The organism is Streptomyces sp. NPDC046197 (assembly GCF_040646295.1).
GTDB lineage: Bacteria > Actinomycetota > Actinomycetes > Streptomycetales > Streptomycetaceae > Streptomyces.
The window spans coordinates 1-221,882 of record NZ_JBEYZY010000013.1; the positions used below are offsets into that span (position 1 = coordinate 1).

General features: G+C 68.6%; 188 protein-coding genes, 2 tRNA genes, 40 pseudogenes and 1 riboswitch. Of the genes and pseudogenes, 105 read left to right on the forward strand and 125 right to left on the reverse strand.

Annotation, left to right across the window (positions count from 1 at the left end):
• Positions 1-218: 218 nt before the first annotated feature.
• The gene (locus tag AB0A61_RS19515; RefSeq protein WP_361293288.1) at positions 219-830 is read left to right on the forward strand and encodes a TetR/AcrR family transcriptional regulator; all 612 of its coding nucleotides are present in this window, start codon (positions 219-221) and stop codon (positions 828-830) included.
• A gap of 34 nt (positions 831-864) precedes the next feature.
• Here AB0A61_RS19515 and AB0A61_RS19520 read toward each other — a convergent pair.
• Positions 865-1,002 (reverse strand): annotated as a pseudogene (locus tag AB0A61_RS19520) (ion transporter permease); the annotation flags it as partial.
• A 122-nt stretch (positions 1,003-1,124) separates the two neighbouring features.
• Between AB0A61_RS19520 and AB0A61_RS19525 the strand changes: the two are divergent.
• The 4 genes and pseudogenes from AB0A61_RS19525 (at position 1,125) to AB0A61_RS19540 (ending at position 3,234) form a co-directional block, all read left to right on the forward strand.
• Positions 1,125-2,367 (forward strand): annotated as a pseudogene (locus AB0A61_RS19525) (IS701 family transposase).
• 51 nt (positions 2,368-2,418) lie between these two features.
• Positions 2,419-2,601, forward strand: coding sequence for a hypothetical protein (locus AB0A61_RS19530; protein ID WP_361293290.1), 183 nt, complete (start codon positions 2,419-2,421; stop codon positions 2,599-2,601).
• 44 nt (positions 2,602-2,645) lie between these two features.
• Complete coding sequence (locus AB0A61_RS19535; RefSeq protein ID WP_361293292.1) at positions 2,646-2,858, forward strand: helix-turn-helix transcriptional regulator; 213 nt, start codon at positions 2,646-2,648, stop codon at positions 2,856-2,858.
• A gap of 55 nt (positions 2,859-2,913) precedes the next feature.
• Positions 2,914-3,234: a hypothetical protein gene (locus AB0A61_RS19540; RefSeq protein WP_361293294.1), complete on the forward strand. Its 321-nt coding sequence runs from the start codon at positions 2,914-2,916 to the stop codon at positions 3,232-3,234.
• A 93-nt stretch (positions 3,235-3,327) separates the two neighbouring features.
• On the opposite strand, the gene AB0A61_RS19545 is transcribed toward AB0A61_RS19540, so the two are convergent.
• Positions 3,328-3,795 (reverse strand): transposase, encoded by a 468-nt coding sequence (locus tag AB0A61_RS19545; protein WP_361293296.1) that lies wholly within the window; start codon positions 3,793-3,795, stop codon positions 3,328-3,330.
• Complete coding sequence (locus tag AB0A61_RS19550) at positions 3,770-4,600, reverse strand: ATP-binding protein (protein WP_361293298.1); 831 nt, start codon at positions 4,598-4,600, stop codon at positions 3,770-3,772. Before AB0A61_RS19550 ends, AB0A61_RS19545 begins: the two co-directional genes overlap by 26 nt.
• A gap of 199 nt (positions 4,601-4,799) precedes the next feature.
• Between AB0A61_RS19550 and AB0A61_RS19555 the strand changes: the two are divergent.
• Positions 4,800-6,230, forward strand: a pseudogene (locus AB0A61_RS19555) (DUF4158 domain-containing protein).
• Between the two features lie 247 nt (positions 6,231-6,477).
• Here the strand turns inward: AB0A61_RS19555 and AB0A61_RS19560 are convergent.
• Positions 6,478-8,034 (reverse strand): FAD-dependent monooxygenase, encoded by a 1,557-nt coding sequence (locus AB0A61_RS19560; RefSeq protein WP_361293300.1) that lies wholly within the window; start codon positions 8,032-8,034, stop codon positions 6,478-6,480.
• A gap of 114 nt (positions 8,035-8,148) precedes the next feature.
• On the reverse strand, positions 8,149-8,328 hold the full coding sequence (locus AB0A61_RS19565) for a hypothetical protein (protein ID WP_361293302.1): 180 nt from the start codon (positions 8,326-8,328) through the stop codon (positions 8,149-8,151).
• Between the two features lie 482 nt (positions 8,329-8,810).
• On the opposite strand from AB0A61_RS19565, the gene AB0A61_RS19570 reads away from it, so the two are divergent.
• Together AB0A61_RS19570 and AB0A61_RS19575 are read left to right on the forward strand one after the other, a co-directional pair.
• Complete coding sequence (locus AB0A61_RS19570) at positions 8,811-10,244, forward strand: hypothetical protein (protein WP_361293305.1); 1,434 nt, start codon at positions 8,811-8,813, stop codon at positions 10,242-10,244.
• A 43-nt stretch (positions 10,245-10,287) separates the two neighbouring features.
• Complete coding sequence (locus AB0A61_RS19575) at positions 10,288-10,902, forward strand: GNAT family N-acetyltransferase (RefSeq protein WP_361293308.1); 615 nt, start codon at positions 10,288-10,290, stop codon at positions 10,900-10,902.
• Between the two features lie 102 nt (positions 10,903-11,004).
• On the opposite strand, the pseudogene AB0A61_RS19580 reads toward AB0A61_RS19575, so the two are convergent.
• The 3 genes and pseudogenes from AB0A61_RS19580 to AB0A61_RS19590 all read right to left on the reverse strand — a co-directional run.
• Positions 11,005-11,442 (reverse strand): annotated as a pseudogene (locus AB0A61_RS19580) (restriction endonuclease); the annotation flags it as partial.
• Positions 11,443-11,518: 76 nt separating this feature from the next.
• The gene (locus AB0A61_RS19585) at positions 11,519-11,740 is read right to left on the reverse strand and encodes a hypothetical protein (RefSeq protein ID WP_361293311.1); all 222 of its coding nucleotides are present in this window, start codon (positions 11,738-11,740) and stop codon (positions 11,519-11,521) included.
• Between the two features lie 376 nt (positions 11,741-12,116).
• Positions 12,117-12,431 (reverse strand): zeta toxin family protein, encoded by a 315-nt coding sequence (locus AB0A61_RS19590; protein ID WP_361293313.1) that lies wholly within the window; start codon positions 12,429-12,431, stop codon positions 12,117-12,119.
• Between the two features lie 167 nt (positions 12,432-12,598).
• On the opposite strand from AB0A61_RS19590, the gene AB0A61_RS19595 reads away from it, so the two are divergent.
• A complete protein-coding gene (locus AB0A61_RS19595) occupies positions 12,599-13,228 on the forward strand; it encodes an NUDIX domain-containing protein (RefSeq protein WP_361293316.1) in 630 nt (209 codons plus the stop codon).
• 228 nt (positions 13,229-13,456) lie between these two features.
• Here AB0A61_RS19595 and AB0A61_RS19600 read toward each other — a convergent pair whose 3' ends face one another.
• On the reverse strand, positions 13,457-13,933 hold the full coding sequence (locus tag AB0A61_RS19600; RefSeq protein ID WP_361293319.1) for a hypothetical protein: 477 nt from the start codon (positions 13,931-13,933) through the stop codon (positions 13,457-13,459).
• 104 nt (positions 13,934-14,037) lie between these two features.
• On the opposite strand from AB0A61_RS19600, the gene AB0A61_RS19605 reads away from it, so the two are divergent.
• The gene (locus tag AB0A61_RS19605) at positions 14,038-14,460 is read left to right on the forward strand and encodes a hypothetical protein (protein ID WP_361293322.1); all 423 of its coding nucleotides are present in this window, start codon (positions 14,038-14,040) and stop codon (positions 14,458-14,460) included.
• Between the two features lie 27 nt (positions 14,461-14,487).
• Positions 14,488-15,009, forward strand: a pseudogene (locus AB0A61_RS19610) (transcriptional regulator); the annotation flags it as partial.
• A gap of 90 nt (positions 15,010-15,099) precedes the next feature.
• Here AB0A61_RS19610 and AB0A61_RS19615 read toward each other — a convergent pair.
• Positions 15,100-15,612 carry a PadR family transcriptional regulator gene (locus AB0A61_RS19615; protein ID WP_361293325.1) on the reverse strand — a complete coding sequence of 171 codons (513 nt, stop codon included), beginning with the start codon at positions 15,610-15,612 and terminating at the stop codon, positions 15,100-15,102.
• A gap of 55 nt (positions 15,613-15,667) precedes the next feature.
• On the opposite strand from AB0A61_RS19615, the gene AB0A61_RS19620 reads away from it, so the two are divergent.
• Positions 15,668-16,351 (forward strand): isochorismatase family cysteine hydrolase, encoded by a 684-nt coding sequence (locus AB0A61_RS19620; protein WP_361293328.1) that lies wholly within the window; start codon positions 15,668-15,670, stop codon positions 16,349-16,351.
• A 127-nt stretch (positions 16,352-16,478) separates the two neighbouring features.
• Here the strand turns inward: AB0A61_RS19620 and AB0A61_RS19625 are convergent, their stop codons facing one another.
• Entirely contained in the window at positions 16,479-16,859 is a 381-nt protein-coding gene (locus AB0A61_RS19625) for a CAP domain-containing protein (protein WP_361293800.1), read from the reverse strand.
• Between the two features lie 144 nt (positions 16,860-17,003).
• Between AB0A61_RS19625 and AB0A61_RS19630 the strand changes: the two are divergent.
• A pseudogene (locus AB0A61_RS19630) lies at positions 17,004-17,192 on the forward strand (DUF4253 domain-containing protein); the annotation flags it as partial.
• A 444-nt stretch (positions 17,193-17,636) separates the two neighbouring features.
• On the opposite strand, the gene AB0A61_RS19635 reads toward AB0A61_RS19630, so the two are convergent.
• From AB0A61_RS19635 to AB0A61_RS19645, 3 genes are all read right to left on the reverse strand, one after another.
• Positions 17,637-18,470 (reverse strand): PIG-L family deacetylase, encoded by an 834-nt coding sequence (locus AB0A61_RS19635; RefSeq protein ID WP_361293331.1) that lies wholly within the window; start codon positions 18,468-18,470, stop codon positions 17,637-17,639.
• Positions 18,471-18,926: 456 nt separating this feature from the next.
• Entirely contained in the window at positions 18,927-19,364 is a 438-nt protein-coding gene (locus AB0A61_RS19640) for a DnaB-like helicase C-terminal domain-containing protein (RefSeq protein WP_361293334.1), read from the reverse strand.
• Positions 19,355-19,546, reverse strand: coding sequence for a hypothetical protein (locus tag AB0A61_RS19645; protein WP_361293337.1), 192 nt, complete (start codon positions 19,544-19,546; stop codon positions 19,355-19,357). Before AB0A61_RS19645 ends, AB0A61_RS19640 begins: the two co-directional genes overlap by 10 nt.
• A gap of 448 nt (positions 19,547-19,994) precedes the next feature.
• Here AB0A61_RS19645 and AB0A61_RS19650 point away from each other — a divergent pair, with 448 nt between their 5' ends.
• From AB0A61_RS19650 to AB0A61_RS19665, 4 genes are all read left to right on the forward strand, one after another.
• The gene (locus AB0A61_RS19650) at positions 19,995-20,672 is read left to right on the forward strand and encodes a sigma-70 family RNA polymerase sigma factor (protein WP_361293340.1); all 678 of its coding nucleotides are present in this window, start codon (positions 19,995-19,997) and stop codon (positions 20,670-20,672) included.
• Between the two features lie 4 nt (positions 20,673-20,676).
• Positions 20,677-20,931 carry a zf-HC2 domain-containing protein gene (locus AB0A61_RS19655; protein WP_361293343.1) on the forward strand — a complete coding sequence of 85 codons (255 nt, stop codon included), beginning with the start codon at positions 20,677-20,679 and terminating at the stop codon, positions 20,929-20,931.
• A gap of 368 nt (positions 20,932-21,299) precedes the next feature.
• A complete protein-coding gene (locus AB0A61_RS19660) occupies positions 21,300-22,691 on the forward strand; it encodes an NAD(P)/FAD-dependent oxidoreductase (protein ID WP_361293346.1) in 1,392 nt (463 codons plus the stop codon).
• Between the two features lie 12 nt (positions 22,692-22,703).
• Entirely contained in the window at positions 22,704-23,930 is a 1,227-nt protein-coding gene (locus AB0A61_RS19665; RefSeq protein ID WP_361293349.1) for a cation:proton antiporter, read from the forward strand.
• A gap of 75 nt (positions 23,931-24,005) precedes the next feature.
• On the opposite strand, the gene AB0A61_RS19670 is transcribed toward AB0A61_RS19665, so the two are convergent.
• From AB0A61_RS19670 to AB0A61_RS19680, 3 genes are read right to left on the reverse strand one after another with little or no spacing between them, the layout of a single operon-like run.
• Positions 24,006-25,109: a glucose 1-dehydrogenase gene (locus AB0A61_RS19670; RefSeq protein ID WP_361293352.1), complete on the reverse strand. Its 1,104-nt coding sequence runs from the start codon at positions 25,107-25,109 to the stop codon at positions 24,006-24,008.
• Complete coding sequence (locus tag AB0A61_RS19675; RefSeq protein WP_361293355.1) at positions 25,106-26,116, reverse strand: aquaporin; 1,011 nt, start codon at positions 26,114-26,116, stop codon at positions 25,106-25,108. The genes AB0A61_RS19670 and AB0A61_RS19675 overlap by 4 nt, the downstream gene beginning before the upstream one ends.
• Positions 26,117-26,148: 32 nt before the next feature.
• Positions 26,149-28,008, reverse strand: coding sequence for a glycoside hydrolase family 15 protein (locus tag AB0A61_RS19680; RefSeq protein ID WP_361293358.1), 1,860 nt, complete (start codon positions 28,006-28,008; stop codon positions 26,149-26,151).
• A 642-nt stretch (positions 28,009-28,650) separates the two neighbouring features.
• Between AB0A61_RS19680 and AB0A61_RS19685 the strand changes: the two are divergent.
• Positions 28,651-29,091: pseudogene (locus AB0A61_RS19685) on the forward strand (helicase); the annotation flags it as partial.
• Positions 29,092-29,329: 238 nt separating this feature from the next.
• On the forward strand, positions 29,330-30,562 hold the full coding sequence (locus AB0A61_RS19690; protein ID WP_361293361.1) for a hypothetical protein: 1,233 nt from the start codon (positions 29,330-29,332) through the stop codon (positions 30,560-30,562).
• Here the strand turns inward: AB0A61_RS19690 and AB0A61_RS19695 are convergent.
• Both AB0A61_RS19695 and AB0A61_RS19700 read right to left on the reverse strand, forming a co-directional pair.
• Positions 30,546-32,264: an asparagine synthase-related protein gene (locus tag AB0A61_RS19695; protein WP_361293364.1), complete on the reverse strand. Its 1,719-nt coding sequence runs from the start codon at positions 32,262-32,264 to the stop codon at positions 30,546-30,548. The genes AB0A61_RS19690 and AB0A61_RS19695 overlap by 17 nt on opposite strands.
• Before the next feature lie 61 nt (positions 32,265-32,325).
• Positions 32,326-32,952, reverse strand: coding sequence for a lasso peptide biosynthesis B2 protein (locus AB0A61_RS19700; RefSeq protein WP_361293367.1), 627 nt, complete (start codon positions 32,950-32,952; stop codon positions 32,326-32,328).
• A 453-nt stretch (positions 32,953-33,405) separates the two neighbouring features.
• Between AB0A61_RS19700 and AB0A61_RS19705 the strand changes: the two are divergent.
• A pseudogene (locus AB0A61_RS19705) lies at positions 33,406-33,829 on the forward strand (transposase); the annotation flags it as partial.
• A gap of 44 nt (positions 33,830-33,873) precedes the next feature.
• On the opposite strand, the gene AB0A61_RS19710 reads toward AB0A61_RS19705, so the two are convergent.
• Complete coding sequence (locus AB0A61_RS19710) at positions 33,874-34,047, reverse strand: hypothetical protein (RefSeq protein ID WP_361293370.1); 174 nt, start codon at positions 34,045-34,047, stop codon at positions 33,874-33,876.
• A gap of 162 nt (positions 34,048-34,209) precedes the next feature.
• On the opposite strand from AB0A61_RS19710, the gene AB0A61_RS19715 reads away from it, so the two are divergent.
• Entirely contained in the window at positions 34,210-34,554 is a 345-nt protein-coding gene (locus AB0A61_RS19715) for a Tn3 family transposase (protein ID WP_361293803.1), read from the forward strand.
• Between the two features lie 25 nt (positions 34,555-34,579).
• On the opposite strand, the gene AB0A61_RS19720 is transcribed toward AB0A61_RS19715, so the two are convergent.
• Together AB0A61_RS19720 and AB0A61_RS19725 are read right to left on the reverse strand one after the other, a co-directional pair.
• On the reverse strand, positions 34,580-35,887 hold the full coding sequence (locus AB0A61_RS19720) for a divalent metal cation transporter (RefSeq protein WP_361293373.1): 1,308 nt from the start codon (positions 35,885-35,887) through the stop codon (positions 34,580-34,582).
• Positions 35,884-37,230: a CBS domain-containing protein gene (locus AB0A61_RS19725; protein WP_361293376.1), complete on the reverse strand. Its 1,347-nt coding sequence runs from the start codon at positions 37,228-37,230 to the stop codon at positions 35,884-35,886. The genes AB0A61_RS19720 and AB0A61_RS19725 overlap by 4 nt, the downstream gene beginning before the upstream one ends.
• A 309-nt stretch (positions 37,231-37,539) precedes the next feature.
• A riboswitch (M-box (ykoK) riboswitch) is annotated at positions 37,540-37,711 on the reverse strand.
• Positions 37,712-38,304: 593 nt separating this feature from the next.
• Here AB0A61_RS19725 and AB0A61_RS19730 point away from each other — a divergent pair.
• Positions 38,305-38,378 (forward strand) — tRNA-Met (locus AB0A61_RS19730).
• A gap of 432 nt (positions 38,379-38,810) precedes the next feature.
• Here AB0A61_RS19730 and AB0A61_RS19735 read toward each other — a convergent pair.
• The 4 genes from AB0A61_RS19735 to AB0A61_RS19750 form a co-directional block, all read right to left on the reverse strand.
• Positions 38,811-39,419 (reverse strand): DJ-1/PfpI family protein, encoded by a 609-nt coding sequence (locus AB0A61_RS19735; protein ID WP_361293379.1) that lies wholly within the window; start codon positions 39,417-39,419, stop codon positions 38,811-38,813.
• 168 nt (positions 39,420-39,587) lie between these two features.
• Positions 39,588-39,935 carry a hypothetical protein gene (locus AB0A61_RS19740; RefSeq protein WP_361293382.1) on the reverse strand — a complete coding sequence of 116 codons (348 nt, stop codon included), beginning with the start codon at positions 39,933-39,935 and terminating at the stop codon, positions 39,588-39,590.
• A 308-nt stretch (positions 39,936-40,243) separates the two neighbouring features.
• Positions 40,244-43,807 (reverse strand): helix-turn-helix domain-containing protein, encoded by a 3,564-nt coding sequence (locus AB0A61_RS19745; protein ID WP_361293385.1) that lies wholly within the window; start codon positions 43,805-43,807, stop codon positions 40,244-40,246.
• 1,969 nt (positions 43,808-45,776) lie between these two features.
• Positions 45,777-46,538, reverse strand: a complete 762-nt coding sequence (locus tag AB0A61_RS19750) for a transposase (RefSeq protein WP_361293388.1) — start codon at positions 46,536-46,538, stop codon at positions 45,777-45,779.
• Between the two features lie 392 nt (positions 46,539-46,930).
• Between AB0A61_RS19750 and AB0A61_RS19755 the strand changes: the two genes are divergently transcribed.
• Entirely contained in the window at positions 46,931-47,119 is a 189-nt protein-coding gene (locus tag AB0A61_RS19755) for a DUF3761 domain-containing protein (RefSeq protein WP_361293391.1), read from the forward strand.
• A 506-nt stretch (positions 47,120-47,625) separates the two neighbouring features.
• On the opposite strand, the gene AB0A61_RS19760 is transcribed toward AB0A61_RS19755, so the two are convergent.
• Positions 47,626-48,174 carry an N-acetyltransferase gene (locus tag AB0A61_RS19760; RefSeq protein ID WP_361293394.1) on the reverse strand — a complete coding sequence of 183 codons (549 nt, stop codon included), beginning with the start codon at positions 48,172-48,174 and terminating at the stop codon, positions 47,626-47,628.
• A 602-nt stretch (positions 48,175-48,776) separates the two neighbouring features.
• Complete coding sequence (locus tag AB0A61_RS19765; RefSeq protein WP_361293397.1) at positions 48,777-50,039, reverse strand: DUF418 domain-containing protein; 1,263 nt, start codon at positions 50,037-50,039, stop codon at positions 48,777-48,779.
• 219 nt (positions 50,040-50,258) lie between these two features.
• On the opposite strand from AB0A61_RS19765, the pseudogene AB0A61_RS19770 reads away from it, so the two are divergent.
• Both AB0A61_RS19770 and AB0A61_RS19775 read left to right on the forward strand, forming a co-directional pair.
• A pseudogene (locus AB0A61_RS19770) lies at positions 50,259-50,926 on the forward strand (response regulator transcription factor).
• 362 nt (positions 50,927-51,288) lie between these two features.
• Positions 51,289-51,477, forward strand: a complete 189-nt coding sequence (locus AB0A61_RS19775) for a hypothetical protein (RefSeq protein ID WP_361293400.1) — start codon at positions 51,289-51,291, stop codon at positions 51,475-51,477.
• A gap of 52 nt (positions 51,478-51,529) precedes the next feature.
• On the opposite strand, the gene AB0A61_RS19780 is transcribed toward AB0A61_RS19775, so the two are convergent.
• From AB0A61_RS19780 to AB0A61_RS19795, 4 genes and pseudogenes are all read right to left on the reverse strand, one after another.
• Positions 51,530-53,989 (reverse strand): family 16 glycoside hydrolase, encoded by a 2,460-nt coding sequence (locus AB0A61_RS19780; protein WP_361293403.1) that lies wholly within the window; start codon positions 53,987-53,989, stop codon positions 51,530-51,532.
• Positions 53,990-54,563: 574 nt separating this feature from the next.
• Positions 54,564-54,829 (reverse strand): annotated as a pseudogene (locus tag AB0A61_RS19785) (IS701 family transposase); the annotation flags it as partial.
• A gap of 17 nt (positions 54,830-54,846) precedes the next feature.
• Positions 54,847-55,426, reverse strand: a pseudogene (locus AB0A61_RS19790) (transposase); the annotation flags it as partial.
• Positions 55,427-55,531: 105 nt separating this feature from the next.
• Positions 55,532-56,122 carry a cation transporter gene (locus AB0A61_RS19795; protein ID WP_361293406.1) on the reverse strand — a complete coding sequence of 197 codons (591 nt, stop codon included), beginning with the start codon at positions 56,120-56,122 and terminating at the stop codon, positions 55,532-55,534.
• Positions 56,123-56,149: 27 nt separating this feature from the next.
• Here AB0A61_RS19795 and AB0A61_RS19800 point away from each other — a divergent pair.
• Both AB0A61_RS19800 and AB0A61_RS19805 read left to right on the forward strand, forming a co-directional pair.
• Positions 56,150-57,639 (forward strand): annotated as a pseudogene (locus tag AB0A61_RS19800) (heavy metal translocating P-type ATPase); the annotation flags it as partial.
• The gene (locus tag AB0A61_RS19805) at positions 57,636-58,043 is read left to right on the forward strand and encodes a (2Fe-2S) ferredoxin domain-containing protein (protein ID WP_361293409.1); all 408 of its coding nucleotides are present in this window, start codon (positions 57,636-57,638) and stop codon (positions 58,041-58,043) included. The pseudogene AB0A61_RS19800 and the gene AB0A61_RS19805, both read left to right, overlap by 4 nt.
• Positions 58,044-58,097: 54 nt before the next feature.
• On the opposite strand, the gene AB0A61_RS19810 is transcribed toward AB0A61_RS19805, so the two are convergent.
• A complete protein-coding gene (locus AB0A61_RS19810; RefSeq protein ID WP_361293412.1) occupies positions 58,098-58,454 on the reverse strand; it encodes a metalloregulator ArsR/SmtB family transcription factor in 357 nt (118 codons plus the stop codon).
• A 66-nt stretch (positions 58,455-58,520) separates the two neighbouring features.
• Between AB0A61_RS19810 and AB0A61_RS19815 the strand changes: the two genes are divergently transcribed.
• Positions 58,521-59,648 (forward strand): cation diffusion facilitator family transporter, encoded by a 1,128-nt coding sequence (locus tag AB0A61_RS19815; RefSeq protein ID WP_361293415.1) that lies wholly within the window; start codon positions 58,521-58,523, stop codon positions 59,646-59,648.
• A 28-nt stretch (positions 59,649-59,676) separates the two neighbouring features.
• Here the strand turns inward: AB0A61_RS19815 and AB0A61_RS19820 are convergent, their stop codons facing one another.
• Together AB0A61_RS19820 and AB0A61_RS19825 are read right to left on the reverse strand one after the other, a co-directional pair.
• Positions 59,677-60,417 (reverse strand): Tn3 family transposase, encoded by a 741-nt coding sequence (locus tag AB0A61_RS19820; protein ID WP_361293418.1) that lies wholly within the window; start codon positions 60,415-60,417, stop codon positions 59,677-59,679.
• A 124-nt stretch (positions 60,418-60,541) separates the two neighbouring features.
• Complete coding sequence (locus AB0A61_RS19825) at positions 60,542-61,801, reverse strand: ATP-grasp domain-containing protein (protein WP_361293421.1); 1,260 nt, start codon at positions 61,799-61,801, stop codon at positions 60,542-60,544.
• Positions 61,802-61,888: 87 nt separating this feature from the next.
• On the opposite strand from AB0A61_RS19825, the gene AB0A61_RS19830 reads away from it, so the two are divergent.
• From AB0A61_RS19830 to gap, 3 genes are all read left to right on the forward strand, one after another.
• Positions 61,889-62,950 carry an alkaline phosphatase family protein gene (locus AB0A61_RS19830; protein ID WP_361293424.1) on the forward strand — a complete coding sequence of 354 codons (1,062 nt, stop codon included), beginning with the start codon at positions 61,889-61,891 and terminating at the stop codon, positions 62,948-62,950.
• A gap of 595 nt (positions 62,951-63,545) precedes the next feature.
• On the forward strand, positions 63,546-64,502 hold the full coding sequence (locus AB0A61_RS19835; protein ID WP_361293427.1) for a helix-turn-helix domain-containing protein: 957 nt from the start codon (positions 63,546-63,548) through the stop codon (positions 64,500-64,502).
• Between the two features lie 107 nt (positions 64,503-64,609).
• Complete coding sequence (gap, locus tag AB0A61_RS19840; protein WP_361293430.1) at positions 64,610-65,608, forward strand: type I glyceraldehyde-3-phosphate dehydrogenase; 999 nt, start codon at positions 64,610-64,612, stop codon at positions 65,606-65,608.
• Between the two features lie 150 nt (positions 65,609-65,758).
• Here gap and AB0A61_RS19845 read toward each other — a convergent pair.
• The 4 genes and pseudogenes from AB0A61_RS19845 to AB0A61_RS19860 form a co-directional block, all read right to left on the reverse strand.
• Positions 65,759-66,126, reverse strand: a pseudogene (locus tag AB0A61_RS19845) (transposase); the annotation flags it as partial.
• Between the two features lie 505 nt (positions 66,127-66,631).
• Positions 66,632-67,339 (reverse strand): 2-phosphosulfolactate phosphatase, encoded by a 708-nt coding sequence (locus AB0A61_RS19850; protein WP_361293806.1) that lies wholly within the window; start codon positions 67,337-67,339, stop codon positions 66,632-66,634.
• Between the two features lie 69 nt (positions 67,340-67,408).
• A complete protein-coding gene (locus tag AB0A61_RS19855; RefSeq protein WP_361293433.1) occupies positions 67,409-67,633 on the reverse strand; it encodes an HD domain-containing protein in 225 nt (74 codons plus the stop codon).
• A 288-nt stretch (positions 67,634-67,921) separates the two neighbouring features.
• On the reverse strand, positions 67,922-68,266 hold the full coding sequence (locus AB0A61_RS19860) for a PadR family transcriptional regulator (RefSeq protein WP_361293436.1): 345 nt from the start codon (positions 68,264-68,266) through the stop codon (positions 67,922-67,924).
• A gap of 165 nt (positions 68,267-68,431) precedes the next feature.
• Between AB0A61_RS19860 and AB0A61_RS19865 the strand changes: the two are divergent.
• Together AB0A61_RS19865 and AB0A61_RS19870 are read left to right on the forward strand one after the other, a co-directional pair.
• A pseudogene (locus tag AB0A61_RS19865) lies at positions 68,432-68,746 on the forward strand (transposase); the annotation flags it as partial.
• Positions 68,744-68,863 (forward strand): annotated as a pseudogene (locus AB0A61_RS19870) (transposase); the annotation flags it as partial. The pseudogenes AB0A61_RS19865 and AB0A61_RS19870, both read left to right, overlap by 3 nt.
• A gap of 150 nt (positions 68,864-69,013) precedes the next feature.
• Here the strand turns inward: AB0A61_RS19870 and AB0A61_RS19875 are convergent.
• Positions 69,014-70,600, reverse strand: coding sequence for a VCBS repeat-containing protein (locus tag AB0A61_RS19875; protein WP_361293439.1), 1,587 nt, complete (start codon positions 70,598-70,600; stop codon positions 69,014-69,016).
• A 652-nt stretch (positions 70,601-71,252) separates the two neighbouring features.
• Here AB0A61_RS19875 and AB0A61_RS19880 point away from each other — a divergent pair.
• The 6 genes and pseudogenes from AB0A61_RS19880 to AB0A61_RS19905 form a co-directional block, all read left to right on the forward strand.
• Positions 71,253-71,505, forward strand: a pseudogene (locus AB0A61_RS19880) (GNAT family N-acetyltransferase); the annotation flags it as partial.
• Positions 71,506-72,417: 912 nt separating this feature from the next.
• Positions 72,418-72,869, forward strand: a pseudogene (locus AB0A61_RS19885) (transposase); the annotation flags it as partial.
• Between the two features lie 212 nt (positions 72,870-73,081).
• Positions 73,082-73,630, forward strand: coding sequence for a DUF1062 domain-containing protein (locus AB0A61_RS19890; protein WP_361293442.1), 549 nt, complete (start codon positions 73,082-73,084; stop codon positions 73,628-73,630).
• Between the two features lie 367 nt (positions 73,631-73,997).
• The gene (locus AB0A61_RS19895; protein WP_361293445.1) at positions 73,998-74,873 is read left to right on the forward strand and encodes a PhzF family phenazine biosynthesis isomerase; all 876 of its coding nucleotides are present in this window, start codon (positions 73,998-74,000) and stop codon (positions 74,871-74,873) included.
• A 361-nt stretch (positions 74,874-75,234) separates the two neighbouring features.
• Positions 75,235-75,582 (forward strand): annotated as a pseudogene (locus AB0A61_RS19900) (alpha/beta hydrolase); the annotation flags it as partial.
• 61 nt (positions 75,583-75,643) lie between these two features.
• On the forward strand, positions 75,644-76,180 hold the full coding sequence (locus AB0A61_RS19905) for a hypothetical protein (protein ID WP_361293448.1): 537 nt from the start codon (positions 75,644-75,646) through the stop codon (positions 76,178-76,180).
• A 64-nt stretch (positions 76,181-76,244) separates the two neighbouring features.
• Here AB0A61_RS19905 and AB0A61_RS19910 read toward each other — a convergent pair.
• A pseudogene (locus tag AB0A61_RS19910) lies at positions 76,245-76,612 on the reverse strand (IS21 family transposase); the annotation flags it as partial.
• A gap of 358 nt (positions 76,613-76,970) precedes the next feature.
• Between AB0A61_RS19910 and AB0A61_RS19915 the strand changes: the two are divergent.
• The 3 genes and pseudogenes from AB0A61_RS19915 to AB0A61_RS19925 all read left to right on the forward strand — a co-directional run bounded on the left by AB0A61_RS19915 (position 76,971) and on the right by AB0A61_RS19925 (position 78,285).
• Positions 76,971-77,369 (forward strand): hypothetical protein, encoded by a 399-nt coding sequence (locus AB0A61_RS19915; protein ID WP_361293451.1) that lies wholly within the window; start codon positions 76,971-76,973, stop codon positions 77,367-77,369.
• Positions 77,370-77,409: 40 nt separating this feature from the next.
• A pseudogene (locus tag AB0A61_RS19920) lies at positions 77,410-77,577 on the forward strand (IS5/IS1182 family transposase); the annotation flags it as partial.
• Between the two features lie 261 nt (positions 77,578-77,838).
• Entirely contained in the window at positions 77,839-78,285 is a 447-nt protein-coding gene (locus AB0A61_RS19925) for a hypothetical protein (protein WP_361293454.1), read from the forward strand.
• Between the two features lie 117 nt (positions 78,286-78,402).
• Here AB0A61_RS19925 and AB0A61_RS19930 read toward each other — a convergent pair.
• The 7 genes and pseudogenes from AB0A61_RS19930 to AB0A61_RS19960 all read right to left on the reverse strand — a co-directional run.
• Positions 78,403-78,534 (reverse strand): annotated as a pseudogene (locus tag AB0A61_RS19930) (IS5/IS1182 family transposase); the annotation flags it as partial.
• Positions 78,531-78,829 (reverse strand): annotated as a pseudogene (locus AB0A61_RS19935) (tetrahydrofolate dehydrogenase/cyclohydrolase catalytic domain-containing protein); the annotation flags it as partial. The pseudogenes AB0A61_RS19935 and AB0A61_RS19930, both read right to left, overlap by 4 nt.
• 229 nt (positions 78,830-79,058) lie before the next feature.
• Positions 79,059-81,497 (reverse strand): FAD-dependent oxidoreductase, encoded by a 2,439-nt coding sequence (locus AB0A61_RS19940; protein WP_361293457.1) that lies wholly within the window; start codon positions 81,495-81,497, stop codon positions 79,059-79,061.
• A 336-nt stretch (positions 81,498-81,833) separates the two neighbouring features.
• On the reverse strand, positions 81,834-82,802 hold the full coding sequence (locus tag AB0A61_RS19945; protein ID WP_361293460.1) for an ABC transporter substrate-binding protein: 969 nt from the start codon (positions 82,800-82,802) through the stop codon (positions 81,834-81,836).
• 13 nt (positions 82,803-82,815) lie between these two features.
• A complete protein-coding gene (locus AB0A61_RS19950; protein WP_361293463.1) occupies positions 82,816-84,792 on the reverse strand; it encodes an ABC transporter permease subunit in 1,977 nt (658 codons plus the stop codon).
• Positions 84,792-85,883 (reverse strand): glycine betaine/L-proline ABC transporter ATP-binding protein, encoded by a 1,092-nt coding sequence (locus AB0A61_RS19955; protein ID WP_361293466.1) that lies wholly within the window; start codon positions 85,881-85,883, stop codon positions 84,792-84,794. Before AB0A61_RS19955 ends, AB0A61_RS19950 begins: the two co-directional genes overlap by 1 nt.
• A gap of 20 nt (positions 85,884-85,903) precedes the next feature.
• Positions 85,904-87,373 carry an aldehyde dehydrogenase family protein gene (locus tag AB0A61_RS19960; RefSeq protein ID WP_361293469.1) on the reverse strand — a complete coding sequence of 490 codons (1,470 nt, stop codon included), beginning with the start codon at positions 87,371-87,373 and terminating at the stop codon, positions 85,904-85,906.
• Between the two features lie 208 nt (positions 87,374-87,581).
• Between AB0A61_RS19960 and purU the strand changes: the two genes are divergently transcribed.
• Positions 87,582-88,454 (forward strand): formyltetrahydrofolate deformylase, encoded by an 873-nt coding sequence (gene purU / locus AB0A61_RS19965; RefSeq protein WP_361293472.1) that lies wholly within the window; start codon positions 87,582-87,584, stop codon positions 88,452-88,454.
• 79 nt (positions 88,455-88,533) lie between these two features.
• Here purU and AB0A61_RS19970 read toward each other — a convergent pair whose 3' ends face one another.
• Complete coding sequence (locus AB0A61_RS19970; protein WP_361293475.1) at positions 88,534-89,367, reverse strand: 5,10-methylenetetrahydrofolate reductase; 834 nt, start codon at positions 89,365-89,367, stop codon at positions 88,534-88,536.
• Between the two features lie 3 nt (positions 89,368-89,370).
• The gene (betA, locus tag AB0A61_RS19975; protein ID WP_361293478.1) at positions 89,371-91,041 is read right to left on the reverse strand and encodes a choline dehydrogenase; all 1,671 of its coding nucleotides are present in this window, start codon (positions 91,039-91,041) and stop codon (positions 89,371-89,373) included.
• Between the two features lie 155 nt (positions 91,042-91,196).
• Here betA and AB0A61_RS19980 point away from each other — a divergent pair, with 155 nt between their 5' ends.
• Positions 91,197-91,994, forward strand: a complete 798-nt coding sequence (locus AB0A61_RS19980; RefSeq protein WP_361293481.1) for an IclR family transcriptional regulator — start codon at positions 91,197-91,199, stop codon at positions 91,992-91,994.
• A gap of 63 nt (positions 91,995-92,057) precedes the next feature.
• Here AB0A61_RS19980 and AB0A61_RS19985 read toward each other — a convergent pair whose 3' ends face one another.
• The 10 genes from AB0A61_RS19985 to AB0A61_RS20030 all read right to left on the reverse strand — a co-directional run bounded on the left by AB0A61_RS19985 (position 92,058) and on the right by AB0A61_RS20030 (position 102,711).
• Entirely contained in the window at positions 92,058-93,191 is a 1,134-nt protein-coding gene (locus AB0A61_RS19985; protein ID WP_361293484.1) for an aromatic ring-hydroxylating dioxygenase subunit alpha, read from the reverse strand.
• Between the two features lie 91 nt (positions 93,192-93,282).
• Positions 93,283-94,446, reverse strand: a complete 1,164-nt coding sequence (locus AB0A61_RS19990) for an FAD-dependent oxidoreductase (RefSeq protein WP_361293487.1) — start codon at positions 94,444-94,446, stop codon at positions 93,283-93,285.
• Entirely contained in the window at positions 94,443-94,805 is a 363-nt protein-coding gene (locus tag AB0A61_RS19995) for a bifunctional 3-phenylpropionate/cinnamic acid dioxygenase ferredoxin subunit (protein WP_361293490.1), read from the reverse strand. The genes AB0A61_RS19990 and AB0A61_RS19995 overlap by 4 nt, the downstream gene beginning before the upstream one ends.
• 247 nt (positions 94,806-95,052) lie before the next feature.
• Positions 95,053-95,685 carry an MBL fold metallo-hydrolase gene (locus AB0A61_RS20000; RefSeq protein WP_361293493.1) on the reverse strand — a complete coding sequence of 211 codons (633 nt, stop codon included), beginning with the start codon at positions 95,683-95,685 and terminating at the stop codon, positions 95,053-95,055.
• Entirely contained in the window at positions 95,685-96,770 is a 1,086-nt protein-coding gene (locus tag AB0A61_RS20005; protein ID WP_361293496.1) for an S-(hydroxymethyl)mycothiol dehydrogenase, read from the reverse strand. Before AB0A61_RS20005 ends, AB0A61_RS20000 begins: the two co-directional genes overlap by 1 nt.
• 683 nt (positions 96,771-97,453) lie before the next feature.
• The gene (locus AB0A61_RS20010) at positions 97,454-97,837 is read right to left on the reverse strand and encodes an ATP-binding protein (protein ID WP_361293499.1); all 384 of its coding nucleotides are present in this window, start codon (positions 97,835-97,837) and stop codon (positions 97,454-97,456) included.
• Between the two features lie 176 nt (positions 97,838-98,013).
• Complete coding sequence (locus AB0A61_RS20015) at positions 98,014-98,748, reverse strand: LUD domain-containing protein (protein ID WP_361293502.1); 735 nt, start codon at positions 98,746-98,748, stop codon at positions 98,014-98,016.
• On the reverse strand, positions 98,745-100,202 hold the full coding sequence (locus AB0A61_RS20020; RefSeq protein ID WP_361293505.1) for a LutB/LldF family L-lactate oxidation iron-sulfur protein: 1,458 nt from the start codon (positions 100,200-100,202) through the stop codon (positions 98,745-98,747). Before AB0A61_RS20020 ends, AB0A61_RS20015 begins: the two co-directional genes overlap by 4 nt.
• Positions 100,199-100,972 (reverse strand): (Fe-S)-binding protein, encoded by a 774-nt coding sequence (locus AB0A61_RS20025; RefSeq protein WP_361293809.1) that lies wholly within the window; start codon positions 100,970-100,972, stop codon positions 100,199-100,201. The genes AB0A61_RS20020 and AB0A61_RS20025 overlap by 4 nt, the downstream gene beginning before the upstream one ends.
• A 20-nt stretch (positions 100,973-100,992) precedes the next feature.
• Positions 100,993-102,711 (reverse strand): L-lactate permease, encoded by a 1,719-nt coding sequence (locus AB0A61_RS20030; protein ID WP_361293508.1) that lies wholly within the window; start codon positions 102,709-102,711, stop codon positions 100,993-100,995.
• 205 nt (positions 102,712-102,916) lie between these two features.
• Between AB0A61_RS20030 and AB0A61_RS20035 the strand changes: the two genes are divergently transcribed.
• From AB0A61_RS20035 to AB0A61_RS20045, 3 genes and pseudogenes are all read left to right on the forward strand, one after another.
• Positions 102,917-103,708 (forward strand): FadR/GntR family transcriptional regulator, encoded by a 792-nt coding sequence (locus AB0A61_RS20035; RefSeq protein ID WP_361293511.1) that lies wholly within the window; start codon positions 102,917-102,919, stop codon positions 103,706-103,708.
• Positions 103,709-103,901: 193 nt separating this feature from the next.
• A pseudogene (locus tag AB0A61_RS20040) lies at positions 103,902-104,459 on the forward strand (sigma factor-like helix-turn-helix DNA-binding protein); the annotation flags it as partial.
• A 255-nt stretch (positions 104,460-104,714) separates the two neighbouring features.
• A complete protein-coding gene (locus tag AB0A61_RS20045; protein WP_361293812.1) occupies positions 104,715-105,206 on the forward strand; it encodes a MarR family transcriptional regulator in 492 nt (163 codons plus the stop codon).
• A gap of 157 nt (positions 105,207-105,363) precedes the next feature.
• Here the strand turns inward: AB0A61_RS20045 and AB0A61_RS20050 are convergent.
• From AB0A61_RS20050 to AB0A61_RS20060, 3 genes and pseudogenes are all read right to left on the reverse strand, one after another.
• Positions 105,364-105,754, reverse strand: a pseudogene (locus tag AB0A61_RS20050) (IS5 family transposase); the annotation flags it as partial.
• Between the two features lie 234 nt (positions 105,755-105,988).
• Positions 105,989-106,747 carry a MerR family transcriptional regulator gene (locus AB0A61_RS20055; RefSeq protein ID WP_361293514.1) on the reverse strand — a complete coding sequence of 253 codons (759 nt, stop codon included), beginning with the start codon at positions 106,745-106,747 and terminating at the stop codon, positions 105,989-105,991.
• Between the two features lie 862 nt (positions 106,748-107,609).
• Positions 107,610-107,734: pseudogene (locus tag AB0A61_RS20060) on the reverse strand (ATP-binding protein); the annotation flags it as partial.
• A 13-nt stretch (positions 107,735-107,747) separates the two neighbouring features.
• On the opposite strand from AB0A61_RS20060, the pseudogene AB0A61_RS20065 reads away from it, so the two are divergent.
• From AB0A61_RS20065 to AB0A61_RS20080, 4 genes and pseudogenes are all read left to right on the forward strand, one after another.
• Positions 107,748-108,116 (forward strand): annotated as a pseudogene (locus AB0A61_RS20065) (hypothetical protein); the annotation flags it as partial.
• Between the two features lie 482 nt (positions 108,117-108,598).
• Positions 108,599-109,690 (forward strand): substrate-binding domain-containing protein, encoded by a 1,092-nt coding sequence (locus AB0A61_RS20070; RefSeq protein ID WP_361293517.1) that lies wholly within the window; start codon positions 108,599-108,601, stop codon positions 109,688-109,690.
• Positions 109,691-109,723: 33 nt separating this feature from the next.
• Entirely contained in the window at positions 109,724-110,506 is a 783-nt protein-coding gene (locus AB0A61_RS20075; protein ID WP_361293520.1) for an ATP-binding cassette domain-containing protein, read from the forward strand.
• Between the two features lie 95 nt (positions 110,507-110,601).
• Positions 110,602-111,783 (forward strand): sugar ABC transporter permease, encoded by a 1,182-nt coding sequence (locus AB0A61_RS20080; protein WP_361293815.1) that lies wholly within the window; start codon positions 110,602-110,604, stop codon positions 111,781-111,783.
• Positions 111,784-112,259: 476 nt separating this feature from the next.
• Here the strand turns inward: AB0A61_RS20080 and AB0A61_RS20085 are convergent, their stop codons facing one another.
• The gene (locus tag AB0A61_RS20085) at positions 112,260-112,478 is read right to left on the reverse strand and encodes a hypothetical protein (RefSeq protein ID WP_361293523.1); all 219 of its coding nucleotides are present in this window, start codon (positions 112,476-112,478) and stop codon (positions 112,260-112,262) included.
• Between the two features lie 10 nt (positions 112,479-112,488).
• Here AB0A61_RS20085 and AB0A61_RS20090 point away from each other — a divergent pair, with 10 nt between their 5' ends.
• The 3 genes from AB0A61_RS20090 to AB0A61_RS20100 all read left to right on the forward strand — a co-directional run bounded on the left by AB0A61_RS20090 (position 112,489) and on the right by AB0A61_RS20100 (position 115,314).
• Positions 112,489-113,400, forward strand: a complete 912-nt coding sequence (locus tag AB0A61_RS20090; protein ID WP_361293526.1) for a YHYH protein — start codon at positions 112,489-112,491, stop codon at positions 113,398-113,400.
• A gap of 1,054 nt (positions 113,401-114,454) precedes the next feature.
• A complete protein-coding gene (locus tag AB0A61_RS20095) occupies positions 114,455-114,820 on the forward strand; it encodes a peptidoglycan-binding domain-containing protein (protein WP_361293529.1) in 366 nt (121 codons plus the stop codon).
• A gap of 119 nt (positions 114,821-114,939) precedes the next feature.
• Entirely contained in the window at positions 114,940-115,314 is a 375-nt protein-coding gene (locus AB0A61_RS20100) for a peptidoglycan-binding domain-containing protein (RefSeq protein WP_361293532.1), read from the forward strand.
• A gap of 29 nt (positions 115,315-115,343) precedes the next feature.
• On the opposite strand, the gene AB0A61_RS20105 is transcribed toward AB0A61_RS20100, so the two are convergent.
• Entirely contained in the window at positions 115,344-115,469 is a 126-nt protein-coding gene (locus AB0A61_RS20105) for a hypothetical protein (protein WP_361293535.1), read from the reverse strand.
• A gap of 430 nt (positions 115,470-115,899) precedes the next feature.
• Positions 115,900-116,025, reverse strand: coding sequence for a hypothetical protein (locus AB0A61_RS20110; protein ID WP_361293538.1), 126 nt, complete (start codon positions 116,023-116,025; stop codon positions 115,900-115,902).
• 1,027 nt (positions 116,026-117,052) lie between these two features.
• Here AB0A61_RS20110 and AB0A61_RS20115 point away from each other — a divergent pair.
• Complete coding sequence (locus AB0A61_RS20115) at positions 117,053-117,487, forward strand: VOC family protein (RefSeq protein WP_361293541.1); 435 nt, start codon at positions 117,053-117,055, stop codon at positions 117,485-117,487.
• Positions 117,488-117,606: 119 nt separating this feature from the next.
• Here AB0A61_RS20115 and AB0A61_RS20120 read toward each other — a convergent pair.
• A pseudogene (locus AB0A61_RS20120) lies at positions 117,607-118,008 on the reverse strand (transposase family protein); the annotation flags it as partial.
• 950 nt (positions 118,009-118,958) lie between these two features.
• Between AB0A61_RS20120 and AB0A61_RS20125 the strand changes: the two are divergent.
• A pseudogene (locus AB0A61_RS20125) lies at positions 118,959-119,146 on the forward strand (IS5/IS1182 family transposase); the annotation flags it as partial.
• 126 nt (positions 119,147-119,272) lie between these two features.
• On the opposite strand, the gene AB0A61_RS20130 reads toward AB0A61_RS20125, so the two are convergent.
• Entirely contained in the window at positions 119,273-119,809 is a 537-nt protein-coding gene (locus AB0A61_RS20130; protein ID WP_361293833.1) for a hypothetical protein, read from the reverse strand.
• A 553-nt stretch (positions 119,810-120,362) separates the two neighbouring features.
• Positions 120,363-120,840: pseudogene (locus tag AB0A61_RS20135) on the reverse strand (SRPBCC family protein).
• 669 nt (positions 120,841-121,509) lie between these two features.
• On the opposite strand from AB0A61_RS20135, the gene AB0A61_RS20140 reads away from it, so the two are divergent.
• The gene (locus tag AB0A61_RS20140; RefSeq protein WP_361293544.1) at positions 121,510-122,766 is read left to right on the forward strand and encodes an Ig-like domain-containing protein; all 1,257 of its coding nucleotides are present in this window, start codon (positions 121,510-121,512) and stop codon (positions 122,764-122,766) included.
• Positions 122,767-123,540: 774 nt separating this feature from the next.
• Here AB0A61_RS20140 and AB0A61_RS20145 read toward each other — a convergent pair.
• The 5 genes and pseudogenes from AB0A61_RS20145 to AB0A61_RS20165 all read right to left on the reverse strand — a co-directional run.
• Positions 123,541-124,011 (reverse strand): DUF3291 domain-containing protein, encoded by a 471-nt coding sequence (locus AB0A61_RS20145; protein WP_361293547.1) that lies wholly within the window; start codon positions 124,009-124,011, stop codon positions 123,541-123,543.
• Positions 124,012-124,043: 32 nt separating this feature from the next.
• Positions 124,044-124,682, reverse strand: coding sequence for a helix-turn-helix domain-containing protein (locus AB0A61_RS20150; RefSeq protein ID WP_361293550.1), 639 nt, complete (start codon positions 124,680-124,682; stop codon positions 124,044-124,046).
• 503 nt (positions 124,683-125,185) lie between these two features.
• Positions 125,186-125,782 carry a histidine phosphatase family protein gene (locus AB0A61_RS20155; protein WP_361293553.1) on the reverse strand — a complete coding sequence of 199 codons (597 nt, stop codon included), beginning with the start codon at positions 125,780-125,782 and terminating at the stop codon, positions 125,186-125,188.
• 155 nt (positions 125,783-125,937) lie between these two features.
• Positions 125,938-126,225, reverse strand: a complete 288-nt coding sequence (locus AB0A61_RS20160) for a peptidoglycan-binding domain-containing protein (protein ID WP_361293556.1) — start codon at positions 126,223-126,225, stop codon at positions 125,938-125,940.
• 1,082 nt (positions 126,226-127,307) lie between these two features.
• Positions 127,308-127,484 (reverse strand): annotated as a pseudogene (locus tag AB0A61_RS20165) (transposase); the annotation flags it as partial.
• 231 nt (positions 127,485-127,715) lie between these two features.
• On the opposite strand from AB0A61_RS20165, the gene AB0A61_RS20170 reads away from it, so the two are divergent.
• Positions 127,716-127,937, forward strand: coding sequence for a ketopantoate reductase C-terminal domain-containing protein (locus AB0A61_RS20170; RefSeq protein WP_361293559.1), 222 nt, complete (start codon positions 127,716-127,718; stop codon positions 127,935-127,937).
• A 306-nt stretch (positions 127,938-128,243) separates the two neighbouring features.
• On the opposite strand, the gene map is transcribed toward AB0A61_RS20170, so the two are convergent.
• Positions 128,244-129,011, reverse strand: a complete 768-nt coding sequence (gene map / locus AB0A61_RS20175) for a type I methionyl aminopeptidase (protein WP_361293562.1) — start codon at positions 129,009-129,011, stop codon at positions 128,244-128,246.
• 63 nt (positions 129,012-129,074) lie between these two features.
• On the opposite strand from map, the gene AB0A61_RS20180 reads away from it, so the two are divergent.
• Positions 129,075-129,350 (forward strand): helix-turn-helix transcriptional regulator, encoded by a 276-nt coding sequence (locus tag AB0A61_RS20180; protein WP_361293564.1) that lies wholly within the window; start codon positions 129,075-129,077, stop codon positions 129,348-129,350.
• Positions 129,351-130,094: 744 nt separating this feature from the next.
• Here the strand turns inward: AB0A61_RS20180 and AB0A61_RS20185 are convergent.
• Positions 130,095-130,307: a DUF4287 domain-containing protein gene (locus AB0A61_RS20185; RefSeq protein ID WP_361293567.1), complete on the reverse strand. Its 213-nt coding sequence runs from the start codon at positions 130,305-130,307 to the stop codon at positions 130,095-130,097.
• Between the two features lie 246 nt (positions 130,308-130,553).
• Here AB0A61_RS20185 and AB0A61_RS20190 point away from each other — a divergent pair.
• The 3 genes and pseudogenes from AB0A61_RS20190 to AB0A61_RS20200 form a co-directional block, all read left to right on the forward strand.
• A pseudogene (locus AB0A61_RS20190) lies at positions 130,554-130,892 on the forward strand (restriction endonuclease); the annotation flags it as partial.
• Between the two features lie 20 nt (positions 130,893-130,912).
• Positions 130,913-131,134, forward strand: coding sequence for a LysE family transporter (locus AB0A61_RS20195; RefSeq protein WP_361293570.1), 222 nt, complete (start codon positions 130,913-130,915; stop codon positions 131,132-131,134).
• Positions 131,135-131,393: 259 nt separating this feature from the next.
• Positions 131,394-131,903 (forward strand): HAD family hydrolase, encoded by a 510-nt coding sequence (locus AB0A61_RS20200; RefSeq protein WP_361293573.1) that lies wholly within the window; start codon positions 131,394-131,396, stop codon positions 131,901-131,903.
• Positions 131,904-131,907: 4 nt separating this feature from the next.
• On the opposite strand, the gene AB0A61_RS20205 is transcribed toward AB0A61_RS20200, so the two are convergent.
• The gene (locus tag AB0A61_RS20205; RefSeq protein ID WP_361293576.1) at positions 131,908-132,591 is read right to left on the reverse strand and encodes a hypothetical protein; all 684 of its coding nucleotides are present in this window, start codon (positions 132,589-132,591) and stop codon (positions 131,908-131,910) included.
• A gap of 195 nt (positions 132,592-132,786) precedes the next feature.
• On the reverse strand, positions 132,787-133,266 hold the full coding sequence (locus AB0A61_RS20210) for a helix-turn-helix domain-containing protein (RefSeq protein WP_361293579.1): 480 nt from the start codon (positions 133,264-133,266) through the stop codon (positions 132,787-132,789).
• Between the two features lie 69 nt (positions 133,267-133,335).
• On the opposite strand from AB0A61_RS20210, the gene AB0A61_RS20215 reads away from it, so the two are divergent.
• From AB0A61_RS20215 to AB0A61_RS20225, 3 genes are all read left to right on the forward strand, one after another.
• Positions 133,336-134,784: an MFS transporter gene (locus AB0A61_RS20215; protein ID WP_361293582.1), complete on the forward strand. Its 1,449-nt coding sequence runs from the start codon at positions 133,336-133,338 to the stop codon at positions 134,782-134,784.
• Positions 134,785-135,075: 291 nt separating this feature from the next.
• A complete protein-coding gene (locus tag AB0A61_RS20220; protein ID WP_361293585.1) occupies positions 135,076-135,507 on the forward strand; it encodes a hypothetical protein in 432 nt (143 codons plus the stop codon).
• A 562-nt stretch (positions 135,508-136,069) separates the two neighbouring features.
• Positions 136,070-137,998, forward strand: coding sequence for a cellulase family glycosylhydrolase (locus AB0A61_RS20225; protein ID WP_361293587.1), 1,929 nt, complete (start codon positions 136,070-136,072; stop codon positions 137,996-137,998).
• 114 nt (positions 137,999-138,112) lie between these two features.
• Here AB0A61_RS20225 and AB0A61_RS20230 read toward each other — a convergent pair whose 3' ends face one another.
• From AB0A61_RS20230 to AB0A61_RS20240, 3 genes are all read right to left on the reverse strand, one after another.
• Positions 138,113-138,427 (reverse strand): antibiotic biosynthesis monooxygenase, encoded by a 315-nt coding sequence (locus tag AB0A61_RS20230; protein ID WP_361293590.1) that lies wholly within the window; start codon positions 138,425-138,427, stop codon positions 138,113-138,115.
• Between the two features lie 278 nt (positions 138,428-138,705).
• Complete coding sequence (locus AB0A61_RS20235; protein WP_361293593.1) at positions 138,706-139,107, reverse strand: zinc-binding dehydrogenase; 402 nt, start codon at positions 139,105-139,107, stop codon at positions 138,706-138,708.
• The gene (locus tag AB0A61_RS20240) at positions 139,104-139,727 is read right to left on the reverse strand and encodes an NAD(P)-dependent alcohol dehydrogenase (RefSeq protein ID WP_361293596.1); all 624 of its coding nucleotides are present in this window, start codon (positions 139,725-139,727) and stop codon (positions 139,104-139,106) included. Before AB0A61_RS20240 ends, AB0A61_RS20235 begins: the two co-directional genes overlap by 4 nt.
• 386 nt (positions 139,728-140,113) lie before the next feature.
• On the opposite strand from AB0A61_RS20240, the gene AB0A61_RS20245 reads away from it, so the two are divergent.
• Positions 140,114-140,806: a class I SAM-dependent methyltransferase gene (locus AB0A61_RS20245; protein WP_361293599.1), complete on the forward strand. Its 693-nt coding sequence runs from the start codon at positions 140,114-140,116 to the stop codon at positions 140,804-140,806.
• 162 nt (positions 140,807-140,968) lie between these two features.
• Here AB0A61_RS20245 and AB0A61_RS20250 read toward each other — a convergent pair whose 3' ends face one another.
• The 3 genes from AB0A61_RS20250 to AB0A61_RS20260 all read right to left on the reverse strand — a co-directional run bounded on the left by AB0A61_RS20250 (position 140,969) and on the right by AB0A61_RS20260 (position 144,587).
• Positions 140,969-142,987 (reverse strand): helix-turn-helix domain-containing protein, encoded by a 2,019-nt coding sequence (locus tag AB0A61_RS20250; protein WP_361293602.1) that lies wholly within the window; start codon positions 142,985-142,987, stop codon positions 140,969-140,971.
• Positions 142,987-143,139, reverse strand: a complete 153-nt coding sequence (locus AB0A61_RS20255; RefSeq protein WP_361293605.1) for a hypothetical protein — start codon at positions 143,137-143,139, stop codon at positions 142,987-142,989. The genes AB0A61_RS20250 and AB0A61_RS20255 overlap by 1 nt, the downstream gene beginning before the upstream one ends.
• A 1,199-nt stretch (positions 143,140-144,338) precedes the next feature.
• Positions 144,339-144,587, reverse strand: coding sequence for an SCO4226 family nickel-binding protein (locus AB0A61_RS20260; RefSeq protein ID WP_361293608.1), 249 nt, complete (start codon positions 144,585-144,587; stop codon positions 144,339-144,341).
• Positions 144,588-144,836: 249 nt separating this feature from the next.
• Here AB0A61_RS20260 and AB0A61_RS20265 point away from each other — a divergent pair.
• Positions 144,837-145,136, forward strand: a pseudogene (locus AB0A61_RS20265) (hypothetical protein); the annotation flags it as partial.
• On the opposite strand, the gene AB0A61_RS20270 reads toward AB0A61_RS20265, so the two are convergent.
• On the reverse strand, positions 145,137-145,316 hold the full coding sequence (locus AB0A61_RS20270) for a hypothetical protein (protein ID WP_361293611.1): 180 nt from the start codon (positions 145,314-145,316) through the stop codon (positions 145,137-145,139).
• Positions 145,317-146,308: 992 nt separating this feature from the next.
• On the opposite strand from AB0A61_RS20270, the gene AB0A61_RS20275 reads away from it, so the two are divergent.
• The gene (locus tag AB0A61_RS20275; RefSeq protein ID WP_361293614.1) at positions 146,309-146,845 is read left to right on the forward strand and encodes a hypothetical protein; all 537 of its coding nucleotides are present in this window, start codon (positions 146,309-146,311) and stop codon (positions 146,843-146,845) included.
• 52 nt (positions 146,846-146,897) lie between these two features.
• Here AB0A61_RS20275 and AB0A61_RS20280 read toward each other — a convergent pair.
• A pseudogene (locus tag AB0A61_RS20280) lies at positions 146,898-147,121 on the reverse strand (transposase); the annotation flags it as partial.
• A gap of 144 nt (positions 147,122-147,265) precedes the next feature.
• Between AB0A61_RS20280 and AB0A61_RS20285 the strand changes: the two are divergent.
• Entirely contained in the window at positions 147,266-148,405 is a 1,140-nt protein-coding gene (locus AB0A61_RS20285; protein WP_361293617.1) for an inorganic phosphate transporter, read from the forward strand.
• 45 nt (positions 148,406-148,450) lie between these two features.
• On the forward strand, positions 148,451-148,681 hold the full coding sequence (locus tag AB0A61_RS20290) for a hypothetical protein (protein ID WP_361293620.1): 231 nt from the start codon (positions 148,451-148,453) through the stop codon (positions 148,679-148,681).
• Positions 148,682-148,949: 268 nt separating this feature from the next.
• Here the strand turns inward: AB0A61_RS20290 and AB0A61_RS20295 are convergent.
• Positions 148,950-149,092, reverse strand: a pseudogene (locus AB0A61_RS20295) (LysR family transcriptional regulator); the annotation flags it as partial.
• A 267-nt stretch (positions 149,093-149,359) separates the two neighbouring features.
• Between AB0A61_RS20295 and AB0A61_RS20300 the strand changes: the two are divergent.
• Entirely contained in the window at positions 149,360-149,974 is a 615-nt protein-coding gene (locus AB0A61_RS20300; protein WP_361293623.1) for a DUF1326 domain-containing protein, read from the forward strand.
• Entirely contained in the window at positions 149,962-150,729 is a 768-nt protein-coding gene (locus AB0A61_RS20305; RefSeq protein WP_361293626.1) for a DUF2182 domain-containing protein, read from the forward strand. Before AB0A61_RS20300 ends, AB0A61_RS20305 begins: the two co-directional genes overlap by 13 nt.
• A 455-nt stretch (positions 150,730-151,184) precedes the next feature.
• On the opposite strand, the gene AB0A61_RS20310 is transcribed toward AB0A61_RS20305, so the two are convergent.
• Positions 151,185-151,607 carry a TetR/AcrR family transcriptional regulator C-terminal domain-containing protein gene (locus AB0A61_RS20310; protein WP_361293629.1) on the reverse strand — a complete coding sequence of 141 codons (423 nt, stop codon included), beginning with the start codon at positions 151,605-151,607 and terminating at the stop codon, positions 151,185-151,187.
• A 124-nt stretch (positions 151,608-151,731) separates the two neighbouring features.
• Between AB0A61_RS20310 and AB0A61_RS20315 the strand changes: the two genes are divergently transcribed.
• Complete coding sequence (locus AB0A61_RS20315; RefSeq protein ID WP_361293632.1) at positions 151,732-152,250, forward strand: hypothetical protein; 519 nt, start codon at positions 151,732-151,734, stop codon at positions 152,248-152,250.
• Between the two features lie 510 nt (positions 152,251-152,760).
• Here the strand turns inward: AB0A61_RS20315 and AB0A61_RS20320 are convergent.
• From AB0A61_RS20320 to AB0A61_RS20340, 5 genes and pseudogenes are all read right to left on the reverse strand, one after another.
• Positions 152,761-153,558: a hypothetical protein gene (locus AB0A61_RS20320; RefSeq protein WP_361293635.1), complete on the reverse strand. Its 798-nt coding sequence runs from the start codon at positions 153,556-153,558 to the stop codon at positions 152,761-152,763.
• 347 nt (positions 153,559-153,905) lie between these two features.
• Positions 153,906-154,133, reverse strand: a pseudogene (locus tag AB0A61_RS20325) (alpha/beta hydrolase fold domain-containing protein); the annotation flags it as partial.
• Positions 154,134-154,259: 126 nt separating this feature from the next.
• Complete coding sequence (locus tag AB0A61_RS20330) at positions 154,260-154,802, reverse strand: TetR family transcriptional regulator C-terminal domain-containing protein (protein ID WP_361293638.1); 543 nt, start codon at positions 154,800-154,802, stop codon at positions 154,260-154,262.
• 349 nt (positions 154,803-155,151) lie between these two features.
• Positions 155,152-156,738 (reverse strand): multicopper oxidase domain-containing protein, encoded by a 1,587-nt coding sequence (locus tag AB0A61_RS20335; RefSeq protein WP_361293641.1) that lies wholly within the window; start codon positions 156,736-156,738, stop codon positions 155,152-155,154.
• Positions 156,735-157,145, reverse strand: coding sequence for a hypothetical protein (locus tag AB0A61_RS20340; RefSeq protein WP_361293644.1), 411 nt, complete (start codon positions 157,143-157,145; stop codon positions 156,735-156,737). Before AB0A61_RS20340 ends, AB0A61_RS20335 begins: the two co-directional genes overlap by 4 nt.
• Positions 157,146-157,213: 68 nt before the next feature.
• Between AB0A61_RS20340 and AB0A61_RS20345 the strand changes: the two genes are divergently transcribed.
• Positions 157,214-157,669 carry a MarR family transcriptional regulator gene (locus AB0A61_RS20345; RefSeq protein WP_361293647.1) on the forward strand — a complete coding sequence of 152 codons (456 nt, stop codon included), beginning with the start codon at positions 157,214-157,216 and terminating at the stop codon, positions 157,667-157,669.
• Between the two features lie 597 nt (positions 157,670-158,266).
• On the forward strand, positions 158,267-159,334 hold the full coding sequence (locus AB0A61_RS20350; protein ID WP_361293650.1) for a zinc-dependent alcohol dehydrogenase family protein: 1,068 nt from the start codon (positions 158,267-158,269) through the stop codon (positions 159,332-159,334).
• Between the two features lie 250 nt (positions 159,335-159,584).
• On the opposite strand, the gene AB0A61_RS20355 is transcribed toward AB0A61_RS20350, so the two are convergent.
• Positions 159,585-160,637, reverse strand: coding sequence for a PP2C family protein-serine/threonine phosphatase (locus AB0A61_RS20355; protein WP_361293653.1), 1,053 nt, complete (start codon positions 160,635-160,637; stop codon positions 159,585-159,587).
• 757 nt (positions 160,638-161,394) lie between these two features.
• Here AB0A61_RS20355 and AB0A61_RS20360 point away from each other — a divergent pair.
• From AB0A61_RS20360 to AB0A61_RS20410, 11 genes are all read left to right on the forward strand, one after another.
• Positions 161,395-161,964: a winged helix-turn-helix domain-containing protein gene (locus AB0A61_RS20360; protein ID WP_361293656.1), complete on the forward strand. Its 570-nt coding sequence runs from the start codon at positions 161,395-161,397 to the stop codon at positions 161,962-161,964.
• 14 nt (positions 161,965-161,978) lie between these two features.
• Positions 161,979-163,208, forward strand: coding sequence for an acyl-CoA dehydrogenase family protein (locus AB0A61_RS20365; protein ID WP_361293659.1), 1,230 nt, complete (start codon positions 161,979-161,981; stop codon positions 163,206-163,208).
• 185 nt (positions 163,209-163,393) lie between these two features.
• A complete protein-coding gene (locus AB0A61_RS20370) occupies positions 163,394-163,486 on the forward strand; it encodes a putative leader peptide (RefSeq protein WP_356939619.1) in 93 nt (30 codons plus the stop codon).
• Between the two features lie 334 nt (positions 163,487-163,820).
• Positions 163,821-164,888, forward strand: coding sequence for an ABC transporter substrate-binding protein (locus tag AB0A61_RS20375; protein ID WP_361293662.1), 1,068 nt, complete (start codon positions 163,821-163,823; stop codon positions 164,886-164,888).
• Positions 164,889-164,892: 4 nt separating this feature from the next.
• On the forward strand, positions 164,893-165,777 hold the full coding sequence (locus AB0A61_RS20380) for an ABC transporter ATP-binding protein (RefSeq protein ID WP_361293665.1): 885 nt from the start codon (positions 164,893-164,895) through the stop codon (positions 165,775-165,777).
• Positions 165,774-166,721, forward strand: a complete 948-nt coding sequence (locus AB0A61_RS20385) for an ABC transporter permease (RefSeq protein WP_361293668.1) — start codon at positions 165,774-165,776, stop codon at positions 166,719-166,721. Before AB0A61_RS20380 ends, AB0A61_RS20385 begins: the two co-directional genes overlap by 4 nt.
• A gap of 83 nt (positions 166,722-166,804) precedes the next feature.
• Positions 166,805-168,160, forward strand: a complete 1,356-nt coding sequence (locus AB0A61_RS20390; RefSeq protein ID WP_361293671.1) for an LLM class flavin-dependent oxidoreductase — start codon at positions 166,805-166,807, stop codon at positions 168,158-168,160.
• A 393-nt stretch (positions 168,161-168,553) separates the two neighbouring features.
• On the forward strand, positions 168,554-169,453 hold the full coding sequence (locus tag AB0A61_RS20395) for a TauD/TfdA family dioxygenase (protein ID WP_361293674.1): 900 nt from the start codon (positions 168,554-168,556) through the stop codon (positions 169,451-169,453).
• 90 nt (positions 169,454-169,543) lie between these two features.
• Entirely contained in the window at positions 169,544-170,002 is a 459-nt protein-coding gene (locus AB0A61_RS20400) for an Rrf2 family transcriptional regulator (protein ID WP_361293677.1), read from the forward strand.
• A gap of 452 nt (positions 170,003-170,454) precedes the next feature.
• On the forward strand, positions 170,455-171,561 hold the full coding sequence (locus tag AB0A61_RS20405; protein ID WP_361293680.1) for an aliphatic sulfonate ABC transporter substrate-binding protein: 1,107 nt from the start codon (positions 170,455-170,457) through the stop codon (positions 171,559-171,561).
• Between the two features lie 38 nt (positions 171,562-171,599).
• Positions 171,600-172,397, forward strand: coding sequence for an ABC transporter ATP-binding protein (locus tag AB0A61_RS20410; RefSeq protein WP_361293818.1), 798 nt, complete (start codon positions 171,600-171,602; stop codon positions 172,395-172,397).
• 197 nt (positions 172,398-172,594) lie between these two features.
• On the opposite strand, the gene AB0A61_RS20415 is transcribed toward AB0A61_RS20410, so the two are convergent.
• Positions 172,595-172,945: a hypothetical protein gene (locus AB0A61_RS20415; protein ID WP_361293683.1), complete on the reverse strand. Its 351-nt coding sequence runs from the start codon at positions 172,943-172,945 to the stop codon at positions 172,595-172,597.
• Between the two features lie 637 nt (positions 172,946-173,582).
• Between AB0A61_RS20415 and AB0A61_RS20420 the strand changes: the two genes are divergently transcribed.
• Entirely contained in the window at positions 173,583-173,936 is a 354-nt protein-coding gene (locus AB0A61_RS20420) for a VOC family protein (protein WP_361293686.1), read from the forward strand.
• A 280-nt stretch (positions 173,937-174,216) separates the two neighbouring features.
• Here AB0A61_RS20420 and AB0A61_RS20425 read toward each other — a convergent pair whose 3' ends face one another.
• Entirely contained in the window at positions 174,217-175,278 is a 1,062-nt protein-coding gene (locus AB0A61_RS20425) for an MFS transporter (RefSeq protein ID WP_361293689.1), read from the reverse strand.
• On the opposite strand from AB0A61_RS20425, the gene AB0A61_RS20430 reads away from it, so the two are divergent.
• From AB0A61_RS20430 to AB0A61_RS20445, 4 genes are all read left to right on the forward strand, one after another.
• Positions 175,277-175,432 (forward strand): hypothetical protein, encoded by a 156-nt coding sequence (locus tag AB0A61_RS20430; RefSeq protein WP_361293692.1) that lies wholly within the window; start codon positions 175,277-175,279, stop codon positions 175,430-175,432. The genes AB0A61_RS20425 and AB0A61_RS20430 overlap by 2 nt on opposite strands.
• A gap of 281 nt (positions 175,433-175,713) precedes the next feature.
• Positions 175,714-176,550 carry a helix-turn-helix transcriptional regulator gene (locus AB0A61_RS20435; RefSeq protein WP_361293695.1) on the forward strand — a complete coding sequence of 279 codons (837 nt, stop codon included), beginning with the start codon at positions 175,714-175,716 and terminating at the stop codon, positions 176,548-176,550.
• 393 nt (positions 176,551-176,943) lie between these two features.
• Positions 176,944-177,912: a CDP-diacylglycerol diphosphatase gene (locus AB0A61_RS20440; protein WP_361293698.1), complete on the forward strand. Its 969-nt coding sequence runs from the start codon at positions 176,944-176,946 to the stop codon at positions 177,910-177,912.
• A gap of 274 nt (positions 177,913-178,186) precedes the next feature.
• Positions 178,187-178,321: a hypothetical protein gene (locus AB0A61_RS20445; protein ID WP_361293701.1), complete on the forward strand. Its 135-nt coding sequence runs from the start codon at positions 178,187-178,189 to the stop codon at positions 178,319-178,321.
• Positions 178,322-178,454: 133 nt separating this feature from the next.
• On the opposite strand, the gene AB0A61_RS20450 is transcribed toward AB0A61_RS20445, so the two are convergent.
• Positions 178,455-179,123: a hypothetical protein gene (locus AB0A61_RS20450; RefSeq protein ID WP_361293704.1), complete on the reverse strand. Its 669-nt coding sequence runs from the start codon at positions 179,121-179,123 to the stop codon at positions 178,455-178,457.
• A gap of 261 nt (positions 179,124-179,384) precedes the next feature.
• Positions 179,385-180,026, reverse strand: coding sequence for a TetR/AcrR family transcriptional regulator (locus AB0A61_RS20455; RefSeq protein WP_361293707.1), 642 nt, complete (start codon positions 180,024-180,026; stop codon positions 179,385-179,387).
• Positions 180,027-180,077: 51 nt separating this feature from the next.
• On the opposite strand from AB0A61_RS20455, the gene AB0A61_RS20460 reads away from it, so the two are divergent.
• Complete coding sequence (locus AB0A61_RS20460) at positions 180,078-181,007, forward strand: DUF2867 domain-containing protein (protein WP_361293821.1); 930 nt, start codon at positions 180,078-180,080, stop codon at positions 181,005-181,007.
• Positions 181,008-181,731: 724 nt separating this feature from the next.
• On the opposite strand, the gene AB0A61_RS20465 is transcribed toward AB0A61_RS20460, so the two are convergent.
• The 16 genes and pseudogenes from AB0A61_RS20465 to AB0A61_RS20540 form a co-directional block, all read right to left on the reverse strand.
• Positions 181,732-182,205: a flavin reductase family protein gene (locus AB0A61_RS20465; protein WP_361293709.1), complete on the reverse strand. Its 474-nt coding sequence runs from the start codon at positions 182,203-182,205 to the stop codon at positions 181,732-181,734.
• A 73-nt stretch (positions 182,206-182,278) separates the two neighbouring features.
• Positions 182,279-183,889 (reverse strand): Rieske 2Fe-2S domain-containing protein, encoded by a 1,611-nt coding sequence (locus AB0A61_RS20470; RefSeq protein WP_361293712.1) that lies wholly within the window; start codon positions 183,887-183,889, stop codon positions 182,279-182,281.
• A gap of 70 nt (positions 183,890-183,959) precedes the next feature.
• Positions 183,960-185,225 carry a nucleotide sugar dehydrogenase gene (locus tag AB0A61_RS20475; protein ID WP_361293715.1) on the reverse strand — a complete coding sequence of 422 codons (1,266 nt, stop codon included), beginning with the start codon at positions 185,223-185,225 and terminating at the stop codon, positions 183,960-183,962.
• A 65-nt stretch (positions 185,226-185,290) separates the two neighbouring features.
• Positions 185,291-186,586, reverse strand: coding sequence for a phosphodiester glycosidase family protein (locus AB0A61_RS20480; protein WP_361293718.1), 1,296 nt, complete (start codon positions 186,584-186,586; stop codon positions 185,291-185,293).
• A complete protein-coding gene (locus AB0A61_RS20485) occupies positions 186,583-187,593 on the reverse strand; it encodes a hypothetical protein (RefSeq protein ID WP_361293721.1) in 1,011 nt (336 codons plus the stop codon). Before AB0A61_RS20485 ends, AB0A61_RS20480 begins: the two co-directional genes overlap by 4 nt.
• Entirely contained in the window at positions 187,590-189,134 is a 1,545-nt protein-coding gene (locus AB0A61_RS20490) for a Gfo/Idh/MocA family oxidoreductase (RefSeq protein WP_361293724.1), read from the reverse strand. Before AB0A61_RS20490 ends, AB0A61_RS20485 begins: the two co-directional genes overlap by 4 nt.
• 15 nt (positions 189,135-189,149) lie before the next feature.
• Entirely contained in the window at positions 189,150-191,636 is a 2,487-nt protein-coding gene (locus AB0A61_RS20495; protein ID WP_361293727.1) for an SDR family NAD(P)-dependent oxidoreductase, read from the reverse strand.
• Positions 191,624-195,799: a beta-ketoacyl synthase N-terminal-like domain-containing protein gene (locus AB0A61_RS20500; protein WP_361293730.1), complete on the reverse strand. Its 4,176-nt coding sequence runs from the start codon at positions 195,797-195,799 to the stop codon at positions 191,624-191,626. The genes AB0A61_RS20495 and AB0A61_RS20500 overlap by 13 nt, the downstream gene beginning before the upstream one ends.
• A gap of 36 nt (positions 195,800-195,835) precedes the next feature.
• Entirely contained in the window at positions 195,836-196,642 is an 807-nt protein-coding gene (locus AB0A61_RS20505; RefSeq protein ID WP_361293732.1) for an SDR family oxidoreductase, read from the reverse strand.
• 4 nt (positions 196,643-196,646) lie between these two features.
• On the reverse strand, positions 196,647-197,429 hold the full coding sequence (locus tag AB0A61_RS20510) for a phosphopantetheine-binding protein (RefSeq protein WP_361293734.1): 783 nt from the start codon (positions 197,427-197,429) through the stop codon (positions 196,647-196,649).
• Positions 197,430-197,452: 23 nt separating this feature from the next.
• Entirely contained in the window at positions 197,453-198,214 is a 762-nt protein-coding gene (locus AB0A61_RS20515; protein WP_361293737.1) for an ABC transporter permease, read from the reverse strand.
• A complete protein-coding gene (locus AB0A61_RS20520) occupies positions 198,198-199,103 on the reverse strand; it encodes an ABC transporter ATP-binding protein (protein ID WP_361293824.1) in 906 nt (301 codons plus the stop codon). The genes AB0A61_RS20515 and AB0A61_RS20520 overlap by 17 nt, the downstream gene beginning before the upstream one ends.
• A gap of 51 nt (positions 199,104-199,154) precedes the next feature.
• Positions 199,155-199,688 carry a hypothetical protein gene (locus AB0A61_RS20525; RefSeq protein ID WP_361293740.1) on the reverse strand — a complete coding sequence of 178 codons (534 nt, stop codon included), beginning with the start codon at positions 199,686-199,688 and terminating at the stop codon, positions 199,155-199,157.
• Between the two features lie 117 nt (positions 199,689-199,805).
• The gene (locus AB0A61_RS20530; RefSeq protein ID WP_361293743.1) at positions 199,806-200,972 is read right to left on the reverse strand and encodes an LLM class flavin-dependent oxidoreductase; all 1,167 of its coding nucleotides are present in this window, start codon (positions 200,970-200,972) and stop codon (positions 199,806-199,808) included.
• Between the two features lie 27 nt (positions 200,973-200,999).
• Positions 201,000-201,992, reverse strand: coding sequence for an Ldh family oxidoreductase (locus AB0A61_RS20535; protein ID WP_361293746.1), 993 nt, complete (start codon positions 201,990-201,992; stop codon positions 201,000-201,002).
• Positions 201,993-202,532: 540 nt separating this feature from the next.
• Positions 202,533-202,924: pseudogene (locus tag AB0A61_RS20540) on the reverse strand (MFS transporter); the annotation flags it as partial.
• Positions 202,925-203,224: 300 nt separating this feature from the next.
• Between AB0A61_RS20540 and AB0A61_RS20545 the strand changes: the two are divergent.
• Positions 203,225-203,931 (forward strand): annotated as a pseudogene (locus AB0A61_RS20545) (helix-turn-helix domain-containing protein); the annotation flags it as partial.
• A gap of 61 nt (positions 203,932-203,992) precedes the next feature.
• Here AB0A61_RS20545 and AB0A61_RS20550 read toward each other — a convergent pair.
• The gene (locus tag AB0A61_RS20550; protein ID WP_361293749.1) at positions 203,993-204,646 is read right to left on the reverse strand and encodes a class I SAM-dependent methyltransferase; all 654 of its coding nucleotides are present in this window, start codon (positions 204,644-204,646) and stop codon (positions 203,993-203,995) included.
• A 275-nt stretch (positions 204,647-204,921) separates the two neighbouring features.
• On the opposite strand from AB0A61_RS20550, the gene AB0A61_RS20555 reads away from it, so the two are divergent.
• A complete protein-coding gene (locus tag AB0A61_RS20555; RefSeq protein WP_361293752.1) occupies positions 204,922-205,167 on the forward strand; it encodes a hypothetical protein in 246 nt (81 codons plus the stop codon).
• A gap of 577 nt (positions 205,168-205,744) precedes the next feature.
• On the forward strand, positions 205,745-205,954 hold the full coding sequence (locus AB0A61_RS20560) for a hypothetical protein (protein WP_361293755.1): 210 nt from the start codon (positions 205,745-205,747) through the stop codon (positions 205,952-205,954).
• A gap of 527 nt (positions 205,955-206,481) precedes the next feature.
• Here AB0A61_RS20560 and AB0A61_RS20565 read toward each other — a convergent pair.
• Both AB0A61_RS20565 and AB0A61_RS20570 read right to left on the reverse strand, forming a co-directional pair.
• A complete protein-coding gene (locus tag AB0A61_RS20565) occupies positions 206,482-206,928 on the reverse strand; it encodes a hypothetical protein (protein ID WP_361293758.1) in 447 nt (148 codons plus the stop codon).
• The gene (locus tag AB0A61_RS20570) at positions 206,925-207,584 is read right to left on the reverse strand and encodes a hypothetical protein (RefSeq protein WP_361293761.1); all 660 of its coding nucleotides are present in this window, start codon (positions 207,582-207,584) and stop codon (positions 206,925-206,927) included. The genes AB0A61_RS20565 and AB0A61_RS20570 overlap by 4 nt, the downstream gene beginning before the upstream one ends.
• 478 nt (positions 207,585-208,062) lie before the next feature.
• On the opposite strand from AB0A61_RS20570, the gene AB0A61_RS20575 reads away from it, so the two are divergent.
• On the forward strand, positions 208,063-209,172 hold the full coding sequence (locus AB0A61_RS20575; RefSeq protein ID WP_361293764.1) for a substrate-binding domain-containing protein: 1,110 nt from the start codon (positions 208,063-208,065) through the stop codon (positions 209,170-209,172).
• A gap of 81 nt (positions 209,173-209,253) precedes the next feature.
• Here AB0A61_RS20575 and AB0A61_RS20580 read toward each other — a convergent pair.
• The 4 genes from AB0A61_RS20580 to AB0A61_RS20595 all read right to left on the reverse strand — a co-directional run bounded on the left by AB0A61_RS20580 (position 209,254) and on the right by AB0A61_RS20595 (position 210,658).
• Positions 209,254-209,327: transfer RNA gene (locus AB0A61_RS20580), tRNA-Met, on the reverse strand.
• A 182-nt stretch (positions 209,328-209,509) separates the two neighbouring features.
• Positions 209,510-209,755, reverse strand: coding sequence for a hypothetical protein (locus AB0A61_RS20585; RefSeq protein ID WP_361293767.1), 246 nt, complete (start codon positions 209,753-209,755; stop codon positions 209,510-209,512).
• Positions 209,706-210,134: a MerR family transcriptional regulator gene (locus AB0A61_RS20590; protein ID WP_361293770.1), complete on the reverse strand. Its 429-nt coding sequence runs from the start codon at positions 210,132-210,134 to the stop codon at positions 209,706-209,708. The genes AB0A61_RS20585 and AB0A61_RS20590 overlap by 50 nt, the downstream gene beginning before the upstream one ends.
• Positions 210,131-210,658, reverse strand: coding sequence for a DinB family protein (locus AB0A61_RS20595; protein ID WP_361293773.1), 528 nt, complete (start codon positions 210,656-210,658; stop codon positions 210,131-210,133). Before AB0A61_RS20595 ends, AB0A61_RS20590 begins: the two co-directional genes overlap by 4 nt.
• A 460-nt stretch (positions 210,659-211,118) precedes the next feature.
• On the opposite strand from AB0A61_RS20595, the gene rox reads away from it, so the two are divergent.
• From rox to AB0A61_RS20610, 3 genes and pseudogenes are all read left to right on the forward strand, one after another.
• Entirely contained in the window at positions 211,119-212,546 is a 1,428-nt protein-coding gene (gene rox, locus AB0A61_RS20600) for a rifampin monooxygenase (protein ID WP_361293776.1), read from the forward strand.
• Positions 212,547-212,612: 66 nt separating this feature from the next.
• Positions 212,613-212,804: pseudogene (locus AB0A61_RS20605) on the forward strand (IS5/IS1182 family transposase); the annotation flags it as partial.
• Positions 212,805-212,889: 85 nt separating this feature from the next.
• Positions 212,890-213,633, forward strand: coding sequence for a methyltransferase domain-containing protein (locus AB0A61_RS20610; protein WP_361293779.1), 744 nt, complete (start codon positions 212,890-212,892; stop codon positions 213,631-213,633).
• Positions 213,634-213,642: 9 nt separating this feature from the next.
• Here the strand turns inward: AB0A61_RS20610 and AB0A61_RS20615 are convergent, their stop codons facing one another.
• Positions 213,643-213,819: a hypothetical protein gene (locus tag AB0A61_RS20615; protein WP_361293782.1), complete on the reverse strand. Its 177-nt coding sequence runs from the start codon at positions 213,817-213,819 to the stop codon at positions 213,643-213,645.
• A 120-nt stretch (positions 213,820-213,939) separates the two neighbouring features.
• A pseudogene (locus AB0A61_RS20620) lies at positions 213,940-214,194 on the reverse strand (ABC transporter permease); the annotation flags it as partial.
• A gap of 30 nt (positions 214,195-214,224) precedes the next feature.
• Between AB0A61_RS20620 and AB0A61_RS20625 the strand changes: the two are divergent.
• A complete protein-coding gene (locus AB0A61_RS20625) occupies positions 214,225-214,341 on the forward strand; it encodes a hypothetical protein (RefSeq protein ID WP_361293827.1) in 117 nt (38 codons plus the stop codon).
• A 308-nt stretch (positions 214,342-214,649) separates the two neighbouring features.
• On the opposite strand, the gene AB0A61_RS20630 is transcribed toward AB0A61_RS20625, so the two are convergent.
• A complete protein-coding gene (locus AB0A61_RS20630) occupies positions 214,650-215,405 on the reverse strand; it encodes a helix-turn-helix domain-containing protein (protein WP_361293785.1) in 756 nt (251 codons plus the stop codon).
• Between the two features lie 226 nt (positions 215,406-215,631).
• Between AB0A61_RS20630 and AB0A61_RS20635 the strand changes: the two genes are divergently transcribed.
• From AB0A61_RS20635 to AB0A61_RS20650, 4 genes are all read left to right on the forward strand, one after another.
• The gene (locus AB0A61_RS20635; protein ID WP_361293788.1) at positions 215,632-216,297 is read left to right on the forward strand and encodes a DUF4097 family beta strand repeat-containing protein; all 666 of its coding nucleotides are present in this window, start codon (positions 215,632-215,634) and stop codon (positions 216,295-216,297) included.
• Between the two features lie 51 nt (positions 216,298-216,348).
• Positions 216,349-218,625: a DPP IV N-terminal domain-containing protein gene (locus AB0A61_RS20640; RefSeq protein ID WP_361293791.1), complete on the forward strand. Its 2,277-nt coding sequence runs from the start codon at positions 216,349-216,351 to the stop codon at positions 218,623-218,625.
• Positions 218,626-218,755: 130 nt separating this feature from the next.
• Positions 218,756-220,237, forward strand: a complete 1,482-nt coding sequence (locus AB0A61_RS20645; RefSeq protein WP_361293794.1) for an alpha/beta hydrolase — start codon at positions 218,756-218,758, stop codon at positions 220,235-220,237.
• Between the two features lie 745 nt (positions 220,238-220,982).
• Positions 220,983-221,186, forward strand: a complete 204-nt coding sequence (locus AB0A61_RS20650; RefSeq protein WP_361293797.1) for a hypothetical protein — start codon at positions 220,983-220,985, stop codon at positions 221,184-221,186.
• A 46-nt stretch (positions 221,187-221,232) separates the two neighbouring features.
• Here the strand turns inward: AB0A61_RS20650 and AB0A61_RS20655 are convergent.
• Positions 221,233-221,370: pseudogene (locus tag AB0A61_RS20655) on the reverse strand (IS200/IS605 family transposase); the annotation flags it as partial.
• Between the two features lie 25 nt (positions 221,371-221,395).
• Here AB0A61_RS20655 and AB0A61_RS20660 point away from each other — a divergent pair.
• A partial coding sequence (locus tag AB0A61_RS20660) for a transposase (RefSeq protein ID WP_361293830.1) occupies positions 221,396-221,882 on the forward strand: 487 nt, incomplete at its 3' end.

Here is a 221,882-nt window from a genome sequence, read left to right on the forward strand (position 1 = left end):
AGTACGTCCAGTACGAGGACTTCCGGCCGGCACGCCGAGAGCACGCACCGGACGTCACTCCTTGACGGGCGAACGTTGCCTGCCGGGGCACTAGTACTCCAGCCGTAGTCGTGGATCTTGGAGGGCCGCCATCGACAAGTAGCCGGGTACGAGAAAAGTGAGCGGAGTGAGCACTCACTCATTGACGGAGTGAGCACTCACTCCGTACTCTCGCGGTCATGACAGCACCCAAGGAGAACCAGACCACCCGCCGTCGCGCTCCCGGCATGTCGCCGGAGCAGCGCCGCGAAATGATCATCCAGACCGCGATCCCCCTGATCGCCGAGTACGGCGCCGCGGTGACGACCGCGAAGATCGCCCGCGCAGCAGGCATCGGCGAGGGCACGATCTTCCGGGTCTTCGCCGACAAGGACGAGCTGCTGCAGGCCTGCGTGGCCGAGGCGCTCTCCCCCGAGCACGCGGTCCGCGAGCTCGACGCGATCGACGTATCCCAGCCGCTGCTCGACCGGCTCGCGGAGGCGGCCGAGGCACTGCAGGCGCACATGTCCAGGATGGGCGCGATCGCCGGCTCGCTGGGGCATCGAGGCGGCAAGCACCCCGGCACGGTGCGCGGCGCGGGCCGCAGCGAGTCGACGACCCGTATCCGCGCGGCCCTCGCGGAGCTGCTGGAGCCCGACAAGGACGCCCTGCGCCGGCCGCCGGAGCAGATCGCGGCCCTCTTCTACGGACTGCTCTTCATCCAGCCGCGTACGGAGGACGAGCCCGACCTGACCCCGCAGGAGCTGGTGGAGGTCTTCCTGCACGGGGCGCTCTCCGGGGGCGCCAAGTAAACGCACGGAGAAGGCGCCTGGGGGTTATGGCCCTGGCCGTAACCCCCAGGCGGGTCGGGCCGAGTCCCAGCAAGAGCGGACCCTCGTGCCAGATCGCGGCGATGGCCACCGCCGTGATCGTCAGGCCGATGTTGGCGATGTCGGAGCCGTAAGCGAGGTCGGGGGAGGTCTGGGGTGGGGTCGGAGACGGATGCGGCCACCGGTGATCATCGGTGTGTGAAGACTGAAGATCAGGCGGTGGCCGCTGGTCACAGCGTAGACCCTGGCGGTTGGGACGATGACTTCGCAGGGCTGATGCGGCGCATAGGCGGACGGTTCGCGCGTGCCGAACCCCGTCGTCGGGTGGGGAAGTTCGTCCGAGGGCTACTGGCGGACCCGCCGCGGAAGAACTGCTGGACGATCGCGGAGTGGGCCGGTGAGGCCACACCCGATGGGATGCAGCATCTGCTGAAGCGGGCGAAGTGGGACGCGGACGCAGTCCGTGACGATCTGCGTCAGTACGTCGTCGACCACCTGGGCGCCGAGCAGGCGGTGCTAATCGTCGACGAGACGGGCGATGTGAAGAAGGGGCAGACGACGGTCGGGGTGCAGCGTCAGTACACCGGCACGGCGGGCAGGATCGAAAATGCGCAGGTGGCGGTCTACCTGGTGTATGCCACCGAGCATGGACACGCCGCTGTGGACCGGGAGTTGTACCTGCCCCGTATCTGGGCCGAGGACCCTCAGCGATGCCGGGCAGCCGGGCTGGAGTCCGACACCACGCGCTTTGCGACCAAGACGCAGCTGGCCGCGGCAATGATCGAGCGGTTCTGCGAGGCCGGGCACGCGGTCGGCTGGGTGACCGGGGACGAGGTCTATGGAGGCAATCCCGCTCTGGCGCAGATGCTGGCTGAGCGCCAGATCGGTTCTGTCATGGCCGTCTCGTGCCGCACCGAAGTCCGCACGGCCGGTGGGAAGTTCCGTGTCGATTCACTGGTACGCAAGGTGCCGCGCACCGCCTGGCAGCGAATGTCCGCCGGAGGCGGCGCGAAAGGGCCGCGCCACTACGACTGGGCCGCCATCGACCTGCTCCCGGAGGCCGTCGCGAGCATCTACCGGCTGCTCATCCGCCGCAACCGCACCACCGGCGAACTGGCCTACTACCGCTGCTTCAGCCCCCATCCGGTGCCGATCGGCACGCTGGTACGCGTCGCCGGGATGCGTTGGAGGATCGAGGAGACCTTCCAGGCCGGCAAAGGACTCGCCGGCCTGGACGAGCACCAAGTCCGCCGCTACACCCCCCTGGCTGCGCTGGGTCACCCTGGCCATGCTCGCGCATGCCTTCCTCGCCGTCGTCCGCGCCCGCGAGCACCGCGATCACCCCGTCCCCGACGGGCTGATTGCACTCACCTGCAACGAGATCCAGCGACTGTTCGCCACCCCCTCAACGCCGCCCGACAACCAACGCGAACACCGTCTGCGCTGGTCCCTATGGCGCCGCCGGCACCAAGCCCGGGCCCGCACATGCCACTACCGCCGCCGCACAGCCACACCATGAAGATCCACAACTACGGCTGGAGTACTAGCCTGCTGCGGTGGCTCCGTTCCCTTGGGCACCGTAGCAGCCCTGGTAACCGTCGCGGACAGTTCCGTAGATCTCCAGGTCGGGCTGGCGGGGTTGTGGCCGCCCAAGGGGTGGTCGGGGATGCACTCACCCTTCCAGTCCGGGCTGGCCATCAGCGCGGTGAACACACTGCGCGAGGCGCCGTTGCGAGCCCTGCCCTTCCTGTAAAGCAAGCTTGACAGCCATGGAGGGGTGACAAGTAAGCTTTACACGTGCGAAACAGCGTCAGGGAACTGCGGTCGTCACGAGGGCTCTCCCAGGGCCAACTGGGCACGGCCCTCGGGGTCTCACGGCAGACGATCAACGCCATCGAGACCGAGCGGTACACACCTTCCCTGCCGCTCGCCCTGTCCATGGCCAAGTTCTTCGAGGTCAGCGTTGAGGAGATGTTTCATGCCGATGAGGGCCCAGCAGATGACCAGTAGCACAGCCAGGTGGTCCGTCCCCGGCTTCTTCCTCGCCCTCGGAGGCGCCTGCCTCGTGGCCGCGACTTTCGGAGGCCGCCTCGCTCTCGGCCTGGTGACATTCGGGATCCTGGCGGTCTGCAGTCTCGCCTTAGTGCTGCTGGGACGCCGGAACGAGACCTATCAGGGCCTCACCGAAAAGGAACCCGACGAGCGCTTCGCCCGGATTGCAGGGCGAGCCTGGGCCGGCACGGGCGTGGTGCTTACCGTGGGCAATCTCAGCGCCTTCATCGGTGAGCTGGCATCCGGACGAAGCGGCGATCCGTACTTCTGGTTCGTGGCCACCGCCGCCATCACCTACGTCGCATTCGTCGTCTTCTGGTCTCGGCATACCTGAGACGCCGTCGCCTTGAACGGCTCGTCACCGTACGTCCAGCCAGGCAACGCGATCGTCCTGGTCACCGGAGGTCGGTGCTTCCCAATGCTGAAGTCAAGCCGTCGCAGGGACAGGTAGTGCGACTTGATAGCACCGTCGGTCACGGATCAAGGCCCACAGAACGTTGACGCGCCGGCGGGCGAGGGCGAGCACGGCCTGGGTGTGCCGTTTGCCTTCGGCGCGCTTGCGGTCGTAGAACTGGCGCAAGTTGGGGTCGAACTGGACGCTCACCAACGCCGACGTGCAGAAGACCCGTTGGAGGCCTCGGTGGTAGCGCTGAGGACGGTGGAGATTCCCGCTGATCTTGCCCGAGTCGCGCGGTGCAGGGGTCACTCCCGGGAAGGCAGCGAGGCGATCAGGACTGGCGAACGCATCCAGGCTGCCGCCGACGGCGACGAGGAACTCGGCGCCGAGCACCGTGCCGATGCCGGGCAGGGACTGGATCACCTCGGCGAGTTCGTGCTCGCGAAACCGGCCCTCAATGAGCTTGTCCGTCTCAGAGATCTTCTCGTTGAGGGCCATCACCTCCTTCGTGAAGGTGAGCACCATCTTCGCAATGGCCGTTCCACCCGCGACGGCAGTGTGCTGCCGCTCGGCGGCCTCCACAGCCTTCGTCGCAAGTGCTTCGGATCCGCGGACCTTGCGGTTGCGCAGCCAGGTGGTCAGCCGGCGCTGGCCGGTGCGCCGGATCGCGGCCGGGGTCTGGTAGCCCGTCAGGAGCATCAGCGCTCCGCTGGTCCCCAGGTCGAGAGCCCGTTCCAGGGCTGGGAAGATGCTGGTCAGCAGTGACAATACAGAGAAGATCGACTCGGCCGTAGCGGGCGATGGTGTTGGTCAGCACTTTCTCGTCCGCGGCCTCGACCAGTTCGTTGACAAGCTTGGTGGCGAGCGTGTAGCGGACCCGGTAGCCGGCCATCGCGGCCTCGGTGCCCAGCGCGATCAGCAGGTGGGACTTACCGGTGCCGGAGTCGCCGATCAGGCAGAGTGGCAGGCCCTTCTTGACCCACTCGCAGGTCGCCGGGGTGTGGATGACCGCCGGATCCACGCTGGGGTTCGCATCGAAGTCGAAGGTCCGCAGTGATTTCTCACGGGGAAAGGCGGCGGCCTTGATCCGTCGTTCCGAACGGCGGCGGGCCCGGTCGTCGCACTCGGCCATCAGCAGCTCGGCCAGGAAACCGCGGTACGACATCTGGTCGCGGGCTGCGGCTTCGGCGAGTTCTGGGAACTGGGCTCGGATGGTGGGCAGCCGGAGCATGCGGCATGCCTGGTCGACGGCAGCATCGGCGGCCTGTTCGGTGAGTCCACGGTGGCGTTTGAACGTCGTCATGGCGAATCTCCCTCGACGGCGGAACAGTCCGGCCGCTGCCGCTGCCGCGGTCGCAGCAGCTGGTCGTAGGGGGGCGAGGAACAACGGAACGAAAACTGGCGCTAAGCCCTTCGCGCGCCTGAGAGCGCTTTGACCTGGGGTTAGGCGAAGGCGGAGCCTTCGGCAGTCGTGTTGATCACTGACTGGCTGGAGGTCCGGAGTGCCGGTCGAGTTTCTGACGGATGAACAGGCCGCAAGCTATGCGGCGTACGACGGGGCGCCGTCGCGTACGGGGTTGGAGCGGTTCTTCTTCCTGGACGATGCGGGCCGGGAACTGATCGAGTCCAAACGGCGGTACCACAACCGCCTCGGCTTCGCGGTACAGCTGACGACCGTGCGCTACCTCGGGGTGTTCCCGGACGACCCGACCGACGTGCCGACCGAAGTCGTCGACTACCTCGCCGAGCAACTGGGCATCGCGGACGCCTCGGTGCTGAAGGCGTACGGCGAACGGGAGAAAACCCCGTTCGAGCACATGTGGGAGCTGCGGAAGCTCCTGGAGTACGCGGAGTTCGCCGACGCGGAGGCGGAGCTGCGGGTGTGGGTGGACGCGCGGGCCTGGACGACCGGGGAGGGCCCGAAGGCGCTGTTCGACGCGGCGACGGGGTGGCTGCGCGAGCGGCGGGTGCTGCTGCCCGGCGTGACCACGCTGGCCCGGTTGGTCGCCTCCGTGCGAAGGACGGCGAACCAGCGGCTGTGGGACACCCTCTACGTCCTGCTGAGCACCGGTCAGCGGGCGGTGCTGGATTCCCTGCTGACGGTGCCGCCGGGCGCCCGGGTGTCGGAGCTGGACCGGCTGCGCCGGGCACCGGTGCGGATCTGCGGGCCCCAGATGAAGTGGGCGCTGGAGCGGGCGGCGGAGGTCTCCAATCTTGGGATGGGCGAGGTGGACGTGTCCGCGAACCGCCGCGGCGGCTGGCGGAGCTGTCCCGGTACGGCATCGACGGCAAGGCGTCGCTGCTGCGCCGGCACGGCGACTCCTGGCGCCTGGCGACGCTGCTGGCGACCGCAGTCTATCTGACGACCCGCGCGGTCGATGACGCCCTGGACCTGCTGGAGGTGCTGATCCCTGCGGATCATCGGGTCCATCCACACCGGGGCCATGCGTGCGTACGACGTCATCCGCATGCTGACGCGGGACGGGCGCCCCACCCCGCTCGGCGACGCGATCGCCCACTACGGGCGGATCGCCAAGACGCTGCACATCCTGCGCCTGGCCGACGAGCCCGGCTACCGGCGGCAGATCAAGAGCCAGGCCAACCTCCAGGAGGGCCGCCACTCCCTCGCCCGGAAGATCTTCCACGGCAAGGCCGGGCAGCTCTACCAGCGCTACCAGGACGGTATGGAGGACCAGATCGGCGCCCTGGGCCTGGTCCTCAACGCGCTCGTGCTGTTCAACACCCGGTACATGGACGCCGCGGTGAACCAGCTGCGCGGGGACGGCTCCGGCGGGCGCGACGAGCGCGTGGCCCGCCTCTCCCCGTTCGTACGGAACCACGTCAACATGCTCGGCCGGTACTCGTTCCAGCTCCCCGAACTGCCGGGCGGCCTGCGCCCGCTGTGCGACCCGGACTCGGGCGATGAGGTGTGACCCCGGTACGGTGACCGTCACCGCCGAGGCTGTCCCGGCGGTGACGTTTGCACTGGTCACCGGCTCGTAGGATGCCGGGAGCCGTAACACCGGCGTAGGGCGTGGCGGCGGGTGCGGTAGGCGGCCGGTGAGAGCTCCAGGCTGCTGCTGGGCCGGGACTGGGATGCGGGCGGCCGCCACACCGAGTGGGTGCGGCGGCCGTGGGTGGAATCGGCTCGTGGTTCGAGTCAGTCAGCAGCGCGGTGGATCAGCCCGGCGCCACCGCGCCCTCTGGCACTCCGAACCACTCCTCCAGCGCCTCCGCCAGCCCGGCCGTCGACGTCGGCGCCCCCGCGTCGGCTGCCCAGGCCGTGAAGCCGTCCGGACGGACGAGGACCGCCGCCAGTTCCGGGCGGGACGGGCAGCCGGCCGTCAGGGTGTCGACGCGGCCGGCGTACCCCACAGCGAGGGCCCGGAGCCCCGGGTCGTCGGTGAGGTCGAGCAGGAGCGCCCGGCCGCTGTGGAGGTGGTCCGCGAGGCGGCCGCCGTCGGTGAGTTCGAGGTCCGGGGTGCTGCGGCCGGTCAGCGGGTGCTCGCCAGACAGCTCGTAGCGCACTCCGGCACCGTTGAGCCGCGCGGTGAGGTACGTGGTGCCCACGACCGTCCCGGCCAGGTCGCTGACGATCTCGCGCAGGGCCCGGGACTGCGGGTCCGGGCGCATGGCCGCGGCCTGGGACCGGGTCCAGTCCAGGACCCACGCGCCGACCGGGTGCCGCTCGGAGGTGTACGTGTCCAGCAGCCCTTTCGGCGCCCGGCCGCCGATCACCGCGGCGAGCTTCCAGCCGAGGTTCATCGCGTCCCCGATTCCCAGGCTCAGCCCCTGGCTGCCGAACGCGGAGTGCACGTGCGCCGCGTCGCCCGCCAGCAGCACCCGGCCCTTGCGGTAGTCGGTGACCTGGCGGGCGTGGTCGGTGAAGCGGGTCGCGGTCCGCACCTCGGTGATCGTGACGTCCACGCCGGAGACGCGGCGCAGCCGCGCCTGGAGGTCCTCGGTGGTGACCGGCGCGTCCCGGTCGGCCGGCGGGCCGTCGAACTCCACGGTGACGACGCGGCCCGGCATCGGCCCGTAGGCGTACACCCCGGTGTCCGTGGCGCTCCAGCCGACCTTCAGGTCCTCGGCGCCGGTCATCTCCACGACCGCCTGGTGACAGGTGATCTCCGGGTCCGTACCGGGAAATTCGAACCCCGCGAGCTTGCGGACCGCGCTGCGGCCGCCGTCGCAGCCCACGAGCCAGCCGGCGCGTATCGCCCCGTCGCTCGTCCGCACGGTGACGGCCCCATCGTCCGCGTCGAAGCCGGTCAGCTCCACTCCCCGGCGCACGTCGACGCCGAGCTCGTCCGCCCGCCCGCCGAGCAGCCGCTCGATGTCCTGCTGCGCCACGAAAGCGATCTCGGCGGCGGGTCCGGCGTCGCCGAGGCCCGGCTCCGTACGGTCGACCAGGTCGGCGCGCAGCATGATCCCGGCGAAGTGCCCGACGAACCCGAGCCCTTGGCCCGCGGCCCCGCCCCCGTCCCCGCCGTTCCGCTCGCGCATGAATGCCTGGAAGCGGTCCATCGCCTGCCGCTGCACCTCGGCCAGCGCGGGCAGCATGCCTCGGCGGTAGAGTGCCTCGGCGCTGGGCGTGGTGATCGCCCCGCCCTTGATCGTCGGGTCCACTTCGGTGAGGCGCTCCAGGACGGCCACCCGCGCGCCTCCGAGCCTGAGCTCGCAGGCCAGCATCAGTCCGACCGGGCCGCCTCCGGCCACCACTACGTCATAGTCCATGGCGCCGACTATGACCGAGGGCCAAGAAGGCCAAAAAGGCGCCGCGGTGTCAAGGACTGGCCTCGCGAGGAGAATGGGGCCGACGCAGTTGCTGGCCTTGAATGCGGAATGTCGTCACGGTGGGGCGGGGACGAGGCCGGTGCTGACGAGCAGGGCGGCGACCGGGAGTCGACGGCAGAGCCGGCGCGGCTGCTTGACCGGGCCGGACGCGTCGAGGAGGCCCATGGCCGGTGGCGCCGGGCCGCCGAGGCTGCCGACGTCCGGGCCGCGGTCACCGTCGGCGCGTACCTGCAACGAGACGGGCAGGACGCTGAAGCGCTGCGATGGTGGTCCAAGGCGGCCGATGCCGGCGACGTGGAGGCCCCCTGCCTGCCGGCCTACCACCTGACGCCGCCGGGCGCGCCGAAGAGGCCCGCGACTGGTGGGAGCGAGCGAACCAGGCCCGGCGCGAGTACTACTACGTCGATCGGTCGACCTGCTGGAGGACGACGGGCGCGTACCCGAGGCGCTGGCGTGGCTGCAGCAGTGGGCCGCCGCCGGTGGCTGGCCCGCCCTGGCCCGCGGTCGCCTCGCTCTAGGCAACCACGAGCCATGGTTCGCTCGCCCAGGTCCTGGTGCAGAAGGCCGCAGACCCTCTGGGGATCGGTGAACGTCTCCTCCTGTCGTCCGCCGAGGCGTACGTGCGTTCCCGTGCCGACGTCACTGCGGCACGGGCGGTTCAGGAATGGGAAGAGGCCCGCTCCTCCCTCCGCGCAAGCGGGATCAGGCTCGCCACGATGCTCCTGGACGCCACCCGTGCCCACGAGGACCCGCTCAGCCGGATCGCGGCGTTATGTTGCTCAAAGAACCGTTTCTCCTGGGTGATTTGCGGTCGTTGTGGGGTCGCGGACCGTATGGTGGGTGTCTGGGCTGCGCGCGGCGTCGGGGGATTCACGGGAGGGTGCGTGGACGCGCATCGCACATCGGGGTTGAGGGTCTTCGTTCCTTTCAAGTACGACCTGGGTGGGACCGTTGTCGACACCAGGTGCCTCGCGGAGGTGTTGGAGGCGCAGCATGGCGAGGTGGTCGTGGACACGACACTGCTGCGCAGTTGGAACCTGTCCTATCTTGCCGGGCACGCACCGGTTCTTTCGTGCACGCTGCCCGGCGGGGAAGCGGTACTCGCCGGAGCCAAGTGGAGCTTCGACTGCCGGATGCGGGTATACCCGTGGCTCGGCGTGGTGTCGGTCGACTTCACCTTCGCCCTGAACGAGGGAACGGCTGATATCGAACGCTTCTACGACGACCTGGTCGAGTGGAAGAACCGGGACTACCTGCCCTACCTCCACCAGTGCGACGCCTTCAGCGACCACTTGCATCTCCATATCCCGCCCGGTCTGCGGTCCGGTGCCTCCGATGTGTACGGATCCGCGGTGCGGGCACTGCGGCACGCGGCGTCGGGCATCATCGAGCCCCGGCCGTTCTGCTACGCCTTTCACGACTTCCGCCTGTGCTTCATCGGCGGCCTCGGTGACCTGCCCGACGAGCGGGCTCGGGGTCTGCTCTGGCTGTCCGGCAGCGGTTCCGTCACCCTCGGGGACGGGCTTGCCGACTCGCTTGACTTCAGGGGCCTGGAGGTCGCGAGCTCCGGCTGGTCGACGGTGATCCGGGCAGAGCCCGAGACGATAGCCTCCGAGGCGGACACCGTCACAACCCTGCTGAACCTGGTTCACGCCCAGTGGTATGTCTGCCAGCTTTGGATCAACGCCCACGACCTGCGTGGGCAGCAAGGAAGCGCGGGCCAACGACTGGCGGACGCCCACATTCTGTCCGCGAACCAGACAGCCCTCGTGCAAGATCTGTCGGAGATCGACAATCTTGACGTCATGCTCAAGGACCCCGCTCTGCTACGGGTCGCCGAGTACCTTGAGACGAACCTGAAGGTACGCAGGCACAAGGAGACCGCCATGTCGCGCCTGCACGCGCTGGAGAACCACTCGCGCCAGCTGGCCGACTACAACAACGAGGCGGAACTGCGGCGTTTCCAGGCCCTGTTCGCAATCTCGGCTGCCGCCGGAACGGCCAGCCTCGTCCCCGCCCTCGCCCAGGTCGGATTCACTCCGGTCTATGTGGTGGCCACCGTCATTCCCCTGCTTTGTCTCTGGGCCATGTTCGCAGTAGATTTCACCGCTGTACGGCGATGGCTCAGGACACGGCACCGACAACCCTGAGCGGCCCAGGCCGGCCCGGGGGTCGATGCGACCGAGGAGTGGCGTGAGGGCGATCAGTACACGGTGGTACCGGCCAGGGGCGATTCCCACCGCGGAACAGCGCGAACTGGCCGACATGTTCACGGAAGTCGCTGGCGACTTCGTCCCCCCGCTCACCTCACGGGAGGGCACCACCCAGTCGGACCTGCGTGAACGCGACCCAGCGGCCGCTGCCCCAGACGGCTACCTGACGCAGTTGCTCCAACAGGACCTCATCCTGTGCAAGCGCGGGGACCAGACCGCCGGTTTCCTCTCCTTCCGCGGTGACCACCGGGACCCCCGATTTGCCGACCTGTGCCCCTGCCTGTACGTCAGTACCATCGCCGTACGGCACCACCTCCGGCGCCATGGCATTGCACGCGCCCTCTACCGGGAACTCTTCGACCTCCCGGAGCCCATGCCGCCGTGGATCGTGCTGCGCACATGGTCCACCAACACCGGGCACCTCCAACTCCTGAGCCGCCTCGGCTTCACCACGATCCTCAACCTCAAGGACGACCGCGCCGCCGGAGTGGACACCGTCTACCTGGCGACCAACCGCACCGCGAAAGGCGGAGGATGCGTCAACTCCGCTGTACAGCTTCGGGAGGCGGGCCCCGAAGGTTGGAGGTGTTACTGACGCTGTTGCCGTGGTGTCGTCATGGTGAGTTCGGTTTCGGCGAGGCGTCCGTTGATGAGGGTCTGTCAAACGAACGTGTAACCGCGAGGACACGCTCCGGTGCGGCGCATACTTCTTACACTGGACGACGAGATTGCGGCCGTCGGCCAGGTAGCCGACGACATCCGCGCCCAGGTCGCCGCTCTTGCCGCTGACGACGACCTTCGTACAGCCGTCCCGCCGGCACAGATCCGCGATGTACGTCTCGAACCCCTGCCACGACAACGCGTCGACCTCGGCCATCGACAACTCCCGCGCCCGGGCCTCCTCCTGCGCCCGCCACGCACGGTCCTGGCCGACCGCGCGACGATGCGCCCGCAGCAGCACCCAGCCAACCCCGCCCACCACGGCCACGGCGAGCACAGCCACCAGGACGGGCCACACCACCGACCAATACCCGGCCACCCACACCCCAGCGGCCACCGCCACGACCGCAGCCCACACCTGCAGCTGCCGGCGCGTCCGCTTCTTCAAGCGCCAGCGCCGTCGACGTGCTGCCATCACTCCCCCGCTCCCCCAACCTGTGATCCGCGGCGGGCGCTGACCGGCGCCGTCCGGCACTTGCGCGTGCGGGGACTCATCGGCCGCCGGCCTGAGTGACGCCGCTCGCCAGCTGCCCCAGGATGTTCAAGATTCCCTGGCCCGCCGGGGTGGGCGCGATCAGGACACCCAGCGCCAGGACGATGACGACGGTCAGCTTCTCGTCGAAGCGGCTACGGGCCTCCGTACGCCGCCGCAGCCGCCAGACCACGATGACTGCGAGCAGCAGCGCCACGTTGATGGTCAGCGACCGTCCCAACCTCCCCCACCGACTGGCCTCACCACGCGGGGACGGCAGCACGCCACCCCAGCCTTCTTTGTGTAGCGGGGCCTCAGTGATGTTGGGAGACGAGTTGCCCACGAATGGCACAAAGCCATCGGACCTGGCCGAATACCACACGGCGGATCAGTCGTGGACGTGCACGGCGACGTCTGCGCCTCCATGAAGCCGAGCACCGGCAGACGGCGCGAGGCCCTGCAGGAGCGGGCCAGCCACCCGGCGCGGCTGTGTCACAGCTGAGCTGACGGCTACCTGGGCAAAGCCCTTGCGGCCAGCGCCGCTCTGCAGCTGGCTGGGCATCTCGCTGACACGGCGACGACCTGCGTGGCAGGGGCACCAGTGATCGAGAACGGCATCAGCGAGGGGGCTTACGTGGACGCGCGGATGTGGAACGCGGGCCGTGCTCCGCGCGCAGGCGAAGGTGGTCGGGGTGGAATCCTCGGAACGCGTCCACGTCGATCGCGACGGGCCTGCTGCCCTTGGGATAGGTCGCCTTGATCCGCCGCGCAAGAACGGTCCTTCCGGCGCCGGCAGACGCGCTCAGTACGGTGACGACGGGCTGGTCCTGTGGGACGGCACCGGCGAGCAGCGTTTGGGCGATCTGCTCGAAGATCAGATCGGACTGCTCCTGCGGCAGCACATACGTCCGGTCCACTCCGGGGTCCGTCACTGGTTCAGGCCCTCCGTTATGGACTCCAAGACCGGTGCCTCACGGTCCAGGACTTCCTGGACGGCGTCTGTCTCTCACCCCCCCGGGTCGAGCCTGTTCAGCTGCGAGGTCCACCGGTCGCGCTCTTAGGCCCATTCCCCCTCGCCGGCCGCCACCCGGCTCGCGGCGTGGCCGATCAGCTGAAGGAGAACATCACGGGCCACTTCATAGGCCGCGCCGTCCTGTTGTGGAAGCTGTCGCATGTTTTCTTGCGCCATGACTGCTGGTTCCCTTTCTCTACCCTTGCCACGGGAGCCAGTTGCGATGTCATATTCCATCGACGAGGAGAAACCCCCTTTATGTCAGACTATATCGGCTGGATTCGGTCCCGGCTTGGGCATTCTCCGATCCAGCTCAACTTCGCAGCCGCGTGTGTGGTCACCGACGAGGGCGTCTTGTTGCAGCGGCGCGGGGACGACGGTGCATGGGGTTTTCCGGGCGGTGCGATCGAACTGGGTGAGTCGGCGGCCGAGGCGGCGGTACGGGAGACGGAGGAGGAGACAGGGCTGCGCGTGCGCGTGGACACGCTGCTGGGCGTGTATACCAAGTACCGGCACTCCTACCCCAACGGCGATGTGGTCCAGCCGATCACCATGTTCTTCCGCTGCTCGGTCGTCGGCGGGCAGTTGGGCGGTCAGGACGGGGAGACCCTGGAGCTCCGGTACTTCCCCCTCTCGCGGGTACCAGCGCTGACAAACCTTCAGCACCAGGACGCCTTGTCCGATCTGAGCCTCGGCCGGCACGGCGTCTTCCGCTGAGTCCGGGCGGCTATCGGCGAGGTTCTTTGCGGCGGGGCTCGGAGCTCTGCTCCGGACGAGCGTCGGCGGCAGCGGACTGAGGTGCACCGAGGCACCGAAATAACCGACGGCGGGGGCGGTCTGCGCGGAGTCCCGGCCGAGTTCCGGACCTGGATCCTCAAGGCCGCCGAGGAGTGCAAGGAACCCGAGCTCACTACGGACCTGCTGGCCGCCAAACTCAACCAGGAATCACACTTCAGCACCTCCAATCTGGTCGCGCGCAACCCTGTCCCCGCCCCCCGCGGCCTGCCCTTCGCCGCAACGGCCCGGTCCTGCCTCCCTGGCCGCTTTGAAGGCGTTGATGACCCCACGCGGGCAGTGCTCTACTTCCTTGGTCTTGACCAGATGGGGGGCGATCTGCTCGTGCCGCTTGCAGTCCTCCCAGGTCTTCCGGGACACCTCCAGCAGCTCGGCGGCCTCGTTGCGGTCCAGCAGGTCTTGGTCGTGGTCCTGCTCGGGCAGCGCCGGGATGGGCTTGCCGGCGTAGTAGGCGGCGGTTTGTTCGTTGTCCCACAGCAGCACCCGCGCGTCTTTGGAGCTGATCGACGCGGGGAAGTCCTCGGCCGTGTACGGCTTGGTCTTGGCGAACATGCTCGGCTCCACGCCCGCGACCGCGGCGAGCTCGTCGCGGGTCTGCACGAACTTGCGCCGACCAGCGCGGATCATCGGGCGCCCCCGATGGTCCTCACCGCGGCGTAGTCTCCGCTCCCCCAGCCTGCCTCCGCCCAGAGCCGCAGACGGCGAAGATCCCGTCCTGGCCCGACGGCCGCGTGACCCATACGCCCTACCCGCGTCTGGGCGGCCGCGTCGATGTCGAGATCAGCGGCGTCTGTCTCGACGTGGATGCGCACGAGCGGATTGAGGTTCTGGCCCGGTACGGGATGGCCGTACCCCGGGCCTTCGTCAAAGCGACTCGCCTGTGCTGGCCCGACACGGTGCCCACGATCCTCGTTGAGCACGGGATCGATCCCCTGAACTGGACGAGCGAGGGCACCGACCCCCTCTGGTTTCCCCGCCTGACGTACGTCGAGGCAATAGCACTCGCCGACCTCGCGGCTCTGCTCGAATGGGAATGCTTCCAGGAGCCGAATCCTGCCTCCGAACCAGAGATCGCCGAGGCAGCTCGCGCCGTCGCCAGCCCGGTGCGCCACCTGCAGGAGCCGTACCGCCAACGGTGCATGTTCGGTTGCTGAGCTGACGTGCCGCCGCCCGCCGGCGGCGCCGTACGGCGCGTTCGCCCGCACGCGACCCGGATGCTGCAACGTCTGCCGGAGACCGGCACGATCGTCACCGACGCGGCTTACGCGTCGTCGCCTGGAACCCGCTGGCCAGGCACTGCTGGGCGGCGACCTCGGACAGGGGACGACGAATCTGGCCCGGCGCCGGTTCCTCGGCGAAGGGCGGATGTACGAGAGCTCCAGCACCGAGGAGTTCGGGCCCATCGGGGTGCACGGCTACACCGGGCCGCCGACCGCTACCCGCACGACCCCCAGCTCGCCGTCCTGCTGGCCGAACTGCACGTCGGCAGCGAGGAGTTCTGCCGGCTCTGGGAGACCCGCCCGGTCCACGCGCCCGGCCACCGCACCAAGACCCTCGACCACCCGACGGCAGGGGGCCTCCGCCTGAACTGCGACGTTCTTCTTGTCCCCGAAGACGACCAGGAAGTCGTCCTGATCACGGCCGATCCCGGCTCCCCTTCTGCCCGAACCCTTCGCAGGCTGGCCGCGATGGTCTCTAGTTGACCAGCTCGGAGCCGTCGCTCTTGGACGGCTCACCTCCGCCCGCGCGGAGAGGACGGACAATCCGGGCACGCCGGGAACAGCTGGGCGGCATCATGGCAGTACCTCCCGTAGCCAGGACTGTTCCGCGCGGCTGGTGGCGCGGGCGATGAGGAGCATGCCGCTGCGGTACCGGTCCTTGATGTCCTCGGCGCGTAGCGGGCGGTCGCCGTCGTGGAAGAAGCTGGCGGGCTGCTCCAGGAACTCCAGTCTCCGGCGCAGCACGGCGTGCTGGTCGTTGGTGTCGGGAAGCTGGGAGAGGAAGGCCAGAATCGTGAAGTACCTGGCGCTGTCGCTGATGTCCAGATCGTCGGGCTCCCTGAGCCTGCGCAGCAGTTCGGTGCGGCCGGCGGCGGTCAGGCTCAGGGTGTGCCGCTGGGCAGCCGAGGCGCCCGGCTCAGTGCGCCGCTCCAGCAGGCCAGCCTTGACCAGGCGGTTGATCGCCGGGTAGAGACTGCCGTCGCTGACCGGGCGGGCGTGACCGGCCAAGTGCGCGATGGAGCGGCGCAGTTGGTATCCGTGCAGCGGCCCGTCGGCCAGGAATCCCAGGATCGCGAGTTCCAGCATGCTGCTACTCTCGCACATCGAAACGAGGTACATCGAATCGAGGCAAGGGGTGGGGATGACGTATACGGAAGCCTGGGTGACCGCGCGAGCGCGTGGCGCCTACCAGCACGGCCAGGCATCCTTCGATGTGCGGCCCGAACGTTCGGCGCTGCTGGTCATCGACATGCAGGACGAGTTCACCCGTCCCGGATGGAGCCCCTACTGGGTACCGGCGGCGACCCGGATGGCACCCAGGCTGCGCCGGCTGGTCGAGGAATGCCGGGCCCTCTCCATCCCGGTGATCTGGACCATCTTCGACGACACGCACCTCCAACTGGACCGGCCGCACGCCCTGCGCTATCTCCCGCACGCCGACACCGACTGGCGCCGGCCGGGCCCCGCCGAAGTGTGGGCCCCGATGGGGTACCGCACAGACGAGGCCCTGATCCGCAAACCCTCCTACGGCGCCTTCTACGACACCCCGCTCGACACGATGCTGCGCAACCTCGGTCGCGACACCGTCATCATCACCGGAACCCTCACCAACTACTGCTGCGGCACCACGGCCCGGCAGGCATACGAACGCGGCTACAAAGTCGTGTTCGGAGCCGACATCACGGCCACCGACGACGAGTCCCGGCAGGAACCCGAACTCGCCGTCCTCCGCAAGGGCTTCGCACGCGTGCTGACCGCCGAAGAGATCACAAACCATCTGACCACGAACACATCCGGCACCAGCAACGAGTCCGGGCGAACGTGAGATGACCCTCGGCCGTGGGCTTCAGCCCTTCGCCGTCGTGGGTGTTGCCGGCTCAGACGCCGACGAGGAGGGGGGCAGTCCGTTCGCGTCCGCCAGGACGTGCCTCTTTGAGCTTGCTTGTCTTGGGCTACGGTCCGCAGCGTCCGAAGTCCGCCACATAGGTTCCTGCGCGAGCTGCACCCGTGCCGCCCGGATCTGCAGCACCAGGCACCGCCACTCGGCCAATCCCGGTGAGTCCCGGGTCCAATACGATGGCGCGATGGGTTGGGCTGTTCACCCACCAGGTGAACGCAGCCCGTGGTGAGCCTGCAGTGCCTCCCCAGCCCGTGTATGTGATCTCCGCGGGGGTGAACGACTGGCCTGCACAGTAGCCCGCGTACCTCATCCGAGACGAGGGCGTTGACCTGGTAAGCGGGTTGGTGTGCGAGTCCTTATCTGGACCCCACCACTTCAGGCTTACGGCGGCGAGGGCGTGTGTCTTCGCTGCCGCTATCAGGGCTTGGTTCAGTTTGAGAGCGGCAGCCCGTGTTTGGGTCGCTCAGTATCAATCAAGCAGTCCAGCGCGAACCGTACGAACATGTCATGGATCCCCGTACTGTTTGCCCCCACCAAGATGCCAACCCCTGATCGAAAAGCCCTGAACAAAGCGCACATCACAGGTGAAAACGACCTCTTCAGCGTCGCAGCTCCACCCACAACGGAAGAGGACGCCCTCCTGATCGCTGCCGAGCACTTCGCCTTCTGCCCTGACAACATCTGGCAAGGCAGACGGCCGTACACACTGGCCGCGTACGCAGAGCGACTCACCGGTGTCCACAACTGGGACTTCTGGTGGGGCTGAGGCATCCCCTGCCCGGGAAACGATCAACAGTTGAGGCGGGAAGCGATCTTCAGGGACTTCACGCGTGCCCGATCAGAGGCATTCGCGAACACCCCTCCTACCGCCTGGCTCAGACCCGGGCACAACGGCAAACCCCAGCTGACCCGCCCTTCGCTCGTCGAGTTGGCCTGCGTCGTGGGCCTGCTGCCATTCGTCGAGGGATGCGGCTGCGATCGGGGTGAGCTCGGGCCCATGAAGTTCGACCTGCTGGATCACCCAGCCCTCAGCGTCGAGCTCGACGTAGAATCAGACGCCTTCCTCGTCCCAGTAGCAGCGCATCCATGTCGTCGCCCGGCTGCGGGCTGCCAGAGCGGAACCCGCGCGGACAAGCCTCCGGGTGCGCGAGCACGTTTGATCGCGCCGTGCCGCCGATGAGCTCTCCCGGGCCCCGCTCCGACAGGCGGATCAGCGCAGTCCGGCGAAGAGATCGTTCTCGGGTACAGCCGCGCCGGTGGCGTCCTGGACACGTACGAAAGTCTCCATGCCCATCAACTCGCCGAACCTCTCCTTGCCCATCTTGAGGAAGAAGATGTTCTCGCCCTGACTGGCGTGCGCGGCCAGCGCGTCGAACTTCTGACCGCTGAATGCGGTGGTGTCCACCCACGTGGTGATCTCATCGTCGGGGAGGCCGATCTCGGCCATCGCGGCGGCCTCGGCAGGATCCGGCTCCGGCATGTCCCCGTGAAACTCGCGCATGACCTCACCGAACCGCTGCATCATCGAGCGGGGCATCGTCGTCCAGTACACCTTCGGTGTCAGCGCGGTCATCTCCAGCGCCGCCATCGTGATGCGGTGGGCCTGGATGTGGTCGGGGTGGCCGTAGAAACCATTCTCGTCGTAAGTGACGACCACATCGGGTCGGTAGTGCCGCATGAGTTCCGCGAGTCGGGCGGCGCCTTCCTCCACGGGGGTCTGCCAGAAGGATCCGGGGGCGTCGTTGCTCGGCCAGCCCGTCATCCCGGAGTCGGCATAGTCCAGCATCTCCAGATCGCTGACCTTCAGGACGTCACAACTCGCCTTGAGTTCTTGACGGCGCATCAAGGCGACGGCCGCCGGATCGTGCCCGGGATCGCCCGGCTTGACACCCCCCGGTCCGTCACCGCAACCGCCGTCGGTACACGTCACGAGAACCGTGCGGATGCCTTCCGCCGCGTACCGCGCAAGGACCCCTCCAGTACCGGTTGCCTCGTCGTCGGGGTGGGCGTGCACTGCCATGAGCGTCAAGGGCCGGTCAGTCATGAAACAGTCCTCCTGCAGAAATATGTCTCGGTCCGAGCGCGCGGCGGGCTTACCGCGATCCCGAGGGCCCGGATCCTGCCGGGGCAACGACCTTGTCGTCTCCGTGTCCCCCGCCCGTGCGGCGCCGCTCCCTCGATCGATGCAACAGTGCCGGCCGGCCCGCCTGTTCCCGGCGCACGGAATACCTCGACACCTCGGGCCACAGGACGCTCGGGGGCACCGGAATCAGAAGGTGATCTCCAGGCCGATGAAGGGATACCTGACATGGCGGCGGTGAGCGCGCAGTACCAGTCGCCGAGCCGGGCCCAACACGTACTTCCGCCGGAGCAGGGCGCCCGCCTTCTCGAACGAGGTACAGGCGCGACCGGCATGTCCCTGCGCCCTGTCCGATCCGACTTCCATCCGGCACCAACCGTAAGATTCCGATACGGAATTTGAGACCCTACAAAGGTCGCGTCAGGCCTGCGCCATGTCGACGAAGCGTGAGTAGTGGCCCTGGAAAGCGACCGTGATGGTTGCGGTAGGGCCGACGCGGTGCTTCACCACGATCAGGTTGGCCTCACCCGCGCGGTGGGAGTCCTTCTCATAGGCGTCCTCGCAGTGGATAAGAATGACAACATCCGCCAGCCCGCCAGTGTGCACCCCGGTCGCGGTGCGAATCGCTCGTAAGGATGGCCGCTTGACCAGGTCTTGTCGAACGCACTGCTTGCCGATCCATCGTTGTCCATAGGCGATTGGAGGTCGTCGTAGTGCGGGACACGCGGCTGGTGCAGACGGCAGTGATCGGGAACGAGCACTCGGATGTGCCCGCCGTACTGCCGACCGAAGCCATCGAGCTGGATGGGTTCCGCCGTGTGCATGCCCACGACGCGTTCTGGTGCTTCTCAACCCCATGGCTGCGCGTGGGGATTCCCACCGTCGGCCGCGCCGTGCATGGCAAGAGGTTGTGCCGGGGAGCCGGCCGCAGCAGCGAGGAACAGCGCGTCCAGCCGGCCCTCGGCATCGCCGTCGCTCCAGGTGAGCGCGGTCTGGTAGCCGAGTTCCGCGCCCAGCGTCATGAGGTCCTCGGGGTCCACACCGCCGGCGGTGGAGCGCGCCGTCTGAATGCCCGCGAGGTCCCCTCACCGGCCTGCCCGGCGACTACCCCGGCCTTGTCCGCCGCCGCGCCCTGGACCTGTACGAAGCAATCCCCGACCAGCACCACCACGAGCGCGCCGTACGGGACTTGCGGGACATCCTGGCGGCCGCCTCAAACGCATAGGCCGTCGCTCATGGAGCTCTCCCGCTGGCGGTGAAGCGGCGCCATGCCAGGGGGCCGTCCGTCGACGACGCCGCCCCGGCAGCGGAACTACGCGGGTCTCCGCCCCAGCTCGGGGGATCCCAGGACGGAGACACGCACCTCCAGCTTCAGCCCGCCGGTGCTGCTACGCGCTACGCCGCGGCTCGAACTCCAGCGTCAACAGACATCGTGCGCGAACCCCCGGCCCCCATATGACAGCCGGGAGTGAGGGGTTTAGCGTCGAAATGGAGCTCGATGACTCCACTTGTATGAGGCGGGCTGCCGTGGTTACCGACAGGGCCGATGCGCTCACCGTCCACAGGCTCCGGGAAGGCGACGAGGTTACGTTCGTGTCGATCATGACCTCGTGGTCTCCGGGGATGCTGAGGCTGGCACGGGTGTACGTGAGGACGTCACAGTCGGCGGAGGACGTGGTTCAGGACACGTGGCTGGCGGTGCTGGCAGGGCTGGACGGGTTCCAGGAGCGCTCTGCGTTGCGGACGTGGGTGCTGGGGATCTTGGTCAACAAAGCGAAGTCCTGCGCCCTCCGGGAGCACAGGATGCTCCCGACGGACGTGCTGGACAGCCAGGGGGCAGGTCCTACCGTGTCGCCCGACCGATTCCGTGGACCGGAGGACCAGTGGCCCGGGCATTGGCGGGTCTTTCCTGAGCGGTGGCCCGTGATGCCGGAGGACCAGGTGTTGTCGGGCGAGCTTCGTCAGCGGATGGGACGGGCCTTGGAGAGCTTGCCGGGCAGGCAGCGAGAGGTGATCGAGCTCCGGGACGTCTATGGGTACTCGGCGGACGAGACGTGCTGGATGCTGGACATCTCCGCGGTGAATCAGCGGGTCCTGCTGCACCGGGCGCGTGCGCGGATGCGTGCCGGCATCGAGGAGTACCTGCGATCCGCAGTGGTGGGGTGACGTGATGGCCGAGTCGGAGGGTCTCAGTTGCGCCGAGTTCGTGGAACTTGTGACGGACTACCTCGAGAGGTCGCTCGATACACGGTCGCGTCTGCGGTTCGAGGAACATCTGGCTGAGTGCGAGGGCTGTGAGACCTATCTGGAGCAGATGCGCGAAACGTTGAGCATGCTTGGTCGTATTCCGCGCCAGACGCTCTCGGAGGAGGCCCAGGTCCGGTTGCTCACTGCTTTCCGCGACCGGAAAGCCACCGCGTCGTGAAACGTTTCGGCTGTCGGAGGCTGCATCCGTCGTCTTGAGGGCGCCGAGGTCGGCGAAGTCATGGCCGAAGTCGTTGTTGGCTGGGTGAGGGCCGGCAGCGGTCAAGCGGACATGCAGGTCGGTGCCGCTTTCCGGGGGGAGGCTCTCCAGCCGCAGGATGCGGGAGCCGTCCGTCAGGTTGAGTATCCGGGCGGTTCCGGAGCCTGGGCGGCACGGCTCGCCGCAGAAACGGGCAAGAGCGGCGCCACGCGTGTGCGTGTGGTCTGCCGATGCGCCGCATTCGGTGCAGCCGGCTGCGGGGCGACTGTAACGCCGGGCTGGGGTGAGGGGACACAACCGGACGGGTCGTTCGTGTGGAGGAGGCCGACATGCGCGAGCTGCAGGTGGATGTCGTGGTGGTCGGGGCGGGACCGGCGGGTGAGAATGCGGCGGGTCGGTGCGCTGATGCCCGGTTGTCGGTTGCGGTGGTGGAACGGCAGCTGGTGGGTGGGGAGTGTTCGTATTGGGGCTGTATTCCGAGCAAGACGCTGCTGCGGCCGGGGGACGCGGTGGCGGCCGCCCGCCGGGTGCCGGGGGCCGCTGAGGCGGTGACCGGAGGTGTGGACGCGCAGTCTGCTTTCGCCCAGCGCGATTACATGACGAGTCACTGGCAGGACACCGGGCAGGCCAAGTGGCTCGCCGACCGGAATATCACACTGGTGCGCGGGGCTGGGCGGCTGGCTGGAGATCGCGTGGTGAAGGTGACCCCCGAGGACGGTGACAGCACACAGCTGACGGCGAGCAGGGCCGTAGTGCTGGCCACGGGTACCGCGGCGGCCATCCCGCCCGTCGACGGATTGCGGGAGATCCGGGTGTGGGACAACCGGGGCGCCACCGCGGCCAAGGAGCTCCCGTTGCGTCTGCTGGTGCTGGGTGGCGGGGCGATCGGTGCGGAGATGGCGCAGGGGTTTCATCGGCTGGGTTGTCCGGAGGTCACCGTGGTGGAGGGGACCGATCGCCTGGTTCCGCGGGAGGAGCCGTTCGCGGGCGAGGAATTGCGGGCGGCCTTCGAAGCCGAAGGCATCACCGTCGTCACCGGTGTCCTGCTGCAAAAAGTCCGGCGGGAGGCCGCGGACGCGCCTGTGGAGGCGACGCTCGCCGACGGCCGGAAACTGGTCGCCGACGAGATCCTGGTGGCGGTGGGACGCCGTCCGGCGACGGCCGATCTGGGTCTGGACAGCGTCGGCCTGCAGCCGGGCCGCTTCGTGGAGGTCGACGACCGCATGAGGGCGACCGGCGTGTCCGGTGGCTGGCTGTACGCCATCGGAGACTGCAACGGCCGCGCGCTGCTGACCCACATGGGCAAGTACCAGGCCCGGATCGCGGCCGACGTCATCATCGGCAAGGGCGAGCCCACCGCCACTGACGTGGTTCCCAGGGTTACCTTCACCGACCCGCAGGTCGCTGCCGTGGGGCTGACCGAGGAGCAGGCACGCGAACAGGACCTGCCGGTGCGCACCGTCAGGTACGGCACCGGCGACGTGCCCGGCTCGTATGTGCGGGGCAACGGGCTGGGTGGCACCAGCATGCTGGTGGTGGACACCGAGCGGCGGATCGTGGTGGGAGCCACCTTCACGGGCCAGGACGTTCAGGAACTGCTGCATTCCGCCACCATCGCGGTGGTGGGCCGGGTGCCGCTGGAGGTGCTGGGGCACGCGGTGCCTTCCTTCCCGACGGTGAGCGAGGTGTGGCTGCACCTGCTGGAGCAGTGCGGGGTGTAAGGGGGTCTCGGCATGCCTGACGTGTCGTTCGTGAATCTTTTCGCGGTCACCCTCGTGGCGCTGCTGGCCCCCTTCCTGCTCGGGCTTGCTCCCAAGGTGCGGATCCCGGCGGTGGTGTTGGAGATCGTGGCGGGCATCGTCCTGGGACCGTCCGGCCTGGGCTGGATCAGGGCCGATCTGCCGGTGCAGATCGTGGCCCTTCTCGGTCTGGCCTTCCTGCTGTTCCTGGCGGGCCTGGAGATCGACGTGCACCGGCTGCGCGGACGCCTGCTGGGCTCCGCGCTGCTCGGCTACGCGATCACCGTGGTTCTCGGTGTCGCGGCCGGGGTGGCTTTCGGCGCGGCCGGCTGGGTGCACAGCCCTGTCCTGGTCGCGGTCACACTGTCCGCCACGTCGCTGGGCCTGGTGGTGCCCGTACTGCAGGACGCAGGACGGGTGAACACCGACCTCGGGCAGATCACCATCGCGGCTTCGTCCGTGGCGGACTTCGCAGCGGTGCTCTTGCTGTCGCTGTTCTTCTCCGGTTCCGGCGGAAGTACCGGAAGCCGCGTGGTGCTGCTGGTCGCTTTCGCTGCCTTGGTGGCTGTGGCCGCGGTTGCCGTCGAGCTGGCGGGACGCTCGATGCGGGTGGGTGATGTGCTGTTGCGTCTGCAGGACACCACGGCGCAGATCCGGGTCCGAGCGGCCGTTGCGCTGCTGGTGGCGTTTGTGGCTCTGGCGGAGAAGTTCGGCCTGGAAAGCATCCTCGGGGCCTTCCTCGCGGGCGGGGTCGTAGGCCTGGTGGACCGTGACTCCGCCTCCCACCCGCACTTCAGGATCAAGCTGGAGGCCATCGGGTACGGCTTCGTGATCCCAGTGTTCTTCGTCGCCAGCGGCCTGCGGCTTGATCTTCGCGGGCTTCTTGCGAGCCCCTCGGCACTCCTGAGGGTTCCTGTGTTCCTGCTGGCCCTGCTGGTCGTGCGCGGCGTGCCGGCCCTGCTGTATCGGCGTTCGGTGGGGAACCGCTCATCGCTGGCGGTGGCGCTGCTCCAAGCCACGTCCCTGCCGTTCCTGGTCACCGCCACGCAGGTGGGTGTGGCCTCCGGCTTGATGACGCCTGTCACGGCGGCAGCCCTGGTGTGTGCGGGTCTGCTGTCGGTGCTGCTGTTCCCGGTCTCCGCGCTGGCCCTGCTGCGCAAGGGAGCAAAACCCGAGACCCGTGCCCGTATGGATCGCTCGAGGATGGGCGAAGCCATGTGAGCGGGCCTGCCGACAACCATGCGGGTTGAGCCAGTGAGGGGGGCGGAGCTGTGGCCGTCACCCTCGGCACATCATTCAGGCTTCGGCGATTTCCACGAAGACTTTGATGGCACCTGGCGCACCGAGTGCAGCGAGAGCCTCGTCGTAGTGGTCGAGTCCGTGGACCGGGTGGGTGAGCAGGCGCGAAAGCCAGCCCGGGTATTGGGCTTCGGCGACGGCGAGGTCCCGGACGCCTGCCTCGAAATGTTCGCGGTTGGCGTTGACGGTGCCGAACATGACCTTGTTACCGAGGACGAAGTCCAGGTTGATCGCGTCCGAGGGGACTTCGCTGCGGCGCATGCCGCCGGTGACGCTGGACAACACGAGAATGCCGTTCTTCGCGACGAGATGGCACATGGCGTCGAAGACGATGGGCGAGTACCCGGTCGCCTCGAACACCAGGTCGTAGCCACCCGTCTCGGTGCCGTTCTGGGCGAGGGACTGCTGCTTGGTGCTGATGTAGGCGGCGCCGATGGCCTCTGCGAGGTCGGAGTTGAGGTAGGGCGGCTCGTCCAGGCCGAAGATGGTGACCTCTAGGCCGCGGTTGCGCAGGATCATGGTCGCGAGCAGTCCAATGGTTCCCGCGCCGAGGACCGCCGCGCGGCGCGGCTGCCACACCTTCAGCCGGCGCTGGATCTCGTAGGCCTCGATGATGCCCTTCTCCGCCACACTGGTGGGCTCCAGCAGGACGGCCACGTGTTCGAGGCGCTGGGGTATTTTGACGAGGTAGCGGGGATCTTCGACGTAGTACTCGGTCAGGAAGCCGTTGACCCGGCTGATGCCGTGCTCGTAGTAGGCGTCGTCCGTGGTCATGTCGGGCGTGTCGATCAGGTCGTAGAGACTGTCGCCGGCCCGGCGGACCCGGGCGACCACGTAGTCGCCCGGGGCGAACTCGGTGACGGCAGGGCCGACCTCCTCCACGCGGCCGAGGCTTTCGTGACCCGTGATCAGGTAATCCTGCCCGGCAGGGGCGGTGCCGTACTCCCCGGCGTTGATTTCCTTGTCGGTGCCGTCCAGTCCCAGGCGCAGGATACGGACCATGACTCCCCGACCGTGCGGGATGTCCTCCAGTGACGGCCTGGGGACGTCGATGAGGTGTGCGCTGCCGGCTTTTCCGGGAAGAACGCCGATGGCTTTCATGGTGTTGGTGTTCCTTTCACAGGCAGTACCAGCCGCACCGGACGCCGCCGCTGCACGGCGCGCCCGTCTGGGGCCGGGTGCGGTCGTGGTGAGCGGCTCGGGTCACGGACGGGTGTCGGTACGGCGTCCGTGGAAGTGAGCCAGGTGACGGCAGGCTTGTGCCAGACCGCCTCGTTTGCGGCCGACCGTCTGTCCGGGAACCCGCCGGTGCGTGGCCGCAAGGACCGCACCCTGCGGACACGCCGCTCCGGCGGGGTGTAGCGACAATCCAGGAAAGGGCGGGCGTAGGCGTCGTCGTGGATGAGCTTTCCGCACGCCACCGGCCGGCGGCGCCGCCGGTACAGCACCGCCGCGGCCAGCGCACCCGCCAGCGGGGCGATCAGGTACACCCACAACCCGGTCCAGGTGCCGCCCACCAGAGCCGGTCCCAGGCTGCGCGCGGGATTGAGGCTGGTGCCCGACACCGGCGCCTCGACGAACACCAGCGTCGCAACCAGCAGCCCGGCTGCCGCAGCCGTGTACGGCATCAGACGGGACCGGTCCACCAGATTCAGGGTCAACGCCACCAGCAGGAACGTGGCAGCCGCCTCGGCCGCCAGACAGGCCCAGACACCCCCGGTCCCGGGCACGGTCGCACCAAGCTGCACGTCGGTGGCCCACCTGCCCCACAGCAGCAGGACCAGCACCGTCCCCAGGACCGCTCCCGCGACCTGCGCTGCCGCGTAGCCGGCGGCGCTGCGCCCGGTCATCTTGCCCAGCCGGTAGAAGGCGAGGGTGACGGCCGGGTTGATATGCCCTCCGCTGATGCGGCCGAGCGGCGAGTAGACGATCAAGGTCGCCGAGCCCGCAAACAGCACCCCGGTCAGCAATCGGCGCAGGTCCGCGCTCGGAACGGCGGCGACCACCGGCGAGTGGGCTGCGAAGTCGGCGACGACCGCGCTGAGGCCCAGCAACAGCAGCAGGGCGGTGCCGGTGAACTCGGCGGCCATCTCACGCCATCCCGTCACGGTGCGGCCTCCCTCAAGGCCCGGTGGTCTGCTCAGGCCGCGATGGGCCGGCGTGCCTGGCTGATCGCCCAGGCTGCGTTGACCAAGCCGATGTGGCTGAAGGCCTGAGGGAAGTTCCCCAGCAGCTCGCCGGTGGCCGGGTCGACCTCCTCCGCGAGCAGGCCCACGTCATTGACGTAGGCAGCCGCCTGCTCGAACACACCGCTCGCCCGCTCAGCCTGCCCGGCCAGGGCCATGGCCTGGGCCAGCCAGAACGTGCACAGCAGGAACGTACCCTCCTCGCCGGCAAGGCCGTCGACTCCGCCCTCGGTGCGGTACCGGTAGACCAGGCCCGCGTCGTCGGTCAGCCTCTCCGCGGTGGCGTCGATGGTGGCGACCATACGCGGGTCGTCAGCCGGCAGGAATCCGACGATCGGCATCATCAGGTTCGAGGCGTCCAGAGCCGTGGAACCGAAGTACTGGGTGAACGCGCCCGCTTCCTCGCTCCAGCCCTCCCGCAGCACAGCGTCGTGGATCTCCTCCCGGGTCCGCCGCCACGCCACCACCTTGTCCGCGGGCGCGCCGAGGCGGTCCGCGAGGCCGATGGCCCGGTCCAGGGCCGTCCAGCACATCACCTTGGAGTAGAGGAAGTGACGGGGTTCGCCCCGCACCTCCCAGATGCCCTGGTCCTTCTCCGTCCAGCGTTCGGCGGCGGTATCGGCGCAGGCGATGAGGAACCACCGGGTGTCGTCGTCGATGCGCTGCAACTGGTCCGCCAGACGGTGAGCGGCATCCAGCAGTTCCCCATAGACATCGATCTGCTGCTGGCTCCAGGCTCCGTTGCCGACCCGGACCGGACGGCTGTCCCGCCAGCCCTTCAGGTGCGGCAGGGTGCGCTCGGACAGGTCGTGCTCACCTCCCACCCCGAACATGATCTGCAGCGACCGCTCTTTGCTCAGCGAGGGCGCGGCAGTCGCCAGGAAGGAGAAGAAGTCCTGTGCCTCGTCCGGACAGGCCGCGACCCAGAGTGCTTCCATGGTCAGCGACGCGTCGCGGACCCAGGTGTAGCGGTAGTCCCAGTTCCGCTCACCGCCCACGCCCTCGGGGAGCGAGGTGGTGGCGGCGGCGACGATGGCGCCGCTGGGCTGGAAGGACAGCGCCTGCAGCACTCGGCCGCTGTGGTGCACCAGTTCTCGCCAGGGTCCGTCGTACGCCTGGTGCAGATCGGACCACGAGCGCCAGGCGGCGATCGTCGACTGCAGCCGGCCGGCCAGTTCCTCCTGAGGCCACACATGAGCCGGGGCCTCCTCGAGCGTGGAGCGATGCATGCCGAAGTACAGCGACTCACCCGCACGGACGGTGAACGCCGCATGGGCGCTGGCGTCCGTGAAACTCATCGCCGTCGGTGTGGTCAGCACCAGCCATTCGGCGCCGCCTCGTGAGGTCACTCCACCCGGCGTCGCGGACAGGATCGGAGCGATCAGCCCGTACTCGGGGCGAGGCCGATAGACCGTCTCCATCGGCACCTCTCCGTCCACACCGGAGACCCTGCGCGCCAGCAACCGCGGCACCCCGACCCCAAGCCGATGGCCGCCGTTGTCCGCCCCCACCAGCAGGGCATCGGTCAGCACCACCGTCCCCGAAGCAGTCCGGAAAGTCGTCTCCAGCACCATCGTCTGCTCCACGTAGCGCCGCGAGACCTCGCACGACGCTGACGGCCGAATCGACCAATGACCGGCCTCCTCGTCCAACAGCCGCCCAAACATCGATGGACTGTCAAAACGGGGAAAACACAACCAGTCGACCGAACCGTCACGGCTGATCAACGCGGCGGAATGACGATCGGAAATCAGTGCGTAATCGGCGATGGCGATCGAACTCATGGCAGCTCCCACAAACGGCGTCGACACCATGCAGTCCGTCCAAAGGCCCAGACGTTACGCGGCAACGAACACTGAGCCTCTCCCAACCTGGGTTGAAGGCGTTGAGGCGAAGGGCGAGGAAGCTGGAGGACCTGCGAAGGTTCCCGAAGATCGGCCGGAAGGATCTGACGACGGCGCTCGGTGCGGCCCTGATCGCTACCTGGTCAGCGCCTCGATGCACTCATCGTGTCGGAGGCGTCCACGATCCGTCGACCGCGATGCCGTCCGCCGCGGCGATCCGGTCGCGAGACACCAGCACGAGCGCGCCGTACGGGAGCTCCTGGACGTCCTCACGGCCTGATGCGGACCTGCGGGCGGCGGGCCCGGTACCTCTACGCCGGTTCCCACAGCGGGCGCGCGAGCCCGGTTCCGTCGCAGTGGAGGCAGCACCCTCCCCCACGGGTACGCCGGGCGCCGATGTGCCGGTGGCGTTCTGGAAGAGACGGATGAATCCAGCGGCGTACTCGATACTGCGGATCGCCCGGGTGCCTCGAGTACGACGGGGAGAGTGCGCCGCATCGCCGGTGCGCGCCGATGCGGTGTTCATCTTCCGCACCGGTGCACACCGGTGCACACCGGTGCGCACCGGTCACCACAGCCACGCGGTGGAGTGCCGCACCCGGGACAGGGCGCGCCCGCTGCTACACCCTCACCCTCTGCGAGGCCATCGACCGACGCATCTGCCCCCTACCAGGTGGTGTGCATCGACATCGCCGACACCCTGCTCCAGGCCGCCCAGCTACTGGGTGCCGAGGCGCGCTCGGACCAGGTGCGCGGGGCGCGGCTCGCCGCGGTGCAGACCGCGCTGGTGAAGACGCCGGCCGGGGGAGGCTTCCGAAGGACGCTGGTCTTCCACCACGTCGTCAAGGGAGCCGAGGCGTTAGCGGCCGGCCTCCCCATGCCGCCGCACAGCTGCACGCCAAGGCCTACCTGGGGTCCGTGAAGGCCCTGGGCGAGGGCGTCGACACCCGCAACTGTGACTCCGTCTCCTGGGCTGACGTACGCGGCTCCATGCCGGATCTCGTCCAGGCCGTGGGCCGGGCGCTGCGCACGCAGCCCGGCGAAGGCAAGGTCCCACGTCCGGGGGCGTCCGATGGCGCCCCCGTGGGTGACCACGGACGATGGTGACAACCCTCGGCGCGGCCGCGGATCCCCCGCGGCCGCGCCGCACACGTGTGTCTCGGCACGGCATATGTGCGGCACGGCCCGCGGTCTCAGGAGGTGATCGGTGCGGACTCCCCCCAAGCCGCACAACGGCTTGCACCCGAGAGTGTTACGGCCCTCGCTGAATACCCGGCGGGCCCGGCTCGACATGGCAGGGACCCTGCTGGTCCTCCTCGCGACGACGGTGCTGCTGGGTTGGTTCGGGCTCGGCAACTTCGCCCATGCTCTGACCTTCCCCGGTCGCCTCACCGGTGCTGTCTTCATCGCGATCGCCTTCACCACGTTCCTGGCTGTCGGCGCGACGCTGGACCACTGGGTCGGGCATGGCTTCCAGTACTCGGGCCTGGTCGCCCTGATCGGCGTGTTCGTGGCGCTCCTGCTCGACGCCCTGATGCTGCACAGGACGCTGAAGAACGGCGATCTGGTGGTCTTCCCGGTGGTGTTCGGCGTGCTCACGGCGGCGGCGGCCTGGGCTCTGTACGCAGTGTGGCGGACGTCGGTCACGGTCCCCGCCCCGAAGCGGGTGGCCGCTGCGGTGATCATCTCCGCGGCCCTGGCCGTCGCCAATTTCGGCTACCAGAACCTTTATCTGCCGTACCGGCGCGAGGCCAGGCCACTGATCACGTTGTCCGTGGACAAGGCTGTGTTGAGCAAGGACCGCAAGGCGTTCGCCGTCCCGGTCGACATCACGATCCAGAACCACGCCGATGTGGGGTTCTATGTGCTCGGCACGGAAGTCCACGCCATGGGGGAACTGGTGGGGCTGAGCCCCCAGGACCGCCTCCGCCAGCAGTGGCGAAGGGATGCCGAGCAATTCGCCCACTCCACGGGGGAGATGAATCCGCTCTCCCGCAGGGAGATCCACCAGCCTGGCGAATTGGTGGAGGCGAAGCCCTGGATGCAGCCCGGAAACTGGATCGAGCCGAGCGACGCCTTCACCACGCGCATGGTGATGCAGCTACCCGTGGACACGCGGTACGACCACGTGGCCTTCTATGCCACCGCGAGCCTTGCGCGCAAGGACCAGCTCGTGCTGGAGCCACCACTCACCTTCGTGACGACCTCCTGGGGTGGTGGCGACGTCCCGAAATGGGTGAAGGCGCAACAGAAGGCAGGCCTCGACTCCCTCATCTACCGTGCCCGGGTGCACGAGAACAACGCGATCGACGAAAGCATCAGGGAGCCGCGATTCGTCAGCATCTATTGGACGTTCGGCACGCACGGTGCCAGTCTGCAGTCGAGCATCACACGCAAGGGCGAAGACGACAGCGGTCAGTTGTCCGGAGAGGACCAACGGGCGTTGGTGAGCCGGTACGGCCTCGTCGATCTCTTCGCCGGCCCCGTCGAGCGGACCCTGTGGGACATCAAGAGCCTGCACTGAGCCGCTCCAGCCAGGCCACCAGCGCGAGCGAACTGTTCATCCGGTCCCAGGAGTGCGCGTCTCCCATGCCGAGCTGCGCCTCCCCCACGGCCCGGCACAGCGTCTCGACGTCGAACATCTCCGTGACCAGCGGATGCTGGGCGGAGCGGCACAGGGCGATGAGTTCGTCGCCGTGTGTCCGCAGGCCGCGGGCGTAGAGGTCGTCGAAGGAGACCTTGACCGCCCGGCCGCGGATCGCGGCCGGGAGAAGGTCTGCCAGGGCCTCGCGGAGAACGGCCTTCGGGCGGCCCGGCCGGAACGTGGCTGCTGCAGGGAGTCGGCTCATCGTGGCGACGACCTCGGGGTCGAGGAACGGATGCGAGAGGAAGAACCCGTCCGCTCCCGCGCGGTGCCAGGACAGCGGATCGGGAGCGGCGACGTAGTTGGCGGCGTCGTACAGCGACTGTTCCGGTCTGCGCCCGAACACGAAGCGGCTCTCCGCGAGGCGGGCCTCCCGGAACCCGTGAGCCCGCGCGAATCCGGGCCGCAGCCATCGGGGGCGGGCGAAGGTGCCGAGTCCCCCCAGCACCGTTCCGCCGCGGGACAGTGCGGTGATCCGTTCGGCCGTGAGCGGGAGAGTCGGCTGGACCACATAGGTGTGGACGACGTCCCGCAGGCCCCGTTCGCTCCCCTCGGCCCAGGCGCGTGCCTGCCGGGTCATCTGCCGGATCTGGCCCGTGCGGGCGAGCCTGTGCAGGTGGAAGGGGTTGGCGTCGGCGACCGGGTCGGCCCCGCAGCCGGTCAGGAGGGTGTCGCAGCCAAGTTCCGCGGCCTTGCCGTGGAGTCTGCTCCAGAACGGGGCGCGGAACGCGTGCGCATGGGGCTCGTCCGCGTCTCCCGCGTGGTGCCCGAAGTCGTCGAAGTCGGCCACGTCGTCGGCGTCGACGATCACGGGGCGGACCGCGGGGGTGTGCCGGCGGATCTCCTCCAGCGCGAGGTCGAGGTAAGGCTGCTCCGCGGCCAGCTCTCCGTGGGAGAAACGCCCGGCGAGCAGGACGAGCTCCCGGGGGCCGCCGGGGCCCGCGGCCAGCAGGCGCGCGGCGAGCAGCGCGACACCGGTGGAGTCGGTGCCGCCCGAGACATGGCACGCCGTCGTCGTGCCCATACGGCGTCCTACGGCGTTCTCCAGCGCCAGGCGCAGGTCCTGCGCGGCCTCGTCGAGGCGGGGTCCGTCGGCGGTCGACGCGGGCGCGTCGGTGGCGGGACGGGCGCGTCGCGGCGTACGACCGCGCAGCTGCCCGGTGAGGGACAGCTCCACCACCTCGCCGCCGAGGACGCGGTGCACGCCGGTGAACGGGGTGAGGTCCGTGTGCGGCTGCGCCATGTTCCCGGTGAGGTACCGGCAGAAGTAGCGGGGATCCAGCTCTTTCGCGTTCCCCAGGCTGCGGGCGGACGTGCTCACAGCATTCACGACGCCACCCGACACCCGGAAGAACAGGGGGATGCGTGCCTGTTCGTCGCGCAACAGAAGGATGCGGTCGCGGCACACCACCACGGCCGCGTAGTCGCCGACCGGCAGCGGCGGGACGGCGCCCTTCCGGCCGAAAGCATCGAGGAGGCCGTGTGCTCCCCCCGACCGGTCGCGAGCCGAGCCGACCCAGCCGACAACACCCGCGGTGCCGGCCGGCGAGGAGACCGCCGTCACGAGTCCCTGACGCTTCATGGCGTCGGAGGTCCACAACCTCGGTGCGCCGTCAGCCCACTCGAGGTGGAGAGCGTCCATGTCACCGTCCCCCGCAGTCGATCGCGAGCACCGATGTGAAGGCGTGCCCTCGCGGATCGGCGTCCGGGATGCAGACGCCGGCCGAGGCCGTCCAGGCGTGCATGGCGAAGGGGTGTTCGCGGACACCGACGTGGAGTACGGCCTTCAGGCCGCGCCGCCGGAGCAGCAGGAAGGCCGTCACGGCCTCAGCCTTGCAGTCGCCATTGACGAACCAGCTCCTGCGGCTGTGTGTCTCCACTGCTCGTTTCAGGCGTCCCAGCTCCTGGACAGAGGGGAGGTCGGCACGTTCATAACCCGGGACTGCCAAGGACAACAGACGCAGGACACGCCCGAATCCAAGGGTCCGGATGAGCAGGTGCACTCCGCGCAGCCAAAGCCCGACGGCGCCCGTGTCCGCATGCTTCTTTCGGCGGCCGGTCGCGCACCCGGCCCGCACGAGAACGGTAACCAGCTCTGAGCGTTCCTCAGGGCTTCCCTCGGCGAACTTCCGGACGTCCGCCCCGGCCATCATGAGAAAACGCGTCCGTTTCCAGTCGGCGATCAGCGCCCCATCGGACATCCGGCTGACACGGCAATACGGCGACAGCATCCTTGCCATGGCTGCCAGGTCATCGGCGTCCTCTGCCACCGTTCATCCCCAGGAATCCACTGTGCCCGGCGTCAGGACTGGTATCCGTGACCGTCGTAGAATCCGCCGCTGAAACCACGGATCAGACGGCTGCTACCGAGAAGGATCAGCCGATGCGGCTTACGGCGCCGCAGCAATCGCAGAAACATCGCCCACCTCCAGAGGCAGGTAGGACCGATCCACAACCAGGCTACGCCGCCGCGAATCGCCTGCAACCGGACTACCGCCGCCGTCTGGCGCGACGACCGCGGAGCCGGCCGACGCATCGGGGTGGTTCTTCGAGGTCTCCTACCATTTGGTAGCGCTGACCATCCCTGTGCCTGGCGGATGAACCATAGCTGCGCGGCGCGCGTTGGCCATGAAGAGGTCCTCGGCGCGCTCAGCCTCGAGGAGGTCGGCGGCGACCGCGATGTCATCAACAGCCACGTGGCCACCCCCTGGGCTCTCGCGTGTGCGGCAGTGGTGGACGCGCAGAGCGTGAAGACCTCGGGCAACGTCGCCGAGACCAGCCAGGACATCGACGCCGACAAGAAGATCAAGAGACACAAGCGGCACATGATCACCGACACCCTCGGCCTCGTCCCGGCCGTCCTCGTCGCCGCCGCGTCCGTGCACGACACCACCGGTGGCAAGTTGCTGCTCGACGACCTGGCCGCGGCCCATCCCAGCGTCTCCAAGGTCTGGGCCGACGGCGGCTACCAGAGCAGCATCTCCAACCATGGCGCCGAGCTGGGCATCGACGTGGAGGTGGTGCAGCGGCCGCGGGGCCAAGGGGTTCGAACCACTGCCGAAGCGGTGGGTCATCGAGCGGACCTTCGGCTGGTTGATGCAGCACCGCCGCCTGGCGCGGGACTACGAGGCCCTGCCACAGAGATCCCGAACGATGACCCGGCGACCCCGTCAGGCGCGGCATGGCTGTGCCTACGGGAGTTCCCTTATGTAGTGCCGCCATTGCAGCGGGGTGAGTTGACCGGCGGTGCCGGCGCAGATCCGCCGGATCGCCTGGCCGAGCGCGAGGGGTGTGCACTCGATCGTTCCGTCCGGTCCCGCTGTGGCCGGGAGTTGCCCGTCCGGGCGGTACGCGGCCGTCTCCATCGCTTCGGTGTGCCCTGCGGTGAGCGCTCTGCCCCAGGGAGCCGGCCGGACGGACAACCAATCTCGACCTGCCGCTCGACCTCGAAGGCCCGCTCTCAGTGCAGCATGTCGCCCACGTGGCCGCTGTCGGCCACAAGGAGAAGGTGATGGAAGTTCAACGCCCTGCTCACGAACGCGGTGATCTTCCACAACGCCCTGGACATCGCCGAGATCGTCCGCCGGCTGCTGGAGGAGGGCTGGGAGATCGATCCGGAGGAGCTGGCCCACATCTCGCCGTACCTGACCCTGCACATCAATCCGTTCGGCGAGTACTCCACGTACCAGCTCGGCATCCAGCCCGAGGCGGAGGACCCGAAGCTGGACGTCGACTCCACCCCGCTGCGCGAGCAGGACTGGCCGCGGCCGTCTCGGGCCAGGTCGCCTGAACCGGCCCGGACAGGGGCCGCCACTCTCCCCGCCCGGGCGCCTGGCAGGTACGGATTCCGCAGGTGCTGTCCGCCGCCGTAGATGTGTCAGGTCGCCGCGGGCGGGCTCAGGCGAGACCGAACCAGCCGAGGACGGTCTGGACGAGCAGGATGGTGGACATGCCTGCGACGCCGACGACCACGGTGGTGGCGGCGATTCGGTAGCGCGGGCTGTTGGCGGCCTCGCCGAGCAGCGAGCGGCGGTTGGCCAGGACCAGCAGGTAGACCAGGACGACGGGACTGATCAGGCCCTGGAGGACCTGGGTGCCGATCAGCAGCTGGATGACGTCCACCGGGGTCATCGCGACCGCGGCGCCCAGGACGATCTGGGCGGTGAACAGGCCAAGGAAGAGCGGGGCGTCGCGGAAGCTGCGGGAGACGGAGCGCTCCACTCCGGCGGCCTCTCCTACGGCGTAGCTGGCCGACAGCGGGACGACGGCGCCGGCCAGCGCGGAGGCCCCGATCAGACCGAGCGCAAAGAGCAGTTCGGCATTCTGGCCGGCCACCGGTTTGAGGGCCTCGGCCGCTTGGGCCGCGGAGTCGAGCGAGCCCGTACCGCCGATGGCGGAAGCTGTGGCGACGATGATGGTCAGACTGATGATGCAGGCGAAGACGGCACCGAGGACGGCGTCGGCGCGAATCAGCGGGTAGTCGGCGGGCTTGGCGCCCCGGTCCACGACCCCCGCCGCGGCGTAGAACTGCATGTACGGGCTGACCGTGGTGCCGATCAGAGCGACCGCCAGCAGGATGAAGCTCTTGTTCGGCTCGATGTGCGGGACGACCAGATTGTGGCCGACGGCGCCCCAGTCGGGGTGGCCGAGAATCATCGCGATCGGGTAGGCGAAGAACGCCAGCGACATGATCAGGAAGATGCGTTCGGCCCAGTGGTAGGAGCCGAACAGCACCAGCGCCCACAGCAGGATCGCGGCGGGCGGGACGACCGCCCACTTGGGCACGCCGAGGAGTTCGAAGGCGGCGCCGATGCCCGCGAACTCGCTGACGACCAGGCCGGTGTTGGCCAGCAGCAGGCAGAAGACGGCGAGTGCGGTCAGGCGGAGGCTGAACTGCTCCCGGATCAGGGCGCCGAGGCCCTTGCCGGTGTGGGCGCCGAGGCGTACGGCCATCTCCTGGACCATGACCAGGGCGATGGTGACCAGCACCATGAAGAACAGCGTGCCGTAGGTGTACTGGGATCCGGCCGAGGCGTAGGTGGCGATGCCGGCGGCGTCGTTGCCGGCGTTCGCGGCCACCAGGCCGGGGCCTGCGATCGCCGCGACCATGGTGATGCGCCGCCAGCCGGTGCGGCGGGCGGGAGCCGCGCCGTTCGTGGACCCGGCCGCCGCGGTCGCGGTGGTGGTGTCGTGGTCGCGGGTCACTGCAGGAACCTCCGGAAGTGCAGGCGCCCGCGTTCGGGCAGCAGGGCGTCGAGCAGGTCGTCGGCCAGGATCCGGCCGAGCGGCCGGTCGCTTTCGTCGACCACGAGGAGGGAGGAGGCGCGGGCGGCGACCAGCTGGTCGGCAGCCTCATCCAGCGGAGTGTCCGGGCGGACGGTGGTGGGCGCCCCGAACTGGGCCTGCCAGGCCACCAGGTCGGCCACCGGAGTGGTGTCCTCGGCCACGGCCAGGTCGAACAGCGCGAGGTCGCACAGCAGCCGGCCGGTGTCGTCGACGACGGCGACGGCGTCGATCTCGGTGCGGTGCTCGGCCTGCTCGGCCAGCTGGGCCCGAACCTCGGCGACGGTCTCATCCCGACGGGCGGTGACCAGCAGCGTGGTCATGGCACCGCCCGCAGTGCCCTCCCGATGGGCCAGCAGCCGGCGCAGCTCCCCGGCTTCGCCGGCCGGCATGCGGGTCAGCAGTGCCTCGCGCTCCTCGGGCTTGAGGTCGCGCAGGGCGTCGGCGGCCTCGTCCGGCTCCATCTCGTCCACCAGCCGGGCGGCGTGCTCCGGCTGTGCCTCGCGCAGCAGGTTCTCCAGCTCCGCAGGTTCCATTTCCTCCAGCGCGTCGGCGGCCTGTTCCGGCTCCAGCCAGCCGAGCAACTGCTGGCGTTCGGCGCGGCCGAGGTCTTCGAGGATGTCGGCGAGGTCGGCGGGGCGCAGCCGGTGCAGCGCGGCCCGGGAGGCGCGCAGCCGCACCTCCGGCGGCCCCTCGGTGGCCTGTTCGGCGAACGGGGCCATCGCCTGCCAGTCCAGTACCCGTTCCGGGGTCGGCAGGCTCTGCCAGCGGCGCGGACCGAGCCGGCGGATGAGAGTGGGCAGGGAGACGTCCACGCCGACCAGCACGATCTGGTCGACCAGGGGCGCCAGGTACAGGTCGGCGGCGCGGGTGACCTGCACTCCGTCGACATCGACGAGCTGGTGGTCGAGTACGTCCTTGGCGAGCAGGACCTCGCCGGGGCGGCGGGCGAAGTCGCGCAGGTCGACCCGGGCGGTGCGCAGGCGCACGTGTCCGGCCTGCACCTTGCCGATGGCGTCGGCGGCCAGGAACGTCCGCCGCCGGCCGATGCGCAGGATCAGGCCGGTGACCGGCGGGTACGGCTCCGTGCCGTACAGGCGGGCGACCACGTCGACGACGCGGCCGACCTCCTCACCGGCCTGGTTGGTGACCGGTCCGCCGACCAGACCGGCGAGCGAGACCAGTGAGGTACGGACCGCCTTGGACGCGGTGGCACGGCGCTCCAGATGAATCCGGCGGTCGCGCAGACGGGCCGAAGTGGACATGAGCAGAGTGTGGGCAGCCAAGATGAACACCCCCTTGCCCCGTCACGACGGGGCACCGGGCGGCCCGTGGCAGCCCACTTCCTCCCTGATCCGGTGACGGCAGGCACGCCAGTACGCGGCCTGCCAAGGGCGATGAGCCGACGGATCAGAGGAGAGCGGGCTGTCCCGGGCCGCGGAAGGACGGCGCGGACAACACGAAGAGGGGCCGACTATGGCCCGGACTACTGTCCATGTCGCCTCCTCCCGGTCCCGGCCGCGCGACGGGGCGTCACGGCCATGCGGCAAGGGGCAGCCGGGACGGATGGTCCCGGCGCACCCCAACTCGTCAGAGCTTTGGCACTCCACGGCGTGATCCCCCGAAGGGGAAGCCACTTGGGGTCACCCCTTGGGCCGGGGAGACCTGTCCTGATCCGGAGCGTCTCTCGACGGGTGGGATCAGTGGCCTGTGTCCGTGAAGACGCCTCACCGAACGAGGTGTCTGTTCAAACCTCCCAAAGAATACGCCCCTGTCCCCCCGCACCCCCAATCCATGACCAGCCCTTGACCCCACCGCCGCGGCTTCGCCCTGGAATACACCACGCTCGCCTGGCACGTCGTCGGCGTCGTCGTGCCGGCCATCGCGGCGATCTCCCGCCGCACTGGCCGGGTTCGGCCTGGACTCCCTGATCGAGATCGGCGCGTCCACCGTGGTGGCCTGGGAACTGTCCGGCACCGGCGAGGACCGGCAGCATCACGCTCCGGCTGATCGGCGTCGGCTTCGGCCTGCTCGCCGTCCACCCGCTGGTGCAATCCGCGTGGGTGCCGGCCACCGGCTACCACCCCGCCACTCGTCGCTGGGCATCGCCCGGACCGCGATCACCGCCGCCGTGATGCACGTCGAAACGGACCAGCCCCATCAAATCCGCCAGGTCTGCCGCGTAGGCCGACGCTTCCTCGGCCAGCAGGCACCGGAGCCGGACCCGCTACCAGGACGGTCGCGACTTCATTGCTTGATCGCCTTGGTCACTCTGCAAGAGCCGCACCCAACGTCGATTCGCCCCAGCCGGATCGATGCCGTACAGTTCAGCGTACCGACGCGGGGTGGAGCAGCTCGGTAGCTCGCTGGGCTCATAACCCAGAGGTCGCAGGTTCAAATCCTGTCCCCGCTACTCACGCGTGAAGGCCCGGTGTCCACCGGGCCTTCATTGCGTCTGGGTCCGCTCGAACCCGATCCTCAGGCGACCAAAAGGACCAGGGGTAAGAAGGCGTCAATTGGGCAGCACCGAGCCTAGGCGTTCTGCCCCCCGGCGGCGATCTGACCCGGCGAGCCAGGTCGGTTGCTGAGTCGGGGCTCACAGAACCGCGCTTGCTCGGACAGTGCTCGTGATCGTCGGCGACGGCTGAAAAGTGGACCAGTGGCGACGCTTGAATTCGCCGTGTTCGCCGGACTGCTGGGCATCAAGTTCCTGCTCTGAAAGCCTCGGGATCCGGAAGCCAAGGGCCTGGTCGAGCGGGCCAACGGCTATCTGGAGACAGGCTGCGACAGAGCCGCGCGGGCCCGATCAGGCGAGAGCACCGCAACATAGGGCTGATCCGGGGCTTCAGCGCAGTGCAACCTCGCCCGCGTGGATGGCACGCATAGCGCGCTCGACAGTCTCCTGGTTTTCGCCGACCGGAGCCACGTAGCCGATGACGTCGCGCGCGGCGTCCTCCCCGAGCATTCGGGTGATCACCCACGTGGCGAGGTACTGGGATGCGAGGCAACCGCCCGCCGTAGCGATGTTCCCCTCCGCGTGGAACGGCGCGTCCAGCACGGTGACGTCGCAGGCTTCGACAAAGGGTCGGCTCGTGATGTCCGTGCACGCGGGCATCCCATTCAGCAACCCGAGCCGGGCGAGCACCAGCGCGCCGGAGCACTGCGAACCAATCAGCTGTCGCGAAGGGTCGAGCAGCAACGTAGAGAGCAGCCGGTCGTCGGCGACTACGTCACGTGTCTTCACCCCGCTACCGATCAGCACGACATCTGCCTCGGTCACGAACTCCATCGGGCGCTGCCCCGTCACCTCCACGCCGTTCATCGACGTGACCACCGGCGTCGGCGTCGTAATGAACGCTTCCAAGCCGTCCTTACGGCACCGGTTAATCAACGCGGAAGCGATAAAGCTGTCGAGCTCGTTGAACCCGTCGAAGGTGACCACGGCTACCTGCATCACAACTCCTTAAAGTACGGATGCCCCAGCCTCCCCGGCGCCCCGTTCCGGGTCGAGAGCCAATCAGCAGCTGGTGGCATGCCCTACCCCGACTCAGACCCTCGCGGTGCAGCGGCCCGGGCGGGCCCGGACCGTCGAAGACCAGCACGGTTTGACGTGCTCCCTGGCCTAATGGCCGGGGATTCCGGTCTGGGTCGTGTGACCCTTCCGGGGGCTTCCTGCTTCACCGCGCTGTGCGGGCACGTGCTCGGCCGAACGGTAGTAGTTGGAGGCGCGCAGGAAGCCGTCCCTGGCGCTCACCGGGTGGCCCGCTTCCAAGGCCCGTTGGGCCTCGCCCGCCACCCGGTTGGCCGTGGCCGGCCACTCCTCGTACCAGCTGCCGTAGTCGCCCTCGGTGTTACGCCGGCTCGTGGCGACCACCTCGCCGAAGTCCGCGCCACCGTAGGCGACATGACCGAACGAGCGCAGGGTCTCGTACCAGAACTGGGCGTCACCGGGAAACAGCAGTCGCTCCATGACTCTCTCCTTCGCATTGCAAGGTTGCCGAACCACAGGCTCCCGTCGGGCAGTGTTCACTTTCCAGGCGAGACAGGGGGTGGTGACTGTCCAACCCTGTCCACTGCCGCTCGTGACCGACCCGAATCTGCGAGCACCCCGACCATCAGGTACGCGTGTCCGTCGACACCCCGTGGGGGTGAGAGGGGAGCACGGAAGAAGCAAGTTCCGTCATGGAGGCATGCGGATACAGGAAGCCGCCTTCAGCGCCGCCGGCTTCCGGTCGGCGACGGGTTCCGGCCACGCTCTGAGGATTCCTTCCTCTCCGGCTAACGCATGCACATCTGATGCCGAGGCTGGCCCTGGAGATATTGGGAGCGTTCCTGCTGGGTGAAGTCCCGGTGAAGGGCGCGGCAGATCATGTCGATTGCCTGGGTTGGGCGTGGAAGGCTCAGCTTCCACAGTTGGATCGTGCCGTCGACGTTACTGGTGGCGAGTGTGCGTTGGTTCGGGCTGATGGACAGCGTGGCCACGGCTTGTTCACGCCCGCTCAAGACGGCTCGGACGGTGCGCGTGGCCAGGTCCCACAGTCGCACCGTTCCGTCGGCGTGACCGACGGCGAGTGTGCGGCCGTCGGGGCTGAATGCCACCGAGGACGCCAGGTCGGTGAGGACGGCACGGCTTGCGCCGGTGGCCACATCCCACAGCCGTAGGGTTCCGTCGGCGCCGGCGGAGACGAGCGTGTGCCCATTCCGGCTGAAAGCGAGCGACACCACGACGTCTCTGTGCCCGGTGAGGACGGTCCGGCTCCTGCCGGTGGCCACGTCCCACAGGCGCACGGACGCACCGGTTCCGCCGGTGGCGAGGAGGCGCCCATCTGGACTGAGTGCCGCCGCCAGCAGGGTGTCGGACCGGGGGCGGTGGTGCACGACGGTGCGGAGCGTGCGGTCGCTCGCATCCCACTGTTGGACAGTACGGCCATCGCTGCTGATCAAGGCGGCCAACGCGTGGCCACCTGGCCGAAGGACCACCGATGCCACCGTGCCGGCGCCGACATTGAGGGCCCTGCGGGGGCGTTCGCCAACCGCGTCCCAGACGCGCAGTGTTCCACCCACGTCACCGGTTGCCAAGGTGCGCCCGTCAGCAGTGAATGCCATGGACGAGACGGTGGTGGATGCGGCCCGCCTGTCGTCGGGCGTGTCTTGGGCGATATTCCACAATCGGACAGTGCGGTCACGGCTGCCGGTGGCCAGAGTTCCTCCGTCAGTGCTGAACGCCACCGACGACACGCTGTCGGCGTGGCCGGTCAGGACTGCGCGGCTCTTGCCGGTGGCCGCGTCCCACAGGCGCGCGGTGCTGTCGTCACTGCCCGTGGCCACCACACGCCCGTCCGGACTGAACGCCACCGCCCGCACCGGCCCCGTGTGGCCGGTGAACCGGGCGCCAAGAGCGCCCGTCGCCGTGTTCAACGACTGCACCTGACCCCCGAGATCGCCGAGGGCCAGTACGCGGCCGTCGGGGCTGAAGGCCATCGATGTCAAGGGACCGAGCCCTGTGGGCCCGACAACACGCGTGCTGCTGCGGACCGCATCATGCACCCGAACCGTTCCGTCAGTATCGCCGGCGGCCACGAGGCGGCCGTCCGGACTGAGTGCCACAGAAGTCACACCTTGCGTGGAGGCGGGGAGAACCACGCGGACCGCACGGGTCACCGTGTCCCACAGCCATACCCTGCCGTCGGAACTGCCGGCAGCCACGGCACGGCCGCCGAAGCCGAACGCCACTGGCCCCCGGCCCTTGGCATGGTCGGGAGCGCTCCAGGCCTTCCCGCTGTCTGCAACGCTCTTGAGCCGCAGGGTCCCATCGGTGTCGCCGACGGCCAGGAGGCGGCCGTCCGGGCCGTAGGCGAGGCCGGTCACTCCTCCTGCGGAGGCGGGGAAGGCTGTACGGGCCGCACCGGTGGCCGCGTCCCACAGCCGCACCCTGCCGTCGGAGCTGCCGGCAGCCACGGTGCGGCCATCGGGGCTGAATGCCACCGCCCCGACAGGATCGGTGGGGCCGGTCAGCTGGTGCCGCAGGGGGAGGGCTGCCGCGATGTAGAGGCTGGAGGTGGCCTCTGCCGTGGGGCGGATCCGGTACGCCTGGACGGCCAAGAGCATGGCGAGATCGGGGTCGTCGCCCAGGAGAGAGGCTGACTGCGCGGCCAGTTGGCGGGACAGGGCGGTCTGCTGTGCGGCGACGGCTTCTTTTCCCCTGTGCTCGCTGGTCCGGTACTGGTTCCACGCGATCAGACTTGTGGTGACGGCGACGACAAGCAGGACGGACAGAGTGGCAGCGAGGAGGCGCAGGCGGCGGGTCGTGCGGACAGCCGCGCGGTGCTCACGGTCACGCGCGATCGTGCTGCTGGTGAGGAAGTCCCTCTCCAAACAGTTCAGATACTTGTCGGCGTCGGGAGCGGCGAAGGCTTCCTCGGCGGCCGCCAGGCGGGCACCGCGATACAAGGACCCCGGGTCGCGGCCCAGGGCCTCCCACGCTCGGGCGGCTTCGGTGAGCCGGCGGTGGACACGCAGGCGCGCCCGGGCTTTGTCGATCCAGGCGCGCAGCCGCGGCCAGGCAGCGATGAGGGCTTCGTGCGCGAGGTTGACCGTCTGCTCATCGAGCGTCACGAGCCGAGCCTTGACCAGCCGCTCCAGAACCTCCCCGGTGGCGGCGGAGTCGTCTGCGCCGTCCGCGTCCAGTTCCTCGAACGGCATGGGCCTGCACGTGTCCTGCGCGCCTTCTCCCGGAGTGATCAGCCGGAGAAGGATGTGCCGGGCTGACCGGGCCTCATGGGGGGACAGGCGGGTGTAGAGCTGCTCCGCGGTCTGGGCGAGAGCGCCCGCGACGCCTCCGGTTGCTTCGTAGGCCGTCAGAGTCAGGGTGCGCCCCTTGCGCCGGCGCCAGGTCTCCAGCAGAGCGTGGGACATCAACGGCAACGCACCAGGCTTCTCGCCGACATCCTCAATGATCCGTGCGGTCAGGTCCCGCTCGACGATCAGACCGGCTGCGGCGGCGGGTCTGACGATCGCCTGGCGTAGTTCGGTGGGGCTCATGGACCCGACGAGCAGGGTGGCGTCGCGCAGTGCCGCAGCCCATGCACGGTGGTCGGCGCAGTGGCCGAAGAAGTCCGCGCGTACCGCGATCACGACCCGCACCTTTTTCTCCGGGTCCGTCGCGGTCAGCAGCAGGTCCAGGCAGGCCTGTCTTTCAGCGGGGTCGGCGCAGAGCGTGAACAGCTCCTCGAACTGGTCGACCACGACCACCGTGTCGCCGCGCTCATCGCTCGCTCTCATCACGGCGGCGATGGCGGACATGGGTCGGGGACCGGGGGTCAGGATGCGGATAGCCGCCATCCGCAGGTCCGAGGCTGTCTCGCTCTGCAGGACAGGGATCAGTCCTGCGCGCAGCAGAGAGGACTTGCCGCTTCCGGAAGCCCCGACGACAGCGACCAAGCGGTGGGCATGCACCCGCTCGGCGAGCTGAGCCACGAGCTCGTCCCGGCCGAAGTACATCTCCGCGTCAGCGAGTTCAAAGCGGGCAAGCCCACGGTACGGCGACGGCGCGCCGGAGCCGTACTGCGGCTCAGCGGCCACCTCCCGGGCTACCGCACACCAGCGCTGTTCCCACTCCGCTTCGTCTGCGCCGCATGCTCGCGCATAGGCCAGCGTCACCTCAAGAGACGGCAGATGCTCCCCCGCAGCCGCTCGCGACAGCGTTGCCACCGAATAGCCCGCGCGCTGCGCCATAACGCGGTACGTCATCCCACCCGCTTCCCCGCGCAGCTTGCGTAAGTCGAAAGCGAAACGCTGCACCGGACCCGTAGCCGGATCCAGCGGACCCTCCCGACGCCCCATCCCCACCTCACGCTCAGCACGGCCAGTGGGGACAACCTTCGCACCGCGATATGCCTACTGCACCTGTGATCAGCATGTTTCAGCCGATGGCCGCCACTGGCCAGCCATCCGCATCTTTGTTGCACGTGGCAACGCAGGGGTGCGCAACAACGTCCCGACCCAGAACCCTGGTGCGTGGCCGGCGTCGGACAGCATGCCGAAGGGAAAGCGCCGGCCGCCCCAACCCTGTTTCTGTCAAGACCCCATCACGCCCTGACAGGAAACTAGAGAGATGTCCGTGAATCCGGCTGATGCGCCCGCTGTGGAGACAGCCGGTATTCGCGGCAAGCTGACGAAAGGAGACGACTCACCATGCGATTCGCCCACAAGGCGGTGACGGCGGTCGGCGCCGGTTTGCTGGCTGGCACGCTGCTGAACGTTCCCGCGGCGCACGCCGCCTCTCCCATCCAGGCCACCGTCCACACGGTGTTCTCGGACGAGTTCTACCTGTGCGGTAAAAACCAGTATGGGCAAGGGTGTGCACCGGGGAAATCCCGTCTCCCAACGACTGGAAGCGTGTCTACGGTTGGTGGTGGGTCGGAACGGTGGACTTCTACGGGACCCAGTTCCACAACGACGGAACCGCCACCACACGGCACCGCTCCTGCGACTCCAACAAACGCCGGCACGGCAGCTTCTTCGCCTGTTACGGCATCTGATCCGTCCAGTAGGGCGAGGCGGAAAGCCCGCGAAGCGCGGAGTGGCCCGGCCAGTTGCGCCTGTCCGGCGGATCATGCCGCAGACGTGGGGGCCGGCACGCCCATTTGCGGCGTTGTCGTCGGTTGCCGACTCCCCCGGGCGCAAACGTTGTTGGCTCAACCTGTTCATCGTCAGCACGAGGGGCGTCTCGGCGACGGCCGCGGCCTGCATTCTGCCCGGGCCAAGGTCGCTGGGCATGGTGTGCTCCGGCGGAAGCAGGCCGGAGCCTCACAGCAACGCCGATGGCTTCACAGTGCGCTCGGACACGGGCTCTGCCCGACCCGGAGCAGCCCGACGGATACGAGCACCAGCGCTGCCCCGCTGGTGCTCGTATCCGTCAGCCGTGCTGAAAGCGCCGCCGGTTCCGGGAGTTGGCCACCCGCCGCTGCTCAACGTCCGTCTGTGCGGCGCAACAAACCGCGCCGCAGGCCCGATACCGTAGCGGCCTGTGGTCGAAGGGGCCGACGAGCTCCCGGCGGCCAGACGCCGCACGATGGCCGGTACGGAGAGGCCGGCCGCCTCCCCCTCCCGCATGGCGAAGCCGCACAGCTCCCCGGAACCGGGGCATCGCCGTTCGGGCAGGTGCGGGAAACCTCAGCCGGGGCTCGCCGACCTCACGGCCTGAGCTCGTAGTCCCAGCCTTCTTCCCGACCGCCGTACCCCGGGCACTCGGCCTTGTTGTATTCGAACCGGAAGTCCCGGCTTGCGGAGTCACCGGTCGTGCACAAAATGTAGACCTTGACGCGCTTCCCCGTCCCCGCACACTTGACGTGCCGGCGGTGTCCATGACCAGGGCCGGCAGAGTCCCGCCAGCTGGTGCATCCGGCAGCGGCGAGAGCCTGCTCCTTCGTGGCGCCCGCAGAGGAAGTCCCGGCGGGGGTTGTGCCAACCGCCGACTGAGTGGCGATGACGCCACCGGACAGCGCTACGGAAGCACCGGCGGCCCATGACGCGCCCGCACCTCCTGCGACGAGACCGCCTGCCAGTACCACGGTGGCCATACCCCGGCCCAACTGCTTGTTCAACGTTCCTCCCAATGTCTCCACGCCGCTTCCCGACTGGGAACGGTCCACTGAATCGGACGAGAGCGACATCACCGTCCGGTGCGCACCACTCATCCGGGATGGCCGACGCCCCAGTCGACATGGCTGTCCGACGCCGGGCCACGCACCAGGCTTCCGGGCCGGCTCGTTGTTGCGCAGCCCCGTAGCGCCGCATGCAACAAACCCTTTCAGCAGTGCAACCGCCCGAGTTGCCGGGGATACGGGCGTCGCGCAGGGTCGTCGGACCCTGCGGACGGCTTCCAAGTGGCTGTTTCGCCGAACTCGTTGCCGTGGCAGGGCGAGCGGCCGCGGAAGCCCCAGGTCCGTTCGGTGAGCAGCGCGCCGATCGCGGCAACCAGGTCCATCGGCTCGCGTCCGTCACGGCGCACCACCGTGGTCGGACGGGGCTGCTTGGCCTTCGCCGTACGGCCGCCGCAGTTCTTCCGGGCCTGCTCCATCGCGGCCCGCAGCGCAATCCGGGCCAGGTCGACGCCGGACAACTCGCCACTGCTCATGCCTGCCCCCACGGGATGTAGCCGAGGTTCAGCGACTTCCAGGGCATGAGGGGCGGCTACCTTGACCGCCTTGCCGTAGGCGGTGGCCCGGTCCCGACAGATGATCTTGGCTCCGGGATGGTCCTTGAGCCGGGCCGCGAACGTTTCGGAGGTGCGATCGGGCAGCACGTCCACGACCCGGCCGGCCTTGACGTCGACGAGCACGGTGCCGTAGTCGCAGCCCTCGCGGAAGGCGAACTCATCCACCCCCAGCACCGGCGGCGCACGGACCGGGACCCTCGGCGCCGTCAACAGCCTGAGCAGCCGGGTCTTACCCGCGGCCGGGCGTCCGCCGAGCTCGATCTCGATCGACCGCAGCCAGCCTGTCAACCGGGTGCTGGAGCGGCGGTGCCACTCGGGGTTGTGCGCCTCACCTGTTTCCGACAGTCCGGGCACCGGCCCGGGCGAGCGGTGGACACCGCCTCCACCACCAGGACGTCGCAGGGGTCGCTGGCGCGCTCCACTCGCACATCGATCCCGGGAAACAGCACAGCCTCGACCGTCTTGGTCGCCATAGCAGGAAACACCCTGCCGAAACGATCCCTCGTTTCCCCTGGCTGACCTGGGGATTGACGGAACTGCGAACAGAGCCATTTCCAAGAGTCTCAATACCCGCTGCGCCACGAAGGTTCAGATACCTGCCGGTAGATACTTCCAAGCGCTATAAACTCCCGCTGCACTTTGCTCGACTCGAAGGGGGGATTCCTTTGCGCGCACGTCTTGCTGCCCCAGCCGTCGCTGTCGCCCTTGCCGGCGTCTTCTTCAGCGCACCGACCGCATCGGCCGCTATGGTGCCGTCCACCAACACCGCCCACCACTGCATCCACCACACAACCGGGCTGTGCGGCTGGACGCACCATCAAAAGCCCAAGGACAAGTATGAGACAGCGCAGTGCAGGGACGCATCCCTGTCCTACTCGCGGCACTCGCAGGGCACCTGCTCCCACCACCGCGGCGTCCGCTACTGGTTCAAGTAGGCGCCCCCCCCCCGCAGGTCTCCTCCTCCGCACCCGGAAGAGGAGACCTGCTCCATTCAGGGCTGCACGCTCGGAGGCGTCACGGCGGGCCTTCTGCCGACCCCGACGCACCACGCATCAAAGTCGACCTTTCCCTTGAGAGGCGAGCCCCCGTCTTCGAACAAGCGAAGCTTTGCCCGCCTGAAGGCCGTGTATGCGAGCGGGCGACGGGAGGACGGGAGCGCCAACCGTGCGGCGGGGCGCCGTAGGCGTACCCGCTCTGCTCCGCCCTTTCGCGTCGGTCATGGCGGAGTCGGGCGGCGATCGTCGACCGTCCAAGCTGGGCGAAGACACCCATCATCTGGCGCATGGCGGTATGCATCGGGTCGTCCGGGTGGACCTCCCGGGTATTCCGCGGTGAAGGCGCTGCCGTGTTCTGCGACCCGGACAGCCTGGCGACATCGCGCCGTCCGGACCAGCATCCGCCGGCGCGTCACGTCACGACAGGGGCAGAGGTTCTCTTGGCGCTATGCGCTGGGGTCGCGGAGCCCGACTGCGTCGTGCCGCCAGAACGGCTCTGCATAAACCAGTGTCCCTGTCATCCATGGTTCGTACTCCGAGAGCCTGAGGGCCTGGAAGGCGCCATCTGGAATGCGCAGGGATGGCTTTCGGAAGCCCTGGTCGCCACCGGGCGCGAAGCCGAAGCGGGAGTAGTAGCCAGGATCGCCCTCCAGGAAGACCAGAGGTACGGCCCGCTCGGCAAGGACATTCAGCCCCTGTCGGACCAGGGCCGAGCCGATACCACGCTTGTGATGCTCGGGCATGACGGCCAACGGGCTGAGCACGTGCACCGCAACCAGTCGCCGAGGGGCATCGAGCAGACTGCGGGTGAACATGACGTGCCCGACGATCTGCCCGTCGACCTCAGCGACCAGTGAGAGACCGCCCCCGGGCGTGATAGTGCCCCGCAGGGTGTCGACCAGGTCGGCCACGACCAGGCCGTGGTCACCGAATGCCCGCAGGTGGATGTCCCGCACAGACTCTCTGTCGCTCGGAAGTTCTTCGCGAAGGTCCATGACCGGAGGGTAAGGACCCGTCCCAGTCGTTCGCACACGGTTTTGAAGCCCGAAGCATGCGCGGTGAGTGTCTCCGCGTTGCACACCACATACAGCGTCCGAACGGCACGTCACATGACCACGGAACAAAGGTCCTCTGATGCGGCGCCAGCGGACAGGACGAGTTCTTCCGTCGGCTCAAAGCCGTGCCCACGAGCGGAGAAGGCCCACTTCGCGCCAGGCGGTTACGGGCCCATGGTCTTCACACGGGTGCTGTTGTATGCATGCGAGCAGTGTCCCGGGGCGCCGGGTGGAGCGGGGGTGGATTCGGGCGCACCGAACACGAAATGGGCACGATCAGGCTCTGACCTCCGGAAGAGCTGCCGTCGCCGTGGTCGGCCGGTGGGCCGGCGCAGGTCCAGGTAGCAGCGCAGCCGCACGCCGCCCCTGTACGCGACCGGCTTCACCACCGCGTTCGGCGTCCACAGTTTCGCGGCGAAGCTGGGCACAAGGTGCCGGCCGCGTGCTCACGTCTCCTGTGCGGCCTCGCACAGGTAGCGGGCTCAGCTCGACGACCGAGCGAGGCTCGCTTACGCGCTGCCGGTGCGCACCTTATGTGATGTTTATTTGATGTTTCGTGCCAGCCGGGTGGCGATGTGGAGCAGGTGCTCCAACGGGCCGCGCCGAAACAGTCGGTTCCACGCGGTCGCCAGGAGCGTGGCGGCCGTGATGAAGCCGAACAGCACCGCCAGGGCGGACAGGGTCTGGCCCTCGATCACAGGTACGTACCAGACAGCGCTGAAGAACCACAGCGCGACGATGTGCAGGACGTACGCGGTCAGCGCTGTCATCCCGACGGCGGCAATGGGTCCCGCCAGGCGCGTCAAGCGCGGCATCCGTTCGGCGACGGTCAGGCACCCGGCGACTGTGCAAAGGGCCACTCCGGTGTTTCCGACGATGGAGAACGTCGTCTGGCTGTGGGGTGCCGCCACCAGCAACCAGGCGAGGGGGACATGGCCTTCGGGTTCGCCGACGATGTCGGACCACCAGGCGGACGAAGCCGATCCGCCGTCCGTGACGGAGGCGACGGCGGACAGCGCATGTGGAACCAGGCGAAGGGCAAGCCAGGAGCCGCCGTAGCCCAGCAGGGCGAGCGCACCGCCGACGAGCACGAGCCGGGATCTGATGGCTGGCCGCGTGAGGTCCAGCCGGGCCACCGCCATGCCCGCGATCAGGAACGGGACCCAGGTGAGCACCGGATACTCACCGGTGAACAGGAGTTCGATGATGCCGTCCGTGCCACTGATCAGGGCCAGGGGGTCATGGGCCGTGATGGCGTCCGCCCAGTTGCCCTCCTCGATGGACGTTCTGATCAGGTACAGGAACTGGGGCAGGGTCAGGGCACCCGCGGCAGCGATGAGGGCGAGCGTCCCTGCCCGCAATCGGTACAACGGGAGAACGGTCAGGAAGAGCAGCCCGTAGAAGCTGAGGATCACGTCGACGTCGGTGTCCAGGGCGGTCAGCGCGTAGCCGAGCGCCAGCAGGATGACGGCGCGGATCACGATCCTGGCCACTGCCTGACGGCCTGCGCTCCCGGTCCGGGGATGGGGGCGGCCGGTGATGATGACCAGCGAGAAGCCGGCGAGCAGCGCGAAGAGAGCGGAGGAGCGACCACGCGCCGTTTCCAGCAGGAACCCCACCGGGCCGCCGACCGTGGCATCGGGCCCGACGTGGGCCGCGTACATACCGAAGACGGCAAGTCCGCGGGCCAGGTCGATACCGATCAGTCGCCCCGTCGAGGGCCTGTCGGTGGGGGCGGATGATTGTTCCCCCTCAAGAGGTGGTCTCACGTCTGCCGGCTCGATCACCGGTGTTGTCTGGGTCATGCCTTATGTGTTCACCGACGGTCTGCCCCAGCCACCCCGGCGGGTTCTGAAAACCCCCTTCTGACCGGCCGAAGCCACCCCTGCTGACCGGTCAAGGCGATCCGCCGCCGTCCGGCTGGGGCCGCGCCGCGAACCGGCGGGAATTCCCTCCCGGTCGCCCAGTGACGACCCTTGTGGGGGTACGCGTCGAACGGCGAGCATGCGACGAGCGGAGCGCATGTGATCCGGGTACTGGTGGCCGATGACGAAACTTTGATCCGCACGGGCTTCACATACATCCGCAACACGGCGAACGACTTTCGGTCGTCGCGGCGGTACCCGGCACTCAGGCCGTCCCCTCGGTGCGGGAGCTGCAGCCCGACATCGTCCTGCTCGACATCCGGATGCCGGACGTGGACGGGCTCACCATTCTGGCCGACCTCCGCCGCATGCCGCAGGCTCCGGCGGTCGCCATGCTCACCACGTTCGAAACCGACGAATACGTGGCGACCGCCCTACGCACGGGCGCTGCCGGATTCCCGCTCAAAAACACCGATCCGGAACAGCTTTCCCATCTTGTGCGCATGCTGGCCGAGGGCGGGACCGCGCTGTCGTCCGAGGACGCTCGCCGAGTGGTGGACGGCTACCTGGACAACGGCGTTCGCGACCCCACCGCCGTCCGCCTCGCCGCCCGGCTCACGGAGCGCGAGCGAGCCGTGCTCGTCCTCATGGCCGAAGGACTCGCCAACACCGACATCGGCGAACGGCTGCACCTGAGCACCAGCACCGTCAAAGGCCACGTCACCAACGGGCTTGGCAGACTGCAAGTCAGCAGCCGTGCCCAGGCGCCACCGATCGCCGAGCGCGCAGGTCTGCCCACGCCCTCGCAGGACGAGGGCGTACGGTGACCCCCGACGGTCGTCGGCTCTGCTTTTCGACACCGCCCTCGTCGGGTTCGCGCTGGCGGACGCCCCCATGGCCACGCTGTCCACGCTCTCCTCGCTCAGCCGCCACCCGCTCCGCCGGCCGGCTGGGCCCTGACGTATGCGGTCACCGACTACCTGCCCCGGCCGCGGCGTCCCTGAAGGGGCACGCAAGGGCCCTCCCAGGGCCGGGCTCACCCTCGCCGACGGACCGAGCCGCGGCGGCGGTTCAGGGGCGCGTCCCGCGCTGCCCCACGCCTGGAGACGCCCTGCGGGCACGAGTCGCCGGTGACGAGGACTTCGCCTCCTACAACCAGCCGTCCGGCGCCGACGGATCGGCGCGGCTATTGGGCAAACAGATCGAAGGACCGCAGACCGTCGAGCGCACCGGCGTCCGCCTGCCCGCCCTGCGCCCGAACGGGTCCGACGCCTGGCCGTCGACGGCCGGACCCGTCTGGAAACTCCAGGCCGTCGGCGAGAGGGCGGCATACGCTCTCGACGGACTTGCCCACGCCTACGGGGTCGTCGAGCAGTGATCGCGGCTGCGGAGCCCGACACCCGGTGCGGGCAGGCGGATACATGCGGCCGTCAGAGCTCCTTGATGCGGATGTTCCGGAATCCCACCTCTCCTGTGTGGGCCTGAAGTCCGATGAAGCCGGAGGCCGGGTCGGTGGCGGCGGGCTTGCCGCGCCAGGTGTCCGGGTTCGTGAAGAGCGTGCTCTGGGCGCCGCCCAGGTGCACGGTGTAGGTGCTGCCGCGGACTTCGATCTGGCAGTCCGTCCATTGTCCGGGGACGAGTGGGGCCGGCCGCTGGTACGCCTGGCCGCCCGGGACGGCTATGCCGTAGACGGCGCCGGTGCGGTGCTGGTCCTGTCCGTCCGGGGCTGCGGTTTCGTCGATCTGGATTTCGAAGCCGGTGTCGACGGCGACCCAGTGCTGGTTGTTGTACGGGATCAGATGGGTCGGGTCGGCCCGGTCGGGGACCGGCTGCTTCGGGTCCCGGAAGCGGACGAAGATTCCGGAGTTGTCGGACACTGCTCCGATGCGGAGTTGCAGTCGCAGGACGAAGTCGCTGAAGTTCTGGCGCGCGTAGTACAGCAGGCCGAGTTCGTTGCCGCCCGGTTGCGTGACGATGGCCCCGTCGACGAGGGCGAACGCGCCGCCGCCGACGCCGCGCCACAGGCTGAACGTGCGGTCGGTGCCGTCGAAGAGGTGACGGAACCCGGCTTCAGGGGCTGCCGGTTGCGGTACCGGCACGATGTGGTCGGCGGTCCGGCGGGCGAGGGCGACCCCGGAGAGCATCGGGTTGGGCGAGCCGATGGCCGGCAGGACGCTCGGGCCGACGGCATGGAGGTTGTCGCTTTCGTGCAGGCGCCCCCAGACGTCGGTGACCGACGTTGCCGGATCGTCGCCCATCCACAGGGTGCCGCTCTCGTGGTGGGTGGAGGACAGCGTGTCGCGGCGTACGTCGCTCGTGGGTGGGGTGGCCTGCCAGCCGGCACGGCCCAGGTACTGGATCGGGCCGCCGTGGGCCAGGATCAGGGCGACTTCGTCGGTGGCACGGTCCAGCGCTTCCCACAGCGCCATGTTGCGTCCGACGGGGTCGGCAGGATCCTGCGCCTCCAACCGGACGAGTGCCCTGGCCTGTCCGTAGTCGTACGTGTCCTGCGGGCCCAGGTAGTCGAGCGTGATCCGGTTCATCGGATCGGGTGAGGTCTTGTCACCGGTCATCTCTCCGATGCCGCGCAGGGTGACGACGACCCATTCGTCCGTCAGGTCGCGGAAGCGGTCGAGGGTGTCGATGTCGGGAATCTTCTTGAACAGCTCGGCCTCGGAGTCGGTGCCCGGCGCGCCCACGCCCGAGGCCGTGATCTGCAGGTGGAAGTGGCCGAGGCTGCCGTCGGTGTGGGTGTGGACGCCCTTGACGAACAGGGCCGAGACGGCGAGTTCCTGGATGCCGGCCAGGGCGGTGCCGAGGGAAGCGCGCGGCAGTCGGATCGTGACGTTGGAGCGCAGGTGCGCCATCAGGTTGCGGCCGATCTGCCGGTGAGTGTTCGGCAGCGCCGTCAGGGCCAGCCGGGTGCTCTCCACCGTTCCCAACGCCAGGAAGACGTGACCGGTGGCGGGGACGTCGACGACGCCATGATTGGTTACCACCCGGGTGATGCGTCCGCCCTGACGCTCCAGCCGGATGACCTTGGTGCGGTCGACCAGCATCAGCCGCTTCTTCACATCCCGCTCGGCAGGCCCGCCGACCGCGCTCTGTTCCGCCTCCGTCTGCGCCAACCGCGCGGCACGCACCAGAAGTTGCATACCGTTGAACTTGTTGAACGGGAAGAACCCGGGGCGCGGTGACGCCGACTGGACCGCAAGTGGGGCGTCGAGCTCGCGTAGCAGCCGTTCCTTCGGGGCCCCTGCGGTCATCGGTGTACCACGGTTGCCGACAAGAGCGGTGGAGGTGCCGGCGGGTCGGGTGCGCAGGCCGTTGTAGAGGCGGTCCTTGAGAGTGTCATGCAGGGGGCCGTAGACGAAGTCGTTGGTCTCGGCGGTGCCGATCTGTTCCGCGGCGGTGTCCAGGTATCCGCCTGCCGTGAGGTCGTCACGGACCGCCTTGGGCCACCCGGCCAGCTCGGAGTCGATGAAGTACGGCGACCATCCGCCCCAGAACAGGGAGCGGCCACCCGGGCAGAACGCCAGGCCGGGGAAGCGCCGGTTCCACACCTGCGGACTGTCAGAATTCCAGGGAACTCCCCAGACCTCACCGGGATTCAGCTGGGGCGGAAGATTCTGCGTGTGTTCCGGAAGGGCGAACGGACCAGCCTCCAGAACAAGGATTCGATGCGTGCGCGATGTGTCGTTGAAGAACAGATGACTCGCAAGAACCGCTCCGAAACTCCCGCCGCCCAGCACGATCAGGTCGAACGGTCGCGCATCGGCATGCGCGGCGGTATCGGTGCTGGCCAGGGCCTCGTCCAGGCCGTTGCACACGTAGCGGCCCAGGACGTCCAGGGTGAAGTCGGTGGTTTGGGGAACGAGGCTGGTCGGCATCTTTTGCCCCCTCCGGCTGATGGGTACGTACGCAAGACTTTCGCGGCACGTCTGGCAGACCGGTTTAGTCAGCAATAGGTCGACCGTCAATGAATTAGGGGAATTACAAGAGAGTGTTCCGCTTCAATCCTTTCCATGCTCGGTTCAGCCCGTCATGGCTGCAACTTGGTCGCGGCCGCCGCAATCAGCCTGAGATGAATGAGCGGGAGCATCGGGTCGAACTGGATGGCGAAAGACGCGCCTCAGGGCGGTGCCGGCCCATGCTGCAGGGCGTTCGGTGACAGGGTGCAGGCATGTGCATCGTCGAAGAAAGAGCATTCCACGAGACGGACGAGATCAGGGCAGCCAGGGGCTGCCGCTGCACAGGAGCACGTACGTCGCGCTCCGCCGGGTCGACGAGCCCACTCTCAGAAGTACCGGCTGCCACTGGGGACGATCACTTGGAGCCGCACCAGTTCGTCGATGTACGGATTCGGTATCGCCGGGCCGTGGGCCCACTCCATGACGTCCATCCGCCAAGGGGCGTTGGCGGTGGTCGACGATCCGTGGATCGGCGATGCGTTCGGTTGTCGCCAGCGCTCTGGAAGCACTCCTCGATGGCCCACCGGCTGCCGGCGATGCGGATCAGCTCGTCCAGCGTGGTGTCGGCGGGGCAGTAGGCGACGTAGTAGGTTACCTCCCCGGGCCGGCTGACACTGCGGCGGGCGAGGACCCAGTGACGGCGGTCTTCCCGGTGCCAGGGCCTGACTTCAACGCGTGCCCAGTCGTAGATGCGCAGGCCGTGGGCCCCTGGCCGCAGGAGCATCGCTTCCACATCTCTCGCGGCAGACCGTCGAACAGGCGGCGCCGAAGGCCTTGTCCTCGGCGGCGTCGGTGGCCTCGGCGTCGACCAGCAGAGCGGCAGCCCTGGCCTCCAGTTCGGCGATCTCGGCCTCGACCTGCTCCTCCTTGTCGACCAGACGGCCATAGCTCATCGCCTTGTGCTTCGAGGCGTTGGCCTTAAGTTTCGTGCCGTCCAGGGCAACGCGGCCCATTGACCATGCCGAGCTTCTGCGCGAGGTGCCGCGACTGGAGGAACAGATCCAGGAGGGAGCCCAGGTGGCGGCGACGGAACCGGGCGATCGACCGGAAGTCCGGGGCCTGGCCGGCGGCCAGGAAGCGGAACGCGACATCATCCACGCACCGGCGCTCAATCGCCCGGGAGGAACGGACCCCGGAGGTGTAACCGGAGATCAGCAGCCGCATCATCAGCCGCGGATCACAGGGCGGAAAGCCCCGCTTCTCGGTGTGGTCCGCCAGGATCGGCCCGAGATCGAGCACCTCGTCGACCAGGTCGGCGACGAACCGGGCCAGATGATCCTCCGGCAGCCAGTCATCCAGCGAAGGCGGCAGCAGTAGGACCTGGTGCGGGTCGAACGCCCGGAACGTCTTGTCCACCGCCGCCGCACGACGTGGCGACTGTCCGCCCTCGGCCGGCTCGGCGTAGAGAGGGTTCCCTGCGTCGGGGCGGCTTTCGCATGTCCTGGCTCGTGCCGTGGTGGGTCAGTGGTCGCCGGGGAAGATCTCCCGTACCTCGCGGATCGCGTAGTAGACCAGCACGTATCCGGCGGCGGGGTCGGCCCACCACCAGCCGACGGTGGCGTTGAGTACGAGGCCGAGCAGGACGGCTGCGGCGAGGAGCCCGTCGATCAGGGTGACGCGGCCTTCGGTCTTGAGTACGGGGTTGTCCAGGGCGGCACCGGCGCGGGCCTTGCCGGCTGCGAGGGCGAACATCACGGCGGCGGTGATCGCGCTCCAGGCGATGCCCAGCGGCGAGCGGTGCGGATGGTAACCGGCGGCCAGAACCCACGTGGACTGCACGAGCAGGTAGACGGCGAGAAGGCCGAAGCCGACGCCGATCAGCTTGAGGGCGCGGCGCTGCCGGTCCTGGCCGGCCCCGGACAGCTCCCAGACCACCACGGTGGACGCGCCGATCTCGATCAGCGAGTCGAGGCCGAATCCGGCCAGCGCCACCGACTTCGCGGAGATCGCCGCGAAGGCGAGTACGACGATGCCGACGACGTTCCAGGCAAGGGTGGTGTATTCGAGGGCGAAGCCGCGGCGGAGCAGGGCGGTGCGGGTGGTGGCGTCCATCGTGGTCACCGCCCGAGTCTCGCAGGCCCCACCGAGCAGCTGGCCGTGGGCGACACCGTTCTGGTGCGCCCGGGTGAGCGGATCGGCGCCGACGGCCGCGTCCTGGACGGTGCGAGCGACGTGGACGAGGCCACCATCACCGGCGAGCCCCTGCCCGTGGTCAAGCAGGAGGGCGACGAGGTGTTCGCCGGCACCCTGAACGGCACCGGCGCGCTGCGGGTGAAGGTCGAGCGGGACCCGTCCGACTCGGTGATCGCCCGGATCGTGGCGATGGTCGAGGAGGCGTCCGAGACCAAGGCACCGACCCAGCTGTTCATCGAAAGGGTCGAGCAGCGGTATTCGATCGGGATGGTGGCCGCCACGGTCGCCTTGTTCGCGCTGCCGTTGCTCTTCGGCTCGGCGCTGCAGCCGACGCTGCTGCGAGCCATGACCTTCGTGATCGTCGCCTCCCCGTGCGCGGTGGTGCTGGCCACCATGCCTCCACTACTGTCCGCAATCGCGAATGCCGGACGCCACGGCGTCCTGGTCAAGTCCGCCGTGGTGATGGAGCAGCTCGGCCAGGTCGACGCGGTGGCGCTGGACAAGACCGGCACCCCGCGGGTGACCGACATCCGCCCGCTGCCTGCCTCCGGCCTGAGCGAGGAGGAACTGCTGCGGCTCGCAGCGGCGGCCGAGCACCCCAGCGAGCACCCGCTGGCCCGCGCCGTCGTGGACGCCGCCCGCACCCGCGACCTGGACATCCCCGTGGTGGAGGACTTCACCTCCGCCCCCGGCACCGGCGTGACGGCCACCGTCGATGGCAAGGCCGTCCCGGTCGGCAGCCCCGCCCGGTTGCTGAACGGCCGCAACACCCGGCCGCCGCGGTCGCAGCCCGGCTGGAGGACGAGGGCCGTACCGCCGTCCTGGTCGAGGTCGAGGACACCCCGGTCGGGGTGCTGGGCATCGCCGACCGGCTGCGCGAGGAGGCCGCCGCCACCGTCGCCGCCCTCACCGGCCTGACCGGAACCGCGTCGGTGCTGGTCACCGGCGACAATCCGCGCGCCGCCGCCCGCCTGGCGGAAGAGGTCGGCATCACCGACGTCCGCGCGGGCCTTCTCCCGCAGGACAAGGTCACCACCGTGAAGGAGCTGGAGCGGGCCGGACACAAGGTGCTGGTGGTCGGCGACGGCGTCAACGACGCCCCCGCGCTGGCCGCCGCCCACACCGGCATCGCCATGGGCCGGGCCGGCTCCGACCTCGCCCTGGAGACCGCCGACGTCGTCGTGGTCCGCGACGAACTGGCCACCATCCCCACCGTCGTCGCGCTCTCCCGCAGGGCCCGGCGTCTGGTGGTGCAGAACCTGGTCATCGCCGCGGTCTTCATCACCGGCCTGGTCATCTGGGACCTGGCCGGGACCCTGCCACTGCCGCTCGGTGTCGCCGGACACGAGGGCTCCACCGTCATCGTGGGCCTGAACGGCCTACGCCTGCTGGCCGACGGCGCCTGGCGCCGCGCCCGCAGTGGGAGGGGCCAGTGAGCCGCCGCAGCCGCAAGGCCGCCCCCGCGAATGCGGAGGCGGCCCGCTGCACGGTCACCGTCTGCCGCGGCTGCTGCTGCGGCACGGCGAAGATCCCCGGCCTGGACCACCCCGCCCAGCTCGACCATCTCCGCTCATCCCTCGCACAGATCGCCCAGGTACGCATCACCGGCTGCCTGGACGCCTGCGAGCACACGAACGTCATCGTCATCCAGCCTTCTCGCGCCGGTCGCGCGGCCGGCGGACGGCCCGTCTGGCTCGGCCTGGTCAACGACCGCGACGCCGCAGACGACATCACGGCCTGGGTCGAAGCCGGCGGGCCGGGCCTGGCCGTCCCACCTGGCGTCCTCGACCTGTACGTCTTCAGCCCGTCCCGCCGCATCCGCCAAGCCGTCGAGCCCTGACCCGTCCGATCCGGTAACCGCGTCACCGGCCGGTATCCCCTGCGCGGTGGGGCGTCAGTCGTGGGGCGGCAGGTGGCCGATCTGGTGGTCGGCGACGTTCAGCGCCTCGTCGACCAGACGGCGCAGGTGTCCGTGGCGCAGGCCATAGACGACCCGGCGCCCCTCCTTGCGGGTGGTGACGAGCCCGGCCAGGCGCAGCCGGGCCAGATGCTGGCTGACCGAGGTCCGCGTCGCCTCGGTCGCTGCGGTCAGGGTCGTGACATCGGCCTCGCTCTCGCCGAGCCTGCGCAGCAGGGCCAGACGAGTGCGGTCGGCGAGCAGGCCGAGAACCTCCACGGCCGCGGCGATGCGTTCACCTTCTTCTGGCTGTTGCGAGCCGTGCGCACCTGATAGATGCATGCGTGCGTTCATGTACACATAATGGAGGGGTAGCAGCGCCGTCGTCCAGCCCGCCCCGTCCGGGAAAGGTGCACCACCGTGAGCAAGCAGACCCACACCCACGAGCCGCACGGCCGCAGCCATCACGAGCACCCGCACCCGCACGCCGACGGTCACCAGGATCAGGGGAACCAGCACGGTGATCACGGCCATGACCATGACCACGCTCACGGGGACGGTCGGTGGGCGAGGCTGCGGCACCAGCTCGCGCACCTCGTCACTCCGCACAGTCACGAGGCGATGGACAAGGTCGACTCCGCGATGGAGACCTCCCACGAGGGGATGCGCACCCTCTGGCTCTCCCTGGGCATCCTGGGGGCGACCACCGTCGTTCAGGCCGTGATCGTGGCGATATCCGGATCGGTGGCCCTGCTGGGCGACGCCATCCACAACGCCGCCGACGCGCTGACTGCCGTCCCTCTCGGTATCGCGTTCGTCCTCGGCCGTCGGGCCGCGAACCGCCGCTACACCTACGGGTACGGCCGGGCCGAGGATCTGGCTGGCATCGCGATCGTGCTCACGATCACCGCTTCCTCCGCGCTGGCCGCCTACGAGGCGGTCGACCGGCTCCTTAACCCTCGCGGCGTCACGCACCTGTGGGCGGTGGCCATCGCCGCGCTGGTCGGCTTCATCGGCAACGAGTGGGTCGCCCGCTACCGCATCCAGACCGGCCGCAAGATCGGCTCCGCCGCGCTGGTCGCCGACGGCCTGCACGCCCGTACCGACGGCTTCACCTCCCTGGCCGTCCTCCTCGGCGCTGGCGGTGTCGCGCTCGGCTGGCGTTGGGCCGACCCGGTCGTCGGCCTGCTGATCACGGCCGCGATCCTCATGGGGCTCAAGGACGCCGCCCGCGAGGTCTACCGGCGCCTGATGGACTCCGTCGACCCGAAGCTGGTCGACGCCGCCGAGACCACGCTGCGCGACGTCGACGGTGTCCGGGACGTTGGTCAGGTCCGCATGCGCTGGATCGGGCACGCGCTGCGCGCCGAGGCCGACATCGTGGTCGATCCCCACCTGACTGTCGTCGCTGCCCACGAGGTGGCGGTCGCCGCCGAGCACGCCCTCATCCACGCCGTGCCCCGGCTGACCGCCGCCACCGTTCACACCGACCACCTGCCGCACGGCGCCGACCCGCACGCCGCCCTCGCGCACCACAGCGCGGCCTGAGCAGGCGGGCGGTCGAGCGGGGCCTGGTTCAGGCGGCCGTGCCGAAACCCGCCGCGGCCAGGTCCTGCTCGCGCAGCAGAGTGAAGTCGACGTCCAGCTTCGGGTCGTACGGTCCGGGCTGGATGCCGAGTTCGTGCGTGGAGTACTCGCCGAACCGGTTGATGTGCTCGGTCAGGTACGGCGAGATGCGGGCCAGCTCCTCCGGATCGATCTCCCAGACCTCCTCCAGCAGCTGGCGGACGATCTCCGCGATGTCCAGGGCGTTATGGAAGATCACCGCGTTCGTGAGCAGCGCATTGAACTTCATCGCCGTCTCCTGCTCGACGGGATCGTTGTCGGCGATGACGCCGCGGTTGCCGAAACCGAACCACGGGGAGAACCGGTTGAACGACTCGACCTTGTTCGTCGCCGCAGTGACCCGCCGGCGCAGCGGGGCGTCCGAGAGGTAACGCAGCAGCTGGACGGTGCGGATCACGCGGCCGGCCTCGCGGAACTCGGTGTAGGTGGCGTTCTTCCGCGATCCCGACCGCAGCCGCTTCAGCAGCGTCGACGAGGAGATCGCCCCCTCCCGGACGGAGATGGCCACCCGCATCAGGTGCCGGAATACGGACTCGACATCGTTACGTTCTGGCCGCGGCTCTATCCGCTGCTGCCCGAGCGCCTCACGGCATTGGTCGACGACGCTCGCAATCAGCTCGACATTGCTGCCCGCTTCTGTGCCGTCTTCGCCCTCGGCGCTGTCTCCACTGGAATTCTGCTGATCAGGCACGGTAGTTGGTGGCTGCTTCTCCCTCTTGCTCTCGTGGCCCTCAGCGCCTTCGCTTACCGTTCCACGCTGAACGCGGCCCTTTTGTACGGGCAGGCGCTGCAGGCGTTCAGGGTCAACTTAAGCTTTATCGGATCTCGTAGGAGATGCACGATGCCGCCTCCGAGGCGGTCGCGTAAGATTCCTCGCGGTTGTCTCCCACGGCGTTTACGTAACCGATGTACTGGCTGTTGGACTCCACCTTGCTGCTGACCTCGTCCCCTAGGGCGACATAGAGCCCAGCGGCACGGCAGCCCTTTATGGCTACCGCTTCGTCGAGCCCCCGCACCCCCCTTAGTCGGCCGGAGCTCGGAGCCGTCAGATACAGCTCCGTGACCGCTCCCTCACAGGCGAACTGGGGAACCGGGCTGCCCGTGAGCTTCGCCATGAGCAACTCGGCCGGCGGGACCCCGGTGAGCTCTTTGATGGCTTGCTGGACACCGGCGCCGACGAAGCGCGGATTGAGTTCTACCAGGCGGGGCCCGTCCGACGTGAGGATGAACTCCAGGTGGAAGGCGCCGAAGTCGTATTCCAAGGCGGCCAGCGTCTCAGCCACATACAAGTCCGCGCCGTCGAAGGGAAGGTCGGCCGCGAAGCGGACCGCGAGCTCCACGAATCGCGGCGGAACGGAAAGCACTCGGTCCGAGTAACCGATGATGCGCACCTCGCGGGAGTCGATGAAACCCTCCGCGCTCAGCAGCGGCCCGACGAGCACCTCCTCGAACAGGAGCTTGTGCTGCGGGCGCACCCGCCTGCCGTACACGCGCTGCAGGTGCCGGGCCGCCACGTCGCGCACGGCATGGACGTCCTGCGCCAGCACGACATCCCAACTGGACGCCCCGTCAACGGGCTTGACGATGCAGGGATAACCGATGGGTGAGTCCAGGTCGTCGTCATGCGCCGACTTCACGCCCCACCGGATGTCGGGGACTCTGGCGGATGCCAGAGCCGCGCGGGCCACAGCTTTGTCCCGTGCGATGCCGGCGCCCAGCGGCTGAGGTCCGGCGACGCCGAGCTTGGCGGCGACCGCGGCCGCGATCCTGACGAAGCTGTCCACGGAGCTGAACACGGCAACGATCTCGCCGTGCAGGACGTTCAGGATGCGCGTGACGCCGACGGCATCCGTGGTGTTCGTGAGCAGCCATGCGTCCACCACGTCGTCGAACTGACTGCCGTAGGAAGCGCGATCAGAGATGGCTACCGCAGTACGGAAGCCCAATCGCTTGGCGGCTTCCAACTGAGCGCGGCAAGGGGCCACCACCACTGCACCGGCGCAGAGCTGCCCACGGCCGCCACCGGGCAGCGTGTGCAACTCCACAAAGACTACCCAGCCGCAGCGCGTGGGCATGGTTTCCTCCATTTTCTGGGGCCGGCCAGGAGTCATAGTGCGGCTGCGAGAAAGGAACGACTCGTCACTGGACTTCCCGTCTATCTCGTGGCCTTGGAAGCGAGCGGCCATTCGTACAACGAGATCGTCGGCAACAACCAGGCGCCGTACATCAACTCGCTGATCAGCCAGTACGGCATCGCGTCGAACTACTTCGCGGTCGGCCACCCGAGCCTTCCGAACTACCTGGAACTGACCGGTGGTTCGAACTTCGGCATCACCACCGACTGCAACCCGTCGCAATGCACGGTGAACCAGCCGAACATCGCGGCGGATCGGATCACCCCGGCCGGCAAGACCTGGAAAGCGTACGAGGAATCGATGCCGGCACCCTGCGCGCTGTCCGACTCGGGCGAGTATGCGGTGCGACACAACCCATTCGTCTACTACTCAGACATTCAGACCACGTCACGGTGCAACAACGACGTGCCGTACACCCAGCTCGCCACCGACCTCGGCTCGACGACCACCACACCGAACTACGCGTTCATCACCCCGAACCTGATCGACGACATGCACGACGGCACGATCGCCCAAGGCGACACCTGGTTGTCGCAGAACGTGCCGACCATCCTCAACTCCCCCGCCTTCACCAGCCAGAACTCGGTGCTCAACATCGTGTGGGACGAGGACGACGGCACCCAGAACAATCAGGTGGCGTCGATCGTGATCAATAAGTCGACCACGGCCGGCTACCACTCGACCAACCCGTACAACCACTTCTCCTGGCTGGCCACGATCGAGTCTGCATGGGGTCTCGCTCCGCTGAACAGCAACGACGGCGGCGCCACCGCGATGTCGGACTTCTTCGTGCCGCAGGTCGGCCAGACCCTGCCCGGTGCCCCGACCAACGTGTCCGCCACCGCCGGTCAACGGAAGGCGACCGTCACCTGGACACCGCCGGCCAACAACGGAGGCTGCTCGATCACGCAGTACCACGTGGTCGGTTCCCCCGGAGGTAGCGCGACGGTCAGCGGCACCTCGACCAGCGCCACCGTCACCGGCCTCACCCCCGGAACCAGTTACACCTTCACCGTATCGGCCACCAACTGCGTGGGCACCGGCCCCGTCTCGTCCCCGTCCAACCCGGTCGTCCCGACCAAGCACTGACTCCGCCGGGCGCCTCCGAGTGCGAACTGGCTCAGCGGCGCCCGGTCTTGGGGACATGCCGACGGCCGGTCTGTGGACGGCGTCGCTGTTGCCGGAGGACTTCTTCACCCTGCCCTCCGGCGAACGCAAGGGCCTGGCGCATCAACGACCCACCTCGTGCTGTTGGGGCGCCTGGAGGCGCTCACCGGCGGAGTGCTGGTACAGGTGTCCAGCAGGTGCCCGTCGAGAGCGTGCCCGGACTGCGGGGTATGGTTACGACGCGACGCGTGCACGGCCGCTACATTCGGCAGCCCGACCGACCGGCCCGTCGCCGACAAGCCAGAACGGGTCCGGCTGACCGTGCGCCGATTCTTCTGCGATGCCTCCACCCGTCCCCGACGGACGGTCGTTGAGCAGATCGATGGTGTGACCGAGCCTTACCAGCGAGCCCGCTCCGGCCTTCGGAGCCGGCTCCACGCCATCGCAGCACAGCTGGGCGGCCGGCCCGGGGCACGACTGTGCCGGAAATCCTCCCGTCCCCGCTGGGCGGATGAGACTGCTACGGCAGGTCCGCGCAGTGGGCGTCTCGAAGTCACGCCCCACGTAACCTCTTCCTGTGCCAGCCTCCCGCCTGCATCGCGTCGCCGTCCTTGTGCTCGAGGGTGCGAAGCCTCTCGACGTCGGCATTCCTGCGCAGGTTTTCACGACCCGCGCGAGCATGCCGTACGAGGTGCGGGTGTGCGGGGCGACACCCGGTCTCGTGACCGGCGGCGATGGCCTCGCGTACTACGTCGCCCACGGGCTCGACGCGCTTGCGTGGGCCGACATCGTCTTTGTCCCCGGCTACCGGTTCCCGGACCGCGACGACCCGCCGCAGGTCGTCGTCGACGCACTGATCGCCGCCCACGACCGGGGCGCACGGCTCGCCGCCATCTCGACGGGTGCCTTCGCGCTCGCCGCCACGGGCCTGCTCGACGGCAGGCGCGCCACGACGCACTGGCACTACACGCGGGCGCTCGTGGCCAGGCATCCGCTCATCCAGGTCGACGAGAACGTACTGTTCGTCGACGAGGGCAGCGTGCTCACCTCGGCCGGCGCCGCCTCCGGCATCGACCTGTGCCTGCACATCCTGCGCGGCGACCTCGGAGTGGCCGCGTCCAACCACGCGGCCCGGCGTCTGGTTGCGGCCCCCTACCGCAGCGGCGGCCAGGCCCAGTACGTGCCGCGCAGCGTCCCCGAGCCGCTCGGCGAGCGGTTCGCCGCCACCCGAGAGTGGGCGCTGCACCGGCTCGGCGAGCCCCTCACCCTCGACATACTGGCGCGGCAGGCGGGGGTCTCGCCGCGCACGTTCTCCCGGCGCTTCGTCGAGGAGACCGGCTACACGCCGATGCAGTGGGTGATGCGCGCCCGCATCGACCTGGCCCGCGAACTGCTCGAGCGCTCGCAGCGCAGCGTCGAACAGATTGCCGCCGACGTCGGGCTCGGCACCGGCGCGAACCTGCGCCTGCACTTTCAGCGCATCCTCGGCACCACACCGAGCGAGTACCGGCGCACCTTCACCCGGGGCGAGTGACCCGCCCGGCGCCGCGTGGCGGGATCCTTTTGAACCATGGCGATCCCGCCACTGTCAGCGGCGCGAGCCGCGGGCGAGCCTGGTGGCGAAGGGAAGGGACATCACTCATGACTCGCATCGCCATCAACGGATTCGGCCGCATCGGACGCAATGTGCTGCGCGCACTGCTGGAGCGCGACAGCGCCCTCGAGATCGTCGCTGTCAACGACCTGACGGAGCCCGCCGCTCTCGCCCGGCTGCTCGCCTACGACAGCACGGCCGGTCGGCTCGGGCGCCCGGTGACCGTCGACGGGGACGTCCTCGTCGTCGACGGCCGTCGGATCACGGTACTGGCCGAGCGCGAACCGGCGCAGCTGCCGTGGGCCGAACTCGGCGTCGACATCGTCCTGGAAGCCACCGGCCGCTTCACCTCGGCCAAGGCCGCCCGCGCCCACCTCGACGCGGGCGCGAGGAAGGTACTCGTCAGCGCGCCGTCGGACGGCGCCGACGTCACGCTCGCGTTCGGGGTCAACACCGATGCCTACGACCCGGCCGTGCACACGATCGTCTCGAACGCCTCCTGCACCACCAACGCGCTCGCTCCGCTGGCCGCGGTCCTCGACGAACTCGCCGGTATCGAGCACGGGTTCATGACGACGGTGCACGCCTACACGCAGGAGCAGAACCTGCAGGACGGTCCGCACCGCGACGCCCGTCGCGCCCGGGCCGCCGGCGTCAACATCGTGCCGACCACGACCGGCGCCGCCAAGGCGATCGGCCTGGTGCTGCCGAACCTCGACGGCAAGCTGTCGGGCGACTCGATCCGCGTACCGGTGCCGGTGGGCTCGATCGTCGAACTCAACACGACCGTAGCCCGCGACGTGACACGCGACGACGTGCTGGCGGCGTACCGCGCCGCAGCGGAGGGGCCGCTCGCCGGCATCCTCGAGTATTCGGACGACCCGCTCGTCTCGTCCGACATCACGGGCAATCCCGCCTCGTCGATCTTTGACTCGGCCCTCACCCGCGTCGACGGCCGCCACGTCAAGGTGGTCGCGTGGTACGACAACGAGTGGGGCTTCTCGAACCGCGTGATCGACACGCTCGAGTTCCTCGCCACCCGCTGACCGGACGCCGGGGGTGGTAACCCGCCTCCGGCGACCGCGTCTGCCAGCACTTCCTTTGGGCGCTCTAGTTGACCAGTGGGGCCAACCAGAGCGCTCAGTCACAGAAGCGGGTCCGCCCGGCGTCCGGACGGGTGCGGGAGCGCCGCGGCCGGTGTCGTAGCCGCGGTCGGCGAACAGGTGCTTGGGCTTGCGACGCGGACGTCCTCGCAGCCCTCGTATCCGGGGTATCGCGTCCAGCAGAGGAATGAGCTGGGTGACGTCATGACGGCTTGCGCCGGTTACGGAGGCGGCCAGTGGGGTGCCGTGCCGGTGCACCATCACGTGGTGCTTGGACCCAGGGCGGCCGCGGTCGACGGGCGAGGGCCGGGTCGGGTCGGGTCGGGTCGGGTATCCAAAGCCGGCCAGGGTGGCGGGTCCTGGGAACAGGGGGGTGGCAGCAACGGAGCTGTGCGCTCTCACAGATCATCAGGCACGGGGTCCGCGGACACAAGGCAGACCGTGCCCGTGAAGATCGTCAGTTGCCCCCCGCCACACCGGTCTCATTCTGAAACGATCAGTTAGTCATGCGTAAGGCGTCGTGTGGATCGGAGAGCAGGGGTCCTGCTCCACATGTCTGCGGTGATGGCCCCACCTACGCGTCGGGTACGGCATGCCGGCATCCCCCAAGTGCCCTGCACCCGCGGGGATGGCCCCGGGCCGGTGAGACGGACCTGCCGGTGAGCGCCTTCGTCGGCGGTATCTCCTTGGCCAGCGTGGAGAGTGTCTTCGCCAGCCACCGGTCTCATCCCGCGTAAGGGCGCCTTCGAGGAAACGGATCTGCCAGTCGATATGGTCCTGGCGCCGAATGCCGGGTCGGATGGACAGCGCGCGAACGCTGCGGTGCGCCAACAGACCCCCAGCGGCCAGACGGGTGCAGTCGACCCGGGACTGCTGGCCGGCGCCGATGCCCAGCGCGGCTCGCCAGCGCTCGAGCCCGAGCCGCAGAGGCCGCCAAAGCCGGGTGCCCTCTCCAGCTCCAGCAGGTCAACGGACGCCAACTGGGTGATAAGGCACCGCAACGGGGCGCAGCACGGTGAGAGAGTCTTCCTGGCGTGCGACCATCGCGAAGCAGAATCTGTCGGCCTCCAGGCAGAGGTCGACATCGTCTGGATGAATTCCCTGGTATCCGCGTCGCAGTCCGTCAGCAAGATCGGCTGCTGCCCGGGAAGTCCTTGCGTGGTGGAGATACGGGGCCGCCGCGGCATCGCCGCCAGCGAGACGTTGGCCGATGTATTCGGCGCAGGCCAGGTCTTCAGCGGCCCGTCCTCCGTCGCCGGTGACTACGAACGTCACCGGACCGGAACTTTCGGTCTGCAGGAACCGCGCTGTCGCGCTGGCCACCACGAAGCTCGCGCACAAGACCAGCGGCGCGCTCGCGACGGCCAGCGCACCAACAGTTCCCGCCGTCGCCTTCTGCACGACCGTGCGACCAACCAGATCGAGCGACCTGACCAGGCCGGGTGAGTTCACCGTGTCGAAGCCTGCTGCTGGAGCACCGTCCTTCAGAGCCAGCCACGCAGGCCAGCTCTCCTTCAAGGCCAGTGCCTCACCCTCCGAGGAGGCCAGGACGATCCTCTCCGCGCCACGCCCGAAGGCCCAGGCAGCCACGGTGAAGGCCCGCATCACGTCGACGACGACTGCAACGCGCGGAACGTCAGTCAGCCCCGGAATACCGACGAAGCGATGGTTCATTTCGCCATTCTCGCTGAGGCTCGCATCGCTCATGCCAAGAGGCGATCCACAGTTCACGGCTCACGTCGGTCAGGCCTCCGCGTAGGCCAACGGCGCGATGACTTCGAGGGTTTCACGGGCCACGCGGTACAGCCTGCTCGGGGCCACGAACGCGACGGTGCGCATGTTGTGCAGCCGGTCGGCAAGGCGGATGGCCAGCACGGCCTCCTCACGCGTCGGCTTGAGCGCCGGCGCCCTTGCAATACCGAAGTTGAGAGCGCTTAGTGGGATCGCGTCGGCCGTGCTGCACGACATTGACGACACCCCTGCCCGCCGGCCGCGTGACCGAGCACTTCACAGATCACGGCTGGTGGCATGCCGATGTTGGCGACGATGGCGGCGACGGCGAGGCAGTGGGTGAGGAACGGGTCGCCGCTGCGACGGGTTTGGCACGCGTGCCAGACGGCGGCCTCATCGTGGGTGTGCTGGATGAGCGAGGTGTCGGCGACCGGGTGGTGATTCGCACGACAGCCAGGATGCTGTCCAGGGGCGGGGTGGCGGAGCGGCGCTTGATCGGTCGGGGTGTTAACCGGCGCCGGGCACTCATGACACTCCCCCGTCGGCGATCGGGCGGGCGGCCCACCCTGGTAGGGGCTGTTTGCGGGCGCGGTAGGCGCGGGCGAGGGCGTCCCGTGCGTGCTCGGCACCGTCTTCGGTGATCTGGTAGAAGCGACGGCGCGGACGGCCGGCTTGCTCGTGTACGGCGGGGTCTTCCCAGGTGCTGTCCACCCAGCCGACTTGTTCCAGGCGCGCGAGGATCGGATAGATCGTGCCCGACGGCAGTCCCGCCAGCTCGCACAGCTCGAGGCCGTAGCGTCCGTTGGCGGGGTCTTCCAGCAAGGCCCGCAGCACCAGTTGGGTCTGCAGGGTCATACGCGGACTACCCACGATCGTAACCTACATAGCCTATATAAAGGCTGCCCAGACCTACCAGTGACGCTCATGCTCTGCAGGGGCGGACGATCCTGAACACGCTCGAGACAGTTGGAACTCCTGGCGAAATGATCCGAGGTGGTTGGATCACCCCCGGACCGTTGATCGGGGTGCGCGGGGGTGGCTCGGCCGAAGCCGTGGGAAGTCGATGACGAGTTGCGGGCGGTGTTCGGGCCGCTGTCGCCCAAGGTCGAGCGTCGGACCCGGCTCCAGGGACGCAAGCGGCATCCGGACCGGCTGGTGTTCCAGGGCATCCTGTTCGTCCTGCATACCGGGATCTCCTGGGAACACCTGCCGCAGGAACTCGGCTTCGGCTCGGGCATGACCTGCTGGCGCCGCCTGGCCGAATGGACCGAGGCCGGGGTGTGGCCCCGGCTGCACGAGGCCCTCCTCTCCAAACTTCGCGGCGCGGACGCACTGGACTTCTCCCGGGCCGAGCACGACTGGCTCACCATCGTGCAGTTGCCCTCCTACGCGCCCGACCTCAATCCGGTGGAAGGCATCTGGTCGTTACTACGGCGCAGCACGACCGCCAACATCGTCTTCGCCGACCGCGACCGCGCGAGTACTGGGTGTGGCTCACCACCACGCCGCCGACTCGCACCAGGTGCGTCGATCGGGCACGGCGGGTTGGCCATGCGGCGCCCGCGCCGCTCCGGCACGCGTGCCGTTCGCGTGCCGGAGCGACCGAGGCAATGGTGTTCAGGAGATGTCGTGGTAGCCGTTCCAGCCGCCGGTGCCGATCTCGGTGCGGGTGCCGAAGTGGCTGTTACCCAGGCCGGGATAGAGCCACAGACGGCCGGCGGAGTCGACAGCGACCAGATCGCCCTTGCCGTCGCCGGTGAGGTCGCCCGGCGCGGCGAGCTTGGTGTAGCCCTGCCAGCCGGAGCCGATGTACGTGCGGCTGCCGAACGTCCCGTTCCCCAGGCCCGGGTACAGGTACATGGACCCGCCGGGCGTCGTGGCGACGATATCCGGGATGCCGTCGCCGGTGAGGTCTGAGGCGCCGACGATCCGGCTGTAGATGTTCCACCCGCTGCCGAGGAAAACGGGTTTGCCGGTGACCGCGCCACCCTTGACCCCCGCGATGAACCACAGGTCGCCGCCGGTGTCACGGGCGATCAGGTCCGCGTGGCCGTCGCCGCTGAGGTCGCCGGGGCCGGCCACTGCCGTGTAGTGCTCTACGGGGAAGCTGGACGTGCCGGTCGCTCCGAGGTTGAACAGCACACCGCCGCTGGTAAAGACAACGAGTCCGCTCTGGCCGTTGTCGTCCGGGGCGACGGTGGAGGTCATCAGGGGGTAGTCCGCGGGCGTGTATCCGTACCCGGTCGTCTGGCGGCCGCGGAGGGTGCCGTTCTCCAACCCTGTGTAGGCGTACACATTGCCCTTGGCGTCCCGGCCGATGACCTGCCCCTTGCCGAAGTCCGGCTGGTGGCCTTCGTTGGCGATCGCGTTGTAACCCGCCAAGCCGGTCGCGACCTGGGTCCGGCCGCCGTAGTCTGCGGCTCCGTTGGCGTAGTAGGCGTACAGCGTTCCCGCCTCGGTGCGGCCGACGATGTCGCCGTGGCCATCGCCGTTCCCATCCAGGCCGATGAGTTGGTTGTACATGTTCCAGCCGGTGCCGATCTGCCGTCGGCCGGAGAGCGAGCCGTTCGAGGTGGCGTCGTACAGCCACAGCCGGCCGACCAGGTCGCGGGCGAGCAGCGAACCGCGGGCGGTGCCGTCGAAGTTCGCCGCGCCGATGATCTGGTCGTAGATGTTCCAGTTGGTGCCGACCTGGACCCGCGGCCGGAAAGGCTGGCCGAGACTGTTCTGGCTGGCGTAGTACCAGAGCCGACCATGCGTGTCCCGGGCCATCAGGTCGGCCCGGCCGTCACCGCTGGCGTCGCCGACAACGGTGACCTGGTTGTAGGTCTGCCACCCGCCGCCGACCGGGATGTACTTCGCGCTGGGCCGGGTGTAGCTGCTGGGGTAAAGCCGCAGCTGGCCGGAGGCCGTGATGGCGAGGAGGTCGTCGCCACTGCCGCCACTGATGTGGCCGATATCCAGCAGTTGCCGGTACTCGGCCGCGCCCATGGGAACGAGCTCGGAGGAGACCGGGCCGCTTACGGTGCCCACCGACATGCTGTACGACTGGGCGGTCACGCCGCCGGGTTCGGCCCAGGCGGTTGCCGCCGCCGCGTTTCCCGCGGCCGAGACGGTGAGAGTGACGGTGCTGAGGCCAAGGACAGTGCCCGTGGCCAGGGCGACGAGCCGTTTCACGGCCCGACGCGTGCGTATGGGGAACAAGATGCCTCCCTGGAACCGGTGCGCTGGCGATGCGCCAGACCGGTGATCCAAATGATCGAGGCGAGGATAGTGCGAACGCATAGTGGCGATCGATCCCATGTTCGGCAAAAACGATCACAAGCGAAGGGTGGGCGCGGTCAACTCGTGGACCTGGTCCGGCCGCCCAGCCGGCATCCGGCTCACGGGGGTCGACGGGCTTTCCCCGCGCCGCGCCCGACGACGTGGCGAGCCTCGATCAGTTTCCGGACCGTGGCGCCGACTTCCTCCTGAAGTCCCTTGGCCACATTGCCCTTGTCGCACAGCCCGGCCATGCGGCCACCGCGCGGCACTCCCCGCGTCCGGCACGGATGGCATGCCGGAAGTGCCCGATGCGGACGACGACGCTGTCGGCAGAGGCGGTACGGCAACCTCTTCGGGCAGCGACGCCACACTCACCAGCTCCATGCGTAGCAAATCGCACGCCCGTCGGATGCTGTAATGCGTCTGGTCGGACGCGTACACACAGGCGGGGCATCACCTGGCGTGCCGTGGCCAGACCGTGCAGTATCGCCTCGCCGGAAGAGGAAGCCCCATAGCCGTACGCCTCGGACGGCAGGGCCCCGGCGATCGTTGCCACGGTTTCGTGGCCACTCCGGGCACTGTCTCGGCACTGCTCACCCCACCACAGCCGCGCCCAGAAGGCCTGGGTCGCATCGCGGGCGGGAAGGATTATGAGCAAGTCGTCCGATGGTGCCGTGAGTTCTGCGTCGATGGTCGAGGAGCAGCCTCCATCGACTTGATCGACTCCGGCTCCCGTCTCCATGGCGGCCACGACCTCGATCGGCGGCGTGATCCGGGTGGACCCCATCTACGTCCCGGCTCGCCTCCGGGGCCGCGGCAATGCGGGCGTCGTGACGGTCGACATCGGGATCGGCGAGTCTGTGCGGCCGCTAGCTGGCGCCGTCACCCCGGCGGGCTCCCGCACACCGCCCGCGAGCACCGCGCACGTAAACGCAATCACAGGGGCCTTCCAGTCCCAGGAGGCGAACGCAATCACCGGTACGACGAACATCGAATGGACTGCGGAGACAGCAAACGCCGCCCGCGCCCAACCTCCGCCGATCGCCGGCCGACGCACGGTCGCCCAGTGGCGCCACCACAGTCCGGCAGCCACGGCCGTGATGACGGCCATCACAGCAGCGCCGAGCCGGGCCAGATCAGCATCGGTCACACTGTCAGGATCCGGTGCGGTCGATCCGGTCGTGTGCACGCTCAGCGCAACCGCAGTCCATCCGAGGGCCGCCGCACCCAGCAGGGAAGCCAAAACTGCTGCGCGTCGCCGGTCCCAACTCGTCCCAGATTGCGCCAAGTTCGATTTCACGCCTCATCCTATGGCGGCAGTGTTGCTGCTGAACGGCGTAACTTCCCTCGTGTGAGCCCACGCCGTGCTCAAGTTCGCCATACGAAACGAGAAATGATCGCAGGGTATGGGGGCGACCTTCCTCCTGATCCTGAACTCTGCGAGCTCACAAGGGAGTCCGTGATGATGAGTGCGCTGGTGCGTACCAGCGAACGGGACGTGTTTGCGGAGCTGTCACACTTTCGGACGGCCCGGCCCGGACACCGGTGAAGTTGTCGCTGCTCGCCGAGCACCAGCGCGGATACGGCTCTCTGTACGGAACCTTGAACCACGGCGGGCTCGACACCGATGCTCTGCGCGACCTACTGATATCGCTGCCTCTGCCACGGTTCGACGGACGGATCGTGCTCACCGTGCCTGCTCAGACGCCGCCTGTTCGCCTGAGCGGCTGTTCCAATAGCTGATGAGCGGAGACGGGCAGATCCATCTGGCCGGTGAAGGTGGACGCCGTCCGCTGTCATTCATGATCACGCAAGGGCAGTGCGGCGACGCACCGCAGCTCATTCCAGTCATGGAAGACATCAGCGTCGCCCGCCTGGGCGGCGGGCATCCTCGCACCCGCCCCGATCACCTCGGCGGCAACAAGGCGTACAGCTCCCGCCGTAACCGCCGCTACCTGCGCAGACGCCACATCAAGAACACCATCACCGAGCCCAAGGACCAGCGGGCCGACCGCAAGCGCCGGGGCAGCAAAAGGCGGTCGGCCCGCCGGCTTCGACAAGACGATCTACCGGCGTAGGAGCGAGGTCGAGCGGACGATCAACCGGCTCAAGAACCTCCAGGGCCGTCGCGACGAGGTACGACAAGCGGGCCCACGTCTTCCACGGCACCGTCACCGTGGCCGCGATCTGGCTCCGGCTTCGTCCATGATCCGCCGGATGGAACCTGGCGGTGAGGCGCTCGAAAACCGGTGGAACAGCGCCGCGGTACGCCATTACCGTGCTGCCGAACCAAAGTCGTCTGGGCAAGGACGTGCCGTTGTACACCCTGTGAGACCTCCCGAGCGCTGATTCGTCGCGCGTCGCGCATCTGCGCCGCGCTCCTTTCTGCTGCGGACTTCTCACTGAAACCGGTGTACTTCTGTGCTCAAAAACTGGGTGGTCGTGCCCACCTGCCTGCCGCTCGTTCTCCGCCGTTGCCACGCGTGCGCGTCCGAGCGCTTCCGGGCAAGCGGCAAATTTCGCGTCAACGCAAACCACAAGCTCATCGACGCCTGGCTCCTCGTGCTCTGTGCCGGTTGCGGGGAAACGGCAAAGCTCACGGTCCTGGAGCGGATGAATGTGCGCTCCGTACGACCTGAGCTGCTGGACCGGCTGCATGACAACGACCCTGGCCTGACAGCTGAACTGCTCCAGGATCCGGTCGTGCGACGCCGTAATCGCATCGCCCTCGACTGGGACAACGCCTGGCGCCTCGACACCGGCGGACCGGATCACCTGGACCGCGAGGCCATCGACGTCTCGGTCCGCTTTGCGGCGCAGATTCCTGTCCGGCCGGTACGACTCATCGCTGAAGGCTGCGGTCTTTCACGGGCCGAGGTCGAGAGGCTGATCACGGAAGGGAAACTCGTTTCGGCAGTCCGGCTGAGCGGCAAGCTCTCCGGCGACTTCACCTTCACGCTCAAGCGCTGAGCCCCCCCCCGGAGCCAGGGGCCTGTCCGGCAAGATCCGCCGGGCAGCGCTTCGGAGGCATACCGTGGCAGGCACCGGTTCGGCACTGACACAGCAGTCCCGAACCAGGACTCTTCAGCGGTGGATCTTCGCGCAGGGTTCGTCGTCGCGCCCGTGCCGTGGCCGTCCATCCAGCCGCCCGCCCGGGCCACGGACAGGCCCTTGCCCTTCTCGATCAAACCGACCTTGCCCTGCTGAATGGTCGCATCCGTGTGGGCCGGGGGTCATGGCAGCGATGGCAGCGGGGCCAGAATCCAGAATAATGGTGATCCTGTGTCGCATCCCGCGTCCAGGAATAGCCGCGGGCCCGCACCCTGTTGCCGCGAACATGATGACGAATGCGCCGCGGCCCGAGGTCCTGCGATACACCGCTTTCTCCAGTGCCCCCGACGGCGGAAACCCCGCCGGCGTCGTTCTGGACGCCACCGCCCTGGACGACAGCGACATGCTGGCTATCGCCGCCGACCTCGGATACTCGGAGTCCGCGTTCCTGACCGCGCCCCCGGAGGGCCTCGGCGGCCAGGAGGGGCGGGCGTACAGCATCCGCTACTTCAGCCCCAAGGCCGAGGTGCCGTTCTGCGGGCACGCCACCGTCGCCACCGCCGTCGCGCTCGCCGAGCGGCTAGGCCCCGGGGAGCTGGTGTTCGCGACGCGCGTCGGCACCGTGCCGGTGGAGGTGGCCGAGGAGGACGGGACGGTCAGGGCCACACTCACCAGTGTCGAGCCGCACATCGAGGAGATCGCCGACGCCGACCTCGCAGAGGCACTCGCAGCACTCGGCTGGCCGACCACCGATCTCGACCCGGCCTTCCCGCCGCATATCGCTTTCGCCGGCGCCCGCCATCTCGTTCTCGGGGCAGCGACACGCGCGCGCCTCGCAGATCTCTCCTACGACTTCCCGCGCCTCGAAGCCCTGATGCACCGCTTGGACCTGACCACGGTCCAGTTGGTGTGGCGGGAGTCGGCCACCGTCTTCCACGTCCGTGACCCGTTCCCAGTCGGCGGCGTCGTCGAGGACCCGGCAACCGGCGCTGCAGCCGCCGCGTTCGGTGCCTACGCCCGTGAGCTCGGCCTCGTCCCCGAGGACGCCGTCCTCACCCTGCACCAGGGTGAAGACCTAGGCCGCCCTGGCGAACTCACGGTGACGCTGCGCGCGGCCGACCCACGCATCCGTGTCAGCGGCACGGGAGCGCGGATCAGCTGAAGCGCCACCCATGACGGCAGCGCAGGCACAGGCTCCCCCGTCCCCACAAAGCGCCCCCATTCCATGATCGGTAAGCCCAGCCTCTTCTTGGCTCGCAGGGTGCTCCACCGCCCCCAGGTGATGACGGCGTAATGACCGCCATGTACCAGGGCATGTCGCTCCCTACGTGGTGCCCGAGTGGCCCGGGCTGATCCTGTACGCCGTGCGAGTGTGTACACAGCGGCTACAACCGGACCGGGCCGCCGCGCGGCAGGCCTTCGCGGTTACCGGCACGGACGTAGAGCAGGCGCTCGTTGCGGCGCGCCGCGACATGCGGCAGCCGATCGAGGTCCACGATGCCGAAACCCGGCGACTGCTGGTGTACCCAGCGATGTCCGGCCGCGCTCGCCTTCTCGTGACAGGCTGCGGCTTCCACGTCGCCGTCATCAACGCGCCCGGTCACGGCGACCGGCCGCGCACGGCGCACGACGAGGCGGAACTCGCCGAGCTGTTCCGGGCGCGGGCGGCGGGCGAGCCGGAAGGACCGATCGTCGTGCGCTACAACGACCACCTGGCGGAGCTCGCCGTGCCCGAGTGCCGGGCGACCCTGGACACCCTCCAGCAGCTTCCGGAGATCGGCACCGACGGGCTGGTCGGCTTCTGGGGCATCAACACGGGCACCGCGATCGGCGTGCCGCTTGTGGCGATCGAACCCAGGGTCACCCGATCGCACCATCACAAGTCCGTCACATCTCTAGCGCAGGATGCCCTCGGCAATCATGATCGCCTCCGTGAACAGAAACCTCACCCGCACCGCAGTCGCCGCTGCCCTCCTCGCAGCGCTGACTGCATGCAGCACCAACAAGCCGAATCCCGTCCCTCACCAGGTCTCCAACGGAAAGGCCGCCGCGTCCGCCGCCCCCGCCGCCGGCAAGCCGGTCGACGCCAGCGCTGCCTTCACACAGATTTCCGGCAAGGTGTCCTCGGCGAAGCTCTCCGGCAGCGTCACCGCCGACAATGACCCCAACCACCTGCTCGGCAGGCCCAACCAGTACACGTCGAAGATCACTTTCGCCGACTCGCGAATCGCGGCCACCGACGTAGAAGGAACCGACAAGGGAGACGTCGACCGCGGTGGCGCCATCGAGGCATTCGCCAGCCCCGCGGACGCGCAGGCACGCGCGAAGTACATCCAGGCCGTCACGAAGGCGCTGTCGGCCCTCTCCGAGTACGACTACGTGCACGGGACGATCCTCGTCCGGGTGTCGCACTACCTGACGCCGAAGCAGGCCGCGGAGTACAAGATCGCTACTGACGGGCTCAGCTGAGGCCCGCGTCCAAAGTGTCCACCCCTCATCTTGAGGTGCCCGGCCACCACCACCGGCGGGCTGGCGAGCTGGCGGTCTGGCCGAACCCAGACGGGATCTCCGCGGATGGAAACCGCAGGTCGCACTGGGCCGGCTCGCCCAGCTCATAGCCGGTCCGCGAAACCGGATCCGCAACTTGGCAGACCTGGTGCGCAGTTCACGGACCCGCCGCTTGAGTACTGAATAGGAGCGTGTCCGCCCGATCCGTTCCGCGATCACCGTCGCAGGCATCTCGGGGAATCGCTGCAGCAGGACACGGATCTGTGGTCCCACCGCGTCCACGATCGAGCCCTTCGCGGTCCGCTGGTATTTCGGCGGCGCGTTGTTCGCCAACGCTCGACGCACCGTGTTCCTCAAGATCCCCGGATGCCTTTCCATCGCCCTGATCGGCATCTGCTCAGCCCGGTGCAACCGGCGGATCTCCGCCCAGTCCTCCACGTCGACCTCCCTTCCTCCCGGCCTGACTCAACGGGCCGGGCCTCCGAAGGGGGTCAACTTTCAAGGGCCGCCACCAGTCCACTTTTCAGAGACCACGGACATGGGACGACACTGGGCTGGCTGTCAAACAGACCGTCTCGCATGTGCACGGTGAGGCAGCGCGGTGTTCATCCGACAGCAGTTACGAGCTAGTGACAATCGGGGGCCAACTTCTTAGCGCGCCAACTGCTCTTCGTGGGCGAAGGCGCGTCAATTGGGCAGCTGCGAAACCCAGTTGGTGCATGGGAACGAAGAGATCCAAGGAGAGCCGAGCATGAAGCTTGGTATGAAGCGACTCGCGGTAGTCGGTGCGCTGGGTGTGGCCTCGGCAGCACTGGCGGCATCCCCGGCGTTCGCGAAGAGCGACATCTCAATTCAGGCCACCCCCCACACCGCACATGCCGGCCACGTGGTGAAGGTACACGGCCAGGGCGACGACGACGCCGAGCCGTACACCACGCTCGTCATACAGGAGCGGTCCGGCAAACCCGGCCACTGGGGCCACTGGCACGCCGTCACACGGAGCTTCAACGGCGATGCGCGCGCCAACGTCAAGGCCACGCACACCGGTGAGCTGCAGTTCCGTTCAGTGCTGTACTCGACCGACGAGCACCACCAGCACGCGAAGACGGACCGCATCTCTGCGCCAGTGACCGTCCACGTCATCCGCTAGCCGAGCCAAGGGCACCGCACGCAGATCGACCGCCTTCCCCGAAACGACACGACCGCTCCGGGGAAGGCGGCACCATCTCGAGCGCACCAAGTCCCGGCTCGCCGGCTGCCGTCGTCTGCATCGACGCTACGAACGAAAACCCGCGCATTTCCCCGCGTTCACCGCCATCGCCACCAGCCTCATCAACTACCGCCGACTCACCAAATGAAACGACGTTTCGGCGGTGATCATCCGCCCGTCATGAAGTCTGGTGATGCTCGGTGGGCTCGCGCAGTCTGTCCGTTCCCGCAGAACAGGCGGGAGCGGTGCGTCGGGGCTAGCCTGGAAGAGCCTGGGCGGGGCTCAACGAGGCGATCCGGAAACGCCAGGACATGCTGCGGTCGCGCCGTGACAACCGGCGTGGGACTACTCCGACGCAGGCGCGCACGGCGGCCGTCAGCCTCCGCTCACCGGAAGGACGGTGGGAAGAATGGCTGCACTGATGCTGCGCCGGATGGCGACGGTGTTCTCCTCCTGCGCCGTCGTCGCCGGAGCCATGATGGCGCCGACGGTCACCGATGCCGCTGCGCAAGGGTGCTACACCGATGCCTACCCGCCTGGTGGCGGCAAGAACATCGGCGGGTCTCCAAACAGGTACAAGTGGGATAGCTCGCCTTACATAGGAGCGCGGTACAACCGGTGCAACGGGTACGTCTATGTCCTCTACGGCGGGTACAGCGCCACGCACTGGAACGTCCGCTGGGCCGCGCCGAATGGTCCTTGGGAGCAGGGCGAGCTGCCCGCAGGGAAGGCATTGTGGTCGTGGCCTGCCCGCCACGGCGACTACAACCTCATGATCCAGGCGTGCAACCGCGGGTTCCTCTCGGGGTCGAAATGCACCAACTGGTCTCCGCAGCTCTACCTCAACACGCGGTGATTGCCTGGGCCTTCATCCACCAGCGGGCGCTTGGCGCGTTCGAGGTTCAGGTGTCGCGCCAGTTCAGGGTGGATTCGCGGGTGAGTCTGCGGCCTATGAGGTCGATCATCGCATGGCGGATGTCTTGATGCTCTGGGCGTCCGGCACGCAGGCGCTCGGCTCGGCATCCCGGCCTTCGGCCTCGCGCACCAGCCGACGCAACAGGCCGTTGAGGCGGTCGAAGATCCCTTCCTTCTGCCAGGTGGCGAAGCGGGGCGCAGTCCGTCGGCGTCCTTGGCGGGGTCCATGCGTTCCAGGACAGCGTTGACGTCCAGGTGGCCCGGGAGGGGCAGCCGGACGATGTAGCCGGTGCAGGCCGAGTCGGCGTTCGGTTCGTCGGTGACCTCCTCGACCTGTCGCTGCGTCGCGTCGGCGGGCGGTTCGCGGCGGATGGTGCAGCAGGCGCTCGGCTCCCGGCCGTACCGAGGCCCGGCGGACAGCCGTCGGTGGCGGTCTGCTCGGCGACGCGCTCGGCGAGTTCACGGCGGACTCCGGCGGCGGTCACCTTGCCGTCGAGCGTCTGTGCGGTCGCCTGCTGTGCTCCTTCCCTGGGAAGCTCTCGCGGTGTACTAGTGCCCCGGCAGGCAACGTTCGCCCGTCAAGGAGTGACGTCCGGTGCGTGCTCTCGGCGTGCCGGCCGGAAGTCCTCGTACTGGACGTACTTGGGCTTTCGGCCGGTGCGGCGAGAGTGCGTGCCGGGCGTCGCGACGGGGCGAACGTTGCCTGCCGGGGCACTAGCCACGCAGGCGGGACATGGTCGGGTCGAACAGGGGCTCCTCGGCGACGACCGCCTCGACGCGCTGGTCGAAGTAGCCGATGTTCACGGTGGTGCCTGGGGTGGTGAGTTCGGCGGGGAGCCAGGCGTATGCGATGCCCTTGCCGATCGTGTAGCCGTGGGCGGCGCTGGTGACGTAGCCGACGGCGCGGTCGCCGTCGTACACCGGCTCCTTGCCCATGACGGCGGACCGGGGGTCGTCGATGATGAGGCAGGTCAGCCTGCGGCGGACGTCGGCCTTGCGGCGTTCGAGCGCGGCCTTGCCGACGAAGTCGTCCTTGTCGAGCCTGACGGCGAAGCCGACGCCGGCCTCGTAGGGGTCGTGCTCGTACGTCATGTCGGTGCCGAAGGAGCGGTAACCCTTCTCCAGGCGGAGGCTGTTGAAGGCACCACGGCCGGCAATGATGCCGCCGAGCGGCTGGGCCGCGGCCCAGAGGGTGTCCCAGAGCTTCTGGCCGAGATCGGCGGTGGTGTACAGCTCCCAGCCGAGTTCACCGACGTACGACAGGCGCATCGCGGTGACGGGGACGCTGCCGATGTGGGCGCGCTTGGCGCGGAAGTACTTCAGGCCGTCGCCCGAGAAGTCGGAGTCGGTGAGGGGCTGCAGGACCTTGCGGGCGAGCGGTCCCCACAGGCCGATGCAGCAGGTGCCGGGGGTGATGTCGCGGACGGCGACGGATCCGTCCGGGGGGAGGTGGCGGGTGAACCAGTCGAGGTCGAGGTTGCCATTGGCACCGACCTGGAAGAGGTCGCGGGCCAGCCGGGCGACGGTGATGTCGCTGCGGATGCGGCCGTCGTGGTCCAGGAGCAGGGTGTACGTGACGGAGCCGACGGACTTGTCGACCTTGCCGGTGGACAGCCGCTCCAGGAAGGCGGCGGCGCCGGGGCCGCTGACCTCGAGTCGCTTGAGTGCCGTCATGTCGTACAGGGCGACCGTCTCACGGGTGACCTGGGCCTCGGCGCCGACGATCGGCGACCAGTACCGCGCGGCCCAGTCGTTCGGGGTCGGGATGGTGCGGCCCTCGACGAGGGAGGCGTTGGCCTCGTACCACTGCGGGCGCTCCCAGCCGTTCGCCTCCAGGAAGAACGCGCCGTGTTCCTGCTGTCGGGCGTAGAAGGGGCTGGTGCGGATGGGGCGCGGCTTCCCGGAAGGCTGGAGCGGGTGGAGGATGTCGTAGACCTCCACGAAGTTCTGGCAGTCGCGGGCGAGGACGTACTCCGGGGAGAGCTGATGCGGCTCGAAGCGGTTGACGTCGCACTCGTGCAGGTCGAAGGAGGAGCAGTAGCCGTCGACCAGCCATTCCGCGACGGCCCGGCCGACGCCCGCGGAGTGGGTGACCCAGACGGCCTCCGCGACCCAGAAGCCCTTGACCTCCGGTGACTCGCCGAGCAGTGGGCATCCGTCGCTGGTGAAGGAGAACAGGCCGTTGATGCCCTCCTCGACCTTGGCCTCCTTCGTCGCGGGCAGCAGCGACTGGGTTTCGGTCCAGGCGGGCTCGAAGTCCTCCTCGGTGAACTTCAGGACCGACGGCATCTGGTCGGCGTCGGCGACGGAGCGGATGTCGTCGGCGGAGACGGGCATCGGGCGGTGGCCGTAGTAGCCGATGCCGATGCCGTCGAAGCGATCGCGGTAGTAGAGGTCGGCGTCCTGGTGGCGCAGGATCGGGCGCACCGCCTCCTCGGTCTGGCCGGCCAGGGCCGGGACCGGCCCGGTCCAGGCGAGCTGATGGGCGAGCGGGGTGAGCGGGAGGTTCATCCCGACCATCCGGGCGATCTTCGGGCCCCAGATGCCGGCGCAGCACACCACGATGTCGGCGGGGATCTCGCCCTGGTCGGTCAGGACCCCGGTCACCCGGCCGCCGCTCTGCCGTACGTCGAGGACTTCGTGGCGGGCCAGGAATCGCACACCCCGCTCGGTGGCCCGGCGGATCTGCGCCTCGACGGCGAGTACGGCCTTGGCGAGGCCGTCGGTCGGGACAAGGAGGCCGCCGAGGACCTTGTCGCGGTCGACGAGCGGGTGCTGCTCCACACACTCGTCGGCGGTCAGCAGCCGGGCCTCGATGCCCCAGGCGGTGATCCAGCCGTGACGGCGGTGGAGCTCGGCGAGGCGCTCGGGGGTGGTGGCCACTTCCAGGCCGCCGACCTGCAGGAAGCAGGGCTTGCCGTCGACGTCGAGGGAGCAGAACTTCTCGACGGTGTAGCGGGCCAGCTCCGTCATGGTCTTGGAGGCGTTCGTCTGGAAGACCAGGCCCGGGGCGTGCGAGGAGGATCCCCCCGTGGCCGGCAGGGGGCCCTGGTCCACCACGGTCACTTCGGTCCAGCCTCGCGCGGAGATCTCGTCGGCGAGGGCCGCTCCCACGACGCCCGCTCCGATGATGACCACTCGGGGTCCCGCCATCGCCCAACCTCCGAACTAGAAGCCAGTCCAGTTGCTGTCTGCGCAACGCGATTCAGGTTGCGCAACTCAATGTGCCTGCTTCCGAGGAAGGGTGTCAAGGGGGCGCAGGGGGTCGGTGAACAGCGCGGAAGCGACACCGGATGCGACGAGGCCCGGCAGGCTGCAGCGCAGCCTGCCGGGCCTCGTCAGGTCGTTCGGGGTCGCTGCCCGAGCGGTTTTCGCCCCGCCGCCCCTACCCTTCCCGTCCCCGGGGGGCTGTCGCAGCCACACCGGGGTACAGGGGCGACGGGGGCGAAGAACCGGGCCGCCCCCTACATCGATCTGAGTCCCTCCGCACTACTTCAGCCAGGCATCGACCTTGCCGCGGTTCGCCTCGACCCACTTCTTGGCCGCCGCTTCGTCGGACAGCTTGTCCACCGCGATGTACTTGGCCACGGTGTTCTGGTCGTCGTTCGTCCAGTTGAACTTCTTCACGAGGTTGTACGCCGGGCTGCCCGACTTGGCGAACTTCGCGCTGACGATCTTGTCCAGGTTGTAGACGGGGTAGTCACAGGCGACCTTGGCCGCGTCGGCGTCGCAGCCCGCCTTGTACGCGGGCAGGTTGACCTTCACCAGCGGCACCTCGGACAGGAACCACTGCGGCTCGTAGAAGTAGCCGATCACCCATTGCTTGTTCTTCTCGGCCGTGCGGAAGGCCTGGATGAGCGCGGTCTCGCTGCCCGCGTACACCACCTTGTAGTCCAGCTTCAGGTTCTTGACCAGCGCCGCGTCGTTGGTGACGTACGACGGGTCGCCGTCGAGCAGTTGCCCCTTGCCGCCCGACTCGGAGGTCTTGAAGTTGGACGCGTACTTGCCGAGGTTCTTCCAGTCGGTGATGTCGGGGTGGGCCTTGGCCAGCCACGGCGGCACGAACCAGCCGATGATGCCCTTGTTGCCGGTCTGCCCGGCCTCGACGGCGGTCTTCTGCTGGGTGATGTACTTCTTCTTCAGATCGTCGTGGCCCCAGTTCTCCAGGACGGCGTCGACCTCGCCGGTTCCGAAGCCCTGCCAGGCGATCTCTTCTTTCAGGTCCTTCTTGTTGACCGTACAACCGAGGTCGTGCTGCGCCACGTACGCGACGACCGCCGCGTCCGCCTCGTAGCCCACCCACGGGTTGACGGCGAGGTTGAACGTGCCGCACTTGCCGCCCGAGCCCTTCGATCCGCCCGCGGCCGAGCTGTCGCCGACCTTCGCCCCTCCGCATGCCGTGAGGGTGAGGCCGAGGACGGCCAGGCCGACCGCGCCGGCTCGCCAGTGTCTTGCCATGGTGTCGTGCTCCTTATGCCCTGGTGCGTCGCGCCGCAGCCTGAGTGATCCGGTCGAACATGACTCCGAGCAGTACGATGGCGAGTCCCGCCGCCAGCCCCTTTCCGTACAGCTCTCCCTGCGAGAATCCGGCCACGACGTCGTAGCCGAGGGCGCCGGCCCCTACCAGGCCGCCCACAACAACCATCGACAGCACGTAGATCAGCCCCTGGTTGGTCGCGAGAGTCAGGGCACTGCGGGCCATCGGCAGTTGAACCTTGGTGATGATCTGCCAGGTGTTGCACCCGGCGGAGGAGGCCGCCTCCACGGTGGTCGCGGGTACGTTCCGCACCCCGTCCGCGACGATCTTGATCGCGACGGGTGCCGCGTACACGACGGCCGCGACGATGGCGGTGAACCGGGTCGCGCCGAAGAGCGCGAGGAACGGCACGAGATAGACGAACGGCGGCATGACCTGCGCCGCGTCCAGGGTGGGCCGTACGATCCGGTCGACCAGTGCGCTGCGGCCCATCCACACGCCGAAGGCGACGCCGAGCAGCATCACCAGCACGGTCGCCACGACGGTCGAGGCCAGCGTCGTCATGCTGTCCGACCACAGGCCCGTGCCGACCAGCAGGCCCACGCACACGGCCGACGTCAGCCCGGCCCGCCGGCCGCCGAGCACCGCGCCCAGCCCGACCAGGGCGGCGCCCACCAGCCACCACGGCGAGTCGGTGAGCAGGGTCTGGAACGGGTTGAGCAGGCCGTTGGTGATGGCGTCCCGGAAGGCGTTCGTGACGCCCGACAGATGGTCCTGCATCCAGGTGGCCGCCGTGTCGGCCGCGCTCGCGATGTGGCTTCCCGTGCTGCCCTCACCGGGAAACTCGGCCGCCCAGACGTAGGTGTGCGAGAGATACACCAGGACGGCCGCCACGACTGCACCGGCCCCCAGCAGCGGCCGGCGCCATGTGAGGAAGCGGTTGCCCGAGCGGCGGGCCGCCTCGTCCCGTCCGGCCGCCGCCGTGGTGACCCGGTCGAGCACGATGGCCAGGACGACGATGGCGAGACCGGCGTTGAAGGCCGTGCCGACGTCGAGCGACTGCAGTGCCTGGACCACGGTCTTGCCGAGTCCGGGCGCGTCGATCAGGGCGGCGATGGTCACCATGGCGAGGGCGGCCATGATGGTCTGGTTGACGCCCATGACCACTGTGCGCTTGGACAACGGCAGCAGGACCTTGAGCAGTTGCTGCGTTCGCGTGGTGCCCAGCGAGTCGGCCGCCTCCGCGGTGGTCTGCGGCACGGAGCGGATGGCGTGCGCGGTGATGCGGATGGCGGGCGGTGCCGCGTAGATCACCGTGGTGATCGTGGCGGAGGCGCCGCCGATCAGGAAGAACAGGGTCAGCGGGGCGAGGTAGACGAAGGTCGGCATCGTCTGCATGAAGTCCAGGAACGGCGTCATGATCCGGTTGAACCGGTCGGAGAGGCCTGCCCACACGCCGAGCGGCATACCGATGAGCAGCGCCACGAAGACCGCCGACAGGGTCAGCGCCAGTGTGTCCATGCTCTCCTGCCACAGGCCCTGCAGCCCGAGGAAGGTGAAGCCGGCGACGGCCAGCAGGGCGACCCGCCAGTTGCCCACGGCCCAGGAGACATAGCCGGTCAGTCCGACGACGCCCAGCCAGCCGATCTGCGGGACCGGGCGGCCGCCCGTGGGCTGGGAGATCAGCGACTGGACGAAGGTCACCAGGTTGTCGATGACCAGGCGGATCTCGTTGAAGAAGTAGAGGAAGAGCGGGTTGGTGTTGCGGTCGGCCCCGATGGTGTCGTTGACGTCGTTGAGCCAGCGGTGCAGACCGGTGAGGTCGGCGGCGGCGAGGGTCAGCGTCTGCCTGCCGCGCAGCGCGGCGAAGAGCACCAGCCAGGCGATCAGGATCGCCGCCAGCACCATCGGGCGGCTGACCTTCCGGCGTACGGTCGGGACCGGCGCGGTCGTGCCGGAGGCGACCGCCATCACGCACCGCCCTGGTGTCCGGCGACGACGGAGAGGATCTCCTCGTCGCCGACGATGCCGAGCAGTTTGCCGTCCTCGACGACCTTGACCGGCTTCTCGGCGGCCAGCACCGCGCGGGTGGCCTCGCGCACCACGACGTCCGGGCCCAACTCCGGGCCGTCGAGGGCGTCGTCGGGCTCGGCGGGGCGCATGATCCAGCGCAGGGTCAGTACGTCGCCGCGCGGCACGTCCTGGACGAAGTCCCGTACGTAGTCGTCGGCGGGGGCCCCGACGAGTTCGTCACCGGTGCCGCACTGGACCATCCCGCCGTCGCGCATGATGAGGATGCGGTCGCCGAGCTTGAGGGCCTCGGAGAGGTCGTGGGTGATGAACACCATGGTCTTGCCGACCTCGTGGTGCAGCCGGATGACCTCGTTCTGCATGTCGCGTCGGATCAGCGGGTCGAGCGCGGAGAACGGCTCGTCGAAGAAGAGGACGTCCGGGTCGCCGGCGAGGGCGCGGGCGAGGCCGACGCGCTGCTGCATACCGCCGGAGAGCTGGTCGGGATAGGAGTTCTCGTATCCGGCGAGGCCGACAAGTTCGACGACCTCCATGGCCCGCTTGGTGCGCTCCGCCTTGCTCAAGCCGCGGATCTCCAGGCCGAAGGCCACGTTGTCGACGACTCTGCGGTGGGGCAGCAGACCGAAGTGCTGGAAGACCATGGAGAACTTGTTGCGCCGCAGTTCGCGCAGCCGTCTGGGGTCGGCGCCCCGGATGTCCTCGCCCTCGAAGACGACCTCGCCCGCGGTGGGTTCTATCAGCCGGGTGAGACATCGCACCAGGGTGGACTTGCCGGAGCCGGACAGACCCATGACGACGAAGACCTCACCGGGCGACACCTCGAAGTTCACGTCGCGCACGGCGGCGGTGCATCCGGTGCGGTCCATGAGCTCGCGGCGGGTGAGGCCGCACAACTCCTCGGAGTCCGGCACCTGGTCGGCCTTCGGCCCGAACACCTTCCACAGCCGGCGCACGGAGATGACCGGGGTGCGGTCCTGGGGTTCCTGGGACGTGTCGCGCCGCTGCGACACCTCGGTCTGTGCTGGGGTCACGATCGACCTCTTTTCGGCGTTCAGCCGCGGAACCAGTGCTGCGGCCGGGGTTGGATGTTCTGCCAGACGTGCTTGGGCTCTCGGTACTCGTCCAGACCGGTCGGTCCCAGTTCCCGGCCCACGCCCGAGTGCCCGAACCCACCCCATTCCGCCTGCGGCACATAGGGGTGGTAGTCGTTGATCCACACCGTGCCGTGACGCAGTCGGCGCGCGACCCGCTGAGCCTTCCCCGCGTCCTGCGTCCAAACGGCTCCGGCGAGTCCGTACTCCGTGTCGTTGGCGATACGGACGGCGTCGTCCTCGTCGCTGAACCGCTCGACGGTGAGCACGGGACCGAAGGACTCCTCGTGCACCACCCGCATGTCCTGCCGGCACTCGTCGAGGACGGTGGGCGGGTAGTAGAAGCCGTTCGCCAGCGCGGGGTCGTCGGGACGCTCGCCGCCGCAGCGCAGTACGGCGCCCTCGGCAAGGCCCGCCGCGACGTACGCCTCGACCTTCTCCCGGTGCTGTGCGGAGATCAGCGCCCCGGTCTCGGCCTCGGGGTCGAAGGGCCCGCCGAGGCGGATGAGCCGGGCGCGGCGCACGAGTTCGTCGGCGAAGGCGTCGTGGAGGGAGTCCTCGACGATCAGCCGGGCGCCGGCCGAGCAGACCTGTCCGGAGTGCAGGAAGACCGCGGTGAGCGCGAAGTCCACGGCCGTCTCGAAGTCGGCGTCGGCGAAGACGACGTTGGGATTCTTGCCCCCGAGCTCCAGCGCGACCTTCTTCACCGTGGCGGCGGCGGTGGCCATGATGTGCCGTCCGGTCGCCAGGCCTCCGGTGAAGGACACCATGTCCACGGCCGGGTCCTCGGCGAGCGGCGCGCCGGCCTCCGCTCCGGCGCCCAGGACGAGATTGGCGGCGCCGGCCGGGAGTCCGGCCTCGTGCAGGGCCCGCATCAGCAGGATCGCGGTGGACGGCGTCAGCTCGCTGGGCTTGAGCACGACCGTGTTGCCGGCCAGGAGGGCGGGGGCGACCTTCCAGGAGGCCTGCAGCAGTGGGTAGTTCCACGGGGTGATCAGTCCGCAGACACCGACGGGCTCGTAGGTGACCCGGCTGAGGGCGTCGTCGCGGCCGGTGTCGACCACCCGGCCGGCGCTGGTGCCGGCGATGCCGCCGTAGTAGCGGAAGCAGGAGACGACGTCGGCGATGTCGTACTCGCTCTCCACCAGGCGCTTGCCGGTGTCGAGCGACTCGGCGCGGGCGAACTCCTTGGCGTCGCGCTCGATGACGTCGGCGGTGCGCAACAGGAGTGCGCCCCGCTCTCGTTCGGGGGTGTGCGGCCAGGGGCCCTCGTCGAAGGCCCGGCGGGCCGCGGCGATCGCGGCCGCTGTGTCGGCGCGGGCCCCCTCGGACACCGTCGCCACCAGAGTGCCGTCGGCCGGGCAGCGGATCTCCCGGTGACCTCCGGCCACCGCTTCGCGCCATTCTCCGTCCACATACAGGTCTGCCACGAGCGGAGCCCTTCGACCGAAATTCGTTGCGCATCGTGCATCGAATTGCTTGTGGGGGAACCCTGGCCGACGCGCCGGGATACGTCAAGGGGTCCCGTCGTTTTCACAAGAGCTGAACGTCCCTCTCTTGACCGCCGACAGTCCCGGACTGAACGATGTTGCGCATCGCTCACCAAGTTGTGTATTACGCACCAACGGAGGCCTGCGCATGTCCCCTCGACCGCAATCCGGCCGTGAGTACGTCCTCACCCTCTCGTGTCCGGACCGGGCCGGACTGGTCCATGCCGTGAGCGGCTTCCTCGTCAGGAACTCGGGCAACATCCTGGAGAGCCAGCAGTTCGACGACCGGCTCCAGGGCCGCTTCTTCATGAGGGTCCACTTCGACGTGTCCGATCCGGACACCGGCCTGGAACAACTGCGTTACCGGTTCGGCCCGGTCGCCGAGGCCTACGGGATCTCCTGGAGCCTCCGGGACGCCGCGACCCCGGCCCGGACGCTCATCATGGTGTCCCGGTTCGGCCACTGCCTCAACGACCTGCTCTTCCGCTGCCGCACCGGTGCCCTCAACATCGAGATCCCGGCGATCGTCTCCAACCACCGCGACTTCGAGTCCCTGGCGGCAACCTACGACATCCCCTTCCACCACATCCCGGTGACCCGGGAGACCAAGCCGGAGGCGGAGGCACGCCTGCTGGCGCTGGTACGGGAGCTGAACGTCGACCTCGTGGTCCTGGCCCGCTACATGCAGGTCCTCTCCGACGACCTGTGCAAGGAACTGGAGGGCCGCGCCATCAACATCCACCACTCCTTCCTGCCGAGCTTCAAGGGCGCGAAGCCCTACCAGCAGGCGTACGAGCGCGGGGTGAAGCTGGTCGGCGCGACGGCGCACTATGTGACGCCGGACCTGGACGAGGGTCAGATCATCGAGCAGGACGTGGTCCGGGTCGACCACTCCCTGGACCCGGATGACCTGGTCACGGTCGGCCGCGACGTGGAGGCGCAGGTACTGGCCCACGCGGTGAAGTGGCACACGGAGAGCCGCGTGATGGTGGACGGGCACCGTACGGTGGTCTTCCGCTGAGCGGCGACGCGCGCACACCGGGCGGGGCTGGAACCACGGGATTCCAGCCCCGCCGGCGTTCGTATTCGCATGTGTGCACTCAGCCCAGCCGGTCGAGCAGCGCCCTGCGCCACCTCTCGGTTTCCGCCACCTGGTTGAACGTGAAGACGTGCAGGCCGGCCACTCCCGCCGACGCCGCGGTCAGCGCCTCCGCGCCGCGGCCGAGCAGTTCCTCGGGCACGTATCCCCCGGGCGTCGCGAACCGCAGGAACCACGACGCGTGCTTGGTCAGGAAGCGTGTGGACTCCCCCACCCCGATCTTCATCGCGATGGACAGCAGCTTCGCGCGGTGCACGGGCCCCGCGACGCCCACGTGCACGGGCAGCGTGACGTCGCGGTGCCGTATGCGCGCGATCCAGTCGCAGAGCACGCGCGGATCGAAGCACAGATTGCTGACGATGTACGTGGCGTGCGCGCGCTTGTCCCACATCGCCTGGATGGTGATGTCGTCGTGGATGAGCGGATGACTCTCCGGGTATCCGGTGATCCCCAGGTGCGCGAAGGGGCTGCCCAGCTCGCCCAGTCCGCGCAGCACCGGCAGCGCCCCGTCGTACGTCCCGGCGGGCAGGTCGGCGTCGCCCGCCGGGACGAAGACGTCGTCGACGCCCGCGGCGCGCAGCCGTTCGACGACGTCCTTCAGGTGCGTGTCGTCCCGCAGCAGCCGCGCGGGCACATGCGGGACGACCCGGTAGCCGTGCGCCGTGAGCCGCTCGGTGAGGCAGAGCGTCGGCTCCAGGCCCTTGACCGGCGACGCCGTGACGGTGACGACGACGTCGCGCGGGACATGGGCGAGGACCTTCTCCTCGGTCGCCCTCGCCGGCAGCACCTCGTAGCGGACACGGCCGAGCAGCGCCCGCAGGGCCTCGGCACCCAAGGCCTACCCGGCCTGCTTCTGGGCGTCGCGGTGGCGGTAGTACACGGCCTTGGAGGGAGCCAGCGGCTCGTTGCCGAGGATCAGGTCGGCCGACTTCTCCGCGACCATCATCACCGGCGCGTAGATATTGCCGTTGGTGACGTAGGGCATGACCGAGGCGTCGACGACCCGGAGCCCCTCGAGGCCGTGCACCCGCATGGTCAGCGGGTCGACGACGGACGTCTCGTCGGTGCCCATCTTGCAGGTGCACGAGGGGTGCAGGGCGGTCTCGCCTTCCTTCGCAACCCAGGCGAGGATCTCCTCGTCCGTATCGACGGAGGGACCGGGTGAGATCTCGCCGTCGTTGTACGGGGCGAGCGCGGGCTGGTTGAGGATCCGGCGAGCCACACGGATCGCCTCGACCCACTCCCGGCGGTCCTGGTCGGTGGAGAGGTAGTTGAAGCGCAGCGCCGGGTGCTCGCGCGGGTCCTTGCTCTTGATCTTCACGGAGCCGATGGCGTCGGAGTACATGGGTCCGATGTGTACCTGGTAGCCATGGCCGCCGGCCGGCGACGAGCCGTCGTAGCGGACCGCGACCGGCAGGAAGTGGAACATGAGGTTGGGGTAGTCCACGTCCTCGTTGCTGCGGGCGAAGCCGCCGGCCTCGAAGTGGTTGGTGGCCGCCGGGCCCTTTCGGAACAGCCACTGGAGCCCGATGAGGGGGGCACGCCACTTCGCCATGTACGGCTGCATGGAGACGGGCTGCTTGCAGCCGTACTGGACGTACACCTCCAGATGGTCCTGCATGTTCTCGCCGACGCCCGGCAGGTCGTGGACGACGTCGATGCCGAGGGCGGACAGCTCGGCGGCGTTGCCGACGCCGGAAAGCTGGAGGAGCTGCGGGGAGTTGATCGCGCCGCCGCACAGGATGACCTCACCGGCCCGGACCTGCTGCGGCGCACCGCGTCCGTGCTGGTACTCGACGCCGACGGCGCGGCGGCCCTCGAAGAGGACCCGGTTGACGAAGGCACGGGTCTTGATGGTGAGGTTGGGCCGCTTCCTGACCGGCTTGAGGTACGCCTTGGAGGCCGAGAGACGCCGCCCGCGGTGGACATTTCGGTCGAATTTGGCGAAACCTTCCTGCCGATAGCCGTTGACGTCGTCCGTGGGCGCGTAGCCCGCCTCCTCGGTGGCCTTGAGGAAGGCGCCGAAGAGGGGGTTGGTGGCGGGGCCGCGTTCCAGGACGAGCGGGCCGTCATGGCCGCGGAACTCGTCGTCGGGGTCGGCCGCGAGACAGTTCTCCATACGCCGGAAGTACGGCAGACAGTGCGCGTAGTCCCAGGTCTCCATGCCGGGGTCGGCGGCCCAGCGCTCGTAGTCCATGGGGTTGCCACGCTGGAAGATCATGCCGTTGATGCTGCTGGAGCCGCCCAGCACCTTGCCGCGGGCATGGTAAATGCGTCGGCCGCCCATGTGGGGCTCGGGCTCGGACTCGTACTTCCAGTCGTAGAAGCGGCTGCCGATGGGGTAGGTCAGCGCCGCGGGCATGTGGATGAACACGTCCCAGGGGTAGTCGGACCGTCCCGCCTCCAGGACCAGCACCCGGTTCGCCGGGTCGGCCGAGAGCCGGTTGGCCAGTGCGCTGCCGGCTGATCCACCGCCGACGATGACGAAGTCGTAGTGCAGGGGAGCCATGGTGCCTCGTCTCGCTCGCTCGCGCCGTCGATACGCGAGGCATGCTAATACGGGTATCGCTATACGCACTAGGTTGCGAACAACGCAACCCACGGCCACCTTGTTGGGTCACAGTTACTTGCAAGACAGTTGTTTACTGCGCGTATAGTTTCGCTATGAGCAACTTCAGTCCGGATACCGAAACGAACGGTTCCCAGGCCGGCGGGGTGCAGTCCGTCGACCGGGCCATCAGCGTCCTCGAGATCCTGGCCCAGCGCGGCGAGGCGGGCGTCAGTGAAGTGGCCGCCGAGATCGATGTTCACAAGTCCACCGCGTTCCGGCTGCTCGGCGCCCTGGAGGCGCGCGGTCTGGTGGAGCAGGCGGGCGAGCGCGGGAAGTACCGGCTCGGCTTCGGCATCGTACGCCTGGCCGGCGCCGTCACAGGACGCCTCGACATCACCCAGCAGGGCCGCCCGGTCTGTGAGCGCCTCGCCGAGGAGATCGGCGAGACGGTCAACATCGCCGTCATGCAGGAGCACTACGCGATCAACCTCTACCAGGTGCGCGGCCCGGCGGCCGTCGCCGCGCACAACTGGGTCGGCGAGCTGACCCCGTTGCACGCCACGTCGAGCGGCAAGATCCTGCTCGCCCACCTGCCGGCCAAGGAGCGCGCGGCGCTGCTGTCGGAGTCCGGCCTGAAGAAGGTGACCCCCCACACCCTGACGGCCAAGGCGAAGCTCGAGAAGAACCTCGCCGAGGCCCGGGAGCGGGGCTACGCCAGGACGCTGGAGGAACTGGAGATCGGTCTGCACGCCATGGCCGCACCGGTGCGCGACCAGGGCGGCACGGTGATCGCCGCGATCAGCGCCTCCGGGCCGTCGTACCGGTTCACCGAGGAACGCATGGAGGAACTCGCCCCCGTGCTCGTCAAGGGCGCGGAGGAAATCAGTCACCGGATGGGCTACCTCGGCTGAACGGTCCGCGCGTGCTCCGGACGCAGGGCGCTCCGGAGCGCGGACCGCGGGCGCACTGCCCGGTCACCCCGGCTGTCGGGTGCCGAGGCACTCCTGAACCCAGTCGTGGAAGGCCCCGATGTGGTGCTCGCTGGGCACGAGCACACCGCCCTTGACGTACAGCCGTGAGCTCATGCCGGGCTGGGTGCGTTCGCAGGCGTCGAAGTCCTGGCGGTTGACCCGGTCGAAGAGCTCCACGGACCGGCTGACGTCCTTGCCACTCTCCACCACACCGGGCAGATAGAGCCAGTCGCACTCGACGATTGTGCGGTCGACGGCCACCGGGTACATACGGTGGAAGATCACATGGTCGGGCACGAGGTTGATGAAGACCTGCGGCTTGATGGTGATCGCGTAGTAGCGGCGGTCCTGGTCCCCGGACACCCCGGGGATGCGGTCCAGCCCCTCGGAGCCGTCGACGGTGAAGCCCTGGATCTCCTCGCCGAACTCGGCGCCGTGGCCCACGTAGTACTGGGCGGCGTAGCCGTCGGCGAACTCGGGCAGCACCTCGGTGAGTTCGGGGTGGATCGTGGCGCAGTGGTAGCACTCCATGAAGTTCTCGATGATGAGCTTCCAGTTCGCCTTGACGTCGTAGACGATCCGCTTGCCCACGGCGAGATTGTCGATGTCGTAGTGCTCGATCGACTCCACGTCGCCGAGGCGGGTGATCACCTCGCCGATGACGTCCTCCTCGAAGGAGGGCGGGTTCTCCGCCAGGCAGACCCAGACATAGCCGAGCCATTCACGGACGGCCACGCCCACAAGGCCGTACTCGGTGCGGCCGACGTCGGGCATCTTGGTGAGGTTGGGCGCCGCGACGAGCTTTCCGTCGAGGTCGTACGTCCAGGCGTGGTACGGGCACTGGAAGGCGCGCTTGACCTCGCCTGTCTCCTCCGTGCAGAGCTGGGCTCCGCGGTGCCGGCAGACGTTGAAGTAGGCGCGGATCGAGTTGTCCCGGGCACGGGTGACGAGGATGCTCTCGCGGCCCACGTCGACGGTGCGGAAGGCGCCGGGCTTCGCCAGATCGGAGGCGCGGGCGACGCAGAACCACATCGTCTCGAAGATGCGCTCCTGCTCCTGGGCGAAGACGCCCGGATCCGTGTAGGAGGAGCCGGGGAGGGTGGCGATCAGGCTGTCCGGCAGGTTTGTCGAGGTCACGCTGCACTCCTCGGGAAACGTCGTGGATCGGTCATTCACCCGCCGGGAAGAGCGACTTCGGACGGCGTTGGGTATCGGGGCGTGGGTGCTGTCAGGGCGCGGCGACGCTGAGCTGCTTGCGCCAGCGGGTGAACAGCCGGGGCTGGTTCATCCCGAGTACGGCGACCGGCCGGCCGGCGCGCCGGTAGACGGCCAGGAAGCTGCGGTCATCGGCGGTGCCCTCCTCGATCCTCACGCTGTCGGCACCGGTGGCGTCGCCGACGAACTGGATCTTCACGCCGTACTGGTCGGACCAGAAGTACGGCGGCCGGGGCACGCCCGGTTCCGTCGCGCCGTGGGCGAGCAGAGCGGCCACGGCGGCGTCGGGCCGTTCCATGGCGCCGGTCCAGTGCTCGACGCGGCGATGTGTGCCTGAGTGCGGGTCGTACCAGTTGGCGCAGTCCCCGACGGCGACGACAGCCGCCAGGCTGGTGCGGCCGTCGGCGCCGCACTTCACGCCGTTGTCGAGTGCGACACCGGACCCCTCCAGCCAGTCGACGCAGGGTCGCGCGCCGATACCGACGACGACCGTGTCGGCCGGAACGCTGCGGCCGTCCTCGAGCAGTACGGCATCGACCCGGCGCTCCCCGCTCAACCCCTTGACGCCTACACCGCACAGGAGCCGTACGCCGTGGTCGGCGTGGAGGGCGGAGACGATGCCGCCCATGGTCCGGCCGAGCGGCCCCGCCAGGGGTGTCAGCGCCACCTCGACGACCGTGACGTCGAGTCCAAGGGCGTACGCGGTGGAGGCGACCTCGGCGCCGATGAATCCGCCGCCGATCACCACCAGCCGTCCGCCCCGGGCCAGTTCCTCCCGCAGGGCCCGCGCGTCGTCCAGGGTGCGCAGCACATGCACGCCGGCCAGGCCGTCGGTGCCGGGCAGCGCGCGCGCGGCGGCACCCGTCGCGACGACCACGCCGTCGGCCCGGATCTCCCGGCCGTCGGCAAGCGTGATCGCCCGCTCGGTGCGGTCGAGTCCGGTGGCGCGGGTGCCGAGCACCCACTCCGCCACCAGGTCCTCGTCGTCCCGCTCCAGTGACAGATCCGCTTCGCCGATGGCACCGGCCAGGAACTCCTTGGACAACGGCGGCCTGTCGTACGGGCGGTGCGGTTCGTCGCCGATGACGACCAGCCGACCGTCGTAGCCCCGTTTCCGCAGCGAGCGCGCGGCCGACAGACCGGCCAGCGAGGCGCCCACCACGGCCACGGTCCTCACGCGGGGCCTCCGGCCAGGCGGGAGGCGACACAGGGCGGCAGGTTCGGAGCGTCCGTGGACAGCCGAACGTAGACCATGCCGCCCTCGACGACGACCTCGTGCGTGCGGACCGGGAGCTTGGCCGGCGGGGCGTCGACGGCGCCGGTCCGCAGGTCGAACTTGGAGGCGTGCAGCGGGCATTCCACCTCGCAGCCCTCCAGCCAGCCGTCGGCGAGCGAGGCGTCCTGGTGGGTGCAGGTGTCGTCGATGGCGAAGAGCTCGCCGTCATCGGTGTGGAACACCGAGACCGGCGGGTCGATGTCGAGCCGGTGGGCCTCGCCTCGCGGCAGATCCGCGAGTCGGCACGCGGGAATCATCATGACACCTCGGTGCGTATAGCGAAACGGATTGCGATTAGCGCAACGCCAGTCTGCGGGCCGCGCTGAACCGTTGTCAAGGCGTCCAGGGGCCGGGTTGAAGCGGCACCCACGGCGGATTTCCGGGCATGCCGAAGCGCCCCGACAACACGCATGAGCAGGGAGAACAGGCGCCGAGCAGGGGTGCCGACTTCTTGGCCACCGACGGCGACGCACAGGACACCGTCACCACGGCGAGGCCGTCGGGCGCTCAGAAGCCGCGGTCGATCCACTCCTGGAGGTGTGGCGCCTCGGCACCGATGGTGGTCGTCTCCCCGTGCCCCGTGTGCACGACGGTGTCGTGCGGCAGCGTGAGAAGGCGTTCCCCGATCGATTCGATGATGGTGGGGAAGTCGCTGTACGACCTTCCCGTCGCCCCCGGACCGCCCGCGAAGAGCGTGTCGCCGCTGAAGAGCGCGGTGAGGTCCGGCGCGTACAGACAGACGGCCCCGGGGGCGTGGCCCGGAGTGTGCAGCACGGTCAGCCGGGTGCCCGCGACCGTGACGGCCTGCCCGTCGGTCAGTTCACCCTCCGGCATCCGGTCGGGGTGGGTCTGCTTCCACAGCGGCAGATCGCCCGCGTGCAGCAGAATCGGGGCGCCGGTGCGGGCGGCCAGATCCGGTGCGGCATCGATGTGGTCGTTGTGGGCGTGGGTGCACAGGATCGCGCGCAGGACGCGTCCGCCGAGGGCCCGGACGATGGCGTCGACGTCATGGGCGGCGTCGACGACAACCGCCTCGCTGTCGTCCCCGACGATCCACACGTTGTTGTCGACGTCCCAGGTGCCGCCGTCGAACGTGAACTGCCCGGAGGTGACGAGGCCTTCGACGCGCGCACCAGCCATCAGAAGACCACCACCGAGCGCAGGACGTCACCGTGGTGCATGCGCTCGAAGGCCTTCTCGACGTCGTCGAGTGCGATGGTCTCGGTGACGAAGGCGTCCAGGTCCAGGCGACCCTGTAGATGGAGGTCGATCAGCATGGGGAAGTCACGTGAGGGCAGGCAGTCGCCGTACCAGGAGGACTTCAGCGACCCGCCGCGGCCGAAGACGTCGAGCAGGGGCAGCTCCAGTTTCATCTCCGGGGTGGGCACCCCGACCAGCACGACCGTCCCGGCCAGATCGCGGGCGTAGAAGGCCTGCCGGTACGTCTCCGGCCGGCCCACTGCCTCGATCACCACGTCCGCGCCGAAGCCGCCGGTCAGCTCGCGGACCGCCTCGACCGGATCGGTCTCCCTGGAGTTGACCGTGTGGGTCGCGCCCAGCTTCCTGGCGGTGGTCAGCTTGCGGTCGTCGATGTCCACCGCGATGATCTTCGCCGCGCCCGCGAGCCGCGCCCCGGCGATGGCCGCGTCACCGACTCCACCGCAGCCGATGACCGCGACGGTGTCGCCGCGCCCGACGCTGCCGGTGTTGATGGCGGCGCCGATGCCGGCCATCACCCCGCACCCCAGCAGCCCGGCAGCGGCAGCCGACGCCGCCCGGTCCACCTTGGTGCACTGCCCGGCCGCCACCAGCGTCTTCTCGGCGAACGCGCCGATTCCGAGCGCCGGGGACAGCTCGGTGCCGTCGGCGAGGGTCATCTTCTGCTTCGCGTTGTGGGTGTTGAAGCAGTACCAGGGCCGGCCCCGCAGACATGCCCGGCACCGACCACACACCGCACGCCAGTTGAGGATCACGAAGTCACCGGGCGCCACTTCCGTGACCCCCTCGCCGACCGACTCCACGACACCCGCCGCCTCATGGCCCAGCAGGAAGGGGAAGTCGTCGCTGATGCCACCCTCGCGGTAGTGCAGATCAGTGTGGCAGACCCCGCAGGCCTCGATCTTGACCAGTGCTTCGCCCGGTCCCGGGTCGGGCACGACGATCGTTTCCAGGCTGACGGGGGCACCCTTGCCCCGCGCAACGACAGCGCGGACCTGGTGAGTCATGACCACTCCTCGGCTGGTGCGAGATCTGAGTCGATTCGTTGCTCATTACGGCACACATCTCATGTGTCGCAACACAGCATCGTGGAGCTCCGCGTGACGGTCAAGGATCCGCGCGTGCCGGAATCGAGCGACCGCTCCCCTCGGGGGCAGCCGGAGGCCTCGACCGTCACGCCCGCGGGCTCCGGCCCTCAACACCTCTGGCGCTTCACGTTCACACGGGCCATCGCACCCCAACCCCCCACGGTCTGCGTGGCACTCAGTATCGGCACGGGGCATCCAACGCCCGATCGGGCCGTGCGGTCAGGCGCCGCGGGCGGCTGCGGTCACGTAGCCGGCCTGGCGACAGACTCGCCAGGCCGCAGGTCAGGTGAGGTTCAGCGGAGTCATGCCGGTGCCCGCATACAGCTCGGGTTCCAGCGACCGGACCGTGAGCGGTTCCCCGCCTTCACCGCCTGCCGGCGATCGCCGCCGCGTGCTTGCCCCCACCAGTACGCCAGCGCGGTCAGTTCCTCCTCGGTCGGTGCCTCCTCGCCCGACTCCCAGCGCGTCACGGTCAGCGGTGTCCGTGCAGGCCGTACGCGGCCCCGATCACGGCCGACACGTATACGGGGTTCATCCGCAGCAGCAGGCGTGCCCGGTACGCCGCGCCGGGGTCGACGGGGGTCTGTCGGGCTCCCCCGGGGTCACCGCTCGCTCCGTGGCCGGGGTAGGCATGCCCAAGCGCAGGTGCCCATCGGGGCGTGGTGCACGCCGTAGTCGGTGGCGTGCGCGTGCACCAGGTGCAGGCCGCGACCGTTCTCGGCGAGTTGCCCGGCCGGGTCATCCTGGCAAGCGGTGGCCCGCTCCCGCCAGGTCCCGTCGTCCTGGACACGGATCACGATCTTCTCTGCGGTGCAGTCCAGCCGCAGGCTCACCCCGGTCGCGCCGCTGTGCAACACGGCGTTGGTGACCAGCTCGGAGACCACGATGCGGGCGGCGTCGGCCACCTCCTCCCCTACATACCACCGGCTGAGCTGGGCGTCGGTGAACGACCGGGCCAGCGCGGCCGCGCGGCGCTCGGCGCGCATGGCGCACACCGCCACGCTGTGCGAGGGCGGATCGCGACGAGACCTGTGCCGACGTCCGGGCGAGGGCCGGTCCGGCCGGGCGGTCGGCTCGGCTCCTGAGGTCGGCTCGGCTCGTGAGGTCGGCTCGGGCCGGGCCGCGACTGGTAGGAGGTGACGCACTGGATGACGCATGGACATCACGGCTCCGCGGGGTCGTCGATGGGCCGGTGGTCTCCGGGCAGCGGTGGTGGCGGCGGCGGCTCGACAACGACCAGGACCTCCAAGGTGCGTGGGCCGTGCACGCCTTCCACCCGCTTCAGCTCGATGTCGCTGGTGGCCGACGGACCGGAGACGAAGGTCAGCGGCCGGACCGGATCGAGGCGGGCCAGGGCCTGGGGCACCGAGCGCACGATCCGGTCGGCCGGGATCACGCACAGGTGATAGTCGGGCACCAGGGTCAGCGCCCGGCGTCCCTGCCCCGGGCCGCCGTCGAGGACGAACGTGCCGGTGGCCGCCACGGCGGTTGCCGCGGTGGTGACCGCGCCGTCGACGGCGTCCAGCGCGGCCGGGCCCGCGGGTGGGTCGTCACCGAGCACCAGAACCCCGGCCAGGCCGGCGCGCCACGGCTCGGGGAACCCGTTGGGGACCACCACCGTGCCGGCGCTCCGCCCGGCGAGCGCCTCGGCGATCGCGGAGGGCGCCGCGTCTGCGTCGACCAGGCGTGCCGACGCGCCGTAGTCGGCGATGCGTTCCAGGAAGAGCGCGACCGTCTGCGGCGACCCCGCCTCCCCCGGGCGTCCCCCGCCGCCCGCGTTGCGGTAGCTGCGCGGCACGCGAGCGTACGGCTGCTCGACTGCGGACGAGTCGCCCACCGCGCGCCGGATGCGGGCCAGTACTTCCGCGCGGGCGGCCGAAGGGGATGAAGCCGTCATGGGTGCGTCCTCCTCCACCAGGTACGGAAGCTCTCCGGGGCGGGAGCCGGCAGGTCGCGTGCGTCGGTCCATCCCGCGAGGGGACCGGGCAGCCGGCGGATCCGCCCGTGACGGAGCACCAGCCGGGCCGCGGCGGCCGCAAGGCGCTGCGTCCACGCCAGCCGGCGTGGGGACGACAACGTCCAGCGCGCCGCCGCCATCGCCAGCCGTTCCGGTCCCGGAAGCGGGCGCCGACGGTTGTTGTCCACCACCCGGGCGCGCAGGTGGACCAGGACCTCGGGGATGTTGATCTTGACCGGGCACACCTCGTAGCAGGCGCCGCACAGCGTCGAGGCGTAGGGCAGCGAGCGGTCCACCGCGGAGGCGGTGCCGCGCAGTTGGGGGCCGAGGATCGCGCCGATCGGGCCGGGGTAGACAGAACCGTAGGCGTGGCCGCCCACCCGCTCATAGACCGGACAGACGTTGAGGCAGGCCGAGCAGCGGATGCAGTTGAGGGCCTGCCGGCCGATCGGGTCGGCCAGGGTTGCGGTGCGCCCGCCGTCGAGGAGGACGACGTGGAACTCGCGGGGCCCGTCGTGGTCGGCCGTCCCGGTCCAGGTCGAGGTGTAGGGGTTCATCCGCTCGCCCGTGGAGGAGCGGGGCAGCAGTTGCAGGAAGACCTCGAGGTCCTGCCAGCGCGGCACGACCTTCTCGATGCCGGCCAGGCAGATCAGAGTCTGCGGGAGACTCACGCACATGCGCCCGTTGCCCTCCGACTCGGCCACGACGACCGTCCCGGTCTCGGCGACCAGGAAGTTGGCGCCGCAGATGCCCACCTCGGCGCGCATGAACTTCTCCCGCAGGTGCCGGCGGGCCGCCTCCGCGAGCTCGTGCGGGTCGTCTCCGAGAACGCCGGCATCGCCCAGGTCGTCGCCGGCTGCGCCCGTGCCCATCTCGCGGCGGAAAATCTCCCGGATCTCCGCGCGGTTGCGGTGGATTGCGGGCACCAGGATGTGCGAGGGCCGGTCCTGGCCGAGCTGCACGATCAGTTCGGCCAGGTCCGTCTCGTACGCCCGGATGCCGGCCTGCTCCAGCGCGGTGTTGAGGCCGGTCTCCTGGGTCGCCATCGACTTGACCTTGACCACCTCGCTGCGGCCGGTCCGCCGTACCAGGTCCGTCACGATGCGGTTGGCCTCGGCCGCGTCGCGGGCCCAGTGCACCCGGCCGCCCGCGGCGGTGACTCGCTCCTCGAACTGCAGTAGGTAGCGATCCAGGTGGCGCAGGGTGTGCTCCTTGAGCGCCCGCCCGGCCTCACGCAGCTCCTCCCAGTCAGGCAGCTCGCCGACTGCCTCGGCGCGCTTGTCGCGGATGGTGCGGGTCGCCTCGGCGAGGTTGCGGCGCAGTTGCGCGTCACCGAGGGCGTCCCGCGCCGCCCGGGGGAACACCGGCATGCCGAGGAACGTCGTGCCGTTCACCGGTGGGCCACCCCTTCCGCGGTACGGGGCGCGGACGCCGGCTCATCCTCGGTGGACGCCAGGATCTCGGCGAGGTGGAGGGTGCGCACACCGGTGCGCAACCGGGTCAGGGCGCCGCCGATGTGCATCAGGCAGGAGTTGTCCGTGGCGCACAGCACCTCGGCCCTGGTGCCGAGAACGTGCCGGACCTTGTCCGCGCACATGGCCACCGAGGTGTCGGCGTTCTTCAGCGCGAAGGTGCCGCCGAAGCCGCAGCACTCCGTGGCCGAGGGCAGTTCCACCAGGTCGATGCCGCGTACGGCCCGCAGCAGCGCCATGGGTTGGCGGGCCGCCTTGAGCATGCGCAGCGCGTGGCAGGTGGGATGGTAGGTGACCCGGTGCGGGAAGTACGCCCCGACGTCCACCACGCCGAGAACGTCAACCAGGAACTCGGAGAGCTCGTACACCGGCGGGGTGCGGCGCACCGCAGCCGCCAGCCGGGTGTCGCCGGCCACCTCGGCCACCCGCCCGTGGTACTCGCGGACCATGGCGGCGCACGAGCCGGAGGGGGTCACAACGGCGTCGTAGCCGTCGAAGACCTCCGTGAAGCGGCGGACCAGCGGCACACACTCGCGCTGGTAGCCGGTGTTGAAGTGCATCTGGCCGCAGCAGGTCTGCCCGAGCGGGAAGTCGACGGTGCAGCCCAGCCGTTCCAGCAGCCCGACCATCGCCCGGCCGGTGTCGGGGAAGAGGGTGTCGTTGAAGCAGGTGACGAACAACGCGGTGCGCATGGTCGCTCCGGTACGGAAGTTCACGGAAGCATCCCCGCCAGGACGCCGGACTGCAGGTAGACCAGCGCGCACAGGACCAGCAGCAGGCCCAGGCTCCACCTGATTGCCCCGCGCAGCAGGTCCGACTCGCGGCCTGCCAGGCCCACGGCGGTGGCCGCGATGGTGAGGTTCTGCGGGCTGATCATCTTGCCGAGGACGCCCCCGGAGGTGTTGGCGGCGACCAGCAGCGTGGGCGACAGGCCGGCCTTGGCTGCGGCGGTCTGCTGCAGTGTGGCAAAGAGCGCGTTGGCGGAGGTGTCCGACCCAGTGACGGCGGTGCCCAGCCAGCCGAGCACCGGAGAGAGGAACGCGAAGGCGGTGCCGGTGCCGGCGATCCAGGATCCGATGGTGATGGTCTGGCCGGAGAGGTTCATCACGTAGGCGAGGGCAAGCACCGCGGCGATGGTGAGCACGGCCCAGCGCAGTTTGACGAGGGTGGCGCCGAACTCGCGGGCGGCCGCGGCCGGGGGGATGCGGTAGGCGGCGGTGACCAGCAGGCCGGACAGCAGCAGCAGGGTGCCCGGGGAGGACAGCCACGGAAGGTGGTAGACGGTGGTCGCGCTGACCTTGCCGGCAACGGTGAGGACCTGTCCGTCGAGACCGGGCCAGGGGATGTCGGCGGTCGTTGCGGCCAGCGCCCGCTGCACCGGCTTGACCAGGTTGGCGACCGAGAAGACCGCGATCACCACGAGATAGGGCAGGAACGCCATGAACAGGCGGGGGCCGGCGATCACCTCCCGCGGTGCCTGCGTGGCGCCGGACGCCGCCGGCCGGATTCGGGTGCCCACCGCGGCGGCGGGGCCGGGAGCCGGCGCGGAGCCTGCGGGACCGCCGGGAGCCTGTTGGTCGGGGGCGGCGCTCAGTTCGGTGCGGGCCTGCTCGCCGCCACGCGGCTGCCACAGGCGCAGGAAGACGACGACGGCAGCCAGGGCGGCGAGCGAGGCGATGATGTCGGTGAGCTCGACCGAGAGGAAGTTGGAGCTGGTGAACTGGGCCAGTGCGAAGACCGCCCCGCACACCAGGGCCACCGGCCAGGTCTGGCGGACGCCGCGCCGGCCGTCGACCAGTGCGACCAGCAGCAGCGGCACGAAGAGTGCGAGCAGCGGTGTCTGCCTCCCCACGTACGCGCCGATCTCGGTGTAGGGGATCTTCGTCAGACCGCCGGCGGTGATGATCGGGATACCGATGGCGCCGAAGGCGACGGGCGCGGTGTTGGCCACCAGGACGGTGAGCGCGGCGCGGAAGGGCGAGAAGCCGAGGGCCATGAGCATCACGCCGGTGATCGCCACCGGGGCGCCGAACCCGGCGAGTGCCTCCAGTAGGCCGCCGAAGCAGAAGGCGATGATCACCGCTTGGACCCGGGGGTCGTCGCTGATGAGGTGAAACGCCTGGCGCAGATCCTCGAAGCGCCCGGTGACGACGGTCAGCTGGTACAGCCAGACGGCGGTCACCAGGATCCACACGATCGGGAAGAGGCCGAACCCGGCGCCCTCGCCGGCGGAGAGCAGCGCGAGCCGGGCGGGCATGTGATAGCCCGCGATCGCGACGACGACCGCAACGGCGACGGAGGCGAGCCCAGCCCAGTGGGCGCGCAACCGCACGCCGCCGAGCAGGACGAACAAGGTGAGCAGGGGCAGAGCGGCCACAAGAGCGGACAATGCGAGGCTGCCTGCGATGGGCGAGAGGTGCGGCTGGTACATAGAAGACCTCACAGCAGAGCTTGCACAGCAGAGCTTGGTCAGACCATTGCCTGGACAGTTCAAAATTAGGCACTCGGGCTTTGCCCGTCCAGAGGTACGACGCAGAATTCTCATTTGGTCCGACCAAGTAATGGCCGTATCGACTACCATTGTGTCCGGGCGGGCGGACACCGCCTCGCGCCCCACCTCGACGAGAAGGGCTTTCATGGCTGAGCCGACGATCTGGGAACCCGTGCCGCGCTCGCGCACCTACGAACTGGTCCTCGCACGGATCGAGGAGCAGATCCTGGCCGGCAAACTGCGCGTCGGGGACCGGCTGCCCCCAGAGCGGGAGCTCGTCGAGCTGCTCGGGGTAAGCCGCGCCGCGATCCGCGAGGCGTTGCGGGTGCTTGAGGCCCAGGGAGTGCTGCGAGCCCGGGTGGGCACCGGCCCCGACTCCGGCAGCGTCATCGCCGCCATGCCCAGCGCGGGCCTCACCCAGCTGCTGCGGCTGCACATCGCGCTGGCGAACTTCCCCGTCAAGGATGTCGTGGAGGCCCGCGCCGCGCTGGAGCGGTCGAGTGCCCGCCTCGCCGCCGACCAGGCCACCGAGGCGGACCTGGCACGGATGGCAGCATGCCTGGCGCACATGGACGCCCCCGACGTCTCCCGCGAGGAGTTCAACGACCACGACACCCGCTTCCACGTCGCCATCGCCGAGGCCGGGGGCAACCGCCTGGTCACCGATCTGACCGTCGCGGTACGCAACGCAGTACGGCACACCCTTTTGACGGCCTTCCACCGGCTGGAGGACTGGGAGGACGAACGGGACCGCCTGCAGGCGGAACACCACGCCATCCACGACGCCATCGCCGCCGGGGACACCGAGCGCGCCGGCGACCTGGTCGAGTCCCACATCCGGCGCTTCCACCACGACGTGGTGCGCACGGTCCTTCAGTCCCCCGAGGGCGCCTCCGCCCAGTCGGTGGTCTGGGACGGCGCCCCGCGGGAGCGATGAGCCGCGACACGCGCGCCGTCTGAACGACCCGGGCAGCGTGTGGATGTCGTCGGCGGTGCGGGCCACGGCACGCTGGAGACCACCGAAGGCTTCATAGGTCTCCAGCGCCAGCGCACGGCCCTAGTGACGGCACCACGACTCCTGCAGAACGCACCTCTCCGCCCAACCGCACGACGCCAAGGCCGCGACCCACCTCACGATGGCCTTCCTGGTCGTCCTCGATTCGATGACCCCGGCCGAGCGCGTCGCGTTCGTCCTGCACGACGTCTTCCGCTACCCCTTCGGCGAGGTCGCCGAGATCGTCGGTCGCACTCCGGCGGCGTGCCGCCAACTGGCCTCGTCGGCCCGCCGTCGCATCCGCACTGCGCACACCCCGGCCGGCCCGAGTGCCGGGCAGGCCGGCATCGTCAGGCAGTTCAAGACGGCGTGGGAGGCCAAGGACATCGACGCCCTGATCAGCCTGCTCGACCCCGACGCCACCGCGACCGCCGACGGCGGCGGGCTGGCCGTCACCCACCTGCACCCGATCGTGGGCGGTGAGCAGATTGCACGTGCCTACGCCGAGATCGCGCGTGTGGCGGGCGACCGCACGACGTTCCTGGAGTGCACGGTCAACGGCCTGCCCGGCTTGGTGGCACAGCAGGACGGCAACATCGCGACCGTGTTCGCGTTCGAGATCGCGGGCGACCGGATCAGGCATATCTGGGCGGTGCGAAACCCCGAGAAGCTCCGTCCCTGGCGGATCAGCTGAGGAGTGATCCGAAACACCGCAGCGATCGGATCGTGACCAGCACCAAGCCGCACCGAGGTCCCGGAACTGTCAACACACTGCCGCGTGTTCCTCGACGCACGGTCCGCTGAGCGGGTGGCCGAAGAGGGTGACCGGAACAAACAACTGACCTTGGCGATGGCGACTTCGTCGGTTCTCAAGGGACGGCCGTTGCATGGCTTTGGACAGTTGATGCGGCACCTCAACGGCGCTCACATGGGTTGTAGCGTCGCGCTCATGGAACAGCTCATTGGCATCACCACGGACCAGGCGCCGGCAGACCCGGCGGCAACCGACGACATGCTGGTTACTCAGCCCATCGGCTATTGGAGCGGGTTGGCACACACAGCCGTGACCCGGCATCTGCGTGACGCGATGGCCAAGATCGACGTCACGCAGCCCCAGTACTGGGTATTGAACCGTGTGAACGGCGGAACGACAGCGCCCACCCGCGAGGAGGTCGTCGTACAGCTGACACCCCTTGCCGATGGGGAGTACGAGATCGCTCGGGTTGTCGACCAGCTGCTCCATCGTGGCTGGCTCCGGATCGACGCCGATCAGCATCTTCACCTCACGGATCTTGGGGAGGCTGCCAGAGCGCGGCTGCGTGAGCTGGTGACCGAGCTCCGGGCGGTGGTTCACAAGGGCATCAGCGATGAGGAGTACGTGGCCGCGCTCAAGGTGCTCCGAAGGATGGTGGTCAACGTCGAGGCCGACAGTCCTTCCTGAGATCGTCCATGCGGTGAGCTGTTCGCCCAGCTGAGGATGGCGGCAAGTTGGATTGCGGCCTGATATGCAACGGCGCGTTTGTCGGTTTGTATGGTCATGCCGCACCGGCCGCCGTGCCCACCGCAGCCAGCGGACGGGCCCGGACGTCGCAGACCGGGTGGACCTTCGTACTCAACCCGCCGCGAGAGCGGCCCAGAGCGTGGTCTTCGGGCTCGTCCCGTTCTGGTGCCCCCCCCTTTTTGCGGGCTCCGTCGGAGTGCCGGCGGGCCCGGCAGATGGTGGAGTCCACCGAGACGGGCCAGTCGAGGTCGTCCTCGGCGTCCGCCGCAGTCAGGAGGGCGGCGAAGATGCTGCCAGGTTCCGTCCTCGGCCCACCGCAGCAGCCGTTCATGAGCAGTCTTGAACGAGCCAGGCACATCGGGCAGATCCCGCCACGGCGAGCATGTGCGGTACTTCCAAGCAATAACTTCCCACGTGCGGCGGTGGTCCGCCCGCCGCCGGCCACGTGGCGGATCGGCTGGCATCAACGGCCCGATCGGCGCCCACATCGCATCAGTGATCACTAACCGGACGGACGCATCCGACCAACTGGTCGAACCATCAAGGAGACACGCCGCTGACCTCACGGCAGTGGTGGCGGGGCCAGTGGGCGGGGATCACAGAGGGTAGGTACTCCAGGGGCGGGGCGGTCCCTCACCGTAGGGGACGCACCGCCAGGAGATGGGAGCGGGGCGGAAACGCCCGGTTGCCGGGGTCTGCAGCCCCCAGCAACCGGTGACCGGTCAATTCAGCCGGGCTTCGGCGTACGCGACCATGGCGTCCCGCTGGTATTCGGCCAGGCCGGCAGCGACCTGGCCGTAGGCCGCGCGCCACTGCGCGTCGTCGACGTAAGTCTGCCCCAGGGCCTTGAACGCGGCCGCGTCCGGGGTCCACATCCGGCAGATGCCCTGGTAATGGGCGTCGACCTCGGCCTGGACCGCGGGGTCGGTAACCGGCGTGGCGGCCTGCATGAACTCGGCCATACGGACCATCGCCGCGGTCGCCTCACGCTGCAGCCGCTCCATCTCCGCCTCGGTGAGCGTGGCGGCGAACTGCGCCGACTGCTGCGCCTGGCCGGGCCACTGCTCGCGGGCGGCCGCCTCGTGGCGTGCGGTGTCGAAGCCAATGAACAGCTTCTCCGGCCTGCTGATCTTTCCCATGTCGGGCTCCTTGTCCTCCTCCAGTTCGGCGATGGTGCGGGCGACCGTGCGGGCGAGCACGTCGAGGCGGTCCCGCTCGGCCAGCAGCCTGCGCTGGTGCTCGCGCAGCGCGGCCACCGGGTCAAGCCGGCGTTCCAGAACCGCCGCGATCTCCCCCAGCCCCAGGCCCAGTTGCCGCATCAGCAGGATCTGCTGCAGCCGCAGCAGTTCAGCCTGCTCGTAGTAGCGGTGGCCGTTGCTGCCGACGTACGCGGGATCAAGCAAGCCGATCTCGTCGTAGTGCCGCAGGGTACGGGTCGTCACCCCGGACATCCGTGCCACATCCGCAATCGACCAGGCCATGGCCGTACCTTTCCTCGCCGGGCCGGTCTGTCCGGCCACACGAGCGACCGTAGGAGTTGACGCAACGGAAAGCGCAAGCCGCACTGGACTTGCGCTTTCCGCCACCTTCAGTAACCGAATTTGCCGACGTGCCCGCCGCTCGCACACAACACACGATCACCGGCAGGTCCGCCACGAACCACCTACTGCCAGGCCCTCTGAGCCGCGACGAGCAGCAGCCGGTCTGCGAATGGGGCTGTCCAGGACGGCTCCGACGCTGTGATCACACCAGCCACCGCGAGATCATCTCACCCCTGACCAGCAGTCACGTGAGAGCTGTCAACCGATGCCGGTAGCCGTCGCGGCCACAGTCAGGACCAGGGCACCGAGCGCGCCCACAACTCCATGGAGCCGCAGCTTGCGCCAATCATCGCATTGGTACACGTACAGCGCGGTGGCCCCGGCGAAGGCCAGACCACCCCCGATGAACCACGGCCCCCAGAGGCAGAGGTACCAACCAGTCAGCCCAGCCAGATCCGGCTCAAGAGAGACGGCCCCAGCCTTGACCAGCACACCGTGGACGACGAAGAGGCCACCGTGCCAAGTGAGCAGGGTGGCCGCGCCGGCGCCGCAGAACACCCTGAGCCGGCTGATCCGCGACCCCCTGATCGCGTCAGGCCGAAGCCGACCAGTGCCCCGAAGAGCTTCAGAACGCCGGTTACCACCAGGACAGTCAGGAACCACGGCACTCCGTCGCGAGCGAGCTTCACCGACGACGGCGACACCGTCGACTGTGCGCCGAAGGTACTGCCCGTCGCCCATACGAAACTGGGTACTGCGAACGAGACCCCCATGCCGCAGCGACGTATCCAGGCTGGTTCTAGTCGGCGGCTTCGACCAGCTCGTTGACCACCGTCGTTACCAGGGCGTACTTGACACAGAGGCCGGCATCGCGGCCTCTGTGCCCAGCGCGATCAGCAAGTGCGACTTGCCGGTGCCCGAGTCTCCTGAACGACCACGCGTCCTCGGTGCGCCCCTCTCCGGCAGATCCGCCACCGCGCCCTGACCACCTGCCTGGGACCGGTCGCGGCCTGGCTGGGGGCCGCTTCACCCCGGGCAGCGCCCGCCGCGCCGGTGCCCTGGCCCTGTGTGGCGTGGTGGGCACCCAGCTCGCCCAGATCCTGGCTGACCGCTGCGACAGCCCGCTGGTCCGCGCCACGGCCCTCGGATCCGCCGCGGCACTCGTCGCCCTCGTCCAGACCCTCGGCGTCGGCCGCCCCTTCGGCTGCATCCCGCTGGCCCGCTCGGCTGGACTGGCGTCGCCGCGACGATCGCCATCGCCCTGGCGGGCAAACGCGCCGTGCCCCAGCTGAAGCAGGCCATCGCCCGGATGCTGCCGACGAAGCCGGAGCGACCGCCGACGGAGAGTGGGGCGCCTGTGAGGGCGGGCGTCCGAAGTCCCGGGCCTCAGCGCCTGTGTCCGCGCCCGCCGCGCCGAGATGCCACGGCTCGGGTTCGACGCCTCGTACCTCACGGATCCACTGCGCTCGCAGGTCACCGCAGCCGATGCCAGACTGGCGACGTGGCCGTCTTGTGGCGTGGCCGGGTGAGGAGGCCGGGCATCGCCATGCGCACTGGGGGAGGCGCCGGTGCTCGCGGGGCGGACTCGTCGTGCACAGGCGCCGCGCACGCAGGCCATGCTGTGCCCCTGAGCGGGTGGCCGAAGGGGCATGAGAGACGCGCACGCTCCTCCTCGCCAGGTCCGCCCGCCTGTCCGGCCATCCCGACGGGGCGAGTCGGCCCACGGCCGCCCCGACCTGCTGACCCTGCTCGGACCTCGCCGCAGTGGTGAGGCCCAGGGAGGTCTGTCACATGAAGACCTGCATACGGGACGCTGTCATGGCCGTGGTCGTCGTGTCGATGGCCGTGACTCTTGCGGCCTGTGGACAGGCGGGCGGGACCGGTGTCCACGCCGGAAGCGGCCCGAGGATCGGTCTGCTGCTGCCGGATGCCATCACGTCCCGCTGGGAGGCCAAGGACAGGCCTCTGCTGGAGGAGAACATCAAGCAGCTGTGCCGCGACTGCACGGTCGAGCACGCGAATGCCAACGGCGATGTGGCCGCCCAGCAGCGACAGGTGGATTCCATGATCACCAAAGGGGTCGATGCACTGGTGCTCGTGGCCGTGGACGCCAAAGCGCTCAGTGCGGCGGTCAGGAAGGCGCACGAGGCGGGCGTACCCGTCATCTCGTACGACCGGCTCGACGAGGGCCCGATCTCGGGCTATGTGTCCTTCGACGGTCGGGAAGTCGGCAGGCTCCAGGCGCGGGCGCTGCTGAAGGCCATGGCCCACCGGGCGGTCGGCGGTCAGATCGTCATGATCAACGGCGATCCCACCGACCCCAACACCCTTCTGTTCGAGGAAGGCGCCCTGTCGGTGCTCAGGGGCAAGGTCAGGATCGGCAAGATGTACGACACGCCCATGTGGCGGTCGGACATCGCCAACATGAACATGTCCGGCGCCATCGCCGCCCTCGGCGCCCGCAACATCGACGGCGTCTACTCCGCCAACGACGCCCTTGCCTCCGGCATCATCTCCGCCCTCAGAGCGAACAAGATCTCCCCTCAACCCCCCGTCACCGGCCAGGACGCCGACCTCGGAGCCGTGCGCCGCATCGTCGGCGGCGAACAGTACATGACCGTCTGGAAGCCCAATGACGCCGAGGCGTCCGCGGGCGCCGCCATGGCCGTGGCCGCGGCCCGCGGCGAGAACCTCCAGCGCATCGCCACCGGCACGGTGCGCACCCGCAGCGGGAACGTGGCTCCGGCCGTCCTGCTCACCCCCCTGTCGGTGACCGCCGGCACCATCAAGGACACCCTCGTGAAGGGCGGCGTGTACACGGTCCAGCAGATCTGCGTGCCCCGGCTCAGAACGGCCTGCCACAGGGCCGGACTGACCGGATAGGCCGGTCCACCGCAGCCGGGCCCCGGGAAGGAGATGGTCTCCGTGCCGGCTCCACCACTGCTGGCGCTGCACGGCGTCTGCAAACGCTTCGGCGTCGTTCAGGTCCTCACCGACATCGAACTGGAGATTCGCGCGGGCGAGGTCGTGGCGCTTCTGGGGGACAACGGGGCCGGCAAGTCCACCCTCGTCAAGGTGATCTCGGGCGTGGCCCCCGCGGACACGGGTGTCATCGAATGGGAGGGCCGGACGGTCCACATCAGGCGTCCCCACGACGCCCGGGATCTCGGCATCGCCACCGTCTACCAGGACCTCGCCCTGTGCGGCAACCTCGACGTCGTCGGCAACCTGTTCCTGGGGCACGAGATCCGCAGGCTCGGCTTCCTCGACGAAGTGGAGATGGAACGCCGTACCCGTGACCTCCTGAAGCGCCTGGCGAAGGGCCTGCCCGATCTGCGCTCCCCCGTCGTGTCCCTGTCCAGCGGCCAGCGGCAGACGGTCGCCATCGCCCGCTCACTCCTCGGCGACCCCCGGGTACTCCTGCTGGACGAACCGACGGCATCCCTGGGCATCGAACAGACCGCCGAAGTTTTGGAACTCGTCGACCAACTGCGTGACCGCGGCATGGGAGTCCTGCTCATCAGCCACAACCTGGCCGATGTCAAAGCCCTCGCAGACCGGGCCGCGGTGCTGCGGCTCGGCCGCAACAACGGCTTCTTCAACGTGACCACCGCGTCCCAAGAAGAGATCATTTCCTCCATCACCGGGGCCACGCAGAACGTTCCCCATCGGGTGGCCCACCGGGAGGTGGACGGGTGACACAGGACCGCAAAAAGGCGGGCGACAGGCAGGCCGACCCCGCCGCCCTCGCCGCCGAACCCCGCCGGCCGCAGCCCGGGCGGAAAATCGTCCGTGTGGTGGAGGGCTGGGCCGCCGCGTCCCGGCACAAGTTCATCGCCGGTGAACTGGGCTCGCTCCCGGTCATCCTCGTCCTCGTCGCGGTATGGGTCGTCTTCCAGTGCCTCAACCCGAACTTCCTCTCCCCGCGGAACCTGTCCAATCTCAGCGTGGACATCGTGGGTACGGGCCTGATCGCGGTCGGTATCGTCTTCGTGCTGCTGATCGGCGAGCTCGACCTGTCGGTCGGTTCGATCAGCGGCCTCGCGGCAGCCGTCTTCGCCGTGCTGAGCGTCAACAACGGCGTCCCGGAATGGCTCGCCGCCATCCTCGCGGTGCTCGTGGGCACAGCGGCCGGCACCATCCAGGGCTTTTCCTTCGCCAGGACCCGTGTGCCCGCGTTCGTCGTCACGCTCGCGGGGCTGCTGACCTGGAACGGCGTCATGCTCTACGTCCTCGGCACCAGCGGCACCATCGACCTCGACGAAAACGGCCTCGTGGCCAAGCTGACCAGCTACTACTTCAGCAAGGACGGCGTCGCCTACGGTCTGGCGGCGCTCGGCGCAGGCCTGCCCTTCGTCATCTCCTACCGGGAGAGGAGCCGGCGGCGGGCCCTGGGCCTGCCGCACCGTTCGCTCCGCGAGCTCGGGGTGCGCACGGGAGCGCTCACGGTGCTCCTGTTCGCCGCCGCGTACGTGCTCAACCAGTTCCACGGACTGCCGCTGGCCCTACTGATCTTCCTCGTCGTGGTGGCCGGACTGGACGTGCTCCTGCGCAGCACGCACTACGGACGACAGGTCTACGCACTCGGCGGCGGTGTCGAGGCGGCCCGCCGCGCCAGTATCGGCGTGGTGCGGGTGCAGACCGCGGTGCTCGCGGTCTCGGGCACGATGGCCGCGATCGGCGGCCTGTTCCTCGCCTCACGGATCACCTCGGTAAGCCAGTCCTCCGGCTCGGGCGTCCTGCTGCTGAACGCCATCGCGGCGGCGGTCATCGGCGGCACCAGCCTGTTCGGGGGACGCGGCACGACCTGGTCCGCGGTGCTCGGCGCGCTGATCATCCAGTCGATCGCCTCGGGCATGGCGATCACAGACATCCCGGTCGCCATCCAGTTCGTGATCACCGGCGGGGTGCTGTTCGCCGCCGCGGTCATCGACGCACTGTCGCGCCGCTCCCAGGAGGCGCACGGCCGGGCCTGAGCAGTCCCCTCACCCGGTCCGCGCTGCCCGGCAGGGGCGCCCGGCGGCGTGAGAGGCCCAGCACCTGGGCGACGGCGGCCCCAAGGCTGTCGTAACGGACCTTCCCGGTCGGCACGCCGCCCAGGACGGTGTACGGCGGGCGGCGACGTGGGCGCGGACCATCCGGTGGTAGGTGTCGACGGCTTCATGCTCGTCCAGCAGCCGGTCGCAGATCCGTTTTGACCGTGTGGCGCTGCGTCCGGCGCCGCCGTCAGGTCCGCCTTCAGGGGCGGCGATCACCCGCCCATAGGGGTCCAGGCGCGTCGCCCGTGGCCTCATCTTCTTCCGCGGCTCCGGCAGGGCCGGGATCAGGGCCCTGTGCATGATGTTGAAGCCAACGCCGTACCTCCGCATGAGCGCGCGTCGACATGCCTGCTTTGCGGGACTGGCGGGCGTCCGCACGACCCGCTCCGGGACGCGGGCTCACCCGAACGCGCCTATGTGTCGGCGGGGCATCGGTAGCCGGGCGTGCTGAGGTGATGCGGGTGGCGGAACCGGGCCGGGACCGCCGACTCGCGGCCCGTCTGTTCCTTGTCGAGATGGGGAGCGTTCATGTACGTCGTGTTCAGGTCCGTTGCCATGGCGGCCAGTGCCTCCTGTGCGCTGCTGGGGTCGGCGATGGCCCCGGCCGACTCCGGGGCCGTGGCGGTGGTCACGCCTCGTCCCGTGCGGGCGGCCGAGGACGTACGAGGCGGAGGAGACGGCACCCCCATCACCCGCCTGCACACACCCCCTACCGGTACGTCGATCGCCTCACCCGCGCGCGACACCCTCTTCGCCTGCAAAGGGGGGACCCTCACCCGGCCCGACCGCCCGTGGATCGACGCGCACGGTGTGATCGACGTACTCAAGCGCCCGTTCGTGTCGGGAACCATGCACTGGCACAAGTACCTGAAGGTGACGACGACCGCGACCGAGAGGCGCTTCGAGGGCAACGGGCTCCCGGACCATCCCACCGGGCGCTTCCCCGTCCAGAAAGGCACCCCCGCCTACAAGTACTACGCGGAGATTCCCGCGCACGGGTACCCCAACGCCGCCGCGATCCCGATCAAGCCATGGAACCTCAACGTCATCGTTCCGCGCGATCCGTCTGTCCAGGCGCAGCCCACGTGCATCGACCAGCTGACGACCGGGATGGCTCTGGCAGGTGGCACCTTCCACCTGGAGGTGGCCACCGACGCGGAGGACCGACCGGTCGATCCCAACGCGGCCCTGCCGCTGGACCGCTGCTGGGGCCATCCGTACGACACGCAGTACCACTACCACGGCCCCTCGCAGACCTGCTTCGACAACAAGGCTTCCAGGGGATCCACGAACACCCGTTCCCGTTCCCGGCACTCACCGCTCGTGGGATACGCCATCGACGGCTTCGGGATCTTCGGGCCGCGCGGCGAGGACGGAAAGATCGTCAGGAACAGGGATCTGGACGTCTGCCACGGTCACACCCACGCGATCATGTGGGACGGCAAGAAGGTCGTCATGTACCACTACCACCTCAACGGAGAGTATCCCTACTCCATCGGATGTTTCCGGGGAAAGCCGGCGACGGTGCCCGGGTCCGGGCATGGCTGGCACTAGGTGTGCTGTCCCAGGACGTTGGTGACAGGCGTGCTCGGTGCTTGAACAGATGAGGGCCTTCTGGATTCGGTGTGGATCGCGACACCTACGACCGAGACTCAGGAGGCCCTCGAATCCCACCGTAATGCCCCGCTGACCCCGACCGGCAGGCTGCGTCTGTCCCGGTGTGTCGTGGACGACGGCTGGCCGCTGCGGCGGTGGCGGGCAGGCCGGAGACGACACGGCGCATGAAGTCCCCGGTAAGTGTGGGGGGTTGGAGATGCGCTCACGAGAAACCCGCAGTCTCGGCAGGGCCCGCTCCGCACGTCGACCGCCTGCGACAACTTCCCCACACCACCTTCACCCCACACTCACCCACACCACGGACACGCCGACCCTCCGTCACACCCATCTGGCCACGCACCGGCCGGCATGTCGGCTACCCGAGCGTCCGGCCCTGGCCATGGCGACCGAGCTGTACCGAGCAGGCGTGTCGCTCTCCTGGGAGCGGAACGGACGGCAAGGACCCCAGCCTGCCGTGCCGGGGGTGGACTTGTGTGGTAGCTGCGCCGTCAGCGCCTTGCCTGACAGGGCATGGGCTGCGCGCCGCCGACGTCGGCGCCGGTGCTGTGTATGCGGAGCGACGCGCCTCGCCATCTGCCTTGCCCGCTTCACAGACGTGTGCCGGGCGGTCGACACGAACGGCCAGTTCGATGGTCTCGTAGCGGGCGAGGGCGGCCGCATCGTTCACGACGGCCCATTCCTGCCTCGTCTCCCTCATCGGCGCAACGTGGCGGGCCCCGACCTACGCACGGCCGTGAAGCCGCTGCAACCCTGCTGACCTGCCGCTTTCGGCCAATTCCCCGGTTGCCTGGACGCTTTGGAGATTTTGTTGCACGCCACAGAACGAGGGTGCGCAACAACGCGTCGCCCGGGAAACCTTGTACCTGCCTGCGCCGGACAGCTTCACCGGGGGGACGGCGCAGGTCCTCGGACCATGTCCCGCATCCGGCCCCGACGCCTGTCTCGACTCGGGCGCACGGCCGTCTTCTACCGGCTTCTACCGGAGGTAAGCATGTCGTTGATCTCCCGCGCCGCAGCGCTCACCGGCGCAGCCCTGCTCACTGGCGGCCTGATCGCCGCCGCCCCGGCCGCCACCGCCGCCCCGGCCCAGCCCCAGCACTTCAACTGCAACTACACCAATGCCGAGCCCACGCTCTCCGTCGGCTCCAGCGGGGCCGCAGTGAAGCAGGCCCAGTGCCAGCTCAACAGCGTCCTGGACCGGCACGTCATCGTCGACGGCGACTTCGGCTCGGCGACCAAGAGCGCCACCATCGCCTTCCAGCAGTGCGCCGGCCTCAGCGCCGACGGCATCATCGGCGACAACACCTGGGCCGCCCTCGACAACTGGTGGTGGAACGACATCGACTGCCACAAGTGAGCCACGGGTGCCGGGCCGAAAGCCGACCGCTCTTTCGGCCCGGCACCCGCCACCTCCATGCCGGGCCGCCGTGCCCTCTGCACGCCACCTCACCACTCCCCTGCCCAAGGAGTCGGATCATGGCCTCACACCGCCGCGTCCTGCCGCCCCTGACCGTGCTGCTTCTCCTCGGCGGAGTCGCCGCCACACCGTCATCCGCCGCTGCACCGGCCCCCATGCCCACCGCGGCGGCCAACACCTCCTCCACCTGCAACTACTACGCCGGCGACGGACCGGTGGAGCCCGGCAAGACCTACCCCGACCGGCGGGTACTCGAAGTGCAGTGCCTGATCAACACCAACACCAGCTACCTCCCGCCTCTTGCCATGGACGGCATCTACGGCCCCCGTACCAGCTACGCGGTGACGGTGGTCCAACAGCATGCCGGACTCCCCGCCACCGGAATCGTGAACCGCGCCACCTGGGCGGCCCTGCGCGCCGGCGTCTGGTGGTAGACCGGCGCAGCACCGTCCTACGGCAAGGTTCAGGAGCCGGCCCGCGGCATCATCCCGGCGAGCGGGTCGGCGAACTCCGCGAGCCGCCCGGCGACCGACAAGGAACCCGGCCAGGCGGCACGCACGTGGGGCGTCCAGCCTGCGAGTATCACCAACAACGCGGGCCTGTCCACGGCCGCCTTGGCTTGCCCGCGCTGCCGGTGAAGGGCTTGCCTGGGTCCGGTACGGAGGCGCGAGAGCCGGCCGCCGGCCTTCTGTACCTCCTTCGCCACCCAACTCCTGCCGCTGGTGCTCTTGTTCGTGGCGCTGGCGTTTTCGTCCTCCCGCGCCTGCCGCCTCACATCGATGACCCGGGTTTTGCAGTCGTCGCACAGGCGACGGGCCGGTCTGTCCGCAGAGGGACAGCGACGACGGCGTCACCCCGATGGTGCGACCGGGCTCCCCGATATCCACGAGGCAGGCCTTCTTCCTGCTGATGACCTCCCGGCAGGCCGGCGGTGCGCCTTCGGGACGGGGCCTGCGCCACAGCGTGAGGGGGCTGCCGTGTGCCGGGTCAGTGGTCGCCGGCGCGGGAGAGCGTGTGGGTCAGCAGCGGGCGCCGCCGCGGTGGTCACGGTGGTCACGGTGGTCACGGCCCCAGGAGCCGTCGTCGACGGGGCGGCCGTGGTCGTTGCGCAGGATGGCGGTGTCGTCGCGTTGGTTGCGGTACACCGGCTCCGCTTCGGCGCTGGTACGGCCTGTGCCGAGACGCGCGGGTCCGCATCGAGCCAGTCGGCGACCTTGGCGAGGTGGGCGTACCGCTGGATGCGGTTGGCTGATCGGTGGCGGCCGTCGGCTGAAACATGCTGGTCACCGGTGCAGTCGGCGCATCGCGGTGCGAACGTTGTCCGTGCTGGCCGTGCTGGCCGTGCTGGCCGTGCTGGCCGTGCTGGCCGTGCTGGCCGTGCTGGCCGTGCTGGCCGTGCTGATTGTGGAGTGGGGATGGGACGTCGGGAGGGTCCCCTGGACCCAGGGGCGGGTCCGGTGCAGCGGTCGACGGCAGCATCCTTGCCGTGGCCGGTGCGGCACCGTACGGCTGTGGGACGCTGCGACGAAGCGCCCCCTTGGGGACGGTTTGCTCACTGCTGGAGACCGGGTGCGCTCTCTTACCTTCGGTGGCAACGGAGCAACACTTTCGGTCCGCGGCACTCGCACCCCACTGCGCATCTACCCCGTAGCCCCAGAGCTGGTGGCCGAAGCCGTGTGTGCCCGCGCGGGTGGCGGCCTGACTGGCCTGGAATGGAAGACGTACATCCCAGACGTCTCCTATCAGAGGACCTGCTGAGCCGAGTTTTCAACGGCCGTTGAGAACACACTTTCAGGAACTGGACCGGCGGCGGGAGCGCCCGACGCCGGGCCGGCAGCTCAAGTGAGGCGGCGGTACACGGCGTGCCGCTCCGGCATTGCCTGAGGGCGGCCATGGCTTGGGGTGGGATGCGGTTCCGGTTCTCACTCGGGAGGCGCTTTCTCTGTAGGTGCGGTCCCGGATCGGCAGGCTGTCGTCGGGAAACGCGGCGAGGACCGTGGCCGCGGCCTTGTCCGGAACGGCGGGCAACCCCTCGAGGGCGCCGACATCGGTTCCTCCTCCCCCCCCCGGCGACCGCACGACACAGCAGCGGCTAGCTGGGGCCGTCCTCCCGACAACATGCGGATCCACTCCGGGAATTGAGCAACAGTGTCCGCCTGCTATGGTGCGGCGATGTCATCGATCAAGCAGTTCCAGGTCACCTTCGACTGCGCAGAACCTGAGCGCGTCGCTCGCTTTTGGTGCGAGGTGTTGGGGTACGTCGTACCGTCGCCGCCGGAGGGGTTCGCCACTTGGGACGACTTCAACCGCTCTCTGCCTCCTGAGCAGCAGGGTTCATGGTCCGCATGCATTGATCCCTCTGGCGTGGGCCCGCGACTGTACTTCCAGCGCGTCCCCGAAGGCAAGGTCGTCAAGAATCGGGTGCATCTTGACGTGCGGGTCGGCACCGGGCTCGTGGGTGAAGAGCGCCTCGCCACACTCGAAGCCGAGTGCGCACGACTGGTCGCGCTCGGCGCGATACGTGTGAGACTGCTGCTTGCCGACGAGGACAATGAGTCGTGCATCCTGATGCAGGACATCGAGGGCAACGAGTTCTGTCTCGACTGAGCATCCTCCGAGACGGTGAGGTGGGGAGCCGTCTCCCTTGGGCCTCTCTTCAAGGTGGTCCCGTATGGGGCGGGACTCATCCCGTGAGGGCGTGGTTGTGAAGTCGGGCGATGTCGAGCAGGCAGTTCGGTCTGGCCGCGTCGGCGGCGGTGCCGGATGACCAGGCCGGTGCCCCGATAGCCGCCGTCCGCGATGACCGTGGTCCGGCCGACGGCGGCCCTCGCACCGGACAGCGCCCACGCTTGGCAGGAGCGACTGCCGGAGGTGGCCGATGATGCGGTCAGCGGCCGACTTCGACACCCCAACAGCGGGGTGAGCTGCCGCAGCGTCACGTTCGTATGCCAGTAGGCCGTTACCAGCAGGATCCGGTCCTCCAGGGGCGGGCACCACGGCCGGGCTTTGCCTACCGGGTCCGCACTCTCGCGCCGCATCGCAGCGCCCAGCTTGCCGAACTGCCGCGGGCTCAGCCACGGCGGCAGCAGGCAGACGAGCGGCGGACAATAACGCAGCAGACGCGCAATCGGTTTGTTTTCTGACCGTCTTCAGCACAGAGCTCCCGCGGAGGCGCCGGCGCGCACGCCCGACGGGACTTCCGGTGTCCGCACCTGCAGGGCCGTCGCAGCAGTGAGCCGCGAAGGGCCCCGCGTCGGTCGGCTACGCACCGAGCGAAGTGATCAAGTGGTCGTCGACGCCTGCGAACCATTCCTCGCACCGCCACGGGATCAGGTCGGTGCGGGTGCGGCGTAGCCGAATGGCGACGACGTGACCGCCCATCGCGGAGGCGGCATCGACGCACTCATACAGAACTGGGATGCAGACTGTGTTCGTCGAGGCGGATCCGGGAGGGCGAGCGCGGCCATCGCGTGCTTTTCGGCGCCTGTCCGGGTTGCGATCTCTGCCCGCAGGGCGTCGGCTGAAGCTCGGACGGTGACGCTCTCGCCGGCACGGGCGTCATGCACTGCGGCGTCGACAAGATGCTGCGCCGCTTGCGGTCCTGAGACCGAGTACAGCGTGAGGAAGGCGTGACTGATGGGGACGACCGCGCGCCGCCACGGCCTGACTGGCGCTTGTAGGCCAGAACAGGAACCACACGATGACGACTCCCGTACCTCCCGTGCCTCCCGTGCCTCCCGTGCCTCCCGTGCCTCCCGTCACAGAGCCTGACCCGTCCGCACTGATCTGCCCCGGTGATCAGGTCGGGCCGTGTGCCGCGTGCCAGCGCAAGACGCACAAGTATGGCCGCGGTGGCGCCCCGCTGTGTCAGTGGTGCGCAGCCCCGGTGATGGACAAGTGGGGCCCGAACGCGCGCTACGTCAGCACGCGCGTCTAGGCAGCTTCGTTTGGATCAGTGGGTCGTTGGTCCGGGTGTGCCGTCAACAGATACGCAGCAGGGCGCGGATCGAGCTGTTGCTCCCGGACCGAAGCCGAAGCGGGGTGGCCGCTGGAGGGATCACCTCCAGGTGATCGTGGCGCCGACGAGGACCTGCACTGGGCGGTGTCGGTGGACTCCACGATCGTGCGGGCTCGCCACGCGGCCGGGGGCCCGCAAAAAGGGCTCCCTGCCTGCGAACCAGCCGACCACGCCACAGGCCGGGCGTTGTCACCGCCGGACAGGCCGGCGACGCGCCGGCCTTCACCGACGTCATGGCTCGCCTGCGCCACCCGCTACGAGAAGTCAGCCATGATCTGCCTGGCTGGACTCCACGTCGCGGGCATCTTTCTCCGGTCCGCACGCTGATCCTGATCCGAACGAAAGCCGCTGGTACGAGCGCGACGGTGAGCGGTTCAGCCCTCTTCGTCTTCCAGTCCGGCCACGTCTCCAATGGCGACGCGCAGGTCATGCACGCCCTGCAGGATGTCGATGAGGGCTTCCTCGGCCCCGCCCAGAGCCCGTCGGGTTCCTTGGACATCACCGCGCTCCGCATGCAGCTGGGCGCTGAGCGTATACACCGCCGTCATGGCGGCGGCGAACGAAGCCTCCCGGCCCGGTGGCAGTTCCTCCGCCTCTGGCGCGACCTGCATCGCAGTGCGGTGCAGCCTGTTCGTCAGGACGTTGACCGCAAGGCCGGGGTCAGGGCCTACCTGCTCTGACCAGCCGAGCATCGTCTCGAGGACGTCCTCGATCTCCTCCTCCTCGGTCAAGCGCGTCGCGGCGGTGATTTCCAGTTCTGTCTTCGCCAGCAGGCTGCCCAGCAGATGCAGACGGTCCTCTTCCTGCGGCCCCTCGGGTCGCGCCGGATCAGCCACCGGCTCAGCCCCGAGAGCGACCAACGCGGCATGGACCTGCTCAGCAGTCACCTGACCCTCGCTACTGTTGCTCACGCCTTCAGCTTCACCTCACGAAGGCGCGACCACCGTCCGCACACACCGACGAGTTCAAAAAAACCTCTCACTGTGCAGTGGGCAGATGATCGCGGCGGGCGGTCCCAAGGACGTCCCAGGATCCAGCCGCGGTGGCCCGCGACGGCCGACGGCCCGCGTCGCGGTGCACGTGGAGCCCACGCTGCTGGTCGGGGGCGTTCGTCTTCGTGGCGGGCGTGGAAGACCCAGTAGCTCCGCGTCGCCATCGGCGAGCGAAGCAAGAGAGGGAGTAAGGGGCGGTCAGCCGTCGGCGCCGGTTTCCTCGGCTGGCTGGGGCTGGCCCCCTTCCGCGCGAGACGCCACTCCTGGGTGGAGACCTCGGAAGAGTGGAGCATCGGCGGCGGTCCGCCGGCGACCGCCCTCCCTGCAGGAGCGGCGCAGATCCCGGTGGGTGTGGGGCCGCAGACGACGTACACGCTGCAGCAGCCGCCTGCGGACAGCTGCCGCTGCCAGCTGATGCCGGTGTGAGGTCGTTGAGCGCCTCCGGGAGCGGGACGGCGGCGGGACCGCGGTATCAGAGGGGCGTGTCGCTGTTTCCGGGCTTGATGCGCCCGCGCCATGCTCCGGACTCTGCGCCGCGCTGCTCGATGTACTTGCTTGAAGCGCTTCATGTCGCCTTTGACACGCCGGTCGAGCGTTCCGAGCATGTCCGCGGCCTTCTCTACTGCTCCGCTGGGCTCGACGTCCATGACCAGTTCCACCCTGGTGTGCATGTCGTCCATGCGCTGGAAGCGGACCGTGCCCTTCTGGGTCGTGTCACCGGTGGTGGTGCGCCAGGTGATGCGCTCGTCGGGGAGCTGGTCGACGATCTCGGTGTCGAACTCCCGACGGACCCCACCGATCTTGGTGGTCCAGTGGTTGTGGCGGTCGTCCAGTTGCCTGACTTCCTCGACGCCTTCCATGAAGTCCGGGAACATCTCGAACTGGGTCCACTGGTTGTAGGCGGTGTGAACGGCCACGTCGACTTCCACTGTCTCCCTGACCGTGCTCATTAGTGTCCCCCTTGATCGATCCACTGATGGACCCGGTGCCCAGCGCGCACCAGTGCCCACCGACGGGCTCGTGTCTGCCGCACACCTCTTCGGCACCACAGCCGTAGAAGAGGCGTGTCAGGAAGCAGCCGGGTGTCCCCGGTGGTACGCGGGACTCGGGGTGAGGTCCGTCCGGGCCATGGCGGGCAGGCGGCGATGGTGGTTCGACATCCCGCCGAGGCGCGGAAGGGCAGGTTTGAACGGTTCGCCGAGGCCGCATCATTGCGCAACCGCGCAGTTGGCGTGGGCACGGAAAGCCGGGGCCGAGGCGCTTGCGCAAGACGCTCTCGCCGCCAGCGCCTGCCGGTCACCGTGCCGGCGGTCGCCTCCACATCGCAGGCGGCGCCAGCCCAGCGACGAGTAGCAGGTCCGGCGCACAGAGGCAGCCGCGCTTCCGAGATTCAAGCAACTCGCCCCCGAGGGGTGTCTCCGTCATGGCAGGCACCGGGCGGCGAGAGCAGATCGACTACGCGCCGTCCGGCCCTCGAGCAGGGCCTCGGCAACGCGCTCGACTACGCGTGGCCTTCACCACGTTTTGCTCATTTTGGGACGGATGTATGCGTATAAGTGGTTCTAAAGCTCGTTGCACTCCTCCGGCAATCAGCTACGAGGATTCAAAAGACCAGTGGCATGGAGAAGCGTTTGATCACGGTACGTAAACGACGCACCGGACAGGTGGCTATGGCCGGCGTACTCGGCGGCGTACTCGCACTCACGGCCCTCGGCGGTACCAGCAACGCTGCCACCAGCGGCAACGAAGCCGGGGATCAGCCGAAATCGCAGGCGCGAGTGGATCCGACGCCCGCCCAGGATGCTTCCGACGCCCGAATAAAGATCAGGACTGGGCAAGGAGGTGCCTACAACGTCGGGGTCAACGACCCCGTCAAGGTCACCGTAAGCAACGGCAAGCTCACCAAGGTGACCATGACCGCCGTCGCGACCGGTGACGAGATTCCGGGCACCCTGTCGACGGACGGCACGTCCTGGCAGCCGAACGGCCCGCTGGAGCGGGCCACCAAGTATCAGGTCGCCGCAGAGGCCGAGGATGCCAAGGGCCGCTCCGTCACCGGGAACGCCGCGATCACCACGGTCTCCCCGGCCAACGACTTCATCGGGCACCTCTCCCCCGAGGACGGCTCGACCGTCGGCGTGGGCATGCCGGTGACGGTCAACTTCGACAAGGCGGTCAGCAACAAGGCCGCCGTGGAGTCGAAGATCCAGGTCAGCTCCAGCAGCGGACAGCGGGTCGTCGGTCACTGGTTCAGCGGCGACCGCCTGGACTTCCGCCCCGAGAACTACTGGACGCCCGGCTCAACCGTCACCGTCAAGCTCAACCTCCACGGCATCCGGAAGACGGTCACCTTCAAGATCGGCCGGAGCCAGATCAGCACGGTCGACGCCAAGACGAAGCAGATGACGGTCGCACGGGACGGCAAGACGATCAAGACCATCCCGATCTCGTCCGGCAGCCCCGAGCACTCGACGTACAACGGTCAGATGGTCATCTCCGAGAAGTTCAGGCAGATCCACATGAACGGTGCGACTGTCGGCCTCACGGAGAAGGACGGCAAGCCCGCGTACGACATCAAGGCCGTACCGCACGCCATGCGCCTGACCGGCTCGGGCACGTTCGTCCACGGCAACTACTGGGCGGCCGACTCGGTCTTCGGCAAGGTCAACACCAGCCACGGCTGCGTGGGCCTGAAGGACGTCAGGGGTGGCGGCGACGGCGGGCAGCCCGCCGCGTGGTTCTTCGACAACTCGATGATCGGTGACGTTGTGATCGTCAAGAACTCCGAGGACAAGACCACGTTGGCCCCGGACAACGGCCTCAGCGACTGGAACATGCCGTGGAGCCAGTGGGCCGCGGGTAGCGCGACCCGCTGACGACACGTCACTCTCCACACATCTGCACCTGAATTCCTTCCGCCAGGCGGCGGCCGAAAACCATGTCGGCCGCCGCCTGCGGCATCAGGGCGCTCGAGCAGCTCTCGCCGCCTGTGCGACCGCGGTTCCGTCACGTCGCCCACCTTCTGCGCGGTGGAGTGCGCCACCGGCCTGCTCGGCGTGCTGTGAGGACGTTGCTCCCAGCAGATCGGGCCGACCGTTTTCCCACCGGACGGCCACGCCGGCACATGGTCCCCCCTCCGGCAACGCGGAACGCGCTGCCCGCACACCGCACACTCTGTCGGGCGGGGTGCGCAGCCGACCCCGGCCAGTGCGAGGCACCCAGATGGCCTCCAGGACCGTCTGAAACTGCGGACTGTCATGCCGGTGCCCAGCGGTGGTGAGGAGCGAGAGCGGCCTTTGCCCTGCTCAACCGCCCAGTACAGCTTGGGGGTCAGCCCGCCGCGTGAGCGTCCGAGCCCATGGTCCTCCGGCTCGGTGTTGACACCACCGGGAGGCTCCTTCTGCAACGCCCCTCTTTTTTTTCGCGCTCCCGCCGCGTGCTGGTGGGCCCGGGTGATGGTCGAGTCCACGCCGACGTCTCATGTGATGAGGCCCTTTGCGTCGGCCTCCGCCTGCAGCTGCTCGAAGATCCGGTTCGACGTACCGTCTCGTTGCCAGCGGCGGAACAGGTCGATCCGATCCCACGGCCAAGATCTCCGCGCCGCACGACGCTTGATGGTCTACGGCCTTGATCGCCCTGCGCAACAGACCCTAGACCTGCGCGGTCCTGGCTGGTGCCGGGTAGGGGTCACGGAAGGTGAACGCGAGTGGTCCGGGGCCGTGTTCGCGTACGAACGCGACCCGCTCCATCGCCTCAGCGATGCTCGGACGGTGACCAGCCGGGATCCACCACAGGGCCTGGTGCGCTTCGGCCAGGCGTTGGAACCACTCTCGGCGTCGGCTCAGTACGCGCAGGTGATCAGTGTGGTAGATGAAGTTCCGCAGGGCTTCAACTGACTCCCAGACCGAGCAGTTGATCAGGATCATGTCGTCGTTCTCGTCGGGGCGGAAACCGGTCGCGTCCTCGCCCTCATCGTCGACCATGCGCCACACGAACCCGGGGCTGCGCTCGGCAAGCGCGTTGATCTCGGGCAGTTGGGCGACAAAGTCGGCCAACTCGGGGCTGTCCAGCGGGGCGACGATGCGGCCGATGTTGACCTGTGCAAGGTGAAAGCCAGTCATGGGCTCAGCATGGCCCGACCACGCTTCTATAGTCAATGACTTTTATTTTTAGACAGCGCCACGCAACACCCACCGGGACACGGATCCATCGTCGGCGACCACTGCTCGCGTACCAGGCCCTCGATCAGCGCGAGATTCATCCCGCAGACCAGGGCGGGAAACTCCTTGGCCAGCCCGTGGAAGGGACAGTTGTGCAGCCGCAGCGTCTCCCCATCCCAGAAGGGCTGGTAGCCGCGGGCCCGCAGTACCTCGACCAGGTCACCGGCAGCCGCATCCGGATGTGCCGCACCCGCGGCCTTCGCCGCGGCCTGTAGCTCCCGGTCCAAGCCGGCGTTCTCCACCACCTCGGCGAGCAGCCGACCGGCTGCGTCGTAGGACCGAGGCGGGACGGACACGGCATACTCACCCTCGGCACGCCGGTACACCTTCGCCGGCCGCCCCGCCCCGGGGCCGGTGCGCCCAGACAGCCGTCGGAAGGACACGGCCAGCAGCCCTGCCTCGACCAGCTTGTCCAGGTGGAAGGCGGCCAGCGATCGGGAAATCCCGACCGCTTCCGCGGCCGCATCGCGCCCTACCCCACCAGGGGCGGCGGCGACGTGTCGATAGAGCCGACGGCGGACAGGATCACCCAACACACCCAGCACCGCGAATGCGGAATCTTCATCAGTCACATGCCGATTCTATGACCAATGGGAGTATTCAAAACAGCGCCAAGTGCTCGCCACGCGGCCACCAAACGACGGCCGTGACCAGGACTTTCGCAACAGGCCCCTCGTTCCTGGCCCCCCAGATCGTCCATCGCCTCCGCGCCTGCACCATCCACGCCCTCAACGGCCCACCCGCCGCTCACACCGAGACATCCGGCCTCCCTCAAGACACCCTCGGCCTGGTCGGCAAGGGCCACAACACAGGCACCCGACCGGGGTCAGCTCCCGGCCGGCCACCACGAAGGTCCTCGAGCAGCGACGCCGACGGCCGGCCGCCCATTCCTCACGCCGCAAGACGTCCCAGCAGGGAAATCGTGAACCGTTCCGCCCGCTTCACCCGAAAAACGCTCGTGACGTGCGCCCCCAACGGAACACAGGTAGTCCTACTTGTACCTACCCGCTCTCTACGAAGGAGCCTGAAATGCTGACCACGATCATCGATTCTCTTGCCACCTTCCTCGAAACCGTCATCGGCGCCCTCCTCTGAACAAGGCGCCCGGGGGGGACTGGCCCCACGGACGGGACTGCGCAAGTCTCCTGGACCTCCGGAGCTGGAAAGCGGCGGCCAGGGCCTTACGGCCTGTCTGCGGCCTCCAAGACCTCTGAGACCTCTGAGACCTCACCGGGAACGACGACCCCGCCCACTGCCGCTTCCTGGCCGCGGCCACGGCACTCACCGCACTCCTCCCGAACGACCATGCGGACCCGGCCGTTGGAGACGTTCGCCCAGGTGTCGCTGCGGACCAAGATCCACGCGAGTGCGGCCACGCTGCACGAACTGGAGGACGAGGACGTCCGGTCCGGCGTCGATGCGGCCTTCGACGGCGCGCCGGAGCTGCTGCACCGCGGGTCAGGCCTGCCCGTTGGGCCGTCCCCATGGCGCGGCTCAGCGGGCTGCTGAACACCGCAACCAGCGGGCGTAGGGCCGGCCTCGGCTCGAGCGCCTTGGCCGCGACCTCACCCACGTGTGTCAACCGAACGTCGGTGCGGCCGGCGTGCCGGCCCGACAGGCTCCACTCGGTCTGGCCGTGCCTGATCGATATCAGCTCCCCATGGGCGAGCACGCCGGCTGATCATGCGACACGGCGGGCCGGACAGCCGGCCTTCGCTCCCCCCCCGTCCAAGGCAACGCCTCGCAGTGAGCCCAGGTCGACGCCTTGTACTCCGCCGCGGGCCCCGGCTGAACAGTCATGACTGGCGTGCAGCCACCCGGTTCCGGCTACTTGGTGCGCAGCATGAGGGCTTGGCGCGTGTTGTCCCCGTAGACGCCGGTCGCGTCCCCCCGGATGCCGTAGCGTTCCTGGAATCGGGCCACAGCCTGCCTTACCTTTGCGTCGAAGCGGCCGTTGATGGCACCGCCGTCGTAGACGTGCGGGATCTGGAGCAGACGTACCTGCAACTCGTACACCCCATGGCCGCTGTCGCCCTGGCGCAGTGTCCCGGTGCCCGGGATCTCGGGCAGTGAGGTGTCACCGGGAAGCGGCCGGTCCGGTTGCTCCGTAGGCACGGACGGGACCGCAGGTTCGAGGGTGCCGGGCAGCGGCTGGTCCGGTTGCCCCACGGACGTGGGTGGCACCGGAGGTGCCGAGTGCGCGTTGCCGAGGAGCGAGGAAGCAAGGATCCATCCGCTCACGGCGCCCATGCCGAAGGCTCCGGCGACACGGGTGTGTCGCCGGTCGGTGATCCGCCGATGGCCCCGGCCACCCTGCTCCGCAGGCGGGCGATCGGCGTCCCGCCCCGGGGGCGCCTGGGCGGGCTGGGCGACTAGCCGGGTCGTGGGCGGAGCCGGGCGTTGCGGCGCGGCCGAGCGGCGGGCGTCCGCAGGTGAATCGGTCCTGCGCCGCACGGGCTTGGGAGGAGTCATGGGCGGCGAGGCTGTCGGCGGCTCGGCGTGCCTCGGCCCCCCGCGCCTTGGGGTCGGCGGCTCTCCCACCTCCGGTGGCGGAACCGCCTCCCGTCGCATACCGCGTGACCACAGGGTCTCGACCACGGTGTTCTTGGGGGCGTGACGCGCGCGCCCGGGCTGCGCCGGATCCCCGACGGCCGGTAAAAGGCCTTGTGGCGGGACCGGAACCAGTTCGAGCCCACCGTCCCCCATGCCCTCTGTCCGTCGGTACGGAGCCGGCCCCGAGGGCGGCGACGGGGTGGGACGAGTGGCGTCGTCACCTCCGGCCGCTTTGCTGCGGTGATCGAAGGACGGCGGGTGTGCGGTACTCCGGTAATCCTCCTCCGCGTAGAGCTCGGCGCGTGCGGCGTCCAGGGCGTCCAGAACCGCCTGAAAGGATTCCTGGATTTCTTGCGCGGCGTCACGGCCCGACGCGCCGGTCGTCGGACTCTCGGTGCCATTGAATTCCATCGACAGTCCTCCTCGACCAACCTCCGTGGAATCCATGCGATCAGCCGAGTGATCTGCTGAACTGCTCGGTGACTGCGGGAGCGTTGGGTCGTTGATGCAGGTCAGGGAGCCACGCCGCGAAGGTGGGCTCGTGGATTGCTGTAAAGCGGTACGCAGTTCGCGCGGCGTTGTCTCAATCCGGTGCCACCTGGCAGGCCCGGAACAACGGATGTCCTCGCCTCAGATCGCCGGCCCTGGTGGAGGTCGGCGCGTCGTTCGTAGCGGATGCGGAGCCGTTTGAACTGGTGCAGCCAGGTGAAGGTGCGCTCGACTACCCAACGGATCTTGCCCAGTCCGCAGCCGTGGGCAACGCCGCGTCGGGCGCTCACCGGTTTGATGCCGCGCTCCCACAGCAGGCGGCGATACTTGTCGAAGGGGCGGCGCGGCGCAACTCGCTCAGCATGGCGGCGTGCAGACGCGGCCGGCTCCGGCAGCGGTCCAGTCCCGCAACCGGCGCCAGGCCGTCACCCCGGAGCAGGACCCGGAGCTCAGCTCATTCGGAAACGATCAGTAAGTCCGCGATCTTGGGTGCATGACAAGCTCAGTACGTCCGCGTGAGGATCTCCAGTGCCTCGGATGCACTCGGCTGCCGTGGAGCGTGGATGCCGCCCGAGTCCGGGAGCAGCATGTTGTGGGACCGTCTGGCAGGCCGCGAGCTGGAATACGACGCCCGCAACGGCGCGGTGGTGCGCGCGGGAGCCGGACTGGGCATTCCCACCCCGTACAACGAGACCGTCACCGCGCTACTGGAAGCCGTGAGCACATCGCGGAACCCTTCCCCGAGGCCCCCTGCCCTGCCGCTCCCCCAGGGCGACGGGAAGTGAGACCAGACCGACCAGAAGCGTGTCGGCCCCGCATTACCGTCTTCGTAGCTCTGCAACAGGGCTACCGGCCTTCGCAGTTGGCATGACTGCCTCGCTGTCGAGAGCATGGCCTGGGAGTGGTGTCACCAGCTCCGAAGGCACTGACGGACCGCTGACCAGGGGCATGACCACCGGCCTTTTCCCAGGTCGGAAGGCTCTTCGTGGATGCCATCGGAATCTCGGCGCATTCCAAGTTGCATCCGGTTGGCGACGCGGGATTCCGATCCGGCCCATGGGTTCTGGTGCACGCGCAGTTCGCTGTGCTGCTCAGGGCAGGGTCAGAATGCGGGGGCCTTCCTCGGTGATGGCGACGGTGTGCTCGATGTGGGCTGCTCGGCTGCCGTCGATGGTGAATAGAGTCCAGCCGTCGGTGCCGGTGCGGTAGTCGTCGCGTCCGCCGGCCATGAGCATCGGTTCGATCGCGAGGGTCAGGCCGTGGCGGAGGGGGAAGCCGCGACGGGGGCGTCCCCGGTTGGGGACGTGGGGGTCTTCGTGCATGCGGCGGCCGATGCCGTGCCCGCCGAAGTCGGAGGGCATGCCGCAGCGTTCCGATCGGGCGACGGCGCCGACGGCATGGGAGATGTCGCCGATGCGGTTGCCGGGGGTGGCCGCGGCGATGCCGGCATCGAGAGCGCGCTGAGTGGCGTTGATCAGGTCCACGTCGGCGGGCCTGGGGGTGCCGACGATGAAGCTGATGGCGGCGTCGCCGGTCCAGCCGTCGAGCTCCGCGCCGCAGTCGATGCTGACCAGGTCGCCGTCGCGCAGGCGGTAGCCGGTCGGGATGCCGTGGACCAGGGCGTCGTTGACCGAGGTGCAGATCACCGCGGGAAAGGGGGTGGGGGCGAAGGAGGGCCGGTAGCCGAGGAAGGGTGAGCGGGCCCCGGCCTTGCTGAGGACGGTGCGGGCCGCTTCGTCCAGCTCCTGCAGGGACACCCCGACGCCTGCCGCTTCCCGGACAGCGGCCAGGGCCTGGGCCACGACGCGCCCGGCTTCCCTCATCGCGTCCAGCGCTGCGTCGGTCTTGATTTCCACCATGTCCTGCGACTCCCTGTCCCACACACGCCATCCAATTCTTATACCGGTATTAGTATCACGGGCATGGTGAGAACTCCTTTGACTCCACGCGAACGGCAGCGCGGAGAGCGGTTCGGCGCACTGCTGCGTAGTGCGCGCGGCGACCGCAGCATGGTGGAGGTCGCCGCAGCGGCGGGGGTGTCGGCGGAAACGCTGCGCAAGATCGAGACCGGTCGGGCGCCGACTCCGGCGTTCTTCACCGTGGCGGCATTGGCCACAGCGCTGGACGTGTCCTTGGACGAATTGGCTGCTGCCTGTGTGCGGGACAGCGATTGCAGTGAGCAGGCACTTTCGGCATGAACCTCGACGGCGGGTTCGGTTCTCGCGGGGATCGGTACTTTCGGGGATCGGTTCTTTCGTGGATGTGCCGAGGTTTGTCCGGGACGGGCCGGGGCGGTCCCCAGCTCCGGTTTCAGAAGCTGTCCTGCCGAGTCCGCGTAGCGGATGGCAGTCTTCTCGTCGATACCGAAGACGAGCACGAGGTGGAGCGGGTCGGCGCCGCGGGTGAGGGCCTCTTCGAGCCGGCGGTCAACGCGGAGCCGTTCGAGGGGCGGTGAGATTGCGGGCGGCCCGGGTGGTCCAGAGCCTGCCGGCCGGGCACCGTCTGGCTGTGGTCCTCCGCAACCGGCGCCGCCGACGCCGACGTCGACTTCGTCTGGTCTTGCCGTCTTCGTCTGATCTTGCCGTCTTCGTCGCTTCGACCTGGAGCACCGTTCCGCCTGTTCAAGCAGAGCCCGGGCTGGACCCGGCCGCGGCTGCCCGAACCGGAGGCGGCCGACCGCTGGCCCTGGCTCGTCATCGCCGCGCACACCCAGTTCCGCCCCGCATTGCCGCTGGCGGCCGCCCGACGCAAGCCCTGGGAGAAGCCGATCCGGGCAGGTGCGCTGACCCCGAGCCGGGTCCGCCGCGGGTTGACGAACATCCGCGCAGCGATGGACCGGCTGCCGACCGGCACCCCGCTGCGGTCGGACGGCGCCCTGGCATTCGTGTCGCTCGCCGCCGAGGCCGTTCGGCTGCCGGTGGTCGAGCCCCGGCGTGTGAGGGCTACTGATTGGTATCTTCGGCCAGGGTGTGCGCGACCAGTGCATTGGCGTGGCCGTGTCCCAGGCCGTGTTCGGCCTTGAGCCAGGCGACGAGTTCCATGTGCTTGGTCAGCGACGACGTACGGATAAGGTCCTTCCACTCCGCTATCGGGCGTCCGTACTTCTTCTCGATCGAGGGGAAGTAGCTGGCGGGGCCCTTCACCGGTGCGGTCATGGGGCGCTGTCTCCTGTCGGTTCGGTGCGTTGTGGTCTTGGTGAGTGGCTGTGCACAAGCGGGCTCGCCCAGCAATTACGCCACAGACGAACTCCGATGACCGGTCCCGGCCCAGACGCCGAGCACTTTCGGCCACGCAGGCGTCGTGCGCGGAACGCGGTGAAGCGCCGGTCTCCGCCATCACACCACTACGGCCTTCCGGGGCCGCAGCAGGTGGGCGCCGGCTGGTGGCAAGGTTGTCTGGTGATGACCCGCATCGAATTGCTGAGCGCTCTGTCGGGGCTGCGCCAGGCACAGATAGGCAGCCGCAGAGCCCCGCACAAACCACTTCTGATGCTGTGGCTGTTGGGGAGGCTGGCGGCATCGGGCAACACCGCGGTCACCTACAGCGAGGCCGAGGAGCCCGTCAGCCGACTGATCAATGACTTCGGGCCCGCAGTCACGAGCCGCTCGCGCGCCCGTGAACGAGCGGCCATGCCGTTCGTTCACCTGGAACGTGCGCTGTGGCAGGTATTCGACCAGGAAGGAAACCCGATCCCGCCGGGTGCTCCCGAGCGCGGCAGCTGGTTGCGGGCGCGAGGAGCCCGGGCGCCTTCTACGTTGCCGTGCTCCCGCAGTTCATCCCCACCGGCGCCTCGCACGTTGCTCTGGGCGTGCTCCTGGCCGGTGTCCACATCCTCCTGGCCGTCGTCTGGTCCTGCGCGCTGATCGCATTCGCGCGCGTGCTCCGAGACCGTCTGCAACGGCCTTCGGCCCGCCGCTACCTCGACCGCATCACCGGCACGGTCATCGCCGCCTTCGGCATCCGGCTCGCGCTCGGGCAGTGAGGTAGCTGTCGACGCACCGCAGGACCACCGAAGGTCGCCACACGGGCAACCCCGCATCACCCGAAGCGAAAGGACATCTGCATGCGTTCGCTCCCCACCAGCACCGAGGCAGTGGTCTTCGACTGCGACGGCTTGCTCGTCGACACCGAAGCATGCTGGACTTGCGGAAACGGCCATCTTCGCGGCGCACGGCCATCCCTTCGGTCCCGAACAGAAGGCCCTCGTCATCGGACGAACCGTGGAGGCCGCCGGAGAAGCCATGGCCCAATACCTCGGATGCCCCGGCGCCGGAGCCGAACTCGCCGCCGAGCTCCTCGAAGGAGTCCGCAAGGAGCTTTCCCAAGGCGCCACAGCGCTCCCCGGGGCGGCGGAACTGGTGCGCGCCTGCCGCGCAGCCGTGCCCATCGCCGTAGCCAGCAACAGCCCCCGGGAACTGCTGGACGCGGCACTGTGGTCGGCCGGCCTCGCCGACTGCTTCACCCACTCGTTCGCCGCTGACGAGGTACGTTCCCCCAAACCCGCACCAGAGCTCTACCTCACGGCTTGCGAGACACTCGGTGTGGCCCCGAAGGGTTCCGTCGCCTTCGAGGACTCGGCCACAGGCATCGCCTCGGCCCGTGCTGCCGGGCTCTACGTCGCGGTCGTACCGTCCCTTCCAGGAGTCGACCTCGACCACGACTGGCTGGGCACCAGCCTTGCCGAGCGGGAATTGCAGGAGTGGGCCAGGGAACTGGGGCATGGCACTGCCTGCAGCAGAGCGCAGCGTTGATCTCCTAGTCATGCTGCGCGGGCCCGAGGGCGGGCGGCATCTGGTCGTCCCCGGACGGGCCGACATCACCGGTCTTCCAGTTGGGGTCGTATGCGCAGGGCACGGCGGCGCCGCCGGTGAAGTACTCCCGGTCCGGGTACCAGGTGAAGGACATCCGCTCGGCCCCGTCGTCCTTCTCGACGTACAGGTCCCAGTCCTTGTTCCTTCCGCCCTCACGGTAGGAGGAGACCTTCCAGCCGGTGTCCTTCAGGTGCCGGTGCAGTCGGCGGAGGCCGGGGACGGCCTGGCTCGCGGGGACGTGATCCAGCGCCCAGCTGTGGTTCATCCGGTAGGCGCCGTCGACGGTCTTGTCCTCAAGCCCCAGAAGGCCCCCGTCGTAGCAGAATTCGGAGCTGAACGTGTTCTCCGTACTGACGCCGATCTTCTCGACTCCTGGCTGTGCAACACGCTTGAACCCCATGACGTCGTACGAGTCCTGTGAAAGCTGGAAGGCGCGGCTCGCCATGTCCTCGGGCGCGACGCGGGGAATGTCAGTCGATCCCCATGAGCCCGATGCGAGCTGGACGACCAGAACGAGTACGACGACGAGCGCGGCGCAGCCGCATCCGAGGCCCCGGAGGACGGCACGAGGGGATTCCGACTTGGTCGGGGCGGTCGTGGTGCTGGTCTGTGTGGTCTTCTCGGGCATACGGGGACGGTATGCGGGCGGAGCGGCGCGGCGGATGGGCGCGGCTACCCGGCAAGGAGTGGGTACGCGTACTCAGCCGGTGTGGGGCGAGATACCGCGGCGAGCAGCAGCCGGACGCCCAGCTCGGGGCTGGCACTGGGGGTGGCGGCTCCCCATACACCCGTTGCGGGGCGGGACCGACCACCACCGCACGGACTACGGGGCTTGCACGGGGCCGGACCGGTCCCAGCCGGGGATCATCTCCTCCCGGTGGACTTCCTCGGCGTGGACCTGCTCGCCGCAGGTCTCGCAGACCGTGTGGGTGACCAGTTCGTGATCCCGGTGAAGGAGCCGAACGGGCGGCGAGGTGACGGCCCAGCGGTCGCCCCAGCCGATGAGCTCGCGGGTGATGCCCGCCAGGTCGCGTCCCGCCTCCGTCAGGTAGTAGCCGCTGTGGCGTGCGTCGTCCGGCAGCGGGCGCCGTTCGAGGACACCGCTCTCCACCAGCGCCTTCAGACGCGCCGCCAGGCGATCCGTGGGGGCGCCGGTGTTCCTGGCGATCTGCCGGAACCGGTGGTTGCCGAGCATGACCTCGCGGATCGCCGGCAGGGCCCATCGGTCACCGACCACCTGCAGGGCGGCGGCAAGCGAGCAGGGACGTCCGGACATGCCCTGGGGATCGATACGCTTGGTCACAACCCCAGTATCACACCAGCATGGTTTGATTTCCAAACCATGACGTGCTTGGCTTGCGCCATGCCCATGATGCTTCGACTTTCAAAGCACCCTCGAACGCCCACCGCAGTCGTCCTGGTGGCGGTCTTCATGACCAATCTGGATCTGTGGATCGTCAACGTCGCGCTTCCGGCCATGGGAGCGACCTTCTCGGGGGGCGGCAGGGGCACGACCCTCGGTTCGCTGTCCTGGGTCCTCAACGCCTACGCGATCACCCTCGCCGCGCTGCTGGTGGTGGCCGGGCGCGCCGGTGACCGCATGGGCCAGCGGCCGGTCTTCCTCACCGGGATCACCGTCTTCACCCTCGCGTCGGTGGGCTGTGCCCTGGCCCCGAACCTGGGGACCCTCGTCGTGGCCCGGGTGGTGCAGGCCGTCGGGGCATCCGCCCAGATCCCGACGTCCCTGGCCCTGCTGCTGGCGGCGGTGCCGGCGGAGCGCCGCACTCACGCCACCCGGAGCTGGGCCGCAGTCGGCGGACTCGCCGCGGCTGCCGGGCCCGTCGCCGGCGGCCTCCTGGTCGAGGTCGACTGGCGGTGGGTCTTCGCCGTCAATGTGCCCATCGGCATCGCGGCGCTCATCGCAGGCCGATCCGTCCTGCCGAGGCCGGCCGCCCGGGAGGTCGGACCCCTGCCCGACCTCCTCGGCGCCCTGCTGGTCATCTCCTCGGTCGCGGCGCTGTCCGGGGCGCTGGTTCAGGCACCCGACTGGGGCTGGACGAGCGGCAGCACCGTACTGCTCCTGGCCGTTGCCGTGATCAGCGGCGCCGCGTTCGTCCTCAGGTCCCTGCGGCACGCCCGCCCGCTGTTCGAGCTGCACCTGCTGCGGCTGCCGCGCTTCGGAGCGGCGAACGCGGGATCCCTCGTGTTCGGCGTCGCCTTCGCGATCATGCTGCTGTCGAACGTGCTGTGGTGCCAGGAGGTCTGGCACTGGAGCGCGCTGCGCACCGGTGTCGCCCTGGTTCCCGGTCCCGCCCTCGTGCCGGTCGTCACCCTACTGACCGCCCGCGCCGCGCACCGCTTCGGGCACGGTCCGCTGATCGCCGCGGGCGGGCTGCTGTTCACGGGTGGCATGGTCTGGCGCGCGTGCTTCGCGTCCGTCACCCCGGACTATCTGCGTGATCTGCTGCCCAGCCAGGTGATGACCGGTGCGGGTGTCGGTCTGGCCCTGGGGACTCTGGTGGCCGCCGGTGTGCACGCCCTGCCGGGGCACCGTGCGGCGACCGGGTCGGCGCTCGTCAACTCCGTCCGCCAGATCTCGGCCACGGTCGGCGTCGCCGTCCTGATCGCGGTGGTCGGCTCCCACGTCGATGCCGCCTCACGTCACGACTTCCGGATCGCCTGGTGCGCAGCCGCCGTACTGAGTCTGTCGACGTCAGCGATCGGTGTGCACCTCAGCCGTGGCGGCGGCTCGGGCAAGACCGCGTCCGCCATGTCGAAGGAGCCCCAGGCGGATGCGCAGGCTGTGGCGGACGCGTCCTGACCGACCGCTTACGGTGGACGGGGCACGGAATCACAGCGCCCACCACTGAGTGACCCAATGTCATGTCGACGATAGGGCTCGGGGGTTGGGCTCCCCCTTTCACGACTCCAAGTGCTCGAGGCCTGATCAAACAAGCGAGGAGTACCCCCGGACCTGGAACGAAGGGACTTGCCGGGGGGCCTGTGCATCCTCGGGAGTTCTGCACTCCTCAGGTGAAAGGCGTATGCGGTGGCATTCGCGCGTACGCGCCGTGGGCGGTGGCTCGGGCCGAACCAGAGGATTGACACAATCATGGTCGAAGTCATCGACGCTGTGCGGTTTGAATGGGCCGCCGTTGCCGAGTGGGGGGTGGTGTTCGCACTGGTCGGGCTGAGCCTGATATGGGCCGCCAACGACTACGCCGCCGCCGTGGGCCGTGGCCGCGCAGAGCAACAGGCGTCGCAGCTGGCCAACTCCCCCACAGCCGTGCTGTACAGCGAGCGCAGACTCGGCATCGGGGCACCTGGTGTTCGTGAGGTCCGTTGCCGCGACACGAAGTCTGCCTACCCTTTCCGCTACGAAGGTCTCACGCTTCTCATGGAGTCGGCAAACCAGTACGTGTTGCTCCCGCAGGAGTGGACCACGTCCACCGGAGTCGCGATTGTCCTGCCGCGCACTGACTCCGTGCGAATCGAGTTCGTCCCGTTCTCAGCGCGCGCCACGCTCGGCCGGGTTACCTGTTGAAGCCCTGGATCTTGATTGACCTCGCTTTCGCGAGGTGGGTTGTCCGAAGGTTGATCAAAACGTCAAGCCAAGGCCAAGGCCAAGTTCCGGACAAAGCGCAGGCCGGCTGACCGGGCGCCACACGGGAGGGGCCGCCCCACAACCAGCCCAGCCAAGAGTCGGAATGGCCGGTCAAGGGTAGACCGAAGGTCATTGCCGCAGCCGACGCCGAAGGCGCCCTTGACGGGACGTTCCGGCTCTCATCACGACCAAGCGGGCGGCCCGGCAGCGCCCGAGTGACGGATCGGTGAGCACGACCAGGGGCATCGATCTCGACCCGGCACCCGGCGTCCTACGCCAGTCACCCTTGCGAACGCACAGGGAACCCGCAAGCATGTTCAGGGCTCTGTGAGGCAAAGGGAGAAGGCGCCGCGCGGCCTTCCACGCTGGGGACGACGAGTTGGATCCTCACCATGGACTTCCCCTGCGGCCTGAACCAGGGCAGTTGCCCACCCCCCTCATCCTCACGGAGGCAACAACCATGAGATCCGACAGATCGGCTGGTGCAGGTCGGAGACTTCGCGTGCGGGCCTTGACGGTCGCGACGACCCTGACCCTCCTCAACCTCGCCTCGGCGGCTCCCTCTTCGGCGGCGCCGGCCGCCGGCATCGGCGCCGGCTCCGCTGCACCGGCTGCGCCGACCGGTGCCCGGCTCGCCGCATCGTGGAAAGGCCCGCTGAGCACCCGCGGACGCTACATCGTCGATGCCTCCGGCAACCGCTTCAAGCTGAAGGCGGGCAACTGGGCCGGAGCGCAGGGCACATGGGAAGGCAGCGGCGACGTCAACGATCCGGCGACGCATCAGGCCCACCAGATGTCCCACAACATCCCGCTGGGCCTGGACCGGACGCCCATCAGCACGATCCTCGCCGACTTCCACCGCCTGGGGCTGAACAGTATCCGGCTGCCCTACGCCAATGCGCTGATCCACGACACGACCCCGGTGCCGGACGCCGCCGTCGCCGCCAACCCGCAACTGAAGGGCAAGACCCCCCTGCAGGTCTACGACGCGGTCGTAGAGGCACTGACCGCCGACGGCTTCGCGGTCATACTGAACAACCACACCACCAGCTACCGGTTCTGCTGCAGCCTGGACGGCAACGAGCGGTGGAACAGCGGCCAGTCCACCCAGCAGTGGGTGAACGACTGGCTGTTCATGGTGAACCGCTACAAAGCGAACAAGCGAGTGGTCGGCGCGGACCTGCGCAACGAGGTCCGCCGTGACACCTGGGACAACCCCAACTGGGGCTGGGGCAACGACAAGGACTTGTACGCGGCCTTCGAGGAAGCCGGCAACAAGATCCTCCAGGCCGACCCCGACATGCTGATCATCATGGAGGGAATCAACTGGCAGGGCGTCCCCTCGGCCCTCTTCAGTCACGGCAGGCCGATGCTCACCCCGGTCGCCAACCTCTCCCCCACTCTCATCACTTCAGGGAAACTCGTCTACTCCGCCCACTTCTACGGTTACACCGGGCCGGCCCACACCGGCGCGGACGGCTACTGGGGCAACACCAGCGATCCGCGCTACCACGACTTCACCTCCGAACAGCTGGCCCAGGTCGTCAACGACGAAGCCCTGTTCATCACGCGGTCCGGTCAGCACTTCACCGCCCCGGTCTGGATCAGCGAGTTCGGGGTCGCCGGCCGCGGCTCGACCGATGGCAAGGAACAGGTCTGGTTCGACCGTTTCACCGACATCCTGGTCAAGAACGACAACGACTTCGCCATCTGGCCGCTGATCGGCTGGACCGATGCCAAGGGCAAGCCGCAGGACAACTGGGCCCTGATCTCGTATGACGCCACCGGCAAGCGGCTGAGCGTCGACGACCCCGGCGACTGGCGCGCAGCCGACTGGAAGAAGCTGATCGAAGCACCCGGCCGCACCGGCACGGTTCCCCAGGTCAGCCACTGGAACATGCTCGATCTCGACTTCGGCGACCAGAACGTCTCCACCCGCATGCTCGCCCTGCCTGGCTGGAGCCCCGGCAACCGCAAAGGCAACTGCCCCGACACCCAGCGGCTGGTCGGTCTCGGCCGCAGCGACAGCCGAGGTCTGTGCACGGACGCCAACCAACCCCCGAAATCCACCGGTGACTGGGTGACCGTCACCGACGAACGCTATGTCACCCACGGCGACTGGGCCTCCGGCTACAACAAGCTCCAGTGCCCCGACAACACCTTCGCCGTCGGCTACAGCGTCAACGGCAACTCCATGTCCGCCCTGCTGTGCGCACCTTCCTTCAAACCGCTGCCCACCTCCGGCCGCAACGTGTGGTTCGACCACGGCGACAACCGCCCCGCCACCGGCGGATCGACGGACAGCGACTGGGCACCGGGCTACTACAAGGGCCAGTGCGCGGACGACGAGTACGTCGCCGGCGTCGCCTACACCTGGAAATGGCTGCACTACGGAGTCCCCGACGCCCTCCTGTGCCGTCCACTGAACTGATCCCGCAAGAACGGGTGCGGAGGTCAGGCTGCCTGGGATGCCCTGGCCGGCTCCCGCCTCTCCAGGCGAGCCGGCTGGGGCATCGCGCCATCGGCCATCAACGTATTCCGGTACTCAGTGTTCGGCTTCCACACCCTTGCCGGACACGAAGTCCAGGCGATCGACCTCCGTGGCTGCGAGGTACTTGTCCCGCTCGGCGAGGAAAGTGCGCACGTAGTCCTTCGACTCGTGTTCCTCGAAAGCGCTGTTGTCCCTGTAGAGCTCGTAGAAGACGCGCTGCAACGGGTGGCCGGCGACACGGTGCACGGCGTAGATGACCGTTCCGGGTTCGTTTGCACGGATCTGCTCGCCGGTTCGCGCCACCAGGTCGTCGAAGGCAGCCGCCGCCGCTTCGTCCTTGCACGTGAAGCGTACGAACAGTCCGAACATGGGGGTCCTTCCTCCATCAGCTTCCAGGGCGGCACAAGACCATCCAACGAGGCGGAGCATACGTGCACGTGGCGGGGCCCGGGAGTCGCATTCGGCTCGGGCCCCTGGGCCGGATGCGAGGCCGGTCCGAGCAGCACCACCAGGTCCCCGCCGACGTACTGCTGCAGCACCGGCCACGACACCACCGGCGATCCGCCCAAGGCCTGCGCGTGCGCGGCCGACAGCAGGCGGCGCAGCCTCGCCCGCCCCTTCGCGGACGTCGGCGTCGGCCCGCGGCGTCACTCGGCGGGCAGGGCGAGCGCCAGCTTGCCCGTGACGCTGCCGTCGAGAAGGTGTCGGACGGCTGCGGCAGTCTCGGAGAGCGGGTAGACGCGATCGATGACGGGGCTGAGCGCGCCCGCGTCGATGAGACCGGTCAGGTCGTGCAGTCCATCGGCGTGCTCCGAAGAAATGAAGGTGCCCAGATACTGGCGGGTGAACGGAGACAGCATCTGTGCGCGGAGCTGCCGGTCCGTGCCGCCGAGCCAGGGCCCGTTCGTCTCGCCACCGGTGATGACCAGCCTGCCGCGGGGTGTGAGGGCGCGGCGCAGATCCCGCAGACCGCGGTTGCCCGCGATGTCGATGACGGCGTCGTAGCGTCGCGGGCCGGTGAGGAAGTCCTCGCGGGTGTAGTCGATCACTTGGTCGGCGCCCAGCGCCTGTACGGCGTCGAGCTTGGAGTGCTCGCGACGGCCGTGACCCGGGCACCGAAGGCATGGGCGAGTTGGACGGCGAAGGTGCCCACGCCACCGGCCGCTCCCGTGATCAGAACCTGCTGGCCCTCCTGGACCTGACCCTTGTCGCGGACCGCCTGGAGTGCGGTGAGCGCGCTGACGGGTACCGTCGCCGCCTCCTCGAAGGTGAGTCCGGTCGGCTTGGGAGCGATCCTGTCGGGACGGGCGGCGGCGTATTCGGCGAACGCGGCGACTGCTGTGCCGTAGACCGCGTCGCCGGGCGCGAACCCGGTCACGTCGGACCCGACCGCCTCGATGACGCCGGCGATGTTGCGGCCGGGGTTGGGGAGCCTCGGCCTGCGCAGCCCGCTCACGGGCCGGACCGCGTACGGCATGCCGGCCATCATGTGCCAGGTGCCCCGGTCCACGCTGGAGGCTCGCACCCGCACCAGCACCTCACCGGGCCCGATGCTGGGCCGGGCCAGCCGCGCCACGTGCAGCACGGCTTCCGGCTCGGCGCCGTAGCGCTGCTGCACGACGGCCACCATCGTCCTGGTCCCGCCGGCGGTTGCGGTCGGCTCGCTCATGTTCCGCATCGTCACTGCTCCCGGTTCCGTCTCCGCGTACTTACGCCGTACCTCACCGAGATCGCGACCGCCCACGTCATGCGTCCCGGGTACGCCTACGGCGACGAGTTCGCATTCGGACTGGACCTCATCCTCGACGGTCTCCAGCAAGCGGCGGACTGATGAGCCAGCGGTGTGCCCGCCGCACAAATCGGTGCGCTGTCTTTTTGAGGAACTGGAAAGCGGCAACCCGTAAACGGGCCCCGAGCCCCGAACGCGGCCCGGGCAGCCATATGAGGACACAGCACACCAGTGCCAGTGAACGCGCCTCACCTGGTTGCGCTTGTCCGGGCAAGTGGACGCTTCGAGCGGGGCCAACCCGTCGAACGCCCCACCACCATGGCAGCATGATCGGCTTCAGCCAAGCCCTCAGGGAGGCATCCGCCATGTCCGGTCTCGACAGCCAGGTTTCCTACTGGGATGCCGCCGCTGCCACGAAGACGTTCACCCACCCACTGCATCTGCCCTGGCTCGACGGAATCGGCAGGCAGGCCGCGATCCTCGACTACGGATGCGGCTACGGCCGCATCATGGAGGAGCTCGAACGGCACGGCTTCGACAACCTCACGGGGGCCGACGTCTCGTCAGGAATGATCGAACGGGCACGCCACCTGCACCCCACCATGCGCTTTGCAGCCCTGGATGCACCACCGCTCTCGCCCTACCTGGACGCCGGATTCGATGCGGTCCTGCTCTTCGCCGTGCTGACCTGCGTCCCCGGCGATGAAGCCCAGCACCGGTTGATCGCCGAGCTGAACCGCGTCCTCAAGCCCGGCGGGGTGCTCTACATCAGCGACCTTCTGCTGCAGGACGACGAACGCAACCGCAGCCGATACAACCGCTATGCCGATCTCTACGGCAGCTACGGCGTGTTCGAAACCGGCGACGGTGCGGTCTGCCGCCATCACTCCCGCGAGTGGCTCTCCACCCTGCTCGCCGGGTTCGAAACCGTCGACACCCGGATCGTCACGGTGGCCACCATGAACGGGCATGAGTCAAGGGGGATCCAGATCCTCGCCCGCAAGCCCACGCAGACATGAGCACAGCTCGCGCGCGCCTCTTCACCAGGCCGTCCACTGACAACAAGCCCGCTCCATGGTGGGCCGGTGGAGCGTGTCTGAAAGATCGTGTAAGTCCGTGATGTGACAGGCCGACGGGGGCAGACCTGTGCCGGTCTGCCCCCATGGGTTCATCGTGGTCGTTCAGCTGGGGTGCTGGGTGGATGCGGGCAGGGGTTGGCCGAGGCGGTGGACGGTGGTGATGGTGGTCGTGTTGGTGCGGTTTCCCTTGTTGTCGATGCCGAAGCGGCCGCTTGCGCCGGGTACGGCACCGTTGCGCAGTGCGTAGAGTTCGTTTCTGACGGCGTAGCGGTTGGGCAGGCTGGGTGGGCCGTCGCCGTTGGCGGCGGCGTTGTGAAGGGCGGTTGCGGCGGTCAGGACGGCGTCGTGGGCGACGATGGCCCAGTAGCTGCTGGTGAGGTGTTCCCCGGGGAATTGCTGTCCGTGGTGCGGGGAGGTGAAGGCCTTGGCGAAAGTGTCGTAGAGGCCGCGGTCGGGGTTGTCGGAGCCGCGGAACTGGGCCGCGCTGGGGAAGGACGCGTACAGGACGGTGATGGGGGCGTCACCGTCGTGGAGGGAGACGGTCTTGGGGTCGAGGGCGGCTGCGTCGGATCCGGTGATGACGGTGATGGGCTGGCTGTGGCAGCTTCTCCTGGCCAGCGCGTCGAGGAAGTCCGGCAGGTACTTGACGCGGGCGGCGTAGTAGACGGTGTCGATGGTCTTGCCGGTGTTGCAGAGGTTCTGGCTGATGGTGGGCAGGATGGCGCCGGGCCCGCCGCGGGGGTCGAAGGTGAAGTCGGAGGTGTCGTCGAGATGCTTCTTGAGGCCTTCGACAGTGCGGAAACCGCGGTTGAGGGATTCGGTGTAGAGGTCCCTGGTTCCGTTGGGCGTCACTGATGTGCTGACCAGGGCCGCGGTGCGCCGGGTGGGTCCGAGCTCCTTGCTGATCGCGGTGAGCTGGTCTGTGTTGGTGAGGGCGACGCGGGCCAGTCCGTTGATCGGTCCCTTGCCGTCGACCGCGCCGGTGGCGTCGAAACCGTCCGCGGTGATCAAGTCTCCGATCATGGGCAGATCGGCCTTGCTCAGTGCCCGGGAGGCGTCGACGGTTTCCTGCTGGCTAAGTCCCATGCCGGTCACCGCCACCAGGCGGTCTGCATCCCTGCGGGCCGCGAGCTGGTCGACGGCCTGCGCCCACTGCTTTTCGCTGCTGCCCATGTTGGCCACGACCAGCCGGATCCTGGGCCGGCTGTTCTTGCTGTTCTCCTCCTCGATGGCGGTGTAGGCGCCCTCGAGCTCGGCGACGTACTGGCCGACCGTCAGATTGTTCGCGTCCTTCGATGTCAGCGGTGTCAGGAACGCGATCGTCACGTAGTCACCGCTCTTGGCCACGTTCCTGTTCTCCGCGCCGATGGCGGTCATGACCGGCTTCAGATCGCTGCCGAAGACGGCCGAACCGTCGCTGCCGTCGGTGACGCCCGTGCATTCCCCGCCGGCTCCGGTGACCAGACTCGGATTCAGGGTGCCGCAGTGCTTCTTCTTGAACCGCTCCAGGTCCTGCACCTGCTTCTCGTGCGCCTGCCGGTCGTCCAACCGCTGCCACTGCCATGCCCCGACGCCGACCGCGAGGGCGACCACGGTGCAGGCGACAACCACGCCTGCCCGCAGCCTCCTGCGGCCGCCAAGAAGGAGCGCCCATCGCGTGCCGTGCCCACCCGGTGGCGCGGTTGGGCCGTTCCCGACCGGAACCGCATTTTCCGGCGTGCCCGCCTCTGCAGCTCCGGCCGGAACCGCGTCTGGGGAGGTGCCGACCGGGTCCTGCGGCGTGCCGGCCGGTGAGGGTGCCCCTCCCTCCCGATCCAACGCTTCCCAGCACGTCAACCACGGTTCCCGTTCCGTGTCGCTCAGACCGCAGGCGCGCAGAAACCTGACCACGAAGTCTCTGTTGGGCAGCGCGTCCATCCTCAGCACGTTGGAGACCGTGGCGGACGCCAGCTTCCTGGAGCCGTCATCACTGGCCTTCTCCAACTCCTTGAGCGTGATGCCCCGGCTTTCACGCAACTGCCCCAGGGCGATGCGGAACTCCTTCTGGTTGCGAATGCGCCGCGGGCCCGGCCACGTCACGTGGCCGCCCTCCGTGACCCGCCCGTCTTCCGGCTGCGTCATCACACGCCTCCAGGAGAGCCGGCGGCCGGGCGCTGCCCGCCCAGACAGGAGACGATCTGCACGGCCGCGGCTCCTGCTGCCATGACCAGCCCGAGGGCGTCGCTGACGGAGTGCCCGCTGCACACAAGGACGATCACCACCAGCAGGATCACCGTGAAGACGGTGATCCGGTGCCCGGGTGTGAGACTCGCCCCGCAAAGAAAGTCTGCTGACGTCGCCTGGTGGCGCCGCCATCGCGAAACGGCTAGTGACACAGTTCTTTCCCCCTCCTGGGCGCGGCGAAGATCGCCGACGAACACGGCTCCGCATCCGGTTACCGGCCGCGATGCGGACAGCACCCAGTTTTGCCTGCGTCTGGACCGAGACTGCAACCCCATCGGCACGACTGGAAGCAACCCGAACATTCACCGTCATCCAAAGAACCGCCGCTCGCGTTTTCCGCTCGATTCGCGGTCCTTTCCAGCGTCCCGACGGCTCCCCCGCCGGACCTCCGAATGCCTCGAGCTCCAACCCGAAGCCAACCGCAGGACGGGCCTCTGCAACACCCTCAGACCTGCCCGGTGAGCCCGTCGCCCCGCCCTGACCTGCCTATTCGCCATTCGGAACGCTTCCGAACCTGGAAGATCTTGCGCAGCGGCCGGCAGGATGGTGAGCTGAACAAGCGGAACCCCCGCCACCGGAAATCGTCGTTCCCCTCCTTCCTGGGCGCGGCAGTGCATGAGCGGGGTGGAAGAGGGGACTCCTGTTACCGGCTGGAGTCCCCTCGCCATATTGACCTTCGCAACGCAAAAACAGCTATTCCGTTTCCAGTAAACGAAAACGCCATCCGTGGCGTGAACTGCCGGCTGAAAGGGCGCGGAGGTTACCGTCGGATGCCCGCGTCAAAGGTTCAACCCGAGCGGAGCTCACAAATGGCAACCGTGTGCTAAATGGACCAGAGCGGCTCCGTAAGGTGGTTGGCGGTCCGGGAGAGTGGGGTGTGGCTCTGAAGTCGCTAGCCGCGCATGGCTCCGGCGGAGTGGCGCCCCGCTCTCCAGCACTCCCCGAAGCCGAGGAGACGCCCATGACCACGCAGCTGCCGCAGGAGCTTGACCCCTGCCACTCAGACTCCGCCACCCTTGCGCTCAATGCGCCCCCTGCATGCTCCTCAACACCTCTTCACTTCGAGTGGACTCGAAGTGCTCTCGTCCTGAGGCCCGTCCCATCTGCTTGGGGCGGGGGCGAATCTGGGCCGTCCGGGGCGAACCGCCGTTGACGGATGATGACAACCAGTCCCGTGCGTCCACCCAGGTCACAGGCTCAGCTGCAGGAGACCCCCGCCTACGGTTTTCCGTGGGCGGGGGGGCTGTGTTCACGCGGTCAGGGGAACCGGGTGGATCTCGTCGGCTCGGTGACCAGCACGTTCGTGGATGCGCTGGACCGCTTCAGCCGAGGGAGCCTCAGAGAGGCAGTAGACCGTGCCGGACTCCGGGTCCGCCCAGGCCTTCTCGAAGTGGACGCCTTCTTCCTTCTCGATGTCGAGATCGGCCTTGTGGGCCTGCAACAGCTGGTCGGCAGTGAGGCCCTTCATGCCGCGGTGGACGTCCATGAACTGAGGCATGGCGTCGCGCCTCCTTCCGACTGTCGCGTCCTGCATTGCCGAATCGCTGGCCGGCTCCGTCATGTCCATCCTGTGCCCATACAACCGTGCTGGCGACCGTGCGGGCCCCGGCCAACAGGAAAGCCGTTTGTGCCCTCTGCGTGCCCGGTCCAGCAGTACCAGACGGAACGGCGGGGAAGCTGCAGCGACCGCACCGGGAACGCGCAGGTCAGACTCTCTGCGGGTCAGCCCCCGTCCAGTTACGCGATCTTCCAAACTGGTGAGACGGCCGTGGATGCCTCGCTCGTCGGCCGCTACTACGAACGGTTCGCCGACCACGCCGTGGCGGTGGCCCAACGCGTGGTGTACCTCGTCACGGGCGAGTATGCGGACAACCTGCTCACGGACCCTCCCGCGACCGCCTGCCCCTTCCCCGCGGCCCACCGTGAGTGTGCTTCTCGCTCGATGGCAGATGCGCGCCGTCTTACGTCAGGCAGAGGCATCCCACCGGTCTGCACTGGAGGGCGCGGAGGCCAACCATCGCAGGGCCTTGGAGGCTTCGGAAGCTGATCACGCCAGGGCCATGAGCTTGTGCGCAATCAGGCAGAGTCCGAACGGTTCCGTTGGCTGACCGATACGCGCCACGCCGAATACCGCCTGTTTCAGAGCTCGTTGGCGCAGTTTCGCCGCGCGCTCCTGACTCCCGAACTTGTTGTCCAGGATGTTCGGGAGGCTTTCGACGATCTCCACGGCGCCGAAAACATGATCTACTCGGTTGGGCCCGAGGAGGTGTACGAGCGCGCACGGCGCATAGTTGACCGGTGCAGGCCGCTGGTCATGATTCAACTGGACCGAGAGCCCCCGCTCGAGGTGCGGGAGCTCGTGTGGAGCCAAATCAGGCCGCTACGAGACGAGTTGAACGAGGCCGTGAGGCGGGTTCTCGGTGAGGCATGGGTGCAACTTCGGAGACCAGACGCGTGAGGCCGTCATACACCCATCCGGGCATGGCCGTCACGGAAGCGCGGCCACAACCTGTTCCTGGCCATCCCGATCGAGAAGTTGGTCGCAGCGCCTGGTCATCTCCTTCGCCTTCCTGATGTGAACTGCTTGCGGAAGACGGCTACCCGTTGCCTCGCCGGGCTCCCCCATCGCCCTGCGTGGCTCCGTGAGCCTCACGTGTTCCTTTGCCGGAGACGGCCTGACATGCGGTCGCGGCAGTGGGGTGGTCGGCGAGGAGGGCGGTGGTGTAGTCGGCTTCCGGGAGCAGCGTTGCGGTGATTTCGTCGTTGGTATGGCCGGCCAGGGTGAGCTCCTGGATGCGTCGGAACAGCAGGCGGTCTGCTCCGGCGATCAGAGCGGCGGCGGCCTGGGGTGCGATGGCGTCTGCGGAGGCGGGGCTGTCGGCTGCCAGTGCTGTGGCGAGTGCTTCCTCACGCTGGTCGTGCAGTTCACGCAGTCGGGCGGTGAACGGTTGGCCAAGGCGGACAACTCGAACGGCAGGGCGGTCTGCGCCTCAATGATCAGCTCTTCGAGCCGACTCTCGTCGATGGCGGCGTCGGGACCGGCGGACGCATGCGGTGGGTCCGACACGGGGATCACCCCTTCCGCGCCCAGTTTCACACCGACCCGGGCTCTCTCACGTCAGGAGCCCTCCATCGGGATTCGCCAGACCCCCGTCCGGTCGGCGGTCTACCGTACGGACATGCCGCGCTGCCTGCTGCGGTCATCTGAGGAGGAGTCCTGTGTCATCGCCCTGTGGCCCCGAGTACGCTCCCATCGGCGATGTGGGCGCAGCGCTCATGATGGTCGACTCTCGGCTCAAAGCCGTCTACGACAGCAAGACCGAGACCGACCCCGAACAGCAGCAGATGGTCGACCAGTTCGCCGCGTCCTTGGGCCCTGCGGGAGTCGATGCGCTGCTGGACGGCGCGTGCACGCTCATTTACATGTTCATGAAGTGGCTGCGGACGGCCTGCGAGGACCACGACAAGGATGTCATCGAGTACGTTGTGCCCGCGCTCGTGGCCACGATGCGCATGATGCCCAAGACCTTCCGACCCGAGGTCATCCCCACCATGGCCGGCCTGCTCATCGCCGCAGGCACCGGCCTGAGTCCCAATTTGTGGCGCGCGCAGTACGGGCGCTGGACCGACGCCGAGATGAATCCCCTGGAAGCCACGGCCGTCCTGCTCGCGGAGCACATCAACCGGATTGCCGGCGACCACGACTTCGCCACCCGCTTGATCACCGAGGCTCTGTCCCGATCGGAGCAAGGCTGACGTGCAGCATCCTTGCGCACACGTGGGACCCGACCAACGCATCAGCCTTCCACCCGCAATACTGCGGAGCCAACCTCGACCGACATCCTTCCGTCCTTCGGCACCGACACGTCGTCGATCACCCACGCTGCAGGGTCGATGAATGGGCCGGCGACGGCCGTCCAGCATCAGTCCCCGCAGGTAGCGGTTGCTTCTGGCCCGCTGGTCCTTGCGGCGCGGCATCGAGGCGAGCACATCCGCCACGTACGACGCCAACTTCGCCCGGGCCCGGTTCACTTCATGTACCTCGCCTGGCCCCGGGCGTGAGCTGCCCTCTCACGGTCGCGAGCCCGGGACGCGTCGCTTAGCGTGGAAGGCAGGCGCGTCCGGGCTGAGACGAACGGCGGGCGCGAGGTCCGGCCTGCCTCGGGAGGTTTCCCAGTGGCTACCGCCCCGTTCCTCCTCATCGTCGTCGTTCTGACGGCTCTGGCCTTCGACTTCACCAACGGGTTCCACGACACGGCCAACTCGATGGCGACGTCGATCGCCACCGGCGCTCTGAGACCGCGCGTGGCCGTCGCCGTCGCGGGGGTGCTGAATCTGGCGGGCGCGTTCCTGTCCACGACAGTTGCCAAGACCATTTCCGGCGGCATCGTGGACGACGCCAGAGTGTCCCTGCTGATGATCTTCGCCGGGCTCGTCGGCGCGCTCCTCTGGAACCTGATGACCTGGTTCGCCGGGCTGCCGTCGAGCTCGTCGCATGCGCTGTTCGGAGGGCTGATCGGCGCTGTGTGGGTCGGTGCCGGCGGATCCGCGGTGCAATTCGGGGCGATCGTGCAGAAGATCGTGATCCCGGCCATCCTCTCGCCGGTCGTCGCCTGCGTCGTGGCCGTGCTGGCGACCTACTTTGCGTACGTCATCACCGGGCGGACGGCTCCCGGCCGGGCGCTGCGCGGATTCCGCAGGGGACAGGTCGGTTCGGCGTCGCTGGTCGCGCTGGCACACGGCACCAACGACGCGCAGAAGACCATGGGCGTGATCACCCTGGCTCTCATTTCCGCCGGGGTGCTCACCCACGGCTCCGGGCCGCCCTGGTGGGTGGTGCTCACCTCCGGTCTGGCGATCGCGCTCGGCACGTACATGGGCGGCTGGCGGATCATCCGCACCATGGGCAGGGGGCTCACCGACATCGAGGCGCCCCAGGGCTTCGCGGCCGAGACCAGCGCGACTGCCGTGATTCTCGCCTCGTCCCACATGGGCTTCCCCCTGTCGACCACGCAGGTGTGCACCGGCAGCATCCTGGGCGCGGGCCTGGGTCGCAGACTGGCCCGGGTACGGTGGGGCGTAGCCGGGCGCATCGCACTGTCCTGGCTGCTCACGCTGCCCGCAGCGGCGGCCGTCGGCGGCGCGGCGGCCTGGATCGCCGGCCACGGCACCGGGGGCGTGGTCCTGGTGGCGGCCTCAGCGGCCGCCGCTGCGGTCGGGTTCTGGGCACTGTCGCGCCGCCGCCCCGTGACCGCGGACAACGTCAACGAACTGCCCACCCGAACGTCCGAGCACACGGAGCAGACCGCGGCGTGAGAGCCGGGCGGCCCCTCCCGATTGTCAGCGAAAGGAGGCACGGCGATGGACATCCACTGGGGCACCTTTGGCGGCGTATTCGGTGTGAGCCTCGGTATCACGCTGCTCCTGGTCGTGCTGTTCTCCCTCGGCATCGCCGCCTGGCCTGGTGCCGACGGCAACGGCGGAGAAAGATCCCGCGCCGCCCGACCGGCCGCCACCGCGGCAGCGGTGCTGTGCTTCGGTGCGTGCCTGGCGGTCGCCGCCTACGGGCTCGCCTTGATCGTCGGCGGTTGACGAGACGACCGGAGGGATACTCGCCGGATGGCCGGTCGGCGTTCCGCTGTTCCAGATGGCGGCGACGTACCGCTGTTCCCTGCCCGATCTGGTGGGTTGTGGCGCAGGACCGTCGTGGCGCCACCTTTCACCTGGCCTCATGGGCGCCCGTCAGGTAGTCAGGTTCTGAATGGGGCGGCCCGCACTGAAGGATTACGTCCACCCCTGATCACAGCTCGATGGGCACCGGGTGGCAGAGGAGCATCCAGGGGTCGTCGGCATCCGGTAGTGGTCCGCCGCGGACAGGGAGGAGGCGGACACCCGGCGGCACGGCGGAGGCCAGGGCGGCAGGCGCAGTGGTCAGTCCGCCGCCGGCGGAGACGAGTTGGAGCTTGGCCGGCCAGTCCAGGCCGTGTGGGCGATCTCGGGCCGCATGATGCTTCCGCTTCGGATGCCGGCGATGCCCGAATGAGGTGCAGCCTTCTTCGAACGAGCCATGAGGAGGACGTCGTCGGTGACGAATCCGAGGCCGCGGGTGCCCCCACGACCCGGTGCCAGGACGGTGAGCGGTGCCGGCAGTGGATCTGCGCGGCGGGGGCGGTCGGGAATAGCCTGGAGAAGAGCGGCACCGGGACGGAACGGACCCTCCCGATGCACTGCCTCCACCGAGGGGGACGCAAAAGAGGGAGGCGAACAGCCATGCCCTGGAATCTGAACGGCACGTATCTGGAGAGTTGCAACTGTGACGCGGTGTGCCCCTGCACCACCTCGGGCCTCACCGCACCGGCCGACCATGAGCGCTGCCAGGTGACCTTCGCGTTCCACGTGGACAGCGGGAACGTGGACGGCGTGGACGTCTCCGACCGCAGCGTCGCCGTCTTCATCGACGCGCCCCGGGTGATGGCCGAGGGCGGCTGGCAGGTGGCGCTGTACCTAGACGCTTCGGCCGACGACGGCCAGGCGGAGGCGCTGGGCAAGGTCTTCTCCGGCCAGGCCGGCGGCCCGATGGCGGCGCTCACTCCGCTCATTGGCGAGGTCCTCGGCGTGGAGCGCGTTCCCATCGACTACCGCGACGACGGCCGCCGCCACGCCGCGCGGGTGGGCGACGCCATCGACATCGAGATCGAGGACCAGGTTGCCCCGCAGTTCGGCGAGGACGGTCCGGTGATGGGCCTGACCGGCATGTTCCACCCGGCGAACAGCACGCTGACCATTGCCCGGTCCACCCGGGCGACGGGCGACGGCGTGTACGGCCGGTCCTGGGACTTCTCCGGCGGCAACGGACACTCGGCGCCGTTCACATGGGCCGCGTGACCGGTCGGCAGGTCACCGTCGGCCGCAGGGCGGGCCCCGCCGGACTGCTGCTGGTTGCGGCGGCTGCCGCCTGGGTCTGGGTGGTGACGCGCTGGGGCGGCATGCAGGCGATGCCGGGCACCATGGGCCTGGGCCTGCCCGCTTTCCTGGCCGTGTGGACGCTGATGATGGCTGCGATGATGCTGCCCGCCACAGCGCCCGTCGCCGCGCTGTACGCACGCACCATCACCGTGCACCGGGCGCCGCGCATGGTCGTTTTCACGGTCGCCTACCTGCTTGTCTGGGCCGCGGCGGGGCTGCTGGCGTACGCGCTCGCCGCCGGCCTGGGCCGGGCGGCGAGCCTCCCCGCCGCGGCGGGGACCGCAGTGGCCGCGGCCGCGTTCGCGGTCAACGGCGTCTACCAGCTCACGCCTCTCAAGGACCGCTGCCTGGCGAGGTGCCGCTCGCCGATCGGGCTGATGCTGCGCTACGCCTCGTACCCGGGTCTCTCGCGCGATCTGCGTGCCGGAGCGCACCACGGGACCTTCTGCCTGGGCTGCTGTTGGTCGCTGATGGTGCTGCTGGCTGCGTTCGGTGTGATGAACCTGTGGGCCATGGTGGTCCTGACCGCCGTGATCACCACTGAGAAGCTGGCTCCGGCCGGTCGTCTGGTGGCCCGTGCCGTGGGAATCGCCTCGATCGCGCTGGCCGCCGTCGTTTTCTGGGTCCCGGCGCTGGCTCCAGGCCTCACCGGTGGCGGTATGGCCCGGATGTGAGGACAGAGGACAAAGGCCGTGCCCGCCGAGAAATCACACGCCGGGCGCGGGCGGCACCCCCGCACTGGGGGTGCCCCAGGCACGGGTGAAGTAGATGTTGACCGGATGCCGGCAGAGAGTATCGGCTGGTCTGCCCAGCCTCCCCGAGCTGTGGGCCGGCGAGGCCCCGGTGTCGGCGGTGGAGCCACTGGCCACCGTTGAACACGTCGAGGCGGCCGGCGACGAGGCGACGAGGCGACGAGGCGACGAGGCGACGAGGCGACGACCACTCAAGGGCGCGTATCGGGTTGTGATCAACCGGGGAAGCGCCACCGCACAGACCCTGATCCGCCGGACCGCCTTGCATGACGCACGTGCAACTGGCCGATGCGGAGTGGAGGTTCGTCGAGCCGTACCTGCCGATCAGGAGGTACGGCCCGTACGCCGAGCAGCTGCGGCAGCAGTTCGCACGCATGCTAGCGGCGGCTGTGTCGACCGGCGGCGAGGCGAGCCTCGAAGCCGTCGAGGATGGCCTGGAGACCGAATTCGAAGCTGCTCCGGGGTGCGGCGGCGTATTCGGCTGGGGCGCCGAGGCGCTCGCGCAGCCGCGGGAACTGCATGGCGATCTCCGTGGCCTGCGTCATGGTGTCCGCCAGGCGCTGCTCGGCGTCTGCGGCGTTCTTCCCCAGACGCCGCGTCAGCGTGACCTGCGCCGCGGGCCCGAGAGCGCTGCCGAGCACGTAGACGAACACCGTGGCGGCCGCCCGGTCTGCATCGGCGGCGGCGAACCCCGCCTTCTCGTAGAGGGCGAGGCTGTGGTCGTCATGGCGGGCCTTGCCGGGACCGTAGATGAGATGACTGCCGAACGCCTGCCCGAGCCACGGGTACCGGGTGAGCATCGCGCGCCACCGCTCCCCTTACACGGCGCCTCGCAAAAACAACAAGGAGATGCAACCGTACGGGGCGGCCGAATGTCCCCCATAGTGAAATCACTGTCCCCTTACACGAAAGATCGGGGGCGACATGCAACACCACCCGCGCCGCGTGGCCGTCACCGCGAGCCTCCTTCTCACCACCGCCATGGGCGCCGTGATTCCCGCCTCGGCCGCCACGCACACCGGGGCAACCAGGCAGGCCCCCGCGACCCCGCTCGTCGCCAACGCCCGGTGGGGCGGGCACTGCACCTTCGACCGGCTCGTCATCGACGTCCGGGGCACCACGCCCTCGGTCACCGTCAAGCCGGTCAAGGAACTGCGCTACGACCCCTCCGGGAAGCCGGTCCCGCTGTCCGGCGAGCACTTCCTTCAGATCACGCTCTCCCCAGCCACTGCGCACAGCGCGGCAGGGCAGTCGGTCTATCAAGGACCCCGGCTGGCGAATATCCATCTCCCCCAGCTCAGGGGCCTCGCCCTGACCGGCGACTTCGAGGGTGTTGTCGGCTTCGGGACCGCCTTCCACGCCAAGCCCGTCTACCACACCTTCAAACTCCACTCCCCGGAGCGCTTCGTCCTCGACGTCAGCCACGCCGACCGCTGTGCCTGACCTGCCGTAGGTGAACGGCAGCACCATGCGGAAGGGCGAGCGCGGCAGGACAGGGAGCTCACCCACACAGGTGGGCTCCGCGCCGGCCGAAGCGGCCGTGGGCGTCGTGGCCGGGATGACGCACACCACGACGACGGCGCCCACACCTGATCCGCTTGATGCCGCGCCCCACGCGCTCGCTGAGGCGACACATCACGCGCGGACCGCGCTGATCAACCGCTCGGCGCAAGATCCGCGGACACGGCACCATGTACGGCGTACTGAACCGGGGAACCGTCGACGTCGCCGGGCTGCGGCGACTGCTGTCCGGTGTGCGGCAGCTCGAAGCCGCGGCAGGGCTGTCCCGTAGGGCGTACGTCCGCTGACGGATTGCAGGTCCCACGTGGGCAAGTCGGTGGCAAGCCGTAGATCGGTAGGGGGACGGTCGCGAGGACATGGCCCTTCTCGCGCCGTAGCAGCGTGGGCACAGCGTGGGACGAGCGCACGCGGCAGGTGATCGGGTCCCGCCGCCTACGACCCGCGGTGGAAGAAGCCGGACTTCAGGTCCCCGATGACAGCGTCGAGTGGATGCCCACTGACGATGAACGGTCCGCTCCAGGGCGCGCTGAGTGCGAAGAGCAACGCCAGGCTCAGCCCGACCACACTCGCCACACCCGCGATGAGCAGTGATGTTCGCAGGCTGCTGCGGAAGACCAGTGCCCCGGCGTTCGCGATCAAGGCCAGTCCGGTGACCGCAAGGGTAACGACGTAGAGCGTGGGAACTTCGCGCGACGCAGCCGCGATGCGGGCACGACGACTGGTGGTAAGACCGTCCAGGGAAGCCACGAGCTCGGTGCCGGACGTGGTTCCCACCTCGGGCCGGGCCGCCTCGTCGCGCACACTCCGCTCCAACCGTGCGATCGCGCGAGCGGTGGCCGGGTCGTCGCCGGACGCCGCTGCCGCACCCTGCCATTCCCTGACACGTGTGGTGTGCAAATAGCCCAGCAGTGCCGCGTGGATCGGCTCGGACTGGACTCGCGGACTTGTCGCCGCCCACGCCAGCCGGGAGGCTGCGGCTGCCTCGTCGCTCACCAACCCCTCTGCTGCGCGCAGGTAGCCGGCCTCGCTGGCCAGTGTCAGCGCCGCGAAGATCGCGAAGGAAGCGCCGAGTGTCGGCATCAGGGGCGGGGCGATCTGCGGCACCCGGTCCCGTTCCGCGACCGGTACGAGCGCCCGGACGCCGACCCGCGCCACTGCCGCGACCAGGAAGGCGAGCGAGAGCCCGCCCACAACCAGTACCGGCGCCGGCAGCGAGGTCAACCAGTTCACCACATCACCTACAGCGCGTTCCCACGAGTGTCACGTAGCGGCGACTCATCGGTCTCCGCGACCTGGAGCTCCTCGTCGATCACTTTCAGCGGACGCTCCATGATCACAGATGGAAGACCCTTGATGCCCGCGACGCCCGGCACGGCACCTCGTTTCGTTGGCCAAACAGCCTAGTGCGGCCCGGTACGAGGCTCTTCGGCCGCGTTGCGATGCACTACCGCACCGGACGCCCTTCGTTGTCCGCCGCCCAGGTTGCAAGACGCGCCTCTAGTTCAATTGTTGACCAGGTATGAACAGCGGCCGGCCTTCGTATCGCCGTTCGGCCCGGTCGGCCCCGCGCTTCCCTGTCACCAGCAGCACCCCGGCCCTGAAATGTGAGCACCCGGATCCGTTGCGCCGACCCATCCCACCCAGGGTGCCCGTGCCACGCCTGAGCCGGTGAGGCCGCTGTCCAGCAGGCCGCGGCAAGCGGCCGGCGCGTCGTCGAAGGCCGCTGGGAAGGGGTGTTCGGACGCCGGCCGGTGGTCGACAGCCGCCACGCGGGCGGCGGTACGGCATGCGATCCGGGCGGCGAGGGCCGCCGAGGCACGGGGGAACCGACTGCGTACCTGCCGCCGTGCAGGTGAAGCACGGCACCGCTCGCCTGGACGCCGGCGATGCGTGAAGGCGCGGGGACAGAGCCTGAGTCGTGAATGGCCGGGCTAACGCAGGGCGGCGGCGACGAGGCCTTCCAGCGCCTCGCGTGGCACTTCACCGCCGCACACGAGCCGGTCGAAAACCAGCCCGTCGATGCAGGTCAGCAGCGTGTGTGTGCGGTTGTCGACATCGGTCGCTCCGTGCCGGGCGAGGAACAACCGAACGGCGTCGCGGCCGGCGTTCCCGCGGGGTACGAGGATCTCGCGCAGCTCGGGGTCGCGCACGCTCTCCACGGCGCAGGCGTAGCGGGCGAGTGAGCGGCGGCGGCCTTCGCCCGTGAGTCGCTGTCGGATGAGCAGCGTCATGCCGTCCACCGGTTCCTCGGCAGTGCGGAGGGGCGGAAGCTGCTGGGCCGTCGTTTGCAGTTCGGCCTGGTCGAGTTGGACCGTCGAAGCCGCGCTTGCCCGGTACGACGCCGAGCGCCGCCCGCGCAGCCAGGCCGTCGCACGCGCCGCCAGGCAGGCCGGGCGGATGGGCCAGCAGCTCACCCACCCACTGGCCGTGGCCCCGCGGAACACGGCCATGCGGATGACGCCCTCCCGCGTCACAACGCGCGTGATCCTTCGGCACCACGCCTGGATGCCACCACAGTTGAACTGATCCGACCGCGCGCCACCGACTCGCAACCGGACACCTTCCAGGGCAAACTCGAACTGAAGGTCTACGTGCTTCCGACCGGCCGGTGTCGCCTGGCGCGACGTCCCGACGGAGACCGTGGGCTGCTCCGGGGTGACGGCCTGCGCCGTCTGCGCGAAGGGCAGGTCGGAGCCTGTCGGGGGCGGGGCGACGGATGATCGGACACCGCCCGTCCCGCGGCCTCATGGGCAGGTGCCGTTCGATGCGGTGGCGAACGTATGAGTCCGCCACCGCATCATCCCGGAGGCCCCTGGGGCGCGTTCACTCCGTGACGAAGTCGGCCATCATGGCCATGTCCTCGTGCTCGAGGTTGTGGCAGTGGAGCATGAACCGGCCCGTGTAGTCGGTGAAGCGGGTAAGAATCTCTACGGATTCGGCGGGGCGCAGGTCCACGGTGTCCTTCCAGCCCGCGTCGTACGGGCCGGGTGAGCGGCCGTTGCGTGCCGTCACCTGGAAGTGGTTGAGGTGGACGTGGACGGGGTGGTGGAAGTCCGTGACGAACCGCCACAGCTCGGTGGTGCCGAGCCGAACGGCGGCCAGGGGTCTACCGGGCTCGTAGGGGCGGCCGTTGATGGTCCAGCCGGTGGATCCGGCCCGCCGCTGGAAGTGGAAGGTTCGGGTCGCCGCGGCCCGCTCCGGCCGCGGCGCGGGTATCGCCGACAGCCGGTCCGGTATGCGTGAGTCGTCGGCCGGTGACCGGGCGGTGGAGACGTCGAAGCGCATGACGTCCGCCGTGCTGCCGCTGCCCAGCCGGTTCACCAGCCGCACGCGGGTGCCGGGCCGGTAGCGGGAGAAGTCCACGATCACGTCGAAGCGTTCGGCTGGGGCGACGTCCAGGGTGTCGTGTGCGAGCGGACTTTCCAGCAGGCCGCCGTCGCCGCCGATCTGCACGAGACCGCCGCCGCCCGGCGGCGGGGGGTCAAGTGCCAGACGGTAGCGGCGGGCGTTGGAGGCGTTGAGCAGGCGTAGGCGGTAGCGGAGCCGCTGTGTCTCCAGCACCGGCCAGGGTGCCCCGTTGACGAGGAGGACGTCGCCGAGGACGCCGTCCATGTACGGGTCCGTGACACCGGGTGTGTGCTGCGCCGCGTCCAGGGCGGGATACCGGAAGGACCCGTCGGCGGCGAAGGCCCGGTCGGCGATCATCAAGGGGATGTCTCTTTCACCGCGGGGCAGGGGCAGTGCCTCCTCCTCGTCGTCGCGGACGAGATGGAAACCGGCGAGGCCGTGCCAGACGTTCGGGCCGGTGAAGCCCATGCGGTGGTCGTGGTACCAGAGGGTGGCGGCCCGCTGCTGCATCGGATACGTGTACGTCCGCTCGACCGCGACGTCGTCGGGTGCACCGGCTGCCCCGGACATGCCCGGCATCCCCGCCATCCCGTCGGCATGGGAGGCCGCGCCGTCCTGCGGCAGGAGCAGCGCGGTCGGATAGCCGTCGCCGGCATCGGGGGTGTGACCGCCGTGCAGGTGGACCACGGTCGGGTGCGGCAGTTCGTTGCGGTGCCGTACCACCGTCCTGCGGCCGGAACGGGAGACCAGGGTCGGCCCGGGGAAGGTGCCGCCGTACGTCCATGCGGTGGTCTGAAGGCCCGGAAGGATCCGCAGACGCGCCGTCTGCTGGGTGATCTCGTATACATCCGTCGTGCCGCTTGAGCGCGTCGGCGCGAGCACCGGCGGGACGGGCAGCGGCACCGCGTACGGCCGTGGCAGGGCTGTCTGGCTGCGCAGCAGCAGCCCCGGCTGACCTGGTGTCAGCGACCCTCCGGCCATGGCCCATCCGCCCGCGGTGAGCGCGCCGCCGCCCAGGGCAGCAGCGGCGAGCAGGCGACGTCTGGCGATGCCCCCGGTCATACGCGCTCCTCAAGGACCCGGCTCGAGCCTGCTGCCGGGCGCCAGGCCCAGCCGAACATGAGCAAGGTGCAGACGATGATGGCCACGCCCAGCGGGACGTGAACGGCGAGCACGCGCGCATACCCCATGGCGATCTGTCCCGCCTCTGCGCCGAAGAGCGCGATACCGGCCAGGACCGGCCAGCCTGGCCCGCCGCCGGGCCGCCACAGCAGCAGCGCGGCCACGATCTGGGCCACTGCGGTCAGCCCGGTGGCCGTGGCGTTGAGGGCGTGCAGGTCGAGGGCTTGGTAGTGACCGGACAGGAAGCTGCCGGCCAGCACTGCCTGCCCGAGTGCGAGGGCGGCTTCGCAGGTCACCACGGCCCGGAAGAGCACGAGAGTCCAGGGCCGCACGATCAAGTTAGGCATGATGAAGATAGTGCCAGATGAGATTATCTTGGTCGAATCAATCTCGGCCTGCCCTATGCTGGATGACGATGAACGCGCCCGAATCCCCTTCCCCCGCGCTCGGCACCGGTCCCGCACGCATCGGCCCGCTGCTCCGTCTCGCACAGCGGCGCGCCGCGCGGACGTTCACCGAGGCGCTGCGCCCACTGGGCATCGAGGGCCGGCACTACGGCGTCCTGCTCAACCTCGCCACGCACGGGCCGCTCAGCCAGCGACAGCTCATCGATCTGACCGGCAGCGACAAGTCCGCCATGGTGCGCACGGTCGACGACCTGGAGGCTCGCGGCCTGGCCGTGCGGCGGCCCTCCCCGGCCGACCGGCGCGCCTACGCGGTGGAGATGACCGACGAGGGCAGGGCATCGTTCGCCGACGCCTCACGGATCAGCGGCGAAGTGGGCGCCCGGCTCCTCGACTGCATGGAGGAGGACGACCAGGAGCTGCTGTGTGCGCTCCTTGAGCGCTTCGTCACGGCCGCGGGAGCCTAAGGCTGCTGTTCGGCCCGGACGGCACCGGCACCGCAACCCGCATCCAAGCTCTACACGCGACCGCCACCAACCCGGCGCTGTCCGGCTTCCTACGCAACACGCCCGTCCTTGCGGGCCACTTCTAAGGACACTCCATATAAGAAACTGTTGTCTCACCGAGAAGCCGACTTGGCAGTCGAATGCGGGTTCCTGATATGGCATTCCGGCGGTGAGGGCATGAGGGACCTCCCGCGCAGCTCATGAGTGTGGAATCCATCCAAGCCATGCGAGAATCTTTCCTGGGCCGGGCGTAGCGATCCCGAAATGACAGATTCATAATCCGAACCCAGGGTAGTGCGCTGCGGCGAGCGGTCCTGATCACCGACCTCCGTAGGCCGCACGAACGCAGCGTGCTTACAAGATCATACTGAGCGAGTCGGTAAAGGCCTAGAGGGGGCTCGACGCCGATGACACCCTGCGCACGGGCCACTTCCATTGAGAAGGAAGGGTCCGGAGCCTGGGCGCCGACGAGGCTGCCGGCACAGCATGGTTCTTGTCCGGAACGCCCGCCGAGTTCGCCGGGCGCTGAGAGACGGAAGGTCACTCATGCCTCAATCCATGCGCGCGCTCGTAGCCGGAAAGGTCGGCGAGCCCACCGATGTCCTGCGGCTGGAATCCCGGCCTGTTCCCACGCCAAAAGCCGGTCAGGCGTTGATCCGTGTGAAGGCGACTCCGATTCACGCCAGTGATCTGCACGTGCTGCGTGGCCGCTACGGTTTCTCCCCCCAGTTTCCCACTGTTGGGGGTCACATGGAATGCGTGGGTCGTATTGAGGCCCTGGGCCCGGATACCGAGGGACTGAAGATCGGCGAGCGCGTGGTGGCCGTTGCAGTCCCGGCGGTACCCGGGCCCCATGTGGACGGCACTTGGCAGGAATACCTCGTTGCGGATACAGGAAGGCTCCTGCCGGTCCCCGACCATCTGAGCGACTCCAGTGCCTGTCAACTCGCCGTCAACCCGTTGACCGCGCTGCTCCTCGTGACTCGCGAACTCCACGTACAGCCGGGTGAATGGTTGTTGCAGACGGCCGCGGGCTCCACCGTCGGCCGGCTCGTCATTCAGCTGTCCAGGCATCTGGGTATTCGCACGATCAATGTCGTGCGGCGACGCACTGCCGTTGAGGAGATCAAGGCACTTGGTGGTGACGAGGTCATTTGCACTGAGGACGAGGACCTGTTGCAGCGTGTGGCTGAGGCAGCAGGACCGGCCGGCGTGCGCAAGGCCATCGACTGTGTCGCGGGCCTCGTGGGTGCCCAGGTATCCCAGGCATTGGCTCCGGGAGGCGAGGTCGTGGTCTACGGCGCGCTCTCTACCCATCGGCAGACTGACCCGGCAGCGCTGACGATCCCGCTGCAGGCACGCTCGGTTATCTACGAGACCAAAACAGTCCGTGGCTTCTGGCTGAACCGCTGGTTCGGCACTGCCTCACCTCAGGATGCGCTGCGCGCGCTGTCCCAGGTTCGCAGTCTCGTCGCTGATGAAGTGCTGGGCATCCCCCAAGGCCAGCCGTTCCCGCTCGAACGCTTCACCGAAGCCATCTCGCTCGCCGAAACACCCGCACATGGCACCAAACCACTCTTTGTCTTCGAAGGCGGCCGGGACAAAGACGACAAGGACGACAGGTAGGAAGCGGCCCTGCCGGTGCTGGCAGCGGTGCGGCTGCAGCGGGCCAAGGCCGCCAACGCCTGCGGCGCCGCCCAGCTCGGGTTCGTAGCCAAGCGCTGAGTCCAGCCGCCCCCGGCCGCCTGCCGTGGCCTGTGCATGCACGGGGATGGCCTCGACCACGATCGCGGTCGAGGCCATCCCGTGTGGGCTGCGGCGTGGGGCAAGCGAGTTCCGGCGCCTGAAATGCGCAGGTCAGAACCTTATCTCGGGCTCAGCGGCTTGGGCGCCGCCGGGCGACGAGGGCAGCGACGTCGTCGTCGAGCTCGCCGCCGCTGTAGGCGATCAGGTCGCGGTGGAGATGGTCGAGGAGCTGGTGGGGCGCATCGCCGGTCCACGAACGGATGCGTTCGGCGAGGGGATAGAAGGCGCCGGAGCGGTCGCGGGTCTCGGTGACCCCGTCGGTGTACAGCAGGAGCTGGTCTCCCGGGTGGAAGGGGGCGAGGTCGACGTGGTACCGGTCGCTTACCAGCATGCCCAGGTTGAGCGGCGGCGAGGGAGCGGCGGGCTGCAGCTCCCGGACCTCGCCACGGTGCAGCAGCAGCGGGGGCGGGTGGCCGCAGGTGACGGTCCGGACGACCGGCTCGTCGTCCGGGATCTCGACGAGGAGTGCGGTGATGAAACGTTCAGCGATCTCCGAGCCCGGGACCTCCGGGTACTGGGAGGCGTAGCGGCTCATGCTCGTCTCCAGGCGGCAGGCGAGGTGGGGCAGGTCGCGCGCGTCGTGGGCGGCCTCGCGGAAGGCGCTGAGCAGCGCCGCAGCCGTCCGCATCGCAAGCAGGCCCTTGCCGCGTACGTCTCCGATGAGCAGCCGTACGCCGTGTGGGGTGCGTATCGCCTCGTACAGGTCGCCGCCGATCCGGGCTTCCGCCGCGGCGGCCAGATACAGGCTCTCGAGCGTGACGTGCCCGAGGTGTCGCGGTATCGGACGCAGCACCGCCAGCTGGGCGGTCTCGGCCACTGAGCGGACCAGGACCAGCTGATGGGCGCGCCGGCCCAGCAGGCGGTTGAAGAAGACGGCGAATGCCGCAATCGCCGCGAGGGTGGCCAGCTCAGAGTAGGCGGTCGCATCGCTCAGCGAATTGAAGTCGACCATCAGGCCGATAAAGATGGCGCACGCACCTACTCCGGTGAGCACGGTCCCCCACAGGGGCAGCAGCGCGGCGGCAGAAATCATGGCCGCGGCGAGGAAGGCATCCGGCCTGACATCACGGGGGGTGAAGAGGCCGATGAACAGGCCGATGATCAGCAGCAGAGCAGGCAGCACGGTCAGCAACCTGCCCCGCGCACCAGTGCTGTGCGGGACTCCGTATTCCCCAGGAGGCCTCGCCACCGCGCCGCTCCCCAAGATCGCACAGGTCGAGCGGCAGCCCGGGATAGAAAGTCAGGCCGCCGATTTGGATGATTTTATCGCCGTTCGTCCGTAGCTAGCGAACAGCCCGGTGAGCAGTGGTGACGCGTAGGCGTCACCAGGTCACCGTGCCGCTCGGCGACAAGATCGGCGGCTCCTCCACCCCCTGAAGGGGGTGGCTTCTCACCGAGCGGATCGGGCGTCGCGACGGGCCGGCCCGGCCGGTAGAACGTTCGCGGCGCCTACGGTGTCAGCGTGCACGGTGCGGCCGCACGGGAGGCGGTGAAACGTCTGCGGTGTGCCGCACTTCGTGCCCGACCGGAAAGGGCGACCGCACCCGAGGTCCGCCCGGCAGTTGACGGCGGCCGGTGAGCCCTGTGAGCCCGCCCGCGGTGTTGCGTTCCCTACATTTCCTATCGATTTACTGGGGAAATGTTGACCGGCCGCCCAACGGGTGCGCAGGATGATGCACATGTCCCACACGCAGCAACGACTCGTTCGTCGTCGGCATGTCGACTTTGGTCACGTCGTCAGCGCCGCCTGCTGTCGCGTGTAGAGCGCGCGCCCCACACGCCGCGCGTGCCGCTCCGCTCCTTCTCTCTCATCCCTGGTGATCAGGCGAACCCATCCCACTGCGCCTGACGACCCGACGTACTTCCGAAGGACGACCGCCATGACCACGGCACTTCCGGCCCAGACCACCCCATCCGGTTCGCCACTTGCCGACACGCCTCATCTCCGCCTCGTGGGCGACACCGTGCACGACGGCGACGAGGGACACGGTTCCGCCCCCCTCGTCGGCTACCTCCTGCTCGTCCCCGAGGGCACCGATCCCGCCCAGCTCTTCGCCGAGGGCGTGACACAGCCGGAGATCCGACCGATCGCCCACACAGACCCAACTCCCGTGCGACAGACGGGAGGTGACGCCGTCCGCATCGATCCCACGCGTCATGTCGCGGAGGTGGACGGACACGAACTCGACCTCACCTTCCTGGAGTTCGCGCTGCTGGCCCATCTGGTTCGCCGTCCCCACCATGTGCACTCGCGTGATCAGTTGATGGCCGACATATGGGGCTACGACCACATCGGTGACGGCCGCACCGTGGATGTGCACATCGCGCGTCTGCGCCGAAAGCTGGGCGCGGCGCACCGGCATCGCATCGTCACCGTGCGGCGGGTGGGTTACAAGTACGTACCCGCCCGGCAGGACAGCACACCCACCGCACCTTGCCGTCAACCTTAGAGGAGACCGCTTCCATGGGCGTTGCCCCTGCGCCGTCCGGCCCCGCTTCTCAGCACGACCGGACCGGGCCCGGCCGGGCACACTGGCTGCGCGTGGCCCGCGAGACGGCGGACGACCTGGCCACGGACGCGGTGGCCCGGGAGCAGGCAGGCAAGGCCCCGTTCGACGAAGTGCTACGGCTGCGCGAGGCGGGACTGCTGACCCTCCTCATACCGGCCGGGTTCGGGGGAGGCGGCGCGGACTGGCCCACGGCCTACGCCGTGGTCCGGGAGATCGCCGCGGCCGACGGCGCGATCGGTCAACTGCTCGGCTGTCACTACTTCCTGTCGTGGAGCGCGCGGTTCTTCACCGAGCCCCCTCTCGCCGATCGGCTCGAGCGGCAGTCCGCGGCGGAGGAGTGGTGCTGGGGTGGCGGTTTCGCCCGTCAGGAACCCCCATTGACGCTGACCGGGACAGGCGGCGGCCATGTGCTCGGCGGTCGGCAGTGCTTCGCCACCGGGGTCCTGGTCGCCGACCGCCTCGCCCTGCGGGCCGTGCGGGCCGACACCGGCGAACCACTCGCCGTCGTCGTTGATCCAACCCGTCACGGCGTGGGAATCGGCGGCGAGGCCGACGCCTTCGGCCAACGACTCGCGGCCGGCGGGAGCGTCGAGTTCGACGCCGTACGAGTCGCTGCCGACGACGTACTCGGTTCCCTGTCCGCGGACGAGGACGTCCTGTCGCCCCTGACTGCTCTGGTATCGCCGGTCGGGCGGCTACTGTCCGTCCAGCTCCGTCTCGGCATGGCCGAGGGAGTGCTCGCCGAAGCCCGTGAGTACAGCCGGGCGGCACACTCTGCGTGGCAGCCCGCCTGGCCGGTCGGCTCTTCCCAGGACCCGCATGTGCTGTCCGTCTACGGAGAACTCACCGTCCTTGCCCGCTCGGCTTCCGCTCTCTCCGATCAGGCGCTGCAAGCCGTGCACGGCGGGCTGGCACGCGGTGAAGAGCTGACCTACGACGAGTACGCGGAGATCTCGGTCCTCGTGGCCCTGGCCGAAGCCGCCGCCTCCCGGGCCGCGCAGGAGTCCACCGCCCGCGCCCTCGACATCGTCGGCGCCCGCTCCGCCTCTTCACGGCTGGGCTTCGACCGCTTCTGGCGCAATGCCCGGACCCACACCCTGTACGAGCCGGTCACCCACCGAGTCCGCGAAGTCGGGGACTACTTCCTCAACGGTGAGCACCCCCCGTTCGTCCTGCCCATCTGACCGTGCGAGCCCGGCCCCTCTGCGCCCACAAACGTGCCACTCAGTGTGATCGGGATTCGCCATCCAATCTGACATCCGGGTGATTGTGAACGCTGTACTTCACCAGCATGTCGGACGGTTGAGAATATGAGACGGACGCGCAAGCGACGTTGACCTGGCCGGATTTCGCTGCAACTCTCTTGGGTGTGAGCAAGTCCGAGTACCTCGCCGCGCGCCTGCACGTCGACCTGCGACGTCAGGCCAGCGCCATCTGTGCCGTCGGCCGCTGCGCCCGCTGACCGCGCTGCTCTCCTCCGCTCCATTTCACAGTCGGGCACTGCGAGCGTGCCGCCGTTGAGGTAAGAGGAGGGATTCCTCGCAGCCATTCCTGCTGAGGTCTCTTTCCCGCCATTGTGCGCGTGCGTCGCCTGCGCCCCACCGCCCGGGTGTCAGGCATGCCTTTCCCGTTCGGGCTCAGTCGTACCGATCAGCCCGTTTGGGCGCGGCTTCTCGTCATTTCTTGAAGCGTGTCCGTCCATCCGGTCTCCATGCTGATCGCTTTCCATCAGCGCCTGAGGACCGTGGCAGAAAGCCCGGTCCAGCCACTCCATCGATCTTGAACAGGACCTTTCCATGGCCACGACGGCATCGACCCGACGCCAGTTCCTCACTCTGCTGGGCCTCTCGGCCGTGGCCGTGAGCTGCGGCACCGCGACCGGAGCAAGTTCCGGCAAGGGCCAGACCAAGACGCTCCGGTACCAGGGCTGGGCGGGCCAGGTCACCCCGCCGGAACTGGCCGAGGATCTCGGCTACCTGGGCGACGTGAAGCTGCAGTGGGTCGGCAACACGATCAGCGGGCCGCAGGACATCCAGTCCGCGGCCACCGCCCAGGTCGACTTCGGCGGCGCTTTCAACGGCGCTGTCGTCAAACTCGCCGCGAACGGTGCCCCCCTCAAGGCGGTCATCAGCTACTACGGCTCCGACAAGTACGCCTACAACGGCTTCTACGTCCTCAAGGACAGTCCGATCCGCTCGGCCAGGGACCTGATCGGCAAGAAGGTCGGGATGAACACCCTCGGCGCCCATTCCGAGGCCATGCTCGACATCTATCTGCGGCGAGGCGGTCTGTCCCGGGCGGAGATCGGCAAGGTCGAGCCCCTTGTGGTACCCCCGGTCAACACCGAGCAGACGCTGCGCCAGAAGCAGATAGAGGTGGCCGTGCTCGGCGGAATCCTGCGCGACAAGGCCCTGGCAGCCGGGGGCATCCGATCGCTGTTCACCGACTACCAACTGCTCGGTGCGTTCAGCGCCGGCACCTACGTGATGACCGACCGCTTCCTGAAGCAGAACCCCGACACGGCCCGGGCCTTCGTCACCGGAGTCGGAAGAGCCATCGAGTGGGCCCGTTCCACGCCGCACGACGAAGTCGTCGCCCGGATGACCGACATCGTCAAAAAGCGCGGCCGCAACGAGGACACCGCACCGCTGAAGTACTGGCGCTCCTTCGGCGTCGCAGAGACGGCGGGCCGGATCACCGACAAGGAACTCCAGCTGTGGATCGACTGGCTCGCCGAGCGCGGCGACATCAGGAAGGGCCAGGTCACGTTGTCCGACCTCTACACCAATCAATTCAACGACGCAGGCAGGGTCGGCGCTGCGGCTTCCTCAGCGGCTTCGTCCCCCTCGACGAGCGGGAGCTGATCCCATGCCCGGATCCATCACGCCCAAGCTCGTGCTCGAGCAGGTGCGAAAGGACTTCACCGTCAAGGACCGGGCGCGGAAGGGCCGGACGCGGAAGGGCCGAGCAGCTGGAACGGACCGTGCACGGACTCGGCAGGGCACACGGTTCACCGCCCTCGACACCATCGATCTGGAGATGGCGGCCGGCGAGTTCGTCGTCCTGGTCGGTCCCAGCGGCTGCGGAAAGTCGACGCTGCTGGATCTGCTCGGCGGCCTCGCCGAGCCCACCGGCGGACGGATCCTGTTGGACGGCGCACCCGTCACCGGCCCGGGTCTGGACCGTGGCATCGTGTTCCAGCAATACGCGCTGCTGCCGTGGCGCACCGCACAGGGCAACGTCGAGTTCGGCCTGGAGGCCACCGGCGTCCCACGACGCCAACGAGTCGTGCGTGCCAGGGAGTTCCTGGAGCTCGTGGGCCTGGCCGGGTTCGAGGACCGCCATCCGCATGAACTGTCGGGCGGAATGCGGCAGCGTGTGGCGATCGCCCGCAGCCTCGCCTACGACCCCGATGTACTCCTGATGGACGAGCCGTTCGCCGCGCTGGACGCCCAGACCCGGGAGTCGCTCCAGGACGAACTGCTGCACGTCTGGCAACGCACCGGCAAGACCGTTGTCTTCATCACCCACGACATCGACGAGGCCGTCTACCTGGGACAGCGCGTCGCCGTCATGACGTCGAGGCCGGGCCGCATCAAGCAGATCGTGCCGGTTGCCTTCGACTCCCGCACGGCGACCGACGACCTCCGCTCCAGTCCCGAGTTCGCTCGCTACCGGCACGAGATCTGGTCACTGCTGCACGACGAAGTGGCCAGGGCCCAGCAGTTGGAGAAGGAGGAGGCTTCCGCATGAGCCCCACAACCAGCACGGCCACCAGCAAGGCCACGACGCCGGGCTCCGCGAGCGCCGCCGAGCCCCCCGCCCCTTCCCCCGCTGCGCCGACGTCGTCCGCGCCACGCGGGGCATCGCGGTCGCGCATACGCCACGTTCCCGCCACGGCTGCCCCCGTACGCCGGGCGGTGCGCCGACTGCCGTACCTGTTGGTGAAGGGGGCGACCAAGTCCGCGGCGATCACGGCTCTGCTGCTGCTGTGGGAGACCGCACCGCGACTCGGCCTGGTCGACCGGACCTTCCTGCCGCCGTTCAGCGAGGTCACCCGCGCCTGGTGGGGGCTGGCAGCCGACGGCCGGCTCGCCGACAACGCACGCGCCAGCCTGGTGCGCTCCTTCAGTGGATTCGGTATCGCCGTGGCCCTCGCCGTTCCGCTCGGCCTGCTGATCGGCTGGTACCGGCCGGTCGCCGACCTCCTCGGACCCGTGCTGGAGGTCTTCCGCAACACCGCCGCGCTGGCCCTGCTGCCGGTGTTCGTCCTGCTGCTGGGCATCGGCGAAACCTCGAAGATCTCCATCGTCGTGTACGCGTGCACCTGGCCGATCCTGCTCAACACCATCAGCGCGGTCCGCAGCGTCGACCCGACCCTGCTGAAGCTGGCGAAGTCGATGGACCTGTCCGCGCCCCGGCTGTTCCAGAAGGTCATCCTGCCGTCCTCGGTGCCGGTGATCTTCACCGGCATCCGGCTGGCCGGAGCGGCGGCCATTCTGGTGCTGGTCGCCGCCGAGATGATCGGTGCCAGGGCGGGCCTCGGCTACCTGGTCAACGCCTCTCAGTACAACTTCGCCATCCCGCAGATGTATGCGGGCATCATCACGATCTCCGCCATCGGAATGGCCTTCAACCAGCTCCTGGTGGCCGTGGAGCGGCGGCTCAGCTCCTGGCGCGTCCCCGCAGGCGGCTGACCCAGCCCGCCGGCTCGTCCCACCGTCACTGCGATCGCTGCCACCGATCGCCTCACCGCCTTCCGACCGGACCGAGGGATCTCATGACCGCGACCAGACCTGATCAGTTGCACCTCAACGCCTTCCTGATGAACGCCGGCCACCACGACGCCGCCTGGCGACACCCGCGTACCCAGCCAGAACGAGTCACCGATCTGCGCTACTTCCAGCAGCTCGCACAGACCGCCGAGCGCGGCCTGCTCGACTCGGTGTTCCTCGCCGACGGCCTCGCCCTGTGGGGCAAGGTCCGGCACAACGCGCTCGGCGGCTTCGAGCCGCTCACCCTGCTGTCCGCCCTGGCCGCGGTCACCGAGCACGTCGGGCTGATCGCCACCGTCTCCACCACCTTCAACGAGCCCTTCCACACCGCCCGCAAGTTCGCCTCCCTGGACCACATCAGCGGCGGCCGGGCCGGCTGGAACATCGTCACTTCCGGCACGGTGAACGAGGCACGCAACTTCGGGCAGGACGAGCACCTGGAACACCGGCTGCGCTACGAGCGGGCACGGGAGTTCGTCGAGGTCGCCACCAAGCTGTGGGACAGCTGGGAGGACGACGCCATCGTGCTCGACCGGGAGCGCGGCGTCTACGCCGACACCGACAAGGTGCGGGAGATCAACCACCACGGGGAGTACTTCCGGGTGAAGGGTCCCCTGAACGTACCGCGCACCCCGCAGGGTTACCCGCTGCTGGTACAGGCCGGCTCGTCGCAGGACGGCAAGGAGTTCGCCGCCCAGTACGCCGAAGCGGTCTTCACCGCCCAGCAGACCCTTGCCGACGGCCAGTCCTTCTACAAGGACCTCAAGTCCCGGCTGCACCGCTACGGCCGCACCGAGGACCAGCTGCTCGTCCTCCCCGGCATCGCCCCCGTCATCGGCTCCACCGAAGCCGAGGCCCGCGCCCTTGAACAAGAACTGACAGAACTGCAGGTCCCCGAGTACGGGCTCGCTCAGGTGTCCGGGATGCTCGGCACCGACCTGACCGGGCTGCCGCTGGACGGGCCGCTGCCCGACCTGCCCGAGGAACGGGACATCAACGGCAACAAGAGCCGCTTCACGCTCGTCGCCGAACTCGCCCGCCGCGACGGCCTCACCCTGCGCGAACTCATCGCCCGCCTCGGCGCCGGACGGGGCCACCGCGTCTTCGCCGGAACCCCGGAGCAGACAGCCGACCAACTCGAGGAGTGGTTCACCCAGGGCGCGGCCGACGGCTTCAACATCATGCCGCCCCATCTGCCGGGCGGCCTGGAGGACTTCGTCGACCAGGTCGTGCCGATCCTGCAGCGGCGCGGCCTGTTCCGTACCGAGTACACCGGCCGCACCCTGCGCGAACACTACGGCCTGGCCCGTCCCGCCAACCAGCTGGTCACGGCAGCCGCAGCAGACGGAGGTCCCGCATGACGGGACCGGACAAGTCATCAACGTCTCCCCGACCAATGTCTTCGACCGGGGTGAGGACGGGATCCCCGTGCACGCCCGCCTTGACGACAGCCAGACCTGCTTCCCGTGCGAGGCGAACTGCCCGGCCGACGCCCTGTGCGCCGCGCCCCTGACCCGCCCGCTGCCCGATGACTCCACGACCCGGGACGAGGAGTACCTCGACCGTACCCGGCCTGCTCGGCAGCTCCCGCCGGCACATCGGCTGGGGACAAGGCCGCAGGCCCGGCGCGCTCAGGGCCGTCGGCCCTCGTCTCGGATCCCGGGAGCCAAGAGAGCCTCCCTGCCCATCACCTCCTGATCACCTCGCGACCGGTCACCTCCCGACCGGTCACTTCCTGGAAGGACACCTGCCACATGACCACGAGTACCGGCTTCGACATCCGCAGGATCGGCGGCCGTATCGGCGCCGAGATCCTCGGCGTGGATCTCTCCACCGACCTCGACCCCGCCGTCGTCATCGAGATCAACTCAGCACTCCTGGAGCACAAGGCGCTCGTCTTCAGCGGCCAGCAGCTCGACGACGCCGGCCAGCTCCGCTTCGCCTCCCTCTTCGGCGAACTCACCACCGCGCACCCCACGGTGCCCTCAGTGGAAGGACAGCCCCAGATCCTGCCCGTCGACGGCGACGAGGGCATCCGAGCCAATCAGTGGCACACGGACGTCACCTTCGTCCGGACTCCCCCGAAGGCGTCCACGCTGCGCAGCATCGTGGTCCCGCCCTACGGCGGCAACACGCTGATCGCCAACTCGGCCGCCGCATACCGCGACCTGCCCGAACCGCTGCGCGAGCTGGCCGACAAGCTGTGGGCGGTGCACACCAACGACTACGACTACGCCGCCCCCAGGACCGAGAAGGCGGCCGAGCACCGCAAGAGGTTCGTCTCCCGGAAGTACCGCACCGCGCACCCGGTCGTCCGGGTCCACCCCGAGACCGGGGAGCGCGGGCTGTTCATCGGAGGCTTCGCCCAGAGCATCGTCGGCCTCGGCCCCTCCGACTCCCGCGACCTCCTGCGCATCTTCCAGTCGTACGTCACCCGCCCCGAGAACATCGTGCGCGTGGCCTGGACGCCCGGCGACCTGGTCCTGTTCGACAACCGCATCACCCAGCACTACGCCCCCGACGACTACGGCAACCTGCCGCGCCTGCTGCACCGGGTGACCGTCGCGGGCGATGTCCCCGCCAGTGTCGACGGCACCCTCAGCCATGTCATCGAAGGCGACGACGCCGCCCACTACACCCCCGCCGTGGCCTGAACCCCGCGGGTCGCCGGACAGGGACACCTTTCCCTGTCCGGCGGCCGCGCCCACAGCGGGCCCACCGCAGCCATACGGGACAATGAACGCATGCGGATCTCAGCCAGGGCGGACTACGCGGTACGAGCCGCGCTGCAACTCGCCGCGTCACGGGACGACGGGCCGCTGAAAGCCGAGGTTATCGCTGCCGACCAGGACATCCCGCACAAATTCCTCGAAAGCATCCTGAACGACATGCGCCGGGGAGGTCTCGTGCTCAGCCGACGCGGCGGCAACGGCGGCTACCGCCTGGCCGGGCCCGCCGAGTCCATCAGCATCGCCGACGTCATCCGCGTCGTGGACGGACCGCTGGTCTCTGTGCGCGGGGTCCGCCCTCCGGAGCTGTCCTACACCGGCCCGGCCGAGTCGCTGCTCCCCTTGTGGATCGCGCTGCGGTCCAATGTGCGCGAGATCCTCGACGGCGTGTCGCTCGCCGACGTCGCATCCGCCCAACTCCCCGCAGACGTGTCCGCGCTGGCGGAGGCCCCGGGCGCCTGGATAAACCCCTGACGTTCTTGTCAGTTCAGCCCTTCTCATAATCCGAGATGGGCCAGTCCATATTACGAACACCCTATTGGGGGCAGGCCCCACCTTCTGTCACGATCCCTAGCAGTCAGGTAGGAAAACTAGGCAACAGCGGGGGTGCGGCCATGAGAACGCTCGACTGCAGCGGCCGGTTGCTGCCCCGCCTGACCTCGCGTCGCCACATCGACTTCGGCCGTGTGTCCAGCGCCATCTGTCGGCCCGTCCAATAGCGCACTCGCGCCCTCCTGACCCCATGTTTCAGGCGTGGCACTCCGATGCCTGACGCGCGACCTCCACTACGCCGCAACCCATCCCTCCCCCCGAGCCGGCATTCCTGCCGACGAGGGCGGGCGAGTGGAGTACTGGTGCGCGCCCATGCACCTCACTCCTCGCACTCAGTACCTCCCTGATCACCCATCCCCTGAGAGGACACCTCCGTGTCTGCCGCAAGACCGCTCACCGTCCCGCGCACCATCGCCGTCATAGCGGCGCTCCCCCTCCTGCTGACCGCCTGCGGGTACGGATCCAAGTCCACTGACGACGGCAAGAAGACCGCGGTTGCGGCCGGCGCCAAGAAGCTCTCCGCCGACGAGGTGAAGATCGGCTACTTCCCCAACCTCACGCACGCCACCGCTCTCGTCGGCGTCCAGGAGGGGCTGTTCCAGAAGGAGCTCGGCGGCACCACTATCAAGACCGCGACCTTCAACGCCGGCCCTTCCGAGATCGAGGCGCTCAACGCCGGCTCCATCGACATCGGCTGGATCGGCCCCTCCCCCGCCATCAACGGCTACACCAAGTCGAACGGCAAGAACCTGCGCATCATCGGCGGTTCCGCCTCCGGCGGCGTGAAGCTGGTCGTCAACCCGAAGAAGATCAAGTCCCTGAAGGACGTCAAGGGCAAGACGATCGCGACCCCGCAGCTCGGCAACACCCAGGACGTCGCGTTCCTCAACTGGATCGCCGGCCAGGGCTGGAAGGTCGACGCCCAGAGCGGCAAGGGCGACGTCTCCGTCGTCCGCACCGACAACAAGATCACACCGGACGCCTACAAGTCCGGCTCCATCGATGGCGCCTGGGTGCCCGAACCGACCGCCTCCAAGCTTGTGGCCGAGGGCGCGAAGGTGCTGCTCGACGAGTCGACGCTGTGGCCCGACAAGAAGTTCGTGATCACGAACATCATCGTGTCGCAGAAGTTCCTGAAGGAGCATCCGGACGTCGTCGAGGCCGTGCTGCGCGGCTCGGTGAAAACCAATGCGTGGATCAACGCCAACCCGCAGAAGGCGAAGGCGTCCGTGAACGCGGCGCTGGCGAAGCTGTCGGGCAAGGCGCTGCCCTCCGCCGTCATCGACCCGGCCTGGAAGTCCATCACCTTCCTCGACGACCCGCTGGCTTCGACCCTGAACACGGAGGCGGAGCACGCGGTGAAGGCCGGCCTGCTGGACAAGCCCGACCTGAAGGGCATCTACGACCTCACGTCGCTCAACAAGGCCCTGCAGGCCGAGGGCAAGAGCAAGGTCGACGACGCCGGTCTGGGCACCCGTTAACGACGGGAGGACCGATGAGTTCCCAGGAGGTGACGCCCATGGCCGCCACGATCAGCAAGGCCGTCGAGGACTCGACGTCGGTGACACACGCCGCCGTTGTCGGGCACGTCTCGAAGTCCTTCCCCGCGCCGGGCACGCCCGGCGGACATCAACTCGTGCTCGACGACATCACGCTCGACGTCGCACCAGGCGAGTTCGTCACCCTCCTGGGAGCCTCCGGCTGCGGCAAGTCCACCCTGCTCAACCTGGTCGCGGGACTGGACCTGCCGTCCGCCGGCTCGATCGCCACGGACGGCCGGCCCGCCCTGATGTTCCAGGAGCACGCCCTGTTCCCCTGGTTGACCGCGGGCAAGAACATCGAACTCGCGCTGAAGCTGCGCGGGGTCGCCAAGCCGGAGCGCCGACGGGAGGCAGAACGGCTGCTGGAACTCGTGCGGCTCCAGGGCGCGCACCACAAGAGGGTGCACGAACTGTCCGGCGGCATGCGGCAGCGCGTCGCGTTGGCCCGTGCGCTGGCCCAGGACAGCCGGCTGCTGCTGATGGACGAGCCGTTCGCCGCGCTGGACGCGATCACCCGCGACGTACTGCACGACGAGCTGACCCGCATCTGGCAGGAGACAGGGCTGTCCGTGCTGTTCGTAACGCACAACGTGCGCGAGGCGGTGCGGTTGGCCCAGCGGGTGGTGCTGCTGTCCTCACGGCCCGGGCGGATCGCCCGAGAGTGGTCGGTCGACATCCCGCATCCGCGCCGTATCGAGGACAGCGCGGTCGCCGAGTTGTCCGTCGAGATCACCGAAGAACTGCGTACGGAGATCCGCCGCCATGGGCGGCACTGACATCGGCGTCGGCACCGAGAAGGAAAACGCCCGCACCACCTGGCAAAGCGCCAGCTCACCCGGACAATCCGGCCTCGGCATGACCGCGCAACCAGATGGCACACAGCGGGTATGGCTCGCCACCCCCGACGGCCCCTCCGAGCGCCGGACAGCAGCGCTCGGCCGTGGAGAGGGTCACAGTGAACGGTTGACCCTGCTCATGGCGTCTGGGCGGGCGGGCTGGGGGGAACATTGGGGTGGCGCCCCTCCGGAGCCTCTGGTGCGGCAGCGATACTGATCGCTCCTTGAGCGGTGTTCGAGGCAGCTTTGATGCCGAAGTACGCCGTGGTCGTGGTGCTTACGGCGGTGAACGCGGCGGTGAGCATACTGACGATCACCGGGCCCGCGTTGGGCGTTCCTGCCGCCTTGATCACACCGATCGCAGCGGCGGTCGTGATGGCGGCATCGCCGACGAGCACGACTGCCAAGCCGGCGTACGCGCGAACACGTTCGACTCCGAGTTGCAGACGGTTCCGGCTGAGGTCGGGTGTCTCGTTTCGGGTGGCCATCGCGATCCCCCTCCGCGCGGCTTGGTCCGAAGACCGTAGCGCTGGGCCCTACTCACGCCAAGGGGGGCATTGCCACCGCACCGGCGCGCTGCTGCGGCCGGGATTGCAGTGCTCATCTGCGGCTCCAGAGCCGACGCATGAACGGCCGTCTGCATCCCCACTCGTGCTCCTCCGCTACGCCCGCAAGGTCGCAGTCCAGCAGCGGCGGCCCTGCCTCAGCTCGATCAGCGGATCGCAGACAAGGAAAGCCGCGAGGCCGAGCGGCGGCACGGCGAGGAAGGGCACCGGACGCCGCCTGAGTGGTACGTCGAGCGGGACCTCGAGCGCCGGCCCGGTCCCGGCTGAGCGCCGCGAGACCTGCGTCCATGGGGGGCATTGTGGCGGGTGCTGCGGACGCCGTGGGCGCCCCGACGGCGGCCCGGATCCACCTCCTCAGCTCCTACACGCCGCTGCCACACACGGGTGACGGATCCATCTGACGGACACCGGCTCAGGACCGGGCTATCGCCGAGGACGCCCGCCTGCCGAACCGCCGCCCCTCATAGGCCACGGCTTCCACCACGATTGAGACGGGGGTGTGATGCCGGCGATGGTGTGGTGTCAGCCCGCCCGATCGCCGTCCTGGCAAGATAGCGACATGGAACGTGTGCTTGGAATCGGCGGATACTTCATACGCGCGGCCGACCCGGGAGCCCTGAATGCGTGGTATCGCGATTGCCTGGGCCTGGACGCCGATGAGAACGGCCTGTGGCGTCAGGAAGCCGGGGTGACGGTGTTCGCGACGTTCGAGTCCGAGACCGACTACTTCGGGTCCCGCGCCCAGCAGACCATGCTCAACTTCCGAGTCCGCGACCTGGATGCGATGCTCGCGCAATTGCGCGCCAAGGGAGCGGACGTGGCCCAGGAGACTCAGGAAATGGAGGGTGTCGGTCGATTCGGTTGGGTCACCGATCCGGAAGGCAATCGGCTGGAGCTGTGGCAGCCCGCCTGACCACGTCATCACGCAGGCAGAAACGTGCCTGTGTCCGACCGTGCTGGCCGAGCGCGGGTTCGCCTGGTGGCGCAGCGTAGCCCACCCTGCCGGCATCCGGCCCGCGCCCCCGACCGCTGGCGTGTCCTGTGAAGTCCGTCCGACCACCGACCGGTCTCCCAATCGTCAACTTCCGTGCGCTGCCAGGACAAGCCGCAGCCGTGGCCAGGCCGCGGGGCCCGTCCAGCCGGTACGCCTCAGAACGGGCGGCCCGGCTCGGTACGGGTTCGCGGGCGTCCGCTCAGCGGTGGCGTGCCCGTCCCACCGCTGCGGCCAGTGTCAGGGGCACGGTCAGGAGGGCCGCCAGCCAGAACAGTGGCCGGTAGTCGTGCGCCTGAGCGGTGGAGGCCGCGAGCCCGCTGGCCACGGCGCTGCCCACGTAGAGCGCAACGCCGAACAGGGCCACGCCGGTTGCGCGAGCCGTCGGGGACAGGCCCGTCGCCCACGACTGGATCGTGGAGTGCATGAAGGACCAGCCACCGCCGAGAAGCAGTGCGACCACGACGAGGACCCCGGTGGACTGGCTGTACCCGGCGAGCAGGTACGCCAGAGCCATCTGCACACCACCGGCCACGATCAGACACACGGCAGACCACTGCCCCACGAGTCGCTTGACCACCTGCGCCGCAGCCATGGAACCGACCCCGTACAGGGCCGCGACCGCGCCGGCCAAGGTGGTGGCAACTCCATGTGCTTCCAGGGCCGGGGCCAGGTAGGTGAGGAAGCCGAGTAGCACCGCCCCCTCCAGCATCGCCACCGCCATCACGTACCACTGCCACGACGAGGACAGGACCACGCGGAAGGGCGCCAGCAGGGACCCGGAGGTTGCCCGCTCGGGTTCGGGCAGGCGGCGCAGGGCAACCGCCAGGTAGGCGGCGGGGACGCCGGGCAACGCGAACACCAGTCGCCACGTGAGGTAGTGCGCCAGCGCCCCGGCGACGACCGTGGCCATGGCGGTGCCCAGCGCGAAAGCGGTCATCAGCTCGCTGAGCGGGCGTTGCCGTATCTCGGCGGGCACCGTGTCACCCACGTACGTCAGGGAGGCGGCGATGGAGGCGGCGAAGAACGCACCGGCCAGGGCGCGGGCCCCGATCAGCACGGGGGCGTCCGGAGCGAGGGCCGAGGCCAGGGCGGCAAGTGCGGCGCCGGTCAGCGACACCCGCATCACCCACACGCGGCCCCATCGGTCGCTGGCCACCCCCCACACGGGCTGCATCAGCCCGTAGGTGAGGTAGTAGCCGCTCACGGCGAGCGCCACGGTGGGCAGCGGGGCCCCGAGCCGGGGTCCGATGAGAACCAGCATGGGCGCGATGCAGAAGCGGTCGAAGTTGCTGACGAATCCAGCGGTACGCAGCAACCGCAAGGAGGACGCGGGCAAGGTCGCCACCGGTGTCGACGCGGTGGTGGTCACGGGGGTACAGGCTTCCTTCCAAAGGGGGTTCGACGAGAACGGGTGACAGAAGGGACCGACCCTGGACGGATGCGGTCCGCCACCAGTTCAACACCGGGCTCCTCGGGGCGGAGACCGCTGGCTATTACCATCACTCACAGCCTGCCGGTACGACATCGCGCTTGCTGACGGCAGCATCAGAACAGGGCACGCGTCCGGGCGGACGCCCGCTGTCCGAAGGAGAGGCACGATGACTCGCGGCAGGCTGTCGCCCCTGGACACCTGCACATCGCCCACTGCGGACCGCGGTTCCTCCTCGGCCACGGCCGGCCGCCGGCGCGGTGTTCGGTGACCGCCGCACGCACGCCCTGGGGCGAGTCCCCCCGCCGTGAACTGGGGGCCTTCCTGCGTTCTCGCCGTGAACGGCTGACGCCGGAAGACGTGGGCCTACCGGATGCCCCAGGCCGCCGGACACCGGGGCTGCGGCGGGCCGAGGTCGCGGAACTCGCCGGCATCAGCGTCTCCTGGTACACATGGCTGGAGCAGGGCCGGGTGCGTACCTCGGAGCAGGTGCTGCGTGCCGTAGCGCGGGTGCTGCGGCTGAATTCCGCGGAAACCGCGCACGTACTGTCGTTCGTCGAGGAGAGCGGACCGCCCGCCGACGCTCCCACCTGGGTGTCGCGCAACCTGCTCAGTCTGGTGCATGCCATGACACCGCACCCGGCCGTGGTGCTCGACCCGCACTGGGACCTGCTGGCATGGAACGCCGGGTACGCCGCGCTACTGACCGATCCGGCGCGGCTGCATCCCAAGCAGCGCAATCTTCTGTGGCTGGTGTTCCGCTGGCCGCCGGCCCGCACCCTGCTCGCCGACTGGGAACACGAGGCTCGCGCGCTGCTCGGCCAGTTCCGGTCCCGGGCCGCTCGTCGGCCGCACGATCCGCGGTTCGCCGAACTCGTCGGCGAGTTGATGTCCGACGGTGACGCAGCCCGCTGGTACGAGCGCCGGGAGACAGCCGGATTCCAGCCTTCGATACGTCGTTTCCAGCATCCGGCCGCGGGCGAACTACGCCTGCGATACGTGAAGCTGGCCGCCGTCGATGAGCCCGGTCATCACTTCCTGGCCTACCTGCCCGATGACCGGGACACCGAAGACGCCCTGCGACGCCTGCAGGCAAGCGTGTGAGCCCCGCAGGCCAGGTCGTTCAGCATTTGCCGACGATTGACTGATTTGAGTCGCCCAGATAGCTCGGGTTGAGTCTTCCGGCGCCGCCAACGGGCGCGCGGCCAGTCGCGATGTCCCCGAGGGTTGGCAGCGCGGCGTAGCTCGCCTCGTACACGGTGCCCTGGTGGCACAGCGCCGACCAAAGGCCGCGCACAAGGTGAAACATTTGTTCGGCCGTCCGGGCGACACACGTCAGCAGCTGAGTGCAGGGCGCCAATTATCACGTCGACGCCGAGCAGATGCGCGACGAGCACGAGACCATTCAGGTCGGGGTCTTCCGGCTCGCGGATGAGAGCCGGAAGACCTAACGTGAAGGGAGAAATCGATTCCCGCAGGGCAGCGAGGCAGTGGGCCATGCGTAAACCCGAGGAAAATCCCGAAGGACAGTCCCAGGGACAGCCCGAAGGACACAAGGACGAAGCCCGTCCGTCTCGCCGCGATTTCGTCAGACTTTCCGGTGTCACCGGAGCTGCAGCACTCCTGGCCGGTGCCGGAGGGGGTACGAGCCTGGCCGCCGGAACAGACCATACCCAGCAAGGGGGGAATCTCCCGCTTTCGTCCCCGACCCCATCTCCCAGCGCGTCCCCCTGCCCGAAACCCTCCACCGCGTGCGGCGACCCGAACGAACAAGGCGTCCTCCTTTGGGACAAGGTCCGGGTTTGCCTGAAACAGAAGCAACCGCCGCCGCAAACTTCCTGCCTCAATACGACGGCCCACTATGTCATTCTTCACGGCTCCCCCGAGACGGATCACAACTACCTGCTGGTTCCCACCTGCCGCATCAAGGGCATAGAATGCCCCTTCATCTGGGGCCCGCCGGCGTATCCGTTCTACTGGAACGACGCATGGAATGAGGCCCAGGCATCGGGGGCCGCCCCAGTCAAGTACTCCGATATCGGTTTGGGAATCAACTCGAAAAAGGATCGAACCGAGCAGCAACTACATATTCATATGGCAGGTATCCTGCCGGGAGTGCAGGGACAGCTCAATAAGCTCGAAAAATCAGGTGACATCACGAGCGACCCGAAGAAATGGCAGCAGCAAATTATGCCTGTCGAGGGCTTTGACCACAAGAAGAAGCAGAAAGTCACTCGCACCTATCGGGCGCTCGTATTGACCGGCAAGGCCGACTTGAACCAGAATATGTTCCAATTTCTGGGAAGGTATGTTACTGCAGCGCAGGCGGATATGGAGAACCAGACGATGGTCGTGACGCCGAGGAACGCGGGCGGCTTCTATGTCCTGAACAGCGATCCTGCGCTAAGCGGCGGGGGAACGGGCACCTGTGATTTGCTGCTGGTTTACGACAAGGCCAACCAGTAACGGAGAGCCGGACGCCTCTTCCTCCAGCGGCTGTTGAGACTCGGACTCATCGACTCCAACGACCCGCGGCGCGGGCACCACCGGCTCAGGAAGAGCTGGTCGCAAGCCAGCAGGGCGAGGAGGTCGGCGTAGGTGTTCCTCCCGCGTTTGTTGTGCGACACCACGAGGAAGCTCCCGTGAGCGAGATGACCAGTGAACTTCTCCGCTGGACAGTGGAACGGCCGCCCACAGCCACATCGTCGTCGACCTCAAGACGGGCCAGACGGTGGGCACTGTGACCAGCGTCGAGTACGCGGTGTTCGGCACCTGGGGCAGCCGGCTCGGAAGCCATGGCGAGCGCGTCACCGAACTCGATCCGGCAATGTGGACCGGCTGGACGTACGCAGGCGACGGAGGCCAGATCCAGTAGTTCTCCTACTGATCCGATTCGCCGCCCGACCACCCGGGTCCGCGGGCGCCACAGCGCCCGCGGACCCGCGGCGTCACAGAGGACGGCCGACGCCGGCCTCGGCCTACCCGGACCGGCGGGACGGGCCAGGTTCTCAGCGCTGCTGGACGAAGGCGCGGCCTTCGTGGCGATTGGCCGTGCAGGAGCGTTTCTCCGCAGCTGTCAGCTTGCGGGTCCTCACCACGACGGCGTTGTTCTTGCCGTCCGTACCGTTCTCGGCGGGACCGGTGACGGTGTCCTCGAAGAACCAGTAGTAGTGGCCCCACTCAGGGCTGTCGTAGTGCGTCTGCCAGGTACCGGTGACTTGCTGCATCACCTGCGCCCTGGAGATCCAGCCCACTTCGCCGGGCTTCACCGTCATGTTCAGTGAGCTGCTCTCGGCGTGCGTACTTGACCAACTGTGGTTGTAGCTCGCCGTCACGCTCAGGTCGATAATGCCCGCGATCTTGCCGCCGGCGGTGACCGAGAGACCGAGCGAGTCGGTGGTGCCCACCGTGTCGCTCCACGTCATGGTCTGGGTGGCGTCCGAACTGCTGCAGTTGAACAGGTAGTCGGAGACCTGACGGAAACTGCCGAGGTACGCCTTGGCCAACTGCGGAGAGTTGAACGTGCACTTGCCCGTGCCCGACTCGCAGTCCGCGCTGAGTTCCTGACGGGTCGGTTGCTCCCCGGCAGCGGCGGGCACGGCGACCGCCGCGGCGAATCCGCATGTGGCCAACGAAATGGCAACCATGCGGCCGCCGTACCGCTTGATGCGGTTCATTCTCATCGTGCTTCTTGCCTCTCGAACTGATGGGGGGATCGGTGAACCGACGCGCAAGAGGCACGAACCGCTCTGATGCAGCGTCAGTGTTACCGCCTGTGCGTGTGAGACTGTCTCAAACGCCGGGCACAGCTACACCAAGAGCAGGCAAAGTTGTAGTTGATGATGACATCAACGTGCGGCGGGATCAGCTGCTCGTCCGTCCAGCGCCGACTCGCGGGCGGCCAGTTGCTGCAGGAACTCGGGCCGGCGGAGCTGCTGTCAGCTGGGACGCAGCAATGTCTCAACGACCCAGTCCACGTAGCTGCTGTGGTCGACTTCCCTGGGGAGTGACTCGGGGACAGCATGGCTGAGTTGAGTGTGGCCGAGGTAGCTCGTGTACGCCAGCAGGGCTCGGTCGCGCGCGGCTCTCGGCTGATAGCCCAGGTCGGTGAAGAGCTGTGCCACATAGGCGATGCGCCGGTCGGTCACCCGCCGCAGTACGGGGGCCACCTGGGGGTGGGCGGCCGTAGCGAGGAGGGCGACTTCGAGGGGGTCCTCTTCGGCTGCTCTTGTGACCTCGGCGAACAGGTGGCGCAGGCGCCGCTCCGGGCCCTCCTGCCGGTCGACGGCGGTGATGATGGCCTCGGTGTTGGTTTGCTCCCAGCGGGCGAGTGCCGCTTCGATGAGCGCTTCGCGGTTCGCGAAGTGCCAGTAGAAGCTGCCCTTGGTGGTGCCGAGGCGCGCGGCGAGCGGCTCGACTGCGACTGCCGCGAGGCCTCCTTCGCCTATGGCGGTGAGTGCCGCGTCTGCCCAGTCCTGAGCGCTGAGTCGCGGCCGGCTGCGGCTGCCTGAGGCGCCACGCCCGCGTCTGCCTTCGCCCCCGACGTGTTCTCCGTGAGCCGGATTCGTCGCCTGCACCATGACCATACGGTACCGTATGTCAAAACATACGGTATCGTATGGAGGTGCACGATGCGCAGACTCCGCACGGTTCGCAACGTTCATGAACGCACCATCGAGGCTCCGGCTAAGACCGTGGGTGCACTCCTCGACCAGCTCGCCAGTGCCCACGACCCACTCTGGCCTGCTCCCTCGTGGCCTCCCATGCGCTTCGACCGCCCCCTCGGCGTCGGAGCCGACGGCGGACACGGTTTCGTCCGCTACCACGTCACCGCCTACGAGCCCGGCCGCCGCGTCCGCTTCCAGTTCCTCCCTGCCGGGAAGGGTCACCACGAGCTGACGGTGGAGCCCGTGGGGCCGGGCAACTGCCTGATGCGCCACGTGCTGGAACTGTCGCAACGCCGCCGAGATCGCCCGGCGTGGCTGCTGGCGATCCGCTGGGCGCACGACACTGTGGTTGAAGAGCTCCTGGACAACGCCGAGCGAGTCGCGACGGGGACGGTCCGTCGCCCCTCCCGATGGTCCGCCTGGGTCCGGGTGATCAACCGCGTGCTGTGGGAGCGGCCGGTCGCCGTTCCCATACCCTCATCCGCCCACCTGGCCCGTGCGGCGTTCGACCGGACCGACTTCGTCGATGCCTGGCAGATGAGGCTCCGGCCTGGAATGCCGCAGACGCCCGAGGCCTGGCAGCACGTGATGCCCGGTTTCACGCAGCACGCATGCCAGAACGGTGAACTGCTGATGGGCGACGATGCCGGCCACCTGGACTTCCGGGCCTCTCTTCTGCTCCACGACAGCCGGGTCACCTTCACCACGGTGGTCAAGATTCACAACTGGCGCGGCCGGCTCTATTTCGCCGTGGTGAGACAGTTGCATCCCCTCGTGGTCCGAACGATGCTCCGCCGCGCCCATCGGCGCATCGCCCGGTCGACGCCCAGCGCCGGCCAGCGGGCGCTGCCGACCGAGGTGCCACGGCACGCAGCAGACGAACACGTGCCATGAAGAGGGCAGGGCGCCGCCTCGATCCTCAGGGCGGGCTGCGGCTGACGGAGGGAGTTCGCGGAGCGAGGCCTGCTTGGCGGCCGACTCATGTCGGACTGGGCTCGGGAGTGGGGTGGGCCCTTCGGCACCAGTTGCCCGACTCCGGGCACGCGGGTCAAGTCGGCCCAGCGAGCGGGTCGGTGGGCTGCCAGACAACCGGAAGTACTGCATCGACACGGTCTCGGCGCGCCAAGGACAGCAGTTGATCCATGATCGTGCTACCGGTGGGTGCACTGCTCCTGGTGGCTTGCGACTACGGAGGCGGGGCGCGGCTGATGTGGGATATGCAGCCAGCAGCCACGGAGTGCATGGCCAGGTCCGACGGGCTTCCGCGTGATCGCCGGGATCCTGGCGATCGTCGCGCTCGTGACTCGCCTCATTCAGCCAGCCGGCGGCTGAAGGCTTCCAGCTGCAGGGCAGTGACAGGAGCTGTACTGCACACTGACCCTCTTCCAACCCACGGGAAATGCTCGGCAGTTGGCCTGACGGAGGGATGAAGCCGCCGGCCGCCAGGCCCTCCTCGCACTCGCCCACCTCCACAACCCAGTCCGGGGCCGCGGCCGATGAGTCCCACAACCCGATCTGGGCCGCGCCTTGTGACTCGGCCCCCGTAGCCGCCGCGACGGCCTCCGCCACGGAGCCAGTGCCGATGCTGCCTCGATCTCGACCGGATGGCGGTCGGCCTTCACCGGCGGACGTCCTTGTGTGCGTCTCGGCCCGCCAGCCGTGCGTAGCGCCCGCGGTGGCGAACGAGCGGGCCGCCCTCCGTGGCCGGTGCGACCCGGTGGACCCGGGAGACCACGATGTCGTGGTCTCCGGCTCGATGCTCGTCCATCACGGTGCACTCCAACCAGGTCAACGCGCCGTGCAACACGGGCATCCCGCCGGCCGAGGGCGTCCAGGGGACATCGTCGAACTTCTGTGCGCCGCCGCTGGAGAGCCGCACGGACACGCCGTCCTGGTCCTCACTGAGGATGTTGACGCAGATGCCGTCGGCCGCACGCATCCGAGGCCAGGTGCGACTGGTGACCGCGATGCAGAAGAGGACCAGCGGTGGTTCGAGTGACACCGAGACGAACGAGGAGACGGTGAGGCCGAGTGGCCGGCCGCCGTCGTCGAGCGCTGTCACGGCGACCACCCCGCTGGCGAGGCAGCTCAAGACGTCTCGGAACCGTTCCGCGCGCGAGGCCGGCCACGCTGTCCCCGACGAGCCGATGTGCGTACCCGCGGCTTCAGCCACTGAGCCCCCTGCCGTCGTCGACAGTGGGGTAGGCAGCGTCTGCCACTGCTCCTTCGGCGTCGGCGCGCAGCGGCCTCGACGTCAAGCGCCGGCCGTCGCCCACCAGGCATTTGCCGGTGGCGAGGTCGAACTCCCAGCCGTGCATCTGACAGGTCAGTACCCCGTCGTCGACCGTGCCGAAGGCGACCAGATCCGCGTTCATGTGCGGGCACCTGCGCTGAATGACGCGGTCGCCCGCCCGTGCGAAGTCCTTGATGTCGGACGACTCCTCGAAGCAGCTCTCGACGAAGGTCATACGCTCGACGGACAGGCACTGGAAGAACGTGTAGACGTACTCGTTGTAGCCGTCCCGGCGGGAGGCCCCGAACCGGCAGGACAGGAACAGTTCGTTCGCCCAGTCCTCCACGCGCTGCCGGACAAGGTCCTCGACCAAGGGCCTGGCCACCCGGAACCGGTCGCGCCACCTTTCCCCCGCGTACCGGGCGACTCGGCGGTCGAGGAAGTCGAAAACTATCTGTTCGCAACTGTCACCGTCCACGACCTCGAGCAGTACGCGTCCGTTGACCCTGGCGCAGACGTTGTCGGCGATCGCCAGGAGGGGCTCCACCCACTCCTTCAGCTGACCGAGCAGGTCGCTGCGGTCGGTGGGCAGTGCGGTCTTGCCGGCGTCGATCAGCGGTTGCACCTTGCGCTTGTAATCCAGGAGATAGCTGCGGCGGTCGTCCCTGATCCGGGCGATCTCGGCCTCGGGGACCTGATCGATCTCCGCGGTGCCGTCCGGTGCGAGGGTGACGACCGTGCCGGGCAGGAAGAGATGACCGTGCTCATGGCCCCGCTCCCGAAGGAACCGCAGGAAGGCGAACTGGTCGGGGAAGACATTGGTTTCGTCGTTCGCCAGGTCGTTCAGATCGAACAGGTCGTCGTCCAGGAAGCAGGTCGGACCGGCGAAGGGGAAGACATGGGCGGCACCGTAGTGCTCGATGTAACTCACCGCTCGGGACATGCCGTTGTACCGCTTGCGGAGTCCGATGTCGGCCTTCTCCTCGTCGGCGAAGTCGTACACCATGGGATACCAATTCGCGCCGGTGAACTGCACGAAGTGTCCGTGGAGCGGGCCGAGCCGGGCAATGGGCACGGTCTCGACGGGGCGGGAGTCGTTCTGGTTGTAGATCCGTACCCGGCCGTCGTCGACGACCAGCCCGGAGTCGCCGACCGGGCTCTTGGTGGGCTTGGTCAGGGCGTTTACCAGTACGCGCAGGCCGCCGTCGAGCTCGACGACCTCGTTGTTGCGCGTCTGGACGAAGTTCCGGAACCCCAGCGCCTCCAACTCCCGGCGCAGCTCGGGCACAGGATAGTCGGGGAGCAGGACGGTGGTGTCCTTGGACATGTGCTCGTGCAGGAACTGCGCGTCGAAGTGATCGCGGTGCAAATGTGAGACGTACAGGTACTCGGCGTCGGCGAACTGCCTCGGGTCGATGCCGCTGTTGTCGGGGAACGGTACCCATGAGCCGTAGAAGGCCGGATTGAACCAGGGATCGCACACGATTCGGCCGACGGCGGTCTCAAGAAGGAGCCCGGCGTGGCCGAGCGAGGTGATGCGCACGTTCTTTCTCCTCAGGGTGATTGTCCCGCGGGCGCGGAGCGGGAACTCGTGGGTGCCGGGGTCGGCCCGGTCAGAGAACCTCGACCTGCGAGCCATGCGTGCGTCGACGGCAGTCGAAGACGTAGCCGGCGTGTTGCACGACTTCGGCGAAGTCGAAGGAGTCGTGGTCCTCCAGCACGACCACCACGTCCGCGCGAGCGAGTTCGGCCGGGGTGCCCTCGACCTGGCGAGCCCCTTCGAGGGCCTCGCGCGTGCCGGGAGCCTCCGCGGGCACGTGCGGGTCCACGACGTACACGTCGGCGCCGAGCCTCCTGAATTCCTTGATGACCCGGGCGGTGAGCGACTCCCGCACGTCGTCGGTGTTCCGCCGGGCCAGGCCCAGCAGCAGCACCCGTGCTCCGTTGACGGCCCGCGCTCGGGAGTTCAGGCCTTCCGCCACGCGCCTCGCCACGTACAGCGGCATGTCGTGGTTGATGTCGTACGCGGAGTCGACGATCTGGAAGCGCCGGCCGATGCCCCGCTCGACCCACCACGCGAGGTAGTGGGGGTCGATCGGCAGGCAGTGGCCCGCGACTCCCGGCCCCGGGGTGAACTTCATGAAGCCGAAGGGCTTGGATGCGGCCGCCTCGATGGCCTCCCACACATCGACCCCGAGGGCGTGGCTGTGGACGGCAAGTTCGTTGATGAAAGCGATGTTGACGAAACGAAAGGTGTTCTCCAGCAGCTTGGCCAGTTCGGCCTCCGCGCAGCCGGACACCCGCACCGTCTGCCCCACCACTGACCGGTAGAAGGCGTCGACGGCCTCGAGTGACGCTTCGTCGATGCCCGAGACGAGCTTGGGCGTGTTGTGCAGGCCCCACTCGGGTTGCTGGGGGGCCATCCGTTCCGGGCTGAAGCCCAAGTGGAAATCGCGGCCGGCCATCAGGCCCGACCCGGATTCGATGAGGGGGCGCACGACCTCCGTGGTGGTGCCGGGGTATGTGGTCGACTCCAGCACGATCGTCGCGCCCGGGCTGAGCACACGGGCCAGCATGCTCGCGGCGCTCTCGATGCAGCTGAGGTCCGGCGCCCCGTCACGCAGCGGGGTCGGCACACTGATCACGGCGATGTCGAATCCGCTGAGCTCGTTCTCGTCGCTGGTGGGCCGATAGGTCCCGTTGGCCAGGAGAGGCGCGATGTCGGCGCCGGGAATACCGCTGATGTACGACTCGCCGCTGGCCAGCCGCTTCACCTTCCATTCGTCCGTGTCATACCCGATGACCTGGTGTCCGGCCTCGGCCGCGCGGAGCGCGAGCGGGAGTCCCACATATCCTTGCCCGACGACGACTACACGCACTGGTGTGCTCCTCTGACTCAGGTGGACTTGCTGTGTGCTGCGCGGTGGGTGTGTGTGATGCGCCGTCAGCGGCGGCGGAGTACGAAACAGCTGTTGAGGAGCCGCCCTTCAACACCGCGCCAGCGAAAGGCCGTTTCAGGTTCCTGGGGCCACTTGAGGTAGTGCAGGTTTCCCACGACCTCGGTGCGTCCTGAGTCGCAAAACGCGATCTTCGAGGACTGGCCTCCGTCCAGGTGGTAGGCATCGCGCAGGGAGATTCCCTCCCGGTCCAACAGGTCAGCCACCTCTGTGGGGGACACACCGCGAAAGGAATCGGTCAGTGGCGCACCGTCAAAGATCCGGAAGATAATGGCCCGTTCGGTCGTCCAGACGAGCGTGCGGGCGTACCGCACGTCGCGGAACGGGGAGACTCCCAGGGATTCGTCGTACGCCGGGACGGTGCCGGCCGCCGCGTCGGCGACGCTCGGGCCCAGCGAGACGCCGCTCGAGAGCTGGCCGGCCGCGAGGCCGGCGATACTGCAGATCTCCACCTGGGCGCCCGCGCGCAGCTCGCGCGCATCCGCCGCGTCGGCCCGCAGTACGAAACTTCCGGCAAAGAGGTCCGCTCCGCCACCGGGGTGGACCCCGCTGATCACGTGACTGCCCGCCGCGGTACGCGACACCACGGCGTCGACGACCGCTCCGGCCTTCGGGGTGATGTTCTCCTCGGCCCGCACGAAGCGTATGAAGCCGGTCCGTGGGTGGTCCTCGTATCTGATCCGGCAGTTGGCGGCGCCGAACACGGCCAGCGTGCCGTTTCCGATGGCGGCCGACGCCCCGGGCTCCTTCGATCCGACCCAGTCGAACAAGCACCCGTCGATGCGCAGGGTCCCGGTCGCGGGCAGCGTTCGCACTGTCGGCCGACCGCCGTGCACCAGGAGCGCGGGCTTCGTTACGGTCGGCAGGCTCACTGTCGTTCCGGCCCGGCAGCAAAAGTCCAGGCACGGTTCGGCCGGCTGATGGGCCGGGTCGTCCGAGACGTAGGAGAAGGAGCCGTTCACGGCCGCGACGACGCAGTCCGCGGCGCACTGGTCACGCAGATGGAATCCATCCGCGTCCGAGACCGCTTCGACACGTACCGAGTCCAGGTGGAGCCTCAGGGTGTGGGCGTTGGTGAACGCTCCGCCGCCGAGTTCCACCGTCTCGGACGCGAAGTGCACTCCGGGAGCGAGGACCTGCCGCCGGGCGGGCAGGCGCACGGCGAACGACCGCTGGTCGCGGGCGATCTCCTGGATGTCCTGGACCTGGTAGCCGTAGGCGCGAAGCACCTCGAGCGCTCGTCGGTCCTCGTCGTGCAGGAGCTGGGACCCGGCAGGGTTCATGCCGCACCTGCCACCGCGTCGCTCAGACTCTCCGGTGTGATGGTGCCGCGGTCCAGCAGGTGCGCCACCCGGCGGCGGACCTGTCGGCCCTGCTCTGCCGAGGTGGCCATGCGGTACGGAACCGTGGCGTTGTCGAGACGGTAGAAGATCACCCCGGCGGCCACTGTCGCCACCAGCGTCCGTGTGCGGGTGCTCGGCGTCCGTTCGGCGTAGTAGGCGTCGAGCAGCGCGGACACGAGTGCCGGCAGTTGCTGCGGCCGGTTGATGTGGTGCAGCAGTATGTGCGCCAGCAGATAGCCCAGGTCGAACTGCGGTCGGCTGCGGTGCACGTTGTCGAGGTCGCAGAACGCGACCCGGCCGTCCGCCAGGCTGAGGTTCTTCGGCGCCAGGTCCCCCAGTACGAGCCGCTGCGGCACCTGGGCGCGCAGTTCCCGGCAGACCTGCTCCAGCACGGGGTGGCCGCCGGCCCGCAGGCAGTAGTCGAAGGTGTGCTCCCGGAACCAGAGGTCGCCCTGGGAGCGGATGGGAACGCGTACGTCCTTCGTCGCTTCGTGGACGTGGCGCACCGCCGCGCCGAGGCGACCGAGTTCCTCCGGGGTGCCGGAACGCTCGTGGAGGTGGTCCTCGTAGCTGCGTCGGTCGGGGAACACATCGGTCATGACCATGGCATGCGCCTGTGGGTGGAACGCCAGGACCTGCGGGAACATCGAGGGCAGCAGTGCGCCGTACACCTCGAGGGCGCGTCGTTCGTCGGCGATGAGGGCAGGGTCGGTGCGCAGCAACGGGATGCGGGCGAACGTGGCCGCGCGCACCTTCAGCACGACGCTGCCGCGATCTCCCTCCACGCGGAAGACATGGCCGACGTTCCCGCCCGTCAGCCGCGTGATCGCGTCGATGTCCCCGACCTGGGCTCGGCAGTCGGCGAGCACGGCGGGCAGGGCGTCGCCCAGCAGTTCCTCGGGAGTGGGCATGGCGACGGCGGAGAGCTGCCCAGTGGACCGGATCACAGGGGCACGTCCATCAGGTCGCATGTGCTCGGGTCGTTGAGACGGACGGCGGGGGCCGCGGTACCCCCGCCGTGCGGCCGGAAGTCGAGCCGGGCCACCGGGGAGCCGTCGACCCACTGCTGGGCCGCCGAGAGGTACGTACCAGCCATGAGAGCGGCGCCACGCCGGTGGTCGGTGAGCTCGGAAGACATCTGCTCCCTGGTGCGGCGGCCGTTGAGGTACTCCAGGAACTCCTGGATCGCCCGGCGGCGGGACGCAGACTGCGTGGGCTCCTCGGGGCCGGACTCCGAGACGGTGGTGAGGGTGTCGTAGTCGAGCGTCTCGTGCTTCTTCCAGCGCGCGTCGAAGCTGCTGTTGCGGAAGACGTGGACCTCGATGTGCCCCTGCCCGCCGACGCGGTACGGGTCGGCGGCGTCGGTGTCCTGGTCGCCCAGCGTCTGCAGCGAATGGTAGTGAATCGCTTGGAAGGGGCCCTGCTGGATGATGTGGCTCTCGTGTCGGACCCGGCCGTTTCCCTTGTAGAGATTGGCGCGCGCGGGCCTGAATCTGCCGCGCTGGGAGAATCCGTTGTGCACGAGGTTGATGCTGCCGAGCGTCATGGTCCTGCCACCGCTCTTGTAGGCCATGGAGACGAACGCGTCGACCTCGCCGAACGCCTCGGTGGCGGCAAGCAGTTGCGCTTGCGTGTAGGGGTTGGCCGCCTCGAACTCCGGAAAGAGGCGCGCGTAGTCGTTCACGTCGAGCTGGGCGAGGAAGTCGCGCGGGCGGCTGAAGTTCGCGTGGATGTCGACACTGTCGAGTTCCTTGCCCGGCCTCTCACCGGCCCGCAGCAGCCAGGGCACGATGTCGAAGAAGTGATACCCCGAGTGGGCGCACTTGCCGTATCCCTGGTCGAACGAGTGATAGGAGATGTCGATGAGCTCGTTCGGCAGGCGCCACTGACCGTCGCTGTGGAAGGACTGCACCGACGTCACCGGGCAGTTGGTCGCTTCCGCCACCTCGGCGACCAGCCGGTGCATACGGAGGAAGGCGGGGTGGTGGCGACGCTGGCACTGGACGGCCACCAGCACCTCGGGACGGGCGCTGCGGACCGCCTCGTAGCGGGCGAGGACTTCGTCGAAGTCCGTGAGGATGGCCGACGCCTGGAAGGGGTCGACTGAGCAATTGGCGTGCACGCTCAGCGGTTTGTCGAGCAGCACACTCAGGCCGCGCTCCAGGGCCCAGTGGGTGTAGACCATGTGGTACGACGGCTCGGTGGAGATCACGACCGCATCGACGGCATGCTCCCGCACCAAGGAGTCCAAGGTCTCGCGCACCGGGGTCGGCAGCGTGCGGCTCGACGCGTCGAACGGCTCGATGAAGGTCACCGGCAACTCGGGCGTGTCGACGGCCGAGTTGAAGGCGGTGATGTCACCGGCCGCACCGGCGACATCCACACCGATGACGGTGCCGACCAGGCCGACCGGCCGACCGGCCCACAGCGTCGGCAGATGGTTCAGGCGCGCGTGCGGGCCAACGCCTATCACGAGGAAATTCTTCACTTCGCCTTCCTTGCCCTACGACTCGCGCCCGGTCAGTTCGAGGTTGCGGATCCGGGCCATGACTCGCCCGGCGGAGTCGGCCAGGGTCACGCTCAGGTTCTGATCGCCTGTGTCCACCACGGCCCAGCCCTCGAAGCGGCTGCTGCCGAGCTCGGTGTGTACGACCAGTTCCTCCACCGCCGTGGGAAGTCCTCCGTGGCGGGCCCCCGGGTGGAAGACGAGTGTCTGGAGCGCCAGATCGAGCAGGCCGACGTCGAAGAAGGCCCGCCCGCGCACGTCCCCGTCCCAGCCCGCTCCGGAGCGCAGCTCGGCCAGGTGGAGCGGGCCGGAACGCCGGCAGGAGACGATCTCGCGGAAGGCCGGTCCGTAGACGATCCCGTTGGCGGCGAACCGTTCTGCCAGGTCGGTCAGGGGGACCGGCTCCGACCCGTCGAGCAGGACATCGATCCGTGGTGCCGGTTTCTGCCCGGTCAGGGGTTCGATCTCAGCGGTCATGTGCTGGAGCGTGACGGGCACCCAGCTGTGGTCGGGACGGATGGGTGAACTTTCCACTCGGACTCGCAGGATGCCGTCCGCCGTGCGCGCGATCAGGGCCCGCAGCTCCCTGGGGCGATCGGGTGCCAGGGTCAGCGGCTGGTGCATGCGCAGGGTGCGCAGGGTGAATCCTCCGAGGTCGCCGAGGCAGGCGGAGGCGGTCTGGCACACCAGCTCGATGAAGAGGGCGAAGGGCACACGGACGTTGCGGTCCACCTGGTGATCGGCCAGGGCCGCGTCCAGTTCCGGCTGGTAGGTCCACCGGGCCTCCCAGCGTCCGGGACCCGTCTCGTAGCACAGGTCCACCAGGTGTCCCCGGTTCGCGCGAGCGGAGCCCCACGGTCCGGTGTCGCGGGTGGTGGTGGCTTCCGGCGGCATGTCCTCGTACCCGAGGCTCACACATGTCGGGACCCGGCTCGGGCTGCGCAGCAGGGCACCGGCCCAGTCGAGTCCTTCGGACACCTCCATGAACCGGACGTCGCGCTGCTCCAGGGCGGCCCGGGAGGAAGGCCGGACCGCCATCCCCACCTCGGCCCACGCAGGCCAAGCCACCGAACGCACGCGGGCTGCCGGGTAGTCGGCGGCCAGGCGGTACGCCGCGGTGGTGAGGAACTCGCTCGCCCCGGCATAGTCGATCTGACCGGGATTGCCGTACGTTCCCGCTGCCGAGCCGAAGAGCATGATCAGCCGGGTCTCGTCGCCGAGGACCGGACTCAGGTTGTAGAGACCGGCGGTCTTGACCGCGACGGTCCGTTCCCATGAGTCCCGGGTCTTCCCGCACAGGTTCCGGCTCGTCTCCACCCCGGCCCCGTGCAGCAGTGCCTGCACCGGCCCGGTGGTCCTGACCAGTTCCTCGGCGAAGCGGCGAGTGGCGTGCCCGTCGGTGACGTCCAGGCACCTGTATTCGGCGCGGGCGCCCAGGTCACGCAGATGGGTCACGGTGCGCAGGACTTCCAGTGAGTTGCTGATGCGGGCCCAGTGGCGTTCGAACGCTGGAGGCAGCAGTGTCGGATCGTCACGGCGCATCGCCGCGAACTGGCGCCGTTTGTGTTCGTCGAGCTCCTCCGCGGACATGCGCAGGAGTTCGTCGCGGTCTCCCACTCCGAGCGCCGCCCTGACATTGACCAGTTCGGTGGTGCCCAGCAGCAGGTAGCGGCACGGCACCTCCTCGGCCATCATGCGTACGACACGAGCGGTCACTCCGCGGCCGCCGCCGGTGGCGAGGACCGTGTCACCGCGTTCCAGCGGCAACCGGCCTGCGGCACCCGGGATGTCGGCGGGCTGCTCGAAGGCGGGCACGAGCGTGGTGGCGTACGCCTGGTTTCCCGCAAGCCCCCTCTCGACGTGTCCGTGTGAGAGGTCCGACACGAGGTCGAGCAACCGGTCGGCGACGGCGGCGGGGGACACCGACGCGCCGATGTCCAGTGCCACGGTGCGGATCACCGGAAGTTCGGAATGCAGTGCGCGTACCGTGCCGTGCAGCAGTCCGGCGAGCGGGTCACCGGGGCGGGCACCGGACTGTCCGAACCTGCCGTCCGCGCGGGTGACCACGGCGAAGCCGCCTGAGCCTTTCTCCGACCAGCGCCGCCCGAGCGGGGACAGCGTGTGAAACAGCGTCCGTGTCATCCCGCTCGCGTAGAGCCCTTCTTCCGGGCGGAAACCCTGGGCGGGGCGGGCCCGAGCGGTGAATCCCGGCAGGAAGAAGACCCAGTCCGGGAGCGGCCCCGAGGTCAGGCGCTCCGACAGCTGCTCCGCTGCGAGCAACGGCCCGTGGTGGTGCGAAGCGTAGGGGCGTACGGTCTCACGCACCGTCACCACCTCGGTGTGGGCTCCGGCCGCACTGAGCCGGGCCAGCGTCTCGCCGGCGAGGCCGTCTCCGTCGCCGATCACAAGCACGCGCCGGTCGGCCAGTTCGTGCCTCACCTCACGCAGGGTGACGGGTGTGGCGATGGGGATCAGTCCGAGCATGTCGTGGCCTTTCGGGCAGTCACGTCGTGGACCGGTGGAACGTCCGTCAGGCCGATGGCCCAGAGCTGGGCGGCGGCACGGCGCACCTGCGCCAGTTCGCCCCCCTGGGGGTGCATCAGGGTGACGGTGCGAACGTCAGCCGACGCGCCGAGACACTCACCCACGAGGGACGACAACGCCCGCTTCGGGCCGACCTCCACGAAGACGCGCGCTCCACGGTCGTACGCGTCCTGGACCATGGTTTCGAAGTACACGGGGAGCACGAACTGGTCGGCGAGGCTCTGCCGGATCCGTCCGGGCTCCGCGTCCCGTGGATACGGCCGTGAGGTGAGCGTCTCGTACACCGGTACCGAAGGTGTGGTGAGGGGCACCGAGTCGAGAAACGCACGGTAGTCGGGTACGGCGTCCCGCAGCAGCGGCGAGTGGAACGCACGCTCGATGGGCAGCACCCGCGCCTCTACCCCGTCGGCGGTCGCACGCTCGAGTACCCGTCCGACGGCTTCGGCGTGTCCGGCGAGGACGACTTGGCGGCGGCTGTTTCGGTTGGCGATGACTACGTCGTTCTCGTCCGCGCCGATCAGACGAGTCGCCTCCGCGGCAGACGTGAACAGCACGGCCATGCCCTGCCCCGGTCCGCCACGCCCCTGGGCAGCGATGGTGCCGCGGCGGTGAGCCGTGCGTAGCGCATCGGCGAACGGAATCGCGCCGGCGGCCGTCAGCGCGGAGACCTCTCCGAAGCTGTGCCCCAGATGGAAGTCGGCGGGCACGCCGAGGCCGTCGAGCCAGTCGCCCAGGGCGGCACTCACCACGAGCGTGGCGACCTGGCAGTTCTCCGTACGGGACAGCCATCGCTCGCCGGCTGCGGGGTCCCCACGCCAGAAGTCGTCGAGTATTCCCGGTATCTCTGTCGCGAGCACATCGGCTGCGGTCCGTACCTTGTCCTCCGCGCCGTCGATCGCGGTGGCCGTTTCTCTCAGCATCCCGGGGTACTGGCTGCCCTGGCCGGGATAGAGCCGGCAGACGCCGCCGGACGGAAGATCCGTCCGCCCGGTGAACACCCCCATGGCGTCCCACTGTCCGGGGGTGAGCTTGTCCGGGCCGGTGGCGAGGTACCTGCGGACCTTGTCGCGCAACGCCTTGGCCGTGTCAGGGCCTGCGCTCCCGTCGACCACCACGCGGTAGGTGTGGCCCGGGTCGGGCGGCGGCGGAGCTTCGCCGTGCTCGGCGAAGGCGGCCAGGGCGCGGTCCAGATCCGTGCGGCTGGGGGCGGTCCAGATCCCGAAGGTCTGCTCCGGGCTCGCCTCGCGCGGCGCGGTCCGTGTCGCCGCGGGCCGCTCGGTCACGGTGGGCGCGTACTCCTCCAGCACGGCGTGGTAGTTGATGCCGCCGAGGCCGAAGGCGTTCACGGCCGCACGGCGCGGGGCACCGTCCTGCGGGGCGGGCCAGGGCCGTGTCCCGGTCAGCACCTCGAACCGCCGCTGCTCCAGTTCGAGGGCTGGATGCGGGTTCTGGTACCCCGGCGTCGGCACGAGTTCACGGCGAAGGAGGCAGAGCACAGTCTTGATCACCGAGGTCATGCCGGAGGCGCCCTTCTGGTGACCGACGTTTCCCTTCGCGCTGCCGAGGAAGACCGTCTCCTGGTTGCCGAGGACGGATGACAGGGCCTCGACCTCGGACCGGTCGCCCAAAGCGGTAGCGGCTCCGTGGCCTTCGACATAGTTGATGCCGGAGGGCGCCAACCCGGAGTCGCGGTACGTGCGTTCCATGGTGAACCGCCGCCCCTCGGTGCTGGGCGCCAGCAGGCTGCGACCCTTTCCGTCGCTACCGCCGCGCACCTCGCGCACGAGCGCGAGGACTTGGTCTCCGTCGCGTTCCGCGTCGGGCAGCCGCTTGAGACAGAGCAGTCCTGCGCCGCCTCCCATGATGAAGCCGTCGCCCTCTTCGTCGTACGGGCGTCCCACACCGTTCGCACTCAGGGCCCGGATCGCGGCCAGCGCCGTGTGGTTGACCAGGCCCACCCCCATGCCCACGGCCCCGCACAGTACGAAGTCCAGGGTGCGCTGGCGCAGTTCCTGCACCGCCAGGGACAGGGCGGCAAGTCCGGTCGCGCAGGCGGCGCGCACCGCATAGCTCTTGCCGCGCAGGTCGAAGGCGCTGGCCAGGGTCGAAGGCAGGGTGGAGCCGAAACCGGCGACCGAGGTGTCCTGGTTCACGGTGTGGAGCTCGAGCGTGGGGTCGTTCCACAGCTCGTCACGGAGCGCGGTCCACGGGGTCTCGACCCCGCGGGCCCGGGCGAGTCTGCGCAGTCGGCGCAGCCAGGGCATGAACCGCAGCGACTGCATCAGCTCAAATTCACGGTCCGAGTCGGGGAGTTGACCCACGATGCAGCCGGCCCGGGTCGGATCGACGGATGCGGTGGCACGTTCGACCGCGCTCGCCAGGTTGGCCGCGCAGGACAGCAGAACGAGGAATTCGTCGGTGAGGCCCGGTACCTGGTTGGGCAGGATGCGGAACCGGGCGTTGTCCACGGTGCCGGGTACGTCGACGAGCGCCGCGTTTTGCAGGTAGTCGGCCTGGCGTCGCAGGCCCGCGTCCTCCAGGTCCAGGTCGCGGCCGGGCACCCGGACACGCAGGTCCTGCCGACTGGCCAGCCCCTCCCGCAGATTGCGCCAGAATGCGGCCGCGTCCGCGGCGTCGGGCTGAACTGCCTCCAGGCCGACGATGGCGATGGGAGTGCGGTCTCGTCGCAGCGGCGGGCGGCTCCGGCTCGTGGTGGCGCCCTCGGGTCCGGGCTGCTCGAGCAGGAGGTGGTAGTTGATGCCTCCGTATCCGAAGGCGCTCACCCCCACGCGGCGCGGTCGGCCCGCGGCCGGGGCGAGGGCCCCGCTCGTCCGCTGGAGCCGCAGGCGGTCCACGGCCTCGACGATCTCCGGGCGTATGTCGTCGACGTTCACCGTTGGGGGGAGGGCACCGGTTTCGAAGAGGAAGAGTCCGCGCAGCATGCCGACGAGGCCGGCGCTCTCCACCGTGTGACCGATGAGACTCTTGACGGAGCCGAACGGCAGGGGGCTCGAGCGTGTCACCGAGCCGTAGGTGCGCAGCATCGCATCGAACTCGGCTCCGTCTCCGGCGCGGGTCGAGGTGCCGTGCGCCTCCACGTAGTCGACGTCCCCCATGCCGAAGGGCATGCCGTCGAAGGCCCTGCGGATCGCACACTCTTCCGCCTGGGCGGAAGGAGACCAGGTCGATGTGGTCCGGCCGTTGGTGCTGTAGCCGATGTTGCGGATCACGGCGAGCACCGGGCGCCCCTGCTGCCGGGCGTCCGCCAGCCGCATCAGCAAGAGGCCCACTCCGCCCTCGCCCGGTACCAGGCCGTTGGCGGCGGCACCGAAGGGAAAGCTGCCGTCCTTGCTGAGGGTCCGCGCGGCGCTGTTCACGACGAAGATGTCCGGGGTGAGGATCCCCACGGCGGTCACCAAGGCGGCGTCGAACTCCAGCTGATGCAGCCCCATGCAGGCGGAGTGCACCGCTGCGAGCGAGCTGCCGCACGCCGCGTCGATGCCGTAGTGGGTCCCCCGCAGGTCGAAGTAGTTGGCGATGCGTCCACCGATCGTGCCGGACTCCCCGTTGAGAGCGAGGTCCTCGCGTTTGTCGGGGTGCCGCACGCGCTCGTTCTTCTGGTGCTCGTCCAGCACGTCGGCGAGGCCTGGCTCTCGGCGGCGCAGCGCCGCGGCCCAGCGTTCGGACTGTACCTTCATGTTCGCGTTGATCCGGCTGGTCGAACCGCCCGCGACATTGGCGACGATCACCGCCGTCTCTTCCCGGGCCAAGGGTCCGCTCCGCTCGGCCTGATCGATGACGCGGTGCGCCATATCCAGGCCCAGGGCGTGGACCGGGTCCATCCGCTCGATGACGCGTGGCGCGATGCGAAAGGCGCTGCGGTCCAGTTCCCAGGGGTCGAGGAACCCGCCGAGGTTGGTGTACGAGGTGTTGAGGTGCCCCCCGTCGTTCTTGTCGTAGACCTCGCATCCGTCCCAGAAGGCGTCTACCGCCTCACTGATCGAGCAGGTCCCCTCTTGATTGTTCCGGAAGAATTCCTGCAGGTTGGATGCGCCCGGCAGTCTGCACTCCGCAGCCACAACGGCGACCGGTTCGAATTCCATGCTTTCCACTCCCAGGCCGGGGCGTTGACGGTCGATTCAGTGCGGAATGGGACCCACGTCGGCGCCGGCGCCCTTGCCGCGCAGTACTGAGGTCAGCCAGCCGCCGTCCACGTTGAGCACCTGTCCGGTGATGTAGCCCGCGGCCTGCGAACAGAGCAGAAGGATGGTTTCCGCCACCTTCTCCACCGGTGGTGGGCCCAGTGGGGACTCGCGTGCGCACATGTCGAGCCAGTCACGGCTGCTGGAGAAGTAGCGCAGCGACAGACTCGGGAACGCCGTGGTGCGCACTCCGTTCACGGTGATGCCCAGCGGCGCGAGTTCGAGGGCGAGCGAGCGCACCAGGGCCTCGCTGGCCGCCTTGGCGGCACCCACCACTCCGTAGCCGTGCGATGCCCGGATCGCACCCATGCTGCTCATGTACACGACCCGTGAGCCTGCGGGCATCAGCGGGGACAGGTGCCGGGCCAGGGTGACCAGGGAGTAGGAGTTGACGCCGAAGGTCCGCTCGAACATGGGGAGGGTGGCATCCATGACACGGGCCTCCGAGCCGCCGGCTGCGCAGTGGACCACGATGTCCAGCCGGCCGAACTTCTCCCCGATCAGGTCGGCCATGGCGGCGACCTGTTCCTCACTGGCGACGTCGGCGCAGACGTAGTGGGCCTGGCCGCCGTTCTTCCTGATGGTGCGCGCGACGTTCTTGCCGTCCACCGCGGTCGAGGCGGAGTTGACGATGACCCTCGCGCCCTGGTCGGCCATCAGCTCGGCCACTTGCCGCCCGAGGCCACGGCTGCTGCCAACGACCAGCGCCACCTTGCCGGTGTATCCGGGCAAGTCCTCTCGCACGGCCTCAGGTCTCCTTTGCCAGGCGACCCACGATGTAATCGGCCATCTTCCCGATCGTGGCATAGTCGCGCATGAGGAAGTCCTCGTCCATGGTCAGGCCGTACTCCTCGCGGACCTTGGCGAGCGTCTCCACCTGTTTGATGGAGTCGATACCGAGGTCGACCTCGAGGTCGAGGTGGTCTTCGAAGACATCGGCGGGATAACCGCTGACTTCGGCTATCAGTTCCACCAGGCGGCCCTTGACCTCGTCGACGGTGACCGTCCGGCGCACCGGTTCCGACTCGTCCTCCTCGTCGGGGTCGAAGAAGTCGAGCGGCTTCACCGTCCCGGTGGGGGCCGGCACCGCCCGGTGCTCCGGCTGGGGAGCCGGCGGCGGCGCGGTGACAGGTGCCTCGGCAGGGTTCTCCGCTCGCCCCGGAAGCTCCGGAAGCCTGGGCGCGGCGATCTCGGTCCCGTCCGCGGAGGACGGCGGCGCGTCGAGGCTCGCCATGCCCCCCTCACGGGATTCCTTCGCTTCCTCCTGCCGGGGGTCGATCCGCGTGACCGTGGCACTCACCGATGGTGAGTCGGCCCGCGCCTCGCGGAGGCCCGCGGGCACCCTCCGGCCGCCCAGAGCGGTGAACGTCGCCCAGGTGTCGAGGATCAGGCGCCCCCATGTCTCGGGGTCGTTCTGCAGCGAGCGGAGGAGTTCCTGGTCGACGTCGCGGAGCGAGTCTCCGCCGAACAGCACGCTCCAGGCGAGTCGTGTGGATGCTGAGACACCATCGAGTGTCTGTGTTTCGGACATCGTGTCCTCCTGTAGGCGGTCTTCTAGTTGGCCTTCCATTGCATGCGCGAACCAGAGAACCAGAGGGTGATTGCGGTGAGCGCCACCAGGACGAGCAGGTCGAGCCAGATGCGCCCGGTCACCGGTCCGACGAGCACTTGCCGTATCGCCGATGCCGCATACGTGGTCGGACTCACATGACTGATGGTCACCAGCCACCCCGGAAGGCGATTGGCAGGGATGATCACCGGCCCGAAGAACAGCAAAATCATCGTGACCAGCAGGGTGAGTGAGCTCGCCTCTTCCTGGCTTCTCGTCACGATCCCGATGACCGCGCCGATACCCGCGAGGGACAGCACGCAGAGCGGGATGACGAGGACGACCAGCCAACTCACCGAGAGGTGAACGCCGAGAATCAGTGATCCGAGGATCAGAGTCATCAGGAGTGCCGGCGCGGAAAGCGTGAAGAACGCCAAAACCGTGGCCAGGATGACCATATAGCGACGCACCGGAAGAGTACCAAGAAAGTCCAGAGTCCCCATAGCCTTCATGTAGGCAAAGTTCTGGGCGACCTTGTTCTGGTTCTCGAACATGAGCGACAGCAGAATGCTGCCCGTGAGTACGTAGACGAGAGACTCCTGTCCCCGCCCACGGGCGAAAGCGCCCAGCGCTGCAACAGTCATGAGAGGGGTGATGATTCCCGTGACCATCATGGCACGCCAGGACCATCGCCAGTTGGAGAGTTGCATGAGCCAGAGGTCGACGAACTGGGCTGCCAGCCCCGGCCGTTCAGTCTGAATTCGCATAGTGCAGATACAAATCTTCCAGAGTCGCCGAGTAGAGCCTGTAGTCGATCGATTCGTGCAGCCTCAGCTCGGACAACAACGCGGGCGCACGGTCACGGGGAACCGAGAGGACGACGTGGTCCTCGCTTTTCCAGTTCTGCGGTATGTCGGCCGGGAGCGCCGGCACTTCACCAGGGGGCAGCCACACTTCGAGCCGCATATGGTCCAGTAGCGTCCGTTTCAGCTGAGCCGGCTGGCCGATGGCGAGGAAGCTGCCCTTCCGCATGATGCCGACGCGATGGACGATACGTTCCGCCTCGATCGCGTCGTGCGTGATGAAGAGGATCGTCGTACCGTGCTCGGCATTGAACTTCCGCAGCACTTCCCAGACGTGTTTGCGGTTGACCGGGTCCAGGTCGTTGGTCGGCTCGTCGAGTACCGCGACGGGCAGGCGGCCGGCGGTGGCCAGGGCCAGTTGGAGAAGGCGCTGCTGGCCGCCCGAGAGGCGGGAACTCGACTTGTCCCGGACGGGGCCGAGTTGCCACGTCTCGATCATGGCGTCGCGTTCGCGGGCCGCGTCCCGGCGTGACATACCGCGCAGGTGCGCGGCGAAGTAGATGGCCTCCTTCACCCTCAGACGGTTGAGCGCCATGCTGCTCTGCGGCATGTAGGCGACGGTCCGGCTCACGAACATTGGATCCCCGGGCACCGACTGGCCGAAGAGCCTGATCTCGCCCGACGTCGAGCGCAGCAGGTTCACCATCTGTCTTACCAGCGTGGTCTTTCCTGCTCCGTTGTCCCCCAGTATTCCGAACACCTCTCCGACGCGGATGTCCAGGGACACATCATTGGTTGCCGCTTCGGTCTGACGTGGGTAGATCTTTACGAGATGCTCGATCTCGTAGGCCACTTCGGTCAATTCACTCTCGTTTCGCGCACGAGCGGCGTAGCTGACACGGAATCAGAGCTCGTAGTAGACGCTGTGTCTCTTGTCGAGGGCCAGACGGTCATCGAGGATCTGTCCACTGTATCTACGCGACTGTTTTTCGTAGTAGTCGTACTTGCGTTCCATGTCGATGTTCTCGGTGGCCACCATTCCGAAGATCTGGTTCGGGGTGACCGACATCAGGTCGATGTCCATGCCCAGAAGGTCGAAGCGTTCAAGGGCCAGTGTCTCCTCGACCTCGGGGTTGAAGTAGTACTCCCCCTCGATCAGCCGGGTTTCGCGACTGCCGAAGTCCATCATCCAGGTGCGCCCCTCCAGGGACATCTCCATGGCGATGTGCGCGGTCGAGGGAATGAAGCCCGGAACCCTTCGCTCGTGGTAGACGATGGTGGGCTGGATCCCATGGCGCTGGAGCACCGCGGAGGCCACCAGCGTCCGGTCGGGACACGGGCCGAAGGCCATCACGTCCCCGTCGGCCAGGATCATGGGGACGGTGCGATTGCCGAAGACCTTCCTGATGCGCTCCATGTCCCAGACGGTCTTGGGCACGCTCTGATGGATGAGATCCACCACCGAGAGCAAGAGATTGGACCCGCTTCCGCAAAAACTGGGAATTCTGAGTTCATCGTGCATACGCCCCCCCTTGCAAGAATTGCGTTCGCACAGTCATGCGGCAATGTTCGGCGTCGGTGCGATGCCGCGACGGCGCAGCTCCGGCAGCACACCCTCACCGACCCAGTAGGTCTCCTCCAGATGCGGGAAGCCGGAGAGGATGAACTCTTCGATACCCAGGGCCGCGTACTCCTCGATGCGGTCGGCCACCTCCGTGTGGCTGCCGACCAGCGCCGTGCCCGCTCCGCCCCGCAGCAGGCCCACACCGGCCCAGACGTTCGGGTAGATCTCGAGGTCGTCGTGACGCCAACCGTCGCGAAACGTCTTGTGCAGAGCACTCATGCGTGCCTGGCCCGTGGACTCGCTCGCCGCCAGCACACTCTGCACTTGGGCCACATGCACTGGGTCCAGACGGTCCAGCAGTCGTGCCGCTGCCGCCCACGCCTCCGCGGACGTGTCGCGGGCAACCACGTGGAAGCGGATTCCGAAACGGAGGGTGCGCCCCTCCTTCGATGCCAGTTCCCTCATCCAAGCCAGCTTCTCGGCCACTTGTGCGGGAGGTTCCCCCCACGTCAGGTAGGTGTCGACGTGGCGCGCGGCTACGGGTCCTGCGGCTGCGGACGAACCTCCGAAGTAGATCTCGGGCACCGGGCTCGGAGGTGTGGCGACGGTGGCGCCCCGGACGTCGTAGTACTCGCCCGCGTAGTCGAAGGGCGTACCGCTCCACGCCCCTCGGAGCACGGTGAGGAACTCGGCGGTCCTCGCGTAGCGCTGCTCCTTGCCGAGGTGGTCGCCGAAGCGGACCTGCTCGTCGTGTTCGCCGCCGGTGACCACGTTCAGCAGGAGCCTGCCCCGCGAGAGCCGCTGGAACGTGGAGGCCATCTGGGCCGAGAGGGTGGGCGAGACGAACCCGGGCCGGAAGGCGACCAGGAACTTGAGGCGCTCGGTCTCGCGGGCCAGCGCGGCGGTGACCAGCCATGCGTCTTCGCACCATGTTCCAGTGGGGGTCAGAATCCCGTCGAAACCCTGGTGCTCTGCGGCTCGCGCGACCTGTGCGAGGTAGGTGATGTCCGGGGCTCTGAACCGGTCGGCTCCACCCTCGGGTGCGTGGTCACCGCCGGCGGCTGTGCCATGTGTACCGTGCGTGCCTACCGCCAGTGACCGTCCGTCGCTGGCAGTAGGGAGAAACCAATGGAACTTCACAGTCGGTTGTGCTGTCATCGCGCCCCCATGAATAGCGGAGAACCGTCAGTCGGATGCGAAGTCGCCGACAGCTCGTGCCTCCAGCCGACGATAGACGGATTCAGGTATTTCCAATTCCCCCGAAGCGATGACAGTGCGCAGGTGCGCCCGGCTCCGGCTTCCTGGCACACGAAAAGGCTGCGCATCTCGTGCGTCGACGCCTTTCATCACTTGGACAAGTTTTGAGTTGTCCCCCGCGAACTCGGAACATTCCCCGCCGAAGGAAGGGTCGATCGCGATGAACGTATACCCTGTGGTCCATGTGGAGTCGACGCCAGGACCCATGGGGAAGCCGAAGAGGGATCCGGTCATGATCTGAACGAGCAATGAGATGGCAAATCCCTTGTGGCCACCGAAAACCATGGCTGCCGCGGCAGCATGCGGATCGGTCGTAAATTCTCCGTCAAGATCGACAAAACTGTCGGCCGGCAGTTCCGCGGCGGCACGCCGGGCCTCCCAGAGCACCCCCATTGGCGCCCTTGTTGTGGCCATGTCTACAACAAGTGGCTCGTCATCCGTAGGGACCGCGTAGCTGATCGGATTGACGCCGAGAAAGGGTGTTCTGGCCCCCTCGACCGTGCTGTCGGCCCGGGAGGTGTTCATGACGATCCCCAAGAAACCTGCCCTGGCCAGGTACTCTGTCCAAGGAGACAGCACGCCGTAGCGCTGCGTGTTGATCATGCCTACGATGCCGGCCCCCAGCTTGCGCGCCCGGTCGGCCGCAACATTCACCGCGTAGTGCGCACTGACCGGCCCGATCTCGCGTTGCGCGTCCACGACGGCGAGCACGCCACGCTCGCGTACGATACGCGGCGCTCCCTGCCGCTCCTTGAAGAACTGCGCTTCGAAGCAGAATTTCGCCACGCCGTGCGAGCGCTTCCCCTGGATTTCGCCCAGAAGGTAGTGGTCGACGACGAGCTCCACTGAATCCGCCGGCACCGCGGCCTGTCTGCATGTCTCAGTCATTAGGGCACGTACCTGGTCGACACCTGCCCTCACCAGGCGACCTCCGGGTGGGCAAGCCCATACTGCCCTGGAATCGTGCGGTCCCTGAACTTCGCCGTCAATTCAGTTGACGGCATGACGAATGGCGCAGCACCCAGCAACACTCAGCCCCCCGTTCCGCGATACAGCCTGGCCGGATCTCCTCGCGCTGACTCTTTTTGTTCGCCCCTCGGACCCCGAGACTTACATATTCCAAGAATGTCGTACAACTATACGAGCCGCAAATGACTGGAAACCTTCCCCAAGGCTTCCCAATGACTTTACCAGGCGTACACAAAAAGACGCAGTGCGTTCACGCCATTCTGACTACTCAGGGCGATCTTGACTGGTGCGCCACTACGTAGGGAAATTACGTAGCGTAACCCCACCCAGTCGGCGACCTCTCTTCAACGTCTCAGCCAGGAGCGGGTGGCCGAAAATGATCGCCTGCCCTCGTAAGCCGGATCCGCGTCCACACCGGCCGCGTGCCGGGCGACGTGCCGTGTCCGGTCGCTGACCTCGGAGGTGGTGAAGGGGCTCGAGTTCGACTGGCCGCAGGACGCCGCCCGCTCCTCCCGCCCCGGAGACCGCGCCCCACACCCCCAGCGCTCTGGCGCGCCCGGGGCCGGACGGGAACAGGTCCATGGCCAGGGCGAGCGCGGCCGGGGCGATGGCGGCGGCACCGAGGCCCTGAAGGCACGGGCCGCGATCAGCACGCTGGGGGAGGCGGCCAGTCCCGCTGCCAGCGTGGCCGCCGCGAACAGCGCGAGGCCGATGATCAGCACCCGGCGGCGCCCGAGCAGGTCGGCCGCCCGGCCTCCCGCCAGGAGCAGCGCTCCGAACGCCAGGCCGTAGGCGTTGACCACCCAGGTGGTGCCACTGTCCGACAGGCCCACCCCGGCGCGGATCTGCGGCAGCGCGACGTTCACGATCGACGTGGCGAGCATGACGGTGAACTGGGCCGCTGTGAGCACCGTGAGTACGGCTGCCTGCCGAGGGACGGACGGCGTCTGCCCGGGCTGCGTGCGTTGGAGGTCGTGGCGCACAGCCTCAGGCGGGGTGGTGTCCACTATCCAGGCCCGTCAGGGGCCTCGACTGTCCACACGTGTTCACCCGGTCCCTGCCGAAGGCGTGCGCCTGTGGTTCTTATCGGGTGCCGTGCAACTCCTGCTGCCCCGGGGGTCCGCAGAGCGGGTCCAGGCCCTGACACGGGTGGGGGCGGTGGCGCAGGCGGCGCAGGAGGCACGGCCGTGATCGTGCTGGCTTCGGCTTGCGGAAACAGCGTCCCGGTCATCGCCCGGCTCGTGCAGGCCGACGAGGACACCGTCGACGAGGACACCGTCCGCGATGTGGTCCACAAGTTCAACGAGATACGGCTGGCCCGTCTGGACCCTCGGTGGGCGAGACGCCGTTCCCGCCTGCTCGACCGTGACAACGAGGACTTCGTCATCCAGACGGCCACCACCCGCCCCAGTCTGCTCGGCCTGCCGTTCAACGCGCTGGTCGGTGCGGAAACTCGCCGCCTACCTGCGCAGAGCCCCGGGGCGGTGCATACGCATCGGCCGGGAGGCCCTGCGGTGCCTGCTCATCCGACACCAGATCACCTTTCAACGGACGAAGACGTGGAAGGAGTTCACCGACCCGGACAAGGATGCCAAGTTGGACCGGACCGAGTACGCCCTCCACGAGTGCCCCGACCGCACCTTCGCCTTCGACGAGTTCGGCCCACTCGGCATCCGCCCGACCGTCGGGGCCTGCTGGGCGAAGCAGGGCAAGCCCGACCGGCTCCCGCCACCTTCCACCGCACCCACGGAGTGCGCTACTTCCATGGTTGCTACGCAACCAGAACGCACGCCACCCCGACGTCCTGGCCGCCCAGCGGCGCGAACGCGCCCGCATCCGCAGCGAGAAAGGCATCCGCTGCGGCGGCCGCCCTCTCAACCCCGCGGCCTGACCGCCGGGCCGTGACCGTCGGCGATCTGACACGAGCGGCCTCGCCGCAGGAACAAGCCCCGTCAGGGCTTTTCGGGCTTGCGGGCCAGCAGGCAGGCGTGCGGTCTGTTCACCCGTCCGCCAGGCTCCTGCTCCAGCCTCGCGGTGACGACGAGTCCGGCCTGCTCCAGCAGGCCGATCGTGCGGTTCAGGGGCAGGAGGTACGACTCGTAGGACACGGGATGGCCATAGCCCTGGGTCGGCTGCAGCCGTTCATCGCCGACATAGTCTCCCCAGAGCAGGTAGCCGCCGGGGGCGAGCGTGCGGTGGAACTCGGCGAACACCGCCGGCAGCCACTGCGGGGGCGTGTGGTGGGTGGAGTACCAGGCCAGGATGCCGCCGAGCTCGTCGTCCCTCATCTCCAGCGCGGTCATCGAGCCCTCGGTGAACCGCAGGTTCGGATAGGCGTGCCGGGCCAGCCCGATCATCTTCGGTGACAGATCGACGCCGAAGGCGGACACTCCCAGCCCGGCCAGGTGCGCCGTCACGCGGCCGGGGCCGCATCCCAGGTCTGCGACCGGCCCCAGACCGGCCGTCCGCACGAGTTCGGCGAACCCCGCCAGCATCGCGCGTGACAGCGGGTCCATCTCGGCTGGAGGCGGGACGCGTTCGACGTAATCGGCGGCGACCGTGTCGTACGACTCGCGGACGGCGGTCAGAAAGGAGGGCTCAGCCATGCCGGCGACCCTAGACCAGAGAACTGACAGGCCGTGTCACGACCTTGAGTTGACCTGCGCGACATCCACCGCCGTAGACACTCGGCCATCACACCACTCCGGTGATCGTTTCCGGTCAGAGCACTAAGCGGTTTCGTTCGAACCAGTCGTCCTTGGTCCGGGTCTGCCCGTTGAGTGACGCGCAGTGGGCGCGGATCGAGCCGTTACTCCCGGACCGGCGGGGTGGCCCGTGACGCACTGGGTCCATCCCCGAGAATTACGGCAACTGGCGGGCTGTGTACAACCGGCTGCGGAAATGGGCCATCGGCGGCACCTGGGCGCGGGGGTTCTCCGCGTTGCTGGCCCAGGCCGATGCCGACGAGAACCTCGACTGGGCCGTCTCGGTGGTCTCCACGATCGTGCGTGGCTCCCACGCATGCAGCCGCGGCGAGCAAAAAGGGGCCGCGGCCGACGAACCGGCCGGCCACGCCATCGGCCGGTCCCGAGGCGGGCTGACCACGGGGATCCACCTCGCAGGGTGACGGCCGCTGCCGACCCCCGGCCTTCCCTCTCACCGCCGGAGAGGCGGGCGACGCACCCGCCTTCCGTCAGGTACTGCAACGTCTGCACGGCCTGGACGCTCCCTGACCCGTGGTGTCCCGGCGGCCTCTGGCCTTTGCTGACGCCGATGGGACAGAGCAAGCAGCGCATCCCGAATGCCCCCACGCCGTGAATCTGCACATCGAATGCCTCAACCGCAACACTCCGGTCGCGAGATCTGCACAAGTACACGCTGGACGCGCTCGGTTGGTACGGAGCGTCAAGTTCGGAACTATTACGGCGGTGCCAGCCACCCTCGGGCCCAAGTAAGTTGTAGAGAAGCTGCCCTCAAATAGTGGTCGTTTCTGCACGGATGCGTAGACCAGGCTTCTAGCTGCCCTGGTGGCAGCACCCTTTGACTGGATGCTCGGCGTTGCTCCGTGATTACATCCATTGCGCTGCCGGCGTCGCGCGAAGATTTTCGGAACGGGACGTCGCGCGCCTGTAGCCGCGGCTCGCCGTTTGTCCCCGGATGAGCCGCTCCCCATGCCGAACATTCAAACGAAGGGAAGTCTCACCATGAACTCCGCTCCCCAGGTTCAGACCGATGAGATCTCCGACGCTGAGCTCGACAACGTCTCCGGCGGCCTCAGCCCGCACGCCAGCGTCATCGCCGGACCCACGGCAGTCAGTGACTCGGACGTCCTGGCTCAGGTCGACGCAGCCAAGAGCGAGGCCCTGGGAGCCACGAGCCAATACCACCAGGCCGGCGCCTTCGTCTCCTTCTGATCGGTAGCCTCCCGCTGCTGAGCCGTCGGCAGTTGTCGAGGATGCTCACAATGAAGCGCCCTCCCACGGCCCCAGAGGGGCCCGGGAGGGCGCTCGTACGTCACGGGAAGACCCGTGGTGAGCACTACATCAGGAGTCCGATCGGGGCTCGGCACTGACCTGGCCCCCGACCACGCCGGCCATACCGGACTGCGTGGGAGTGCCGGCGTCCGGCGCCGTTGATGTCACTCGCGGATGTCAGAACGGGGCAACCGCGTGCGCCCGCTGTATCGATGGTCCTGTGGTTGACCTGGAGCGCACCAAAGCAGGGACCATGGCGTACTTCCGAACACTCGATGAGGACGCCACCTTGCGGCACCACTTCCGCCACGCTGACGCGGAGGGCGGCCTGTGGTACATCGAGGCCATGCCCGACCGCGGCGAGTTGACCGTCATCAAACAGGCCGAGCCGACTTCGGCCGACCAGCTCCTCCGGTACAGCTGGGAGCACTTGGAGGAAGAGCATGGCGGCCTGACGGACCAAACGGTCAATACTGAAGAGGGTCCGCTGGAGGCCATCCAGGCCATGGCTGCTGTTGGCAGCCAGGGATCGGCACGGGGGCACAGTTGTTCGGGTGGTTGTCCCGTACTTCGAAGTGGTGCAGCGTTACGACGCCAAGGCTGTAGATGCCTCCCCCGTCGGTGTAGGCGGTGTTGTGCTTCACAGTGGAGTCGCGCAATGTCAGGTTCCCAGGGCCGATGCTGTCGTTGTAGATTCCACTGCCAAAGTTTCCGGCGATGTTGCCGCTCACCACGGAATCCTCACGCAGTTCGGTCTTGCCCTGATTGTAGATACCACCGCCGTCGGTGCCTGCACTGTTGTCGAGAACTTGGGAACGATACAGCGTTGCTGAAATATTGGTGCGTTCGACAAGGATGCCACCGGAGTCACTGGTTGAGGAGTTCTTGTTTACTGTGGACTTGGTGAGCGTCAAGGTGCTGTTGTCGAAGCTGTCGATGCCGCCGACCTCGCCAGAACTGTTATGACTCCGGGGTCACGGCGGCGCTTCTCGATGACGGGGACGAGGTAGGCCTCCAGTTGCTCGGCGCAGTCCATGCAGTGCCGACGGCGTTCGGGGGTGAGGATGAAGCTGGTGATGAACTCGACGACCCCACTGTGCCAAGCAGCGACCTGCTGCCAGTCCTTCTTCTCCAGGCCGAGCACGTCGAGCGTCACGTAGAGGGCGAGGGGTCGGCCGAAGTCGTTGACGAGGTCCATCCGTCCACGGGGAAGGAAGGGTGCGATGAGCTCTACGGCGTTGGCATGGATGGCGCGTATCTGGTCTTGCAGGGCCTGCCCGGTGAAGCCGCGGACGACAATCTTCCGCTTGGCGGTGTGCTCGGCCCCGGTCATCTGAGCGAGGATCAGCCCGCGCATCACCGGCTCGGCACGTACCTGCAGCGTTTCGGTCGTGAATGCCTCATGGTCTGTCAGCACCCGCTTCACCTCCCGGTAACGCGAAAGGAAATAGCTGTCGATGGCCGGCTCGTAGTGCACCGGGGCCTGCTCCCTCAGCCGCGCGAAGTAACGGTAGGGGGAGGCGGCGAAGTCCTCGGACAGGACGCCGAATCGGGGATTGACCACGGGCACGGCGGAAAGCTTCTCAAAACTCGCGCAGAGAGTAGGAGCCCGGGGGGCTGGAGCGGGACATCAACGGTCTTGGCGAACTCGGCCAAGCGGGCCGCGGCCTCCACCTCGTCAACGCCCTGACTGGTCAAGGGGATCACGCCGAGACCGAGAGAACCGTTGTCCATCAGGGATGCGGTTCGTCCAGGGTGCCCAACCGTGCCTCTCCGTTGGTGAGGTCCACGAGCATGGGCCTTCCGTCGGCTTCGGTGCAATCGCCTGTTGACACACACCGCGAGGCCGGCGAGCCGTGCACGCCAGGGCATCGCGGAACGCACCACGGCCAGGCGGCGTCTGGGCCACATCGACGGCGAATTTGTTACGACAACATCTTGACGTGTCACATTGCTCGCCGCTTGGCTAGGGCACTCGGGTCGCGACGCTGCTCCCTGGTTCGGAAGGCCCCCCTGACGTGAACACACCTACCACCCGTAGACCGACTGTGCGCGGTACCGCCACAGCCCTGGCCGTTTCCTCCTCCGCACTTTCACTCGCCGCATGTGGCGCCATCGGTGGGAGCGGCGGGGACGGCAGCTCCGCAGGCCCGAAGCGCGATGACATCACGGTGGGGCTGCTCCTGCCCGACCGGGACACGGCGCGCTTCGAGAAGTTCGACCACCCCGTCATCAGCAAGGAGGTCGCCTCGCTCACACACGGCAAGGGCAAGGTCCTCTACGCCAACGCCGAGGCGAGCGCGGCCAAGCAGAGCCGGCAGTTCCAGCAGATGGTGGCTGACAAGGCAGACATCATCCTGGTGGATGTCGTGGACGCCAAACGCATCGCGCCGGACGTGCAAAAGTCGAAGGACGCAGGCATACCGGTCATCGCCTACGACCGCCTGGCGCAGGGTCCGATCGACGCGTACGTCTCTCACGACAACGAGCTCGTCGGCCAGGTGCAGGGCCGCGCGATCGCCGAGACGCTCGCCGCGAAGGCACCGGGCGGCAAAGTCGTCATGATGAACGGCGATCCCGCGGACCCGAACACCGCGCAGTTCAAGGAGGGCGCGCTCAGCCGGCTCCAGGGCAAGGTCGACATCGTCAAGCAGTACGACACCGACAAGTGGTCGCCCGCGGTCGCCAAGGCGCACATGAAGCAGGCGATCCAGTCGGTGGGGCTGGACCACATCGCCGCCGTCTACGCGGCCAACGACGGCATGGCAGGCGCGGTCATCGACGCGCTCAAGGAGGCAGGCGCAAGCAGGATCCCGCCCGTGACCGGGCAGGACGCGAACCTGGACGCCGTACAGCGGATCGTCGCCGGCGAGCAGTACATGACCGTGTACAAGTCGTTCATTGACGAGGCCACCTACGCCGCACAGATGGCAGTGAACAAGGTCCAGGGCCATGACATCGCATTCGACGCGCTCACCCGTGACCACGTCGACAGCCCAACGCAGAAGAACATTCCTGCAATGCACGTGCCCGTGGTCAGCCTCACCAAGGACAACATCAAGAACACAGTGATCGCGGACGGTGTTTACACCGTCCAGCAGATCTGCACCCCCACCTACGCTGCCCAATGCGCGGCCATCGGACTGAAACTGAAGTAGCGCAGCACATGCCGGACACTCGGTCGACACAGCCAGTCAACAACTCGGGCCCGCCGCATCAGGCGACGGGCCCGGTCGTCGTGGCCGAGGCGGGATTTGAACCCGCGACCTCTGGGTTATGAGCCCAGCGAGCTACCTACCTGCTCCACTCGGCGGCTTCCGCCATAAGACGCCAAGCCGGTTCAAGACGAACCATTTCCGAGGAGTTACCGAGCGTCGATTCCCAACCAACGGCCCCCTCCCCTGGGCAGAAAGGCTGCAGAACGGGCTCCGGCTGCAGATCGCTGAGCGCGCACCAGCTCGCGAGGTTGCGGCGTCCGGTGAGCGCCCCGCCCTCTCAGACTCCCTCGAAGGGATGGGCAACATCGGCGACGTGTTCGCCCGCCCTCGCGGTGGCCCAGCTCGGGTAGTAGATCTCCCGCGCGCAGGCGTTGAGGGACAACCCGCGCGAGGTCAGCCAGCCGGCGAGTGCGTCGTGGGCCGGGAGCACGGCGGGATGGCCCTGCTCCGGCTTGGTGAGGGGGATGAACGCCTCACGGTGCGCGGCTTCCAGGCGTACACCGAGGTCGCCCGAAGGCTCCACGACCGCCTCCACCTGCCCGCAGCAGTGCGATGCGGCGGGCGCACTCCACCTGGTCGGGGCCGTAGTAGCGGAATCCCGTCACCGGGTCGACGCGGACTGGTGGCAGCAGCCCCCGGTCTCCGTACAAGCGAAGGGCTTTCCGGCTGAGTCTGGTTCGAGCGGCGAGTTCGCCGATCGTGATCAAGTCGCGCACCCCGTCACGGTGAACCCTCCCCCCACGGGCACGGGCACGCCTGCCCCGTGCCCCCGGCTGCGGGACCTGTCGCCAAACCCTCCCGCTGATCCTTTGCACCAGGGGCTGACCACCTGCCGTCGGCCGACCGGGGCAGTCGGCCTGCACCCCCGATGCGCGGCCCTTCACCGCGCAAGCACGCCTCACGCCCCGGTCACTCCATCGATCCGCTCGCGGATGAGATCGGCATGACCGTTGTGCCGTGCGTATTCCTCGATCATGTGCACCATGATCCAGCGGAGGGAGACCCCCTGATCGCCGACGTGACCCGCTTCCTGTTCGGACAGGTGACCACAGTCGTCCAGCGATGCGTCAGCAATGCGCTGGCGTCCGCCATGGACCTCCGCCTGCCAGGCAGCCATCACCTCGTGGAGTCCTCGGTCCGGCTCAAGGGCAAAGCCGTCGCCATTGTTCTCCCCGAAGACCGGGGGCACATCCTGGCCTGCGAACACACGCTGGAACCAGTTGCGCTCGACCTCAGCCATGTGCTGAACGATGCCCAGCAGCGTCATCGACGACGGTGCCACTGAAGCCAGCCGTAATTGATCATCTTCGAGGCCCGAACATTTCAGGGCGAGTGTCGCGCGGTGAAAGTCCAGCCACGCTTCCAGCATGGCACGCTCGTCGGCATGCGCGGGCGGAAGAGGCCGTCCATCCGGTGTCGTCTTCATGAGCACACCCTGGCAGGCGCAGCCGTGACCTGCGACCGTCTTCGCGGGAGACGAACACGCCAGGGACGAGCCCCCGGGTGTGTTCGGTCGGCGGTTGGCAGCGGCATCGCCGTAGGCGGCGCGTCACCGCTTCGGGAGCAGCTGTCCGTCCGCTGCGAACGAGAAAAAGCAAAGGCAAGGAGTCAGCCACTCCTTGCCACTCTCAACTTATAGCGCACGGGGGGCCTTGCGGCAAGCCCCGGGGCGTGATGCAGAATCTCCGGCCGAGGCCGGGAACTGCGGAAATCAGGGATTCACGACGTACGCGCTTTTTGACGGCACGTGGGTCTCCGGAACGCCGGACCGCGGGTGGGACTCGCGCTGCGGTTGCGGGGACTTGGCGCACACCTGCGGGTGCGCGCTCCGCCGGACTGCGCGGAGCAGCCGGCCGGAATGCAAACATGTTGAGTGGGGGGCTTGGATGATTGACGTAATCGTTGTCGGGGGCGGACCGACCGGCTTGATGCTCGCCTGCGAGTTGCGGCTCCACGGCGTGCATGCGCTCGTGCTGGAGAAGGAGGCGGAGCCGACCAAGGTGGTCCGCGCGCTCGGTCTGCACGCACGCAGCATCGAGGTGATGGACCAGCGCGGTCTGCTGGAGCGGTTCCTCGCGCACGGCCGGCAGTACCCGCTCGGCGGTTTCTTCGCCGCCATCGACAAGCCCGCGCCCGACCGCCTGGACACCACGCATCCCTACGTCCTCGGCATCCCACAGCCCACCACCGACCGCTTGCTGGCCGAGCGTGCCGGCGAGCTCGGCGCAGAGATCCGGCGCGGCTGCGCACTGGTCGGGCTGAGCCAGGACGAGGACGGGGTGACCGCCGAGCTGGCCGACGGCACACAGCTGCGCTCGCGCTACCTCGTCGGCTGCGACGGCGGCCGCAGCACGGTGCGCAAGCTGCTCGGCGTCGGCTTCCCCGGTGAGCCCACCAGGGTCGATACGCTGCTGGGCGAGATGGAGGTGGCCGTGCCGCCTCAGACACTGGCCGCCGTGGTGGCCGAAGTCCGCAAGACCCAGAAGCGGTTCGGCGTCGGGCCGATGGGAGACGGGGTGCACCGCGTCGTCGTACCCGCCGAGGGGGTGGCCCAGGACCGCTCGGTCCCGCCGACCCTCGAGGAGGTGAAACAACAGCTGCGGGTGTTCGCCGGCACCGACTTCGGCGTGCACTCACCGCGCTGGCTCTCCCGCTTCGGCGACGCCACCCGGCAGGCCGAGCGCTACCGGGTCGGCCGGGTGCTGCTGGCCGGCGACGCGGCGCACGTTCACCCGCCGATGGGCGGGCAGGGCCTCAACCTCGGCGTCCAGGACGCCTTCAACCTCGGCTGGAAGCTGGCCGCCGCGGTGGGAGGCTGGGCACCGGAGGATCTCCTTGACAGCTACCACAGCGAACGGCACCCGGTGGCCGCCGAAGTGCTGAACAACACCCGCGCGCAGATGGAGCTGCTGTCCACCGAGCCGGGCCCCCAGGCGGTGCGCCGGCTGATGTCGGAACTGATGGACTTCGAAGAGGTGAACCGGTACCTGATCGGGAAGATCACTGCGATCGAGGTCCGCTACGACTTCGGCGAGGGCCACGAACTGCTCGGCCGCCGGTTGCGGGACCTGGGGCTGAAACGAGGGCGCCTGTACGAGCTGATGCGCGGCGGCCGCGGGCTGCTGCTCGACCAGACCGGCCGGCTTTCGTCGGCGGGCTGGGCGGATCGGGTCGACCACGTCGTCGATGTCAGCGAGGAACTGGACGTGCCCGCGGTACTGCTGCGGCCGGACGGCCACGTGGCGTGGGTCGGTGACGACCAGCAGGGACTGCTCGAGCAGCTGCCCAAGTGGTTCGGCGCTGCTGTCAGCTGAGCGCGCTCGTACGCCGTGCGGATGGGTCGGGCGGTGGTGCACCGCATCCTTCCCGGAGTGCCCAACCGGGTCCGCGACCGAGGCATCGTGTCGGCCACCGCCCGACGCGGCACGCGGCATGGCACGGGGCTGGGCACCTGCCCGGGGGAGATCGAGCGCACCTTCGCCCGGCTCCACGGATTCCGACGCCTGCGGATCCGCTGGGAACGGCGAGCCGACGTCCACGAAGCGTTGCTCGAACTCGCCCGCTGCCTGATCACGCACGACAACTCAGGTCACCGTGTCGGCCGTTGTCAGTGCATAAGCGGGCCGGGGAGCACACCCGCTTCGCATACTGACTGGCATGGCCACCTATGACTCACTCGGCACGACGTATGCCCGGACACGACAGCCCGACCCGCGGATCGCGGCGCAGATATGCGCTGCACTCGGGACCGGCACCGATGTGATCAACGTCGGAGCGGGCACCGGCTCGTACGAACCGCCGCAGACGACCCTTGCGGTTGAACCCAGCGAGGTCATGATTGCCCAGCGGCCGCCGGGATCCGCGCCCGCTGTGCAGGCGGTCGCGGAACGCCTCCCGCCGGCCGACAACGCCGCCGACGCCGTGATGGCCCTGCTGACCGTCCACCACTGGTCCGACCTTGCAGCCGGAATCGGCGAACTGCGCAGGGTCGCCCGCCGCCGTATCGTCATCCTGACGTGGAACCAGCACATCTTCCGTGAGCGTTTCTGGCTCGTCCGGGACTACCTCCCCGAGGCAGCCGCGTACGACGACACCCGAGCCACACCCACCGACCAGCTGGCCGCCCTGCTCGGCGGAGCGCGTCAGGAACCTGTCTGGATCCCCCATGACTGCCTGGACGGATTCGGTGCCGCATACTGGCGCCGCCCCAGCGCGTACCTCGACCCCCAGGTGCGCGCGGGAATCTCCATGCTCGCCCAGGCCAGTGAGGACACCATCACTCCTGGCCTGACCCGGCTCGCCGAGGACCTGGCGACCGGCCGCTGGCACACACGTCAGGCCGAACTGCTCACGCTCGACACCATCGACGTCGGGTACCGGCTCCTCGTGTCCGACCCCTGATCATGCTGCTTACTGGTAGACCGTGCTGATGGGTGTGGAGACGCCGGCGCCGCTGTTGGGAGCCAGATAGGAGGTGGTCCACAGGGCCGCTGTCTTGTTCGGGTAGCCGTACAGATAGCCGCCGTTGCCGCATCCGTAGTTCTGGCGCACCTTGATACCGGTTCGACCCAGCGTGCGGTACTTCACGGTTCTCCTCCTGTGGGGCTGATGACCACTGCGGCGCGATGTGCGCACGCAAGCGGAACCAGGAGGGGCACCTTGAACGACGGCCCGACGGACAGGGGGCGGCCCCGCCGGGACGGGCTCTCAGCGCTTGGTGTTGCTGTTGAACAGCGAGCGCGACCAGAGATGGCCGGCCAGGGCCGTTCCGGCGCACCAGGCGAGCGAGATCCAGCCGTTGTTGCCGATCTCCGAGCCGGAGAGCAGGCCGCGCAGCGTCTCGGTCATCGGCGTGAACGGCTGGTACTCGGCGAACCAGCGCAGGCCCGGCGACATCGAGTCGGCCGGCACGAACGCCGAGCCGAGGAACGGCAGGAACTGGATCAGCAGCGGCTTGTTGCTCAGCCCGACGCAATCGAGACCTTCCACAGGCTGGACCTCGACGGGGACGGTCATATCTCCCGGCAGGAGTTCATCCGGGCGGCACACGAGTACTTCTACTCGAACGACCCGAACGCTGCGGGGAGTCTCTTCTTCGGACACATCTGACCCCGCCTGCCCCCTATGGCGGGTCCGGGTGCTGTTTGCAAGTCCCAGAGTCACCCGTTCGGCCAAGCCGCGCGGAGGGCCCCGGCGGCGGCCGGTCCTCCGCGCGGTTTTCAACGCAGAACTGTCGCGTCTCGCACCCTTGGGCCGACAACAAGCCGCGTCCAGGCGGTTGTATCGACACGCGGCCGAATTTTGCCGACCCCACGGGCCCCGCATGAACGAGGCCGCCTGGCGGGCACGCGATGGGATCGGCCCAGGGAGAAGGATCCGGCGCGGGCACGACTGACTGTGACCATCGAGACGGCCGTCTATCCGCGGTCCGAACTCGGCGTGGCACTGCCGCCTGACGTCGTTTCGGGTTTCGTGTAGAGGATCTCGCGGGCCTGCTCCGCGGCGCGGGCGATGCTCTCGCCGACGAAGTCGACGAAGCGGGCGATGTTCTCGAGGCGGGCGGCGGCCGGGGTGTCGGGGCCGAGGATGCCGACGCCCTGCCGTGCGGTCTCGGCGAGCCGGGCGTTGGACCGTGCGGCGGCGAGCATCCCCTGGTACCAGACGTCGTCGTCGACGACGTAGCGCTCGCGGCGGCGTTCGTCGCGCTCCCGGCGGATGAGGCCCTGGCTCTCGAGGAACGTGATCGCTTTGGAGATGGACGCCGGGCTGACCTGGAGGCGCTGGACGAGTTCGGACGCGGTGAGGCTGCCCGCGTCGGTGGTGTAGAGGCAGGTCAGCACCCGCGACATCATCTTGGGCAGGCCCTGTTGCATGAGGAGGGTGGTGAACATCTCCTCGTACTCGCGCACGGCCTCGGCGTCCCGTCCGTGGGCCTGCGGGGGTGTCTTCGGGTCCCGGGGCGCGGCCTGCCTGCGCCGGTGCGCGCGGCGTTCGGTGGCGCGGTGGGCCAGGTCGGCACGGTAGGCGGTGGGGCCGCCGTTCCGCATCACCTCACGCGTGATCGTCGAGGTGGGACGGTCCAGACGTCTGGCGATTTCCGCGTAGGCGAGCCCGTCGGCCAGCCCCAGCGCGATCTGCTGGCGCTCCTGCTGGGTGAGCCTGCCTCCCGGCATCGCGATCTCCCTTCACGCTTTCCTGATGCCGCCAGCATAGCGTTCACTCCAGGCCCAATGCAACGATGAGGATGACTGACGTTGCGTTAGCTCCAGATCTATTGCAACGATAATTAGCCCTTGACCTGCACTAATACTGACGTAGTGCAACGAACTCGTTGCGCCATCCTTGAACGCAACGTAGCGTTTCCGGCGTCAGAAACAACAAGCGCAGTAGGAGACCACGATGCAGAAGTTCGACACCCCCGCCCCGATCTCCGCCGTCCTCGACATCCCCGCGGGGCGCGTCCAGTTCATCGCCGCAGACCGGGCCGACACCACTGTCGAGGTTCTGCCCGCGGACGCCTCGAAGGGCCGCGACGTGAAGGCGGCGGAGCAGACCAAGGTCGCATACGGCGACGGTGTCCTCCGGATCGAGGCCTCGGCGAAGAACCAGATCCTGGGCGCTTCCGGATCCATCGAGGTGACGGTCCAGCTGCCCGCCGGTTCCCGCATCGAGGCGAAGGCGGCCAGCGCCGAGTTCCGGGGCGTCGGACGGTTCGGCGACGTCGCCTTCGAGGGCGCGCAGGGCTCGGTCAAGCTCGACGAGGCCGCGAGCGCCCGCCTCACCCTCCTCGCCGGGGACGTCTCGGTCGGCCGCCTGGGCGACCCCGCGGAGATCAGCACCCAAAAGGGCGACATCCACATCGCCGAGGCCGTGCGCGGCACCGTCGTGCTGACCACCCAGGCCGGCGACGTGTCGGTCGGCGCCGCCCACGGAGTTTCCGCCTCCCTGGACGCCGGCACCACCTACGGCCGGATTCACAACGCACTCAAGAACACCGAAGGCGCCGCCGACCTGAACATCCGCGCGACCACCGCGTACGGCAACATCACCGCCCGCAGCCTCTGACGGAGCATCCATCCGGCAGGCCCGATACCGACACCGAGGAAGGAAAAAGGAATGAGCACTACTGAGGACTACCAGGCCGCCGAGCAACTCCTCCGCCGACCCGTCCGCCCTGGCGAGCTCGTCATCGGCGACAAGGTCAGGCCGCAGTGGATCGACGGAGGCGCCCGTTTCTGGTACGCGGTCAGCAATGGCGTCGGCAGGCGGTTCATGCTGGTCGACCCGGCGGCGGGCACCCGCGAGCCCGCCTTCGACCACGCCCTGCTCGCCGCCGCGCTGGCCGCCGCCTCCGGGCAACAGGTCGACCCTGAGGCCCTGCCGTTCATGGCCATCGAACTGGCCGGGAACGCCGTGGAGTTCGACGCGTTCGGCGAGCATTGGCGCTGCCGCCTGGACAACTACAGCTGTGAGCGGGCCGAGTTCACACCGCCCGGCAACCCGATGGACGTGCCGTCACCCGACAAGAAGTTCGCGGTGTCCCGGCGGGGGCACGACCTGTGGGCGCGCTCGCCGGCCGACGGCCGCGAGTGGGCGCTGACCACCGACGGCCGGCCCGACCACCAGTACGGCTCCGGCCCGGACTGCACGAGCAACGGCACCCTCCTGCGCAAGTTCGGCCTGCCGCACCTGCCGCCCGCGGTGGCCTGGTCGCCCGACTCGACAAAGGTGCTGGCGCATCGGACCGACGAGCGCGGCGTCCGGCAGACCCACCTCATAGAGGCCAGGCCCGCCGACGGCAGCGCGCCCCTCGTGCGCACCCAGCGCTACGCCTACGCCGGGGACGAGCAACTGCCGCAGGCCGAGTTGGTCGTGCTGGACGTCGCCGAGGGCAGGGTGGTCCGCGCGCAGGCCGAGCCGCTGCTCATGCCGCAGTTGTCGCCGGTCACGGGCAAGTGGGCGTGGTGGGCCCCCGACGGCTCGGCGGTGTACTACCTCAGCCAGCCGCGCGACCTGCGCACGCTCACCCTGCACCGGCTGGACCCGGACACCGGCGAGGTCACCACTGTGCTCAGCGAGACCGGGGTCACCCGGGTGGAGCCCAACCAGTGGTTGTACGAGCCGCCGATCGTGCGGGTGCTGGCCGACGAGGTGCTGTGGTACTCGCAGCGGGACGGCTGGGGCCACCTGTACCGGTACGACCTGCGCACCGGCGCGCTGCTCGGGCAGGTCACCTCCGGGCAGTGGGCGGTGCGGCAGATCCTGCGCGTCGACGAGGCCGAGCGGGTGGTGTACTTCATCGCCTCCGGGCTGGTGGACGAGGATCCGTACCGGCGCACGGTGTGCCGCGTCGCTCTGGACGGCTCCGGCTTCGCCAAGGTCACCGACGACGAGCTGGATCACGTCGTCACCATGCCGGACGGCCAGGAGTACTTCATCGACTCCGCGTCCACTGTCGACACCCCGCCGGTGACCCGAGTCCGCGACTGGGCCGGGCGGGTGCTGGTCGAGCTGGAGCGCGCCGACATCAGCAAGCTCAGCGCCACCGGCTGGACGCCGCCGGAGCGGTTTTGCGTCAAGGCGGCCGACGGGGTGACGGACATCTACGGGGTGCTGTACCGGCCGCGGGGGTTCGACCCCGCCCAGCGCTATCCGGTGGTGGACACCATCTACCCCGGCCCGCAGGTCAACCGGGTCGACCCGTGCTTCGATCCCGGCGGGATGGGCCTCGACGCCGAACCCATCGCGGCGCTGGGCTTCGTGGTGGTGGCGGTCGACGGGCGCGGCACCCCAGGGCGGAGCAAGTCCTTCCACGACGCCTCCTACGGCCACTTGGCCGACGCGGGTTGCCTGGCCGACCACGTCGCGGCGCTGCAGCAGCTGGCCGAGAGCCGGCCCTGGATGGACCTGGACCGGGTGGGCGCCTTCGGCCACTCCGGAGGCGGGTTCGCCGCGGCGCGGGCGATGCTGGACTTCCCCGAGGCGTACAAGGCCGGTGTCGCCCTCTCCGGATACCACGACGCCCGCTTCTTCAACCAGGCTTTCGTGGAGGCCTACGACGGCTCGGGCAACCCCGAGGCCTGGGCCCGTACCTCCAACGTGGACATCGCAGACCGGTTGGCGGGCAAGCTGCTGCTCATCCACGGCGAACTGGACGACCAGGTCCACCCGGACCACACGCTGCGGCTGGCCGACCGGCTCCTCGCCGCCGACAAGGACTTCGAGCTGCTCATCGTGCCGGGGGCCGAGCACATGTTCATCGACTGCCTGGCCTACGTCCGCAAGCACTGCTGGGACTTCCTGGTGCGCGAGCTGATGGGCACGCGGCCACCCGCCTACCGCCCCGCCCCCATCGTCATCGGCCCCGAGTTGCTCGGCGAGCTGTTCGCCTGAGCGCGACACACGGACGAGGTGTTCGCCGAAAAACCCGCCCGAGAGCAACAGCTGCCGCAACACAACCCTTCGGCCGTCCGCCTCATCTTGCTTTTCGGTAACAGCCGAACTGACTTGAAAGCAGGACCACTTGCCCAGCGCGACCTCTCCCCTCGTACGGCGTGGTGCGGCCGTCGCTGCCGCTCTCGGGCTCGTTGCTCTCGCGGGGCCGCAGGCGGCCGACGCGGCGTCGGCCGCCACGGGGCCCGCGGCCCTCCACTGGTCCACCTGCCCCGCAGGCTCCGACGCACCTCGCGGTACCTACTGCTCCACCCTCCGAGTGCCCCTCGACCACTCCAAGCCGAACGGCCGGCAGATCAAGCTCACCTTGTCGATGGCCGGCGACGTCAACGCCCCGCGTACCCTCGTGGTCAACCCGGGCGGTCCGGGTGAATCGGGTATCGGTACGGCGAAGTTGGTGTGGAGTTCGCTGCCCCAGGGTGTCGCCATGCGGTACAACGTGGTCAGTTTCGACCCGCGCGGCGTCGGTGCCAGCACCCCGGTCTCCTGCGGGGACACAAGGAAACTGATCAAGCATCCGGCCGCGCCGTACACGCCCGCGACGGATGCGCAGGAGCAGGCGCGACGCACCGTGGCGCGCAAGATCGCCGAGCAGTGCCGAGCGAACTCCCGTGACCTGCTGCCGTACATCACCACCGAGAACGCGGCCCGCGACATGGACCGGATCCGTGCCGCGTTCCACCGGGACAAGCTGGACTACCTCGGGTATTCGTACGGCACGAAGCTCGGCGCCACCTACGCGACGCTGTTCCCTTCGCACACCGGCCGCATGATCCTGGACAGCGTCGTCGATCCGACCGTCACCACCTATGCCTCGCAGTACGAGCAGGATCCGGCGCTCCAGCACCGGGCCGGCCAGTTCTTCGCGTGGGGGGCGAAGAAGGACGGTACGTACCACCTGGGCGCCAGTGCCGCGAAGGTGTCAGCCGCGTGGAACGCCGTCCGCAAGCAACTGGACGCTCGCCCCGCCGGGGGCAGGGCCGGCAGTGCCGAGCTCGACGATCTGCTGGCCTCCGCCATGTACACCGATCTGGACTGGGGCAACGTGGCCCAGGCCGTCTCGGATTACCGGCGCGGGGATGCGAGCACGCTGCTCGGCGCGACGGACCAGCTCGCCTTCGGCGGCGTGGACCCGGCCCAGCTCGCCTACAACTGCGTGGACGACGCGTGGCCCCGCGACTGGGCTACGTGGCACCGGGACACGACGGCGTCGGCCCCTGACGCTCCGCTGTTCGCCTGGCTGAACACCTGGTACAGCGCACCGTGCGCGTTCTGGGAAGCGCCGGCAGCACGGCCCGTGAAGATCGGCTCGGCGAAGGTGCCGCCCGTCCTGCTGCTCCAGGCGAAGGACGACCCGGCGACCCCGGTCGTGGGCGCGCGGCGCATGCATCAGGCACTGGCCGGTTCCCGCCTGGTCGTCGCCGGAGGCGGCAATCACGGCCAATACCTGTTCGACGGGAACACCTGCATGGACCAACACGCCAGCCACTATCTGCTCACCGGACGCCTCCCGGCCGACGACGCCACGTGCCCTGCGGCCCTGGCACCGTGAGCGGAACCGGTGACGGTCGCGGCTGACGACCGCCACTGAGCCCCCAGGGCCGACCGGCCTGACGGTCGGCGGCTCCTCAGGTCGACGGCACTCGGCATTTCGCCCCCCGCCGTTGCACGCCCGATCCTTGCGCAGCCCTGAACACCCAGCAAGGCCACGGGCCGAGCCGGCACGTCGAACGGCAGACACTCCTCGCCCGGGACGCCTATGGCACCCACCATCAGGCCCCGGGTACCAAGGTTCCCGACATCAGCCGACTGGCGTGGGAATACTGGCCGGCCGCGGGTCCGGGCCAAGAGGTCCTCGGCGCTCTTCCCGGCCGCCGCGTCCTGGACCTCGGTTCGGGGATCGGCAAGTTCCCCGCCTACCTCGCACGCAGGGGCGCCCGCGTCGATGCCGTCGAAAGCGCCCGCGCCCAGCACGAGCGCGCCGTCGCCCGCTGCAGCGGCCGGACTGGCCCCGACCCGCTGCTCCTTGCGCACCCGCGTTGGCGTGCAACGTCTTCTCCATCGAGGCGCTGCCGGCGAACAGCGCCACACCACATGGGCGCGTGATGTGCTCGTCGTCCCAGTCGAGGCCCACCGGCCTCACACGGCGCGGTTGCGGCGTGTGCGTGGGGCTTGACCCCGGGCGCTCCCGGTGTGTGACGGGCCGGAAATTCGATCTTCCTACGGTGCTGGTCGTAGGGTTGCCCGCCGTCGGCGGGACACCCCGGCACGGTACACGCGCGGCGGGTGGGGGTTCGGTGGCAGCCGGCTCGACGGACGGCAGCGTCCGCACGGTCTGCTCGTACTGCGGGGTGGGCTGCGGGATCGTGCTCGACATCTCGCGGAACCCGGCCGACGGGCGGCGGCGTGCGGCGAAGGCCTCCGGTGACAAGGCGCACCCCGCCAACTTCGGCCGCCTGTGCACCAAGGCCGCCGAGCAGTGGCTTCCTCCTCGCCGTTGAACTGCTGCAGGTCGGCCTCGAAGTTGGCGCACACCTCCCGCATGATCTCTTCGCAGTGCGTCAGCATGGCGTCGGTCATGGCCTTGCGTCGGTATTTCGTGACGAAAACCAAGTGGACGTGCAGGTTGCAGACAACGTGACGGCCGGTGCGCACGGCGGGATTCGGGTTCCAGCGTGGTGCCATGAACCACGTATGTATGGTGATCGCTATGCGGCTCAGGTACGGGTTCCGCCTCTACCCGAGCGCCGGTCAGCGCACCGCGCTGGCAAGGGCGTTCGGGTGCGCTCGGGTGGTCTTCAACGACGCGTTGCGCGTCCGCGAGGACGCCCGTGCCGCCGGGCTCCCGTTCGTCACCTTGGCCGAGTTGTCCAAGCGACTGGCCGCGTCGAAGAAGATGCCGCAGCGGGCGTGGCTCGGTGAGGTGTCCTCGGTGATCCTCCAGCAGTCCCTTCGGGACCTGGACGCCGCGTACCGGAACTTCTTCGACGGCCTCAAGGGCAAGCGCCCGAAGATGGGGGCGCCCCGGTTCAAGTCCAAGCGGGACATGCGGCAGGCGATCCGCTTCACCGCGAACGCCGGATGGAAGATCACCCACGGCGGAAAGCTGCGCCTGCCCAAGGTCGGCGACGTGCCGGTGAAGTGGTCGCGTACCCTGCCGTCCGTCCCCACCACCGTGACCGTGATCAAAGACAGCG

Excerpts from the sequence above, each read along its gene's own strand:
- rox (WP_361293776.1), top strand. The coding sequence starts at position 211,119 with ATGATTGACGTAATCGTTGTCGGGGGCGGACCGACCGGCTTGATGCTC.
- AB0A61_RS20420 (WP_361293686.1), top strand. The coding sequence starts at position 173,583 with ATGGAACGTGTGCTTGGAATCGGCGGATACTTCATACGCGCGGCCGAC.
- AB0A61_RS20070 (WP_361293517.1), top strand. The coding sequence starts at position 108,599 with ATGAAGACCTGCATACGGGACGCTGTCATGGCCGTGGTCGTCGTGTCG.
- AB0A61_RS19760 (WP_361293394.1), bottom strand. The coding sequence starts at position 48,174 with ATGGACCTTCGCGAAGAACTTCCGAGCGACAGAGAGTCTGTGCGGGAC.
- AB0A61_RS19515 (WP_361293288.1), top strand. The coding sequence starts at position 219 with ATGACAGCACCCAAGGAGAACCAGACCACCCGCCGTCGCGCTCCCGGC.
- AB0A61_RS19550 (WP_361293298.1), bottom strand. The coding sequence starts at position 4,600 with ATGACGACGTTCAAACGCCACCGTGGACTCACCGAACAGGCCGCCGAT.
- map (WP_361293562.1), bottom strand. The coding sequence starts at position 129,011 with ATGGTGGAAATCAAGACCGACGCAGCGCTGGACGCGATGAGGGAAGCC.
- AB0A61_RS20290 (WP_361293620.1), top strand. The coding sequence starts at position 148,451 with ATGGACATCCACTGGGGCACCTTTGGCGGCGTATTCGGTGTGAGCCTC.
- AB0A61_RS19940 (WP_361293457.1), bottom strand. The coding sequence starts at position 81,497 with ATGGCGGGACCCCGAGTGGTCATCATCGGAGCGGGCGTCGTGGGAGCG.
- AB0A61_RS20250 (WP_361293602.1), bottom strand. The coding sequence starts at position 142,987 with ATGACGCAGCCGGAAGACGGGCGGGTCACGGAGGGCGGCCACGTGACG.
- AB0A61_RS19755 (WP_361293391.1), top strand. The coding sequence starts at position 46,931 with ATGGTGCCGTCCACCAACACCGCCCACCACTGCATCCACCACACAACC.
- AB0A61_RS20140 (WP_361293544.1), top strand. The coding sequence starts at position 121,510 with ATGGAGAAGCGTTTGATCACGGTACGTAAACGACGCACCGGACAGGTG.
- AB0A61_RS20310 (WP_361293629.1), bottom strand. The coding sequence starts at position 151,607 with ATGCTCACCCGGTACCCGTGGCTCGGGCAGGCGTTCGGCAGTCATCTC.
- AB0A61_RS19735 (WP_361293379.1), bottom strand. The coding sequence starts at position 39,419 with ATGCAGGTAGCCGTGGTCACCTTCGACGGGTTCAACGAGCTCGACAGC.
- AB0A61_RS20630 (WP_361293785.1), bottom strand. The coding sequence starts at position 215,405 with ATGCCGGGAGGCAGGCTCACCCAGCAGGAGCGCCAGCAGATCGCGCTG.
- AB0A61_RS20055 (WP_361293514.1), bottom strand. The coding sequence starts at position 106,747 with ATGGCCTGGTCGATTGCGGATGTGGCACGGATGTCCGGGGTGACGACC.
- AB0A61_RS20390 (WP_361293671.1), top strand. The coding sequence starts at position 166,805 with ATGACCGCGACCAGACCTGATCAGTTGCACCTCAACGCCTTCCTGATG.
- AB0A61_RS20610 (WP_361293779.1), top strand. The coding sequence starts at position 212,890 with ATGGCCACCTATGACTCACTCGGCACGACGTATGCCCGGACACGACAG.
- AB0A61_RS19680 (WP_361293358.1), bottom strand. The coding sequence starts at position 28,008 with ATGGTGTCGACGCCGTTTGTGGGAGCTGCCATGAGTTCGATCGCCATC.
- AB0A61_RS20000 (WP_361293493.1), bottom strand. The coding sequence starts at position 95,685 with ATGGCTGGTGCGCGCGTCGAAGGCCTCGTCACCTCCGGGCAGTTCACG.
- AB0A61_RS20220 (WP_361293585.1), top strand. The coding sequence starts at position 135,076 with ATGGTCGAAGTCATCGACGCTGTGCGGTTTGAATGGGCCGCCGTTGCC.
- AB0A61_RS20560 (WP_361293755.1), top strand. The coding sequence starts at position 205,745 with ATGAACTCCGCTCCCCAGGTTCAGACCGATGAGATCTCCGACGCTGAG.
- AB0A61_RS20260 (WP_361293608.1), bottom strand. The coding sequence starts at position 144,587 with ATGCCTCAGTTCATGGACGTCCACCGCGGCATGAAGGGCCTCACTGCC.
- AB0A61_RS20170 (WP_361293559.1), top strand. The coding sequence starts at position 127,716 with ATGCCGCCCGAGTCCGGGAGCAGCATGTTGTGGGACCGTCTGGCAGGC.
- AB0A61_RS19765 (WP_361293397.1), bottom strand. The coding sequence starts at position 50,039 with ATGACCCAGACAACACCGGTGATCGAGCCGGCAGACGTGAGACCACCT.
- AB0A61_RS19690 (WP_361293361.1), top strand. The coding sequence starts at position 29,330 with ATGGCAGGGACCCTGCTGGTCCTCCTCGCGACGACGGTGCTGCTGGGT.
- AB0A61_RS20185 (WP_361293567.1), bottom strand. The coding sequence starts at position 130,307 with ATGACCGCACCGGTGAAGGGCCCCGCCAGCTACTTCCCCTCGATCGAG.
- AB0A61_RS19980 (WP_361293481.1), top strand. The coding sequence starts at position 91,197 with ATGAGCAACTTCAGTCCGGATACCGAAACGAACGGTTCCCAGGCCGGC.
- AB0A61_RS20510 (WP_361293734.1), bottom strand. The coding sequence starts at position 197,429 with ATGTCCGAAACACAGACACTCGATGGTGTCTCAGCATCCACACGACTC.
- AB0A61_RS20035 (WP_361293511.1), top strand. The coding sequence starts at position 102,917 with ATGGCTGAGCCGACGATCTGGGAACCCGTGCCGCGCTCGCGCACCTAC.
- AB0A61_RS20030 (WP_361293508.1), bottom strand. The coding sequence starts at position 102,711 with ATGTACCAGCCGCACCTCTCGCCCATCGCAGGCAGCCTCGCATTGTCC.
- AB0A61_RS20400 (WP_361293677.1), top strand. The coding sequence starts at position 169,544 with ATGCGGATCTCAGCCAGGGCGGACTACGCGGTACGAGCCGCGCTGCAA.
- AB0A61_RS19710 (WP_361293370.1), bottom strand. The coding sequence starts at position 34,047 with ATGGAGACGGCCGCGTACCGCCCGGACGGGCAACTCCCGGCCACAGCG.
- AB0A61_RS19995 (WP_361293490.1), bottom strand. The coding sequence starts at position 94,805 with ATGATGATTCCCGCGTGCCGACTCGCGGATCTGCCGCGAGGCGAGGCC.
- AB0A61_RS20245 (WP_361293599.1), top strand. The coding sequence starts at position 140,114 with ATGATCGGCTTCAGCCAAGCCCTCAGGGAGGCATCCGCCATGTCCGGT.
- AB0A61_RS20005 (WP_361293496.1), bottom strand. The coding sequence starts at position 96,770 with ATGACTCACCAGGTCCGCGCTGTCGTTGCGCGGGGCAAGGGTGCCCCC.
- AB0A61_RS20430 (WP_361293692.1), top strand. The coding sequence starts at position 175,277 with ATGGGCGCGATGCAGAAGCGGTCGAAGTTGCTGACGAATCCAGCGGTA.
- AB0A61_RS20395 (WP_361293674.1), top strand. The coding sequence starts at position 168,554 with ATGACCACGAGTACCGGCTTCGACATCCGCAGGATCGGCGGCCGTATC.
- AB0A61_RS20500 (WP_361293730.1), bottom strand. The coding sequence starts at position 195,799 with ATGGAATTCGAACCGGTCGCCGTTGTGGCTGCGGAGTGCAGACTGCCG.
- AB0A61_RS19950 (WP_361293463.1), bottom strand. The coding sequence starts at position 84,792 with ATGGCGGTCGCCTCCGGCACGACCGCGCCGGTCCCGACCGTACGCCGG.
- AB0A61_RS19740 (WP_361293382.1), bottom strand. The coding sequence starts at position 39,935 with ATGGAGCGACTGCTGTTTCCCGGTGACGCCCAGTTCTGGTACGAGACC.
- AB0A61_RS20145 (WP_361293547.1), bottom strand. The coding sequence starts at position 124,011 with ATGACTGGCTTTCACCTTGCACAGGTCAACATCGGCCGCATCGTCGCC.
- purU (WP_361293472.1), top strand. The coding sequence starts at position 87,582 with ATGTCCCCTCGACCGCAATCCGGCCGTGAGTACGTCCTCACCCTCTCG.
- AB0A61_RS19925 (WP_361293454.1), top strand. The coding sequence starts at position 77,839 with ATGGCTGCACTGATGCTGCGCCGGATGGCGACGGTGTTCTCCTCCTGC.
- AB0A61_RS20180 (WP_361293564.1), top strand. The coding sequence starts at position 129,075 with ATGGTGAGAACTCCTTTGACTCCACGCGAACGGCAGCGCGGAGAGCGG.
- AB0A61_RS20380 (WP_361293665.1), top strand. The coding sequence starts at position 164,893 with ATGCCCGGATCCATCACGCCCAAGCTCGTGCTCGAGCAGGTGCGAAAG.
- AB0A61_RS20415 (WP_361293683.1), bottom strand. The coding sequence starts at position 172,945 with ATGGCCACCCGAAACGAGACACCCGACCTCAGCCGGAACCGTCTGCAA.
- AB0A61_RS20410 (WP_361293818.1), top strand. The coding sequence starts at position 171,600 with ATGGCCGCCACGATCAGCAAGGCCGTCGAGGACTCGACGTCGGTGACA.
- AB0A61_RS20450 (WP_361293704.1), bottom strand. The coding sequence starts at position 179,123 with ATGAACCGCATCAAGCGGTACGGCGGCCGCATGGTTGCCATTTCGTTG.
- AB0A61_RS20365 (WP_361293659.1), top strand. The coding sequence starts at position 161,979 with ATGGGCGTTGCCCCTGCGCCGTCCGGCCCCGCTTCTCAGCACGACCGG.
- AB0A61_RS19620 (WP_361293328.1), top strand. The coding sequence starts at position 15,668 with ATGACGTATACGGAAGCCTGGGTGACCGCGCGAGCGCGTGGCGCCTAC.
- AB0A61_RS20010 (WP_361293499.1), bottom strand. The coding sequence starts at position 97,837 with ATGCGCGCCGAGCGCCGCGCGGCCGCGCTGGCCCGGTCGTTCACCGAC.
- AB0A61_RS19725 (WP_361293376.1), bottom strand. The coding sequence starts at position 37,230 with ATGTCCACTTCGGCCCGTCTGCGCGACCGCCGGATTCATCTGGAGCGC.
- AB0A61_RS19665 (WP_361293349.1), top strand. The coding sequence starts at position 22,704 with ATGCCTGACGTGTCGTTCGTGAATCTTTTCGCGGTCACCCTCGTGGCG.
- AB0A61_RS20215 (WP_361293582.1), top strand. The coding sequence starts at position 133,336 with ATGCTTCGACTTTCAAAGCACCCTCGAACGCCCACCGCAGTCGTCCTG.
- AB0A61_RS19810 (WP_361293412.1), bottom strand. The coding sequence starts at position 58,454 with ATGAACGCACGCATGCATCTATCAGGTGCGCACGGCTCGCAACAGCCA.
- betA (WP_361293478.1), bottom strand. The coding sequence starts at position 91,041 with ATGGCTCCCCTGCACTACGACTTCGTCATCGTCGGCGGTGGATCAGCC.
- AB0A61_RS20075 (WP_361293520.1), top strand. The coding sequence starts at position 109,724 with ATGGTCTCCGTGCCGGCTCCACCACTGCTGGCGCTGCACGGCGTCTGC.
- AB0A61_RS20345 (WP_361293647.1), top strand. The coding sequence starts at position 157,214 with ATGAACGCGCCCGAATCCCCTTCCCCCGCGCTCGGCACCGGTCCCGCA.
- AB0A61_RS19660 (WP_361293346.1), top strand. The coding sequence starts at position 21,300 with ATGCGCGAGCTGCAGGTGGATGTCGTGGTGGTCGGGGCGGGACCGGCG.
- AB0A61_RS19670 (WP_361293352.1), bottom strand. The coding sequence starts at position 25,109 with ATGAAAGCCATCGGCGTTCTTCCCGGAAAAGCCGGCAGCGCACACCTC.
- AB0A61_RS20495 (WP_361293727.1), bottom strand. The coding sequence starts at position 191,636 with ATGCTCGGACTGATCCCCATCGCCACACCCGTCACCCTGCGTGAGGTG.
- AB0A61_RS19780 (WP_361293403.1), bottom strand. The coding sequence starts at position 53,989 with ATGCCGACCAGCCTCGTTCCCCAAACCACCGACTTCACCCTGGACGTC.
- AB0A61_RS20230 (WP_361293590.1), bottom strand. The coding sequence starts at position 138,427 with ATGTTCGGACTGTTCGTACGCTTCACGTGCAAGGACGAAGCGGCGGCG.
- AB0A61_RS20305 (WP_361293626.1), top strand. The coding sequence starts at position 149,962 with ATGGGCCGCGTGACCGGTCGGCAGGTCACCGTCGGCCGCAGGGCGGGC.
- gap (WP_361293430.1), top strand. The coding sequence starts at position 64,610 with ATGACTCGCATCGCCATCAACGGATTCGGCCGCATCGGACGCAATGTG.
- AB0A61_RS19650 (WP_361293340.1), top strand. The coding sequence starts at position 19,995 with ATGGAGCTCGATGACTCCACTTGTATGAGGCGGGCTGCCGTGGTTACC.
- AB0A61_RS20300 (WP_361293623.1), top strand. The coding sequence starts at position 149,360 with ATGCCCTGGAATCTGAACGGCACGTATCTGGAGAGTTGCAACTGTGAC.
- AB0A61_RS19855 (WP_361293433.1), bottom strand. The coding sequence starts at position 67,633 with ATGTCGTGCAGCACGGCCGACGCGATCCCACTAAGCGCTCTCAACTTC.
- AB0A61_RS20045 (WP_361293812.1), top strand. The coding sequence starts at position 104,715 with ATGGAACAGCTCATTGGCATCACCACGGACCAGGCGCCGGCAGACCCG.
- AB0A61_RS20315 (WP_361293632.1), top strand. The coding sequence starts at position 151,732 with ATGCAACACCACCCGCGCCGCGTGGCCGTCACCGCGAGCCTCCTTCTC.
- AB0A61_RS20100 (WP_361293532.1), top strand. The coding sequence starts at position 114,940 with ATGGCCTCACACCGCCGCGTCCTGCCGCCCCTGACCGTGCTGCTTCTC.
- AB0A61_RS20335 (WP_361293641.1), bottom strand. The coding sequence starts at position 156,738 with ATGACCGGGGGCATCGCCAGACGTCGCCTGCTCGCCGCTGCTGCCCTG.
- AB0A61_RS20455 (WP_361293707.1), bottom strand. The coding sequence starts at position 180,026 with ATGGTGCAGGCGACGAATCCGGCTCACGGAGAACACGTCGGGGGCGAA.
- AB0A61_RS19850 (WP_361293806.1), bottom strand. The coding sequence starts at position 67,339 with ATGAACCATCGCTTCGTCGGTATTCCGGGGCTGACTGACGTTCCGCGC.
- AB0A61_RS20375 (WP_361293662.1), top strand. The coding sequence starts at position 163,821 with ATGGCCACGACGGCATCGACCCGACGCCAGTTCCTCACTCTGCTGGGC.
- AB0A61_RS19560 (WP_361293300.1), bottom strand. The coding sequence starts at position 8,034 with ATGGACTATGACGTAGTGGTGGCCGGAGGCGGCCCGGTCGGACTGATG.
- AB0A61_RS20205 (WP_361293576.1), bottom strand. The coding sequence starts at position 132,591 with ATGCCCGAGAAGACCACACAGACCAGCACCACGACCGCCCCGACCAAG.
- AB0A61_RS19615 (WP_361293325.1), bottom strand. The coding sequence starts at position 15,612 with ATGCTGGAACTCGCGATCCTGGGATTCCTGGCCGACGGGCCGCTGCAC.
- AB0A61_RS19695 (WP_361293364.1), bottom strand. The coding sequence starts at position 32,264 with ATGAAGCGTCAGGGACTCGTGACGGCGGTCTCCTCGCCGGCCGGCACC.
- AB0A61_RS19640 (WP_361293334.1), bottom strand. The coding sequence starts at position 19,364 with ATGGGGTTGAGAAGCACCAGAACGCGTCGTGGGCATGCACACGGCGGA.
- AB0A61_RS20635 (WP_361293788.1), top strand. The coding sequence starts at position 215,632 with ATGCAGAAGTTCGACACCCCCGCCCCGATCTCCGCCGTCCTCGACATC.
- AB0A61_RS20240 (WP_361293596.1), bottom strand. The coding sequence starts at position 139,727 with ATGAGCGAGCCGACCGCAACCGCCGGCGGGACCAGGACGATGGTGGCC.
- AB0A61_RS20480 (WP_361293718.1), bottom strand. The coding sequence starts at position 186,586 with ATGAACCCTGCCGGGTCCCAGCTCCTGCACGACGAGGACCGACGAGCG.
- AB0A61_RS19635 (WP_361293331.1), bottom strand. The coding sequence starts at position 18,470 with ATGACTGACCGGCCCTTGACGCTCATGGCAGTGCACGCCCACCCCGAC.
- AB0A61_RS20530 (WP_361293743.1), bottom strand. The coding sequence starts at position 200,972 with ATGACAGCACAACCGACTGTGAAGTTCCATTGGTTTCTCCCTACTGCC.
- AB0A61_RS20340 (WP_361293644.1), bottom strand. The coding sequence starts at position 157,145 with ATGCCTAACTTGATCGTGCGGCCCTGGACTCTCGTGCTCTTCCGGGCC.
- AB0A61_RS20015 (WP_361293502.1), bottom strand. The coding sequence starts at position 98,748 with ATGACGGCTTCATCCCCTTCGGCCGCCCGCGCGGAAGTACTGGCCCGC.
- AB0A61_RS20385 (WP_361293668.1), top strand. The coding sequence starts at position 165,774 with ATGAGCCCCACAACCAGCACGGCCACCAGCAAGGCCACGACGCCGGGC.
- AB0A61_RS19655 (WP_361293343.1), top strand. The coding sequence starts at position 20,677 with ATGGCCGAGTCGGAGGGTCTCAGTTGCGCCGAGTTCGTGGAACTTGTG.
- AB0A61_RS19795 (WP_361293406.1), bottom strand. The coding sequence starts at position 56,122 with ATGGACGCCACCACCCGCACCGCCCTGCTCCGCCGCGGCTTCGCCCTC.
- AB0A61_RS19915 (WP_361293451.1), top strand. The coding sequence starts at position 76,971 with ATGAAGCTTGGTATGAAGCGACTCGCGGTAGTCGGTGCGCTGGGTGTG.
- AB0A61_RS20095 (WP_361293529.1), top strand. The coding sequence starts at position 114,455 with ATGTCGTTGATCTCCCGCGCCGCAGCGCTCACCGGCGCAGCCCTGCTC.
- AB0A61_RS20360 (WP_361293656.1), top strand. The coding sequence starts at position 161,395 with ATGACCACGGCACTTCCGGCCCAGACCACCCCATCCGGTTCGCCACTT.
- AB0A61_RS20550 (WP_361293749.1), bottom strand. The coding sequence starts at position 204,646 with ATGGCTGAGCCCTCCTTTCTGACCGCCGTCCGCGAGTCGTACGACACG.
- AB0A61_RS19745 (WP_361293385.1), bottom strand. The coding sequence starts at position 43,807 with ATGGGGCGTCGGGAGGGTCCGCTGGATCCGGCTACGGGTCCGGTGCAG.
- AB0A61_RS20460 (WP_361293821.1), top strand. The coding sequence starts at position 180,078 with ATGCGCAGACTCCGCACGGTTCGCAACGTTCATGAACGCACCATCGAG.
- AB0A61_RS20025 (WP_361293809.1), bottom strand. The coding sequence starts at position 100,972 with ATGCGCACCGCGTTGTTCGTCACCTGCTTCAACGACACCCTCTTCCCC.
- AB0A61_RS20200 (WP_361293573.1), top strand. The coding sequence starts at position 131,394 with ATGGCCCAATACCTCGGATGCCCCGGCGCCGGAGCCGAACTCGCCGCC.
- AB0A61_RS20115 (WP_361293541.1), top strand. The coding sequence starts at position 117,053 with ATGTCATCGATCAAGCAGTTCCAGGTCACCTTCGACTGCGCAGAACCT.
- AB0A61_RS20425 (WP_361293689.1), bottom strand. The coding sequence starts at position 175,278 with ATGCTGGTTCTCATCGGACCCCGGCTCGGGGCCCCGCTGCCCACCGTG.
- AB0A61_RS20350 (WP_361293650.1), top strand. The coding sequence starts at position 158,267 with ATGCGCGCGCTCGTAGCCGGAAAGGTCGGCGAGCCCACCGATGTCCTG.
- AB0A61_RS19570 (WP_361293305.1), top strand. The coding sequence starts at position 8,811 with ATGCTCCTGGACGCCACCCGTGCCCACGAGGACCCGCTCAGCCGGATC.
- AB0A61_RS19600 (WP_361293319.1), bottom strand. The coding sequence starts at position 13,933 with ATGATCCGCGCTGGTCGGCGCAAGTTCGTGCAGACCCGCGACGAGCTC.
- AB0A61_RS20640 (WP_361293791.1), top strand. The coding sequence starts at position 216,349 with ATGAGCACTACTGAGGACTACCAGGCCGCCGAGCAACTCCTCCGCCGA.
- AB0A61_RS20440 (WP_361293698.1), top strand. The coding sequence starts at position 176,944 with ATGCGTAAACCCGAGGAAAATCCCGAAGGACAGTCCCAGGGACAGCCC.
- AB0A61_RS20515 (WP_361293737.1), bottom strand. The coding sequence starts at position 198,214 with ATGCGAATTCAGACTGAACGGCCGGGGCTGGCAGCCCAGTTCGTCGAC.
- AB0A61_RS20595 (WP_361293773.1), bottom strand. The coding sequence starts at position 210,658 with ATGAAGACGACACCGGATGGACGGCCTCTTCCGCCCGCGCATGCCGAC.
- AB0A61_RS19895 (WP_361293445.1), top strand. The coding sequence starts at position 73,998 with ATGATGACGAATGCGCCGCGGCCCGAGGTCCTGCGATACACCGCTTTC.
- AB0A61_RS19825 (WP_361293421.1), bottom strand. The coding sequence starts at position 61,801 with ATGCCCACGCGCTGCGGCTGGGTAGTCTTTGTGGAGTTGCACACGCTG.
- AB0A61_RS19545 (WP_361293296.1), bottom strand. The coding sequence starts at position 3,795 with ATGGCCCTCAACGAGAAGATCTCTGAGACGGACAAGCTCATTGAGGGC.
- AB0A61_RS19945 (WP_361293460.1), bottom strand. The coding sequence starts at position 82,802 with ATGGCAAGACACTGGCGAGCCGGCGCGGTCGGCCTGGCCGTCCTCGGC.